The organism is Pseudomaricurvus albidus (assembly GCF_018863235.1).
GTDB lineage: Bacteria > Pseudomonadota > Gammaproteobacteria > Pseudomonadales > Cellvibrionaceae > Pseudomaricurvus > Pseudomaricurvus albidus.
This window is the reverse complement of the sequence record NZ_JAHKRS010000005.1, coordinates 173,015-337,275: the sequence shown is the minus strand read 5'-3', so window position 1 is coordinate 337,275 and position 164,261 is coordinate 173,015. Positions and strand designations below refer to the sequence as shown.

General features: G+C 50.2%; 120 protein-coding genes. 44 read left to right on the top strand and 76 right to left on the bottom strand.

What is annotated here, in order from left to right:
- The 3 genes from KOI40_RS10990 to KOI40_RS10980 form a co-directional block, all read right to left on the bottom strand.
- Positions 1–3,260: two-partner secretion domain-containing protein (locus KOI40_RS10990; protein WP_216097555.1), on the bottom strand; the 3,260-nt coding region annotated here is incomplete at its 3' end.
- Between the two features lie 128 nt (positions 3,261–3,388).
- Positions 3,389–5,380, bottom strand: a complete 1,992-nt coding sequence (locus KOI40_RS10985; protein WP_216097554.1) for a ShlB/FhaC/HecB family hemolysin secretion/activation protein — start codon at positions 5,378–5,380, stop codon at positions 3,389–3,391.
- Positions 5,381–5,431: 51 nt separating this feature from the next.
- Positions 5,432–8,119 carry a protein kinase domain-containing protein gene (locus tag KOI40_RS10980; protein ID WP_216097553.1) on the bottom strand — a complete coding sequence of 896 codons (2,688 nt, stop codon included), beginning with the start codon at positions 8,117–8,119 and terminating at the stop codon, positions 5,432–5,434.
- Positions 8,120–8,515: 396 nt separating this feature from the next.
- On the opposite strand from KOI40_RS10980, the gene tagH reads away from it, so the two are divergent.
- The 15 genes from tagH (at position 8,516) to KOI40_RS10905 (ending at position 31,190) form a co-directional block, all read left to right on the top strand.
- Positions 8,516–10,378: a type VI secretion system-associated FHA domain protein TagH gene (gene tagH, locus KOI40_RS10975; RefSeq protein WP_216097552.1), complete on the top strand. Its 1,863-nt coding sequence runs from the start codon at positions 8,516–8,518 to the stop codon at positions 10,376–10,378.
- 89 nt (positions 10,379–10,467) lie between these two features.
- A complete protein-coding gene (tssJ, locus tag KOI40_RS10970; RefSeq protein ID WP_216097551.1) occupies positions 10,468–11,106 on the top strand; it encodes a type VI secretion system lipoprotein TssJ in 639 nt (212 codons plus the stop codon).
- A 186-nt stretch (positions 11,107–11,292) separates the two neighbouring features.
- Entirely contained in the window at positions 11,293–12,627 is a 1,335-nt protein-coding gene (tssK, locus tag KOI40_RS10965) for a type VI secretion system baseplate subunit TssK (protein WP_216097550.1), read from the top strand.
- A 4-nt stretch (positions 12,628–12,631) separates the two neighbouring features.
- Positions 12,632–13,540 carry a type IVB secretion system protein IcmH/DotU gene (gene icmH / locus KOI40_RS10960; RefSeq protein ID WP_216097549.1) on the top strand — a complete coding sequence of 303 codons (909 nt, stop codon included), beginning with the start codon at positions 12,632–12,634 and terminating at the stop codon, positions 13,538–13,540.
- 67 nt (positions 13,541–13,607) lie between these two features.
- Positions 13,608–17,141 carry a type VI secretion system membrane subunit TssM gene (gene tssM / locus KOI40_RS10955; protein ID WP_216097548.1) on the top strand — a complete coding sequence of 1,178 codons (3,534 nt, stop codon included), beginning with the start codon at positions 13,608–13,610 and terminating at the stop codon, positions 17,139–17,141.
- A 25-nt stretch (positions 17,142–17,166) separates the two neighbouring features.
- Positions 17,167–17,874 (top strand): type VI secretion system-associated protein TagF, encoded by a 708-nt coding sequence (gene tagF, locus KOI40_RS10950; protein ID WP_216097547.1) that lies wholly within the window; start codon positions 17,167–17,169, stop codon positions 17,872–17,874.
- A gap of 343 nt (positions 17,875–18,217) precedes the next feature.
- Positions 18,218–19,465, top strand: a complete 1,248-nt coding sequence (tssA, locus tag KOI40_RS10945) for a type VI secretion system protein TssA (RefSeq protein ID WP_216097546.1) — start codon at positions 18,218–18,220, stop codon at positions 19,463–19,465.
- 143 nt (positions 19,466–19,608) lie between these two features.
- On the top strand, positions 19,609–20,127 hold the full coding sequence (gene tssB, locus KOI40_RS10940; RefSeq protein ID WP_216097545.1) for a type VI secretion system contractile sheath small subunit: 519 nt from the start codon (positions 19,609–19,611) through the stop codon (positions 20,125–20,127).
- The gene (tssC, locus tag KOI40_RS10935; RefSeq protein ID WP_216097544.1) at positions 20,124–21,614 is read left to right on the top strand and encodes a type VI secretion system contractile sheath large subunit; all 1,491 of its coding nucleotides are present in this window, start codon (positions 20,124–20,126) and stop codon (positions 21,612–21,614) included. Before tssB ends, tssC (KOI40_RS10935) begins: the two co-directional genes overlap by 4 nt.
- Positions 21,615–21,773: 159 nt before the next feature.
- A complete protein-coding gene (gene tssC / locus KOI40_RS10930) occupies positions 21,774–23,330 on the top strand; it encodes a type VI secretion system contractile sheath large subunit (protein WP_216097543.1) in 1,557 nt (518 codons plus the stop codon).
- 2 nt (positions 23,331–23,332) lie between these two features.
- Entirely contained in the window at positions 23,333–23,809 is a 477-nt protein-coding gene (tssE, locus tag KOI40_RS10925) for a type VI secretion system baseplate subunit TssE (protein ID WP_216097542.1), read from the top strand.
- A gap of 13 nt (positions 23,810–23,822) precedes the next feature.
- Entirely contained in the window at positions 23,823–25,655 is a 1,833-nt protein-coding gene (gene tssF / locus KOI40_RS10920; RefSeq protein ID WP_216097541.1) for a type VI secretion system baseplate subunit TssF, read from the top strand.
- Complete coding sequence (tssG, locus tag KOI40_RS10915; RefSeq protein WP_216097540.1) at positions 25,619–26,758, top strand: type VI secretion system baseplate subunit TssG; 1,140 nt, start codon at positions 25,619–25,621, stop codon at positions 26,756–26,758. Before tssF ends, tssG begins: the two co-directional genes overlap by 37 nt.
- 114 nt (positions 26,759–26,872) lie before the next feature.
- Complete coding sequence (gene tssH / locus KOI40_RS10910) at positions 26,873–29,596, top strand: type VI secretion system ATPase TssH (protein ID WP_216097539.1); 2,724 nt, start codon at positions 26,873–26,875, stop codon at positions 29,594–29,596.
- Positions 29,597–29,678: 82 nt separating this feature from the next.
- Positions 29,679–31,190, top strand: coding sequence for a type VI secretion system contractile sheath domain-containing protein (locus tag KOI40_RS10905; protein WP_216097538.1), 1,512 nt, complete (start codon positions 29,679–29,681; stop codon positions 31,188–31,190).
- A 52-nt stretch (positions 31,191–31,242) separates the two neighbouring features.
- Here KOI40_RS10905 and KOI40_RS10900 read toward each other — a convergent pair whose 3' ends face one another.
- The 16 genes from KOI40_RS10900 to leuC form a co-directional block, all read right to left on the bottom strand.
- On the bottom strand, positions 31,243–32,163 hold the full coding sequence (locus KOI40_RS10900; RefSeq protein WP_216097537.1) for an AAA family ATPase: 921 nt from the start codon (positions 32,161–32,163) through the stop codon (positions 31,243–31,245).
- A gap of 62 nt (positions 32,164–32,225) precedes the next feature.
- Positions 32,226–33,419 carry an O-succinylhomoserine sulfhydrylase gene (locus tag KOI40_RS10895; protein ID WP_216097536.1) on the bottom strand — a complete coding sequence of 398 codons (1,194 nt, stop codon included), beginning with the start codon at positions 33,417–33,419 and terminating at the stop codon, positions 32,226–32,228.
- Between the two features lie 162 nt (positions 33,420–33,581).
- The gene (gene purF, locus KOI40_RS10890) at positions 33,582–35,114 is read right to left on the bottom strand and encodes an amidophosphoribosyltransferase (RefSeq protein WP_216097535.1); all 1,533 of its coding nucleotides are present in this window, start codon (positions 35,112–35,114) and stop codon (positions 33,582–33,584) included.
- A gap of 36 nt (positions 35,115–35,150) precedes the next feature.
- Entirely contained in the window at positions 35,151–35,651 is a 501-nt protein-coding gene (locus KOI40_RS10885; RefSeq protein WP_216097534.1) for a CvpA family protein, read from the bottom strand.
- Positions 35,652–35,744: 93 nt separating this feature from the next.
- Positions 35,745–36,356, bottom strand: a complete 612-nt coding sequence (locus tag KOI40_RS10880; RefSeq protein ID WP_216097533.1) for an SPOR domain-containing protein — start codon at positions 36,354–36,356, stop codon at positions 35,745–35,747.
- A 103-nt stretch (positions 36,357–36,459) separates the two neighbouring features.
- Positions 36,460–37,731 (bottom strand): bifunctional tetrahydrofolate synthase/dihydrofolate synthase, encoded by a 1,272-nt coding sequence (folC, locus tag KOI40_RS10875; RefSeq protein WP_216097532.1) that lies wholly within the window; start codon positions 37,729–37,731, stop codon positions 36,460–36,462.
- Between the two features lie 159 nt (positions 37,732–37,890).
- Complete coding sequence (gene accD / locus KOI40_RS10870; protein WP_216097531.1) at positions 37,891–38,754, bottom strand: acetyl-CoA carboxylase, carboxyltransferase subunit beta; 864 nt, start codon at positions 38,752–38,754, stop codon at positions 37,891–37,893.
- A gap of 87 nt (positions 38,755–38,841) precedes the next feature.
- Positions 38,842–39,654 (bottom strand): tryptophan synthase subunit alpha, encoded by an 813-nt coding sequence (gene trpA, locus KOI40_RS10865; RefSeq protein WP_216097530.1) that lies wholly within the window; start codon positions 39,652–39,654, stop codon positions 38,842–38,844.
- A gap of 6 nt (positions 39,655–39,660) precedes the next feature.
- On the bottom strand, positions 39,661–40,887 hold the full coding sequence (gene trpB, locus KOI40_RS10860) for a tryptophan synthase subunit beta (protein WP_216097529.1): 1,227 nt from the start codon (positions 40,885–40,887) through the stop codon (positions 39,661–39,663).
- Positions 40,888–40,890: 3 nt separating this feature from the next.
- Complete coding sequence (locus KOI40_RS10855; RefSeq protein ID WP_216097528.1) at positions 40,891–41,514, bottom strand: phosphoribosylanthranilate isomerase; 624 nt, start codon at positions 41,512–41,514, stop codon at positions 40,891–40,893.
- A 134-nt stretch (positions 41,515–41,648) separates the two neighbouring features.
- Entirely contained in the window at positions 41,649–42,551 is a 903-nt protein-coding gene (truA, locus tag KOI40_RS10850; protein WP_304504204.1) for a tRNA pseudouridine(38-40) synthase TruA, read from the bottom strand.
- Positions 42,552–42,712: 161 nt separating this feature from the next.
- Positions 42,713–45,856: a FimV/HubP family polar landmark protein gene (locus KOI40_RS10845; RefSeq protein WP_216097527.1), complete on the bottom strand. Its 3,144-nt coding sequence runs from the start codon at positions 45,854–45,856 to the stop codon at positions 42,713–42,715.
- Positions 45,857–46,378: 522 nt separating this feature from the next.
- The gene (gene asd, locus KOI40_RS10840; RefSeq protein ID WP_216097526.1) at positions 46,379–47,488 is read right to left on the bottom strand and encodes an aspartate-semialdehyde dehydrogenase; all 1,110 of its coding nucleotides are present in this window, start codon (positions 47,486–47,488) and stop codon (positions 46,379–46,381) included.
- Between the two features lie 179 nt (positions 47,489–47,667).
- Positions 47,668–48,756: a 3-isopropylmalate dehydrogenase gene (leuB, locus tag KOI40_RS10835; RefSeq protein WP_216097525.1), complete on the bottom strand. Its 1,089-nt coding sequence runs from the start codon at positions 48,754–48,756 to the stop codon at positions 47,668–47,670.
- 14 nt (positions 48,757–48,770) lie between these two features.
- The gene (gene leuD, locus KOI40_RS10830) at positions 48,771–49,424 is read right to left on the bottom strand and encodes a 3-isopropylmalate dehydratase small subunit (protein WP_216097524.1); all 654 of its coding nucleotides are present in this window, start codon (positions 49,422–49,424) and stop codon (positions 48,771–48,773) included.
- Positions 49,425–49,435: 11 nt separating this feature from the next.
- Complete coding sequence (gene leuC, locus KOI40_RS10825) at positions 49,436–50,866, bottom strand: 3-isopropylmalate dehydratase large subunit (protein WP_216097523.1); 1,431 nt, start codon at positions 50,864–50,866, stop codon at positions 49,436–49,438.
- Positions 50,867–51,062: 196 nt separating this feature from the next.
- On the opposite strand from leuC, the gene KOI40_RS10820 reads away from it, so the two are divergent.
- On the top strand, positions 51,063–51,923 hold the full coding sequence (locus KOI40_RS10820; RefSeq protein WP_216097522.1) for a LysR family transcriptional regulator: 861 nt from the start codon (positions 51,063–51,065) through the stop codon (positions 51,921–51,923).
- A gap of 81 nt (positions 51,924–52,004) precedes the next feature.
- Here the strand turns inward: KOI40_RS10820 and KOI40_RS10815 are convergent, their stop codons facing one another.
- The 4 genes from KOI40_RS10815 to KOI40_RS10800 all read right to left on the bottom strand — a co-directional run bounded on the left by KOI40_RS10815 (position 52,005) and on the right by KOI40_RS10800 (position 56,163).
- A complete protein-coding gene (locus KOI40_RS10815) occupies positions 52,005–53,180 on the bottom strand; it encodes an MFS transporter (protein WP_216097521.1) in 1,176 nt (391 codons plus the stop codon).
- A 19-nt stretch (positions 53,181–53,199) separates the two neighbouring features.
- Positions 53,200–54,315: a chorismate synthase gene (aroC, locus tag KOI40_RS10810; protein WP_216097520.1), complete on the bottom strand. Its 1,116-nt coding sequence runs from the start codon at positions 54,313–54,315 to the stop codon at positions 53,200–53,202.
- A gap of 111 nt (positions 54,316–54,426) precedes the next feature.
- Positions 54,427–55,344: a 50S ribosomal protein L3 N(5)-glutamine methyltransferase gene (prmB, locus tag KOI40_RS10805; RefSeq protein WP_233710187.1), complete on the bottom strand. Its 918-nt coding sequence runs from the start codon at positions 55,342–55,344 to the stop codon at positions 54,427–54,429.
- Positions 55,345–55,401: 57 nt separating this feature from the next.
- On the bottom strand, positions 55,402–56,163 hold the full coding sequence (locus KOI40_RS10800; protein ID WP_216097519.1) for a sulfite exporter TauE/SafE family protein: 762 nt from the start codon (positions 56,161–56,163) through the stop codon (positions 55,402–55,404).
- Positions 56,164–56,454: 291 nt separating this feature from the next.
- Here KOI40_RS10800 and folE point away from each other — a divergent pair, with 291 nt between their 5' ends.
- The gene (gene folE, locus KOI40_RS10795; RefSeq protein WP_304504211.1) at positions 56,455–56,994 is read left to right on the top strand and encodes a GTP cyclohydrolase I FolE; all 540 of its coding nucleotides are present in this window, start codon (positions 56,455–56,457) and stop codon (positions 56,992–56,994) included.
- A gap of 58 nt (positions 56,995–57,052) precedes the next feature.
- Here folE and KOI40_RS10790 read toward each other — a convergent pair whose 3' ends face one another.
- The 8 genes from KOI40_RS10790 to KOI40_RS10755 form a co-directional block, all read right to left on the bottom strand.
- Positions 57,053–57,937 carry a DUF4892 domain-containing protein gene (locus KOI40_RS10790; protein ID WP_216097517.1) on the bottom strand — a complete coding sequence of 295 codons (885 nt, stop codon included), beginning with the start codon at positions 57,935–57,937 and terminating at the stop codon, positions 57,053–57,055.
- A gap of 107 nt (positions 57,938–58,044) precedes the next feature.
- The gene (locus KOI40_RS10785; RefSeq protein WP_216097516.1) at positions 58,045–58,920 is read right to left on the bottom strand and encodes an alpha/beta hydrolase; all 876 of its coding nucleotides are present in this window, start codon (positions 58,918–58,920) and stop codon (positions 58,045–58,047) included.
- Positions 58,921–58,954: 34 nt separating this feature from the next.
- On the bottom strand, positions 58,955–59,419 hold the full coding sequence (sixA, locus tag KOI40_RS10780; protein ID WP_216097515.1) for a phosphohistidine phosphatase SixA: 465 nt from the start codon (positions 59,417–59,419) through the stop codon (positions 58,955–58,957).
- A 111-nt stretch (positions 59,420–59,530) separates the two neighbouring features.
- Positions 59,531–59,797 (bottom strand): DUF4389 domain-containing protein, encoded by a 267-nt coding sequence (locus tag KOI40_RS10775; protein ID WP_216097514.1) that lies wholly within the window; start codon positions 59,795–59,797, stop codon positions 59,531–59,533.
- A gap of 48 nt (positions 59,798–59,845) precedes the next feature.
- Positions 59,846–60,865, bottom strand: coding sequence for an NAD(P)H-dependent glycerol-3-phosphate dehydrogenase (locus KOI40_RS10770; protein ID WP_216097513.1), 1,020 nt, complete (start codon positions 60,863–60,865; stop codon positions 59,846–59,848).
- A 284-nt stretch (positions 60,866–61,149) separates the two neighbouring features.
- Positions 61,150–63,051, bottom strand: coding sequence for a molecular chaperone HtpG (gene htpG / locus KOI40_RS10765; protein WP_216097512.1), 1,902 nt, complete (start codon positions 63,049–63,051; stop codon positions 61,150–61,152).
- A 150-nt stretch (positions 63,052–63,201) separates the two neighbouring features.
- Positions 63,202–63,630 (bottom strand): PaaI family thioesterase, encoded by a 429-nt coding sequence (locus KOI40_RS10760; protein WP_216097511.1) that lies wholly within the window; start codon positions 63,628–63,630, stop codon positions 63,202–63,204.
- Positions 63,627–64,130, bottom strand: a complete 504-nt coding sequence (locus KOI40_RS10755; RefSeq protein ID WP_216097510.1) for a PaaI family thioesterase — start codon at positions 64,128–64,130, stop codon at positions 63,627–63,629. The genes KOI40_RS10760 and KOI40_RS10755 overlap by 4 nt, the downstream gene beginning before the upstream one ends.
- 286 nt (positions 64,131–64,416) lie before the next feature.
- Between KOI40_RS10755 and KOI40_RS10750 the strand changes: the two genes are divergently transcribed.
- A complete protein-coding gene (locus KOI40_RS10750) occupies positions 64,417–64,878 on the top strand; it encodes a hypothetical protein (RefSeq protein WP_216097509.1) in 462 nt (153 codons plus the stop codon).
- Positions 64,879–65,053: 175 nt separating this feature from the next.
- Here KOI40_RS10750 and sucD read toward each other — a convergent pair whose 3' ends face one another.
- The 10 genes from sucD to KOI40_RS10700 form a co-directional block, all read right to left on the bottom strand.
- Complete coding sequence (sucD, locus tag KOI40_RS10745) at positions 65,054–65,926, bottom strand: succinate--CoA ligase subunit alpha (RefSeq protein ID WP_216097508.1); 873 nt, start codon at positions 65,924–65,926, stop codon at positions 65,054–65,056.
- Positions 65,927–65,940: 14 nt separating this feature from the next.
- Entirely contained in the window at positions 65,941–67,104 is a 1,164-nt protein-coding gene (gene sucC, locus KOI40_RS10740) for an ADP-forming succinate--CoA ligase subunit beta (RefSeq protein WP_216097507.1), read from the bottom strand.
- Between the two features lie 173 nt (positions 67,105–67,277).
- Positions 67,278–68,720: a dihydrolipoyl dehydrogenase gene (gene lpdA, locus KOI40_RS10735; RefSeq protein ID WP_216097506.1), complete on the bottom strand. Its 1,443-nt coding sequence runs from the start codon at positions 68,718–68,720 to the stop codon at positions 67,278–67,280.
- A gap of 143 nt (positions 68,721–68,863) precedes the next feature.
- Entirely contained in the window at positions 68,864–70,102 is a 1,239-nt protein-coding gene (gene odhB, locus KOI40_RS10730) for a 2-oxoglutarate dehydrogenase complex dihydrolipoyllysine-residue succinyltransferase (RefSeq protein ID WP_216097505.1), read from the bottom strand.
- Positions 70,103–70,265: 163 nt separating this feature from the next.
- Positions 70,266–73,100 carry a 2-oxoglutarate dehydrogenase E1 component gene (locus tag KOI40_RS10725; RefSeq protein ID WP_216097504.1) on the bottom strand — a complete coding sequence of 945 codons (2,835 nt, stop codon included), beginning with the start codon at positions 73,098–73,100 and terminating at the stop codon, positions 70,266–70,268.
- A gap of 489 nt (positions 73,101–73,589) precedes the next feature.
- Positions 73,590–74,294, bottom strand: coding sequence for a succinate dehydrogenase iron-sulfur subunit (locus tag KOI40_RS10720; protein ID WP_233710186.1), 705 nt, complete (start codon positions 74,292–74,294; stop codon positions 73,590–73,592).
- Between the two features lie 17 nt (positions 74,295–74,311).
- The gene (gene sdhA, locus KOI40_RS10715) at positions 74,312–76,084 is read right to left on the bottom strand and encodes a succinate dehydrogenase flavoprotein subunit (protein WP_216097503.1); all 1,773 of its coding nucleotides are present in this window, start codon (positions 76,082–76,084) and stop codon (positions 74,312–74,314) included.
- A 3-nt stretch (positions 76,085–76,087) separates the two neighbouring features.
- Positions 76,088–76,456 carry a succinate dehydrogenase, hydrophobic membrane anchor protein gene (gene sdhD / locus KOI40_RS10710; RefSeq protein WP_216097502.1) on the bottom strand — a complete coding sequence of 123 codons (369 nt, stop codon included), beginning with the start codon at positions 76,454–76,456 and terminating at the stop codon, positions 76,088–76,090.
- The gene (gene sdhC, locus KOI40_RS10705) at positions 76,450–76,824 is read right to left on the bottom strand and encodes a succinate dehydrogenase, cytochrome b556 subunit (protein ID WP_216097501.1); all 375 of its coding nucleotides are present in this window, start codon (positions 76,822–76,824) and stop codon (positions 76,450–76,452) included. Before sdhC ends, sdhD begins: the two co-directional genes overlap by 7 nt.
- Before the next feature lie 84 nt (positions 76,825–76,908).
- Positions 76,909–77,115, bottom strand: a complete 207-nt coding sequence (locus KOI40_RS10700; RefSeq protein ID WP_216097500.1) for a hypothetical protein — start codon at positions 77,113–77,115, stop codon at positions 76,909–76,911.
- A gap of 216 nt (positions 77,116–77,331) precedes the next feature.
- Here KOI40_RS10700 and gltA point away from each other — a divergent pair, with 216 nt between their 5' ends.
- Positions 77,332–78,621, top strand: coding sequence for a citrate synthase (gene gltA, locus KOI40_RS10695; RefSeq protein ID WP_216097499.1), 1,290 nt, complete (start codon positions 77,332–77,334; stop codon positions 78,619–78,621).
- 106 nt (positions 78,622–78,727) lie between these two features.
- Here gltA and KOI40_RS10690 read toward each other — a convergent pair whose 3' ends face one another.
- Entirely contained in the window at positions 78,728–79,393 is a 666-nt protein-coding gene (locus KOI40_RS10690; protein WP_233710185.1) for a transglutaminase-like cysteine peptidase, read from the bottom strand.
- 241 nt (positions 79,394–79,634) lie between these two features.
- Between KOI40_RS10690 and KOI40_RS10685 the strand changes: the two genes are divergently transcribed.
- The 5 genes from KOI40_RS10685 to KOI40_RS10665 all read left to right on the top strand — a co-directional run bounded on the left by KOI40_RS10685 (position 79,635) and on the right by KOI40_RS10665 (position 84,105).
- Positions 79,635–80,528 carry a DMT family transporter gene (locus KOI40_RS10685; RefSeq protein WP_216097498.1) on the top strand — a complete coding sequence of 298 codons (894 nt, stop codon included), beginning with the start codon at positions 79,635–79,637 and terminating at the stop codon, positions 80,526–80,528.
- A 15-nt stretch (positions 80,529–80,543) separates the two neighbouring features.
- The gene (locus tag KOI40_RS10680; RefSeq protein ID WP_216097497.1) at positions 80,544–80,996 is read left to right on the top strand and encodes a PaaI family thioesterase; all 453 of its coding nucleotides are present in this window, start codon (positions 80,544–80,546) and stop codon (positions 80,994–80,996) included.
- 30 nt (positions 80,997–81,026) lie between these two features.
- Positions 81,027–81,827, top strand: coding sequence for an IclR family transcriptional regulator (locus KOI40_RS10675; protein WP_216097496.1), 801 nt, complete (start codon positions 81,027–81,029; stop codon positions 81,825–81,827).
- 6 nt (positions 81,828–81,833) lie between these two features.
- Positions 81,834–82,580, top strand: a complete 747-nt coding sequence (locus tag KOI40_RS10670; RefSeq protein WP_216097495.1) for a helix-turn-helix domain-containing protein — start codon at positions 81,834–81,836, stop codon at positions 82,578–82,580.
- Positions 82,581–82,665: 85 nt separating this feature from the next.
- A complete protein-coding gene (locus tag KOI40_RS10665) occupies positions 82,666–84,105 on the top strand; it encodes an NAD(P)/FAD-dependent oxidoreductase (RefSeq protein WP_233710184.1) in 1,440 nt (479 codons plus the stop codon).
- A gap of 68 nt (positions 84,106–84,173) precedes the next feature.
- Here the strand turns inward: KOI40_RS10665 and KOI40_RS10660 are convergent, their stop codons facing one another.
- Together KOI40_RS10660 and KOI40_RS10655 are read right to left on the bottom strand one after the other, a co-directional pair.
- Positions 84,174–85,538, bottom strand: coding sequence for a class II 3-deoxy-7-phosphoheptulonate synthase (locus KOI40_RS10660; protein ID WP_216097494.1), 1,365 nt, complete (start codon positions 85,536–85,538; stop codon positions 84,174–84,176).
- Positions 85,539–85,676: 138 nt separating this feature from the next.
- Positions 85,677–87,065 carry a serine hydrolase domain-containing protein gene (locus KOI40_RS10655; RefSeq protein WP_216097493.1) on the bottom strand — a complete coding sequence of 463 codons (1,389 nt, stop codon included), beginning with the start codon at positions 87,063–87,065 and terminating at the stop codon, positions 85,677–85,679.
- Between the two features lie 497 nt (positions 87,066–87,562).
- Here KOI40_RS10655 and KOI40_RS10650 point away from each other — a divergent pair, with 497 nt between their 5' ends.
- The 5 genes from KOI40_RS10650 (at position 87,563) to KOI40_RS10630 (ending at position 93,319) form a co-directional block, all read left to right on the top strand.
- Positions 87,563–88,789: a DUF819 family protein gene (locus KOI40_RS10650; protein ID WP_216097492.1), complete on the top strand. Its 1,227-nt coding sequence runs from the start codon at positions 87,563–87,565 to the stop codon at positions 88,787–88,789.
- 92 nt (positions 88,790–88,881) lie between these two features.
- A complete protein-coding gene (locus tag KOI40_RS10645) occupies positions 88,882–90,321 on the top strand; it encodes a pyridoxal phosphate-dependent decarboxylase family protein (protein ID WP_216097491.1) in 1,440 nt (479 codons plus the stop codon).
- Between the two features lie 140 nt (positions 90,322–90,461).
- Positions 90,462–91,097 (top strand): histidine phosphatase family protein, encoded by a 636-nt coding sequence (locus KOI40_RS10640; protein WP_216097490.1) that lies wholly within the window; start codon positions 90,462–90,464, stop codon positions 91,095–91,097.
- A 39-nt stretch (positions 91,098–91,136) separates the two neighbouring features.
- Positions 91,137–92,921: a DUF1631 family protein gene (locus tag KOI40_RS10635; protein WP_216097489.1), complete on the top strand. Its 1,785-nt coding sequence runs from the start codon at positions 91,137–91,139 to the stop codon at positions 92,919–92,921.
- A 2-nt stretch (positions 92,922–92,923) separates the two neighbouring features.
- Positions 92,924–93,319 (top strand): PilZ domain-containing protein, encoded by a 396-nt coding sequence (locus tag KOI40_RS10630; RefSeq protein ID WP_216097488.1) that lies wholly within the window; start codon positions 92,924–92,926, stop codon positions 93,317–93,319.
- 172 nt (positions 93,320–93,491) lie between these two features.
- Here KOI40_RS10630 and KOI40_RS18890 read toward each other — a convergent pair whose 3' ends face one another.
- The 16 genes from KOI40_RS18890 to KOI40_RS10555 all read right to left on the bottom strand — a co-directional run bounded on the left by KOI40_RS18890 (position 93,492) and on the right by KOI40_RS10555 (position 121,258).
- Positions 93,492–93,764, bottom strand: a complete 273-nt coding sequence (locus KOI40_RS18890; RefSeq protein WP_233710183.1) for a YkgJ family cysteine cluster protein — start codon at positions 93,762–93,764, stop codon at positions 93,492–93,494.
- Positions 93,765–93,819: 55 nt separating this feature from the next.
- Positions 93,820–94,299 carry a regulatory protein RecX gene (locus tag KOI40_RS10625; RefSeq protein WP_216097487.1) on the bottom strand — a complete coding sequence of 160 codons (480 nt, stop codon included), beginning with the start codon at positions 94,297–94,299 and terminating at the stop codon, positions 93,820–93,822.
- Between the two features lie 160 nt (positions 94,300–94,459).
- Entirely contained in the window at positions 94,460–95,494 is a 1,035-nt protein-coding gene (gene recA, locus KOI40_RS10620; RefSeq protein ID WP_216097486.1) for a recombinase RecA, read from the bottom strand.
- Positions 95,495–95,735: 241 nt separating this feature from the next.
- Positions 95,736–96,230 (bottom strand): CinA family protein, encoded by a 495-nt coding sequence (locus KOI40_RS10615; RefSeq protein ID WP_216097485.1) that lies wholly within the window; start codon positions 96,228–96,230, stop codon positions 95,736–95,738.
- Positions 96,231–96,354: 124 nt separating this feature from the next.
- Positions 96,355–101,562, bottom strand: a complete 5,208-nt coding sequence (locus KOI40_RS18755; protein ID WP_216097484.1) for an OmpA family protein — start codon at positions 101,560–101,562, stop codon at positions 96,355–96,357.
- Complete coding sequence (locus KOI40_RS10605) at positions 101,559–110,024, bottom strand: isopeptide-forming domain-containing fimbrial protein (RefSeq protein WP_216097483.1); 8,466 nt, start codon at positions 110,022–110,024, stop codon at positions 101,559–101,561. The genes KOI40_RS18755 and KOI40_RS10605 overlap by 4 nt, the downstream gene beginning before the upstream one ends.
- A gap of 437 nt (positions 110,025–110,461) precedes the next feature.
- Complete coding sequence (locus tag KOI40_RS18885; protein WP_216097482.1) at positions 110,462–111,781, bottom strand: AgmX/PglI C-terminal domain-containing protein; 1,320 nt, start codon at positions 111,779–111,781, stop codon at positions 110,462–110,464.
- A gap of 60 nt (positions 111,782–111,841) precedes the next feature.
- On the bottom strand, positions 111,842–112,339 hold the full coding sequence (locus KOI40_RS10595) for an ExbD/TolR family protein (RefSeq protein ID WP_216097481.1): 498 nt from the start codon (positions 112,337–112,339) through the stop codon (positions 111,842–111,844).
- A complete protein-coding gene (locus tag KOI40_RS10590) occupies positions 112,336–112,830 on the bottom strand; it encodes an ExbD/TolR family protein (RefSeq protein ID WP_216097480.1) in 495 nt (164 codons plus the stop codon). Before KOI40_RS10590 ends, KOI40_RS10595 begins: the two co-directional genes overlap by 4 nt.
- Before the next feature lie 15 nt (positions 112,831–112,845).
- On the bottom strand, positions 112,846–113,505 hold the full coding sequence (locus KOI40_RS10585; RefSeq protein WP_216097479.1) for a MotA/TolQ/ExbB proton channel family protein: 660 nt from the start codon (positions 113,503–113,505) through the stop codon (positions 112,846–112,848).
- Positions 113,506–113,618: 113 nt separating this feature from the next.
- Complete coding sequence (locus KOI40_RS10580) at positions 113,619–113,933, bottom strand: hypothetical protein (RefSeq protein WP_216097478.1); 315 nt, start codon at positions 113,931–113,933, stop codon at positions 113,619–113,621.
- Positions 113,897–114,496, bottom strand: coding sequence for a tetratricopeptide repeat protein (locus KOI40_RS10575; protein ID WP_216097477.1), 600 nt, complete (start codon positions 114,494–114,496; stop codon positions 113,897–113,899). Before KOI40_RS10575 ends, KOI40_RS10580 begins: the two co-directional genes overlap by 37 nt.
- A gap of 181 nt (positions 114,497–114,677) precedes the next feature.
- Entirely contained in the window at positions 114,678–117,830 is a 3,153-nt protein-coding gene (locus KOI40_RS10570; protein ID WP_216097476.1) for a tetratricopeptide repeat protein, read from the bottom strand.
- Positions 117,827–119,788 (bottom strand): tetratricopeptide repeat protein, encoded by a 1,962-nt coding sequence (locus KOI40_RS10565; protein ID WP_216097475.1) that lies wholly within the window; start codon positions 119,786–119,788, stop codon positions 117,827–117,829. Before KOI40_RS10565 ends, KOI40_RS10570 begins: the two co-directional genes overlap by 4 nt.
- 3 nt (positions 119,789–119,791) lie before the next feature.
- Positions 119,792–120,262, bottom strand: coding sequence for a hypothetical protein (locus KOI40_RS10560; RefSeq protein ID WP_216097474.1), 471 nt, complete (start codon positions 120,260–120,262; stop codon positions 119,792–119,794).
- A 528-nt stretch (positions 120,263–120,790) separates the two neighbouring features.
- A complete protein-coding gene (locus KOI40_RS10555; protein WP_216097473.1) occupies positions 120,791–121,258 on the bottom strand; it encodes a hypothetical protein in 468 nt (155 codons plus the stop codon).
- Between the two features lie 406 nt (positions 121,259–121,664).
- Between KOI40_RS10555 and mutS the strand changes: the two genes are divergently transcribed.
- Together mutS and fdxA are read left to right on the top strand one after the other, a co-directional pair.
- Positions 121,665–124,331, top strand: a complete 2,667-nt coding sequence (gene mutS, locus KOI40_RS10550) for a DNA mismatch repair protein MutS (RefSeq protein ID WP_216097472.1) — start codon at positions 121,665–121,667, stop codon at positions 124,329–124,331.
- A gap of 257 nt (positions 124,332–124,588) precedes the next feature.
- Positions 124,589–124,912, top strand: a complete 324-nt coding sequence (gene fdxA, locus KOI40_RS10545; protein WP_216097471.1) for a ferredoxin FdxA — start codon at positions 124,589–124,591, stop codon at positions 124,910–124,912.
- Between the two features lie 115 nt (positions 124,913–125,027).
- Here fdxA and rpoS read toward each other — a convergent pair whose 3' ends face one another.
- The 6 genes from rpoS to KOI40_RS10515 form a co-directional block, all read right to left on the bottom strand.
- On the bottom strand, positions 125,028–126,056 hold the full coding sequence (gene rpoS, locus KOI40_RS10540; protein ID WP_233710182.1) for an RNA polymerase sigma factor RpoS: 1,029 nt from the start codon (positions 126,054–126,056) through the stop codon (positions 125,028–125,030).
- 148 nt (positions 126,057–126,204) lie between these two features.
- Positions 126,205–126,981 (bottom strand): peptidoglycan DD-metalloendopeptidase family protein, encoded by a 777-nt coding sequence (locus tag KOI40_RS10535; protein ID WP_216097470.1) that lies wholly within the window; start codon positions 126,979–126,981, stop codon positions 126,205–126,207.
- Positions 126,982–127,282: 301 nt separating this feature from the next.
- Positions 127,283–128,236 carry a DUF368 domain-containing protein gene (locus KOI40_RS10530; protein WP_233710181.1) on the bottom strand — a complete coding sequence of 318 codons (954 nt, stop codon included), beginning with the start codon at positions 128,234–128,236 and terminating at the stop codon, positions 127,283–127,285.
- Positions 128,237–128,331: 95 nt separating this feature from the next.
- Positions 128,332–128,973 (bottom strand): protein-L-isoaspartate(D-aspartate) O-methyltransferase, encoded by a 642-nt coding sequence (locus KOI40_RS10525; protein ID WP_216097469.1) that lies wholly within the window; start codon positions 128,971–128,973, stop codon positions 128,332–128,334.
- Positions 128,974–129,109: 136 nt separating this feature from the next.
- The gene (gene truD, locus KOI40_RS10520) at positions 129,110–130,129 is read right to left on the bottom strand and encodes a tRNA pseudouridine(13) synthase TruD (RefSeq protein WP_216097468.1); all 1,020 of its coding nucleotides are present in this window, start codon (positions 130,127–130,129) and stop codon (positions 129,110–129,112) included.
- A 61-nt stretch (positions 130,130–130,190) separates the two neighbouring features.
- Positions 130,191–132,458 carry a YgiQ family radical SAM protein gene (locus tag KOI40_RS10515; protein ID WP_216097467.1) on the bottom strand — a complete coding sequence of 756 codons (2,268 nt, stop codon included), beginning with the start codon at positions 132,456–132,458 and terminating at the stop codon, positions 130,191–130,193.
- A 462-nt stretch (positions 132,459–132,920) separates the two neighbouring features.
- Between KOI40_RS10515 and KOI40_RS10510 the strand changes: the two genes are divergently transcribed.
- The 9 genes from KOI40_RS10510 to KOI40_RS10470 all read left to right on the top strand — a co-directional run bounded on the left by KOI40_RS10510 (position 132,921) and on the right by KOI40_RS10470 (position 145,535).
- The gene (locus tag KOI40_RS10510) at positions 132,921–134,375 is read left to right on the top strand and encodes an efflux transporter outer membrane subunit (RefSeq protein WP_216097466.1); all 1,455 of its coding nucleotides are present in this window, start codon (positions 132,921–132,923) and stop codon (positions 134,373–134,375) included.
- Between the two features lie 96 nt (positions 134,376–134,471).
- On the top strand, positions 134,472–135,728 hold the full coding sequence (locus KOI40_RS10505) for an efflux RND transporter periplasmic adaptor subunit (RefSeq protein ID WP_216097465.1): 1,257 nt from the start codon (positions 134,472–134,474) through the stop codon (positions 135,726–135,728).
- A complete protein-coding gene (locus tag KOI40_RS10500; RefSeq protein ID WP_216097464.1) occupies positions 135,725–138,850 on the top strand; it encodes an efflux RND transporter permease subunit in 3,126 nt (1,041 codons plus the stop codon). The genes KOI40_RS10505 and KOI40_RS10500 overlap by 4 nt, the downstream gene beginning before the upstream one ends.
- Positions 138,851–139,273: 423 nt before the next feature.
- Positions 139,274–140,242, top strand: coding sequence for an AAA family ATPase (locus tag KOI40_RS10495; RefSeq protein ID WP_216097463.1), 969 nt, complete (start codon positions 139,274–139,276; stop codon positions 140,240–140,242).
- Complete coding sequence (locus KOI40_RS10490) at positions 140,239–141,177, top strand: DUF58 domain-containing protein (RefSeq protein ID WP_216097462.1); 939 nt, start codon at positions 140,239–140,241, stop codon at positions 141,175–141,177. Before KOI40_RS10495 ends, KOI40_RS10490 begins: the two co-directional genes overlap by 4 nt.
- Positions 141,174–141,752, top strand: a complete 579-nt coding sequence (locus KOI40_RS10485; protein WP_216097461.1) for a DUF4381 domain-containing protein — start codon at positions 141,174–141,176, stop codon at positions 141,750–141,752. Before KOI40_RS10490 ends, KOI40_RS10485 begins: the two co-directional genes overlap by 4 nt.
- The gene (locus KOI40_RS10480; protein WP_216097460.1) at positions 141,749–143,743 is read left to right on the top strand and encodes a VWA domain-containing protein; all 1,995 of its coding nucleotides are present in this window, start codon (positions 141,749–141,751) and stop codon (positions 143,741–143,743) included. Before KOI40_RS10485 ends, KOI40_RS10480 begins: the two co-directional genes overlap by 4 nt.
- Entirely contained in the window at positions 143,740–144,438 is a 699-nt protein-coding gene (locus KOI40_RS10475; RefSeq protein WP_216097459.1) for a tetratricopeptide repeat protein, read from the top strand. The genes KOI40_RS10480 and KOI40_RS10475 overlap by 4 nt, the downstream gene beginning before the upstream one ends.
- On the top strand, positions 144,435–145,535 hold the full coding sequence (locus tag KOI40_RS10470) for a BatD family protein (protein ID WP_216097458.1): 1,101 nt from the start codon (positions 144,435–144,437) through the stop codon (positions 145,533–145,535). Before KOI40_RS10475 ends, KOI40_RS10470 begins: the two co-directional genes overlap by 4 nt.
- 63 nt (positions 145,536–145,598) lie before the next feature.
- Here KOI40_RS10470 and KOI40_RS10465 read toward each other — a convergent pair whose 3' ends face one another.
- From KOI40_RS10465 to KOI40_RS10435, 7 genes are all read right to left on the bottom strand, one after another.
- On the bottom strand, positions 145,599–146,372 hold the full coding sequence (locus KOI40_RS10465; RefSeq protein WP_216097457.1) for an alpha/beta fold hydrolase: 774 nt from the start codon (positions 146,370–146,372) through the stop codon (positions 145,599–145,601).
- Positions 146,373–146,439: 67 nt separating this feature from the next.
- Positions 146,440–147,456 carry an ABC transporter ATP-binding protein gene (locus KOI40_RS10460; protein ID WP_216097456.1) on the bottom strand — a complete coding sequence of 339 codons (1,017 nt, stop codon included), beginning with the start codon at positions 147,454–147,456 and terminating at the stop codon, positions 146,440–146,442.
- Entirely contained in the window at positions 147,456–148,976 is a 1,521-nt protein-coding gene (locus KOI40_RS10455) for an ABC transporter permease (RefSeq protein ID WP_216097455.1), read from the bottom strand. Before KOI40_RS10455 ends, KOI40_RS10460 begins: the two co-directional genes overlap by 1 nt.
- On the bottom strand, positions 148,973–150,022 hold the full coding sequence (locus tag KOI40_RS10450) for an extracellular solute-binding protein (RefSeq protein ID WP_216097454.1): 1,050 nt from the start codon (positions 150,020–150,022) through the stop codon (positions 148,973–148,975). Before KOI40_RS10450 ends, KOI40_RS10455 begins: the two co-directional genes overlap by 4 nt.
- A gap of 40 nt (positions 150,023–150,062) precedes the next feature.
- Positions 150,063–150,890 carry a hypothetical protein gene (locus KOI40_RS10445; protein ID WP_216097453.1) on the bottom strand — a complete coding sequence of 276 codons (828 nt, stop codon included), beginning with the start codon at positions 150,888–150,890 and terminating at the stop codon, positions 150,063–150,065.
- A 101-nt stretch (positions 150,891–150,991) separates the two neighbouring features.
- A complete protein-coding gene (locus KOI40_RS10440; protein ID WP_216097452.1) occupies positions 150,992–151,798 on the bottom strand; it encodes a mechanosensitive ion channel family protein in 807 nt (268 codons plus the stop codon).
- Positions 151,791–154,577, bottom strand: coding sequence for an AAA family ATPase (locus KOI40_RS10435; RefSeq protein WP_216097451.1), 2,787 nt, complete (start codon positions 154,575–154,577; stop codon positions 151,791–151,793). Before KOI40_RS10435 ends, KOI40_RS10440 begins: the two co-directional genes overlap by 8 nt.
- Positions 154,578–155,164: 587 nt before the next feature.
- Between KOI40_RS10435 and dacB the strand changes: the two genes are divergently transcribed.
- Positions 155,165–156,625 (top strand): D-alanyl-D-alanine carboxypeptidase/D-alanyl-D-alanine endopeptidase, encoded by a 1,461-nt coding sequence (dacB, locus tag KOI40_RS10430; RefSeq protein ID WP_216097450.1) that lies wholly within the window; start codon positions 155,165–155,167, stop codon positions 156,623–156,625.
- A 79-nt stretch (positions 156,626–156,704) separates the two neighbouring features.
- Here the strand turns inward: dacB and KOI40_RS10425 are convergent, their stop codons facing one another.
- Positions 156,705–156,947, bottom strand: a complete 243-nt coding sequence (locus tag KOI40_RS10425; RefSeq protein WP_500797032.1) for a DUF2860 family protein — start codon at positions 156,945–156,947, stop codon at positions 156,705–156,707.
- Between the two features lie 841 nt (positions 156,948–157,788).
- On the opposite strand from KOI40_RS10425, the gene KOI40_RS10420 reads away from it, so the two are divergent.
- The 3 genes from KOI40_RS10420 (at position 157,789) to cynS (ending at position 160,916) form a co-directional block, all read left to right on the top strand.
- Positions 157,789–158,625 carry a formate/nitrite transporter family protein gene (locus tag KOI40_RS10420; RefSeq protein ID WP_216097448.1) on the top strand — a complete coding sequence of 279 codons (837 nt, stop codon included), beginning with the start codon at positions 157,789–157,791 and terminating at the stop codon, positions 158,623–158,625.
- Positions 158,626–158,707: 82 nt separating this feature from the next.
- A complete protein-coding gene (locus KOI40_RS10415) occupies positions 158,708–160,450 on the top strand; it encodes a bifunctional protein-serine/threonine kinase/phosphatase (RefSeq protein WP_369413179.1) in 1,743 nt (580 codons plus the stop codon).
- Positions 160,451–160,475: 25 nt separating this feature from the next.
- Entirely contained in the window at positions 160,476–160,916 is a 441-nt protein-coding gene (gene cynS, locus KOI40_RS10410; protein ID WP_216097447.1) for a cyanase, read from the top strand.
- Between the two features lie 100 nt (positions 160,917–161,016).
- Here the strand turns inward: cynS and guaA are convergent, their stop codons facing one another.
- Positions 161,017–162,594 (bottom strand): glutamine-hydrolyzing GMP synthase, encoded by a 1,578-nt coding sequence (gene guaA, locus KOI40_RS10405; protein WP_216097446.1) that lies wholly within the window; start codon positions 162,592–162,594, stop codon positions 161,017–161,019.
- A gap of 134 nt (positions 162,595–162,728) precedes the next feature.
- A complete protein-coding gene (guaB, locus tag KOI40_RS10400; protein WP_216097445.1) occupies positions 162,729–164,204 on the bottom strand; it encodes an IMP dehydrogenase in 1,476 nt (491 codons plus the stop codon).
- Between the last annotated feature and the right edge of the window lie 57 nt (positions 164,205–164,261).

Sequence of the window (164,261 nt, the reverse complement as noted above, 5' to 3'; positions counted from 1 at the left end):
CCGGAACCGGTGACCGTACTGCTACCGGATACCGTGCCCTCATGCTGAGCCACTTCCACATCACTGAAGTTAATACTGGCAGCAATCAGTTCTTGATTATTGCCCGTCAATTCCCAAGAACGTGTGGCGGTAGATTCCACGACGTCACCGGCCCCTGACCCGCCATCCACGTTGAGCACGGATGTAAACGTAAAGCCACCCGCTTCAACCGTGTTGGAGGCAGCGCCAATAGTGAACGTTTCTGCTACTCCATCAGCACCTTGCACCGTCGCATTATTGGCATCGGCCACCTCCATATTGGAGTAAGTAATACCGTCTTCACTCAGTTGATTGTCGACGCCGGTTAACGTCCAGGTATGACCATCACTGGCCGTCAAGGTGTCTATTCCGGTACCCGCGTCCACCAAAGTGATGTTGCTATACGTCAAACCTTTCTGGCTGACCTTTCCAGCTTCGCCACTGGCGACAAAGATATCATCACCAGATGTACCCAGTACGCTGCTGCCGGTGGCAGCGTTCGCTTCTTCCAAGCCACTGAAGTTAATGCCGAAGTGAACCACTTGTACATCTGCATCCGTGCTCAGCTGCCAGGCTTCTGCACTGCTGCTGGTCAAGACATCGTTGCCACCACTGTTATTGCCGCCGTCGACGGTATCAATACTGCTGATCAACACCCCATTGGCCGTAATGGTATTAACGCCCTCAATTTCAAAGGTATCAGCATTGCCGGAACCGGTGACCGTACTGCTACCGGATACCGTGCCCTCATGCTGAGCCACTTCCACATTACTAAAGGTAATACTGACAGCAATCAATTCATTGTCATTGCCTGTCAATTCCCATGCGCGGGGCGTGGTGGATTCCACCACATCGTTAATCGCCGGATCGGAAGAGCTGCCACCATCCACATTAGCGATATCGTTAAAGGTAATCCCCGCTACATCCACAGCATTGGCACTGGCACCAACTGAGAAAGTTTCAGCGACATCATCCCGACCAACTATTTGGCCATTACTACCCGCATCGACTGTATCAGCTCCAGAAATATTGATCTCATTAGTGATTCCGTTAGTGGTCAACGCATTAGCACCCGTGAGAGTAAAAGTATTCCCAGAGCTAAAAACAAACTGGTCGTTGTCGTTTTCCCCACCACGTGCATTTACAACAATCGCGTTGCCTGAACTAAGGTTACCCAAGGTATTGTTACTATCCTGACCATCTCGGCCAACAGCGATACTCATATTGCCGGAACCATTGCTTATAGTTCCTTCATTCGTCAATGCCATGGTGTCTATTTCAACATTTCCACCAGAAGTCGAGATATCGGAACCACTTGCAATGTTTATAGAGCCAACGCCATCAGAAGTGTAACTGTCACCTCCATCTCCAAATCCTAAAGCACCAGCATCAAAATCAGCATCGGTTTTAAAACTTATTAATCCGCCATTCGTAGCGATATTATTGTTTACTGCTATATTTTCTCCCGCAGTAAAATTCACATATCCACCGGCTGTTTCAATCGCGGAGTTAATCGTAATATCTTTACCAGCTTTCAATTCCAGATTGATTGAGTCATTATTACCAGTGGCTTTAACACCTGCATTCAGTGTTATATTCTTTTCAGCATCCAATATTAAAGTGGCATTGTTATTTCCGCCTTTATCAAAATTGATGAGGCTATCGACCACAATGCTACCGCTGGCACCATTAGTCTCATCAGCCGCATCTTGGACACTGGCATATGCAGATCCGGAGAGATCAACATTAGTGCCTGAAGGTTGTTGATGATAACGTGCGGTAATAATTACGCTAGTTCCGTCAGTTAAAACATTTCCAAGATCGGATGCGCTAATTTGGTTGGTACCATTAGTTGTCCCAATTGTGAAGTCCGACGGATCCAACAACCACATCCCCGCCTTGCCGTGAGCGTGTGACTTGGCGACAACAGTTCCATCAACCGTCAAGGTCTTTTTACCAGAGGTTTCGACAAAACCACCATCACCACCCAGCAAGCCAGAACTTGCATCAATATAACCGTAGAAATAAGTATCTTCGTTGGCCCAGACGATAACCTTGCCGCCGTCGCCTTCATCAATACCGCTGGCATCAATAACCGTATTTTCTGCTACCGTGGTGGTTGTGGCATTACGGACGTTTTCATTCTTGCCAAGATAGTCGCCGCCTATCAGGATTTCACCACCCGCCTGGGTACCTCTTGCAGAAATTAAAGACCCTTCGCCGACTTCGACTTCGTCACCGAGAACTTTGACGGCACCTCCTGTACCGTTTGTTCCGTCGGCGACCAGTTCACCGCTGTTAACAACCTTATTGCCCTCAAGCTTGATAGTGCCTCCAGACTCACCAGAAGCATTAAGGCTGCCTGAATTCGCGACTTGACCACCATCACCAAACAGACGAATAGTGCCACCCGAGACATCAATGCCTTTAGCGGTAATTACGCCTTCGTTATTCACGGCACTGGAAAACAGATCTTTGGAGACTGCGGCTTCGAGAAGTACCTTTTTACCGTCAATGCTGCCCTGATTGACAACTGCAGAATCCAGACCGAGATCGTTCTCAAGCACCTCTTTAGTCACTTTGACGCCCATCAGGCCATCTGTATCAAAGGTCAATAACGCTTCGTCACCCGCTGACAGGGAAACGACATCGGCACTGATCATGGCACTGGAAGTGTTCGCTGCGCTTTTACCTACCAAAGCCGCCGAGGATGCGTTAATTACACCGCTGTTAATGACGGCGCCGCCCTCTCCTTCAACACCTTTGAGGAGAATATCTCCATTCATAAAGTCAGAAATGGACACATCCAGACCAGAAGCCACAAGACCGCCCACATTAACTGTGGCCGATTCTGTAAACATGATGCCACGGGGATTGACCAGCAGTACGTTACCGTTTGCATCAATGGACCCGTGAATCATACTGGGGTTTTGATCCAGAATTCTGTTTAAAACGATAGACGATGAACTGGGCTGAATAAACTGGACCTTTTCATTCTTGCCGACATTGAAAGTATCCCAATTGATTGCCAGATGCTTACTGGACTGATTGATTTTTGTCGTCAAATCAGATCTTGAAACCGAACCAGTGCCACCGACAATAACTTCGCCAGCTGGAGCAGCACTTACACCAGCAGAGAACAACAGTTGAGATGCCAGCACCCCTCCAAGAGCCAGTGTTTCCAAGGTAATGCTTTTCGCTAGTGGATTCCGCTCAAAGGTGGTGGTTGAATTGGATTTCACAGTATTAATTCCTTTTAAATTTCCCATGCCAACATCTCACTGGCTCATGTGTTAACAAACGTTTTTTTGGCTTCGCCGCTACGTAAGCGTTAGACCAAAATCTATGCCCTTATCGACAGCTACAGCTCTTAAAAGTAGAAGGTGAAGTCGGCGTAAACCTGCAAAGAATCTGCACCATCACCGATACCTTCAACCGAAGATTTTGAGCTGGACGGACGTGAGAAGGTAAATTGAGAGGCAAAAGCCTCACCCCAATTGACTTTGAAGATCATCCCGAAACTGGACAGATAAGCCCAACTATCGTTATAGCCCTCTTCATAATTGACTAGAGACCCATATCCTGAGTCTGCTATCAAACCAAACTGAAGCAGGTCATTAAAATAGTGTCCGTCATACACCTCAAAATTCATAAAGTGTGGCAAATCGAAGTACCACTCAGCGGACAGTAAGCCGACCTGATCAGCGGAGAAGTCACGTACGGTGAAACCTCTGACAGAGTTCGCACCACCCAATGATATCTGCTCAAAGGAAGGTAGAGACTGCTCGGAATACTGCCAGCGAGACTTAACAATCAAACGACTCTCTGCATCTGTGAAAGGCAATGGCACAAAGAACAATGAGCTGGTATCCATTGAGAATTTCTCAAAATCATCTCCACGTTCTTCCGGGACATCCAACTGGTGTTTACCGTAACCCAAACGAATGTTGGCCACGTTAAACATGCGAATGGATTCAGCAAGATCATCCACATAGAAGCTGACTTCTCCACCTTTAACGTGCTCCGCCTGGTCATAAATGGAATCAACAGAAGTAATTTCTGTACGCTTATCGGTGTAATCAATACCTGCACTGAAGTTAAAATCGCGCGAGCGATAGAACTTTTGTTCCAAGCCAACGGCGTAGGATTCGTTGACCCCCTCCATTTGCAATTGATTTATTACAGAGTTGCTATCACCATCGACATCCGTCAACTCAAACTCATTCCGTTCTGCCGAGAGAGTTAGGCGGGTGCGGGCACTCCAAAGTGGAATACTGTAACTGGCCTGATACAAATCCGTGTTGCCCGGATCTGCAGATTTTAAATAACCCAATGTCAGACGATCACCACGGCCCAGAGGGTTCAGCAGTTCTCCGACAACATACCCCCGTTTATCGCCAGTAAACCGCGAACCATGGTTATCAGCACGAACAGCCATATTCCAGGACTTTTCATTACGTACCCGAAGATTCAGGGCTGTTTCACCCGGTGCGTCTCCTGCCGTAAAATACCCGGTAACGTCCAGTCCCGGCATATCATTTAGCAGGTATAACCCTTCTTCCATATCTTCATGGCTCACCAAGCTGCCGACATCATTGCTAAAAGGCTGGCTCAGCACTTTGTTGCCGTATTTCTTGTTATCCTCTACGACAACTTTACCCAAAACCCCTTCCTGAATGGTCAGGGTAATTTCTCCATTTTTAACTTCTTGCTGAGGGATTTTGACCTGAGCCAAAAAGAGGCCATGCTGTCGATAATAACGCGTCAGCTCGTTAGTAATCTCTTCGAGATCAGCGTAGCTGATACCACGCTCTTCGTTTTGCTGCTTAATAATTTCAATCAGCTGCTGAAGATTTTCTGCATTTAGATTAGCGACACTCTGTCTGGCCCCTACTTTATCCAGATAGGCCGCCAGCTCTTCGAGGTTTTCACGAGTGTAACCACTGGCAAATATCTGATCCTCCTTCATATATTTAATACGAAGATTCTCTGCGTATGTTTCAACATCTTCTTTGGTGATACCGTAATCAGGAAAATCCTGAAGCCTGTGAAAATTAAACTTCTTAACGGTAATTCTTGGACCATCAATGCGACTGTTTTTCTCTGGAATATCAGTATCCAGAACCGGGGCATTATCCTCCACGGTACGATACAGATACTCTCTGGTCACATCGGATTGAGAAAATGGTGTTTGAGCGTGTATCGAATCACTCTGTAACGAGCGCTGAAAATTGGAAACCGGAAAGTTACCCGCTTCTGCCAAAACCTGCATGCTGCATAGTGATACGAAAGGCAGAGTGACAGCCATAGGCAAAGTGACAGCTGATGGCCACTGAGCTTTCTTAAATGACATCCGTTTCATAACAGGAAAACCCCTAACATGTTTCTCTCCAAACCACTTTTATATTGACAATTAAAGTTCTCTGGCGACACGAAATCCTGTTGTGTCGCCAGCCATTCCGTTATGGTCTCTGCGAGTGGTTATCAAACAGCGACTCATTGAATCCTCTCGACTTCCACCAAGCGCAACCAGACTGCCATCACCAGCCACTGCCCATTCCTGGACATTACCAACCTGATTGAATAATCCGTTACGATTAGGCTTACCCACTGAAACGGAGACAAGCTCGTCCCCTTTTTGGATCGCACCAAAACGTAGATGGCAGTTCCGGTCCGGATCCTCTTTTTGCCCGCCTGCCTGGGCCGCAGAAAGCCATTCCTGCTCAGTAGGCAAACGATAGCGATGTCCTGACTCAGCAGACAACCAATCCAGATAGCGCTTTGCCAGGTCCACTGAAATACTGTTGGCAGGGAGACTTTTCGACAGACTGCCAAGGTTTCCACAGTTACCCTTGGCCATACAGAAAGATTTCATATCCGCTGCACTGACTTCATATTTGCCCAGCGCAAGCTTTCCACCAGACGGAGACTTAACAACTACCAGACTTGGACCTACACCTCCGGAAGCAAGACGATCCTGACAACTGAAGCGGGCACCACGGGAGCCACTGCCGGCCTTCAGGTGCGCACAGAAATCAATTTTGATCGACTCCAGTGCTGACTGCCCAGGGAACAAAGCTTTGGCATCAACCAATAGGTCCTCGGTCTTTTGTGGATTTGTTGCCTGAAGCTTGAGGAAGCAGCTGCGGAGATCCCGGGCAATATCGGGAACCACCCTCCGCCCCAAAGCACTATCCAGCTGATTCAGCTGGGCCATATGTTGAGATAAGTCACCGGCAATATCCATCGACGTTGAACATCTCAAATCATTCTCAATACGAGCAATCGCTTCAGCGAGAACTTTCTTGCGATTCGCTTCAGCCTGACGCTGTCGCTCCCGATTTCGATTTTCTTCAGCCGCATTGAGACGGCGTTGTTCCTCCGCCTTACGACGCTGCTCCTCCGCCCTCTGCTCTGCCAACTTCTGTTCTTCTGCTTTAATTTTTTGCTGTAACTGCCCTTCTACCCTGTCTAGACTGGCCTGATCTGCACCCCAGGCTTCGGCCCTTTTTACCAGAGCCAACACACCATCAAAATCATTGCTATTTAGTAACTTACCGCTGGAGGCTAGTAATTTCTCCACTGCCTGGCGATGAACTACAGCGGGAGTTTCCAGGTCGTCCGGTGCCAGATCCTGATAATCAGAAAGCTCTTGTCTGAGATCCGTCTCCCAGCGCTCAGAGACCTCTTCTGCAGCCAGCATGCGCTCTAGTGATGCCCTTTTATCTGCCGCTCGGGTTTTTATCAGTGTTTGCTGCAGTTCTTCCTGCAACTCTTCTTTGATAGAATTTTCATCAACTACTTTTTCCGAATACTTAATGCCGTAAAAACCACCAGCGACTGACAAGCTCACGACAGAAAAGATAATCACCCATATTGGCAGCCGTACCTTGCCATAGAACTGCGCAACAAATTCATCAACTGTAGCCGTGCGTTTCTCACGAGGAAAAGCCAAAGCTGCTTCCAGCGCATTCCATTGACGGCGACTAAGTTGTTTGAGCCGTTTGGGAGCCAGTTTTTGTTGTTGGGCTTTATCAGCAGGTACTTTATTAAAGGGGTGTTTACCGCAAAACAACTCGTAAGCAACACAAGCGAGAGCATAGACATCATCACTGGGGGCAGGATCTTTACCCTGTAGCATTTCAAGACTGGCATAAGCAGGTGTTAAAGCCCCCAAAGAACCTGCATCGAAAACGGTATTATTCTCCCCACTGGAAATAAAATTTCCCACCGGGTTCACCGCTCGAGAAATTCCAAAGTCAAAAACCTTGGCGCCTTTACTGCTGGTGACAAAAATATTACCCGGCTTAAAGTCTGAATGGACAATATGATGCGAGTGAGCATAGATCAGTGCATTGGAAATATCCTTGAGAACTTCCATTGCCTGCCCCATTGGAAGCCCGATACCCGCCTTTTCCCTTAACAAAACATCGAGAGGGGCACCCTCCAGATACTCCATGGTCATAAAGACCATTTCACCATCACGATCAAAGTCGTGAACATTTACAATATTTGGGTGCGCCAGAGTTTGTGATTTTCGGGCTTCACGTTGCAGAGAAACAAAGGCATCAGGATGATTGCGGAAATCATCATTCAAAACCTTAATAGCAACATAGGGGTCGCTGTCACTTGCTTCAAGTTTGCGACGGTCTGTTGCTTTATACACTGCCCCCATACCACCGACCCCGAGCAGATCCATAAGCTCGAAGCGACTCTTGATAACAACCTGTTCAGACCTGGGCGCAGGCTGATTAACATTCAACGGACTTTCTGAAGAAATGGACGAAGGATTGATAGAGTGAGCAAAAACCGTTGCATCTTGTGGTAAGGAGCTCTCCCCACTCACTTCATAGGTCGCAGATGAGGCCGTTACACCATGATGAAAAGCGGTGACATCATCGGCAGAAAAACCAGCCGAATCACCTAATTTCGAACCACCACTACTAATACTAAAGTCTGAGCTTTTATGATCTTTCGATAAAGATGAACCGACAAAAACCGTCTGATCCTGTTCACATTTACTATTAGCAGATGCATCAGAAGATGTTTCATTATTTTTGTGGTCAGGAAAAACGAACCGCGTTTTATCTTCAACATCCATATTGCTGACAACTTCCGCTGTAATTTAGGACACAATCCTTATGAGAGGTTACTTTCCGGCAGGCTTGATGATGGAGTTCACAGAAAAAATAGCCAACAAGAACGCAAGTGCGGCGAATATTAAAGAACAAATAAAAAAAAGCAACGCCAAAATCGTAAAAATGTAATTAGTATCACGGGCTAGAGAATTACCACTTTTTTACGAAATTGCAGTAGAAACCGATGAAACAATCTCTTAAACTCTGGCGCATCTTGTTATCGAGAAATCACCTCTTCGCAAGATCAAGAGACTAGGTTAGAATCACCAACCTCAACTGAAACGACTAACCTCTCGTTGCAGATAACATTTCAGTAAAAATTTTCTAAGAGCACAAAAGGATATGTGGCCGGAGCAAAAATGGATTTAACGCTTACAATCATCGAAGCCCCCGAAAACGTCAACATGCTCAACCACACCAAAGCTTTTCGTGCTGAAGGTGGTTCGTTTGGTCGTTCTGACAAAAATAACTGGGTTCTTCCTGATAATGACAGGGTCGTATCGTCGAAGCACGCTGAGATTTCTTTCAAAGACGGAAACTACTTCCTGACTGACCGCAGCACTAACGGGACTTTCCACAATGAAAACCCCAGCGCAATAGGTCCGGATCAGGCAGTGATCCTTAACAATGGAGATACACTCTCTGTTGGAGACTATAAATTAAAAGTAAGCGTCAAAACACAACCTAAATCTCCAGAGCTCCCCAAAGGTCTTCAAACTGCGGACTTTCTTGATTCGGAAGATAAAACCACATTTACCGCTGCCACCCAAAGCCATCAGGAAAAGTTGTCACAAGCCAAAGAGCTTGATGACTGGCTTGATCTTGAAGCTCCCGTGGCGTCTGACAACCAATCACCCAACTGGGGCAGCGTCAGCAGTCCGTCTCACTCGACCACCCCTTTATCTGGTGTAGATACTTTTTCAACCTCGGCAATACAGCCACTGACAAACGATCCACTTTCTGCTCTTGGGGGTTCTTCTGACACTGCCACTGCACAGTCTTCGATTGACCCTCTGGCAGCTCTCGACCAGGCTTCAAATATTGCCCCGACTGCACCACCGGCGTGGGAAGATGAGGATGAATGGTGGAAAGACGGCAGTGATAGCGATCATGCCCCCGCTCTGTCACACGCAGTCAATACGCCACGGCCGCCGGCTTCTCAGCCTTCGGTATTTGAGACACCTGCAGCCCAGACAGCTCCCATTCAGTCTCAGTCTGAATGGGACAAACAGCCGCATCTTCAGAATATTCCCGTAGCGGATGTCAATCAGGCCCTGGGAATGGAGCCTGTACTCTCCAATACCCAACCTGTTGTCCCCCAACAACCCGCCACCTCAACTCACGTATTGGAACCACAACAGTCCTCACCCCTCTCTGGTGAACCGGCAACCTTTCAGTCAACACCACCTACAAACGGGCTTAATCCCACAAGTGTGGAATCATTGCATCAGCCTGTTGCTGCACCAAATAGCGTAGCGCCACAGCACTACGCACCTGCGCATACAGCTGCACATCACCATTCGAGCACCCATTCGCAAACATTACCTTACGGTGAGCAAACGCCTGCAGCTCAAACTGATCAGTTGCAAGCGACCGCGCCGCAAGCAGCCGTTAATCCTGGAGCAACAGACTCTAACCCTGCTGAACTCGCAGCCGCCCTGGGTCTGACCGGCCTTCAGGCACAACACCTGGCTCAATTGGTCCCTGAGGCGTCAGCCATTATCAATGAGACGGTTAATCGTTTGATTGACCTCTTGCGCGCCCGTTCGAGCATAAAGAATGAGCTGCGGGTTCAGCGCACCATGATTCAAACAACTGATAACAACCCACTTAAGTTTTCAGCCTCGGCCGCCGATGCGATCAAAGCGATGTTTAGTGCTGAAAATCAGGCATTTATGCGCCCTCAAGACGCCATCAAGGACAGCTTTGATGATCTGTCAGATCATCAAGTGGCCGTGTTGGCTGGCATGAGAGCAGCGTACGATGCCATGTTCAAACATTTTAACCCCAGTACATTAGACAAGCGCTTTAACAACAACAGTAGTTTGTTAAGCAATAAAAAAGCAAAGAACTGGGAAGCATTCGAAGAGCATTACGCAATGCTGCAACGAGATGGCGAGGCCAGCTATGACCTGCTGTTTGGCGAAACATTTGCCACACAATACGAAAAGCAGTTGTCGGAATTAAAAACAGCCAGAAGCCTCACACGTTCTCGTAACTGAGGTTTAACTACCTTTTATAAAAACTCAATTTCACAACAACAAAATTTCAAATACTGACTAAAGACCAACAGACCCAAGGACCCGTCGACATGAGCAGCAAAGGATTTACCAAGCTCTTCATAATAGGCTTTATCATTATCGCCCTCGCAGGCTGTCAAGCGACCCGTCGAGGTCTGAATTTTGATACTACCGCGTCTATCAATATCACTGTGGATGATAATGTTAATCCAGACATGGATGATCGATCCTCCCCTATCGTTATTCGCGTTTTCAAACTGGCGGATGCCCGTCAGTTTCAAAGAGAAGACTTTCTGAATCTCTATGAAAATGCTTCTGTCAGATTGGGTAATGACCTGCTGGACACTGTCGTTCTCAAAGAACTGGTTCCCGGTGAAGAGCGCATTGAAAGCATCCCTTTGACGCCTGAGATCCGCTATCTGGGGTTCCTGGCCGAGTACATGCAGTATGACAAAGCCAACTCTATTCTGGTGGTTCCCATTAAAGATCATCAGAAAAACACCATTAATATCAATGCCCGCTACCTGAGCCTGATCGATCTGGACAACCCCGAAAGCGTTCGTAACAACCGGCTTTCTCAGCGGGATCAATACAACAGCCGCTCACGATCAAGCCAGAAAGGAGACTACCCCTCCTATCGTGAGGCGCAAAAAATGATAGAAGACGCACAAAATGAAAAGGACTTTTGGGAACGGGCTGCCGGCAACTAGTACCTATCTTTCACGCTGAACATTCCAGGCTTGATCCGGAATCCCATAAAGAGCTGTCAGCCTTTTGATGAGATTCAGCGATGATTACCCAATTTCAGTTTTATCGATACCTGATTGACCGCGTCGATCAGGAATACATCGTTGCGTATCAACGCATCGCTGCTTGATTAAGGATATTCAAAGCACATGTCTGCAAACAATAAAGTGATCTGGTCTGAGGGTATGTTTCTACGCCCTCAGCATTTTCAACAACAAGACCGTTATATTGAGCGATATATTGAAGGCCGCACTCAATCATTAGGATCCTTTCTCTGGGGCTTTTCGGAAATAGCCATTGATAATGAACCCCTGTCACTGGGAAAACTGTCTGTTGCTCACATTAAAGGGGTTTTCCCGGATGGCACCCCCTTTATAGCTCCGGAATCAGAAGAACTACCCGAAGTTCTGGATGTTCCCGACAACACGCAAAATGAACTGGTCTATCTGTGTATACCCCTGCGCCGCCCCGGTGCTCAGGAGTCCGTTCGAGATCAGGAAGATTATCCTCAGGCTCGCTACAAGACCTATAACTTTGATGCTCGTAACAGCACATCGCAATCCGGAGAGCCTGCCCGTATTCAGATTGGCAAGCTGCGCATATGCTTGAAACTTGGCTCTGAAGACCTTAGTGGCTATGCAGCCATTCCTCTCACCCGCATTGAAGAACGACAAGCAGATAAGCCCGTCAAACTGGATCGTCACTTCATTCCTCCGATCATGAGCTGTCAGGTATCACCTGAAATCAAGGCGTATTTTGAAGAAATCAAAGGTTTACTCAAACAACGGGGAGAAGCCCTCAGCCACCGCCTGACAGATAGCGGCAGATCCGGTTCAGCTGAAATTGCAGATTACATGTTATTGCAAGTCGTTAACCGCGCAGAGCCATTACTGAAATACCTTTCGCAATCACCCTGCCTGCACCCTGCCAATCTGTACGTCGAGTTATTACAATTGGCCGGCGAACTGTCGACGTTTACAACGAAAGACAAACGTCCAACCGACATTCCCCCGTACCAACACGACAACCTGCAACATACTTTTGCCGGACTTTTCGTTTCGTTGCGTCAGTCTCTCAGTATGGTTCTGGAACAATCTGCCATTTCGCTGCCATTGGTCGAGCGCAAATACGGCATTCATGTAGCACCTATCTCGGATCACTCCCTGGTAGGAACCTCTACATTTGTTATTGCCGCCAAAGCCAGCCTGCAAACCGAGCTGCTGCGCAGCCGATTCCCGACCCAAGCCAAAATCGCGCCTGTAGAAGCTATCCGCGAACTCATATCCACACAAATGCCAGGCCTGAAGCTGCGCCCTCTTCCTGTCGCACCGAGACAGATACCCTACCACGCCGGTTTCACCTACTTCGAGCTTGATCAAACCGGTGATCTCTGGAATGCACTGAAACAATCCGGGGGCTTTGCAGTACACCTCGGCGGTGATTTCCCAGGATTATCTATGGAACTTTGGGCCATAAGGAATTGATACCATGAACAACGGAAACAACTCCGGCGGCTTTACACCGCCCCCTGCACCCAATGCCGGCGACCGCACGGTTATGATTCCGACCCCGGGAGCAATGAACACCCCTCAACAGCCAGTTGCACCCACCCCGGCTATGCAGGCGCACTTTGCGGCTCCGGAACCCATTCAACTACGACGAGGTTTAAACCCACTGGTGAATGCCGCGGCCACGCTACTGACGGTTGCCATCAAGCTGCGTACGACCATGAGTCACAGCAATATAGTCGAACTTCACAAACGCTTGACCGAAGAAATCAAATCCTTTGATTTAAAGGCACAAAATGCCGGCGCATCACCTGAAACCGTTATCAGTGCTCGTTATCTGCTGTGCACAGTCGTCGATGAAATCGTTCTTAACACACCGTGGGGAGCCAGTGGTGGCTGGAGCCAGCATTCCCTGCTGAGCCTTTTCCATCAGGAAACCTTCGGCGGTGAAAAGTGTTTCATCATTTTACAACGCATCCAGGAAAACCCGGGTAAACATCTGGACATTCTGGAGCTTTACTATCTCTGTCTAAGCCTGGGATTTGAAGGTAAATACAGACTGGCGCAACGCGGTCACGAACAGCTCGAACAAATTCGGGATGGCCTCTATCAGACCATTGAGAACCACCGAGGCCACATGGAAAGAGACCTTGCCCCCCACTGGGAAGGTTGCGGAAAACCCAAAGCCAGCATGATGGATTACATCCCAATGTGGGTAATAGCCAGCTGCATGCTGGCCGTTCTGGTACTCAGCTATTCCGGTTATCGCTACTGGTTGTACGACGCGACTCTGCCAACGGCAGAAAACCTGCGCAATCAACTGACTGTGAACGAACAGGGTACAGATTCGATTCACCATCAGAGAACAACCATATTGCCAGGGCGTTGATCATCGCCTATCACGCACAGCTCAACAGGATTTTCGCCTCGCCGGGTCGGGGCAAACGGAGTTATACATGAACCGAGTCGTCGCTTTCTTTTGCAACAAATGGGTCATAGGTATTATCGGCCTGACCGCCCTTTCACTGCTCATCTGGTTTGGTGCCGGTTACATCAAGTTTGGTGAAAACAACAGCACGCTTTCACCCGGTGTTCGCATAGGCATTATCCTGACCATTGTCAGCATATGGTTTACCTGGAATATCTGTTTGCTTCTGGTAGAGCGCCGTAATAACCGGCAACTTCTGGATAACATTCAATCCGAAGAAGATACTGGCACCCCTGATGACCAGCGCTCCAAAGAAGAACAGGAAGCGATTCAGGAACGCTTCAAAGAAGCACTTTCAGTATTAAAAAAATCCCGTTTCAAGTCCCGTAATGGCAGCAAGTCGCTTTATCAACTGCCCTGGTACATCATCATCGGGCCTCCTGGCGCGGGTAAAACCACAGCACTGGTGAACTCCGGCCTCGAGTTTCCGTTGGCACAATCTCACGGCAAGGAAGCCCTCAGCGGCATCGGTGGCACTCGAAACTGTGACTGGTGGTTTACCAATGATGCCGTCATGATTGATACCGCCGGACGCTACACCACCCAGGATAGCCACAGAGTCATCGACAACACCGCCTGGAACAAGTTTGTCGAGATGCTGAAAAAGTACCGTACCAGACGTCCCATCAACGGCGCTATTTTGGCCATCAGCTTACAGGATCTGATGGTCCAAACCGCCGAGCAGCGGGTTCACCTGGCCAAAACCCTGCGTCAGCGCATTAATGAGCTGCAACAACAACTCGGGATTCGATTCCCAATCTATGTCACTTTCACCAAGTGCGATCTGGTTGCCGGTTTTAGCGAATACTTCGCCAATCTTTCACAAGCCGAGCGCGAACAGGTTTGGGGGGTAACCTTCAACACTGATCCAACAGCACCCCAGGGTGCCCCTCTGGATACGTTGTCGGCCGAGCTTGACGCTCTCACTGAACGACTCAACGAGCGCCTGTTGTGGCGTATCAATCAGGAAAGAAACCTGGAAAAACGTTCTGCACTGCAAGGCTTCCCTGCCCGCTTTGAAGGCCTCAACGATATTATTGAAGACTTTATCAAGCAGACTTTCTCCGCCAACCGTTACGATACTGTACCCATGCTCCGTGGCCTGTACTTTACCAGCGCGACTCAGGAAGGCTGTCCAATTGACCGCATGATGGCTTCTGTCAGTGCCAATTTTGGTCTTGAACGAGATATGGGACGTCAGCAGGCCAACTCAGGGAAAAGCTTCTTCCTGAGCCGTCTGTTGAAAGATGTCATTTTTCCAGAATCCGAACTGGTCGGTGTGAACCGTAAAATTGAAAACGGCATGATCTGGCTGAGACGTGGCTGTATTGCCGCCCTCTCCCTGATATTCATTGGCTGCCTGGTTGTCTGGACTGGCAGCGTCACCCGAAACAAGCTCTTTATGGGCGAAGTCAACGATAACCTCGCCAACTACATCGAAGCTGAAAAAGGGTTAAGCCAACAAAATAATGACATCAGAAAGACACTCTCTGTCATGAACCCCCTGCGCGAAAGCAGCCTGGTTTATGATCAGGAAGATCATCCCTGGTTATCAGGAATGGGGCTTTACGACAGCAGCGTCGATACCGCCGCGAAAGAGCTCTATAACGACAAGCTGATTCATGTGTTTTTACCCAACTTTGCCCGCAGCCTGGAGGCACAACTCAATCGCATGAGCGTGCAGGATGAAGGACTGCTTGAAACCCTTAAAATCTATCTGATGCTGTTCACTCCGGAAAAACGCGATAACGAAGAGATTGAAGCCTTTGCCCAACACATGTGGGCACAGCAGCTCCCAGGTCAGGCTTCCCAACAGCAAGAGCTCAGCAATCACTTGCACGCACTCCTGCAACAGGATTTACCCGACAACATTACCGCAAATCAACGGGTAGTAGACCGAGCTCGCCAACAGCTTCGACGCATTCCGGTGCAACAACGTCTGTACGCCCAGTTTAAAAACCAGTCTAAACAGCAGGTAGACCTTTACGGTCAAATTGGTGGCGATACACAAGCCACCTTTGGTGTTGCTGACAATGATCCTCGCTTTGTTATGCCTGCCCTCTATACAAAAGCCGGTTATCGCCAGGCACAATTCGGTGGCAACTCTCCGCTGCTGACCGACTTCTCGGAAAATCAGTGGATTTATGGTCAAATCAACGAAGGTGAAGACTTTAGCGAAGCTGATCGGGAAAAAATTGGTCGTGAAGTGGAAAAGCTTTACCTGTCTGATTACGCCAACCGCTGGAAGAGTTTTATCAACGGTTTGAGGGTCAACAAATTCAACAGTACACCAGAGGCTCTGGAAACCCTGAGCACGCTGTCTGATCCTATCTATTCACCGCTTTTGGCCGTAGTAGAAATCACCGCCGAAAATACCGAACTTACACCACGCATTGATTACAACGTTGATACCAGTGGAGTACGCGTTCCGGTCAGCAGCACAACCCGACGTCTTGGTTCTGCGCTGGGCGATGCTGCCGCAGATGGCCTGGCCAACAGCTATAAACCAACACTGGTTGATGTTCGTTTCGAAGAGTTGCAGCGCCTTGTTCGCAGTGAGAATAATCGTCCCGCAAAAATGCAGGAATACCTGGCTTCCATACAGGAAATCCATGAGTATCTGGCAGAGATTGACAGCGCTCCAGATGCCAATGAGGCAGCCTTTAAAGCAGCCAAAGGACGCTTTCAGGGAGCCGGTAACGATGCTATCAAAAAGCTTCGCACCAAAGCCAACAGCGCTCCTGAACCCATTAAAGAATGGCTGAATGACATTGCTGACAGCAGTTGGGGGCTGGTCCTGGCGAAAGCCAGGCTGCATCTGAATGCGGTATGGCGCGAGCAAGTCTATGGCGCATATCAAAACAGCCTTCTTAACCGCTACCCAATGACGGCCAACGGTCGGGATGAGACTCCAATTCTGGAATTCAATAACTACTTCCAGCCGGACGGGATTGAACAGCGCTTTGTGAGTAACTATATTCGTCCGTTTGTGGACACCCGACGCTGGAAGATACGTCAAATCGATGGCCAGGGGCTGGCCTTGAACTCTTCCACACTGACCCAGTTGAGACGTGCTGAGAATATTCGCAAAGCCTTTTTCAGCAATGGAGAGAGAGCTGCCATCAAGTTCCGCATTGAGCCCACTAAACTCGATTCCGGAGTACGCCTGTTTGCTTTGGAATTGGGTGAAAGCCGTGTTCCCTACTCCCACGGTCCACGTACAGTCAGCCACCTGGGGTGGACCGGCGGCGAAGATATACGCGCACGGGTTATTTTTGAAGACCTTAATGAAACCATTCACCGGAAACACTTTGAAGGTGACTGGGCCTGGTTTCGGTTACTTGATGAATCGGATGTAAAAAGAACTGGAAGAGACAACATTTACCAGGTGACATTCAGGGAAGAAGGACGAGAAGCTCAATTCAAGCTCATCGCCAACAGCACCATCAATCCGTTTGATCATGGCCTGCTGCGTAATTACCGTTGTCCGCAGACGCTTTAAAAAGTCTGTTTAGAATGAGAAAGATGTGAGCATTATCATGGAACAAAACCAGACAGGACTTTTCGGGAAAATCCCCGCTCACGGGGATTTTATCGAGCGAAATTTACAGCGCAGCTTTACTCTCCAATGGGATGACTGGCTTCAGCGTTGCATCGCATCCAGCCGGGAACAACTTGGTGAAAACTGGCTGGACATTTACCTGACAAGTCCTATTTGGAGATTCTCTCTTTCTACAGGCTCCGTTGACAGCCTTGCGTGGTCAGGAATCCTGATGCCCAGTGTAGACAGTGTGGGGCGATACTTTCCTCTGACCATTGCCCAGCCGGTCTCTGGCAATACCAACCCATTTGATTTTCTCACTGAAAATAACAAATGGTACGAATCCGTTGAGCAAGTCGCCTTATCTGCCCTGCAAAGCAACCTCACCGCTGATGATCTGATTCAGGCATTACATCAGATAGAGTCAGCTCACGATTGCTCCCCAAAAGCCTCCTCTCAGGTAACAATTTTGAACAACGGCGCTGCGATCAGTACGGAAAAAGGCAATGTAGAAGCAACCTACGCAAAACTTCTTCACTACACCCTTTCGCCTCAAAGCGAAAGTCAATCACTGTGGTGGAGTCGGGGATCACAAATCATGTCCCCCACCATGCTGAACACAAAAGGCTTACCGGGTTCAGAACAGTTTTCCGCTTTTCTGGATGGCAACTGGGAAAGACATAAAAATTTATAAATGCTTAAGTGGCAATCACCAACTTGAGGATACAAAGCAAATTAATGCAAAAGCATTAGATATTTAAGACCTAATAATGAATGTAAAAACTAATACAAATTTACTACTATTTTATGTGAGAAATCACAAAATAATGAATGCCTAAATATTTTTTTATAGATAGAATACTGCATCAAATAATTTTATCAGAACATTTCGAACACCGTAATTTTCGAAAATACTGACCCCTAAGTCAGACTGTGATTAATTTCATTTGACTACTTAACTCTTTAATCACCTTCCTTATTGGGCATGGAAAAGCTGACTACATAATTTTAGGATTTTTGGCAAAGGATTCTGCAAAATGTCATTTGACAACATCATCGATATTGAGAGCCTTCTACAACCGATTTCAGAAGACGCTCCTACAGGGGAAGACATCCGCGCTGACCGTTCCCCGTCTTCTGATTACTACACCATCAAAGACGCCCGAAACAATGCCCGAGCCGCTGAACGCTCGTCCATGTTTGATGAAGATGTAGATCTTTTAAAACCCTGGCGTACCGTTGCAGAAGTTGCCCCTAAAATCCTGTCATCCAAAAGTAAAGATCTTGAAGTTGCCTGCTGGTACACAGAGGGACTGATTCGACTTCATGGCGTATCCGGTCTTAGAGACGGCATCAAGCTCATTCACGGACTTGTTCTCGATCACTGGGAAGGTTTGTATCCAGAACCCGATGAAGACGGTATCGAAACCAAGGTTGCGCCATTAACCGGTCTCAATGGTGATGGTGGTGATGGCACACTCATGGCCCCTATCCGTAACATGAGTATTACTAATGAAGGCGATTACGGTAGCTTCAATCTCTGGCAATACCAAAAAGCCCGGGACAACTCAAAACTGACAGATGACGATGAGAGAGCAGCCAGAAATGAAGCACTCGGATTCAGTTTTCAGGACGTTGAAGCAACCATTCAGGAGGCGTCGCCCCAGTTTTACGTCGACATGGTCGAAACCCTGGAAGAAACCCAGCAAGACTACAAAGCGCTGAACGAATTGTTACGCAGCTCATGTGGCTCGGATACTCCACCGAGCAGCAACATCACCAATTTGCTGGACGAAGTACTCCGCAGTGTACGCTTTCTGAGTAAAGACAAGCTTGATCAAGTAAAAGCAGCCACAGAAGCTCAACAAGCTGTCGACGAACCAACTGCTGATGACGACACGCCATCAGTATCCGCTGCTGCACAAGCAGTTGTGGTCAATCAGGTCGCTGGCCCCATTGGCAACAGAGAGGACGCCCTTAAGCGTCTGGAAGAAGTTGCTGATTACTTCCGTAAAAATGAACCTCACACACCTCTCGCCCCCGGGATAGAACGCCTGATCAGCTGGGGACGTATGACCGTCGCCGAGTTGATGATGGAGCTGCTACCTGAAGATAGCAGCCGTGGTTTTTTCAGCCAATTAACCGGTGTCAAACTGGATGGCAGTGACGACAAGAAGTACGTCCCCCCTGCTCCAACACCATCAGCATCTTCTCCATCACCACAGGCCTCATCCCCAGCAGAAGAGCCTGTCACTGAAGAGCCAGCTCCATCGGTCGGCTGGTAATGCAATTTATCAACCTTCGCTCACACCATTAGATGGACATTGTTTTATTAGATGTGTAAGCCTGCGAACAGGCTCATCATTTTAAAGAGAAAGACCTAACCACAACTGCAGCACGTTGTATTTTTTCAGGAAAGGAGACCATCATGTCTGAAAGTATCCACAACAAGTTAAAACGCGTACGTAAGCCACGCGTCCACATTACTTATGATGTTGAAACAAACGGCGCACAAGTTAAGAAGGAACTGCCCTTTGTCGTCGGTGTTATGGGTGACTACTCCGGTGATAACGCCGAAAACCGCAAAGCTCTGAAAGAGCGCAAGTTTGTTCAAATCGACCGGGACAACTTCAATGAGGCCATGAGCAAGGTTAACCCAAAACTGAACCTGCAAGTTGAGAACACTCTGGCTGGCGATGGCAGCAGAATGGCTGTGGATCTGGACTTTCACAACATGGACGACTTCTCTCCAGAAGCCATTGTTGATCAGGTTCCGGCTCTGAAAAAATTGCTGGAAGCGCGCAGTAAACTGCGTGACCTGCTGAGTAAGGCAGACCGCTCTGAAGAGCTGGAAAATGTTCTGGAAGATATCCTGAAAAATACCGACAACATTGCTGCACTGTCCAAAGAGTTGGGTGTAGGAGAGAAAGAGGAGAAAGGCAAGTGACCGAAGCCGTAGATAATGCCGTAGCAGAAGCAGGTACAGAAGAACAATCTGTCAGTCTTCTGGAGCAGGCAATAAGCTATACCAAGCAAACTGACCGTACCGAGACTGAAGATCTGCTGGGCAACCTGACTGAGCAGGTATTACAAGGTACAGTAACCTGGGACCGCAACCTGACACAAACCATCAACAGTGCTGTAAGAGCAATTGATGAAGCGATGTCCAAGCAATTGTCAGCGATCATGCATGATGAAAAGGTACAGAAGCTTGAAGGCTCCTGGCGCGGCCTGCATCACCTGGTAATGAACAGTGAGACCAGTCAAACACTGAAAATTCGCATGCTGAACCTCAGCAAACGTGAGCTCTTCCGTGATCTGGATAAAGCTGTCGAATTTGATCAAAGCCAAACCTTCAAGAAAATCTATGAAGAAGAATTTGGTATTGCCGGTGGTGAACCATATGGCTGCATGATCGGTGACTTCGAGTTCACAAGTCATCCTGAAGACATCGAACTGCTGAGTAAAATGTCCAATGTGGCAGCTGCTGGCTTCTGCCCGTTCATTTCTGCCGCTGGCGCAGGCATGTTTGGCTTCGAAGACTTTACAGAAATGTCCAAACCTCGCGATCTGGCCGGTATTTTTGAGTCTGGTGAATACATTAAGTGGCGCAGTTTCCGTGAAAGCGATGACTCCCGTTTCGTCACTCTGGCCATGCCTCGTGTACTGTCTCGCCTGCCTTATGGTGAAAGCACCAAGCCGGTTGAGTCCTTCAACTTCGAAGAGTTCGAGCTGGATGCCTCCGGTATGTCAAAGCCCGCCGAACACGACGAATACTGCTGGATGAATGCGGCTTATGTGATGGGCACAACCCTGACCAAAGCTTTTGCTGAGAATTCCTGGTGTACCGCCATTCGCGGTGCAGAAGGTGGCGGTAAAGTAGAAGGTCTGCCAAGCCATCTGTTCAAGAGTGATGATGGTGACACTGATCAGAAGTGTCCAACCGAAATCGGCATTACCGACCGTCGTGAAGCTGAACTCAGTAACCTTGGCTTCCTGCCGCTGTGTCACTACAAAAATACGGATTACTCTGTATTTTTTGGTGCTCAAACTGCCCAGAAACCCAGCATCTACGATGATCCGGATGCGACAGCCAACGCTTCTATTTCAGCGCGCTTGCCTTATCTGATGGCCACGTCCCGCATCGCTCATTACCTCAAAGTAATGGCCCGTGACAAAGTGGGTTCATTCATGGAAGCCAATGACTGCGAACGCTGGTTGAACCAGTGGATCAAGCAGTACACCAACTCCAACCCGGAAGCCAGTGCCGAAATGAAAGCCAAGTATCCCCTGGCAGAAGCACGGGTTGAGGTTAAAGAGATCCCGGGTCAGCCAGGTTCTTACAGCGCTGTAGCCTATCTGAAACCGTGGCTGCAAATGGAAGAATTGACGACCTCTTTACGCATGGTTGCCAACATTCCAAGTGCTGGATAATCAGCCGCACTGATAAGCCTTTGCATTCGTTTTTTACAACGAATGCTGTTCGCAGGCCTGCCTTGGCATCATTCGATGTTACTGGTAAGGCCTGCGTCACCTCTGGCCATTCAAACAAACCACTCAATTATAGTCTTGGGTAGATCAAAGGGATTTAGCGTGTCAGATCAAACATCAACACTGGATCAGATACTGGATACAACTCAGGAATCACTTACTCAAGATCGCTCCATCACTCATGATTCAGCGGTGGTCTCTCCTCAATCCTCACACACTATGGCGCTGGATGCCTTTTTGTTTGAAGATGATGACATTACTGCTTTTGAAATCTGGCTTGCACATCTGTCAGACAGCAACAGTCAGCATTACAGTCTGAACAGCTGGCTGAATGTACAAGTTGCACTGTTGGATGAAATATTAAACGAACAACTCAACCAAATACTGCATCATAATAAGTTGCAACAACTTGAAAGCAGCTGGCGCGGCCTGTGGTATCTGATTGAATCGGCAACCACTGATGCCAACATCAAGATAAAATTTCTGGATGCCAGCTGGAAAGACGTATCCAGGGATTTTGAACGAGCAGCCGATTTCGATCAAAGTGGCCTGTTCCATCTTATCTATAATCAGGAATTTGGGGTGCCCGGCGGCCAGCCTTACAGCGTATTACTTGGTAATTATGAAGTGTCCCACCGTCCGTTCGAGGGACACCCCTATGACGATATCAATACACTCAAAGGTATCTGCCAGGTTGCAGCAGCGTCTTTTTCGCCGTTCATCTGTGGTGCTGCACCGCAATTATTCGGCATCGATGATTTTGACCCTCTGGGTTTACCCATCGATCTGGACAATGTTTTCAGCCAGAAAGAGTACAGTCGCTGGCGCTCACTGCGGGATATGGAAGACAGCCGCTTTGTCTCAATCACCCTGCCCCGAATCCTGTTCAGAGAACCCTATAATTTATCGTTTTCGGCCTACCGGGGGCTGCGTTTTAAAGAAGAAGTAGAAGCCCGGGACAGTCATAAATACCTTTGGGGTAACGCCTGTTTTGCCATGGGTGCCGTGCTGATCCGGGAATTCTCGGAAGTTGGCTGGTTTTCCCACATACGCGGCGCACCTCGCGACTTTAACGGTGGGGGACTGGTTACTCAGTTCCCAGCCATGAAATACAAGACTGACACCACGATCAGTTCGCAAAAGATGTTTACCTCTGTACTGATAACGGACCATCTGGAGCGGGATTTGTCGGAGCATGGTTTTATTCCGTTGAGTCACTGTTACGACACACCTTATGCCGCCTTTAACAGCTGCCGCTCTCTGCAAAATCCCAGAAATTATCAAAGCGAATCGGCCAACGCCAACTCGCGCATCAGCGCCATGCTGCAACACATCCTGTGTGCATCTCGCATCGCTCAATACATCAAGGTCATGGCACGTGACAAAGTAGGCTCTTATGCCAGCGCCAAAGACTGTGAACGCTTATTACAACACTGGCTTGATCAGTACACCACTGGCCGGGAAGACCTGTCATGGGAAATGATGGCCCGCTACCCTTTGCGACAAGCCAGAGTCATCGTTACAGAAGACCCGGAAAAACCTGGCAGTTATCACAGTGTCATACACCTCAAGTGTCACTACACGGTAGATCACCTGGTTTCGGAACTTAAACTTACTACAGCACTGAATGCCACTGCCGGCTCTGGAGCAAGTAACTGATTATGTCTTCCAACAACAGTCAAAAACGCCTTTTGGCTCCCGTTCTTGACCGGCTGCTGGATACCAGTGGCAACTTAAACCAGCCCCATCAGGTTTTGCGGCAACTGCGGGAAAGTGTTCGACGGGATCTTGAGCACTTGTTCAACTCCCGTTATCGCTGTGTCTCTCCGCCAGATGACAGTGATTATATGAAGGGCTCGATTCTGAATTTTGGCATTCCGGATCTATCCACCATCAACATGAATTCCAGTAGCAGCCGCAACGAATTCTGTCGTCTGATCGAAAAAACCATCATGGCACACGACCCCCGTATTAAATCCGTAAAAGTGAAGAGCGAACAACAAATTAACAATCAGGACCCCAGTGTACATTTTCGGGTTGAAGCTGTTTTACACACCAACCCAGCCCCTGAACTGATCGTTTTTGACTCAACACTGAATCCCGTCAGTCAATCTGTCGATGTCTCAGAAATATTGTAAATGAGTGTTATTGATGAGTGACAAACTACTAGCGCATTACGAAAAAGAACTCGCATTTATACATCAATCTGCCAGTGAGTTCGCCAAGCAACATCCGTCTGCTGCAGCAAACCTGCAGCTCAGTGACAATACCGTTGACGACCCTCTGGTCGCCCGTTTGTTGTCTGGTGTGGCTTATCTGAATGCCCGAACACAACAAAAACTGACGGATGATTTCCCGGAGATGACTGATGCTCTCCTTGAAACCATATACCCTCACTATCTGAGACCCATACCGTCAATGAATATCGTGCAGTTTTCACCGGATGAAGATCTGGACGGAATTGTGCGTATCGAACGCAATACATCCCTTGAAACTGAGGCATTTCAGGGGCAGAGCTGTCGCTTTCAAACCAGCTATCCTGTCGATATAGCACCCGTAGTCGTTGATTCTGCCTCCTTGTTGCCCCGTCCATTTATTGCTCCTGGCTCTAATGACATTGCTGGAGCCGGCGCAGTCTTGAAGCTGTCTCTCAAGACATTAAATCCGGAGATAAGCTTTGCCGATCTCGACCTGAAGCAACTCAGATTCTTTCTGTCGGGTCAGCCTCAACATATCCATCCGCTTTATGACCTTCTGCTTACCAAGACTCTGCGAGTTGTTGTGGCCAACAGCGAATCGGATCCTCACCCTGTTTTTCTTGAAAGCGATATTATCCAGCAAGTCGGTTTTGAAGAAGAGGACGGCCTTTTACCGTATCCGAATCACTCATTTACAGGCTATCGCTTATTAACCGAATACTTTGCCTTCCCTGAAAAATTCCAGTTTCTGGACATCACCCAGCTTGATTCTGCGATTACCGCTGAGTACACAGACAAACTGAACCTGTACTTTTACTTACAGGACAGTAACTCTGAACTGGAACATCAAATCTCTGCAAAAATCTTCACACTGGGCTGTACTCCATGCATCAACCTGTTTTCACAAAGTGCAGATCCGATTCCTCTGACACAAACTCAGTACGAGTACACTGTCATTCCGGATGCCAGACGCTCTGACTCGACAGAGATATACAGTATTGATTCTGTCGGGGCCACTGATCAGGAAGGAAGTTATACAGCTTACCGTCCCTTTTACGGTATTCAGCACGCTCAAAACGCTGACGACCAAAGCGCCTTTTGGTTCAGTCGACGAAAAACTGTTATCGAAGGTGAGCATCGTAATGAGCACGCTTCCGAAATTGAGCTTTCACTGGTCGATCTAAATTTCAATCCTCACAAGGTGAGTAACAAAACGCTTGATCTGAAATTGACCTGTACCAACCGCAACCTGCCTAAGAAATTACCGACTAATGGCGGTCAACCCCTGTTCCACCTTGTTGATGGCGATGCACCAACCGAGAGAATCTCTTCGATTGTCTCTCCGACGGCGACCCTACGACCACCACAACGTGAGCGGGGTTATTGGCGACTGATTTCCCATCTGAATCTGAATCACTTGTCACTCAGTAATGGGGCAAGCTCCTGTGACGCCCTCAAGGAAATCCTCCGCCTGTACGACTTTAAAGACTCTTCCGCTACGCGGAACATGATTGAGTCAATCCAGAAACTGCAAACCAAATCCATTACTGCGCCCATTCAGATTGAAGACACTGTCGCCATGTGTCGGGGCACCGAGGTACAGCTGGAACTGGACTCCATGATGCTGGCTGGCACCAGTCCTCTGTTGTTTGCCAGTGTTCTGGAGCGTTTCCTGGGTCTGTACTGCTCAATCAATTCATTCACCCGCCTGGTAGCAACACTATCCGGTAAAGATGGAGAGCTCAAGCGATGGCCACCACGCGCCGGCGAAAAAGCCTTGCTGTAGTCGATCAACTGGCGACTGAACCCTATCGCTTCGACTTTTTTCAGGCTGTGCGTCTGCTGGAACGTATTTCCGCGCTCGATCCTCGGGAATACCACTATGCCACCGAGCCGGTTGCACAGGATGTATTACCCAGCCGTGAAGTCGTACGCTTTAAAAACCGTCCACAGCTGTCTTTTCAGGCTGCCGATATCGAAAAGATCAGCGAGAAATTAATCGATGATGAAAGCGATAGTCATCGAGCGGAAAAACAGTGGGAAATGCTGGTTAATTTCATGGGGCTGACGGGCAGTCAGGGTGTGATGCCCTATTATCTGTCAGAAATTGTTCTGCAGGAACTGCGCAAGAAGAACTCCGCGCTCAAAGATTATCTGGACTTGTTTAATCACCGTGCCATTTCTATGTATTACCAGGCATGGCACAAGTATCAGTTACCTGCCAACTTCGAGCGCTCACAGCAACAGGGGCAACAGCGAAATGACCTGTTCACCGATGCTTTACTCTCTCTGGCAGGTTTGGGAACCAAAGAACTGTCTTATCGCCTGCCTGTACCCGATGAAGCACTGGCCGGTTTTTGTGGCCATCTGTCACGCCCGGTCTGCACAGCCGTAGGTTTGAAGGGAATGATCAAACAGTACTTTGGTATCGATGTGACGATCAAACAGTTTCAGGGCCAATGGCAGGATTTAACTGAAGACGTTCAAACGAGACTTCCCGGACCTGAAGCGCCCAGAGGACTCAACAATGTACTGGGAACCAATGCTGTTTTGGGTTCCAGCTGTTATCAAATTCAAAACAAATTCACTGTCGAAATTGACCCTCTGCCCTATCAGGAATTTATGAATATTGCTCCTGGCTCCAGGAAGCTCGAAGCGCTTAAGTCTTTCATACATTTCAGTGTCGGCAGTGAACTGGACTTTGACATAGAGGTGACCCTGAGCGACCGTGAAGTACCTCCGGTGCAATTGTCGAATGATCCTGACTACCAGCCTTTGCTGGGGTGGAACAGTCATATGTCCCATCAAACTGACGATGAGCAGATGACATTAATTCGCCTGTCACAGGATATTGATCCACCCGAAGACAGTTTGCCACTCACCGGCTAACGACAATAGAACTCAATGAGCATTGACCGTTAATGCATGACGGTTTCTTAACTGTTCGACACTTAACTTTCTTTTTAACTACAAGCAATAACAAAGACATCAAAGGAACTGACTATGATCCATGTAAACCTCAAGTCACTGGTCGATAAAATGACCCCGGTGATGCGCGATAGCCTTGAAGGGGCAGCGGGTATCTGTCTGGCCCATACCCACTACAATGTTGAGTTGGAACACTGGTTATTGAAAATCCTGGATTCCGGTAACACAGATTTCCTGACTCTGCTGGATAAGCACGAAGTCAACGCGGCTGAGCTGGCCAAGCAGTTGGCTCACGCGATTGCAAAATTCAAAAGTGGCAGCAGCCGTCCCGCTGCCCTGTCACCCACTATTGTGGATGCCGCAAAAAATGCCTGGCTGATTGCTTCGGTCGATTACGGTCATCAGGTTATATCTTCAGGCCACCTTCTGGCAGCCCTGCTCCTTAATGAACAATCACGTCATGCGCTCGTGAGTTCCTGTAAAGTTTTAGGTGATATCGCCCCTGAATCATTGCGTGAGACTGCCCGCTCTATCGTAGGCAGCACACAGGAAAGCGCAGAAGCCCAGTCTGCTGCGGTCGATGGAGCTTCTGCAACACCGGTAAAAGCCTCCAAGTCACCTGCTCTGGACAAGTACACCATCAACCTGACTGATCGTGCTCAGAAGGGTGAAATCGATCCCGTATTGGGACGTGATGAAGAAATCCGTCAGTGTATCGACATCCTAACCCGTCGCCGTCAGAACAACCCCATTCTTACCGGTGAAGCTGGCGTCGGTAAGACAGCTGTTGTTGAAGGTTTTGCTCTCCGAATCGCACAGGGCGACGTGCCGGATCCCTTAAAGGGAGTTGCAGTTCGCACTCTGGATCTGGGATTGTTGCAGGCTGGTGCCAGCGTCAAAGGTGAATTCGAAAACCGCCTCAAGTCGGTGATTGAAGAAGTTCGCGCATCCATTACCCCCATCATTCTGTTTATTGATGAAGCACACACCATGATCGGTGCCGGAGGTAAAGAGGGACAAGGTGATGCCGCCAACCTGTTGAAACCCGCCCTTGCCCGTGGTGAGTTACGCACCATCGCCGCCACCACCTGGGCCGAATACAAAAAGTATTTCGAACGGGATCCCGCCCTTACCCGCCGCTTCCAGGTGGTTAAGGTTGAAGAGCCCGATGAAGAAAAAGCCATTGATATGATGCGCGGAATCTCTGTTTCCCTGCAGGAACACCACAAGGTTCGTATTCTCGACGAAGCCATCATTGCGTCTGTGTGTCTGTCACATCGCTATATTCCTGGCCGCCAGCTGCCCGACAAATCGGTCAGCTTGCTGGATACCGCCTGTGCCAGAGTGTCTCTGAGCCAGTCTTCCACGCCCGGCGCCATTGAAGACTGCCAACGTCGCATTCAGCGGGCTGAAGCCACCAAGAGCTCTCTCCAGCGGGAACACGCAGCCACTGACGGCCACAAGGAACGTCTTGAGGCGCTGGAGCAGGAACTCAGCAATGCCCAGGATACCCTTGCGGTTCTGCAAGAGCAGTTCCAACAAGAGAGGGATCTCATCAGCCAGATCCGTGAGATACGGGAGAAAATTGACCAGCAGTTTATGCAGACCGCCGACACTGCCGAGTCTGATGCAGAACCAGAAGATCCTGAAACCCTGAAGCAAGCCCTCAAGGACCTCACCGGGAAACTGCACCTGATTCAGGGCGAAAACCCGCTGATGCAACCTTACGTCGACGAACAGGCCATCGCAGAAGTCATCGCCAACTGGACGGGTATCCCTGTCGGCAAAATGGTCAGCAATGAAATTACTGCGGTGCAAAACATCGCCTCGAACCTGGGCAGGCGTGTTATTGGTCAACCCCATGCTCTAGAAGCTGTCGCCCAGGCCATTCGCACCTCTCGCGCAGGACTGACCGACCCTCGCAAACCCGTGGGTGTCTTCCTGTTCTGCGGCACCAGTGGTGTTGGTAAAACCGAAACAGCGCTGGCACTGGCCGATCAATTGTTCGGTGGCGAGCAGAACATCACCACCATCAACATGTCTGAATTTAAAGAAGAACACAAGGTATCCATGCTGCTGGGCTCTCCTCCGGGTTACGTGGGCTACGGTGAAGGCGGAGTTCTAACCGAGGCAGCTCGCCGCAAGCCTTACTCAGTGATTCTTCTGGATGAGATGGAGAAAGCCCACCCGGGTGTTCAGGACATTTTCTACAACCTGTTTGACAAGGGCACCATCAAGGATGGCGAAGGTCGCGATATCGATTTCAAAAATACCGTTATCATCATGACCTCCAATGCCGGTGAAGAGGCCATTCGAGCCATCATGGAACAGGTAGAAGAAAAACCGGAACCCGATGTACTGCTCGACAATATCCGTCCTTACCTGTTGCAGCACTTTAAACCTGCGTTTCTTGGTCGAACCAACGTCATTTCCTATTACCCGCTGGATGACGAGGATCTGATGAAGATTGCCGCAATCAATATGAGCAAAATTGGAAATCGCGTACACAGTCACTACGCCGCGGATTTCTCCTACGATGAAGATGTTCTGCTTCATATTGTCGCTCGCTGTCAGGAATCCGATACCGGTGCCCGAAATATCGAAACCATTTTGAACCGCACACTTCTCCCTTCTCTTGCGGGTGAATGTCTGGAGAAACTGGCAAATGACGAAGTGATTACCCGCATCCATGTGGGTGTCGATGACGAGGGTGAATTCACTTACCAGCTGGACACCACTCACAATGTGAACGGTTCCGGAGCTGCCGAGCCAGAGACAGCCGAAGAAGCCGACGCCTGATACCGGGCGTCATTATCACCCAAACACTCTTATAGCTGGCTCCTGCCTCGCAGGTGCCGGCAACACAAACTGAGGCCGAATCATGTCCCGAGCCAGTATTAATACCGGCAGCACCGTTTTTCACGCATTGTCTGACGACACACCGCAGCAACCCGTCTTCACAGACTCTCAAACACGTCTTAAAGTTGCCATTCTGGGTGACTTTAGCGGTCGTAAAAGCCGTAACGAATTCTCACCTGACCAGATCCACACCCGCCCGGGTTATGTGGTAAACAAAGACAATTTCGAGTTGATTTTTTCCCGCTTGAACATACGCCTGCAGCTGCCCATTTGCGACAAGCCTATTTCTTTTATGGAGTTTGATGACCTGCACCCGGACTATTTGTACAGTCGTGTACCGATGTTCAAAGAGTTTATCGAACTCAACAAAAAGCTGCTTGATCCCGAACAGTTTGAGCAAGCCGCCAGTGAGATTCAGAGTTGGCTGCCTCAAACTCAGGCAACCAGCACCCAGTATTCTACTTCAGTGGCAGCTCAATCCAGCGAGTCCATTCTGGAATCCATCCTCAGCAACATTTCAGAACCGCCCTCTGCCGACACTGAAGTGAATCGTCTGATTAACAGCATTGTGGCGCCTTACCTGCAAGAGCCAGAAGATCCGCGCCAGGCAGACCTGCTGGATGCCGTGACTCAGGCCACCAACCAGACCATGCGCAGTATTATGCATCACAGCGCTTATCAGGAACTGGAAGCCACCTGGCGCAGCGTGCAGACACTGATCAAGCGCCTTGATCTTGGCAGCAGCATTGAAATCCACCTGATTGACATCACCAAAGACGAACTGCTGGCTGACCTCCATCAGGCCAATGACGATCTGGAGCAGGCGCAGATATTCCACCGTTTGGTGTCTTCCCAAACCAGCGAGGGTGACTCACCCTACAATATTGTACTGGGCGATTTTTATTTGACCGAAAACCAGGATGACCTGGGTCTGGTCGTAGACATGGGCACAATTGCCGAGTCTACCGGCAGTTGCTTTATCTGTGGCGCCAGCAGTGCTCTGGCAGGCTTCCCCAGCCTGGCCGGCCCCGTTGATCCGCACGAATGGCAATACTCCCTGGACAAGGATTTTATCAGCGGCTGGGAAGCCGTGCGCGACTACTCCGGCAGCCAACACGTTATCGCTGCAAGCCCACGCTTTATGCTGCGCCTGCCCTACGGCAAAGACACTTCAACAACCGATTGTTTTGACTTTGAGGAATTGGGACACGATAACAGCCATCGCTACTATCTGTGGGGTAATAGTGGTTATCTGGTGACACTGCTGCTTTGCCAGCATTATTTGCAGGGCGGCTCGGAGATAGAACCCCTGCAAAGCAGGCAAATTGAGGATCTGGCGTTGCATCATTATCGTGACGCCAGTGAAACCTATATCAAACCGTGTGCCGAAACCCTGTTAACGGACTCCGCTGCACAGGAATTCAGTAAACAGGGACTGTGCACGGTGAGATCGGTTCACCAACAGGATAAAGTCGTCATTCCGCAGCTCAAGTCACTGCATTTTAGCGGTGCCCTGAGCACGCCCTGGAATTAAGATGTAGACCGTGCCGGGCATTTTAGCCCAGCACGTCTTAGCCCAGTACAGGTTAGCCCAGTACATCCACACTGCTGAGCACCTTGTCGACCAGGGCATAACCGCTTTGGTCGCCATAGTCCGCAGCATCTCGCAATCGATGAGCCGCGACCGCCGGCATCACCTGTTGAATATCTTCCGGTAACACATGCCCACGGCCATGAATCATCGCCCAGGTTTTGGCGCATCGAAGCAACGCCAACGCCCCACGTGTTGATAGTCCGTAAGCAAAATCGGCCGAGGAGCGGGTAAAATTTACCAGTCGCTGGAGATAAGCCAGTAGTGCGTCACTGGCCTGCACGTCATCGACCTTCGCCTGTATGGCTTTTAGCTGAGCCAGACTGAGACGAGGTTTGAGACTTGCCATACGTCTGGCAGGATCAATTCCCTTGAAAATTGCCATCTCCGCTTCCGGATTCGGATAACCCAGTTCAATACGCATCAGAAAACGGTCCAACTGGGACTCAGGTAACGGAAAGGTACCTGACTGGCTGGAAGGGTTCTGAGTGGCAATAACAAAGAAAGGTTCGGGCAATTCCCGGGTTTCACCTTCTACCGTCACCTGATACTCAGCCATGGCTTCCAGTAAGGCACTCTGGGTTTTCGGGGTCGTACGATTGATTTCATCGGCCAGTAGAATCTGTGTAAAAACCGGCCCCGGATGAAAGGTAAAACTGTTGGCGCCGCGATCAAATACAGAAACCCCCAGAATATCCGATGGCAACAAGTCACTGGTAAACTGAACCCGGTTGTATTCCAACCCCAGCACATTGGCCAGAGCATGGGCTAACGTGGTTTTCCCCATACCCGGCAAGTCTTCCAGTAACAGATGTCCACGGGCAAAGAGACAGGTTAAAGCCATCTTGACCTGCTCTTCTTTCCCCAATAAAACCTCGCCAATGTCTGCGATCAGGGCTTTTATCAATTTATCCATAAATAGTGACTGCTCTATCTCCTGAGTGATTGAGTACAGATCAAGTGCTCAATATGACACACTCACAAAGCATTAATGCCCCGCTGCAAATCAGCTTTCAGATCTTTGACATCTTCCAGACCTACAGACACTCGTATCAGATTCTGGGTGATACCTGCCTGCGCTTTTTCTTCGTCCGACAAACGCCCATGGGTCGTTGTATCCGGGTGTACGATGGTTGTTTTGGCATCGCCCAGATTTGCCGTAACCGACATAATCCTGGTCGCGTCGATAAAACGCCAGGCAGCGGCTTTATCGCCTTTCACCTTAAAGGACAGTACTCCGCCGAAACCTCGTTGCTGTTGTGCTGCCAACTCGTGCCCTGGATGATCTTTCAACCCCGCATAATAGACCTGCTCAATTTGTGGCTGTGCATCCAGCCACTCGGCCAGTTCAAGAGCGTTAGCGGAATGGGCATCCATACGCAGGCGAAGGGTTTCGAGCCCCTTGAGAAAAACCCACGCATTAAACGGGCTCATGCTCGGACCACAAGTACGCAAGAAAACGACCAGTTCATCCATGTATTCTTTAGGCCCAACAACAACACCACCGACACAGCGTCCCTGACCGTCCAAATACTTGGTCGCCGAGTGCACGACGATGTCCGCACCCAGCTCGAGAGGCTTTTGCAACGCCGGGGTACAGAAACAGTTGTCCACGACCAACAGGCTGTCATGACGTCTGGCGATTGCGGACAGGGCCTTGATATCCACCACATCACAAAGAGGGTTGGATGGAGTTTCGAGGAACAACAAACGGGTTTTGTTGGTAATCGATGCTTCCCACTCAGCCAAATCGGTTGCAGTAACAAAGGTTACGTCCACACCGAACTTTTTGAAGTAACGATTGAACATGGCCGTAGTGGTGCCAAACACACTGCGCGAGCAAACCACATGATCACCGGCTTTTAACAGCGACATGCATGTGCTGAGAATCGCAGCCATGCCCGAAGCTGTAGCCACCGCGGCCTCCCCGCCTTCCAGTGCAGCAATCCGGTCCTGAAACATACGCACGGTCGGGTTGGTATAGCGAGAGTAGACATTTCCGGGGTCTTCACCACTGAAACGCGCAGCCGCTGCGGCTGCAGAATCAAACACATAACTGGATGTCGTAAAGATAGGTTCGCTGTGCTCGCCTTCGGGCGTGCGGGTTTGGCCATAGCGTACCGCCAGCGTATCTATACCTGCATCGAGATAAGGGTCATCAAAATCTGTCATTACCAAACTCTCTTTTTTACTCAATCGTCTGAGCTGTCAATGCCAATCGGTCATCATCAGACTGTATAGTATGTCGTCATCAAACTTCATCGCATGCAGCAAACAAAAACGGCAGCCCATAGGCTGCCGCAATCATAAATCTTCAACACACACGACAGACCACTAACTGGCCTCGGCTTCATCGTTGTGTATACCTATAACACCATTTTCTTCACTGGAGCCCTTATTGCTTTTTGACTTTGACTTGTCATTGCGCGCGGCGTCCAAACGATCAAGATAGTCCTGATCCACGTCACCAGTGACGTATTTACCCGTAAATACGGAGCAATCAAATTCACTGATGTTTTCATTACCCTCTTGGGAAGCTGCAATCAAATCATCCAGATTTTGATAAATCAACCAGTCAGCTCCAATTTCCTGACAAACTTCTTCGTCAGTCCGGCCATGGGCGATCAGTTCTTTCGCGCTGGGCATGTCAATACCATAGACATTCGGGTATTTCACTGCAGGTGCGGCAGAGGCAAAGTACACCTTGGCGGCACCGGCTTCACGAGCCATCTGAATAATCTGCTGACAAGTGGTGCCCCGCACAATGGAGTCGTCTACCAGCATGACGTTTTTGCCTTCAAATTCCAAACGGATCGGATTGAGCTTTTGACGTACTGACTTACGACGCTCTTTTTGGCCCGGCATAATAAAGGTACGGCCAATGTAGCGGTTTTTAACCAGACCCTCGCGGAATTTAACACCCAGCACATGAGCCAATGCCTGCCCTGCCACACGGCTGCTGTCAGGAATTGGAATAACCACATCAATATCGTGATCCGGACGCTCTTTGAGGATTTTCTCGGCCAGTCGCTCACCCTGACGCAGACGGGATTTATAAACCGAAACACCGTCCATAATGGAATCCGGACGGGCAAAGTAAACGTGTTCAAAGATACAGGGGGCCAGAGAGACCTCGTCGCTGCACTGTTTGGTATGAACTTCACCTTCGCCGGTAATAAATACCGCTTCACCAGGCGCAACATCGCGAATCAGCGTGTAACCCAGCACGTCCAGTGCCACACTCTCAGAAGCCACCATGTACTCGGTACCATGTTTGGTTTCACGCTTACCAAATACCAGAGGACGAATACCGTGTGGATCGCGGAAAGCGACCAGACCGTAGTTGGCGATCAGAGCAACACAGGCGTACCCACCGCGGATGCGCTTCTGCATACCTTCAATGGCAGCAAAGATATCCTCTGCGACCGGCTGTAGCTTATTGCGCTTCAGCAGCTCCTGGGCAAACACATTCAGAAGAACTTCAGAGTCAGAATCGGTATTTACATGGCGCAGGTCGGTACGGTAGAGGTCATCACTCACTTCAGCGGCGTTGGTGAGGTTGCCATTGTGGGCCAGGGCAATACCGTAAGGAGAGTTCACATAGAATGGCTGAGCCAGCGCGGGGCCGGAGCTGCCAGCGGTTGGATAACGCACATGACCAATACCTGAGTTACCGACCAGTCGTTGCATATGACGCGTTCGGAAAACATCCCGTACCAGTCCATTGGCTTTCTGCTGGGTAAATCTGCCTTGATGGCATGTCAGGATCCCAGCTGCATCCTGCCCGCGATGCTGAAGCATCGTCAGAGCATCGTACAACTGAACATTGACATCACTTTTACCAACAACACCGACAATGCCGCACATACTTGAGTTTCCTCACCTTACCAACAGGTTTACCGATTAAGATTGAAATAGAGAGAGTAATTTGGTCGAAATCAAGCTTCCTGCCTGCCGGGCCCAATCTTCCATCGTCATAAAATGTGGGATAACCACCGATTGTTGCCACCAGATATCCTGTTTTACAGGAATAATAGACGGCAAAAATATCAACACGACCATAATAACCACCGCACCTCGAGCTAGGCCAAAAACCATACCCAACAGCCGATCTGTGCCTGACAACCCGGTCATTCTGACCAGTTCACCGATCAGATAATTGACCATAGCACCAACAATCAGTGTCACCACAAACAGAGCGGCAAAGGCAATGATTTGACGGAGAGACGGCGTAGAGACGGAATCCACCAGCAATGTCGCGAGGGACTTATGAAAGGTCATGGCTACAATAAAGGCCGCAGCCCAGCAAACCAGCGACAGGGCTTCTTTTACCAATCCCCGTTTCAGACCAATCAGGCTGGAAATAACGAGTATCGCAATGATTGTCCAATCGGCCCAATTCATAGGTAACTGCCGGGGTTGTGCATTTGATGGACGGCATTCTAACAAAGGCAGGGGCTTATCACCTAGACCTATTACGGATTAATTTTAGCGCCGTCAGGGGGAAAAACTCACTATCAGGGAGTTGATTTTAAGAGATTTATCCAGTGTTTGCTTCAAAACGGAGGCTTTATCCCGGCTGATTTTGGGGCCTACGTAAACTCGCGTCACCTTGCCCTTGCTGGTTTCAAAGCTGCGAGTGAAGGCCGGGAAGTCGTCTTTAAGCAGTTTGTCCCGCAAAGCCTCTGCCCTGGCATCGCTGCTGAAACTGGCCACTTGCACCAGCCAGGCCTTTGGTACGCCGTTTTTATCCAAAATCTGACGTTCAGGCTCTGCAGGTCTGGAAACCAAAGCTTTTGTAGGAGCTGGCTCAGGCTTAGGTGCCTCAGCGGTTTCTACCTCAGCGGCGACTTCAGGGGGAGCTTGTTCTGCTGGCTCCTGCTCCGGCAGCAAATGATACTGCTGATCCGCAGGTTTAATCGGTTCTATATCAGGGTTACGGGTTGGCTCATCCACCTGCATGGGCTGAATCTCGGGCGCAGCAGGAATCTGGGTTACACGGTCGACCGTCCGGCGATCTTCCGGTTCAAACAGGATGGGCACAAACAGAACCCCTAGAGCCAAAAGCACCAAGGCACCCACTAACCGTTGTTTTAATCCATTTTCCACAGATCAACCTTTCCTTTTAAAACCTGAGTCATGAATGACTCTGACCATCTTAATTCAATATGAATCCATCACAGATGGGCTAACCATACCTGAAAATACAACTTTATGCGCCAACAGCCAGGACAGATAACGCCTCGGCAACCGTAAAGAACGATCCCATCACCACCACCCGGTCGCTCTCACTCACCTGAGACGCCAAGTGATTCAACGCCTGGGTGACGCTGTCGTAAGATTCTGCGCTGCATCCGAGCTGCTGTAAATCATCCAACAGCAAAGCCCCGCTCGCGGCTCTCGCATTGCCTTCCAGCTCGGCCACATGCCACTGATCAACGACATCGAGCAAGGCTGAGAACACACCTGCGCGGTCCTTGTCTTTCATCATCGCGACCACCACATGGGTGGCTCCCTGACAGACCTCCCCTGCCAGGCGTCGGGCGAGCAGCTCAGCCGCTGCCGGATTATGGGCCACATCCAGCAAATAGTGGACGCCGTTCGAGACGATCTTTTGTGCACGCCCGGATAATTGCAGATTCTTAAGCAGTTCATGCAAGTCCCCTGGAAGGGAGTGCCCCAACAGAACAAACCCCTGCAACGCGGCCGCGACACTGGGTAAAGGCAGCTGAGGCACAGGTAAATCCGAGTAATCGATAAAATCACCCTCTTCTGTCACGCCCTGCCAATCCCAGTGTTTGCCATCATCCGACACCGATACATTCAGTGACATACCCATCGAGACCCAGTATGAACCGATATCATGGGCATAATCCGCCACTGTTGCAGGTGCAGCTTCATCGGCACAGATCGCCCAACGGTGAGGCCGGTAGATGCCGGCTTTTTCATGGCCGATCAGGTTGATGTCGGACCCCAGCCAGTCCTGATGATCAAGAGCAATAGAGGTCACGATGGCGACGTCAGCATCCATAATATTGACAGCGTCAAGGCGTCCGCCGAGACCAACTTCCAGTACCATAATATCCACTCCCCGCTGTTGGAAAATGTCTATGGCAGCCAGGGTGCCGAACTCAAAGTAAGTCAGTGAAATATCGCCTCTCGCCTGATCAATCCGCTCAAAGGACTCACAAATCTCCTGATCATCGACCTCTAAGCTGTTTATGCGGATTCTTTCGTTGTACCGTAACAGATGTGGGGAGGTGAAAGCACCGACACGCAGCCCCTGAGACAAACACAGGGCCTCGAATGTCGCAACGCAGGAACCTTTGCCATTGGTGCCGGCAATAGACACGACCTTGGCCTCAGGCGTCAACAGCCCCATCTTTTCAGCGACAGCGCGAACCCGCTCAAGCCCCATATCAATCTCGGAACTGTGCAGACTCTCCTGCCAACGAAGCCAGTCACTTAATTCTGTATATCTCATTCAGTCATCCGCATCGGGTACATCAAAGGCTAATTAAGCCGGATGCCAGGTCAATTGCCACTAAATCGGGCCAATAAAAAAAGCCCCTGAAAAGGGGCTATATATTAATACTATTCGCTTTATTTCTCTCGACAAATCCGGGATTGTCGCGAGTGGCGATCAGGCTGCCGGACGCTCGGTAAACTTGGCCAGCAAACCTCCAACCTTCTCACGCATATCGTGGCGAGAGATGATCATATCAATCGCACCGTGCTCCAGCAGGAATTCACTGCGCTGGAAGCCTTTTGGCAGTTTCTGGCGAATGGTCTGTTCAATAATATTGGGACCTGCAAAGCCTGCACGCGCACCTGGCTCTGCAGCATTGATATCACCCAATAGTGCCAAACTGGCCGAAACGCCACCGTAGACCGGATCGGTCATGATGGAGATATAAGGCGTGCCCTGTTGTTTGAGTCGCTCAATCACGGCACTGGTTTTTGCCATCTGCATCAAGGAAATCAAGGCTTCCTGCATACGGGCACCGCCGGTAGCAGAGAAACACACCAGAGGAATATCTTCAGACAAGGCCAGCTGAGCCGCACGGGTGAATTTTTCACCCACTGCATAGCCCATAGAGCCACCATGGAAAGCAAACTCAAACGCCACAGCCACAACAGGCTGACCATTTAACTCGCCACGCATAGCCACCAAAGCATCTTTTTCGCCAGTGGACTTTTGGGCAGAGGTCAAACGATCCTTATACTTTTTGACATCTTTGAACTTAAGACGATCAATAGGCTCAACGTCTGTGGCCAGCTCTTCACGATTGTCTTCATCCAGGAAGATATCCAGGCGCTTGCGCGCTCCAATACGCATGTGATGATCACACTTCGGACACACATCCAGGTTGCGCTCAAGTTCCGGGCGATACAGTACTGCACTGCACTTAACGCACTTTTTCCACAACCCCTCTGGCACTTTACTTTGGCCACGTGACCGCGATGAGCGCACTACATTAGGAACAATTTTATCTAGCCAACTCATAATGTCGGGTCTCTTAATCTTATTCAGTGGGTGATTTTAATTGTTTAATTCAGTACTCAGGCCGCTCCAGAAACGGCACTCATACCATTAAGCCAACTCATCCAGTCCGGCACGAATTGGCGCAATCAACTCAACTACCGCAGCAGCGATATTTTCTGGAGACTGATCTGCCATAGAGCCCATGCGCTCTACCAGCAGACTGCCCACCACGACGCCATCTGCGTACTGACCAATAGCTTTCGCCGTGGCTGCATCTTTAATCCCAAACCCTACACAAATAGGCAGTTCGGTTAATTGTCGCAGCTCGGTCAGTTTTTCTTCGACTGAAGCGAGATCCAGGTGTCCGGCACCCGTCACCCCTTTCAATGACACGTAGTACAAAAAGCCGCTGGCCAAATCCACAATGCTCTGGGCTCTCTCACGGTTGGTCGTCGGTGCCAGCAAAAAGATATTTTCAATATTGACCTTTTTCAGTTCAGTATTGAGATCCGCAGCCTCTTCCGGCGGCAAATCCACCGTCAGCAAACCATCGACACCGGCTTCGCTGGCCTGCACTGCAAAGGATTCATATCCCATACGTTCTACAGGGTTCGCGTAACCCATGAGTACTACTGGCGTCTCATTATTCGTTTCACGAAACGCCTTGACCACGGCCATTGTAGACTTCAATGAGGTCTTATTGGCCAGTGCACGCTCATGTCCCAGTGCAATGACCGGTCCTTCAGCCATGGGATCCGAAAAAGGGACGCCCAACTCAATAATATCAACACCTGCATCAACCATTGCGTGCATAGTCGTCAGTGTAGCATCCGGAAACGGATCACCATTGACAATGTAAGTTACGAGCGCCTTGCGCCCTTGTTGTTTGGCGTCTGCCAGACGGGCCGTTATACGATTCATCAATATTTACACCTTAATGCCGTCGATCGCGGCAACCGTCAGGATATCTTTATCGCCTCGTCCTGACAGATTCACTACGATCACCTGATCTTTATCCATGGTGGGGGCCAATTTCGCCGCGTATGCCAGTGCGTGACTGGATTCCAACGCAGGCATAATGCCTTCCACACGGGTTAACTCGCGAAATGCAGCCATAGCCTCATCATCATTGATGGCCACATACTCTGCCCGGCCGATATCCTTCAACCATGAATGTTCAGGGCCAACACCCGGATAATCCAGGCCGGCAGACACCGAATGGGTCTCAATAATCTGGCCATTCTCATCTTCCATCAGGTAAGTGCGGTTGCCATGCAGGACTCCCGGAATACCATCATTCAAGGGCGCGGCATGCTGACCCGTTTCCACACCATGGCCTCCGGCCTCAACGCCATAGATTTTGACGCCCTCATCTTCCAGGAACGGGTGAAACAAACCAATTGCGTTGGAACCACCACCGACACAGGCCACCAGTGCATCAGGCAATTTACCAGCCTGAGTCAAACACTGCTCGCGAGCCTCACGTCCAATTACGCACTGAAAATCGCGCACCAATTGCGGATATGGGTGCGGGCCAGCAACGGTGCCAATAATGTAAAAAGTATCATCGACATTGGTCACCCAGTCACGCATAGCCTCATTCATGGCATCTTTGAGGGTGCGAGAACCTGACTCAACCGGGTGAACAGTGGCGCCAAGCAGTTTCATGCGATAAACATTCAGGGATTGACGCTGAACGTCTTCCGCCCCCATATACACTTCACACTTCAACCCCAGTCGAGCGGCAACAGTCGCAGAAGCAACACCGTGTTGCCCCGCTCCGGTTTCGGCAATGATGCGGCTTTTGCCACTGTATTTGGCCAGTAAAGCCTGACCAATGGTGTTGTTCACCTTGTGGGCACCGGTGTGATTGAGATCTTCACGCTTCAGATAAATCTGAGCGCCACCCAATTTGTTACTCCAGCGCTCGGCATGGTACAAAGGCGATGGTCGCCCAACGTAGTGAGCCAGATCTTTATCAAATTCCGCCTGAAAATCAGGATCATCTTTCAGACGAGTGTACATTTGCTCCAGTTCATCCAGAGCAGGCATCAGAGTTTCTGACACAAAGCGTCCACCATAGGGACCAAAGTGCCCTTTGGAATCTGGAAACTGGGAATAGTCTACAGCCGATTTTTTCTCTACATCACTCACTGCTTATCTCCGCTTTGCATGGCGTACAAACGCCATCATTTTTTCGGTGTCTTTTTTGCCGGGAGACGCTTCTACGCCACCACTGACATCAACACCATAGACCTGTGTGGACTCAACAGCTGTTGCAACATTTTCGGGGTTGAGCCCTCCTGCGAGCACTACCGGTACAGAACTTTGAGCAGGAACTCGCTGCCAATCAAAGGTTTCACCGGTTCCACCGGGAACACCGGGTCGGTAAGCATCCAGTAAAATACCTACCGCAGAAGAGAACTTCGCCATCGCTGTTGATACATCAAGATCATCCTTCATTCGTAACGCTTTTAAATACGGTCGCTGAAACTGCTGGCAGTAACTTTCGCTTTCATCACCGTGGAATTGCAACACGTGAAGTGGCACGTGATTAAGCACATTGGTGACAAACTCGGAATCAGCATCCACAAACAGCCCCACAACCGTAACAAAGGGCCCTACCTTGCGGGCAATTGCAGCGGCCTGCTCTACCGTTACGGCTCGCGGACTTTTGGCAAAGAAGACCAGACCAATAGCATCTGCACCTGCCGCGACAGCTGCCTCAGCATCAGCTGTCGAGGTAATACCACAAATCTTTACGCGAACCTGAGAGAGCATATGGAGCCTTACTTTCGATGATCACCAATATTATTGAACACCGGATAAACAAGCTTGCCTGCGACGGTTTTCGCTCGCGACAATTCCTAAATAAAGAGGTGGATATTACCAGATTAGGCCTGAAAATACTGTATTCAACCCTCGCCAGCACGAAATTCACCGAGTTTTTCCGCAAAGAAAGCAGGCCCCGGCAAAGTTACCGGTAACTTGAAGTGTTCCGGGTAATCAATCGCCACCAGATGCAAACCATTAGGCTTCGCTGTCACGCCGGCCTTGCGACGGTCCCGCGCCTTTAACACATCTGCCGCCCACTCCTCAGGCTGCTCTCCAACCCCAATCGCCAATAGCACTCCCATGATGTTACGCACCATATGATGCAGAAAGGCATTAGCCTGGATCTCCACCACAATCAGGTCACCTCGGCGGGCAATATCCAGATAATGAATACATCGCACCGGGCTGTGCGCCTGACACTGAGACGCCCGGTAAGAGGTAAAATCATGCTCACCTACCAGCGCTTGCGCCGCGCGCCACATGGCAGCCTCATCAACTGATTCCCGCACCCATGTCATTTGTTCAAACCCCAATGCCGGGCGGGACGAGGTATTGGCAATAACATATCGATAAGTACGAAACCTGGCACTAAAGCGGGCGTGAAAATAAGGCGTCACCTGTTTAGCCCACTTGATACTGACACTGTTTGGCAGAAGCGCATTCACACCTCGGATCCAGGCCTTTAAAGGTCTTACGGAGAGCGTATCAAAATGGACCACTTGATTTGTGCCGTGCACACCCGTGTCGGTTCTGCCTGCGCACACCAACGTTATTGATTCGTCAGCAACCCGGGATAAGGCAGACTCAAGCCTGGCCTGGACCGTATCGACTCCGGAAGGCTGCTTTTGAAAACCATGAAACTGGGCCCCATTGTATTCAATACACAGAGCCACCCGTTGCATTCCCTCGGGAAAAACGCCCTCCTCCAGAATTTCCACATTACGGGAGTAAGGCTTTTGCCGAGGCGGATATAGTTCAGACATGATCGGAATCAAATACTCAGTTAATCGAAAACAATAACAGTCAGAAAGCCCGTCCGGAGAAGAGTCGGTCAGGGCCCTTTTTATTTGAAGAAATTAATGAAAAAGGCCTTGTGTACAATGTACACAAGGCCTGTCGTCACCCATGAGGATTACAGATGCAGTTAGCCGATGCGAGTCAGGAGCTCTTCAGCTTCTTTTTTCTGCGTATCATTACCCTCGACAACCACCTCACCCAAAATATCTTTGGCACCATCCTGATCACCCATATCAATATAGGCACGAGCCAAATCCAACTTGGTGGCAGCTTCATCGGTATCCGCCAGGAAATCGAGCTCTGCGTCGAAATCCTCATCACTCATGTCGCCATCCATTACATCTTCCGGAGTAGGCAGTTCAGAAACTGCCTCGGAAAACATATCATCCTCACTGGCTTCTGAATTGAACTCTTCTGAATCAAGTCCCAGGTCTGCTGCCAGATCAAACTCCTCAACAGGAGCTTCAGCCTCTGTGGTTTCCTCCAGAGTTGGAACATCATCCATCGACAAATCGAGATTATCCTCTGAAGCATCAGATTCAAAATCAGCCAGGTCCAGATCAAAATCGACATCCGACTCAAATTCCAGCTCAGAATCCAAATCAGACTCTGACGTGGTTTCTTTATCCGCTTGTTCATTCAGCGAATCCAGAGCCACATCATCAAGATCCAGGGAAAGCTCTTCGCTGTCAGAGCTATCAAACTCCAGACTGCCAGCATCAAACTCATTACTCTCAACATCGTCCAACTCCAACTCAGAGGTCAGCTCGAGCGAGTCATCAGATGCAAATTCTTCACCGGCGAAATCCATATTCTCCGACAGTGCATCCACTTCTTCGTCCAGAGCAGCAAGATCCATGTCTTCCATTTCCAGATCGAATGTATCGTCCTCCTTGTCTGAGGAATCCAGCTCCAGGTCCAGCGGCTCTTCGTCCAGGTCACTATCGGACAGATCCAGACCCAAAGAATCCTCAGAGTCACTGAGATCGAAAGTCAGATCTTCAGCCTCACCGGCAGGCTTCTCATCTGCTGGCTCATCAGCCAATACGTCAGACAAGTCCAACTCCAAAGAGTCATCCGTTGCCGCATCGTCCAACTCCAACTCAAAGGAATCGGCGTCCAGATCGTCAGCGTCTCCCAGCTCAAACGACAACTCTTCCTCGGGCTCTTCTGCTTTAGCTGTTTGCTCTCCGGAAGTCAGCTCGGACTCAAAGCTCAGACTGAAATCCTCACCGATCGCAAAATCTGAATCACTGCCAGCTTCAGCTCCGTCATCCAGGCTGAGATACTCATCCGAATCGACTTCGGAGTCATTCTGATCTGAATCCCCCAAATCAAACTCGAGCTCTTCATCAGCCAGAGAGAACTCATTCTCATCCTCTGCTTCAGTGTATGCTGGAGCATCGGCAAATTGTTGTCTCAGGTCATCAGCACGGGCAACCGCCGCCGCATCGCCCTGCGTAGCAACCTCACCATATTGCTGATCGAACTTATCCAGATCTTGAGTTTCGAGGTAAACCTCCATCAACTTCAAACGAGCAGCAGTGTTAGTGGAGTCCAGCTCCAAAGCGCCCTGAAGCATTTCTTCGGCTTGATCGAACTTGCCATAGGCAATGTAAATATCGGCTTCACCAACCGCATCACCGGTTTGGGATTCGGTCGGCGCCTCGGAAACCAGCTCATCTTCGTCTGACAGATCAAAATCGTCGTCAGCCATATCAAAGTCGTCAGCAACGCCAGATTCGATCGCAGCATCAATATCCGCTTCGGGTTCTTCTGGCTCAACCGCTGAGGCTGCCGGGGCATAACCCTCGTCCAGATCCTCTTCCTCATCTTTACGGCGACGCAACAGCAGAAATACGCCCGCCAGGATGGCCGCTGCACCTGCGCCGATATAGAGAATATTGTCCATGATCATATCCATGAACGACGGCTCTTTCGACTTGGCAGAACGAACGACTTTAGATGAATCGGCTTTAGTCGCATCTTTAGCCTTTGGCTGTTCAGCAGGCTTAGCCGCATCAGGTTGGGCAGCTACAGGAGCTTCACCCTGTTCTGCAAATTGCGGATCTGCGGACGACTGAGCAACCTCCTGTGATTCAGAAGAATTACTGGCTGCTGCTTGCTGTAAGGCCTGAAGCTCTTTGTTGGACACCTCCAACAGACGCTCCATGGTTTCAATTTGCTCTTCCATTTCTGCAACGCGGTCTTTCAATTCCGCGTTTTCGCGACGAGAGCTGTCCAGCTCTTCCAAGGAAATGGCCAATTCATTTTGCAGCGCAGCTGTATCGCCACCCACTTCACCAGCGGCACGCCCGGATTGCACGGAATCAGAGGTATCTGCACCAGCAACGGTTAAGCGACCAGACACCCCATCACTGGAACTACCAGCAGATGCTCGCTGACGCTTACTGCCTTCCAATTGGGGAGCGCCGGTATAATCGGACCACTCAGAGTTTTGCTGAGCGACTTCACTGACTGCTTGCTGTGCACCGACATTCTCGATATCCGAGCCCGTTGGCACTCGCAACACCTGCCCTTTACGCAACAGGTTGATGTTGCCATTAATAAAGGCCTCAGGATTTAAACGCTGGACCGCCAACATCGTCTGCTGAACTGAATATTGACGACTTGGACGAATCTTTAAGGCAATCTCCCACAGAGTATCGTTTGAACCAACAGGCCCATAGACATCCCCCTGATAGGCAGGCGTGCTACGAGACTGACTGGTCCGGGAAGCAGACGATTGAGAGGAGTCACTGGTCGCACCCGACTGGGAAGTCGTAGAGCTGGAGTTTTGAGCAGAGCTGCGAGTTGTTGTACGAGGAGTCGACGTGCTGGCGCTCTGGACGGGTGCCGCCTTCTGGTCAGAGAAGGTGGGCAAATCCATTAGCAGAGTGTATTCGCGAAGAATCCGCCCATTGGGCCACTGGCTTTCCAGCAGGAAGTTAAGGTATGGCTCCCTCACAGGCTTTTTACTGGTGACCCGAATCACGGGACCAGAAGGAGCGTCCATATCCACTTCAAAACGCAAATCGGTGAGGAAAAAGACCCGATCAATGCCAGCACGCTGGAAATCATCATTAGACGCCAGATCCACCAGGATCTCGCTCTTGGTCAGATCCCGGACCTGAAGAAGCTTGATCTCCGCTTCCAGGGGCTCATTCAGTCTTGACTCTAACTTAATCTCACCCAAACCAAGTGCGCTGGCCAACTGGGCACCTAGAGTACCTGCTAGACCTACTGCTAACGCCAGCTTACGTAGACGCATAGAACGTTCCTTTTATTATCTCCCTGGCCCCCAAGTGCCACCCCATAATTTGTTCCGATATCCATATCGGCATGGCTCAGGTGAACCCGACTACGACTCTGTTGATGACAATTAAGGTTCAGGCGTTGCCCAAACCTCGAACAGATCTTCACTAATGGCCGTAAGTATTCATTATAAATAGCTTTTTATCAACAACACGGCTGGCCCACCGCCATTGATGGCGAGCGCTTTGCACTCATAACTTGACGTGCGCCTCATTTTTCCAAGTGAGACTCTTGACAGGCAACAGGGTATATTGATCACAGAAAGCACTTTGAGCGTCAGGATAAAACAAAAGAGCAGTCGGGCAAAGGGGTTTTACTGCCACATCAGAGACGTCCGGACCAGAATCCGGATCAGAAATTCAAAATAGAGAAAAACAGAGCGAAAAGCAGGATTAAAGACGAATCAGAGAGGACAAATGAGCAGTATCGATGAAACACCCTGCCGGGGCCGAGCCCCGAACAGAGTATTCAGAAACAATTAAGCTTCAATCAGGATGCGCAACATACGGCGCAGAGGCTCCGCAGCCCCCCAAAGCAACTGATCACCTACGGTAAAGGCATTCAGATACTCAGGCCCCATATTCATCTTACGCAGACGCCCTACGGGAACGGACAAAGTTCCGGTTACTTTGGTAGGCGTCAGCTCTCGCAGAGTTGCATCGCGGTCATTCGGTACAAATTTGGCCCACTCATTGGCTTCAGACAGAATTGACTCTACCTCGATCAGAGGCACATCCTGCTTCAACTTGATGGTCAGTGCCTGACTGTGACAGCGCATGGCGCCGATGCGCACACAGGTACCATCGATAGCAATCGGCGAATCACTGCGGCCAAGAATCTTGTTAGTTTCTGCCTGCCCTTTCCATTCTTCGCGACTTTGGCCATTATCCAGCTGTGTGTCGATGAAAGGCAGCAGACTGCCGGCCAGAGGATGCCCAAATTGATCCGTTGGGAAACTTTCACTGCGCATGGTATCTGCAATTTTTCGGTCGATATCCAGAATTGCGCTGGCTGGATCAGCCAGCTCAGGGGCCACCGCATCACGCAATGATCCCATTTGCGAAATCAGCTCACGCATATTCTGAGCACCGGCACCACTGGCAGCCTGATAAGTCATCGCGGAAACCCACTCGATCAAATCAGCCTTGAACAATCCACCCAGCCCCATCAGCATCAGACTGACAGTACAGTTACCACCAATGAAATTCTTAACCCCATTGGTCAAACCGTCTTTAATTACATTCTGGTTTACAGGATCCAGAACAATAATGGCGTCGTTCGCCATCCGCAGACTCGAGGCTGCATCGATCCAGTAACCTTTCCAGCCACTGGCACGCAGATCAGCAAAAACAGACTTGGTGTAATCGCCACCCTGACAGGACACAATCGCGTCCATAGCTGCCAATTCTTTAATATCACGCGCGTCTTTCAGGGCAGGAATATCCTTGCCAATCGCTGGGCCTTGCCCACCCACATTGGAAGTCGTAAAAAATATTGGCTCAATATCGGCAAAATCATTCTCTGCCAACATTCGTTCCATCAACACGGAACCAACCATGCCACGCCAACCTACAAAACCTACACGCATCGTACCCTCTCAATTACGTTTGAAAGTGGAAAAATTAAGAAGTGGGATAATAACACATCTAACAAAAGAATGCCGGAGTAGCCAGGAAGTCTACCACGGCAAAGTGGTCAAAATTCCCGACACTCCGGCATGGAGAGTGCTTTCTATGGGGCTGACGACAGCAAGTCGCCCCCCAAAGATCAACCAGCTGCCAGCAAAGCTTCTACCACAGCGTCACCCATTTCGGTGGTTGATACGCGGGTCATACCCTCAGACATGATATCTCCGGTTCGCAACCCCTGATCCAAAACACTGGATACCGCTGCTTCAACACGGTCTGCAGATTCACCGGCGCCCAACGAATAACGCAACAGCATGGCTGCAGACATAATAGTCGCCAACGGGTTGGCAACACCCTGCCCGGCAATATCCGGGGCGGAACCGTGGGAGGGTTCGTAAAACCCCTGACTGCCCTCATTCAGTGACGCCGAAGGCAGCATGCCTATTGAGCCTGTGAGCATGGAAGCTTCATCCGACAGGATGTCGCCAAACAAGTTGCCAGTTACAATGACATCAAATTGCTTTGGATTCACAACCAGCTGCATAGCCGCGTTGTCCACATACATGTGGCTCAACTCGACATCCGGATAATCTTTGGCAACTTCTTCCATGATTTCACGCCACAACACCGACACTTCCATCACATTGGCCTTGTCGACAGAGCAGACCTTCTTGCCACGCTTTTGAGCCGCGTCGAAAGCGACCTTACCAATCCGACGAATTTCAGACTCACTGTAAACATCGGTATTGAATCCCTGACGCTCGCCATTTTCAAGGGTGCGAATACCCCGCGGACCACCAAAATAGATACCGCCGGTCAGCTCACGCACTATCAGAATATCCAAACCGGCTACCAGCTCGGGCTTGAGTGGCGAAGCATCCGCCAATTGCTTGAAGGTAATCGCAGGGCGCAGGTTGGCAAATAAATCCAGATCAGAACGAATGTCCAGCAGCCCCGCCTCGGGACGCAGGTGACGCTCAGTCTTTCCATCCCACTGCGGACCACCTACGGCGCCAAACAAAATAGCGTCTGCTGCACGCGCCTTTTCACGGGTCTCTTCAGGATAAGGGTGGCCATATTTGTCGTAAGCACGACCACCCAGCATACCCTCTACAAAGTTCAGGCCCAGGCCGTCTTTTTCATTCACCGCTTCGAGCACTTTACGTGCTTCGGCGATGATCTCGGGACCAATACCGTCCCCTTCCATGATCAGTACATTCTTGCTCATGTTATTAACTCCTCTTATGCGGGCTTGATGGCCCCAAACAGCCAGGGTGTTTGCTGCTTGCGTTTCTCTTCGTAAGCACGGATTGCATCCGCATCCTGCAAGGTCAAACCGATGTCATCCAGACCATTCAACAGGCAATGCTTACGGAACTCATCGATTTCAAAACTGAACGATTCGCCTGATGGCGTCTTCACTACTTGCTCGGCAAGGTCGATGGACAATTCATAACCTTCTGTGGCGTACATTTCCTGAAACAACTGCTCAACCACTTCTGCTGGCAAAATAATCGGCAGCAATCCGTTTTTGAACGAGTTGTTAAAGAAAATATCCGCAAAGCTCGGTGCGATAATCGCGCGGAAACCGTAATCATCCAACGCCCACGGGGCGTGTTCGCGACTTGAACCACAACCAAAGTTTTCACGAGCCAACAGGACTTTTGCGCCCTGATAGCGAGGAAAGTTCAGCGGAAACTCTTCATTTAACGGACGCCCAGTACAGTCCTGATCCGGCAAACCTTCATCCAGATAGCGCAGTTCGTCAAACAGATTCTTGCCGAAACCGGTGCGCTTGATGGATTTCAAAAAGTTTTTCGGAATGATCATGTCCGTATCAACATTGGCGCGATCCATAGGAGCGGCAATGCCAGTAACCTGAGTAAAGCTTTTCATCAGTTTGCTCCTTATGCCTGAGCCGTGAGATCACGGACATCGATAAAGTGACCGGCTACAGCTGCTGCAGCGGCCATTGCAGGGCTCACCAAGTGCGTACGACCACCGTACCCCTGACGACCTTCAAAGTTACGGTTTGAGGTAGACGCGCAGTGCTCGCCATTGCCCAGCTTGTCAGCATTCATGGCCAGACACATGGAACAGCCCGGCTCACGCCATTCAAAACCCGCCTCCACCAGAATTTTATCCAGACCTTCGGCTTCGGCCTGAGCCTTCACCTGACCAGAACCGGGAACCACCATCGCCTGAATAACGGAACTGGCCACCTGGCGACCTTTGGCAACTTCCGCTGCGGCGCGAATGTCCTCGATACGGGAGTTAGTGCACGAGCCGATAAATACACGATCCACAGAGATATCAGTAATCTTCTGACCCGCTGTTAATCCCATGTACTGAAGTGCGCGCTCGATACCTGACTTCTTCACAGGGTCTGCTTCCTGGGCCGGATCTGGCACACTGGCATCCACTGGCAGCACCATCTCTGGAGAGGTACCCCAGCTCACCTGCGGCATGATGCTCGCACCATCGATTTCAACAACCTTATCGAACTCTGCGTCGGCATCACTGACCAGCTCTTTCCAGTTGGCCACGGCCTCTTCCCACTGAGCTTCGTTCGGTGCGTAAGTACGGCCTTTGACATAATCGATGGTCGTATCATCAACAGCCACCATGCCCGCACGGGCACCCGCTTCAATAGCCATGTTACAGACCGTCATGCGACCCTCCATGGACATGTCACGGAACACCTGACCGCCAAATTCCATGGCATAGCCAGTTCCGCCGGCTGTACCAATTTTTGCGATGATAGCCAACACCACATCTTTGGGCGTAACACCGGGAGCCAATTCACCATCAACCTTGATCAACAGGTTCTTCATTTTCTTGGCGACCAGACACTGGGTCGCCATAACGTGTTCAACCTCTGAGGTTCCGATACCGTGAGCCAATGCACCCAAGGCCCCGTTGGTAGCAGTGTGCGAATCACCACAGACAATGGTCATACCCGGCAGGCAGGCACCGCTTTCAGGTCCGATTACGTGTACGATCCCCTGGCGGTCGTCGTTGATTTTAAACTCAACAATGCCAAACTCATCGCAGTTGTCGTCCAGAGTCTGCACCTGAATACGGGAGACTGGATCCTCAATTCCCTCAACACCAGAAGCACGCTCAACAGCGGTAGTCGGAACATTGTGATCCGGCGTTGCCAGAATGCTGTCTACACGCCAGGGCTTACGACCGGCCAGACGTAACCCCTCAAACGCCTGAGGCGTGGTCACTTCGTGAATAATGTGACGATCGATATAAATCAACGCCGAGCCGTCATCTCGCTCTTTTACGAGATGGGCATCCCAAAGCTTGTCGTAGAGGGTTTTACCCGCCATTGGAAACCTCACTTGTACTTATCAACGGTTGTTTTGGAACAATTGTATTGGACCTGCTTCAGGGCGCAGCCCAGCGCCGCACGTCAGGTCTCGAATTCATTTTTTACGAAAGCCAGTTTACTGACCCGCCTCAAATAAGACAAATTCATCTTTTTTATAAATTGCATTCCTTTTAGGAATGCAATTTAATGGAGCCATGGACACTCAACACCTGAAAGCCTTTATTACCGTTGCCAATCTGGAATCCTTCACCGATGCCGCTGAACGCCTGCATTTAACCCAACCAGCGATCAGCAAGCGCATTTCGGCGCTGGAACAACAATTGAATTGCCGGCTGTTTGACCGTATCGGCAGAAAAATCGCCCTGACCGAAGCCGGACGCGCCCTTTACCCCAAGGCTGAAAAAATATTACAGGATGTCAGCGATACCGAACTGGCCCTATCCAACCTGTCTGGAAGCATAAGCGGCACCCTTAAACTGGCAACCAGTCACCACATTGGCCTGCATTACCTGCCACAATTTCTTAAGTCCTATACCCAACGCTACCCGCAGGTGTCGCTGGAACTGGACTTTATGGATTCTGAAAAGGCCTACGCAGCGGTAAGCCGGGGGGATATTGAACTGGCCATCATTACCCTCTCTTCAGAGCAACCACCAAATATAGAGGCCGTGCCACTTTGGGAGGACCCTTTGTCATTCGTCGTGGCTCCGGATCACCCGCTGGCATCCACAACTGCACCAGATTTGACTCAGCTGAGCCAATACCCGGCCATCCTGCCCGACCCGACAACCCAAACCACCCAGCTTGTAAAACAAATTTTCGAACGCAACCATTGCGAACTCAGAATCAGCATGCCGACCAACTATCTGGAAACTATCAAAATGATGGTGTCGATTGGACTGGGCTGGAGCGCACTGCCGAACACCATGATAGATGATCAGCTACATCCGGTAGTCGTGGAACAAATGTCTTTGACTCGCCAACTGGGCTGCATTCACCACAAAAACAGAACGTTAAGCAACGCCGCCAGTGCATTTCTGAAAGCCTTACAGTGAAGAGAGATGAACAGAAGAAAACCTGGCACGACACACCACGCCATGCCATGCCACAAACAGTAAAAGCGGTCTTTACATTCACTACTTTAGCTTATCAACCAGCTCCCCTCTCACCCCCCAAAACACCAGAGCAAAAGCCAATGCTGCAAACAATGTACTAAGCGCAAATGATGCAACCGGACTTACGGTCCAAATCCATCCACTGAGTAAAGCCCCCGCTGCACCACCAGCCCCAAAACTGACTGAGCTGTAAAGCGCTTGCCCCTGCCCCTGGTTTCCACCTTGAAAAAAACGTCGTATTAATTCAATGGAAACCGCGTGAGCTGTACCGAAAGCAAAGGCATGGAGCAACTGGGCAAAAATCAAGGCACCTAAATAAGGGTAACATCCTATAATCCACCAGCGTATCACCGTCGCAAAGAGGGTCAACAACATGATCTGTCGCAGGCTAAAATGATTCATAATGTGGTGCATATACCAGAACACGACCACCTCAGCGACTACCCCCAGGCCCCACAGTAAACCAATCGAGGTGCGGCTGTACGCCAGGCTTTCAAGGTACACACTGTAAAATGTGTAATAACTTCCAAAACTGACCTGCAACAAAAAAGAAGCCAGCAGAAAAGACAAAACCGGCTTTGAGAAACAAACCTGCCAGAAGCCCTCTTCAAGGTGATGCTCGGTGTGTGTTGTTATCTGCTCTTTAATACTTAACGAGCTGACCCACATGAAAAACAACATGGCCAAGGCGGCAATGGGCATATACAACACCGACAATTTGTCGAACACATATCCCAACACCACCACGGCGACAATAAAACCGACCGACCCCCACAACCTGATACGCCCGTAATAATGCGTCATCCCGTCGAGGAAGTTGAGTGTCACCACTTCAAACTGGGCAAGCACGGCATTCCAGAAAAAGCTGTAGGCCGCAATGATGAGCACAACCCACCAAAAGCCGTTCATCCACAACAAGAAAGAAAAACTGATGCAAGCGAGCAGTGAACCCAAACGAATAATGAAGAGTCTGCGCCCGCTACGATCGGCCAGCCACCCCCAAATGTTGGGCGCAACAATTCGGGTGGCCATCATAACGGCAAAAACCTGGCCTATCTCAGCCGGAGAATATTCAAGGGACTGAAGATACAGCCCCAAGAAAGGCACCATGGTGCCCAGGAGAGCAAAATAGAAAAAGTAAAAGCCGGAGAGACGCCAATAGGGAATCTTCCGGCCTGATATCCCTTTCAGAGACACGTATAAGAGACAAGTAGGTTTACTGGGAATCGCTTCCTGGAGCGGCGGAAGGTATCACCGGGATATTGTGTTCAACACCACCGTTCTGCCCTCGATGACGGAGCAAGTGATCCATAATAACCAATGCCATCATGGCTTCGGCAATTGGAGTAGCACGAATACCAACACAGGGATCGTGACGGCCTTTAGTAACCACTTCAACGGGCTCACCGTGTACATTCACACTACGGCCAGGCAGATGCAGACTTGAGGTTGGTTTCAGAGCCAGACTGGCGACCAAGTCCTGGCCTGTGGAAATACCCCCCAACACACCGCCAGCCTGATTCGACAGGAAGCCTTCCGGAGTGATTTCATCACGATGCTCGGTTCCCTTCTGCTCGACACAATCAAAACCCGCACCGATCTCAACACCCTTGACAGCATTGATGCTCATCAGAGCGTGAGCGAGATCCGCATCCAGACGATCAAAGATGGGCTCACCCAGACCAGGAGGCATGCCAGTAGCAGTGACTGAAATCTTGGCACCAATGGAGTTGCCTTCTTTATTCAGAGCCTGCATGTATTCTTCCATTTCAGCCACTTTGCTGGCATCCGGACAGAAGAACGGATTGTTATGGACCTCGTTCCAATCGACCGTTTCGATTTTAATCGGGCCCAGCTGCGACAGGTAACCCTGAACTTCGATCCCGTGGAATTCTTTCAGGTACTTTTTCGCAATCGCACCAGCGGCCACTCGCATGGCGGTCTCACGAGCGGATGAACGGCCACCACCGCGATAGTCGCGTACGCCGTATTTCTGCATGTAAGGATAATCTGCGTGAGCCGGACGGTACTGATCTTTGATATTGGAATAATCCTTGGATCGCTGATCGGTATTTTCGATCAACAGACCAATCGGTGTGCCAGTGGTTTTGCCCTCAAACACGCCGGACAGAATTTTCACCTGATCCGCTTCACGTCGCTGGGTGGTATAGCGGGACTGGCCCGGCTTGCGGCGGTCCAGATCATGCTGCAAGTCTTCTTCTGTCAGTGACAGGCCCGGAGGGCAACCATCAACAATGCAGCCCAAAGCCAGGCCGTGGCTCTCGCCAAAGGTGGTCACTGTGAATAGCTTGCCAAAGGTATTACCGGACATATCAAACTCGTTAATTGCTGATTACATTATATGGGCTGCTTGTGGAGCAGAAGACGGATTATACGCACTTTCTCTAAAGCCTGCTCACTCTGGACAAGCAGGCATCCAGAATCACTGGAAATCGGCCTGATGCTGATCCAGCTGGGCCGCGGTCAGGACAAAAATACCGTGTCCACCCTGCTCAAAATCCAACCAGGTGAAAGGCACTGAGGGAAATTCAGCCTCCAGGGTGGGCCAGCTATTGCCCACCTCTACCACCAGCACCCCCTCATCCGACAGATGACTGCGCGCCTCCTTCAACAATCGACGGGTAAAGTCCAGGCCGTCATCACCGCTACCAAGGGCAATTTCGGGCTCTGCCTGAAATTCGGCAGGCATTGCCGCCAGATCTTCCGCATTGACATAAGGCGGATTGGTGACGATCAGATCAAACACTTGTCCCTGCAAATTCTCAAACAGATCGGACTCTACTGCCGCCACCTGATCTTCCAGGCGATGCAACTGAATATTGGAGCGAGCCACTTCAATCGCATCAGTAGAAATATCACTCAACACGACTTCCGCGTCCGTGAAGGTATCCGCACAGGCAATACCAATACAGCCACTGCCAGTACACAAATCGAGAATACGCGTTGGGTAGGTGGCCAACCAGGGTTCAAACCCCTGAGCGATGGTTTCCGCCAAGGGAGAACGGGGCACCAACACACGCTCGTCGACATTAAATTCCAACCCTGCAAACCAGGCTTTGCCCGTTAAATAGGCTGCCGGCACCCGCTCCTCTATGCGTCGTTCAATCAGATCAATCAAATGACGTCGCTCCGCCAGCGTCAAACGGGCATGCAACAGATGAGGAGGACTGTCCCACGGCAGGTGCAGGCTGGGCATAATCAGCTGCACAGCTTCGTCCCAGGCGTTGTCGGTCCCGTGGCCGAAAAACAGACCGGCGGCATTAAAACGACTGGTCGCCCAGCGCAGATAATCGCGAATTGACAGTAATTCCTGAATAGGTGATTCACGTTTTTCAATCAAGGGGACAACCTCAGAAAAATTTCAATTAAAGTCTGAGAGCTTGCGCTCAGCCAACGTTTAAAAATACAGCGCAGCCGCACTGGCACACAGCGTCATCACAAACAAAAACCACTTCAGCGTCTTCTGACTCACGTTCAGGGCCATCCCGACCCCCAGTTTGGCCCCCGTCATGGTGCCAACCGCCAGAATCAAACCGGGAATCCACGCAACCTGCCCCTGCCAGATAAACACGGCCAGAGCCACGGCAGTAAAAGCCGCAGAACACAGGAGCTTTAACGCATTGGCTCGAACCAGATCATAGCGCAGAACACCAGCCAGCGCGGCGATCAGGACAAAACCCACACCGGCTTGAACAAAGCCTCCGTAAAAGCCAGCCAGCAACAGTGCAATCCAGGCCTTGGGATTCCCTTTTACCTGTCCAGCAAGCTCGTCGGGACCCGGCATCACCGTAGACGGTTTCAACAGAATCAATAACGCCATGATCACCATAGTCCCTAAAAGAACCGGTTTCAGCAGGGATACAGGCAAAAACGACGCTGACAGGCCGCCCAGCAAGCCGCCAAGCAGTGTGGGAATCAAAATTCCCTTAAGATCGGTCCTCTCAAGCTTGCCATGCTTGTCAAAGCCCTTGAGTCCCACCACGCACTGACAAAAAACTCCCACGCGATTGGTCGCATTGGCGACATCAGCAGGCAACCCCATCATCATTAAGGCTGGCAATGTCAGATTGGAGCCTCCACCAGCCAGAGTATTGATCACTCCGGCGATCAGGCCCGTTCCCAGCAACAACGCAATAAAGCCCGGTGTCAATTCAAACATAACCTGCTCCACACCACACGATCCACCGCAAAATGCGGCACAGTCTACCCTTTTTTCCTAAAATCACCAGTAAACACCCAATGGACAGGAAAGATGGCCAATAAGAGACAAATATGGCGCGCCAATCAAAATGAAAAAAAACTTTACCGCCGCATAGGCTTCACGTAGGGTACAGCCCCCACAAGGCTCGCCAGAGCGATCACACCCCTTACCCGCCTGCCGGCAACAGCTAACGGAAATAAATGGCGATAAAGGGTATTTATGAACAAAAGATCCCTTGAGGAATCCCTGATGAAAGAGCAATACGCCAACATCATCCGTGCCATAGGCGAAGACCTCAATCGCCCCGGTTTACAGGACACCCCAAAACGCGCAGCCAAGGCCATGAAGTTTCTGACCCAGGGCTATCAGCAGTCTATTGATGAAGTGGTCAATGGAGCTCTGTTCCCGTCAGACTCCAGCGAGATGATCATTGTGAAAGACATCGAGCTGTATTCCATGTGTGAACACCACATGCTGCCGTTTATTGGCAAGGCGCACGTCGGCTACATTCCCACAGGTAAAGTGGTAGGACTTTCTAAAATTGCCCGTATCGTGGACATGTTTGCCCGCCGCCTGCAGATTCAGGAACAATTGACGGTTCAAATTGCAGAAACCATTCAGGACGTGACTGAAGCCGCTGGTGTCGGCGTCATTATTGAAGCGAAGCATATGTGCATGATGATGCGCGGGGTCGAAAAACAGAACTCATCGATGAAGACTTCGTCAATGCTGGGATGCTTCCGGGAAGATGCAGCCACCCGCACCGAATTCCTCTCCTTAATCCGCTGATTCACAACTGCAGCGAACTGACAAGGCTCCAACCATCTGCGAGCCTTGTTCTCCCCGTTCACTTCACTATCTTGACCAAATTGACGCCCGTCTCGCGACCATCGGGAATGGAATTGGGAACCAGACTCCCCAGACCATAGGCCTGCAAACTGTCTTCTGAGACCCCGGCATCCACCAATTGCTGAAGAATGCTCTGAGCAGCCGCCAGAGAGCGCTCACGCTGTTGCTCTAGGGTGCCAGCGGAAGCGTCCAATCCCACGATAGCAATGTGCCAGCTGCGTTGACTCCGCAGCGCTTTAACCACCGCGTCCAGCTGTTCTGGCTCCAGCTTGCCATCGGTCAATTCAGGCAACCTGAATTCATGTCCGCCCCGCAAACGCTCAGTCACCACTTCTGAACTGCTGAACAGATTGATACGGTTTGAGGTTGTTAATATATCGACCTGCACATAGCTGCGGCCAGTACCGCGCCTAACCGCGTAGAGCGCAATATAAGCCTGCTTGCCATCTTTGAGATTAAGGGCCATTGCTGAATAGTGCTGGTACTGATCCAGACCATACAGCTGCTTGATACCAAAGCGCTGATTAGCCCAGGTACCACTACTGCCACAGCGACGGGATTCGCAGAGAAACAGCTCCTGCGCGCCCATTTTTAACGCCTGATCCCGATAGAATTCGAACGCATCCTTCTCGGACTGGCTTTCGTCCAACTCCTGCGTCAGCCGGCTCAACTTGCCGCTCAGGCGCTGCTCTCGCTCGGCACGCCAACGGCCATCCACTTTTTTCAAAGTCCCCAGAGTCAGGATGTAATCGTTAACCTCAGCCTGACTCTCAAACATGACGGAAGCGGGTTCAAACCGAGCCAGAGAAAATGCAGAAACACTCGCCCCCCAAAAAATGCATAAAAGCGTAATACTGAGCAAAGGCAGAAATTTCATAGGCATTCGTAATCTTCTGTATTTCTTGTTGTTGTGTGCATTCAATACCGATCGTCGTTGATTGCGGATAACTGTTAACTGATAGCTGTTGACAGATAGTTGTTAACTACAGTCTAGCAACCCAGGAATCGGTTGAGTATCCCTGATATGTCCTCGACCTGCTCCTCCATGTGAAAGTGATGATTTCCGGGCAACCTTTCTATGGACCAGCTCTCAGGCACAGCCAGAGCATCCTCGAAACGACTCAACAATCCCTCTTCGGCCAATAACAGCTTGGCCGGTGCCTGTACTCGATTCACGAACGCAGCCACCTGCTCTGGAGACAATTTCAGTGCGGATGCGGTAGTCAGACGGGGATCGCTTCGCCAGCAGTAGCCCCCCTCAACCGCTTTGGAACCTCGCTCAACCAGAGCCCCTGCGGCTTCCGACGATAGCGCCCAAAGACCAACCATTCTGGCACGCACCATCAACTGGCGATCCTTGTAGACGCTGTGGGTCTTGACCTGGCGATTCTCAATGATGGATTTCGCCAGCTGCTCTGGTGCTTTCTCCGGAGGAACAGGCTGTGGCATAAAGCCATCCAGCAGCCCCAGATGGGTTATGCGCTCGGGAAAGGTACCCGCACACAAGGTACTTATGATGGCTCCCCGGGAATGCCCCAGCAGGGCAAACTGCTCCCACCCCAATTCATCGGCAATGGCAAACACCTCACCCACATCCTGCCAGATGTTATACGGCTCCTGATGGCGACGGTGATCACTGAGACCATGTCCCGCAGTATCCAGGGCAACCACATAGTGATTGCTCAACAGCGGCGACAAACGATAGAAGCTCGCACTGTTATCGAGCCAGCCATGCAAGGCCAGAACCGGCGGACAGGCCGGGTCACCCCAGGCCTGAGCGGCAAAGGTCATACCCTGTGCATGAATGTTGAGCTGAGACGGCTGTAATGGTTGATTGGAAGCGGAATCCAGTGAGTTAGAGGTCATGAAATAAGCAAACCATTGATTTCGGAAAGGCCCGTCACTGAGACATGCCGGGCTGTCTAAGCCAGCAAAGAGTACCACAAGCTCCGGCAACAACTTCAGATTCCACGTAGGCCAGTGCGCTGGTGCCCATGACATGCCGCCCGGGAGACAAACCGCACAACCAGTTAACCAGATCACCGACCAACGGCTGATGGCTAACAAGCAGAGGAACTTCCTGACTCATGGAGTCCAGCATTTGGGAAATTTCCGAGGGACGCCCTTCAGGAACCAGCAGATCTGAAGTTTCAACCGGCAAAGACAACAACTTTGAAGCCAAAGAAGCCGTCTGCTGCGCACGCACATAGGGGCTGGCGACAATTCGGGTAACGGAAGCCAGGTCCGCTTGAGATTCGGACAGGATGTCCAGTGTTTGCTGATAGCCCACGGAGGTCAGGGCTCTCTCCGGGTCACTGTCGGCAAACAGCTGCGCTTCGCCGTGCCGCAGAATAAAAGCTTGCATGCCCAACTCCAGCTTTCTTTGTGGTGTTCAATGTAATTGTTGATTTGGCTTGTTCGACGAAAGAAGCCAAATCAAAACGACTGACAAGGTGTAATCCCGGAACCGTGTCCGTTATTTTGAGTCTGGCCAATCCTGAAACGGGTAAGGTTTTTCTTCGCTGTTGTAACTCAGGAACTGCCAGGTCTGATAAATAAACACCGACAACGAATGGCCAAACTCTCTGAGGTTGTCGTTATTCTGTCCGGTAAACAGGGAAAACAGAAATTGCAGAATCACCACAACCCACATAACAGCAGCTGCCACCTGTAAAATCACAGCAAACAACACCATAAAGACCAGACGTAGCCAGTGTGTACTGGACAACAGATTTGACTTCATTTTTTCGTCCATATAACTACCCTTCCCAAAAGAGTTTTGTGAACAGATTCAGCTTTTGCCGGAGTACTCCACATCGCTGTTCTGTTCGCCCATCATCAGACCTTTAGCCACTTCGGCCAGCGGGCGCTGTTCAAATAAAATATCATACATACCACTCACCAGCGGCATATAGACACCCAACTCGTCCGCTTTGTGCTTAACGATCCGCACGGTGTTGACACCCTCGGCCACCTGACCAATCTCTTTGACAGCCTGTTCGAGAGTTTTGCCCTGCCCCAGAGCCTCACCAATGCGGTAGTTGCGACTCAAATCCGAAGTACAGGTCAGAATCAGATCACCCACACCGGCCAATCCCAGGAAAGTCATGGGGTCTGCGCCCAATTCGTGAGCAAAACGTCCCATCTCTGCCAGACTGCGTGTCAGCAACATCGCCTGGGTATTTTTTCCGGAACCCACAGCCACCGCCAGACCGGAAACAATTGCGTAGATATTTTTCAACGCCCCGCCCAGCTCGACGCCGTAGCGATCCTTATTGGCATACACCCTGAATGACGGTGAGCAAAGAATGTCCTGAATACACTTGATGACCGAGTCATCATCACTGGCGATCACAGATCCTGTTTGCTGTTGCTGGACGATTTCTTTGGCGAAGTTGGGACCACTCAGCACTCCAATACGCACCTGACTCAGTTCCTGCTCCAGAATCTGACTCATTAAAGTGAAGTTTTCCGATTCAATCCCCTTGGTCGTACTGATGACAATAGCATCAGGTTTGAGAAAGGGAGCCACCTGACGGGTGACATCTCGAAACGAGGAGCTGGGTACAGAAATAAAAACCACATCACTTTTGGAAACCGCCAGCTCCAGATCGGCGGTCATGGTGATGTTGTCATCCAGCACATAACCCGGCAAATACTCGGGGTTTTCGCGGGAGGCCTGACTCCGTGCTGCACGCTCAGCATCACGCATCCAAAGATAAGTGTGGTGGCCATTGACCGCAATAATGTTTGCGATCGCCGTGCCAAAGCTGCCACCGCCCAACACCGCAATGGTTAATTCGTTCGACATTAATGATTCTGCCCGATTGTGTGACGCACGTTTTACCTGCAACGAATGAGCTTAAAAATCGTCAATCGTTAAAAATGTGCAATGAAAAGAATAAATGGTGGAGAAGCCTCCATCCCGGATGCTGCCGCCCATAGCGTTATTATAGGGAAGCAAGTATGTATTACACAAAGATTAAGCGCAGGCGCCAAATCCCAAAGTGTCAAACTAAAGAAAATACGGCGCCAGTATGGCGCCGTATTGACCTGAGCGAGCTTACCGGAAGGCAGCACCTCAGGGGTATTGGATCAATTGCTCAATTCCAGCAGCAACTTGTTCAGTTTAGCCACGTAAGCAGCGGGGTCTTCCAAAGTCCCACCCTCTGCCAGAGAGGCCTGATCAAACAGGATATTCGCCAGATCAGCAAAACGATCTTCATCGGACTCATGATCCAGCTTATCCACCAGCGGATGCTCAGGATTGATTTCAAAGATTGGCTTGGAATCGGGTACTGCCTGACCAGCCTGCTCCAGCAGGCGACGCATTTGGGCGCCCATATCATGCTCACCAACCACCAGACAGGCAGGTGATCCGGTCAGACGATTGGTCACACGCACGTCTTCAACACGGCTTTCCAGCACATCCTTGACGCGTTTAACCAGATCTTCGTGCTGTTTGGCACTCTCTTCCTGTGCCTTTTTATCCTCTTCGGTATCCAGCTCACCGAGATCCAGCTGACCTTTACCCACATCCTGGAAATGCTTCTCTTTGTACTCCATCAAGTGGCCCATGAGCCACTCATCAACGCGGTCGGACAGCAACAGGACTTCGATATTCTTTTTACGCAGAGCTTCCAGGTGCGGACTGTTCTTGGCGGTGTTGAAGTTTTCAGCAGCCACGTAGTAGATTTTGTCCTGTCCCTCTTTCATGCGTTCGATGTACTGATCCAGAGACTGATCCTGCTCGGCTTTATCGGTATGCGTGGTAGAGAAACGCAACAGGGAAGCAATCTTCTCCCGGTTTGTGAAGTCTTCTGCAGGACCTTCTTTCAGAACATCACCAAACGCGCTCCAGAAAGTAGCGTAGTCTTCTGGCTTGTTTTTCGCCATTTTTGACAACATGTCCAGCACACGCTTGGTCAGTGCACTGCGCATGGCATCAATGTTGGGATCCTTCTGCAGGATCTCACGAGACACGTTCAAAGACAGATCATTGGAATCCACAACCCCTTTAATGAATCGCAGATACATCGGCAGAAACTGCTCGGCGTCATCCATGATAAAGGTACGCTGAACATAGAGTTTCAAACCGCGCGACGCTTCACGATTGTAGAGATCATAAGGTGCTTTTGCCGGAATATACAACAGGCTGGTGTAATCGAGTTTGCCCTCAACCCGGTTATGACTCCAGTTCAACGGATCCTGGAAGTCATGAGAAACATGCTTGTAAAACTCTTTGTACTCGTCATCGCTGATGTCGGAACGGGAACGTGTCCAGAGAGCAGTGGCACTGTTGATGGTTTCTTCTTCAGGCTCTTTCTTTTCTTCTTCCTCTCCCACGGCGTCTTTTTTCATGATGACAGGCAGGGAAATATGATCAGAGTATTTTTTGATGATGGAACGCAAACGCCAACCGTCAGCGAACTCTTCAGCATCTTTCTTCAGGTGCAAGACAATGGTCGTACCACGGGATGCTTTTTCAATAGTTTCAACGGTAAATTCAGCTTCACCGGTACACTCCCAGTGCACCCCTTCAGCAGCCGGAGTACCGGCACGACGGGTAAAGACTTCCACTCGATCGGCAACGATGAATGCAGAGTAGAAACCTACACCAAACTGACCAATCAACTGAGAGTCTTTCTTCTCATCGCCAGACAGGTTTTCCAGAAACTGTGCGGTACCGGACTTGGCAATGGTCCCCAAATGCTCAATCACGTCATCGCGGGTCATCCCGATGCCGTTATCGCTGATGGTGAGGGTTTTCGCGTCTTTGTCGAAGTCGATGCGAATGGCCAGCTCTGAATCATCTTCATACAGGCTGTCATCGGTGAGTGCTTTAAAACGCAGTTTATCCGCAGCGTCCGAAGCATTGGACACCAGTTCCCGCAGGAAAATCTCTTTATTGGAATAAAGAGAATGAATCATCAAGTGCAGTAATTGCTTCGCTTCGGTCTGAAAACCGCGAGTTTCTTTTTGCGCTTCCACAGTCATTTTTCAAAGGCTCCTGAACGTCTGTGTTTGGGAATTGATTGATATGACAGCAGAGATGGGGGTCGGTTAGAGAATTTCAAGGGGGATGAGAACAATACACACAGATAAGCCAACAGGCTGAGAATCAGCCCATTGGCTCGTTAACGCGGCTTATTCGATCAAAAATTGTGCTCTGGCTCGGGCCACCAGGTTTTCGGCATCGTCTTGCCAGCAATCTATGCCCACATTGACCAGCTTTCGCCCAAAACGAACAATTTCGCATCGGGCGTAAGTGTCCTTGTAGTGGCCGGGTCTCAGATAATCAATGCTGAAATCCACGACTTTCGGGACTTTCAAAACCTCCATCGACATCATCAAATGCAATATCGCCGACATCTCCATAAAACCGCCCAAAGCCCCGCCGTGAAGTGCGGGCAAGGTGGGGTTTCCAATATTACTGGCTTTGGGAGGCAGGCAGAATTCACCGGCTTCCGACCCCAATTTGATACCAATTAATCTGGCGTACGGGATGGCCTCAATGCACTCGGACCAGTCGCCACTCTCCTGGGCGCGGTGGACCAGCTCGGCAATACGGCTCATGATTTACCTCCTATCAACTTGTCATACGCGGCCAACATTGCGTCTCTGAACTCGCTGAAAGTCCCCTTCTCCATTCGCGAAAAATTACCCACTGCCTGAGCCACGGGCCGGTTCTTATCGCCCTGATGAGCAACCGCACGGGTAAAAATGACATAGCGTGACAACCGGTAAACTTCACCCACGGCATATATGGGCTTGTGTGGCTCTGCCGGCCCCAAGTGATCTATCCTCAAATCAATGGTTGGCGTCAACGCCAACTCTTCCAGAACCGTACTGGCAGAAAATCCACAACAACTGTCCAGCAAGGCAGTAATCACACCACCATGGATGACACCGGTCTCCGGGTTACCAACAATATCGTCAGAGTATCCGAGTTCCATAGTGACACTCCCCCTCTGGATATCAGTTACCTTGATACCCAAGGCATGGAAATGGTCCCCCTGATTGGCGACCATCAGCAATTCGCACATCTTGCGAACTTCATCCAAATCTACAGCCATCGCTTAATCCAACTTGTTATACTCATTACCTTCTGGCAAGACCGGCTATTATAGACCAAATGACTTGGTCAACAGTGGCCAAATATGCCTTGCCTTGTAACGGTTTCGCCCTGCTGTTCAGAATTCAACCTTCCGAGCCAGAAGTCGAAGCTTAAAAATGCCCGAACCAGTTCGGCCTGTGCTAATCTACTTTTTATGACGTTTTAATCTATAGACAAGGACGCTTACTATGCGAAAGCCCTATCTCCTTTTTCCTCTTACGGCAGCTATTCTCACAGGGTGTGGTATGCAGAGCGCAGAAGATGCTACTGTTGCCAATATGTCGACATGTGAAAAAGTCATGGCGCTGGTGGACGCTCATCCCAACAAATTTGAAAAGATCCGCCAGAACCTCCAGTCGACTCGTAAGATCACCGTCTGGGATGCTCGCTATAACCTGGTTGGCAAAAACTGCCAGATATGGGGCTGGGGTAGCGGAAAGACAGACTACATGTGCAGCCTGACCTCTCCCAATCAGGAGACCGCGAAAGAAAACTTTACCAAAGCCAAAGAGCTGACCCAGGCATGTCTAGGCAGCAGCTGGCAACTGACCGAAACCCCACGCAAGGTTGGCAATGGTATCAAGGCAGCTTTTTCACGTCCCAACAGTGATACAGTGGTTGCCCTGCACGCAGTGGAAACCCGTGGTGTCATAAAAGAAGAGTGGACCACCTACTTGTTTGTTGGCGACGCCAACAGTGATCTTTGAGTATCTGCCTTCCGCTCCAGGTTGCGTCAAAGCGCCCGCCCCTGTTTTAACAGGGGTTCGATGACACTGCATTGAGCACAGAGGCGATGAAGGCAAATTATTCAAGCATAAAAAAAGGCTGCATAAATGCAGCCTTTTTTCGAACTCATACCCGATAAGGGGTATCAACCAGCTCTTACCAGCCAGTCAGTTCTTTCAGTGCATCACCGATACCCGCCAGGGAGCGTACGGTTTTAACACCAGCGTCTTCCAGCGCAGCAAACTTCTCGTCAGCAGTACCTTTACCACCAGAGATGATTGCGCCAGCGTGACCCATGCGCTTACCAGCAGGTGCAGTAACACCAGCAATGTAAGAAACAACAGGCTTAGTGACGTTTGCCTTGATGTAGGCAGCGGCTTCTTCTTCAGCGGAACCGCCGATCTCACCGATCATAACAATCGCTTCGGTCTTTGGATCGTTCTCGAACATTTCCAGAACGTCGATGAAGTTGGTGCCTGGGATTGGGTCACCACCAATACCAACACAGGTAGACTGACCGAAACCGGCGTCAGTGGTTTGCTTAACCGCTTCATAGGTCAGAGTACCTGAACGGGAAACAATACCCACTTTACCTGGCAGGTGGATGTGACCTGGCATGATACCGATCTTACACTCGCCCGGAGTGATAACACCTGGGCAGTTAGGACCGATCAGACGTACACCCAGCTCGTCACACTTCACTTTACATTCCAGCATGTCCATCACAGGGATGTGCTCAGTGATACAAACAACCAGTTTGATACCAGCGTTAGCCGCTTCGAGGATAGAATCCTTACAGAATGGTGCAGGTACGTAGATGACAGATGCGTCTGCACCAGTAGCCTCAACCGCTTCAGCAACAGTGTTAAACACTGGCAGGCCCAGATGGGTAGTACCACCTTTACCTGGAGTTACACCGCCAACCATTTTGGTGCCGTAGGCGATAGCTTGCTCAGAGTGCATGGTACCCTGGGAACCAGTGAAACCCTGACAGATTACTTTTGTATCTTTGTTAATTAATACGCTCATTTGCTCGCCCCTTATTAACCTTTAGCCGCTTTAACAACTTGCTCTGCAGCATCGGTCAAGCTGGTTGCAGCAATAATGTTCAGACCGCTGTCAGCCAGTACTTTGGCACCTACGTCAGCGTTGTTACCTTCCAGGCGAACAACGACAGGTACTTTAACACCAACCTCTTCAACAGCGCCGATAACGCCTTCAGCGATCAGGTCACAGCGAACGATACCACCGAAAATGTTGATCAGTACGGCTTCAACATTGGTATCAGACAGAATGATTTTGAATGCTTCGATAACGCGCTCTTTGGTTGCACCGCCACCAACGTCCAGGAAGTTAGCAGGGTTGCCGCCGTGCAGCTTAACAATGTCCATGGTACCCATGGCCAGACCGGCACCGTTTACCATGCAACCGATGTTACCGTCGAGAGCTACGTAGTTCAGATCCCATTTGGCCGCATTGGCTTCACGCTCGTCTTCCTGAGTCGGATCGTTCATCGCGCTCAGCTCAGGGTGACGGTACAGGGCATTACCATCCAGTACGACTTTCGCATCCAGACAGTGCAGATCGTCTTCTGGAGTAATAACCAGAGGGTTGATTTCCAGCAGAGCCAGATCTTTCTCTTCGAACATCTTGGCCAGACCCAGGAAAATTTGGGTGAACTGCTTGATTTGCTTGCCTTCCAGACCCAGCTTAAACGCCAGCTCACGAGCCTGATATGGCTGAGCGCCAGTCAGTGGATCGATGGTCGCTTTCAGGATTTTCTCTGGAGTTTCTTCAGCAACTTTCTCGATTTCAACACCACCTTCAGTGGAGGCCATGAAAACGATACGACGGCTGGAGCGGTCAACAACAGCACCCAGGTACAATTCCTGAGCAATGTCAGTGCATGGCTCAACCAGGATACGACTTACAGGCTGACCGTTCTCGTCTGTCTGATAAGTCACCAGACGATTACCCAACCACTTTTTGGAAAACTCTTCGATTTCAGCTTTGCTGCTCACCAGTTTCACACCGCCCGCTTTACCGCGGCCACCAGCGTGTACTTGAGCTTTTACAACAAATTTATCACCACCGATGATATCGGCAGCGGCGACGGCTTCTGCTGATGTCGCTGCTGCGACACCTTTGGAAACAGGCAGGCCGTATTCGGCGAACAGCTGCTTACCTTGATACTCGTGCAAGTTCATGTCTACTTTCCATCCACTCGCGCCATTGGCGCTCGATTATTTCTATTATGACCAGAGCAATACTGGCCGTCAGGACTGAAGCTCTCAGCGGTAAATTCGCGGAAATACTCATTAAGAGATTCCCGCAAAACATCAACCGGCAGTGAAACTTCCCCTAGTGCGCATTAGTGTTTTTATTTACGCTTTTTACGGTTCGGCATGTGAATAGCGTGGCCATTCACTGCCAAGGCAGCTTCCTTAACAGCTTCTGAGAAAGTTGGGTGACCATGAACAGTCATACCAATATCCTCAGCAGTGGAGCCAAATTCCATGGCAATAGCTACCTGCTGCACTAAATCTGACGCGCTTGGGCCAACAATATGGCAACCCAATACACGATCTGTTTTCGCATCGGCGATGATTTTGACGAGACCCTCGGCCTCATCCGCCGCTACGGCACGACCAACAGCTACAAACGGGAAGGTTCCCACATTGTAGTCTTCGCCGTCTGCTTTCACCTGCTCCTCGGTGCGGCCGACTGAGGCCACTTCGGGGTGGGTGTAAATAACGTTGGGGATAATATCATAGTTCATCAGCGGCTTCTGGCCTGCGATGCGTTCAGCGACCATTACCCCTTCTTCTGAGCCTTTATGCGCCAACATAGGACCGCGAACTACATCACCAACGGCCCAAACGCCAGGAGCATTAGTGGAACACAGATCGTTGACATAAATAAAGCCGCGCTCATCCAGATTAACACCGCTGTCACCAGACAAAAGCCCTTCGGTATAAGGACGACGTCCGACACAGACGATTAACTTGTCGAAGGTTTCTTTTTGCTCGTTACCGTCTTTGTCGGTGTAAGTCACTTCGACTTCTTTACCTTTGACCTCAGTTCCGGTCACACGGCAGCTCAGACGAATATCCAGACCTTGTTTGGTCAGGATTTTCTTGGTTTCTTTCGCGATTTGCTGGTCCATCATGGCCAGAAAATCATCCATGGCTTCCAGACAAACGACTTCAGAGCCCAGACGACTCCATACACTGCCCAATTCCAGACCAATAACACCGGCACCAATTACACCCAAACGCTTTGGAACTTCCTGGAATTCCAGAGCGCCGGTAGAGTCAACAATGACATCGTTATCTACTGGGGCAACAGGGATATTTACCGGTACAGAACCTGAAGCCAGAATCACGTTTTCTGCTTCCAGAGTCTCGACTTTGCCTTCGTGATCGGTGAATTCAACTTTACGGCCGGCCAGCAATTTGCCTGTACCGTACAGCGAGGTCACTTTGTTGGCCTGAAACAACCCGGTAATACCACCGGACATTTGCTTAACAACCTTCGCCTTACGCTGAATCATGGTCGGCACGTCGATAGTGACGTCACCAGTGCCAATACCGTGAGCTTCGTATGACGCTTTTGCATCATGGTATTTGTGGGAGCTATCCAGCAGAGCCTTTGACGGGATACAGCCAACGTTCAGGCAAGTACCACCATTGATTCCTTTACCCTTGTCGTCTTTCCACTTTTCGATACAGGCTGTTTTCAGTCCCAATTGAGCGGCGCGAATGGCAGCCACATAGCCCGCAGGGCCAGAGCCAATGACAATTACATCGTATTTATCCGACATAGAAGTGTCCTAATGTAGAAATGTGCATAAATTCATAGCGGTTTCCGATGACAGTTCAATGAAACTGCTGTCTCGCATGGCGTGTAAAACCATCATCCGTCACCGCTAAAGCGATTGTTTCTGTGCTGATGAAGACTTCCGGCTTACAGCTCCAGCAGAATACGTGCAGGGTCTTCAATCATATCTTTGATGGCGACCAGGAACTGAACCGCATCCTTGCCATCAATCAAACGGTGATCGTAAGACAGAGCCAGATACATCATTGGCAAAATCTTCACTTCACCATCAACCGCCATTGGGCGCTCTTTGATCGAGTGCATACCCAGAATAGCTGCCTGAGGCTGATTCAGGATCGGAGTCGACATCAGGGAACCGAACACACCACCATTGGTGATTGAGAAGGTACCGCCGGTCATCTCTTCCATGGTCAGCTTGCCAGCCTGAGCGCGCATACCGAAATCACGAATGGTGTTTTCTACGGTCGCCAGACTCATGTTTTCAGCATTGCGCAATACAGGAACTACCAGACCTTTGTCAGTAGATACCGCAACGCTGACGTCTTGATAGCCGTGATAAACAATATCGTCGCCATCAATTGAGGCATTCACTGCAGGGAAACGACGCAGAGCTTCTACAGCTGCCTTAACGAAAAAGCCCATAAAGCCCAGACGGGTACCGTCGTGTGACTTTTCAAACTGCGCTTTGTACTTGTTGCGCAATTCCATAATCGGCGCCATGTTCACTTCGTTGAACGTGGTCAGCATCGCCGTGCCCTGACAAGTTTCCATCAGGCGCTCAGCAATACGCTTGCGCATACGAGTCATCGGCACACGCTTTTCGATGCGCTCGCCAGTCAGGGGAACACCGGCTGCTGCCGCAGCGGCAGTAATCGATTGAGCCTGAGATGCAGCAGCAGGAGCAGCCTGAGTCGTCGCAGGAGACGAAGAGCTGGAAGGCGCATTGACAACGTCCTCTTTGGTGATACGTCCGTCTTTGCCAGAACCTTTGACGGTGGACAGGTCTACGCCTTTCTCTTCAGCCAGTTTACGAGCTGAAGGACTGGCAATAGCCGCACCTGAGGCAGCTGTTTCAACAGCCTGGTCTTCTTCGGCCGCAGTGTGAGCTTCAGTGGAGGCAGCAACCTCTCCAGCAACGAACTTGGCAATCACTTCGTTGCTTAAAATGGTCTCGCCTTCGCCTTTGATGATCTCGGACAAGGAGCCATCGGCTGGAGCAACCACTTCCAGAACCACTTTATCGGTTTCAATATCAACAATCAGCTCATCACGGGAAACCGCTTCACCGGGTTGCTTATGCCAGGTAGCAATGGTGCCATCCTGTACAGATTCTGGAAAAGTTGGCGCTTTGATTTCAATAGTCATTCTTTGATCCTTTAGCGTTTCGCTAACAATATGCCTAGCTGAGCCCGACGCGGGCCTCTGTGTCAAAGTTCACCTGTTTAACACGCGTCTTCTTAAAGCCAGTACGTCAGCCAGTGCGTTGTTTGCAGGTATTCGTATAACCTTTTTTGTTTATTCAGCCGAATTATCCGACCGTCAGAGCCTCACTGATGAAGCGGTTTTGTTCTTCCATGTGGATGGACATATAACCGGCTGCAGGCGCCGCAGATGCGCTACGTCCTACATAGCTCAGATAAAGATCCGGATTCAGATCAAACAAAACACGACGCATGTGATGCTGGCTGCTGTACCAGGCACCCTGATTCATCGGCTCTTCCTGACACCAAACCACCTCTTTCAGGTTGGTAAACGGCGTCAATGCAGCCATCAGCTCTTCTTCAGGGAAAGGATACAACTGCTCGAGACGCACCAGAGCGACATCATCCTGCCCCCCTTCCATGCGCGCTTCGAGAAGGTGGTAATAAACTTTACCGCTACACAAGACAACACGCTTGACCTTCTCAGGCTCGAGTTCATGCTCACCAATGACATTCTGGAAAGCCCCGGTAGACAGCTCTTCCAGAGACGATGTGGCCAACTTGTGACGCAGAATCCATTTCGGACTCATAACCACCAGCGGACGACGCATCGGACGAACAGCCTGACGACGCAGCATGTGGAATACCTGAGCAGGAGTGGTCGGTATACACACCTGAATATTGTGTTCTGCACACAATTGCATGAAGCGCTCAAGACGTGCCGATGAGTGTTCAGGCCCCTGACCTTCATAACCGTGAGGCAACAGCATGGTCAGACCACACAGGCGCCCCCACTTATGCTCGCCACTGGTAATAAACTGATCGATAACCACCTGCGCACCGTTGGCAAAATCACCGAACTGAGCTTCCCAGATAACCAGAGCGTTGGGCGTGGTTGTGGCATAACCATATTCGAAAGCCAGCACCGCCTCTTCCGACAACAGGGAATCGTAGATATCGAATGCCGGCTGATCGTCTTTCAGCTGGCTTAACGGACGATAAGCTGTTCCGTCTTTTTGGTTGTGAACAACCGCATGACGGTGGGAGAAAGTACCACGGCCTACGTCCTGACCAGTAAGACGCACACGCATGCCCTGATCCAGAATCGTGGCATAAGCCAAAGTCTCAGCCATACCCCAGTTAATGGGCATGGCTCCACTGGCCATTTTGCGACGGTCATCGTAAATTTTCTGAACCTGACGCTGCACCTGAATACCGTCTGGGATTTCACACATTTTATGAGCGAGATCCTGCAGAGCTTTCAGGTCATAGCCTGTATCGGCAGGTGTTTGCCAATGGTGGCCAATATAAGGCGCCCAGTCCACAAACAGAGATTTATCAGGTTCACTGACAAGTCCCTTGGCAACATGCTCACCACGATCCAGAGCCGCACGATAATCGTTGGCCATTTCATCCGCTTCGGCTTGAGTAACCACGCCTTCCGAGACCATTTTTTCAGCCATCAGCGTACGCGTGGTTTTATGCTTACGGATATTCTGGTACATCAACGGCTGAGTTGAAGAAGGCTCATCCGTCTCGTTATGACCGCGACGACGGTAGCAAACCAGATCAATAACCACGTCTTTCTTGAACTCGTAACGGTAATCCATCGCCAGCAAAGTGACGAACATAACCGCTTCCGGATCATCCGCATTGACGTGGAAAATCGGAGCTTCGATCACTTTAGCAACGTCTGTACAGTACTCTGTAGAACGCGCATCTTCGCGACGACTGGTCGTGAAACCGACCTGGTTATTGATAACGATGTGCAGGGTTCCACCGGTATGGTAGGCACGAGTCTGCGACATCTGGAAGGTTTCCATCACCACACCCTGACCAGCAAAAGCCGCATCACCGTGAACGGAGATAGGAACAACCTTATTACCCTCTGAGTCGTCTCGGCGATCCTGGCGGGCACGCACGGAGCCCTCAACTACCGGAGATACAATTTCCAGGTGGGATGGGTTGAAAGACATCGCCAGATGCACTTCACCACCCGGGGTCATGACGTTGGAGGAGAAACCCTGGTGGTATTTCACATCACCGGAACTGTCGATCAGGCGCTTGCCTTCAAATTCATCGAACAGATCAGAAGGGTTTTTACCTAAGGTGTTAACAAGGGTATTCAGACGACCACGGTGAGCCATACCCAGAACAATTTCCTTGGCACCGTGTTCACCGGCGCGACGAATCAAGCCATCCAGCAGTGGAATGAAGCTCTCGCCACCTTCCAGACCAAAACGCTTGGTACCAGGATACTTACTGTCGAGGTGACGTTCGAGTCCCTCAGCGGCAGTCAGACGCTCCAGGATATGCTTGCGAAAATCGCTTTCAAAAGCGGGCTTGGAACGCACACTTTCCAGGCGCTGCTGCAGCCACTGCTTCTCGGCGAAATTGGTGATGTGCATGATCTCTGGACCCACAGAGCCACAATAGGTCTGCTCCAGAGCATCAATAATTTCACGCAGAGGGGCTTCCGTCTTGCCGAAGAATGTATTAGCCGTCTGGAAGACAGTGTCCAGATCCGCATCGGTCAGACCGTGGAATCTCAAATCCAGATCAGGGACGGTTTCACGCACCATCAATCCCAAAGGATCGAGCTTGGCTTTTTGATGCCCGCGGAAACGGTAGGAGCTGATCAGCTGAACTACTTTGACCTGCTTGAGTTCGTGTTCGATATTGGAACTGCCTGAACCCGGTGCTGCCAGTGGACGCGCACGATTCTTGCCCAACAGTTCGAAATATTCACGAATGACGGAGTGAGGAGTATCCTGAGAAACGACCCCTTCGACGCGTGGTAACTGGTCGAAGTAATTACGCCACTCTTCAGGAACAGCGTTTGGATCATGTAAATAGGTATCGTAGAGATCTTCAACATAGGAGGCATTCCCACCGGATAAATAGGAAGTGCTCCACTGCTTCTCCATGATGCTTTCTTGCATTTGTGCCCACCTTTACACAGGGCAGTGCTTACCGCGCAAGCAAATACAATGTGACAACCTATCTGACACGGCTCCACCATCCATAATCCTGCCGATGAGACCACCTTCCGGCACACAGATTATGTCAGATACTTTTGACTCTCTGGCATTACACCAAAATCAAAAGGTGCGTGAACCCCGTGAGAAACAAGCAGACATTGCTTATCTACCTCACACAGTTAGCTCGGGAACCCAATGTTTTCAGGCCGCCCGATTACCCCTGCTATTACTAGCGATTAGCTAACAGTTAAAACCCTATCTTGTGGATAGTGTTCCGCTCTTTATGGATAAGCCAGCTCAATAATGAGCTGGCTCCCAACTTTTTTACTTTTATTAAGCCTCGCCACTGAAACCTGTCTTTTAAACACGTGACTCAATGGGTGACTTGGGTCTCTGCACTAAATTTGGATCAAGCTATTGAGATGCCGCCTCTGCGGGCGGCTATCATCATTAAGTTGCGCTTTGCAGCAACATATTCCGAATGTGGCCAATGGCCCGGGTCGGATTCAGACCTTTCGGACAAACAGATACGCAGTTCTGAATACCATGACAACGGAATACACTGAATGGATCATCCAGGCTGGCCAGACGGCTCTCAGTGGCAGTATCACGACTATCGGCCAGGAAGCGGTAAGCTTGAAGCAAACCAGCAGGGCCGATGAATTTATCGGGATTCCACCAGAAAGAAGGACAACTGGTAGAACAACATGCACACAAAATACACTCGTACAGACCATCCAGCTTGGCACGATCTTCAGGAGACTGAAGACGCTCAATAGCAGGAGCTGGAGTATCGTTCTGCAAGTAAGGCTCGATCTTCTTGTACTGTGCGTAGAACTGGCTCATATCAATAACCAGATCACGAATCACCGGCAGACCTGGCAAAGGACGCAGAATCAGGGTGTTGTTTTTAACACTCTCTGACAGCGGTTTGATACAAGCCAGACCGTTCTTGCCATTGATGTTCATGCCGTCGGAACCACACACACCTTCACGGCATGAGCGACGGAAAGCCAGGCTTGGATCCTGGGCTTTCAGCATTTCCAGTACATCCAGAACCATCAGGTCTTTACCCTGAGTATCGATTTCATACTTCTGCATGTATGGAGCCGAGTCGGTCTCAGGGTTATAACGATAAACTTCTACTTTCAACATTATCCTGCTCTCCCCAATTAGTAGGTACGAATCTTCGGCTCGAAAGCTTCCATCGTCTTAGGTGCGAAGTTAACCGCACGCTTGCCGACACGCTTCTCGCCTGGGAAGTACATTGAGTGACACAACCAGTTCTCGTCATCACGGTCCTGGAAATCTTCACGGGCGTGAGCACCGCGAGATTCTTTACGCTCTTCAGCGGCAATAGCAGTTGCTTCAGCCACTTCCAGCAGGTTTTGCAATTCCAGAGCCTCGACACGAGCGGTGTTGAAAGCATTGGACTTGTCATCCAGCTTAACATTTTCAATACGTTCACGCAGATCGGCCAGCTTCTTGATGCCTTCCTGCATAAACTCACCCTTACGGAACACACCAAAGTGGTTCTGCATGGTGTTTTGCAACTCTTTACGCAGAACAGAAGCGTTTTCACCGTTGTTGGTGTTGTTCACTTTGTTCAGGCGGGACATGGCAGCTTCCAGATCGGAATCAGTTGCTTCGCGGTGATCAATGCCTTCGCGCAGGGCTTTCTCAATGAACAGACCGGATGCACGACCAAAGACCACCAGATCCAGCAGCGAGTTACCACCCAGACGGTTGGCGCCGTGAACAGATACACAGGCAACCTCACCACAAGCGTAGAACCCTTCTACAATCTTGTCGTTACCATCGGCGTCCTGAGTCAGAGCCTGACCGTCAACGTTCGTTGGGATACCGCCCATCATGTAGTGACAGGTTGGAACAACAGGGATTGGCTCTTTAACAGGATCAGCGTGTGCGAAGGTACGGGACAATTCCAGAATACCGGGCAGCTTGGCGTTCAGGGTTTCTTCACCCAGGTGATCAAGCTTCAGGAATACATGGTCGCCTTCCGGACCACAACCGCGGCCGTCCAGGATCTCCAGAACCATGGAGCGCGCAACAACGTCACGACCCGCCAGATCTTTCGCGTTAGGAGCATAACGCTCCATGAAACGCTCGCCATCCTTGTTTACCAGATAGCCACCTTCACCACGACAACCTTCAGTAACCAGTACACCAGCACCGGCAATACCGGTTGGGTGGAACTGCCACATCTCGATGTCCTGTACCGGGAAGCCGGCACGCAGCGCCATACCGATACCGTCGCCAGTATTGATGTGGGCATTGGTAGTGGAAGCATAGATACGGCCGGCACCACCGGTCGCAAATACAGTCGCTTTGGACTTAACGTAAACCACTTCGCCATCTTCGATGTTCATGGCGATAACACCAGTCACAACACCGTCCTGGTTTTTCACCAGATCGATTGCGAACCACTCATTCAGGAAAACGGTATCGTTCTTGACGTTACCTTGATACAGGGTGTGCAGCAGGGCGTGACCGGTACGGTCAGCAGCGGCACAGGTACGGGCAGCCTGACCGCCACGACCAAAGTCTTTAGACTGACCGCCGAAAGGACGCTGGTAAATACGACCATTCTCTTTACGGGAGAAAGGCAGACCCATGTGGTCCAGCTCAAATACCGCCTCTGGGCCTACAGAACACATGTACTCGATAGCGTCCTGGTCACCGATGTAGTCGGAACCTTTAACGGTATCGTACATGTGCCAACGCCAATCATCATTTGGATCTTCAGAAGCGATCGCACAGGTAATACCACCCTGGGCAGATACCGTGTGAGAACGAGTTGGAAATACTTTAGTAATTACTGCGGTCTTGTAGCCGGACTGAGCCAGCTGAAGTGCGGCACGCATACCAGCGCCACCGCCACCAATAACAATACCGTCGAAAGAAATCGTACGCATGTTAGACATTGCTTAAAACCCCCACAAAATTTCGATACCCCAAACGGTGTAGGTCACAGTGACCACACCCAGCACAACTTGCGCCAGTACACGCAGCACGGTCGCCTTGGCGCCCATCATGCGATTTGTCAGGTAATCGGTTAACACAGCCCACAAACCAATCCAGGCGTGTGCTGCCAGGGAGAGCAAAGTGATCAAACTGAAGATACGCATCCAAAGCTGGCTATACAGTTCTTTCCACTGCTCATAGCCCAAGTCAGGAGTACACAAAATGAAGCCAACCAGAAAAACAGTATAAGCAGCCATAGCAATGGCGCTGACACGTTGAATCATCCAGTCGTACAGGCCGCTACGGCCAAAACTTGTTACTGCGGTTACCATACCCAAACTCCCGCCAAAATAATCAGTACAACAGCAACAACCAGAGCGATTTTCGCCCCCAGCTGCCCACCTTCGAGGCTTTCACCAATTCCACAATCCATGATCAGGTGACGAACACCCGCAATCATGTGGTAAGCCAGCGCAGCCAGAGTACCCCAGATAAGGAATTGATAGATTGGATTCTGCAACCCTTCTTTTAATGCAGCAAAGCTCTCTTCAGACTCGAGGCTCGCATCCAGCATGCACAGCAGGATGGCAACACCGGCAAACAGGATAACTCCTGATACACGATGCAGAATGGAAACATAGGCGGTTATAGGAAGTTTTATTGTGGCAAGGTCAAGATTGACAGGTCTGTTCTTGTTCACGGTTAAGTCACACCTTTTTTCGCCTGTAAACAGGCATTATGTTGTCTACAGCTTTGGCTGCACATATCTCCCAAGCATAGGCATTCAACACGATTGTGCCAACTCGCCTCCTGCAAGACGCGCAAAATTATAGAGATCCCCTTGTAAAAAAACAACAAAATAAAGCTTTTTCAGAGACTTACCCCCAGCACAAACAGACAAAACACACACCCCGGAGACGTTTATTTCATCAAATTGAGCAAGCATCAAACACCGCACCAGCGTGATACCTGCCGCACCAGAAAAGGACATACATACAATTTCACACATAAACTGGCTATTATTGGGCTATGTTTATGTATGTCTCGCATTTTGTAGGCTTTTTTCAATTGACAATCATTTCCGGCGGCTTATAGTGTGCCCCGCCTCACATTCCGTTTTCGGCGTCTTCCAGCGGCAGATCATCACCCCCTGGCGGCATCAGATGCGGAGCTGTATACCAATATTATTTACTACAGGAGTCCGTACATGACTGATAAGAAAGCGCACCTTTCGGTCGACGGTTTGGATGAACCAATCGAATTACCGATCTACTCTGGTAGCACAGGCCCCGACGTTATTGACGTTACCGGCCTGACCAGCAAAGGTTACTTCACTTATGATCCGGGCTTTATGTCTACCGCAGCCTGCGAGTCTTCTCTGACCTACATCGATGGCGGAAAAGGCGTATTGCTGCACGGTGGCTACCCTATCGAGCAACTGGCCAAGCACTCGGACTACCTGGAAACCTGCTACTTGCTGCTTAACGGCGAACTGCCAAACAAAGAGCAAAAAGCAGAATTTGTCGACATCATCACTAACCACACCATGGTTCACGAGAACATCGCCCGCTTTTTCCGCGGCTTCCGTAGCGATGCTCACCCAATGGCCATAATGTGTGGCGTTGTAGGGGCTCTGTCCTCTTTCTACCACGACTCCCTGGACATCACCAACGAACAGCACCGCCAGATCTCTGCGCACCGCCTGATCGCCAAGATGCCTACCCTTGCAGCGATGTGCTACAAACATCATGTAGGTCAGCCGTTCATGTATCCAAACAACAAGCTCTCTTATTCAGAGAACTTCTTGCACATGATGTTCGGTACTCCCTGCGACGATCCTGAAGTAAACCCTGTTCTGGCCCGCGCCATGGACAAGATCTTCCTGCTGCACGCTGATCACGAGCAAAACGCTTCTACCTCTACTGTACGTCTGGCTGGCTCTTCCGGCGCCAACCCGTTTGCCTGTATTGCTGCTGGTATTGCCACTCTGTGGGGACCTGCCCACGGCGGAGCAAACGAAGCCGTTCTGACCATGCTGCAAGAAATTGGCTCAGTCGACAATATCGACAAGTTTGTAGCCAAGGCAAAAGACAAAAACGATCCTTTCCGCCTGATGGGCTTCGGTCACCGTGTTTACAAAAACTTCGACCCTCGCGCCAAGGTCATGAAAGAGACCTGCGACGAAGTACTGAAAGAGCTGGGCCTGGAAAACGATCCTCTGCTGGCTATCGCCAAGCGTCTGGAGCAGATTGCGCTGGAAGACGAGTACTTTATCGAGAAGAAACTCTATCCAAACGTAGACTTCTACTCCGGCATCATCATGAAAGCTATCGGCATTCCTACCGACATGTTCACCGTGATCTTTGCGACCGGTCGCACTGTTGGCTGGATCGCTCACTGGCACGAAATGATTTCCAACCCGTACAAGATTGGCCGTCCACGCCAGCTGTACACCGGCTACACGCCACGGGACTTCGTTCCTCTGGACGAGCGTTAATCGCTCCGACAGACGTAAAAAAGGCCGCATAGCGGCCTTTTTTTGTTTAAAAAATAACAATCAGACTCAACACAGCCCTCTCTCCCAGGCAGAGTAAGCCGCAAGCCTAAGGCATCAACTCAGCCAGCATCCTCTCATTCAAGCGCTTCCACTGAGGCAGGCTCTGCTCATTATTTGAAAGCTTGCGCCCCCTGAACTTTGCCAACCACAAACCTTCGGCATTGAAACTGTATATCGGGATCAAATCCGTGCGTTCGGAAGCCGGCAGGATGGTCTTATTGATGTTATCGAGAATCAGGGGCTCAGACTCCGGAGTCTCATAGTAGGCGAGTACCATGTGAGCCTGATTATAATCCAGCGCCTTAACGTAGGTGACCCGAAGCTTTTCGCTATCCACTCCGGACTCATTGAGCGTGAAATACTTACCGACTGAAAAGTCTTCGCAATCTCCCCCATTGGTGGCCAACATCTCTAAAGGAGTCGCCCAATAATCTTCCTTGCCCCAATGCTCCAGATCACTGACCCAGTCAAGCCGATTAAAAAAATCGTTGGCGACAACCGCCTTATCCAGATCAGATTGTTCACTATTGGCGCTGGCCTCCACCATGAGCTCATGCCAGGCCTCAACACGCATTCGGGCAGCGGCATCATACTTTTGCTCCACCATCACGAACACCCTCTCACTCATATCGAGAAAGTTGGCGGACGCGTAGGCAGTACAACCTCCGATCACCATACCTGCAAGAACTGCCCACAAGGGAGAAGTCTTCATCTTGGTTACATCCCGCAGAGGTTCATTCAATAAACCTTGAGTATAGATACAGACTGGACACCAAACCCCTCAACAACACTCGGCTTTCTTAAAATGTGAGACAAAGCACTCACCAATGGAAGCTATCGGCACATGATTCATAAAGTTGAGTCTTTTTCCTACGGGTGAAGCGAGTTTTACGTCCTCGCCTCGATTGCGCTTTCAGTATACAATTCCGCCTGTCAGAACATAGGGCGCTTTAATGAACACCACAACCGACAACACCCACAAAGGTGTCGCATTTGCTCTGGCTACCGCCGTAGTAGGCAGCTCCGCCGGAGCCGCAGGAAAGCTGATCGCCGAAGATCTGGCCGCCCCCATGATTGTGTTCGTTCAATTCTCCATCTGCCTGGCAATCATGATCCCCAGCATGCTTAAGCTGGGCATCCGCTCTATACCCAGCCCCCACTGGAAAAAACATCTTGTTCGCGGCCTGGGTGGATGGATCAGCTTTTTCGCTTTTTATCAGGCGCTTGGGTCAATTCCACTGGTTGATGCTACCCTGCTGCGAAATACCGCGCCATTATTTGTTCCGTTAATCATCTGGCTCTGGGCAGGGGTATTTGTCCCCTCAAACCGCTGGCCATCCCTGATTGTTGGCTTTATCGGTATCGCAATCATTTTACGACCACAGGGTAGCAGTAACGGCTTCCAACCGGCTTACCTTATTGGTCTGGCCTCTGGACTATTGCTGGCAGTCTCCATGGTAGGCACCCGCCTGTTGTCGCAACACGAGACCAGCGGAAAAATCATGTTCTACTACTTTGCCCTGTCTTTTGTTCTCAGCCTGCCTCTGGCCATACTGAACTGGCAACCGATTCCCGCCAAATGCTGGCCTTATCTGCTGTATATTGGCTTATCGATTTTTATCGCCATGTGGCTCTACACCAAAGCCTACAGCTGTGCAAAACCCAGTATTGTCTCGCCCATCAGTTATTTTTCAGTGGTCTTTGCCGGCCTGCTGGGCTGGGCCATCTGGGGGCACCTGCCCGACACTCAATCGCTTGTTGGCATCGCACTGGTCGTCACCGCCGGTATCTATACCGTGTATCTCGGCAGCATCAGCCAAAAGCAAACCACCGTACCACAAGCATGAAGCAAAGAGGTCCCCATGAGTATTTACCAGCCACATGCCCCAGCCTTTAACAAACTGCTGGGTATAGAAGTTGATGAATGGCAAGCTGGCCATGTGCGTCTGAGCGTTGAGGTCAAACCTGAACACAGTAACTCTCATGGCATTCCTCACGGTGGATTCATCTGCAGTTTGCTGGATGTCGCATGCTCCCTGCCCGGAATCTACTGTGCTTCTCCAGACCGCATTCGCAGAGCTTTAACCCTGTCGCTCAACACCAGTTTCGTGGGGCAGGCCCAGACAAATCAGCTGTACACTGTTGGAAAAATCACCAGTGCCGGCTACAAGATCTTTCATTCATCAGCGGAAGTCTACGATTCCAACAACACCCTGCTGGCCACTGGACAGGCCGTTATGAAATATCGCAAGGGCTGTGAAGACCCCCACGGCATGCACATCGATGAATGGCGACAACTGGTCGGTGAACACTAAAATCAATTTCACTCGATAAAGGAACAGACTGTGCACGACATACCGGGGCTGCCCCGAGCAAAAGGCGATGAACCAGACCGCAAATTTATCGAGGCACTGGCGCGAGGGCTGGATGTACTGCGAGCCTTTTTGCCAGGGGATGGTTTTTTGGGCAATCAGGAAATCGCTCAACGTACAGGCCTGCCCAAATCCAGCGTCTCCAGACTAACCTACACACTGACACAACTGGGCTATCTGACCTATTCCGAACGCATGGAAAAGTATCAGTTGGGTAGTGGCGTTCTGGCGCTCGGTTACGCATTTGTATCGAACCTAGCCATCCGACAAATTGCCAAACCCATGATGCAGGAATTGGCCAATAACACCGGCACCTCTGTGGGACTGGCAGACCGGGATCGTTTCAAGATGATTTATGTGGAGTATTCTTCACCCACTAACGTGATGGCTTTTCGCCATGAAGTGGGCGATCGTGTGCCCCTGTCCACCAGCGCCATAGGACGAGCTTACCTTACAGCGCTGCCCGACGAAGAGCGGCAATTCTTTTTCACCCATATCGAGAAAGACAACCCTGATCAGTGGCCCGCCATCAAAGAAGGCATATTGGAAAGCCTTACCAGCTATCGCGAGAAGGGGTTTTGTCATTCCTATGGCGAATGGGACCCTGATGTAAATGGTATCTCTGTTCCCCTGACATTGGGTAAAAATACCATTTACTGTTTCAATGCAGGCGGCCCAGCCTATCGATTATCCCGGGACTTTTTGGAAACCGAAGTAGCACCGCAATTGAAAAATATGGTTCGCAACATTGAAGCCACACTGATTCGATACTGATGATTTATGGTTTCTGACACCACTTCAACCCGACGGATTATCGAGCAATACCATAATTGCTGGAAGGCAAAAGACCTGGAAGGGATTCTCGCCCTCTACGCCGATGACATTGAATACTTCGATTACTTTGCTAACGAGAAAATTTCCGTTGACGAACTTAGGGATTACGTAGAGAACGCCCTACCCAACAACAAGGGCAATGCCATTCGTCACAATGACCGTATCCGTGTCGATGGCGATACCGGCTTCATTCAATACACGTTTATAAGCCGACAGAGTAACGGGCGTCTGCTCACCTATCAAAATGCTGAAGCTATCACTGTTCATGATGGCAAAATTGTCCGCATCAACGAATACTCCTCCTTGATCAAGGAGGAGACAGAACACAGGGAGTCTGACCAGCAACGACTGGGACTCACTCATAACAGCAGTCAGCAGCTCGCCAACCAGCTGCAGCAACTGTTTGATGAGCATCGCCCTTTTTTACGGACGAACCTGACTCTGGCTGATGTCGCCGAATCTCTGGGTTACACGCGTAATCAGATTTCATATGTACTGAACCAACACATTGGGAAAAGCTTTTACGATTATCTCAACCAAGCCCGCATCCTCTACTTTCTGGAAAATACACCCAGCGAGCAAAATCTGACCGAAGCCGCTCATGCTTGCGGCTTCAGCTCCATGTCGACCTTCTACAAATTTTTTAAACGCCACACCGGGCAAACACCGGGAAAATACTTCTCCTGCCGCTAGCATTTCGTCCGGTCCCGCGGGCATAGCCATTCTATGATTCTGACGCTACTCTGAAGCTATTGCCTCTTAGCGCCGGAATCTCGTTATGCCTCAGTACCCAGATATCAGTTTCTGGATGTCCTCCATTCAGACCAATGCTTCGGACTCACAGCCTCAATTAACTTCACGGCCTCAGTTAACACAAAGCCAGGATGTCGATGTCGCAATTATTGGTGCTGGATACAGTGGCCTTTGGATAGCGTATTACCTGAAGCAGCAGGCTCCGAACCTGAACATCGCCATCCTGGAAGCCAATACCGTCGGTTTTGGGGCCTCAGGTCGCAATGGTGGCTGGCTAATGGGATCCGTGGAAGGCGAAGACAGGCTTTTGTCCGGCCTGGAGACAAGCCAGAAACAACAAGCACATCACCACATTTATGGCATCGTTAATGAAGCGAAAGGCGTTTTTGATCGGGAAGGAATTGACTGTGACTTCTCCCACGGTGGGTGGCTAAGCGCCGCAGCCCGCTATCCAGAGCAATTGACCATGGCCAGGAAAACCATGGCAAACCTACAAGCCGAGGGTCACTCAGCTGAGGCATTCCAGTGGCTGGAAGGGGATGAACTGAAAGCAAGGCTCAATATTCATAACCCCTACGGTGGAATTTTCAGCCCACATGCAGCGCGGATACACCCTGCAAAACTGGTCACAGGTTTAGCCCGGGCAGTCGAACGGCTGGGTGTAAATATTTATGAGAACACACCCGTCACCAATCTCTCTGTGTCCGAACAAAACTCCAACACCCTCACCACCGACTTCGGGACCGTAAAAGCGGACATTGTTCTTCCCTGCGTAGAAGGTTTCAGCTACAAGCTGGAAGCGCACCGCCGCTACATCCTGCCGATTCAAAGCCTGATCGTTGCCACTGAGCCATTGAGCGATACTCAATGGCAGGACATCGGTCTGCAAAACAATGAAGTGTTCAGTGATACCTGTCGCCTGATTACCTACGGTCAGCGATCGGCCGACAACCGATTGATCTTCGGCTCACGAGGCACTTATCAGTTTGGCGGCAAACCGAAAAGCTCGTTTTCTGACAGCGTGACGGTTTTCTCAGACATCGGCAAATTGATGCGGGAGTTTTTCCCTGCTCTGGCAGACACCCCCATTACCCATTGCTGGGGAGGCACGCTGGGCATGCCCAGAAGCAAGAGCCCTCACGCCCTGTTTGATCCGCACTCAGGTGTGGGAAGCATTGGTGGCTACGCCGGTGAAGGTGTAGGCGCATCAAACCTGATGGCTCGCACTCTGGTCGATCTGATTCTGAACCGGGAAAGCGAATTGACGGCCATGCCCTGGGCCTATCACACCACCATGAAGAAGGCACTGCGACGCTGGGAACCAGAACCTTTTCGCTGGCTGGCCTATAAAAGTATCCTGGCAACTCTGATCAGGGAAGAGGCCATCCTCAGTAATCCGACAAGCCCCTCCTGGAAACGCAAGTTCATTCATGGCGCTGCGGGTGCTGCCAACTCAATTCTGTAAACAGCATTTCAAAAGAGTCGTTGCTGGAAGGTATCCACACAGACCCATTCCAGCAACGATGACAGCAACTATCGCAGCAACTCGGAAACGTTGAACGCCATTTCCAGAACCTGATCAGCATTCAGGCGAGGATCACACTGGGTCTCATAGCGTTTGGCCAAATCGTTTTCTGACACCCTGTAGGAACCGCCCACACACTCGGTAACATGCTGCCCTGTCATTTCCAGATGTATACCACCGGGATGGGCACCTTCTGCACGTAACACACCGAAGAATTGCTGGATCTCAGAGAGGATACGATCAAATGAACGGGTCTTGAAACCGTTGTTGGCTTTCACCGTGTTGCCGTGCATGGGATCACTGGACCAGACGACTTTTCGCCCTTCTGCGGTCACCGCACGTGCCAGAGCTGGCAGCTTGTCTGCCAGAGTGTCCGCTCCCATACGGGTAATAAGCGTCAGGCGCCCCGCTTCGTTATTCGGATTTAAGGCATCAATCAACTTAAGCAGCTCATCCACGCTTATGCCCGGCCCCACTTTGACACCAATCGGATTGTGAATACCCCGCATGTATTCCACATGCGCCGCATCCAGCTGACGAGTCCTTTCACCAATCCACAACATGTGAGCGGCACAGTTGTACCAGTGACCTGAAAGACTGTCGCGACGTGTGAGCGCCTCTTCATAGTTGAGTAACAAGGCCTCATGGGATGTGTATAAATCCGTTTCCCGCAGTACTGGCGTGTTGTCACTGTTGATACCCAGCACCTCCATAAACGACAGCGCATCTCGAATTTCATGCGCCAGCTGCTGGTATTGCTCGCAGGATTCATTGCCGGAGACAAACCCAAGATTCCAGCCATTCACCTGATGCAAGTCCGCCAAACCGCCGTGGGCAAAAGCACGCAACAGATTGAGAGTCGCAGTGGACTGATGATAGGCACGCAACATTCTCTGTGGGTCTACTTCACGGTCTTCCGGGCTGAAGTCGGCGCCGTTGATAATGTCGCCACGAAAACTGGGCAACTCAATGCCATCGCGCACTTCCACATCAGACGAACGCGGTTTGGCAAACTGACCGGCAATGCGACCTACCTTAACCACAGGTTTACGCCCCGCATACGTCAGGACAATGGCCATCTGCAGAATAACCTTGAAGGTATCGCGAATGTTATTGGCCGAGAAATCAACAAATGTCTCTGCACAATCGCCTCCCTGCAACAGGAAGGCATTGCCATCGGCAACCTGTGACAACTGACGACGCAACTGTCGTGTTTCCTCTGCGAAAACCAGAGGTGGAAAGGTGGACAGCTGCGCTTCCACATCTGCCAGCGCCATAGGATCTTCATAACACGGCTGCTGATGAGCCGTTCTTGATCTCCAGCTGGAGGGTGCCCACTCATTGCTTGCAGGTATATTCTTTACATCAGGCATAATTTCACTTCTCGGATCATGGGCTGGCAGCATGTTAAAACACCGATTGTTACCAGCATAGCATCGCTGAATTATAACTCAGCCAGGCGTGTCACCCCAGCCTCCTCTCAGAAACCGGACTAAAGTGTTGAATCGGGTTTATGGTGCTGCTGACAACTGCTGCTGGTCCAGCCACGACAATATAGCAGCTACATTTTTGTTACTGGGGTAGCTCCCGTGTGTCCAACCAAGTCGAACAATCACGGTATCTTTCGAAGGTACCACCATAACCATTTGCTTGCGATTGCCAAGAGCGGCAAAACTGTCTTCAGGCAAATCTTCCCAGCGCGGTTCTGCATCGCCCCGATTGAGCCAGAATTGATAACCATAACTTTTCTTGTTCTCTGACCGGTTCGGCTGCAATGCTCGCGCTACCCAGTCTTTGGTGACCAGTCGATAACCATTCAGTTCTCCACGATTCAGCATCAGTTGTCCAATACGCGCCCAATCTCTGGCACTGGCATACAGATAGGAACTGCCCACAAATGTGCCACTGGGATCAGGCTCGAAGATGAAATCCTGCAGGTATAGTGGCGTTATAAGGTGCTTCTGCAGGTAGGCAACATTTGCCTCTGGCGTACCGCCCGCCGCTTCATACAATTTACGCGACAGTAAGTTGGTTGTACCCGATGAATACTCAAACACCGTCCCCGGAGGATGAACCAGCTCGGCGGCCAAAGGCAGATCCGAACCCCTACGCACCGTAAACAGCATTTCCGTTGCCCCGGCCCCCGGTTCATAGACTTCCGGAAAATCCAGCCCGCTGCTCATATGCATCAGATCTCGCCAGTGTATCTCCCGCCGATCATCATTGGCCCAATCTTCAAACACCGGCTGCTGATCGAAATCCAGTTTACCCACCATTTCCAGATGACCCATCATCAAGGAGGTGACACTTTTAGCCATAGACCACCCCAGTAATTTAGAGTGTTCATCGAAGCCTTCTGCGTAGCTCTCGGCCACGACCTGTCCATTATTCACCACCAATAACGCACGCGTTTGCAAGCCTTGCTGATTGTCAGATGCCAGCATAGCATCCAGGCGACGCTGAATATCCGGATGGATACTGTCCACACCACTGCCTTTGGGCCATGGCTCCTTACTGGCTGGATCATCGCCTGGCAAGGACAGGCTGACAGCCAGTTGATCCAGAGGTTCTGTGGAACCAATAGACACAGTACATCCCAGACCAGGGCGGTATTTGGCAGAGGCCGTCTCCAGCCCTAAAAATTCTGCATTCACGCTTTTGGAGCTTTCATCAAAGTTCAAGTCTACCAGCTTCAGAACCGGCGAATAGGTCAGTAAATCCTTATAGGACTGCTCTGCAGACAAACCCGTAACGTAATACCCGGAACAGCCCAACTTGGCGCCCATCCCGGTTAGCATGGCCGGCGCACTGCTCAAATAGCGCGGCGTGATGCCCGCCAACGAAGCCATCACCACCAAGACTAAAAACAGACCACCCAAGGTCAGAATGACTTTTTTCACAGGATTTCCTTTTGAAAAGCAGGCCCGTATCGGACCGTTTTGGTATCGCAGATCGATTGCGTTTCACTCAGGCTTCTGCCGCCCAAAAGCTGCACTTTAGCATTGTGAGAGAAAAATTTTTATCGTCTCTACTTGGCACTACTGAAAAACGTATCATGTCTTATCAATGCCAAGACTTCAGCTTTACAGGCTGTCGTTTACTGAGGCGCTCAGACCCGGTTTGCGGGTTTATCTTGGCGACGTCATTCATCAAAAACTTCCCCCTTAAGCTAGTGATTTTAAGAACTCCAGTCGGCCTGATCACCATACCCGCAAGCAGGCTAACCCCAGACGAAAACCTTTAGCTGACCCAGTACTATGGCCATATTTTACCTTTTCAAGCCAGAACAAAGTGGTACCATTGTACCACTTAAAAAACAATAAGCCTTATCGACACCCAGTAATAGACAGCGCACTATTCAAGACACCAATAATAATTTTCAAGGCATTGCCATTACATGAACATTGCAGCTGCTGCATTTTTTCTTCTGACTCCGGCGCTCTTGCTCTGGACATGCTCACACTATCAGTGGGCTCAAAAAGTGGGGGCAGTGGCGTTATGCTATGGCGCTGGCTTGATCGTAGGAAACAGCGGACTCCTGCCGGATGTGGCTTTACCCCTGCAAAAACAGGTCAGCGAAGGCTCTATTGCCATAGCCCTGCCACTATTAATGATGACTCTGAATGTCACTGCTTGGCTTAGAAGTGCCGGGAAAGCCATCCTTTCCATGTTGCTGGCAACCGTTTCAGTCATGACTCTGGCCACATCCCTGTTCTATGCAAGCAGTTCAGCCAACAGCGTTCATACACAGGAATACTCTCAAATGGCTGCCATGTCGGTAGGTGTCTATACTGGTGGCACTCCGAATCTGGCAGCAATCAAAGCCGGTCTTGATATTCCCCACGAAAGCTATCTGGTATTCCATAGTCTTGACACCGTATTAGGAGCAGGATACCTGATTCTGATGCTGACCATTGCCATACCGTTTTTCCGCAAACGACTCCAGCCCCCACAATCGAATGCAACACCCAATCACACTGAAAAAAATCTCGATAACCACAAAGAAGATCTGAGTAACAACAAAGATACCCCCACAAGCTGCGATCTAACCACCTACGATGACAACTACCAGCCATTACTGCGTTTCAAAAACTTGCCAGAACTGTTAAAAGCATTTGTCATCTGCGCTCTGATTCTGGGCTCTGCATTGCTGATAACCCAGTTTGTGCAACACAGCCTGGGAGTTAATACATCGGGAGCACTGGTTATTGTACTGCTCACCACTTTCGGCATTGCTGCTTCACTGATACCTGCTGTGCGCCGTTTAAGGCTCTCTTACAAACTGGGAATGTACTGGGTCTATGTTTTTTGCTTTACCGTTGCGTCTATGGCCGACATCAACAACCTTGTGGCAGTTGATCCCATCGTATTGGTTTTCATCACCATGACGATTTTAGGCAGTATTACGTTACACGCCTTGCTGTGCCGTTTATTCAAAGTGGATAGCGATACCTTCATGGTAACTTCAGTCGCGGCCATTTGCAGTCCGCCATTCGTACCCCTGATGGCTAAAGCTCTAAACAATTCTTCGCTGATTTTGTCGGGAATGACCACCGGCATTATTGGATATGCACTGGGAAATTATTTAGGGATCGGGTTGGCATTGTTTTTACAGTCACAGTAAAAACAGGCACTTACCCCACAGATGTAATTTCCACGAAAGAGCACCACCACCGTCACATCCAGTGATGTGTACAAATGTTACAGAGAGGACACATGCACAAGCCCATTCCAACACAAGGTCGCCCTGCCGAAGATATCCTTGAGCAACTGGATACATTTAAAGCAGAAGACCCGAATTACAAAGACGGTAAAGTATGGAGTCTTGTCTATTATCTGAACGAAGAACACTCTGATTTTTTGAAACATTCGTATCATAAATTTTCCAGTGAAAACGGTCTCAATCCAACCGCGTTCAAAAGTCTGAAACAGTTTGAAACAGACATCATCAGCGCTACTGCAGATCTGTTGAATGGTACGGATGAGGTTTGCGGCGTTGTCACATCCGGTGGAACTGAGAGTTGCCTGATGGCGGTTAAAACCTACCGGGATATGGCCAGGGCAAACCGGGGAGTAAAAAAACCGGAAATGGTCATTCCCGAAACGGCCCATGTTGCCTGGTTTAAAGCTTCCGAATACTTTGGCGTCAAAATTCGGCTGGTTCCATTACTGGATGATTTGACACCCGATCTCAAAAAGATGGAAAAACTCATCAACCGCAACACCGTTATGTTACTCGGCAGTGCGCCCGAATACCCTCACGGAACCATAGACCCTATTGAGTCTATGGGTGCCATAGCCGAAAAACACAAAATACCGCTGCATGTCGACGCTTGCGTCGGTGGTTTTATTCTGCCGTTTTTCGAGATGAATGGTGTCGATCTCCCGCTGTGGGACTATCGGGTTGCCGGTGTTACTTCCATTTCGGCTGACATTCACAAATACGGGTATGCCGCAAAAGGGGCATCAACCATAACCTATCGCAATCTTGATTACCTGAAGCATCAGATGTTTGTTCATCAGGATTGGCCAGGAGGTGTTTTTGCATCGTCGGCCCTGCTGGGCACTCGTCCCGGTGGGGCCTATTCCGCGGCCTGGGCCACCCTGCAATACTTCGGTCAGGATGGTTATCAAAAATTGGCATACGAAACACACCAGGCCGTAGAGCAACTCAAGCAGGGCGTTAAACAAATTCCGGAACTGGCTGTTATGGGACACCCACAGGGGCCGCTCTTCGCCTACCAATCCATTGACCCTGAAGTCAATATCTACGCGGTGGGTGATCAGATGGACAAAAAAGGCTGGCAGGTCAATCGAAACCAGCATCCCGCAGGCCTGCACGCCATGGTGACAGCCCAGCACCTTAAAGTCGTCGATCAGTATCTGGCGGACCTAAAAGACTGTGTCGCCATAGTGAAAGCCAATCCCGCCCTGGCTGAACAGGGCGGCGCGGCCACCTATGGCATGATGGCCCACATCCCCCTTCGCGGACTTGTGAAAAAGAAGATTCTGGATATCTATGCCAGTATGTATCAGGCCGGAGGTGGTCAGGTGGACCTGTCGCAACAAGCTGACATCGAAGGACAGTCAGCCTCACCCACTCTGCTTGAGAAACTGTTGAACTGGTACGTTAAGCGGAAATCTCGCAAGAATTGAGATCATAGAGGTTTTCGGCCTCTTAAATCTCCGAACCACAGGCATTGCTGAATTCACGCTCCCGTGTAAAATCAATCGACAGGCTCCCCCGTGTGGGCTGGAGCATCTGTTGATCACCATTTACTCAGAGAATGAAGGCAATGCCCTACTCCCCGGAAAACCTGCCCTCCCGACTGGTATTCGTTCGCCACGCTCAAACACACGCCAATGTACAGCGTGTGTGGCATGGGCAGACAGACACCGAGCTGACTGAGACGGGGCATCTGCAAGCTGCCAGATTGGGGCAACATTTTCATCAGATTATGCAGCCTGACGTCATTATCGCCAGCCCTCTGTTGCGGACACGTCTCACAGCACAGGCCATTGCAGATGCCCACAATTTGCCCGTAGCACTGGATCCACGCTTGATGGAGTTTCATCTCGGCGACTGGGAAAATACCTCCTTTGATGACTTGCAGGGGAAAATGGCTGTTGCCGCCCGTCTCCGCGATGAACCTGACTTTACTCCTCCAAATGGAGAGTCCCAGAATATGGTCCGACAACGCATGGTAGAGGCCTTAGAAGACATTATTCAGGAGCACGCTGGCGCACAGGTTGCCATTGTTTCGCATGGGGTAGCCATTGCGGTTACCCTGGCACATTACCTGGTTGACGACACAACAAAATGGCTTCAATACAACATGAATAACACCGGCATTACTGAACTGTGTCTGGCTACTCGCAGCCTGCCATCATTTAATCTCACGCCCCATTTACAGGAAGTAGAGGCCGAGTAACTCGTCTGAACCACTACGCCTCAACCACCTCGGATTTTCATGACCACAACTGCTCTACCTATCGCACAAATTCTTAAAGGTCACGGCCAGAGCCTTCATCAGGCTCTGCGTATGCTCTCAGAACATCAGCCTCCCACCACGTCGGACACGACTATATCCCCCGCTGCATTGATGGCCGATATTGAAACCCTGGCAGACAAACCGGAGGCAGACTCTAACGACTCACCAGACGGTCAGGTGAATAAAAAACTCATCCTCCGCACACATATTCAACGGCTAAATCCGTCCGCACAACTGACCCGGGATGTGCAGCCGGCTTTGATTTTTGTCGATCTGTTCATCTCAGAATTGACTGCCCAGACAAAACCCCACAGCAGCATTACGCACCTGTGCCGAAAAACCAGCCTGATGATCGGCTGTCTGCTACTAACCAGACCAGACATCGCAATTACTGCCGATCACCCATTTTGCCGTCTGATTCAGAAGCTCTATCAGCAATTAACCCTCTGGGAACCCGCTGCTGGCAGACAGGGAAAAGCTTTCTCTGAATGGTTACACAAACTGTGTCAGGAGCTGCCTGTACTGGATATTAATTCCAGCCAGGAGATGGATGGCTATAGCAAACAGCTACAAGCCATTATTGAAAGCGATCTTGAACGCAGCCAAAAAGTCGAGCAGCGCTTACTCGAAGCAGCATCCGGTAGCAATGCACTGGAAACGGCCCGAAAAACCGTCATTGAATTCATAGGACGACGTCTTTCACAACGGGAACTACCAGAAGATGTTGCCCTGTTTATCCAAAACACGCTGATCAGTGATTTACAATATCTTCTGATTCATGAAGGCATTGAGTGTGAACTCTGGAAAAAGTGGAAACGCCTGCTGCAGATATTTTCCTGGGCGTTCCTTTCCGATAGCAGTGAAAGTCATCGCACTAAAGTAGCCACCCTACTCCCTCCTATGATAGAAAAACTGGATGAGAGTTATTGGCAAGGCTTGCCCAAGGCGGAGCAATATCCTGACTTTATTTCTGCTATCCAGCATTATTTTCTTCAGGCAATGACTGGCACACCCATTGTCACAAAGCCGTTCCCTGACCTGCTGCCCACTTCTGCAGAAGCACCTCAAAAGGCCATGCTGAGCCAGAACATAGAGCATGATCTCTCTCACATTAAAGAAGGTGATTGGTTTCTGTTCCGACAGGACAGCAAGGAATACCTGAAAGGCAAATTGCTGTACAAGAGCCCTAAGCTGAACACATTGCTGATGACAAAATACAGTGGTCAAAAGCTGGCTGACTACAGTTTTGATGACTTTTCAGTCGGCCTCGCCGCTAAAAACATACTGCCACTGAAGACCCATCAGCTTTATGCTCTCGCGCTGAATAGCACACTTCAGCGACTGGATAATCACTACCAAAAAAACCTGCAGGCAGAGAAGCATCGCGAAATATTGATGGCCCGACAACAGGCCGCCCTGAAAGCCGAAAAAGAGGCTCAAGTCCTTCATCAACAGGCCGAAAACCTTCCTGAGATCAGTGACAATCTGCGATCCTCTCTACAACAGCAGATTGCTCAACTGAATGTCGGTGCCTGGTTAAAATGGCAACGCACAGAGACTCAAACTGTAGAAATAAAGTTGTCTGTAAAATTGCAAAACAGCGACAAGTACATCTTTACTGATCGTCTGGGACAACGTATTGCCGATTACTCATTAACTCAACTGGTTGAGTTAATGGCTCAAAAACAAATAACAATACTAAGCCAGGGCGAGAATTTTGAAAGCAGTCTGGAAAAAGTGGTGCGAGGATTAAGGAAGCCATAGCAATGAAGCAAGCCGATAAGCGTCAGGAGTACCGCCTGCATCGTCAGGAAACTGTTTTTATTGAAATTGACGGTGGCAGTTATGATGGGCGGCAACCCGCCGAGATACTCATCAGTCAAAGCCTGGATCTCTCCGCCAACGGTCTGCAACTGGTTGTTAACGAACCACTGACGCCAGGCAGAATCCATCAAATTGCCATTCAGCTGGACGATGAACCTGAAGCCTTTAATCTGGTGGCGGAGGTTAAGTGGTGCAGCGAGAACCTGGATTACCAGCAGGATCCAGACATCCCTCTGTGGACAGTCGGGCTGGCGATTCTGGAATCAGACGACACCCTGCTTCCGGCCTGGAAAACGTTTATGGCAAGGCGACTGTCTTCTACCGAGCTTGACGACTGATTAAAACTCTCAAATCAGCTAAGGGCTCTCAAATCAGCTAAGGACTTTCAATAGACTGAAGACATCAGCAGGTTGAAAGCTCTTCATTCGTGAAGACTCTTAATTAGTTGAAGACACTCAATGGGTTGAAGACTCTCAAATAAGTTGAGGACTCTGGATGGGTTGAAGACTCTCAATAAGTTGAGGACTCTGGATGGGTTGAGGACTCTAAAAAGGTCAATATTTCCTCTGCCTCAGCCCGATTGTGACCACAAAAAGCCTCTTCCGGCTGGAATCCTGCACAAAAGTCCGGATACTGCTCCGTACCCCATATACGACATGCCAGAGTATCAGGGTCAAGGTTTACACACATTTCACCGGCCTTCTTACCTTCCGGCATCCCGGGAATTGCCTGACTGATTGAGGGCGCGATACAGCACATCCCGCAGGCTTTTCGGCATTCCATAGGTGTCACCTGAACTCAGATCAATGGTAAGGAAGATGCACTATAACACTGCATTCTAAATACTGGTTTCAAATTTCATTGCTTCCTGAATCTGATCATGGGCAAAGCCACGATACTGCAAAAAGCGGATTTGTTTGGCTCGCTCTTTCATATCCCTGGCAGGTTCTTTAAACTTTTTCCGCAAGACGTCTTTTGCCTGTTCAAACCAGTCATGTTCGGGCTTACACAGCTCATCCAGCACCAGACTCTGTTCTACACCTTTTTCTTTCAGTTCCTGCTGTAAGCGTTGTGGACCGTAGCCTTTACGCTTGCGCATTACCACATAGGCTTCGGTATATCGCTCATCAGACTGCAATAACTCATGCTTCAGGTCTTCAATGACCTGCTCAATTAGAGTTGTTGAGTCCGGGTAGCGAAGTGTCAGTTTTTGCTGAAGTTCCCGGCGGGAATGCTCTCGACGAGCCAGTATGTCCATACCGGTCCAGCGAATTTGACGATAGGAGGCGACCTGCTCCGGCACCTGAGATTCATTCATCAGATATCACCGATTGGGTTGCAATGTGACTTTAAAACAGACGAGAGCCAGAGGCTTTATGAATGATGCCAACTTCAGATAAGGCTGACATCAGGTAAACAGAAATGGCCTGGCAGTGAAAAGGCGCCTGCTTTTTCACTGCCCAATCTGTCAAAGAGAATTAAGCTTCTGCTTTTTCGGCTTCCGCTACTTCTTCTACAGGACCATCCTGAGGTAACAGCTGCCTGCGGATTTCAGCTTCAATGGTGGAAGCGATTTCAGGATTTTCCAGCAGGTATTTACCGACATTGCTCTTACCTTGTCCGATCTTGTCGCCCTGATAGCTGTACCAGGCGCCGGCCTTGTCGATCAGCCCCAGTTTCACACCGTAATCAATGATTTCTCCCATACGGTTGATCCCTTTGCCGTACATAATCTGGAATTCAGTCTGGGTAAACGGAGGCGCAACCTTGTTCTTGACCACTTTGACACGGGTTTCAGATCCGACAACCTCATCACCCTCTTTAACCGCACCGATACGACGGATATCCAGACGTACAGAGGAATAGAATTTCAGGGCATTACCACCGGTGGTGGTTTCGGGGTTGCCGAACATCACACCGATCTTCATACGAATCTGGTTAATAAAGATACAGAGACAGTTGGCATTCTTAATGTTGCCGGTGATTTTACGCAGCGCCTGAGACATCAAACGAGCCTGCAACCCCACGTGGTGATCACCCATCTCACCTTCAATCTCAGCCTTCGGTGTCAGAGCGGCAACAGAATCCACCACGATCACATCAATGGCTCCTGAACGCACCAGCATGTCGGCCACTTCCAGAGCCTGCTCGCCGGTATCCGGCTGGGAGACAATCAGGTCATCGACGTTGACACCCAGCTTTTCAGCATAGATCGGGTCCAGAGCGTGTTCAGCATCAATAAATGCGCAGGTGCCGCCTGCTTTTTGCGCCTCGGCAATGGCCTGCAGAGTCAGGGTCGTTTTACCAGAAGACTCAGGACCGTAGATCTCAACAATACGGCCTTTTGGCAAACCACCAATACCCAGAGCAATATCCAAACCTAAAGAACCGGTGGAAATGGACGGAATACGAACGCGCTCCTTATCCCCCATCCGCATCACAGTGCCTTTACCAAATTGACGTTCGATTTGGCTCAAAGCAGCCTGCAATGCTTTTTCTTTGTTCTGATCCATGAGTCACCCCTTCTTATTGGATGGATTTGATGCTGTAACGAGGAGCGGCTTGCGTTTTTTCCAATACTGATCACCCAACACTGATCATCCAATACTTACCCTGTGTCTGATCTGAATTGGTGTCTTGCAGCCGTCTCTACTCTGACGTGTTGAATGCATTGAAGCACAATTATTTTTACTGTACAAGAAGACAGTACTATTTTTTTGTACAGTACTATTGGTTTGCTGCCAAAACACCCACTTAAGTGGGTGAATCGGCCTCCAGAAGCTGCAGCAGCTGACTCAGCGCAAACTCTGTAGCCTGGGCCCTGACAGCTACCCGATCACCGGAAAAAACCTTTCTCTCGCTGAAGACTCTACCCGCTAATGCCCAGGCAAACCAGACGGTACCCACGGGTTTTTCATCACTGCCGCCATCCGGCCCGGCGATACCACTGGTTGCCACGGCAACATCCGCTCCTCTGGCCAGCACACCCTTAACCATGGCTTCAACAACCGGTTGGCTAACGGCACCCTGGGAGTCTAAAACATCGGCAGGAACGGCCAGCAGCCGCTGTTTGCTGGCATTGGCATAGGTTACCAGCCCTTCATCAAACCAGCCGGAGCTGCCCGCCACATCGGTAATGGCGGCGGCCAGTAAACCACCGGTACAGGATTCTGCAGTGCCTATGCGCCAGCCGCGAGCCAGCAATGCCTGACCAACCTCCCGGGCCAGGGGTAATGTCTGTGAACTCATGATATCTCCGGATCAGCCCACGGGAAAAGAAAGGGCCATGATGCGGCATGGTGACGGTCGGTACAAGCCCAACCCGATGGGCGCCGGAGCGATTTACGCTGCCGGCGTGAGAAGGGTTTGGCAATCAGAACTTGCCAATGGCGTTCACAAAGAATCCCTGGCTGTTGTAGTCCAGGTCCGTAAGATCATCAGTGAAATCAGTGGCATTGTAGCCAACGCCCAGCTTGAAGTTGTCGCCCAGCTGACGATAGAGCGCCAGCAACAGACCACTGCGCTGATCCTCAGCGTCCGGCAAGGCCAGCATCCGCCCTTCCAGCATCAGATCCCAGCGACGTGTCAGGTGCCAGTCGGCCCGCAGGATATACAGATAGGCGTCACTGCTGAAGAATTCGGGATCCTCCCGATCGAGACTCAATTCCCCGCGACGGAAAGCGTACTTACCGCCCAGACTCCAGCGTTCGGTCAGGGCATAGGTCATATCCGCCGAGATCACGTGGCTCTTTTGCAGGTATTCGGCGGCGGTATTGGCCACCGTGACCTGGTCTGTTGTGGGCATGTTGTAAAAATAGGTGTACTTGAGCAAGGCGTTCAGTCGCCCGCTGTCTGTGGGGCGGAAAGCGTAACCCAGTACCGCCTCGGTGAAGCTGCCATCGTAGAACTCACCCAGTGAACTCTGGCTCTCCGACATATTCAGTTTGCCGACAAGACGCCAGTTCTCGCTAAGCTGAACTTTAAGGCTGTTCTTGGTCAGCCAGGTCTTGCGCTCACTCATCAAACCGGTAGTGGCATTCTCGGAGTCATCCGTGCGGTATTCCAGAGCACTGGCAATGGTCGTATCCGCAAAACGATAGCCGACATTGAAACCGAAAGCCGTGCGCTCGGTGAGTGCTGCGGTCTGCATGTCTTCCAGAGAAGAGATGTCGAGACTGAGTCCGAAATTCCAATGATCATTCGGTGCCAGATCAACCCCGGTCGAGTGTGTCAGCCCGGTTGGCACATCGCCGTGAGAATAGCGCTCCTCCAGATAGATACTGGTGGTATCGGAATAACGCGTGCGGAAACCCGAGACCAGATTGCCCTTTCTGGCACGCAGGCCATTGTCGCTGCGCTCATTTTCAACCACGTAACTGGTGTACAAACTGCTGCGGTCTGATACCAGGTACTCGACACCGACACTACCCAGTGTCCCCATATCGCCGGTGGACACTTCGTTGGTCAGCGTCAGGGCTTCACTCATCCGGTAGTGGCTGCCGACCCCCACACGATTATTGTCCTGCCGGGTTTCCGAGGCTGTCAGGGTATTTTGTATATACCCATAAGCACTCCAGTCAGACAGCGAGTTATAGTCGGCCTGCAGGCGTGAATCTACGCGTTCGCCCTGCTCTTGTGTGACAGCGACAGCCGGGGAATCATCGGTCCGCTCGCTGTAACGCAAACCACCACTGAATCGCCAGTGATCATTGATGCCATAGTCGGCATTCACTTCCGCAGCGCTGTTGGCCAGGCCCTGATCCTGCTCTTTGACGTCGAGCTTGCCCCGCAGATTCAGTTGCGTGGTCACCGGAACAATCAGGGTCCCGCCAAACTGGTCGGTATCGCGATTGGTCTGCTGTCCAGGCGAAGAGAAGCCGGCCTCTACAGATTGCATGTAAGCGGTTAACTGTCCATTGAGAGAGGAGTGAACGTCTTCCAAGGCCAATCGGCTATCAATACGGAAGCCTCCGGCACTGGCATCAGGGTTGTCCACCGATGCATTGTTGAACGTGTACCCCCCGTCGTTTGATCCCAGAGTAGCAACACCTTCGCCCTTGGTCTGCGAGACTTCCAGTTTGACCCAGGTCGCCGGGCTTTTGCGCAACGTCAGATCGACACCATTGACACTGCTGTCAACGCCATCCTCCTGATTGTTATAAGCGGTCATGCCAACACGGACATTATCCCCCATCCAGTAATGAGCCTGCCCACCGGCAGCCAGAGTATCCAGCTCATTCAAACCCGGGGTGTACTCATAGCGACTGACCAGATAGGCCCGGTTGCCCGCGCCGTCGTCACTGCCCAACAACATTTCATCGGCGTAGGTAGAAGATAGAGGCTCTGACAACAGAACACGCCCCTGGATGTAATCGATGTCGTAATCGAGACCGGCCACCAGTCGCTTCGCTGCCAGCACCATGCCGGAATCGCTGTCTCTGACCTCAACCCAGATTTGCTCGGAGCCTTGCAGGATATCCTGATGACGGAGGAAATAGAGTGAGCCATCGGTTCCCATCAGTTCGTCGCGGCTGGCGACCGTTCCCGGATCGGCCACAAACCCGTCAACCATATAGCGCTGATCACCATAGCTTGTCAGGTCATCCGACTGTACATGGCCGTTCACACCGTACAGTGTGCGATCGATACGCGCCAGACTGCTGTCGGAGTAGTCCACATTGAAATTACCCCACAAGCCATAGTCGTCGCGATTCTGTAATTTCACATAGAACTTGCCAAGGGTCGGCGCCGCTTCTTCGACGGTACTGTCATCGCCGAAGGTAGGATAGTAATAATCCGGATCTATTCGGCGGAACAGCGCTTCTGACGTTTTATCCAGGAAGTTGCTGAACAACTCATCCACAGGACCTTCACGAGTGTCCGCACTGGCCGACAATTCCCAGTCATTGCCGAACTTGCCGTTGGTGTAAAACGCCAAACGCCCATCAACACTCAATCCATTGTCATAGTGGTCGTCGTCCTGCGTCACAATGGCAGCCGGACCATCGGTTTTGTCCATCGCCAGAGTGAAATCAGCGATACCCACATAGAACCAGTCATTTTCCTTGAACTGCAAGTCACGCTGAAAGAGTTCACCATTGCCCTGCTCATCCAGAACCGCCACCTCAACCGTGTGCAATCCAGCAGGTAACAACTCTTCTGCGACAAACGCGTTTCCCGTCCCCAGAGGTACCGGACGCCCAGCCACCCAGACTGAGTGCCCGTCTGGAATACTGTCGCCATACACCTTGATCGAGCCACCGCTCAGGGGAATGTGCTGTTCAGCCAGACGGCTTTCACCGTAACCGGTTCGTAATTCCCGCTCCTTGTCTGCAGTCAAAAGCTGATCGGTATCTACCTTGTCAACAACCCACAGGGATTGCGGTTGTGTCTGATCGTAGCGCCCCTGTTCATCATACACACGAACCAGATAGTTAAGGTGGCGACGCGGAGCCTGGAAATTTTCGAACTCGGCGAGCCATTCACCACGACCGTCGTCATTCAGAGGAACAATCTCCAGCGGCTCGGTACGTGTCGACTGCCCTGCTTCGAATACACGGACCTCAGCGCGGTCAATACGGCTGGGGTAGTTGCTGTAGAGTTGAAAATACACCCGATTGTCGATCGCCCGCGTGTTGTAATCGTCCTGATAACGCACACTGCGAGGCCAGGCCGTGACATTCAGACGCGGTTTGAAATCCATATTGTCATGCTTGAAACGAATATCGGCCTGATCAAGTGCCACATCCGTACAACGCTGCACATCTGCCACACTGGTGCCTGGGTCGTTCAGGGTTTTGCCGTCGACCGTAATACGCATCAGATTGAGTGCATAAGGGTTTTCGGTCTCAACTTCGCGATTGATGCGCGTAATATCCATATCGTCCAGATCGTCGAGTACGGCAAGCTCGTCATAAATGACTTCAACCTTGACACGGGATTGTTCAGACTCCACAAACCCGGCATTCACGACATCGTCAACCTGCACATAGCCACGGCCTTCAAACTCCGCCTGCTCCTCCAACAGACCGATTTGCTGACTGACCATTTCCATAACACGCCGTGCACGAGCGGTAGATAGGCCAATGTCATCCCCATAGATCGCTGCGGTTCGTCGATCCAGACGTTTATTGGCGATGTAACCGGTAAAACGGAGACGCACATTGGTCTTATCACTGATCTGTGCCATCAGCTGCTGCAAACGCGGTCCCAGCCCCTGTGGCAGTTGTGGCTGGCCACCGCTGAACAATACCGGGGCGATGTCGCCTGAAGGCGGATGGTAAACCTTGACCACAGTTTCGGCCCCCGACAACTCCGGGCAAATTTGCGGCTCATCCGGCAAGGCCTGCAGAGGATCGTCATACCAGAATTCCACTTCAATACGGCGGTTTAGCATGCGGCCTTTTTCGGTATCGTTAGACGCAACGGGTTTACCCACACCCTGGCCGTCACTGTCGATGGTCACACCGGACAAGTTAAGGGTATCCTGCACCGCCAGCGCGACACGTCGCGCGCGAGCATGAGACAGGCTCAGATGGTTGCCATAGATACTGGCATCACGCCCAGCCAGAGGACGATTGTCAGTGTGGCCAACGAAACGCACCATGACATTCTGCTTGGTTTTGAGGTTGTTAAGCGCTTCGTGTATCTGCTTCAGAAACTGTACTGGTACCTCAGTGGTGTTGGCATCGTAACGCAGAGGCGCTACCAGGTTTTTCACTTTGGCCCGTCTGTCGTGACCTTCCTTATAACGAAGTTTACAGACCGTTTCGACCCGACAGACTTTAATCCGGTTCATATGCTCGGACACCAGCACTTCACGCTCTACCTGGGTTTCGCTGATCTCGTCATACCATACTTCCACATTCACACGGCGGTTTTTTGCCCGACCGGCGGCCGTACTATTACTGGCCACAGGGTCTGACTCCCCAAGGCCTTCATAGGAAACGGATTCCGAAGGCAATGACAGCGCTTTGAGAAAATATTCAGCAACGGTTCCTGCCCGCTCGCGAGACAATTCAATATTGTCACGATAGAGCTTCTGCAACTCAGGACTCAACTGAGCGTTGTCGGTATGTCCCACAAAGTGCAGGCGCACATTGGATCGCCCTTCCACTTTTTTCAGGGTTTCTCTGATCAGACCAACATAATGATCGGGGATATTGGCATCTCCGGAAGCAAAATGAATCGCAGGAACGACATCTTTCAACTTCACCGTCTTGGCAATTTCTGCTTCGACCTGCTGGGTTTCAAGATAATCACCGGTCTTGCCATCATCTTCCAACTGCCAGGCGCTAGCACCATTCATATTCGTCTGTTGATGCTCAGCGTTATCACCATAGACATTCGCTCGGGTCGCCGGTGGTGTTGTCAGTGATTGGTAGGCATCCTGGCTCCAGCTCAAAGGCTTCATCATCCACTGGTTGAAGCCGCCTGGTGCAGATTTTTCCGTTATTTCGTCCTGAGCCATCAATTGAGCCGCGGGACACAACAACACCAAAGTCATCAGCCACTTGTTAAGGGCTGCACATCCACCTGATCGCAACGCTGTAACATCCTTAATTTTGTTTGTCTGAATCATTTCAATACTCCCGACCGATCAGGCGGGGATCCGCGGCGCCAATAGATTTCAGTTTCAACATTCAACACGTAGCAACACGCCAGCCCATCCCACTTTTCTGCAATGGATTCCTTAATAGCTGCAACCCGGGCTTCCACCAGATCTTCACTTTCGACATCTGCCAAATAAGAAACTCGCAAAATAGAAGGTGCTTTTTCCAGCTCTTCAATCAACAGGGGTAAGCGCGGCTTCCACTGCGGGCGCATTTCTGTTGAGCCAGGTTCGAAGACCGCATCAGCTACATCCAGACGCACTACACGATGCAGCGCTGAACCGAAATTGAACTGGGCAGCCTTACCCCGCGTGAGTCGAACAACACGAGGGTTTTCAGTCGTGATGCGATAACCACTGGGCAAGCTGCGCTCGTCGAGCTTTAACACAAAATTCGAACCGCGCAGCTCATTGGGAACGGCCGAACAGGTCAGGTGGAAACGACCATGCTGATCCGAGGTAATCAACAGACCACGGGCGGTAACGACCCGGGCTCCGGCAATGCCCTTCTCGCCTTTATCGGGATATCCATTCAGGTTTTTATCCTCGTATACCCGTCCATAAATATCGGAACAGTCCAGCGTCGGATCGGGAACCAGACGAACCGTGGCACTGGCCGTATTGGAAACAGGATTATTCGTCAGCGAATTCATCACGTGCGCCCGGTTGATGTATTCACCTTCGGCAACACCGGCACCGGGAATAAACAACATTTCCAGCTTGCTTTCTTCATTGAGACTCAGGTCGAGATCCTTCCACTGCAACTGACCTCCGATCAGGTCTGGCTCCAATGAATTACCATTAAAGCGGGCAGAACCCTCGACGTATTTGAATCCCGGTGGGAATGTATCCACCAGCGTGAGGTCCTGAAGCTGGGTAATGTATTCATTTTTGATGGTGATGGTATAGGGCACCAGGTCACCGCGACTGACATTCACCTTTCCGGCAATTTTGCGAATTGCCACTGCCGAATCCAGTACAGGATCCAGAGGGATGTGATTGTTGAACAACTGGCTCTCACCAGGCATCAAAACATTACTGAAAGCCAGATGCAGGTAGTAATTGGTACCGGCACTGCGCGCTGCGACAGATTGTGACGGTGCATCGTATCCATCAACCGCTTCGCAGATATCAGCCGTGGCTGGCACTGCATCATCGGCGTTGTTCAAACAATTCGGAACATCAAAGGCCGCTGTCGTTTCATCGCTCAGGGGAGGAATCAGCTTTGATACACCCGCTTCATACCCAGACGAAGGTGACACTATCTGGATCAAATAACTTCCAGCGGTTGTGCAGGACGGGCTACTGAAATTAATGTCGAAACGATAATAACCACCCGACGAAACAACCTGGCCCTGCTGGTTGGGATCATCAAAACAGCTGTCTGGCAAAGCCTGCAAGGTATCAGCACTGACCATGGTCAACGAAGCGCCGGAAACCGGCTCCCGGGACACCGAATCGTACACCACACCATTAGGCAAAATGGGCAAATTGAGACTGTCCAGAAAACTATTTTCACTGACGAGAATGCCGGAAATATAATGCAGCCCATTGGTAAATGGCGAGTGAGCCAAGCCCAACGCAGCGCTGTTTAACGTTGCTCCCTGAGCCATAAACCGGACGCTGTAATCTGCACCAGACACATCGTTAGGCTGTAACCCTACAAACCGGTAAACACCATTGGCATCTGTTTGTGTAGAAGCCAGTGCAATGGAGTTCCGATACAAAACTACATCCCAGTTGCCCAGTAGCGTTTCAGCACCATCAACCGCCTTATTGTGGTTAACATCGTGCCAAACACTGCCCCCGATAGTGGCTGTACCACCGGGTGTCGCCCCGACAACCACCGAGACAGAGGCTGTTTCGGATTGACTTCCCGCGTTCCATTGAACCCGAGCATCCTGGGTAATGGTGGTGCCCGTTGTCTGATTGCTGTCAATCAGCGTGCGATAGCGCAAAATAACCGAATCACCTGCGGCTAAATCACCAAAGTCGGTACCGTAGTCGCCACTGATCACCGGATCGACAAAGATGACATTGGAACTTCCGCCATTGAGACGTGCAGATCCTGCGATGTAGTCGAGCTGTCCTGCGACGGGCATATCCAGATTACTGTCAATGACCACATCCCGCCCGGGTAGCTGACCAATGTTGGTGACGGTAACCACATATTCGAGTTCATCACCCGGGAGAATTACACCGCCATTGAGGTCAAAAACCTCTTCAGTGATGGTGATCAGCTGGCTATTACCTACCACACTGATGGTTGGCTGATCTCCATTACTGTCAATGCCGTCCGCATCAGTGGGCTCATCTTCCTGAGCATCGCTACTGACGATTCCCTGGTTACTGATTACGGTTCCGACCGCGGCGGTGGAGTCGACCAGCACATCAAATACCACTGTTGCAGAACTGCCGGAAGAGATAACGCCATCGGATACACCATCACTGGATTGAATGGTAATCCCATTCACCAAAGGCGAAACACCACCGTCAGGTTGACCAACAGCCTGACCATTCAGATAAACACTGTTCGCAACATAGGAGGTATTCGCCGGGACAGCATCGACCAAACGGGTACCACTTGCATCTACTGTCCCCAGATTGCTGACAACAATGGTGTAGCGCAAGGTATCACCAGGATCGACGATACCAATACTGCCATTATCCTGCTGCAAACTGACGGTCTTGTGAGCATCCAGCAGAGCAACATCTCCCACGATATCCACGGTGGGATCATTAACCGTCGCCGTGGTAGGATCATCGGAAGGTGTCTCGGCAAAATCACCGCTCGTGCCCGCGCCTTTGCCGCTGACAAAACCCTGGTTAGAAATGGCGGTTCCACCGACGACCCCGGTATTCACAGTGACATCGAAACCGATCGTGGCGACGTGTCCCACCCCGGCTTGCAATACCCCTGCGGTAGCATCCTGCGGAGCATGCACCAGCAGACCATCCTGCAAGCGAGAGACACCAGCCGCCACATCGGATACCTGAGCACCGTTCAAAGTCGTGCTGCCAGGGACATAACGGGTAAAGGTAGGAATCAGGTCTTTCAGAATGACGTCTTTGGCGTTTTCATTACCCTCATTCGTCACGGTAATGGTATAGCGAAGGGTGTCGCCGGGTTGCAAACTGGCTGCATCACCCGTCACATCGTCAGAAACCTTTTCGACACGCATCAGTGGCGCAGAAGAAATGACTGTCGATGTGGTATTACTCGGGGTTGACGGCAGGTTATCACCACTGATTTCGGCAGTGTTCAGCACACGGGTGCCACTGTCCAATACCGGTGCCAACTGAGCGGTAAACTCTACAATGAATGTGTCATCACCGGATGGATCGCCTGCCGCCGCCAAAGTAAAACCCGAGACATGCAACTGACCAGTATTGTTCGCCCCACCATTACCATCGGTTGCACTGACATCCGCCGTACTGGGGTAATTGATCAGATTCAGGCTACCGGCAGCAAACTCAGCGGCAAGAGTATCGATCAGTTCCGCGTTGGTCACAGCAACCAGACTGTTATTGCTGATCTCCAGCGTGTAACGCAGTACGTCTCCGGGTTCTGCGTCTGTGGCAGGGTCCTGGCCGCTGTTAACATTCATCACAGACTTTACGACCGAGACATCGAGGCGACTGAACACACTGGAAATGGCGGGTCCGGCAACATAATCGTTAACAGCCGGAGAGTTGCTGCCAGTCCGTTCCAAACTGCTGGCGCCATCCAGTCCCGTCCAGCGCACTACCGCACTGTTGCTCAGGGTCTGTCCCGGCTGAACATCATTCAACACAACGACATCGTAACTCACAGTGACAGTCGATCCTTCGCCAACATCAATATCTGCTGTAGAACTGGCCAGATCCCATGTCAGAGTTTGTGGACTGTTTGAACCGTCGCCACCGTTATCAACCGGATCAGCAATCGTATTACCAGTGCCATCCACCACAGCGGTGCCTGCCTGATAAAGCAGGCCTAGACTGAGGCTATCCTCAATGGATAAGTCAAAAGCATCACTGAATTCATCATCAGCAACACCACCAGCTGCGGTAAATTCCAGCGTGTAACGCAGTACGTCTCCGGGAGCTGGCAAGGCACCGGGAGTTGTCACATTGACAAAACTTTTATCAATCGCAATAGACGGCTCAATCACAGCCAAAGGTTCACTGCTGCCACGGGTATCTGCAGCGGGATCCAGACCGGTATAAGAATAGGATGCGGTATTGGTAATTGCATCACCCGCATTGGCGTCAGCGGTGTTCAGTAGCCGCACATTCAGAGTAATCGTGACCTGCTCACCGGCGGCGATGGTACCGATAGCCAAACTAACCTGATTGGGAGCTACGCTGTTATCCGCAATGGAAACTGAACCATTGTTGCTGTCGACTGCAGTAGCATCCAGATATTCGAACGCATCTGCCAGAGTATCGGTGACTACGACATTATCGAGTGCCGCATTGACTGGCACCGCCGGCACAACAAGCTCGAAACTGACCTCTTCACCTATAGTGGCTTCAGAACCCGAGATCAGACGCTTGGAAAGACGCGCGATACCAATCTGGTTGGTCATATAAACCTGAGCCACATCAGCAGGGTTATAAATACGACCATCAACAGATGCGGGGCGAGAGCGATATTCCGTCAGCGAAGCGCTGTTTGTCCAGGTTGAAAACGGCGCTGTATCACTATGAAAACCAATGCCATAAGTCACATTGACACACTCGCCGGGATCAACCGCAACAGAGTCTTGTAAAGTCATCTGCATACTGCCACCGCGTGCGGGCAGCGACAGGGAGTAATCCACTCCGGACGATAAAACACTTCCACCAACAGATACGATGGGAGCATTGACCTGCAAGTCTGTCTCATCCAGTTCAGCAGCCAACTGATCCTGAATGATCACACCATAGGCAGGTGCCAGACCGTTATTACACGATGAAATTTCAAAATTCATCCTGTCATTAACAATATCGACCTGATAGGGATCAATGGATGTACCGCTACCGACCCTGCCACCGGCCATATCCTGCTTGGTGATCTGACTCATCAATGGCTGAAGAACTGCAACGGTATCGGTGGCCGTCAAACGTCCAGGATAAACTGACGGATCTCCACCGGTATAGGACAAAGAAGCCGTATTGGTCAGGCTGTTGGTGGTTGCTGTATTAATACCCGCAGGCGCATTATCGGTAACAACAACCGCCTGGTATTCAATCACCAGAGTATCAATGTCGGTGCCATCGCCACTGGGAGTGTTGACAATATCACCAAGATCCCAGGTTAACGTGCCACTGTCTCCGCTGGCAGGCTGAGCATTGACCGTATAAGTAAAATTGTCACTGCCCGACGCTGGCGTGATCGCCACCAACGATTGGTACTCCATACCATCAGGTAACTGATCCAGAACCACAACATTTGACGTTGTGTATTCCTGAAGATTGAGGCTCAGCTGGTAATTAACCGTATCGCCAACACGTACAACCGGATCTCCACTACTGGCCGGAGTTTCGTTATAGCTGTCACTGACCACCAGCTTGGTGATGGACGTATTATCATTACTCGACACCGTAACGCTGGCAGGTCCTGCGCAGTAATCATTGGGCTCACTGATAGCAGGACATCCCCGGCCATCACGCTCAAGTGCACTGGCTCCATTCAAAGAGGACCACTCAGCCACCACTGAGTTGGCAATACCGGATGGCGAAGGGGCATCAACATTAACCTGATAGGTCAAAACCAAAGTTTGATTAACCGGAATATCCAGACTGTCATCTTCGTTCAGATGACCCCAGATTAATTCACCGGAAGTTGAAGTATCAGGGGTGTTGATAAATCCTGCGACGCCGGTGCCGTTAATTTCTACGCTAGCACTTGAAGCAACCAGAGAAACCGTAGACGGCAGTGTATCTGTGATACTGACATCGTAGGCGGGTGAATTACCGGTATTGGTGAGTGTCACCTGATATTCCAGAACATCACCAACGGCAGCATTGTCCGTAGAAGCTTTGCCCGCAGGTGAAACAAAACTGACTGACTTCCCGATCTGTAAATCAGGTTCTATAACCGTCATGACACCACTGCTGGAACCACCACCATTAAGTTGCGTGGCTGCCAGGTTATTGGTGCGGTTGTAGGTATACTGTGCGCTGTTGGTGAATGTCACCCCGGACTGGTTGGCGGTGGAATTTTCCAGCGCAACCGAGATGGCAATAACAGCTTGGGCCCCTGCTGCAATATCAATACCCGTAGAAGTATCCTCAATCACAACATTGGTCGCGGTGCCGGTATTACTCAGTGCCCAACTGCCGCCCGACTGTACACTTGCCTGAACAAAGCGCAAATCAGCAGAAATTGAAGATAAATCATCCAGAATACGAACATCGTACAGTGGGGTATTAATGGGTGAGGCTGGTACAGTCACCAGATAGGTGAACGTTTCACCAATGGTGGTGTTGGACTGGGTGGTGGCCTTGGCGAGAGGTCCCGGAGTTTGGATGGTAACGGGAGTCGGATCTTCATCACCGTCAACATCAGGATCGGATACGCCATTGATGTACGGATCGTCACTCAGAGCACTGAAATCATCGCTAGTATCAGCGGTATTTTGATCGGCTGCCAAACTGGCCTGAATCTCAATCACATCACCATTGGTCAATGCCGTACTAAGATTGACTTCAAATACAATGTTTAAATCATTGCCCTGGGCAACGTTGAGAGAACCCGAGCCGCCATTGATAATCAGTTGCCCGGAAACAGAATCAAACGAGTAACTGGCTCCGGCATCATCAACCATCGAAAAACTGGACAAGTCAAATTCGGCAGGATTGAGTGTCTGATTGATCTCGATATTGTTGATGGTTTGATCAACATTGAACAGTCGCAGCCTATAGCGAATTCTATCACCCGCGTTTGCCGTTTGGGCCGGCAATGCACCCGTTACGGTATTGGTAGCGGTTTGTTCAAAGTAATACCCGGACAATGCCGTCGTAATTGTATAGTTATCCTGGAAATCCACGATTCCCGGGGTTCCATCAGTCACAGTCCGGGTAAACTCCCGACGTGTAGTCACACTGTTGGGGCCGCTATACCAGAGTTCGGCGCCCGCAATATTGGTTAAGGGCTGAGTATCCGCTGTAGTATCTGCATCCAGCCCACTCACAAAAGAAATCATCAACCTCTCGTTTGGTCCGATCACAGACTGAGCGGATAAGGTAGAGATACTGAATTCACATGTTGGGGAGGCGGAGTAATTTACTGAGAAATCTGTATTCAGTGTCAGTGGTCCTGAAACACTGGTCACGCCATCCGCTTCAAAAACCTCAGCGGTTACAGTGGCAGACGGATCAATATCACACATACCCGCCGGTGCAGCAGGAAGATCCGGCAGGAAATCGGTAACCGTGACATTCCAGGCGTCCGCGCCGCCAACGTTTTGTACATCAATGGTATAAGTCACTGGAACGCCCAGATTTACAGCTGTCTGATCAGACGTTTTGCTGACAACCAGAGAAGGCTCTGAAATCGTAATAGGATCAGCAACACCGGACTCACCCGGCAGAGGATTAAAGAACTCGTCTTCAATAATTCCGTCACCATCCAGATCGACTGTGCCGTCTTCGATGATTCCGTTTTCATCCAGATCAATGGATCGGGAAAACTCCCACTCCGCAATATTGAGTATCTGAGTACCCGCCGTATTGATCGAGCTGTCATCGTCAACTTCGACCGTAATATCAACATTGATCTGCTGACCGGCAAGGATGGTGTTGTCGAATGCAAAGGTCAGTAAACCACCATCAGGGGTAGACTGGGAAAATGTGTGTGGCACCGGCAACCCGCTATCCGCAAAGGTAACCGTTGGAGTGCCTATGAGGGTCAGAGATGCGCCCGTTGCATCCAGATCATCGGTCATAACCACATCACCGATATTATTAGGCGATGGAACCCCCTCAGGAAACAACATTGAAGGCAAGACCAGACGGTATGTAAACTGCTCTCCAATACCAATAGACGAAACTGGAGACTGCTTATCAATAGATTCAGGCGGAACAATAATATCCTGACACTTCACAGAGAAAGCGTCTTCCCGTGAATTTACCACCCACAGCTTATGCGGAATATTCGCACAGGCCATATTACCGGTATAATACACATTATCGAAAATGATCAGATAAATTGAGGGATCGTTGGTCTGGAAATTGATATTTGTACTGAGAGGCCTGGAAATTGGCCAGTTTTTGAACGTACAGGTGTCATCGATGGTGATTTGAGTCGGCGCATTAGCAATAACATTACCGTCAATTACGCCGAAATATGGTGCATCAGTACAAAACTTCTCTGCAGCCTGAACCGTACTTACGCCACCCAGAAGAAAAGAACATAGAACGAACGCAGCAACTATCCATGAACTCAGTCCTTGACACTGACGCATAGAATCCCCAAGAAAATCAAGTGATTTTTAACCCAAAACACGACCGGGAAATAACATTAGCTTCACATCTAAAGAGAAGTTTAATTACCAGGATCATTCAAAGCTTTCCCCAATCAAAAGCTTATTTAAAGAGTGACCTAGCATCCCTTATAAGAAATCAGGAAACTGAATCTTGTTATTTCGGTGTTTTAATTAATTAACTTTTTATAAACGAAAAAGCGGGAAACATAATGAAAAGATCCCAACTTCTAAAATCAATATAAGCTGTGATCTTATTATATTTTTTGGCGCTGTAATCCTGCCCAAAGAGAAATGTTTTAAATTTGTTAATTCGTTACAGAGAGATTGTGACACAGCGCCGATAAACACATTGAACACACTCTGTAACAAATAAACCTGTCGGAAATTAAAGCAAAACAAAGGTTCTTCCGAACGGCTTAGGCCGCCGGAAGAAAATCGATAGGATAGAGAATAGTAATCACTGGGACGCCATCTTTTGGACCAAAATTGAAACGTCCAACTCGTGCCAACACCCCCTTCTCCAAAGTTTGCGAAGCCATATTGGTGGATTCAACACTGGCCACAGAAACACTTCCATCAGGTTCAATTGTTATACGCAGAACCATCTTGCCTTTAAGGGTTGGGTCTTTGCGCAGCTCCCGATTATAAATTCTGTACAAAGCGGCTTTATAACGGTCAAAGACAATTTGAATTTCTTCATCCGTACGTGTTGGACCTACGCCATCACTGAGCGGTCGATCATCTGCAATCATATCGGTACCAATGGCACTGTCCACACGGGCAAAGGAAAGTCCCTGCCCCATCTGACCTGCAGCACTGCCACCAATATTCCGACTGACTTCAGCCGACCTGATACCACCACTGGTAGCTTTGGCCTGAGACATCACCAGACTACGACTTGAACTTCCTTTCGCAGAGGACGCTGTATTTCTCAAGTTTGCAGAGGCACCCAGCTTCTGATCGACATCATCGGCCAACAAGTCGTTAAAGCTGTCCTTAAAGGCTAAAACACCCGCTGTTTCGGCTTTATTACGCGCAGCTTTCTTTTCTTTAGTAGTATCTTTAGGTGTATCTTTTTGCTGAACGACTTTCTGCTCAGTCTTTTCGGGCTGTTTTTTCTTGGGCTTGGGTTTTACAACCGGCTTGGGTTTTGGCTTATCCTTTTTGACAATCTGGACAAGGTACTCAGGCACTTCAACTTCTTCTGGAGTGATTTCAGGCAACTCCCAGAAAGCGACCAGAACATTTACCATCAGTAATACAGCGCAAACACAGGCGAGAACCTTCCTGTATCGCTGCTGATCTTCCTTCTGTTTAACCCATGGCATAAGCATGGGACGGAAAGGTAAATCCTGTTCCTGACGCTCAACTACATACTCCAGTTTCTGAAGCTCTTCTTCCTCTTCGATATCATCGAGCTGATAAAACAAGTCATTGACAGCATCTTCTTGCTTCAAAAAAAGCTGATGCAGCTTTTCCCGACTGCCTTTGATCGCATCAACCTTTGTTCGAAATCCGGAAATATGCCCCATAACATGAGACATGTGCTGGTCCTGATCTTCAGCGCTGGTTTCACCCCAAAACAAATGTGCTGCTTTTAACTTGTCCAACTCCGTAAGAGAAGAACAAATATCATCCAACAACTTAAACTGTTGACTGGTTTCAAGAAGCTCTTCGAGCTCTTCATCCTTGCCAACAATTTCCAGATGGATACGTTTAAGGCGCTCCTGCTGCACAGCCAGCTGGGCCTCAACGTTTTGTTTTTGTTGTTCCAATATAGTCGTCACAAAATCACACTAACTTTGAGAGGCTTTTTGGTTAACCGCGAGGGCAATTTTGGTATACCCCACACCGGTACATAAGGACATCAGGTTTTTCAACACATCGAAAGGCACTTGACGATGCGCCATAATCGTCACTTCACGATTTTTGACTTCAGATTCTTCATTGATACCAATTGCACTTCCCTGAATTGCAGTCAGCTTCTCCGTCAAGGCAAAGGTATAATCAGCATCTTTTCTAAGCACATCCTCGGTTTTAAGCAAGACCTCGCCATCAATAGTCACCAGTTCAGGACTGACCATCACAACAACTGTCTGCCTTGGCTTCGACTCCGCCACAGAATCTGGCAAAATCACATCCTTTGGAGGCTCTACAACCTGCACAGAAGACTGATTCACCAAAAGGTACAAAACAAGTATCGTGAACACATCCATCAAGGATGTTAGATTTAAACCACTGGTTTTGTTTTTATGGGCCCGAGCCATTCGCTTAATACGACGAGAATTCTTCATGGCGCATCACCCAGAGAAATCTTGGGAAAGAGAGGCACCCTCTCCACTTCAACCATTCCTGGCAATGTCACTTCTGCAACTTTGACCGCATCCATAATCCGAATAACATCGTCATACTCAATCTTGGGTTCAATCAATATCACAGCATCCTCTTTTTCTTCATGCTGCTGCTTCAAAGCCAGAAGTTTTTCAGATAGAGACTTTACATCGTGTTCACCTTCAATTTTTTCGAAGGTATCAGTAATCCTGTCACCATCAGTAATCTGCAGTTTCTCTTCTCGCAGGATGACCTCAATGGTAACCAGAGGCTTATCAGGACTCTCACCACCCGATGCCTGCTGTGGAAGATTAAGTTCCTGAATAGTGATTCTCGAGAACACGGCAGTTATCAACAGAAACGGAATCAGAACCACCATCAAATTCAAAAAAGTGGTTACATCGATATCTGCCTGTTCTTTTTGGCGACGGTAATGATGTCTTCGAAATCTCATAAGATGTCAAACCTCTTACGCAGCTGCGCTCAGCTCGACTCTTTTAGTCTTACGGGAAATCACATTCAACGTTTTAACCGAGACCATTTCCAGGCTATCAACAATCGATCCGGACTTGGAATTCAGAAACGAATGCAGCAGTAACAATGGAATCGCAGTAATCAAACCAAATGCGGTCGTGTTCATGGCAATAGAAATACTTGCTGACAGCAAATCGGCTTTTTCGGCGGGATTTGCATTGGCCACAGCATTAAATGCCGCGATCAAGCCCAGAATAGTCCCCAAAAGACCCAATAGGGTTGAGATGTTGGCATAAAGAGAAATTGATGAAATACGCTTCTCAAGCATTGGGATGATCCCCATCAGCTCCTCCTCCATCGCGATTTCAATATCTTCACGACGACGTACAGCTCCCTGCAAGGAAAGACCGGATTCCAACAACTTACTGACCGTAGACTTGTCATCCGCAGTCATTTTACGAGCCTTATCAAACTCACCTTTCACTAAAACAGGTTCAACACGTGACCACATGGCCTTGTTGGCGCGTTCAATCCTGTTAAGTTTGATAAAACGCTCAATAGCCGTCGCCAGGCCAACAGCCCCGACGGTCATAATTGGATACATCCAAAACCCACCTTCCAAAAAGAAAGCTACAACCTTATCGATAATACCCATCAAACCTACCCTCTAACATTTCAAAAGATGTGGACAAACAAACACCATCCAAAAGCCAACTTAACCCGTACAAAATGTACCGACAGAAAAGAACCTACTATTCAAAAAATTATTTATTGACTACTTCTGATATCAAAGTAATCCAACTCCCGATTAAGCACTTCTTTATCAAGAGGCTTCAATGATCCATCAAGCAAGCTGTTTTTCAGATCAGACTCAAAACCTATTTCTGATGTTTTCCAGGGCAAAATAAACAAAGACTTTGGAGCTTCGTCATTACCCATGATAGACATGCCTGATATTTCTTTAACCTGAGGTTTTGAACTGCTTTTCTCTGCTACTGCCCAGGAGGAAAAAACCATCAGAAACATAAGAATGATGACAGACGATATTAACTGTCCATTTTTTTCTCTAGCGATGTAATCCATATCTTCACTTCTTCGTCGCTGGGGTTTGCCTTGTGATAGATGCGATAATGATCCAGAGCACAAGAGGCATCATTAAGATATAAGTCACAAAGAATCCCGAGATTCTTCCGAGCCGGCAAATACTCAGGATAGCTCTCAACAGCCCTCTCAAATAAAGCCCGCGCTTCCTGAAACTGCCCTCTTTTACGGTTAAAAAGTGCAAATTCGTTATTTGCCACAGGGTGATCAGGATTAATACTCAACGCTTTTAAAAAGTTATTTTCAGCCTGGGTTGGCTTATCCAGGCGTGAATATGCAATACCTAAATTTATAAAAGGCGCAGAATTACCTTCGGTTTGGGAGGCAACCTCATTGAGAAGAGTGACAGCTTCTTCGTAACGACCAGCATTCAACAGCTCTAGAGACTCTTTAAAGTCTCGTCTGACAGATGCATCGACACTCCGGTTTTCAACCACATGGATCACTGCCTCAGAATCCTTGGCAAGATTCTTCTTGACGGGAGTGGTGCATGAGCTCAACAAGAAAACACAGAGAATCCAAAAGCAATGACGATAGATAGCCATAATCCCCAATTTCAAAAAAGACCAATCAGTCAAACACCTGATTAGTCGACCCAATAATTTGTATCAATCTATTAATATTTTTTTAATTCTTCATCATAGAGTGGCATAACAAAACTCACCAATCTATCGATTAAAGTTATATTGGCAGTGTATTTTTGATATTCGAGAAGTGCCTCTCACCTCACGCGGAACTTTCTTCAGATTCATTCTCACCTCTATCAGCATCTACTTGAGGCTCAGGTTTTTCATCTGAATTTTCAGAGGATAATACTGCTTTTTCAGGGCTTTTTATGACGTACCGAAATTGATCAATATCTTCAACAAATCCTGAGTGCATTTCCTCTCGCGCATATAAAGCCGGGAATATCAACGATAGCTTTTTAATGCTTTTATCAATCCATGAGCTATATACACCCACATAAAGAAGCTCTACATTTTTTCGGTGCACTGCTATGGATTTTTCTTCAAAGGGATAGATCTGATCTTCAAGAGCCAGCTCGTATTGCTCCAGTTCCAGGTCACTTAAGTTATCAGGTCTTTCTGATTTCATAAGAGCCTGACTGAAGTTGTAATAGATTTCAGCAATATAATAGGTAGAAGCTGCAGTCACATCTGCCACCTCATAATCAAGCAGTGCGGTATAAGCTGAAACGGCTTTTTTCATCATTTTCTTTTTAGCATCCAGAGATCTCTTGATCGGCTGAACAAGCTCAATCTCTTTAAATGCCTCGAAGAGTGGTTCAGCCAGTGTCAAAGAAGCTTCCGCAGCCAAATATCGAGTTCTGTCTGTTCGTTCTGCACCCGCCTTCCTGTCAATGGCTACAATCCTTCTCATGGTGGCGACATGGTTATTACTGTCCCCCAGAGCAAGGTATACCTCCCCCATTTGACGATAGACTTCCAGCGCCTCTTCAACCGGTGACGGAAAAGATTTAACAAAACGCTTATAAACTTCCAGCTGTTTGGCTCTTGCGCCAGCCTCACCATAAAGTTCAGCAGCAAGTGTCAAAGCGCCACGACGGACTTCTTCGTCCTCCGATTCTTTTTCTATACGCTCATATTCTGAGGCCGCCAGCTCTGCTTTACCGTCAGACTTGTAAACAAAAGCCAGTTTTTTGGTAATTTCGGGCTGAAACTCACTCTCAGGAAAACTTCTTCTGAAAGCCTGCAACACGTCAGTTGCCTGCGACCAACTCTCAAGTTGAATAAGTGCAGTTGCGGCATCGAATTCGGCCTTGGGGCGAAACGATGAAGTCGGAGCTCTCTCTCTTATTCTCAAATAGTGATTGGCTGCGGTCTGATATTCACCTTTAAGACCAGCCTCTTCACCCTGCTTATAAATCGATGCCGCCAGATTATCGATCAGCTCTCTACGCTCGTCTTCCTTCGCCGGAAACTTCAGAACATGTAGATAGGCAGATTCTGCCTTGGCATATTCAAACAGACCAAAGGATCCGTGCGCGATAACCAGCCATGCAGATCTTTTCAGGTCTTCTTTAGCCGACGGATAGTTGTCAACCAATCGTTCTGCGGTACTAACAGCCAGTTGATAGTTTTGCATCTGATACAAGTCATCAGCAGCCGCCCCCAGGACCAGGGTAACTTTTTCATGGCGGGGAAAGACATCTGCAAAGCGAAGCGAGGTTTCTATAATTTTGTTATTGATCTCATCGGCTTTAGCCGGATCTGTCGACTTCTCACCAAATTGGCGATAAGCAAAAATAGCCGCGTAGCCGGCTTCAGACGCCTGCTCATGCGCCGCATAATGGTAAGCAATGTATTCATAGGCCGAAGCTGCACTGGCAAAATCCGTATTTTCCATCATCAAGTCGGCCATTTGGTAATGGATTGCCGGAGTTTCAGCTTCTTCCGGGAAAGACTGCAAATAGCGCTTATACCAAACAAGCGCCGACTGGTAACTTGCAGGCTTTTCTTTTTCAAAGCGCTTATCCTGGTACAGCGCATGATAATGATTGGCCAGGTCCTTCAGATTACTCTTCAGATAACCAATGACTTCGGGCCTGTCTGTCACTGAGTAATGCTGCCAATAAGAGGCGTCAAGAGCATAGGTGTCAGCAAACTCTTTCTTGGCATCAACCACCAGCTGCCCGAAACGACCAGCCTTATAGATCTCAATTACTCTCATCCCAAACTCGGGAGCAATATGATCAAACGGATGGCCTTCGATAAATGTTTTATAAGAGCCCGCAGCATCTGCGTAACGCCGCTTTTCAAGATAAAACTCACCTAAACGGCTGTATACCTTATCTTCATACTCACGGGGTCCATTGGCCTGAAAAAATTCAGCCACAATGTCGGGGCCACCCAGATTGGAAAAGCTAAGACTGATAACCCGGAAAGTATCATCTACCAACTTACTTTCAACTGGGTCATGGCTTCCATCAAAGTCATATCCGTTAGATACTTTATGGTCTAACAGGGCAATGTAACGAGCCAAGGCTTCGTCATAAAACTGCTGCTTGTATAAACTCCAGCCTAACTTATACAAAGCCAGCTCATAATAATAAGCATCTGACCCCATTTTGACGATTGACTGGTAGGCCTCCTCAGCTTCCAAATATTTCTTCCGGGTGAAAAAGTATTCTGCCCGTCGAAACTGAACTTCCGCCATATAACGGGAATCCGGATATTCCCGTATAAAATCATTCATGACCGACATGGCCTCTTCAACCTGCCCTAGCTCTTCATAGGCTCTGGACATCTGATAAAGCACTTGATCATTTCTGTCATAAAGAGGGTATTCACGCAGGAGCTTTTGATAGAGGACTATCGCTTTACGGGCATTTTCATTCTCAAGATCTGACACAACACCCGGATGCCCTGACAAACTATCTCTGGATACAGAAGCTTCAGATGCGATCTCTGTAGTTCGCGCTTCAAAGTCTTTCTCGGACTCAATATTAGTCGATGCATCCGCGCGACTTTCATCCAATAAATTCACATTGCCAAGTTTTTTAAGAGCAGGCTTAGCCAGTTGATTGACGTTATTGTCTTCCACATCGGCCCGAGCAACGTCATTTGAATAGCCATCATTCTGGCTGACATAACCATATTCTTTTTCGATAGACAAATCAGCGATACGGCGTATCGCCTCTGGTGTCATTTCTGATTCAGGCGTATGTTTCAAAAACTCACGATAACTGTCCATAGCCTTATCAAGACCGTTATTTACCGTCCTGTCTTCAAGCTGCATCTCAACATGACGCAGCTCTGCAAGAGTCCCTCTTTCAGAGACAGTCGTACCACAGGCACTCAGTAATACTGCGACTGATACGCACCCTGCCAGTAGCTTAACGCTTTCGGGACGACTCATAGAATGTCACTCTTACGGTCTTTCAACGGATCAACTTTGCTTAAAGACGGATCTTTTTCAGCAGACGTCTCACTTGATGTGGACTTTTGATTTTCAGGCACGGACTCTGATGACTCCATAGTTGCACGGTCATAGCTTTCTGCCAGCGCGAAACGAGCTTTAACCTGAGCGACTTCCAGCTTCTGAGTGCGCTCCTGCAACTCATTGACAGCCATGGCTTCAAGCATATGCCCTTGTCTCAACATAAGCTTCTCGACGGTATCCAGACTGCGTTGATTCTTTGTGCGTAATGCGGCTATTTGCTCGTCATAGCCCTGATAACTCTGGGTAGCAGCCTGTCGGGTTCTGACAAAAGAATTGTAAATTTCGTTCAGTTTCTCAATATCCTTATCAAGGGCTGCAAGGTTTTTATAGGTGACTGTCAGGCGCTCGTCATATTCAACAGCCAACTTCCATTGCAATATACCTCTGAGTCGATCAATGCGACGCTGCGTATCTGAATCACTGTTCCTGGAAGATTTTTCAATTGCTTCAAGGCTGCGTAACGCCAGTTGTTCTTCTGAACGAGCCAAGAATTCAGGCCTTGGGACGACCAACATAGCCTGTAATCGCTGGTATATTTTATCTCTCTGCTCCATTCTCAAACGGATCAGGGAATCGAGTTTACGAAAGCGCTCATCAAGGTCCGGAAGCAGCGGCTCGTAATAGGCTTTCCGTATATCAATGAGATCTTCATAGGCATCATAAAATGCCAACCATTGCTCCAGCTTTACCCGCAGTTGTTCAAGATCAAAGTAGTTTTGAAGAGACGATTGAAAGTCGTGAGATGCCATCAAGTCCATCAAGTAATAAGTTTCGGGGGTTTCTGGCAGTTCCCGAAGTTTTATCACCCAATCCGGATCTTGTTTGATTTCCTCTCTGACCAAAACCTTCAGAAAATTACCGCTTTTTATACTTGCGATGGAAGCATCCAGTCGATCCAGCTCAGCATTAGTGGCCTCCAGAGCACGTCCATAACCGAGGGCTGCCTGACCATATAGGCCTAATTTTCCATAAGCGTAGGGCACCCCCAGCAAAGCATCCTGGACCGCCGGATCAGTCACATGTCGATCACGCAACAAAGACCATGGCACCAAAGCCTGCTTGTAATCATCGGAAGTTACGCTGGCCCACCCAAGGCCCAACAAAGCGTTATTGGAATAAGGACCATCAAGCCTGACTCGCTCGAGAAAGACTTTAGCGGCTTGATACTCCCCTGCCTCCATCAGACGGCTGCCCAATGTGAGATTAGCCTTGTCTTTAATGGCCAAAACCGCACGATCATCTGAGGACAGCTTCCCGAGCCGGGTCATGGTCTGGATAGCTTCTGCGTTTTCGTTCTGAGCAAACTGCGACATAGCCAAATTGTACTCGGCATAAGCCTCTTGACCGTCTTCTCCAATTAGTGCCTGAAACACACCTTCAGCATCGACGAACTTGCCATTGACCATGTAGATCTGGCCTTTCAGAAACTCGATTTCGCTTTCAAGCCTCTCGGGGATTTCTCCATCAATCCGCTCAATTGCATGTAATGCGTTCAGTTTTTGCTCTTTTTGAAAGTGGATTTTAGCCAAACGGTAAATGGCCTCATTACGCACTTGCGGATCCACATCACCTTCAATAACTGCCTTGATCGCCCGACCGGCTTTTTGATGCATCCGATACGAAAGCTCAAAGTCGCCAACTGAAAACTCAGCATCATTTACGTGGTAATAGAGTGTATCGCGAACAGGCTCATCAACTCTGTGGTGCTGGGCCAGTTCTGTATCGAGTCGGGATATTGCCTCAAAAAACTCGCCCTGATTGGCATAGAACAGTGCCTCGCCATAAAACATATCACGCAATGCACCATCATCCTGCTGATCACCAGCAAAACATTGAGCGCAAAGAAGCAGCGTAGAGACAACCAGAGTCCGCATAATTTATCGTTCTATAAATTCAACATCGCCCGAACCAATCGAGCTCGAAACCAGACGAATTTCAATAAAATCCGGCCCAACGCTTTTGCTCAAAGTGTAATCTGCAACTTTATTGAACTCCGAACCGAGCTCAGTTTTACCTCTGAAACCGACCTTGATCTGGTGGTCCCCGGTTCGGGCATTACCGGTATAAACTCGCTGAACACCTCCGTTAATGAGGGCATTCTGCTCTTTGAATGAATAAATATGGTGGGCCACCGGCTTGCCATTGAGCTCAATTTCAACTGCATCCAGCTGAAAATCTTCATCCGCTACCAGTGATATAAAAAAAGCCACCTGGGTACCTGACGGATACAGCAGCTTTTCTTCCAATTGATTAAGATCCGTTGAGATTTCCAGAACATCGGATTTGATATCCTGAACCTGTTCATCCAAACCTCGGATTTGCTCTTTGGATATTTGACTGGATTCCACGGAAACCGCTAGAAAAGTCCCTGCAAATACCACCGCAAGACTTTTAATAACTTTGCAAAAAACAGAGTTTTGCTGAATTAAATTGGCCACCCTACCCCCCAACAGCAGCACACCACTGACACAACGCCATCATCTCTAGCCGGCACCCTGTCAAAATAGTCATGATTTTTATTGCTTATAGCGAAAGAAGCTAAACACCCAAAGATTATTGTTGCCTGAGTGTTTCAGACTTTATAAACCCCAAGAAATGTCTCGAGGTTACTATACGCCTTTGTTTTTATTCCATAATCTTTCACAAAGAATCGTATCCATGGTTTGTTAATTTCTATATTTACCAACTTGCTCACAAGAAATTAAAAAATTCGTCTCATTAAAAACACAAACTTTTCCACACTTTTATTTCTGCCTTTTCGATAGTTCACAAATTCCAAGACACACACGCCCGCACAAACGACTCTATATTTGGACAAACCAAACTGCCGTTTATGGAAACACGTTAAAATGGAATACGGTTTTCTGCTGTGCGATTTATGCGTAAAACTGATGCTTGGCAATTTTAAGTTCGATCAAACCGAGCTTACCCTGCTCGTAGGACTTCATTAGGATTTTTAAGCCCTTGTGATCAATCAGCCAGCTCTCTCTTTCATTTACAGTAAATTGTTTTCCGCTTTCGAATTGACTCTGTGCCGCTTTAGACATTTTCTTCCAGTCTTTTTTGTGCTGTGAGAACCATCTCTTTTTCGGATAACTCAGATGCAATACTATTTGAACAACATCGTCTTCGCTTTTGAGGATATCTACCCAACCTGAGTGTTTTTTACTCCAGGAGAAACCATGCGCTTCCTGAGAAGGCTCCCAGGGCAACTGGCTATAGCGTATTTTATAGGCATCCAGTGGAATTGCCTTCACACCTTCAAGCCAATTGGATAGAGCATGACGCTGGTTGCGGCCAAGCATTTCCGCAGCCATCGCCAGCAGTGAAACGGCTTCTGACATCTATTGTCCCCCCAAGACAGAATATTCATCCTACAGGAGGGCAGGACTTTGACATGTGATTCCTCTCACAGCTTCTTCCGTCCAAAACACTACACAGATCACAGCTGTCACCTTAACGACGCTCAAATATACGGAGAGATTGTTTATTGATCGACACCTACAAAACCAGAGTGAGAGTTTTATGTCTGCCAACTCTGGCCTGAAAGGCTGCATCAAAGTATCCTAGGCACCTGTAAAATGGGTTGCTTATCGAGTGAGCACACGAGCTTTTCAGGAGCTCAACCGGGATCTTAACCACACCCCAACAGCAGCTTCCTGACCAGTCCGTCGACTCCTTGAGCCAAGACCAGCCCAACCTTTCCGGTGACCACTGGCAACGAAATTCAAACAGATATCCGTATACATTATGAGCAGCACGAAAGAATCCCAGCACACCCCCATGATGCAACAGTACTTGAAAATTAAGGCTGAGCATCCCCACGAACTGGTGTTTTACCGCATGGGAGACTTCTATGAGCTGTTTTTTGACGATGCCAAGCGTGCTTCTGAACTGCTGGATGTCACTCTGACCGCACGCGGTAAATCCGGTGGGGAGCCGATTCCCATGGCCGGGATTCCATTCCATGCTGCCGATGGCTATTTGGCCAAACTGGTTCGCAAGGGGGTTTCGGTCGCCATCTGTGAACAAATCGGTGACCCCGCCACCAGTAAAGGCCCTGTAGAGCGCAAGGTAGTTCGTATTGTGACTCCTGGTACCGTCAGTGATGAATCCCTGCTGGATGAGAGTCGTGACAACCTGCTGGTTGCCTTGCACGTGGTTGATGACACGTTTGGCTTTGCCACCATGGATATTGGCTCGGGCCGCTTTCAGGTTTTGGAGGTGCAGGGCCTGGATGCTGCCCTGGGCGAATTACAACGCCTCAGCCCCGCAGAACTGCTCGTTTCCGAAGACCTGATGTGCACTGAAATTCTCGAAAAACGTCGCGGTCTGCGACGTCGTGCCCCGTGGGAATTTGAACTGGAAACCGCCCAGCGCCTGCTGACCCAGCAGTTTGGCACTCAGGATCTGGCCGGCTTCGGCTGTGATCACATGACCACCGCTCTCGCCGCAGCAGGCTGCCTGCTCTCCTACGCACAGGAAACCCAGCGCACCGCCCTGCCTCACATTAACGCCATCAGCGGTGAAAATCGTGACGAAGCCGTTGCCATGGATGCCGCTACCCGCCGCAATCTTGAGCTGGATATCAACTTGAATGGCGGTGATGAAAACACCCTCTTCGATGTTTTGAATACATCCTCTACAGCCATGGGCGGGCGACTGCTACGGCGCTGGCTGAATCGCCCCTTGAGAGAGCTGAGCACGCTTAAAGCTCGTCAGAGTGCGATCACCAATTTGCTGGAAAACTATCAGTTCGAACCGGTCCGCCAAAGCCTCAAGCGGATTGGTGACCTCGAGAGAATACTTGGCCGTCTGGCCCTGAGATCGGCACGCCCACGGGATCTGTCCCGCCTTTATACATCGCTGAGCACCTACCCGGAGCTGCAAGGACAACTGAAGGAACTGTCAGCGCCTCATCTGGCGGAACTGGCCAGTAACATTGGCACCTTCCCGGATCTTGAAGACCTGCTGGGGCGTGCCATCATAGAGAATCCACCGGTGGTTATCCGTGAAGGTGGCGTAATCGCCGAAGGTTACGACGAAGAGCTGGACGAGCTGCGCAATATCAGCAGCAACGCCGGACAATTTCTGATCGATTTGGAAAATCAGGAAAAAGAACGAACGGGCATCAGCACCCTCAAGGTGGGCTATAACCGTGTGCACGGCTATTACATTGAAATCAGCCGCGCCATGTCCGACAAGGCACCCACGGAATACATCCGTCGGCAAACCCTGAAAAACGCCGAGCGCTTTATCACACCGGAACTCAAGGTGTTTGAAGACAAGGCCCTGTCAGCCAAAAGCCGCGCCCTCAGCCGGGAAAAAGCCCTCTACGACGAGATCATCGAGCGCCTGAATGAACAGCTGCAACCCTTGCAGCAGGCCGCGGCGGCCGTTTCCGAGCTGGACGTTCTGACGACACTGGCCGAGCGCGCCGACGCACTGAACTTCACCTGCCCAACACTGACTCAGGAAACGGGCATCGCCTACCAGGCCGGTCGCCACCCGGTGGTCGAAAAAGTTTCCGATCACCCATTTGTACCAAACGATCTTGCCTTCAATGATGAGCGCAAGATGCTGATCGTGACCGGTCCGAACATGGGCGGTAAATCGACCTACATGCGACAGACCGCGCTGATAACCCTGCTGGCACATATCGGCAGCTATATTCCCGCCGAATCGGCCACCATCGGTATGGTTGACCGTATCTTTACCCGCATTGGCTCATCCGATGACCTAGCAGGAGGACGCTCGACATTCATGGTGGAAATGACCGAAACCGCCAACATCCTCAATAACGCCACGGAACGCAGTCTGGTGTTGATGGATGAAATTGGTCGCGGGACCAGTACCTTCGATGGCTTGTCGCTCGCCTGGGCCTGCGCCACCAAACTGGCGGATCAGGTCAAGCCATTCACCCTTTTTGCCACCCACTATTTTGAGTTGACCGAGCTGCCCCAAACCCACAGCAATGTGGCCAACATTCATCTGGATGCCACCGAACACAATGACAATATTGTGTTTTTACACAACATCCAGGAAGGGCCAGCCAGCAAAAGTTACGGCTTGCAAGTTGCCAAGCTCGCGGGTATTCCCGCAGATGTGGTCAAACTCGCCAAACAACAACTGGACATGCTGGAAGGCACAAAAAGTGCCATTCAGGCAGTTCCTGAAAACCTCGCAACGAGCTCATCAACTGGTGAGAACCCTGCCGCGGAAAGCTCTGCTGCCAATCAAAGTACTGCCCCGAAAACATCAATTCCATCTTTGGACGATCCTTTTCAGGGGGATATGTTTGGTGCCAGTGCGCCACACCCCGCCGTTGAAGCTTTGGAAGACATTGACCCTGATAACCTGACACCACGACAAGCCTTGGAACAGCTGTATCAACTCAAAGAATTACTGTCCAGGTAACCCGCAAACCTCCCTCAAGGGAGAGCCAGGCTCGTCAAAAGCTGCTCTCCCTCACATTCGCAAGCCCACAAACAAGAATGAGTTTCATTTCTTGAGATTCTTAAAAGATTAAACAGTAAAACCAATTAATCTAACCTGATAAACTCTCCCTACCGGATAACCAAGCTGGTACAATCCCGGATTAGCCTGAGCGCACTGACCGTCTATCCAACACGCGGTGCGTATGACAATGTAAATTAGCAAGTGGAGTTTTCGCCATGACTTTTGTGGTTGGGGATAACTGTATTAAATGTAAGCACACCGACTGTGTCGAAGTGTGTCCAGTGGATTGCTTCTACGAAGGTCCCAACTTTTTGGTTATCCACCCTGATGAATGTATCGACTGCGCTCTGTGTGAGCCAGAATGTCCCGTTGATGCCATCTTCTCAGAAGATGAGCTGCCTGCCGGTCAGGAAGTCTATCTGGAACTGAACGCCGAGCTGGCAGAAGTCTGGCCAAACATTACCGAGAAGAAAGATCCTCCTGCCGACCACGAAGAGTGGGATGGTGTAGAGAACAAGCTGCAATACCTGGAACGTTAATCCCACGTCCAAACGCTCAGCTTCGATCACAAAAAAACCGCAGCAAGCTGCGGTTTTTTTGTTGCAGATGGTTTTGCTTCAAAGCCATCTGCACAAGCTTGAGAGTTGGTATGAACTACATAGCCCCAAACAACGCTTCACTGTTAAGACCCTGCTTTTCCAGAATATCCCTCAGCCGCTTTAACTCCTCAACTTGAATCTGACGCACTCGCTCGCGGGTCAATCCGATTTCACGCCCCACCTCTTCCAGAGTGCTCATTTCATAACCGCGCAAGCCAAATCGACGAGCAACAACTTCGCGCTGTTTTTCAGTCAACTCAGTCAGCCAGCCATCAATGCTTTCGCTGAGATCACTGTCTTGCAACAAAGATGCAGGATCAGACACCTGTTGGTCAGGAATGGTATCCACCAGTGATTTATCGGAGGACTGACCGATAGGAACATCCATTGAGGTGACACGTTCATTCAGGCCCAGCATACGCTGAACATCCTCAACCGGTTTATCCAACAGATCTGCGATCTCTTCTGGTGTTGGCTCGTGATCCAGTTTCTGGGCAAGCTCACGAGCTGCGCGCAAATAAACATTGAGTTCTTTTACCACATGAATCGGCAAACGGATGGTGCGCGTCTGATTCATAATGGCCCGTTCGATGGTCTGACGGATCCACCAGGTGGCGTAGGTTGAAAAGCGAAAACCACGCTCCGGATCAAACTTCTCCACTGCGCGAATCAAACCAAGGTTACCTTCTTCAATCAGATCCAGTAATGCCAGGCCACGGTTCACATAGCGTCGAGCAATTTTTACAACCAGGCGCAGGTTACTTTCAATCATGCGCTTGCGGGAGGCCTCACAGCCACGCAGGGATTTTCGAGAAAAATAGACTTCCTCTTCTGCGGTCAGTAACGGTGAGAAACCGATTTCATTGAGATACAGCTGGGTAGCATCCAGCGTCTTCTGGAATTTGTCCGGGTCAGAGATTCCTGCCGGTCGTTTAGAGCGAGATTTTGGAGAATTGGATTTGGAAGGAGACATGTCCGCAGCAACTTCAGCAGCGGCTTTCTTTGAATTCTTCCCACCCAATAAACCCTCAGCAACTGAGTGAATATCTTCGTTTTTTGACTGTATTGCTTCCTGTACTGCCATGTCGCTAGCCCCGTGAGTATTCAGTTTTCATTGGTAACAGACCATCCCAAGTCTTAGGACTGTCTAGCTCTTCTCACCCTCAGTGGACACATTTTTAATATTTTTACACAGCGTGTTTATAGTTATGGCAATCCTTGCATTAAAAATCTCAGCGTTTCGGTAAATACTGTAAAGGATCTACCGGCTTTCCTTCGCGTCTAATCTCAAAATGCAGTTTGCTGCGGTCTGTGCCACTATTCCCTATTTCGGCAATTTTCTGACCTGCTTTGACATTCTCCTTCTCTCGCACCAGCAATTTACTATTGTGTGCATAAGCACTTAAGTAATGTTCGTTGTGCTTAACGATCAGTAGCTTGCCATAGCCGCGGATACCACTTCCGGCGTAAACAACCACTCCTGATGCAGCCGCAAGTACAGACTCTCCCAAACGTCCATTAATATCAACTCCCTTGTTTAAGCTTTTTTGGGATGAAAAACCTGCCAACACTTCACCTTTGGCAGGCCATTGCCACTTCAACCTCTGATCAGTTATACGGGGCTTATTGGAAATTGGTTCAGGTTTCGTCGTGGTTTTTGAACGGGGTGGACTTGAACGAGCTGTAGAAGTTTTTACGACTTTAGTCGGGGATTTAATTTTAGGGGCTGTGCCACTCAGATAGATTTTTTGCCCTGGATAAATCGTGAACTGGCGATTCACACCATTGCGCCGGGCAAGGTCTTTGTAGTCCAAACCATAACGCCAGGCGATGGAATAGAGAGTCTCTCCCCGTGACACAGTATGGTGGGTCAATTTATTGCTGCCGGGTGCCATTCTGTCATGAACAGGCGCCCTGTTTGAAGAACAGGAAGATAAAAAGAAAGCAGTGCTCAAAATAATGAACACCTTGGTGAGAATATTTACCGTTTTTAGAGTTGCTGACGCCATTCGTATCGCTTCTCAGACCGGTTAAAAAACGACCTTATATATTTTTATAACCCTTAAGTAGAAAATTTTTATTCAAAAAATGTATAGAACTTTTCTCAAATCGGGGCTTATTTCATACCAATTTTTGGTTTTTTCCGAGGTTTTGAAAGAATCAGCCCTCATATGGGGCTTGCCCTGTCAGAAAACCTCGCTCATATCACAGCAATTTTTTGAAATAGATTTCACTAATCTTATAGTAATTCGGCACAAAGCATCTTAAAACGTCACAAATAAACGTTAGGAAACCCCTGTGATCAAAGGATCAGGAATACCGCTTTTTTTTCCCGGCAACGTAATCCATGCCAATAACCAACAACAGTCCAGTGAGGGTCATGAAAATAGCCGGTAACAGCTCTGCAGACTGGCCGGTCAAGATGGCGTAATGCCCCGGCAGTATGTTTTCCTGCACCACGGGTACTAACTCTCCATGCCGATCAACGACCGTTTCCAGTGTTTGCTTCCAGGGCCAGATGATATTGAGGGAGCCAATCAAAAAGCCCGTCAACAAAGCCATGGTGCCCGCCTCATAGTGATGCAGTAACCAGCTGAGAATATGGGAGAAAAGCAACAAGCCGATAGCGCAACCCACGGCAAAAGGAATCAGCAAACCAAAATTCAACTGTGAAATAGCCCCGATCACCGTTGAATAAAGCCCCATCATCAATAGCAGGAAGCCGCCGGAGATACCCGGGAGTATCATGGCACATATAGCCACCATGCCAGCCAGCAAGATAACCCACCACACCTCAGGCAAATGAGTCGGTTTCAACCAGGTCACTGCCAGCGCCAGAACAATCCCCAAAAGCACCAGGCTCACTCGGGCGGGATTCCAGCCTGTGACCTGACGCAGCAATAAGACCGAAGACGCAAGAATCAGCCCAAAAAAGAGCGACCACACTAGAATTGGCTGGGATTCCAGCCAATAACTCATCAATTTGGCCAGCGAGAAAATACTGAAGAGGATGCCACCAAAGACCGCAACCAGGAAGGTGCCATTGATATGCCGCCACATGGCAGGGAATCCCTGCTGAAAAAGGCACTTAACTGCCTGGTGATCACAGCGTCGAAGAGAATCGATCAGTTCGGTGTAGATACCGGTAATAAATGCAATCGTGCCGCCGGAAACCCCAGGAATGACATCGGCAGCTCCCATCGCCATCCCCCGTAAAAACAGAGAGCCGTAGTGCTTCCAGCCCTTCTTTTCTGAATCCTTCAAAATACCACCCTTCTGGTTTTACCGGTGCATTCATCCAATACGTTTGAGCCGGCTATCGCCAAGGAGTTCATCAGCTGATGCTGTAAACGTTGACTCTAGCGGGTTACACCCGATAACAAGGGCACAAATTTTACAGGTTCGAGAACCTGAGTAACGAAGTTGTCGCTATCGCCGTCACGAATAATCAGGCGAAGCTCCTGTGTCACGCCGCCAACAGGAATCACCAGAACACCATCAGGTGCGAGCTGCTGCAACAGTTCTGGCGGAACCTCTCGGGGAGCGGCCGTACTCAAAATGCCATCAAAAGGCCCTCGCTCAGGCCAGCCAAAGCCGCCATCTGCGTGTTTCAGCTCTACATTACGCAGACCGATCTTGCGAAGTCTCTCTCGGGCTTTATCCTGTAATGGTTTGATACGCTCAACACTGTAGACCTGAGGCACCAATTGCGCGAGAACACTGGTCTGGTAACCCGAACCGGTTCCCACTTCGAGTACACGCTCAAGCTTTCCTGCCGCGCCAATAAGTACTTCTGTCATCCGCGCAACAATATAGGGCTGTGACAAGGTCTGCCCATAGCCGATGGGGAGTGATGTATCTTCATAAGCCCTGTGGGACAGAGCTTCATCCAAAAAGATGTGGCGTGGAGTATCCCCCATAACATCCAGCACCTGATGATTGGTGACTCCCTGATCCATCAGGCGTTCAACCAACCGTTGCCTCGTCCGTTGCGAGGTCATGCCAATACCTTGTAATTGCAGGCTGCTCACCCTTTTCCCCCAGTAATAACAGTATCGGAGCCCTTCGTAACCTTATTGACCCCATAAACCGCAATGGAGTGGACACAAAAAACCCCAAATCCACCCAAGCCCAGAACTATACCATATCCTCCTGCGCTGACATCTCTTTCAACATATTTGACTCTTTCAGCAGGGCAATTTCCCGCAGGACCGCTGTAGCATAGGTACCGGGCGGCAATGAAAAACTGACCTCAAGGGTTGAGCCGTTGATACTGAACTCAAAACCTTCCGGTTTCAGCAACAAAGAGCGCCGCTCCTGAGACAGGCCTACATGCTCCAAAGCATCACACCAGCCCTCCGGCTGGCTCAAAACTCCTTCTTCCAGGGCCAGACACTCATCGGATACCAGAGGCCTGCCGCGCCCCCATAGGGGCCCGGTAGCGGGAGTTTCAGCGTCAGTTGCCACGTCACCAGCCAGAGAGGTATTCCAGTTTCCTGCATGAATGCGAGCACTGAGCACCTGATTAAACAAATAAGAACGGGCGGCCGAGAGCATCATACCGCGCTTCTGTCGATTACCTATACGGCCGCCTTCCACCAGAATCCGGTTGGCTTCCTTTAAATTATTGCCGTCATGGCCAAAACGCTGCAGACCAAAGTAATTGGGAACACCATCGGCGATCACGGTCTGCAAGCGCTCTGACAACCGGGAGACATCCCCTTCCAGCTCATGCAAACGAATAACAAAGTGATTGCTCTTATGGGCTCCACGGCGAAGTTTTTGGCTGTGACGGGTTACGTTCAATAATTGAATGGTATCGGTTTCCAGCTCGGACCAGTCCGGCTCGGTACCTTTCGGGAAGTAAACACTGAACCACTGACGAGTCACCGCATGACGATCTTTTAGCCCTGCATAACCCACATCATTATTCTGCACCCCTGCCAGACGTGCGATCTGACGAGCAAGCCAGGGCGTGTTCTCACCCTGTTTTTCAATGTGCAGGTAGACATGTTCGCCCTGCCCGGTGAGATCGAACCCCAGATTTTCGACGACCTGAAAATCTTCATGAGATCGCCGAAATAATCCGGCGACCGCTGGCTCACCATAGGCATACGCCCAATCCAGAGAATAAGCGGAAGTAACGCTATGAGACATGAATGAGCCTGTTGGTTAATTGGTCAGTAATCATATTGTGTGTAAGAAGCCCAAAGTCTGCCTAGCGACGACGTGCCTTGGGGCCACGCCCGCCGTGACCTTTCGGTTTTTTACCGGTGGTCGGGCGTCTGCTGTCTGTGGACTTGCGGGCTTTCGGGCGCCCCTCGCCATCACCGGCACTGCGCCCCTGAGCCCCGATGGCCTTGTTGTAGCCTTTATACTGTTTGCCCTGACGACCGGGAACCTTGTCTTCCCAGGGCACCAATTGATTAGCGCCATCGCCAATCAAGTCCTTGCGATTCATATCCAGCAGGGCCTTGCGCAAAAAAGCCCAGTTTTTCGGATCGTGGTAACGCAAAAACGCTTTTTGCAGGCGACGCTGTTCCAGCTTGCGTGGAATGTAAATCTTTTTGCTCTTGTAACTCAGCTTATGCAGCGGATCACGCTCGGAGTGATACATGGCTGTCGCCAGCGACATGGGCGAAGGATAAAACGTCTGCACCTGATCAACACGGAATTTGTTTTTCTTTAACCAGAGAGACAAATTCAACATGTCTGTATCTTCACAGCCCGGGTGTGCGGCAATGAAGTAAGGAATCAGATACTGCTCTTTGCCTGCCTCTTTCGAATATTTGTCGAACATGCGCTTGAAGTCATAATAGGTGTCCATTCCCGGCTTCATCATTTTATTCAGCGTGTCCATCTCGCTGTGCTCCGGAGCAATTTTCAGGTAACCGCCTACATGATGGGTCACCAGCTCTTTCACATACTCGGGATCGCGCACCGCCAGGTCATAGCGCAGGCCGGAAGCGATGGCTACCCGCTTCACCCCTTTGATTTGTCGAGCTTTACGGTACAACTGAGTGGTCTGGCTGTGGTCGGTCACCAGATTTTTGCAAATGGTTGGGAACACGCAGGACAGACGACGGCAATTGGCGTGGATCATCGGGTCCTTGCAGTTCAGGTGGTACATATTGGCTGTAGGCCCACCCAAATCCGAAATTGTGCCGGTAAATCCCGGAACCGTTTCGGTAATGGCTTCAATTTCCTTGAGAACGGATTCCTGAGAGCGACTCTGAATGACTCGACCTTCGTGTTCGGTAATTGAACAGAACGTACACCCGCCAAAGCAACCACGCATGATATTCACCGAAGTTTTGATCATGTCGTAGGCAGGTATCTTGGCATCACCGTAGCTGGGATGCGGGCGACGCTGGTATGGCAACGCAAACACGCCGTCCATCTCTTCGGTTTCCAGAGGAATCGGTGGCGGATTCACCCACAACTCGCGATTGCCATGCTTTTGCACCAACACACGGGCATTGTGCGGATTGGACTCCTGATGCAGAACCCGGGATGCATGGGAATACAACACTGCATCCTTGCTGACTTTCTCGAAGGACGGCAGTCGAATGTAGGTATTTTCCATCTCCCAGACGCTTTTGCCTTGCAACGGCATGGGGATAATACGGACTGGCTGCTCTTCTCCGTCGGCAAGATCGTCTTTCTTGGCACAGGAGCCATCTTCCTTGGAATCGAACTCGTAGGGGTTGGAGATTTCATCCACATGTTGTGGCCAGTCAATACGGGTGGAATCAATTTCAGTCCAACCGGCAGGTACGGAACTGCGCATCACCGCGGTTCCGCGAATATCTTTCAAATCCTCAATGGATTTGCCCAGTGCCAGCTCATGGGCCACTTCGGCGATGGCCCGCTCTGCATTGCCATAGAGCAAAATGTCCGCCGTCGAATCCAACAAGACAGAACGTCTGACTTCATCGCTCCAGTAATCGTACTGGGCGATACGACGCAGGCTGGCTTCAATCCCGCCAAGCACAATGGGTACGTCTTTGTAGGCTTCCTTACAACGCTGACTGTAAACGGTTACGGCCCGATCGGGACGTTTGCCCGGTGCACCATCCGGTGTATAGGCATCGTCATTACGGACTTTCAGATCGGCCGTATAGCGGTTGATCATGGAATCCATATTGCCCGCTGAAACCCCAAAAAACAGGTTCGGCTTGCCCAGCGCCTTAAACGCCTCCGCACTGCGCCAGTCCGGTTGAGCAATAATGCCAACCCGAAATCCCTGGGACTCAAGAAAACGCCCCATCACAGCCATACCAAAGCTGGGGTGATCCACATAGGCGTCACCGCACACAATGATGATATCGCAGCTGTCCCAACCCAAATCATCCATCTCCTGACGACTCATGGGCAGGTATGGCGCCGTGCCATAGCATTCGGCCCAGTATTTGGGGTATCCGAACAGGGGCGTAGCCTCTATGGGCTTGGCAAGCGGGCGTGACCGGTTAGCAGGAGTGGACATAGGATAGGTACAACCTTTTTTGAGCTTAAATTGCTGAATTTCACGCCATTTCCAGACGAGATTCTCAGCGAGGCTAAATCAGACTAAAATAGTCGGCCATTTTCCCAAAAAATCGCTTCCGGTGACAGTAAAATCGAGGCTTTCCGAAAAACAGCGCCAGATACAGAGTCAGGATGAAGCTACCGGTTAGGCTGTACGCCACCCCAAAGTGACATACCCGCCGGGACGAACAGCCCCAAAGCAACTTTGTCCTACCGCTGATACAATTTGCAACAAAGTTGTTACAAAGGTTAACCAGTGTAAAACCCCCGCCTCCCGCAAGACTTATCTGTCAAATAACAGTAACCTTTGTAGCGTCCAATGCATCTTTTTGATCTGACATCCGCTTTCATAACAATGAGTTACAACCGTTAGTGGACATGTCTTATACACTGATATTAATAACGCGATGATGCTTACTCTGTGAATACTGTTTCTGTCTCACTTTTGTCCTTGTCTGACGGTTTGCGATCTGGCTCTCTACTGAAAGCCACCGCCCTCGCTGGCGCCTTGATACTGTCCGGCTGTCAGTCGTCTGCCATTACCCAGAGCACACATCAGCAAGCTCCCTTTGGATTGACAGATGACCTTCCCGCGGCTCACAAAGATGGCACACCGCTGTCTCCGGCAGAGCTCGCACCACCCACAGACTGGCTGGACAGCTTTCAGGACCCGTTACTCATGCAATGGGTAGATACGGCTGCCTATCAAAACTTCGACCTGCTGGAAGCCAAGGCTAGAGTTGAGGCAGCGCAACAGCAGCGCAGGATTGCCGGCTCAAGCCTGTGGCCCAGCATGAATCTTGGGATTGATGGCCAGCGTCAGAAAAACCTCAGCAATGGCTCGACGACATACAACAACCAGTTTCAAGCCGGTCTCGATATCGCCTGGGAAGTGGATTTGTGGGGCAAACTGGGCGATCAGCTCGAATCAGCCGACTATCTCTGGCAATCCGAACAGGCTTTGTACACCAGCTCTCGCCTTTCAATTGCCGGTCAGGTAGCAAAAGCCTGGTACAACGTCACCGCACAACACCTCTATACCCAATTGCTGAATGAGCGCGAGACCAACCTCACCACCAATCTGGACATTATTGAAAACGGCTATCGCCAGGGCATTAACAGTGCTCTGGATGTGTATCTGGCCCGCACGGATTTGGCCAGCGTACGCAATGACAGAGAACAGCAGCAAGCCACCGAACAGGAAGCCATCCGCTCGCTGCAATTGTTGCTGGGCCAATACCCATCCGGGCAGTTAACCCTGGAACAAGAACGTCTTTCGCTGCCCTCACTGCCGAACCTCAATCTTGAAACCCTGAATGCCCAGACGGTTCGCCACCGTTACGATCTTCAAGCCAGCTTTCTGGAACTGCTGGCCAGCGACCGGGATCTGGCTGCGGCTCATAAAGCCCGTTTTCCCTCTTTCCGTTTAACCGGAAGTACCGGCGACAGCAGTGACGAGCTGAATAACCTGTTTGATGCCAGCTCACTGGCCTGGAACCTTCTCGGCAACCTGACACAACCGGTGTTTGCTGGCGGCCGGTTAAAAGCTGAAGAACAACGTCAACGGGCTGTGGTCCAACAAAAAGAACAGCAATATCTGCGCACGCTATATACCGCCTTCAGTGAAGTAGAACAAACCATCACCAATGAGTCGGCACTGAAAAAGCGGTTACTTCAGGTTCGCGAAGCCAAAGAACTGGCCGAAGCGGCAGAAGATCTGGCGTTTGAGGAATACCGTCAGGGGCTTGAAGACTACAGTTCAGTGCTTGAGGCCCAACGACGAGCGTTTAACGCTCAGGACACACTTATCAGTATTCGTTATCAACTGCTGGAAAATCGCATCAATCTGTTTTTGGCTCTCGGCGGCGACTACTAACCAACGGTTCAACGGCCGACAGATCGGCTACGACGAATAGTGTAATGACGAATCATTACTGACCGGCAAACTAACATTTATTGAGATACACGCGACATGCATGTCAAACCAAAACAACTGATCCTCTCAGCAGCCATTCTCGGCGGTTTTGCCCTGCTGGCTTTTATTATTTCCAACAACGGTCCCAGTTCGTCGCGCCCCGCCCCAATGGGCAAGCCTGTCCTGAAAGTCAGCAGTCAGGTAATCGAGCCCACCCGATATCAATACCAGCTTTCCAGCTTTGGTACCGTACAACCCCGAACCCAAAGCCTGTTGGTGGCTCAGGTCAGTGGAGTCATTACCGAGGTCAACCCTATTTTTCGCGATGGCGGCTTCTTCAATGAGGGAGACATTTTAATCCGTATCGACGACCGTGATTATCAGACCGCAGTAAAAGTGGCGCAGGCTGAAATGCTGCAGGCCAAACTCTCCCTCGAAGAAGAGAAAGCCCGAGCCCGACAGGCACTGAAAGACTGGCAACGACTGGGCGACGGTGAAAAAGCCACGGATCTGGTGTTGCGTAAACCGCAACTTGCTGCAGCCGAAGCGAAGCTGTTTTCTGCCCAGGCCAACTACGAAAAAGCACAGCTCGATCTGGAGCGCACTCGCATTCGTGCCCCCTTTAATGGCCGGGTTAAATCCACCATGGTAGATCTTGGCCAGTATGTGAATGGCAGTACCGAACTGGCGGAGATATTTGCCACAGATGTTGTAGAGATCCGTCTCCCGCTGAAAAACAGCGAACTGGCACTGATCGACCTGCCGGAAAACTATCGCGGCCAGCCCGTTGATCCTGAAGCATACCCCAATGTCACAATCCTCAGCGATCTCGGCGTACATGAGAAATGGCAAGGGAAGATTGTCCGCACCGAAGCGGCGATCGATGAAAACAGTTACCAACTCTATGTCATTGCCCAAATTCAGGATCCGTTTGCCGTGACGCAAAAAGATAAGGCCCCTCTCAAGATTGGCCAGTACGTCACAGCACAGATCCAGGGGAAAACCATTGAAGACGCCCTGGTCGTACCCGCCAACAGCATCTATCAGGGCAGTTACCTGTTTGTCATTGAAGATGGCGCCCTGCAACGCAGAAACATCAGCCTCAGTTTTCAAACACCACAGGAGGCGGTGATCCTTGAAGGCCTGAATCCTGGCAGCGAACTGATTGTCTCGCCATTGGGGCAAGTTACCAGCGGAACACAGGTAAGCGTCATTAAGGACAAAGACAACACACAAACCGCCGAGCATGATACCGATGGTTTGCCTCAGACTTCCGCTACCGACGCTGCCAACTTAACGAGACAAAACCCATGATTGCCTGGTTTACCCGCAACCACGTCGCCGCAAATTTATTGATGGTGACACTGCTGTTTCTGGGCATCATGTCCCTGCAGACACGTATCCCTCTGGAAATTTTCCCCACCATGGGTTCTGATCGTATTGCCGTCGACGTCTCACTGCGCGGTTCTACTCCGGAAGAAGCCGAACAGTCGGTAGCCATTCGCGTAGAAGAAGCGATTCAGGATCTCGAAGGCATTAAAAAGATCAGTAGTCGCTCCAGTGAGGGCAGTGCTTCCGTCGACATCGAAGTGGAGAGTGGTTACGACCCTCGGGAGCTGCTTAATGATGTCAAAACCCGCGTGGATGCGATCAATACGTTTCCCTCTGAAGCGGAAAAGCCCGTTATCAGCCTCGACATTTGGACACGCGATGTCATCAGTGTCGCCGTAGCCGGCAATCTGAGCGAAAAAGAAATTCGCCAGCAGGCCGAACGTGTACGCGACGACCTGCTGAGCATACCGGGCATTACCCAGGTAGAACTGGACGATGTACGGGATTATGAAATCTCTATTGAAGTGCCTCAGGATCGGCTGCGACAGTACAATCTGCAATTGTCCGACGTAGCCAATGCGATCAACAACAGCTCTCTGGATTTGTCCGCTGGCAATGTAAAAACCTCGGGTGGCGAAGTTCTGATTCGCCTCAAAGGACAGGCTTACAATCGTCCTGAATTTGAAAATATTGTCGTAGCCACGCGCGCCGACGGCAGCATTGTACGAGTTGGCGACCTGGCAACAGTCAAAGACGCCTTTACTGAAGATCCCATGCTCAGCCGATTCAATGGCCGCCCTGCTGCAATGATCGAAGTGTTTCGCGTCGGCAACCAAAGCGCCATTGATGTAGCCACCAAAGTTAAGGATTATGTTGCTGAGCAACAGGACAGACTGCCTCTGGGACTGGAACTATCCACCTGGAGAGACAAATCCAAAATGGTAAAGGGGCGTTTAAAAACCCTCACCACCAGCGCCATACAAGGGGGTATTCTGGTACTGGCGTTACTGACGTTGTTTCTCAGGCCTTCTGTTGCTTTGTGGGTCTTTATTGGCATCCCGGTGAGTTTTATGGGTGCCTTTATCGCCATGCCCTTTTTCGGCATCACCCTCAATCAGATGAGCCTGTTCGGCTTTATCCTCGTACTCGGTATTGTCGTGGATGACGCCATTGTCACCGGTGAAAATGTCTATCGACATCTGCAGAATGCAGAAGACGGTGAATACGCTGCAATTGAGGGTACCAAAGAAGTCGCCGCCCCCGTGACATTTGGTGTACTGACCACCGTGGCTGCGTTTATCCCGATGACCATGATCGAAGGCCCTCGCGGGGTGATGTTTCAGAATATTGCCGTGGTGATTATTCCAATCCTGCTGTTTTCTCTGATCGAATCCAAGTTCGTCTTACCCGCCCACCTGAAATACCTGTCGGTGGGTAAGAAACGCTCTACCAATCGATTGAGCCAGTGGCAACAGAATGTCGCCAGCAGCTTTGAAGAATTTGTCCTGCGTTATTATCAGCCCCTGCTCGAACACTGTCTGAAAAATCGCTATGCCACAATTTCTGTCTTTGTGGGTGTGCTGTTAATTATTATCTCTCTGGTCAGCAGCGGCTGGACACGCTTTGTGTTTTTCCCGAGGCTGGAATCAGAGACCATCACCGTCTCTCTGGTGATGCCTACCGGCACGCCTTTTGAAGTCACCGATCGCTATATCGAGCGCATGACGGAAGCAGCCATCACGCTGAAAAATGAGTTTCGGGATCCGGAAACCGGCGATTCCATAATTATGAATATCCTTTCGTCAACCGGTAATGCCGGCCGTGGACAACGGGGCACAGGCAACGGTCGTGTGCGCATCGAAATTGTGCCGCCCGAAGAAAGGCACGTTCAGACGTCGAACCGGGAAATTGTCAGCAAATGGCGCAATCTGATCGGTGAAATCCCCGGCGCCGAAGAAATCGCCTTCCGCTCCGAGATTATGCACGTTGGTAATCCGATAGACATACAACTCAGCGGTAACAATATGGACGACCTGCAAAAAGTTGCTGAGCTGGTGAAAGTGCAGCTGGCCAAACACAAAGGCGTCTTCGACATCACCGACAGCCTTGCAGAGGGCAAACAGGAACTGCGCATCAAGCTCAAACCACAGGCTTACGCACTGGGCCTCAATGAATCCGACGTAATACGTCAGGTTCGGGAAGCCTTCTATGGTTATGAGGCACAGCGCATTCAGCGTGGTCGTGATGATGTTCGCGTTATGGTTCGCTTCCCGCTGCAGGAGCGAGAAGCCATTGCCAACCTGCAGGATTTCCGAATCCGTACCAACGATGGCCGCAGCATTCCGGTAGCACAAATCGTTGAACTGATCCCGGACACCAGCCCCACGACCATCTATCGCAATGACCTGAAACGCACACTGAGCGTTATCGGCGACATCGACAAGAGTGTCGCCAACATGACGGTTATCAATGCGGATATGCAAGAGTTTCTCGATCAGTCTTTGCTGCAGTACCCGGGTGTTTCCTATTCTCTGGAAGGTGAAGCCCGCGAACAGGCAGACTCCTTCAAGAGCCTGGCTTATGGCCTTGGTTTTGTGGTCTTTGCCATCTATACCCTGCTGGCAATTCCGTTTAAATCCTATGGTCAACCCTTGATCGTGATGTCCATCATTCCCTTTGGAACCATCGGTGCCTTTATCGGCCACTGGTTGATGGGCATCGATTTGACGATTTTCAGCATTCTCGGAATCCTGGCGCTGGTCGGGGTTTTGGTCAATGACAGCCTGGTACTGGTAGACTTTATTAACCAGCAGCGAAGGAAAGGTATTGAGCCTCTGGAAGCCATTCAAATGGCCGGTGCCGCCCGCTTTCGCCCGGTCATTCTCACCTCCATGACAACGTTCATGGGGTTGGTGCCGCTGCTATTTGAAAGCAGCACTCAGGCACAATTCCTGATACCCATGGCTGTCTCATTGGGTTTCGGTATTCTGTTTGCCACTTTTGTGACCTTGCTCTTGGTCCCCATCAATTACCTGATCGCCTGGGAACTGAAACAAAAGCTTTCCGGTAAACCTTCTGAAATACTGGTTACCAGCCCCAATTAGATCGACATATCATTGGGGTATTATCAGCCTCTGCGATTACTCTGGTTCAAATTTTATGCTTTAAAATTTGAACCAGAGTAATCAAGTAGAACCTGTCAGCGATTTCCCACCACGATGCCTTGGCTCTCAAGAGCAGTTTGGCCATCTCATCAATGTCACAAAAAACATCCAATTTTTGTCACACCATCTCAAAAAACTGATCTACAGTATTCAATTGAAACCCGGCCTGCCCCTGCTGGTGTAATTTAACAAGCAATAAAAATAGGCTTATTGGCTACATCCCTAGTACATCCGATTACACAAAGGTCTCTCACAAATCCAGAACTGTTAACAAGTCTTTAGACACGAAAGGTAGAGTCCTCGAGTATCCGTAGCTACAATTCCCTGCAGACAGTCTCAATTCATCATCGCCGGTTAATCAATATGAGTACACACGAACAGATTTTTGATCTTCGCCAACGTCTTGCCGCAACGGTTGTGGGCCAAGAGGGTGTCATCGAACAATTATTGATCGCCTTGCTGGCCAATGGCCACGTTCTGCTAGAAGGACTGCCAGGGTTGGCCAAAACCCGCACCATCAAAATGCTGGCAGCCAATCTGGAGAGCGAGTTCAGCCGAATTCAGTTCACCCCTGACTTGCTTCCCAGCGATATTACCGGCACCGAGATCTATATTGGCGATGCATCCACTGACAAATTTCAGTTTCAGCCAGGGCCAGTCTTTGGCAACCTGATTTTGGCGGATGAAATCAATCGTGCACCGGCCAAAGCCCAGTCGGCACTGCTTGAAGCCATGGAAGAGCGTCAGGTCACTGTCACCGGTAAAACCCATCCCCTACCTGAGCTGTTTCTGGTCCTTGCGACTCAGAATCCCATTGAGCAGGAAGGCACCTACCCTCTGCCCGAAGCACAAATGGACCGCTTTCTGCTTCATGTGTACGTCGACTACTCCAGCGACGAGGACGAGCGAAAAATCCTGCGTCTGGTGCGCGGTGAAGATTCCGGGGCCTCTACGGAACAACACGATGAAATCCCCGCTCAGGCGGTTCTGGATGCACGGAAGGAAGTGCTGGATGTTCAGGTTTCCGATGCTGTCGAACGCTATATTGTGGCGATCATTGCAGCCACCCGGCGTCCGGCTGAATATACAAACTCTCCCCTGTCCCAGTGGATTCACGTTGGTGCCAGCCCTCGCGGCACGCTGGCTCTGGACCGTGCTGCTCGTGCACACGCATGGTTGGATGGCCGTTCAGCAGCAACCCCTGACGACGTGAAAGCGGTCGCTCATGCCTGCCTGCGTCACCGGATTATTCTGAGCTACGAAGCAGAAGCAGAAGGCATCACACGGGACAAGGTACTTAACGAAGTCCTGGCCCAGGTTGCTATTGCATGACCGATTACGCTGCCGACCAACAAGGCGCTTACGTTCAGCTGGATGATCTGGTTGCCATGCGCCCTCGCGCCTCGGGCTTTAGCTTTTTGCCCAGACAACCGGTGCATTCTCAACTGGCCGGCCGCCACAGCTCACGACTGCGTGGCCGCGGATTAAATTTTGAAGAGATCCGGCAATATCAGGTCGGTGATGATATTCGTCAAATTGACTGGAAGGTGACAGCTCGCACCCGCAAAACCCACAGTCGGGTCTACACCGAAGAACGGGAGCGCACGACGCTTTTCGTGGTTGACCAGCGTATTACGATGTTTTTTGGCAGTGTTAAACAAATGAAGTCGGTCACTGCTGCCCAGGCTGCGGCTTTGGGAGCATGGCGTGTACTCGCTCAGCAAGACAGAGTTGGAGCACTGATCTTCAATGACAGCGATATCGTCGAGGTAAGACCACAACGCAGTCATTCTGCAGTGATGCGTATTCTCCACGCTATCGTCGAACAAAATCATTTACTCTCCGTAAAAAACGGTACCCGAAGCAATCCGCAGATGTTTAACGAAGCTCTGCGTCGATGTGACCGATTGGCAAAACACGACTGTCTCGTGTGTATCATCAGTGATGGTGTGGGGCAGAATGAGGAAACCCGACATCTGATCACCCGTATTGCCCGACACAATGATGTGCTGTTCGGCTTTGTACACGATCCGCTCGAGGGAGAGCTACCCAGCGCAGGGCCACTGGTGTTTGAAGACGGCCAGTACCAACTGGAAGTTGATACCGCCCAAACCAGTCTGCAAGATAGATTTCGCGAAGATTTTGCCAGTTCACGCAACCGTGGCCGTCAGTTTTTGCTGCAACGGGAAACACCGGTCATTCCATTAAGTACCGCCGAAGAAGTCACTGAGCAAATCCGTCGAGGATTGGGTGTACGTCCACGATGAAGAAAGATCCCACAAGCCTGGACCTGCTGCACGACATTATCACAGCTGCACCTGCGCCATTCTGGCCGCCGGCACCGGGCTGGATTGGGGTGCTGGCGGTCATATCGTTGCTGGTTCTTACGGGACTGGTCTGGATGATCATCCATCGGCAGCAAAACCGCTATCGTCACGAAGCGCTGTCAGAACTCGCGCGTCTGGAAACACTCGCAGCAGCGTCTGACAAGCAGTACGAAGCAATATGCAATATGTCCGTGCTACTGAAGAGAACGGCCCTGACGGCCTTCCCTCGTCCTGAAGTAGCCACGCTGTCAGGCTCTGCCTGGTTTACCTTTCTCGACAATACCGGTGGTACAGGTTTTACCAAAGGTCATGGCGAGGCTCTCGAGTCAGCCATTTATCAGACCACCGATCACCCGTTGAATCATGCACAATTCACTGAACTGGTATCTGAGATTCGCAGATGGATTCGCGAACACGACAGTACCGCTGAACTGAACTTGCCCGGTTCACCCAAAGCGGTATCCCCCTCCTCCTTGCCCCCAGGCAAATCACCTGCCAGTAAGGAGGTCGTGTGAACAACCTGACCCTAGTACACGCTTGGGTACTGCTGCTTTTACCCCTGCCTCTGCTCATCTGGTGGCTCGTTCCCCCATATCGAATGCCCCGCCGCGGCCTGGTGGTTCCCTTTCTGCCTCGTCTCGCGGCTTTAGTCGGCCACGAACCTGATCGTGGCGCTACTGTCACTCAGGGCAGTTTCCTGCGCTGGCTGACCATCAGCTTTTGCTGGTTTTGCGTGATCCTTGCCGCTGCCCGCCCCCAATTGATTGAACCTCCAATCAACAAAGAGATCCCCGTGCGCGATCTGCTGTTGGCGGTAGATCTTTCCGGTTCAATGGAGACACAGGACTTTAAAGACCCACAAGGCAAGGAGGTTGATCGTCTTTCAGCGGTAAAGACCGTGCTGGATGACTTTCTGGCAAAGCGCCAGGGCGATCGCGTGGGGCTGATCCTGTTTGGCAGTGCAGCCTTTGTTCAGGCGCCCTTTACTGAAGATCTGGAGGTTTGTCGCCAGCTGCTGGAAGAAGCACGAGTCCGAATGGCAGGTCCACAAACGGCTTTTGGCGACGCCCTGGGATTAGCCATCAATGTATTCGATCGCAGTACCGTCAGCGAACGTGTATTGATTGCCTTAACCGATGGGAATGACACCAACAGTCAGGTTCCGCCTGACAAAGCCGCCCGGATTGCCAAGGACAAAGGAATTGTCATCCACACCGTAGCCGTCGGTGACCCTCGGTCAGTTGGCGAAGATGCGCTGGACGAAACGACGCTAAAGCGCGTCGCTTCGAGTACCGGTGGAATCTATTCTCACGCGTCCGACGGTAAAGAACTGCAAGCCATTTACGATCAACTGGATAAAATCGAAACCCGAAAAGTTGAAACAGTCTCTCACCGTCCACGCCGTGATGTTTACTGGTGGCCCCTGGCTGCAGGTCTACTGGCCTCAATGCTGTATATGTCAACGGGACTGCTATTCACACGACGAACCCCTCAAGAGACATCTCATCCGAAAGCGCATCGCCCCTCATCTGCGACGCTAAATTCGGCAGCATCTGCGGGCCTGCTGCCGTTTGCCTTTCATTTTATTCGTCCGGAATGGCTGCTCGCTCTGATTCCGGCAGCCCTGTTATGGTGGCTGTTACACCGGCAGACTGAAACACAGCGGGCATGGCGAGGGATTATTGCCCCACAATTGCTGGACCATCTCTGGGGTGGAGAACAAAAAGCCTCACGCTTTGGTCCCCTTGAATGGGTAGGGCTCAGCTGGATGATTAGCATACTGGCTATCGCCGGCCCAACCTGGAAACACGTGCCCTCTCCTTTCGCCGATGATACTGCCGCGCTTGCTGTAGTTGTGAAGGTATCCCCGTCCATGGAAACTGAGGATATCCAACCCAGTCGTCAGGAAAGAGCCGCACAGAAAATTCATGACCTGCTGACAATCCGGGGCAACGCCAAAACGTCTCTCATCGCCTATTCCGGGACCGCTCATGTCGTCATGCCTGCCACAGGTGATGCAGGTATTATCGATTCATTCTCTCAGGCCCTCACTCCCAAAGTGATGCCACTGGATGGGGATGTCGCGGCACAAGCGTTGCGGCTGGCCGATGGCACTCTCGATAAAGCGGGTGGCGGCTCTATTTTATGGATTACCGACAGTATTGCCCCTGAACAAGCTCAGGCTTTGAGTCAGTGGCGAAATGCGTCCAATACCGATGTTCGCCTGTTGCCGCCATTATTGCCCGGCGAAGAGCTCGATACACTCAAAACCAGTGCCCGTGCCGCCGGCGCCAGGGTCGTCCCTTTGACCGCCGACGACTCGGACGTACAAACTCTGGCCAGTGCGGCAAAGTTTGCTGATGTCCGGGGGGGAGAAAACGAAACGCGCTGGGCCGAAAGTGGCTACTGGCTGACTCCGGTCCTGGCGTTGATGTTACTGGCGTTTTTCCGTCGTGGCTGGATGGTCTCTCTGGAAAGAGTCTCAAATGAGCAACGCAACTCATGAAAGCGACCGATAATATGACTTGGCATCCGCGCATTCGCTCTCGAAAAACTCTGACAATAGCAGGCGGTATTCTGGTCGCCGCAATATTCGTGTATGGCAGCTGGAGTAACCCTGACTTTTGGTTGACTGCCGATCAAAGGGGCGATCATCTCATGGCCAAACAACAATACCAGGCTGCGGCAAACGCTTACACAGATCCATGGCGCAAAGGCGTTGCCCAATATCGCAACGGCGACTTCGAAGATGCCGCGCGTACCTTTGCCAGGGTGCCCGGCGCCAAGGGGGCCTTCAATCAGGGAAACGCCTGGTTGATGCAAGGTAAATACGATAGCGCCATCAAAAGCTACGACCGCGCTCTTGGCTTTAAACCCCGCTGGCAAGAGGCGCAAGACAATAAAGCCCTGGCGCAAGCACGTCAGAAACGCATTGATGATGCAGGTAAAAATCGAGATCAGGAATCTGCCGACGCTCATGAGCCGGATGACATCGTGTATGACCAAAAAGGAGATAACAAAGACAGTAAACCGAGAGAATTGAGCGCTCAGGACTTTTCGGATTCTGAGTTGCGAGCCAGCTGGCTCCGTCGGGTACAAACAACGCCCAGCGACTTCCTCCGGGCCAAATTCGCCTGGCAGGCCGCGCACGCAGATCAAGAAAGTCCAGACACTCAGAATGGGAATGCGTCCACACCATGATGCGAGCGAAGCGATTATCCCATTTGCTATTAACCATGGCGTTACTCATCACCACCCTGATGCTATGGCCCGCACAACACACCCTTGCTCAGGATGGCCATGTGCCTTCACCCAAAGTTTCTGCGGCATTAAGCGAAACTGATGATATCTGGGTTGGACAAGCCATGGTTGTGCAAGTCCGTATATCCACCCCCGGCTATTTCAGCAGTGCCGTCAGCTTTGATATACCAGACCCGGAAGGTGTTTTGCTAATGCCTCCGGCTGACCATCCGGTTATGAGCACAGACACCATTGATGGGACACACTACACAATACAGCAATACGAACTGCGAACCTGGCCTATGCGAGCGGGACCACAAGCCATTCCGCCAGTGAGTGCGCGCTTTACCTATAAACGCAATCCTCTCGACACAGAGAGCATAACCGCCGAAGTCAGCACAACGGCCTTACCCTTTTCCGTGAAACGACCTCCGGGTTCAGAACAACTGGGTACTGTCATCAGCGCCCGTAACCTCGTGTTTGAGGAAAGCTGGTCTCCGGTACCCGGCGATGAAGAAGTCAAAGCCGGCACAACCTTTACCCGAACCATTACCTTTAAAGCTCCCGATATGCCCGGAATGATCTTTCCGCCCTTCCCGGCAGATGATATCGATGGTCTGGGTGTTTATGAGAAACGACAGTTACAGGACAGTGACCATCGTGGCACGTTGGTCGGAGTGCGGCAGGACGAAATCACTTACCTCTGTCAGCGCCCCGGTCAATTCACCATACCGGAAACCCGCTTCACCTGGTTTGATCTCGACAGCCAGGAACTTCGCACAGAGATACTTCCAGAGCGCACAATACATGTGGTGGCCAACCCCGCCATGGCCTCTCTGGACGTGACCGATCCGGCAGGCTTTACGCAAGCCCGGACTCGAAACAAGTGGATTGGTGGAGCAATAGCCCTGCTGATCATCACAGGGCTGGCTTATCTGGCGAGCAGAAATCAACGGATACGGAATAAGGTTCGCAGGGCTGCGCAACCTTTTAAGCCGGTGCATTTACAGCCATTGAATCCAACGGAACGTAAATCGGGTAGCCGGTCTGGCAGCTGACAGATTAACTGGATTATCCGCAGCTAAATTCAGTCACTGAAAATTGCAGCTCCTATTGGAACTTCAGCCTAAAAAGTCTTTAGCCAACCGGTTAAAGTCCACCGGTTTCTCAGCGTGCAGCCAGTGCCCACATCCTTCAATGGTCTGGATTATGGCTTCAGGAGTAAAACGATCAATTTCGGCCTGGTAGGCATCCAACACATAGTCGGAATTCCCGCCCCGAATGTAGAGTGATGGCCCTTTAAAGGCCTGCTTAAATTCCGGAGCGCAGCGAATCGACTCATAATTGGCTCTCAGTCCTTCAAGGTTGCAACGCCATTGAAAGCCGCCTTCCTGTGAACGCACCAGATTCATCAGCAGAAAACTGCGAATGCCCGCCTCTTCGACATACTCACTCATCACCTTATCTGCCTCGCTGCGGCTTTTGATAACAGAAGTATCTACAGCGTCGAGAGCCTCCAGTATCAATTGATGATGAGGTTTGTAATCGACTGGTGCAATGTCGGCCACCACAAGCCGATTGATACGTTCCGGAGCCAGTTGAGACAACTGCAGCGCGACCTTGCCACCCAGAGAATGTCCAAGAACATCCACATTCTCCCAGCCTTTGGCGTCCAGCAGTCGCAAAATGTCCTCTGCCATTTCCATTTGGGTCATCGAGTCGGCGTGAAAAGAGCGTCCGTGATTGCGCAGATCCACCAGACTCACAGGTCTGTCTTCAAACGCACGGGCAATCCCCATCAGGTTTTCAGCAGCGCCAAAAAGCCCGTGAATCAACAGCAGCGGCTTCCCTGGGGCATCGGTGAATTCATCACGGCAATAGAGTAATTCCGGCATAAGGGTTTTCTTTATTTTTAGATTGTCATTTCACTTAAAGCCATAAAAAGCGCCAAGGCCGATATGGTCAATGTTCGCGCTGAAATACCGCCAGTGGATGCGTGGTGGTAATTCCCATGCGGACACGATCCCCAATGGCCACATGATTTTCATGACTGACCCGTACTTTCAATTCTGTGCCGTCATCGAGATTGACGGCATACAGGCGCGAACCACCTTCATAGCGTACCCATTGAACCACACCATTACCATCCGGAGCCAAAATAAGGGACAGATCATCCGGACGCAATAACAGATCCACATCGCCACTGGCGCCATTTACCGCAACCGCGGGTGCTGGGCCAAGCACAGTGGAGACCTGATTCACCTGCTCCATATGCGCCGGAAGGAAACTCGCCTCTCCCAGAAAGCGTGCAACAAAACGGTTGGCAGGCTCACTGAAACAAGTCTCTGGGGTATCCAGCTGTTCCAATACACCACCCTTGAGAATACCCACCCGATCACCCACCGACAGGGCTTCTTCCTGATCGTGGGTAACCCAGATCGCCGGAACACCGGCGGCTTTCAGGGCATTACGAATTTCCCAGCGCAGGCTGTCTTTAAGAGCCGCATCCAGATTCGACAAGGGCTCATCCAGCAGCACAAACGACGGTTCATGAGCGAGGGTACGAGCCAAGGCCACACGCTGTTTTTGTCCGCCTGACAGCCGGCCCGGCTTTGCATGGCGGAACGCTTCCAGCCCCAGCAACTTGATCCAGTGATCTGCCAGGCTGTTGTCCGTCAACCGAAAGCAGATATTCTGCTCCACCGTCAAATGGGGAAACAGGGCAAAATCCTGAAACACCATACCGACGTTTCGCTTTTCCGGCGGGACGATTTTCGAGGGAGAGGATTGCCATGAACCCAGCTGAATCTCCCCTTCAGAGATTGGCACCAAACCTGCCAGAGCCTGGAGAATGGTGGTTTTGCCACAACCCGTTGGCCCTACCAGCATCAGAACCTCATCGTCTGCTAACGCCAGATTCAGGTTCTTCACCACTCGGGTAGAACCGTAGCTCACGGACAGATTATTAACCTTCAACATTAACGATGCCGATCCTCTGTAACATCAAATTCCGCCCGGCGCTCACCGGACAACATCAACGCCAATCCCAATGCAGACATGAGAACCAGCAACAGACCAGGAATTGCCGCCCGACCAAAATAACCCGCTTCGTACACCCGCCACAAATACGTGGCCAGGGTTTCAAATCCAGTCGGACCCAGCATTAACGTCGCCGGCAGTTCACGCATGGCCTCCAGAAAAACCAGTGCCGCCCCTGCCACCATTCCCCGCAGGGATAATGGCAAGGTAATGCGCTGGAAAGCTTCACGAGGGCTGGCACCCAGCAGTCGCGCAGCTTTCACCAGACTGGGATCCAGACCTTCGGCCGTCGAGCGCACAGACCCCACAGCCAAAGGCAGAAAGCGCAAAATGTATGCGATCACCAATAGAGCCAGTGTCTGGTAAAGGAAAGGCAACTGCAAGCCGATATAGACCAGTGCTGTACCCATAACAATACCGGGCACGCCAAATCCCAGATAAGTTACCCGCTCCATCCAGCGTCCCGCTCGTCCGGCAATGGCTGCATGGGCAACCGGGACTGCCAGAATCACCGCAAACAGGGCTGCCAACATAGAGGCATAGGTGGAATTCCACGCATAGCTGAACTCAAAGCCGCCAGTGCCCTCACGCAGTAACCAAACTCCAAACACCAACAGCGGCAACACTATGGCCAGCAGAGTGATGGGCATAACGACGAGCAACATAGACAGTTTTTGCCAAAAGCCCGGCCAGAGCGAGAGATGCCGGCCCGGCTTTTCGTGATTACTCTTCACGCGGGATTCCAGAAACAACACCAGCCCGACAATGACCAGCAACTGCAAAGACAACATCGCCGCCTGGCTCAAGCCAAATGCGTTGTACTCCACAAAGATCACACGGGTAAAGGTATCGAGCCGCATAATGGCCGGCGTACCGAAGTCGGACAGGGTGTACAACGCCACCAGTGACGATCCCGCAGCAATACCCGTGACCGCACGTGGCAAAACTACCCGCCAGAGACAGGCGCTCATCGACATACCCAGAGTACGTGCGGCATTAACCAAACTGGTATCGAGACTGAGTAGCGAGGCCCGTGTCGTCAACATCACAAAGGGATAGGAATAGAGAGTCATGACCAGAGTGGCGCCGGCCAGACCATTCACTGACGGCGTTGGCACCCCCATCAGATTGGCAATTTCACCTCCGGGGCCAAAGGCTGCGTACAGCGTGAATGCACCAATATAACTGGGCATGGCCAAAGGTGCAGCCAAAATCACCAGCCACAACTTGCGCCAGGGCATTTGCACATAAGCGGTAATTAAAGCCAGGGGAACGCCGATTAACACAGATCCGAAGACCGTGAACACCATCAGCAACAAAGTATTGGTAAGAACCTTTAGATTATGTGCGTCAAAGAGTTCTGCGGTATCCGAGGCCAGCCCGATGAGCACACCCACCGGGACCAGCGCCAGCAGTGCGATCAGCAGTGCCAGCGGATAGGATTTGGGCCATCGGGTCATAAAACGCCAACACTTCGCATCAATTTGAGTGTCGGACGCAGATCCGCCAATTGAGTGAGATCCACTTTAGGAGGTGATACGGTCTCCAGAGCGGGCAAGCCCTCAGGTAATGTCACACCGTCCACCAGTGGGATTTCATAGGCTTCAGTCGCCAGGTAGGACTGTACTTCCCGGGTCATCAGGTAGCGGATGAAGTTAACGGGGAGATCCCCTTCGCTCAAAGCCAGAATACCCGAAGCATTCACCAGACAACCCGCGTCGTTTTTGGTGAACGCGAGATCCACTTTGGCATCCGGTTTTCCGGATTTTAAACGCAAGGTGTAGTAATGATTGGCAAAGCCCAAATCCACTTCACCACGCTCCACTGCCATAACCACACCCAGCTCACCGGCGTATTGGGTGGCGTTTTTGCTGATACCACGCAACCAGTCAGCAGTGGCTTTCTCCCCTTCAAGCAACCGCATGGCGGTGACAAAAGACTGGAAAGAGGCATAGGCCGGAGCCCAACCGATGGACAGATCACTGTCCGCCAACGCCATCACGCTGTCGGGAATCTGAGCTTCCGTCAAGCGATCTGTATTGTAGGGCAGCGTACGGATGCGCCCTGTCACCGGCGCCCACTCCGGGTATTGAAATCCGGTTTTCAACTGAGAAGTCAAATCCTTGGGCAAGGGCTGTGCCAGACCGGAATCACTCACCAGTCCAATCGCACCGGAATCTACCGCCCAAAACACATCCGCCCGACGTACACCGGCTTTGGCTTCGGCCACAATGGAATTCGCCAAAGCCGCCGTTGAGCCACGACGGATTTGCAAATTCAGTTTGGGATTGCGTTTACGAATGGCTTCGAGGACATTTTCATAAAGACCGCCCTCGCCCCGTCCCAGATAGAGCGTAAGATCTCCCTCCAAAGGAGGCAGTTGGTCTACAGACAGGGGGAAACTGGAGTTAGTACTACTGTCGGCCAAACTGCGACTGGCGGCCAACGGCAAACTACCGAGAGTGCCAGCCGCAGCCAGAGCCTGTATAAAGGTTCTGCGCTGCAACTTGATATCCTTACGGTCCAAGGCCCGAAAGCCAAACCGTTTAAAAAACGTCTTTGCGGTCTTTTTCCGCTTCAATCAGCAAAGCTTTCGCTTTATCCAGCTTGGCTTGCATGGCGACAACCACCTGACGTACATCATCAACACTGGCGTTACTGCTCAAAGCCTTTGGCAAGGTCACGTTGAAGTCTTTTTCAAGGTCTTCGACCAGGTTCGCATCCTGTTCAATCAATGCCCCTTCTACACCTTCAAAACGCTGTAAATAGGTATCGTGAACAATAGTCGTAGCCGCATCAGGCAGTTTTTCTGCGTACTTGGCAACAACACGATCCAAACGGTGCTTGATGTCTTCCAGAGTTTCAGGCGCTGTGGTTGGCTCTGCTTCGGTTGTCTGAATTTTGGCCAACAAGCCTTTTTGCTGATATTGAGCGGCGAGTTTAACCGCACCCAGCGCTTGCCACAATGCCTGGTCCAACTTGGCCTGCTCGGCACGCACTGTTTCAACTGGCGCACCTGCATCAATGGCTTGCTTAACGCCATAGATGCCCTGCCAGATCATTGCGTAAACCGGAACATAATTGGTTTCAATGGCAGAGTGAAAGTCCACTTCTTCCCAAAATTCGATCATGGAGTCGGAATGAGTCGCCTTCTGCCCTTTCTCTTCATAGGTATCGACAACACCATCGAACTTGCCGACCAGCCAGTTCACTTCTTCAGTGTATTGCCCCAAGTGATCTTGCAGATGGTTCACATGATCGCCGACAGCACCATTGGCAGCCGCCTGTCCTGTCGCCAACAAGGTACACAACCCCGCAATCAGGCCTGCATTGCGATACTTACGAACGATGAGTTTCTTAACCACAGATTGCATAACGATTCCCACTTTGAGATTTGATGCGAAATGATACTTATTATCAGCAAAGCGGTAAAGCAGATAGTGGGAAATCTGCTTTATGTTTACATAATTAAACGTTATCGCATGGGTCTGGGGATGCCCCGCTCCCTAAACAAGGTTGTAGAACGTACAGTGATGTCGCTCTGGAAGGCTTTTTCATAATTTACATCCAGCACGTAGGCCTTGGCCCTGAGACGAATTGACAAGCGTTCAGCGACTTGCACCTCCTCTACGGCAAAAGTGACTGGTTTTTTCAAATACGCATATCGACTGGTGACAATCACCTGCCGGACAATATCCTGAGCCTCCTGTATATCCGCCTCGAGAGCCAGATGAAAATCCGTCACGACCATCATGTCCATCTCACCCAGATTTCCCGAAGCAACAACATCGGTAATAAAGCGTGAATTGGGGATTGTGACCACATTGTCATCCAGTGTTTTCAAGCGAACGGTGCGCAGGGTAATTGCCACAATCTCGCCATATACATCGTCGAAGGTCACCCTGTCTCCCACCTGAAACGGCCGATCAAACAGCAATATAAGCCCGGATACCAGCGAAGCTGCCACATCCTTTAACGCAAAACCAAAGGCCACCGCTGCGGAGCCACCGATCGCCAGTAAAAACTCGTGAGGTGGCCGCAACACCCCCACCACCAGTACAATGCCACCGACGATATACAACAGAAAGCTCATCAGTGTTGAAAGCTGCATGATGGCAAAACGACGGGTCGGGAAACGCTGCATGAGCCTGGACATAAAATAGCGCAGACACCAGTTGATCAGCCAGAGTACAAAAATACTGGTAATCAACAGGAACACCGTCCCCATGTTGAAAATGTCGACAAATGCCGCCAGCTCACTGGCTAAATTATCATCACTCATGCAGCAGGTTTTTCCTGGTCAAAAGCTTCATCATGGCGGAGTACCACAGTGGAACGATTCGATAACGCCGCTCTTGCGATCGTTGAATGATCCCCGCATCGTAGGCCGTCTTTAATGCCGTACGCACCACCCTTTCAGGCAGAGCGGTGGTTTCAACCAGCTCATCGCTGGTCATATTTTCGTGAATCATGATGGCCGCATAGACAAAGTGCAGATCATTACTCAGCTGCTCCAGCCAGCTGCTGGAAACCTCATCGGGCAAGCCCACCACCACGGTATTACCTTTCAGATGAACAGAGGATAGCCACAGCCGCAGAGCCAACATGGGGTTGCCCAGGCAGGCATCCCAAAGCAGGCTGAAGTACAACTGCTCGGCATTGCGGATATTGCCGGCCTCGGGACCACGGGTAGACAGCAGGATGTCGTCGTAACGGATTTTATAGCCGCTGAGATGATTGCGAGACAGGATCAATGATCGAATATCATTCTGACTCCAGGGTCTGGCCGTTTTGATATGACGGAACTGGTACTCCTTGCCATAGATATTACTCAGGTAAGCCCAACTTTGGTTGTTGACCACAATCAACCAGAAGATATTTTCAACCCGGGCATTGGTTAAACTCAGCAGGGTTTCCCACCCCACGAGTCCGCCTACCCGACGCAGGAAAAGATTCTGAGCATTATCCAAAACCACTAACGTGGGCGGCCGTTCGGCATCTGTACGGACCAACGCTGAAGGCCCCGTGGTTAAATCTATACCCAGTATGCCGGCTACCAGGTCAAGCACCGCCTCTTCTGTCGTTGTTTTGGCAGGCACCTCCACTACTTCCACACGAACCTCTGGGTGCTCTTCAAGCACCGAACTGCGTAATCTGTTCAGCACACTGGTTTTCCCCGAGCCTCGCGCTCCGGTCAACATCAATGAGTTTTCGCACGACTTGTCCTCAAGCCATTGATCCAGACTTTTACGCACACTGGCGTACAAACCGGAATCAATAAAAGGAGAAGCGTCTTTCTCATCCAGAAACCAGCGCTGATAATCCTCTACAGCGGCACTGTCGGAAACCACCCCGGGTTGAGACGCTTCCACCGTCGCAGCCCGTAACTTGAAACTGCGAGCAAATACTTTGCGATACCAATCGTAATCAAACAGCGCCTTGTGCATAAAACTGCCGAGGAGCGCCAATAGTAAAGGTGGAGCTGCGATGGGTGCCACAAACAGAAAATAGCGCTCACTCAGTAGCGTCTCAATAGCCTTGTCACACTGGGAAGGCAACACCGACTTCAGGGCATCAATAAAATCCTGACGCCGACTGCGTAACAGCAATCCGATGGCCAACAGAAATCCCGCTATCGTGAACCAGTGACAGATATCGAGTAACACTGAAGAGCCGATACCAATCTTGACAAAATCCTGTAGCAGCAACGGTAATACGGCCACAGCTGCCGCAGCTCTGGCGCGCCGCTGCACCAACTGAAGCTGCTCTTGATTCAGGAAGCTTCCCGCTTGCAAGGCGATTCTCTGTAATAACCACTCCCCCGCCAGATACACCAGACCGTAGAGAATGAACAGACGCGCCAGAGGCACCAGAGAATTCAGCAAAGGCAGATGATAATAGGTGAAAATCAGGTGCAGCAGATGCAGTCCGAACAACCCCAGCAGCCACGGCAACAGCAGAGGCAATCCGGCGGTCACCCGACTGATCTGTGATGCCAATCGCTGTTTACGACTCCAGCGTGCAAACATCCCCTGCAGACGCGCAGACAGAGCCCCCAGCTTGCGGGCCACTACTACCAAAAGCGGAAAAGCCAGAAAACCCAATAAATATTCAAGCCCTTTTACCCAGCCAGACAAACGGGCACGTTCTGTTTCCGGAGGCGCATAACTTAATTGGGTATCGAGAACCAGCCACTCCAGACGGTTGCGCAGTGCCCGGTCTTCATCAGCCATCAGGCCCCGCGTCACCCTCTCATCCACCTGTGAGAATTCTTCTTTGTGGTTTTTCCATAACCAGGCGCGCAGATCATTGAGTGCATTTCTCTGCACCATCAGATCGAGTTTCGCTAACTGAAAGTACTTCTGACTGATGTGACCCACATCATCAGGCAAAGAAGCCAGTGCAGTTTGCGGAGGTGCGGTCAGCTCGGTGCGATGGGAGCGCCGCCACAAAGCCAGTAAATCGGTAATTTTCGCAGGTGAGACCCGCCGGTTAAGAGAAGGAAGTAATGCAAACAGATCGCGACGCAACTCACTCAGCTGTTGTTGATCACCCTCAACCGCCATACGAGTCGTCAAAACAGTTTCACTGTCAGGCATGTTGGCAAGGCGCTTGCTGAGCAATTCACCTTGCTCAAGCAGCCTTTGCCGAGATTCCCAAAGTTTATCTACAATTTCTCTCAGAGCTGGAGGCTGATCAATCCAGCCCCGTTCGTGCCTGACCAGACTTTCGCGAATGGACAAAAGCTGCTGGCGCTTGCTCTGATAATCTTCCTGCAACGAAGGACAATTTATATCTTGTGGCCACTGCTCTGCATGCTGATCGATAACGGCCCCAGGGATGGCTTCATCCCGGGAGATATCTACAGAAAATTGATCATTGGCAATGGCCTCAAACGATTCCTGCCTGCCCCTGGAAAGGGCCAGCTCCTGCTCCAGAGCCTCCAGTATTTCTGTGCCTTTGCCACAGTCAACCAGATCTGTCTCTTGCGCCTGAACGGCAGAAAACCATCCTGTCAGGCAGAAAATGACTGCAGCACAAGAATGCCTTGAAAGAACCATACGCTTCCTGAATATGTGGAATACTCCACTCCATTAACCGGCGTCAAAAACCAGACAAATACACAAAGTCACTGCAGCTGATTCGCCTTGAGTAACCCCATCACCCCCAAAGCCAGTATAGACGCTGCAAAGGATAATATGGTTCAGCCTAAGAACAGGAGGCGTGCCATCGCATCTGTGCACTCTGGGCAACGGGAATCAAGACATCCCCACCCGCACCTACAAAAAAAAGATTTGAGTGCCACATTGAGATACCTGGCGAACAATACCCTGGCTAAATACCGGCCACATCAAGTACCGTTCTTGGGTTTGTCAAAAAGATCGATTCCTCTCTGACAAGCCATTAACAATGCCATCATTGATCACCGTGCAAGTGATTAAACATAGATCGCTACGTGATCCTTTCACGATTATCATAGCGAGCACTTTGAAGATCCAGGTAGGTGGTCTATTCTGATAGTTTAATATAAGTGTTATTCACGTCCTCTTCAGTGGCATCATCAGAAAGACTTGAACTCACTGCGCCACTCTGCATTATTGACAAGGGAATCCAGCAATTCATGTACGTAACCGCTTACAGATTCACGATGGTATGGTTACTGTCACTGCTCTTCCTCTCCCCCTTCACAGTATCTGCTTCCGACACATCGGATCCACTGACCACAAGGCTCACCGCCTTGCAAAAGCTGGCAGACACAGGCGCGAATGTCAGCGGCTTGGTGATAGACCTTACCGAAGAGAAAGTCCTGGCAGAGTTGAATCCTGATCGCCGTTTGGGCTCTGCCTCTCTGACCAAAATACTGACATCAGCGGCCACTCTGAAAGCCTGGGGACCCAATCGAACGTTTGTGACTCGTGTACTCGGCCCTACCCCGAAGAAGGGCGTCGTTCACGGTGATCTGGTACTGCTGGGCGGAGGCGACCCCACACTGAATACCAGCGGGATCTGGCAGTTAGCCGTTCAACTCTCTGAACGGGGTATCCACCACATCAAGGGCAATCTGGTTATCGATGAATCCTTGTTTGGCAATGTGGCATGCGCTTCTGATGATCGCTGTAACGCCTTGAAAGCTAGCGGATACTCCTACGACGCCCCCTTGTCCTCTGCAGGGATAAATTTTGCCACCTGGTGTGTCGCTATCTCACCCTCCAGTCGCACAGGCTCGCCCGCCCGTACCCGAATGTGCCAGCTTGCACTTCCCGATATCGATATCGTTGGAAAAGTGGACACAATTACCCAAGGGTCAAGTCACGTCAATGTCTCCAGAGTCACTAAAACCGGTAAGGATCGACTGCATATCTCAGGCCGTGTTAGCAAGGGTTTTCACGGTTTACAGGTGTATCGGTCCGTCTCCAATGCCCCGCTGCAAACAGGACAGGTTTTTCGTGAAGTCCTAAAACGTCTTGGCATCAAAATATCCGGAGACATTACAATCAAGTCCCATGAAGGCTCTCATCGTCTAAGAACACTGGCGTTGCTTGAGAGTATCCCCCTCAGCGAACAGCTGATCAAAATGATGACCTACAGCAATAACTATATGGCTGATGTTCTTGCCCTGAACCTTTTAACCGACCATCAGGACTCACCTCACCCTTTCACTCTTCAAGCGGCAGGTCAGCAACTGGTCTCTATCAATGGGCTTGTGAGCGACGACAAAAATAACCCTATCGTCGTCAACAGTGGCAGCGGACTGACACCGGAAAATGCGTTATCGACACGGGATGTGGTTTCAGTATTACAATCCATGTATTTAAGAACTGACTTATTTCCAGCCTTTCTCGGATCATTTACAGTACCCGAATTTTCACCTTCCAACTTTTATAAAAGCAAAGATGCCAATTGGCGAACTCGTATTGCGACCAAAACAGGTTCGTTGAGTGAACCCGTGACTGTTTTAGGTTTAGCGGGTTATTTCCGCAAACAGGATGGTAACTGGGGGGCTTTTGCCGTCATTATCAATGGGACAGAAAAGCAGCCTCATGTTTCATACGCCAATCGAACACAGGCGGTCAAAGATACAGTGAGTCAGATACTCAACCAGTATTGAATCTGGATTGCTACCATGAAAAGGCGTTCTCCTTCACTGTTGAGGCAGTTTTATACCGGCGAGCAACACTCTTTTCAGTTTAAAACCTATACAGAACGCCCAGGTTAAACATCGCAGCCTTTGTGTCATAAAAATCAAGGTCATGAGACTCGTCAAAATAAGCAAGGCCTGCATTGCCAACCCAACCTTTAAAACCAAAAACGTCTTGTAGGTAAATATTGAATGTTAACCCCAGTCGAGTGGCATTATCTTCTTCATGATATACAGGATTAGCATCTTCATAATCAAACTGCCCTACCATCGCATTGGCCAAATACGTGATTCTACCCTTGACCTTTCTCCAGGATTAGAACCACTCACTGGATGAGACTTCCATAAAATTGAGGGGCTCCCAATTTTAGAGCCACCTGCTAGGTGATTTCAGCAGGTTATGTAGCCAGTCGGGCCACGTAATCATTGGGGGTCAGATTATTGATGGAGGGGTTATCCGGGTACCTTAAGATCTTTAATAGCACTGATACAAGTGCAGATATTCGCAACAGTTCATCAAGACACCTGACCGCTAACAGCTAACAGTCACCATTCTGGTCCTGATAGAACCGGATGGATCATGATTGTAGGGACGGGGTAACCGGTGGCCGTTTTATTACTTTTCTTGGCTTCAGTCATTACAACACTCAAACCGGGATTCTGCCACAGCAAGCCACTTAGCTTAAAAACCCAACACACCAGTCCTTACAGGTCTCGACTTAGCCCGGGTAGATTTCTGCAACCAGAACCGGGATGAACAGGAAGGTTTAAAGAGACTCGCGAAGTATATTTGAGCTGAATCCATACAAAGCGCCCTCATTTGCACACCTCAAAGCACCAAAGTTTCAAACTGGTGCAAAATTTAAGTATGCCCGTGACATCAAATCACAGCCCCCAACGATATTGCACCTCAATATTGTGCAACAAAACCCCTCAGTCACCCGCAATGGTGCACAAAAAATCAGGCGCCCGGACAAACCGCCAAATACCATGCCATTTTTTAGGGCTTTTGCTTCTGGCACTGTAATTGCTAAGCCCTAAATACAGAAAATGAAATCCGTTATCTGTCTATCCCGTGTATCTGGTGCGACCAAACCGTCCTGATACCTTGTTAAAAAAACCAGGAGTGTCTCATGTCTTATTTAGAACCCAGTGAGTTCGCAAAAAAAATGGTCGATGCCGGCGAACAAAAAATATTTATGTCGACCAAGGACACCTTTATACGTGCCATGATGGCCGGTGCAATTTTGGCCCTGGCTGCATTTTTTGCGATTACAGTGTTAACACAAACCGGTAACGCTGTTCTTGCCGCGTGCTTGTTCCCGGTTGGTTTTATCATGTTGTATCTGATGAAATTCGATTTATTGACAGGTGTCTTCACGCTGGTTCCGCTCGCGCTCATCGATAAACGGCCAGGCTGTGACATGAACGGACTGCTAAGAAATTGGGGGCTGGTATTTCTAGGTAACTTCGCTGGCGCACTGATGGTTGCCTTTTTTGCCTCGTTTATCCTCACTTATGGATATCAGGCAGACGGTGGCGCCGTTGCAAGCAAGGTAGCAAGTATCGGTGAAGCACGAACACTCGGCTATAAATCCCACGGCATTCTGGGTTGGTTTACCATCTTTATCCGCGGTATGTTGTGCAACTGGATGGTTTCTATGGGCGTAGTCCTTGCAATGATCTCAACCTCCGCCATCAGTAAGATTTTTGCGATGTGGATGCCAATCATGCTCTTCTTCTATATGGTTTTTGAGCATTCGATTGTAAACATGTTCCTGTTTCCATTCTCAATGATCATGGGCGGTGACTTTGAAATTCTTGATTACTTCCTGTGGAACGAAATCCCAACGGCTCTGGGCAACCTGGCTGGCGGATTCTTGCTTGTCGGTCTGCCACTTTATTTGACCCATGTTAGAGAAAGTAAATCCAGAACTCCAAAAACTATCGGCGGTGAAGTGGAAGCTTAATAATACTTATCTCTTTGCACACAACTACATGCCAACCCCAAAGGTCCTCGTGACCTTTGGGGCTATTCTCAGGACGGAGTAGATTGACATTCAACCTAACAATTCCTTAGAAATTCGCTCGGGCCAATACAGTGACAAGGGGCGAAAACCGAGCAATCAGGATTTTCAAGGCATTCGGGTCCCCTCCTCTTCACTGCTACACAGTAAAGGTGTCGCTACAGCCCTGGCTGACGGTATAAGCAGCAGTGACGTAAGTCACGAAGCAAGCCAAACCGCCGTCACCAGTTTCTTTGAAGACTACTACAGCACGTCTGAATCCTGGAGTGTAAAACACTCCGGCATGTGTGTGCTTAAAGCAATAAACTCCTGGCTGTATTCTCAAACCCGGCGCAGTGCGTTTCGCTACAATCTGGACAAGGGCTATGTCTGCACCTTCAGCAGCATCATTTTCAAGTCAAAGACCGCGCACATTTTTCATCTTGGTGATTCCAGAGTGTACGAACTTCACGGCTCCAGACTGGAAACACTCACTAAAGAACATCGAGTCTATATAGACAACGACAAGCATTATCTTCAACGCGCGTTAGGGATGGATGAGCTTGTAGAACTCGATTATCTGACAGTACCTATCAATGCGGGCAGTACCTTCTTGCTCGCGACTGACGGAGTTTACGAATTTCTGTCCGAAGAAGAAATCATTACGCTCTGTACTAAACATACTGACGACCTGAATCTGGCTGCTCAAAAAGTGGTTGAACTCGCTTATCAAAATGGCAGCGACGACAATCTGAGCGTTCAAATCATTCGCGTAGAAAGCACACCTAATCCGGAAGTCAGCGAACTTTATCAATCATTGGGAAAACTGCCATTCCCGCCTATTTTAGAGGCAAGAGACGAGTTTGAAGGCTTCACCATTGTGCGGCCACTCTATCGTAGCCCTCGTAGCCATGTCTACCTAGCGACAGACAAGGCATCGAAACAACATGTCGTTATAAAAGTCCCTTCGACAGAACAGCAAAGCAATACTGAATACCTGGAGAGATTTTTACTTGAAGAATGGATAGCACGAAGGATCAACAGCGCTAACGTGCTCAAACCTTGCGGTATAGAAAGACAGAAAAAGCACCTCTATATCGCGACAGAATATATTGAAGGGCAAACCCTGACCCAATGGATGATCGATAATCCCAAACCGAGCCTCGAGAAAGTACGGGAAATTGTGGAGCAAATTGCCAAGGGCCTTCTCGCATTTCATCGACTGGAAATGCTGCATCAGGATTTACGCCCTGAAAACATCATGATCGAAACGACAGGCACCGTAAAAATTATCGATTTCGGCTCAACATGGGTTGCAGGGCTGGAAGATATTTCACTGTCAGTGACACGTAACGAAATTTTAGGAACTGCCCAGTACACGGCACCAGAATATTTTATTGGTGAATACGGCACACCTCTCTCCGACCAGTTCTCTCTCGCAGTAATCGCCTATCAGATGCTATCCGGCCGCCTGCCCTACGGGGCGGATGTCGCAAAATCTCGTACACGTTCAGCCCAGCGACGTCTGAAATATCGCAGTGTCCTGGACGACGAGCGGGAAACACCCGCCTGGGTTGATTTCACACTGCGCAAAGCACTGAATCCTGACCCCTATAAACGATATGAGGTCATCAGTGAGTTTCTCCATGATTTACGACACCCCAACAAAGGCTTCCTAAATCAAAATCGCGCACCGTTAATGGTAAGAAACCCAATTGCATTCTGGCAAAGTATTTGCTGTTTACTTGTGCTGATCATCATTTATTTGCTCTATCAACAAGCTTCTTAATCCGAAAGAAATCAGGAGTATCACAATGAAGAAAATCGATGTTACCGAAAGCATTATCTTGGAAAAGAAATCCCGAGATCTCACCTGGGAAGCCATCGCTGAAGAAATTGGCATGGGTACCGTTTGGGTTACCTCAGCCTGCCTGGGGATGAACTCCATGCCAGAAGAAGCAGCAGAAAAGCTCTGTGCGTTCCTGAATCTTCCTGAAGGATCAAAAGCTGCACTCATGGAGTACCCGACCAAAGCATGGGACAAAGAAGTTCCCCAAGACCCTTTGATCTATCGACTCTATGAAGTCGTTGGTGTCTACGGAGACACCCTGAAAGAAGTCATTCAAGAAAAGTTTGGTGACGGAATTATGAGCGCCATCGATTTCACGATGGATGTGGACAAGAAGGAAGATCCCAAAGGTGACCGAGTTATTCTGACGTTGAATGGTAAGTTTCTTCCCTACAAAGCCTGGTAAAAACAGCTCAATACCGAGAGGGAAAAAGCCCTCTCGGCTGGGATGAATCTTAAATATCAGCCAAGATGTCTGTCAGCGACAGACATCTTGTCAATGCCAATTACTCCCACTCAATGGTCGCAGGCGGCTTGCTCGATACATCATAACTGACACGGGAAACGCCAGAGATCTCATTGATGATGCGATTGGAAACGGTTTCCAGCAGCTCATAAGGCAAGTGAGCCCAACGAGCAGTCATGAAGTCGATGGTTTCTACTGCACGCAGTGCAATCACCCACTCGTAACGACGTTGATCGCCCACAACACCCACAGATTTGACTGGCAGGAACACGGCAAAGGCCTGACTGGTTTTGTGGTACCAATCTGCTTTGTGCAACTCATCCAGGAAGATTGCATCGGCCTCACGCAGGATGTCGGCGTATTCTTTCTTCACTTCTCCCAGAATACGAACACCCAGGCCAGGCCCCGGGAACGGATGGCGGTAAACCATGTCGTACGGCAGACCCAGCTCCAGGCCAATTTTGCGCACCTCATCTTTGAACAGCTCGCGCAGTGGCTCAACCAGTTCGAAGGCCATATCTTCTGGCAAACCACCCACATTGTGGTGCGATTTTATCACATGGGCCTTGCCGGTCTTGGCAGCAGCGGACTCAATTACGTCGGGATAAATTGTGCCTTGGGCCAGCCACTTAACATCTTGCAGTTTGGCAGCTTCGTCATCGAAGACTTCGATAAAGGTATTACCGATAATCTTGCGCTTGGCTTCAGGGTCCGCCTCACCCTTCAATTTACCCAGGAACAGGTCTTCGGCGTCAGCGCGAATGACTTTCACGCCCATATTCTTGGCGAACATGTCCATAACCTGATCGCCTTCGTCTTTACGCAGCAGGCCGTTATCAACGAAGACACAGGTCAATTGTGAACCAATGGCTTTGTGCAACAAGGCCGCAACTACTGAAGAGTCGACGCCACCGGACAAGCCGAGCAGAACCTTATCTTCGCCAACCTGTTCGCGAACTTTGTTAATAGCATCTTCAACAATATTGGCTGGCGTCCATAAAGCTTTACAGCCGCAGGTTTCCAGTACGAAATGTTCAAAAATACGCTTGCCCTGCAGAGTGTGAGTCACCTCCGGGTGAAACTGCACACCGTAGAAATCTTTTTCTTCGTGATACATACCGGCAATCGCACAGGAATCTGTCGAAGCCATCAACTCAAAGCCTTCAGGCATCTGAGAGACTTTATCGCCATGACTCATCCACACATCCAATAGAGAGGTGCCATCGTGATCCACATGGTCGCGGATATCATGCAGCAAGGCGCTCTTGTTATGAACTTTAACCTGAGCATAGCCAAACTCGCGGATATTAGACCCCTGAACACTGCCTCCCAGCTGCTCAGCCATGGTCTGCATGCCGTAGCAAATACCCAACACGGGAACACCCAACGAAAACACCAACTCGGGTGCTCGTGGTGACTCTCCTGCTGTAACAGATTCAGGGCCACCAGCCAGAATGATACCGCGTGGATCGAAATCGCGAATTTCTTCGTCCGTCATGTCAAACGCACGAATTTCCGAATAAACGCCAATCTCCCGAACACGGCGGGCGATTAATTGAGTGTATTGTGATCCGAAATCGAGAATCAATATACGTTGAGCGTGAATATCCTGGGTCATTGCCTGTCTCGGTTGTGAAAAAAAATCTGCTGTGTGCAATAAACAGTTTTGTTTAATGCAAAAGAGCCAACTCCAAATGACTGGAGCTGACTCATCTATTATTTACGACAGCACCTGAGTGCGTCTTTGCCTGATTAACGACCACCTACTGGGTAGTTAGGCGCCTCTTTTGTGATCTGCACATCGTGCACATGGGACTCACCCATGCCCGCCGAAGTGACACGAACAAACTCGGGCTTGGTGCGCATGGTGTCGATATCAATACTGCCGGTGTAGCCCATGGCGGAACGCACGCCGCCCATCATCTGATGGACAATTGCTGCCAGAGGCCCTTTGTAAGGCACGCGGCCTTCAATACCTTCCGGTACCAGCTTTTCAGTCCCCTGACTGGCATCCTGGAAGTAGCGGTCAGAAGATCCCTGGGTTTTGGACATGGCCCCCAAAGATCCCATACCACGGTATGCTTTGTAGGTACGGCCCTGATACAACTCAACCTCTCCAGGCGCCTCTTCGGTACCTGCCAGCATAGAGCCCATCATCACAGCATGTGCACCTGCAACGAGAGCCTTGGCAATATCCCCTGAGAAGCGAATACCGCCATCTGCAATAACAGGAATGCCGGTGCCTTCAAGAGCACTGACCACATTCGCGATTGCCGAGATTTGCGGGACACCTACACCACTCACAATACGGGTCGTACAGATGGAACCCGGGCCAATACCGACCTTAACACCATCTGCACCGGCTTCAGCCAGAGCCTTGGCGGCTTCACCGGTAGCAATGTTGCCGCCGATGACCTGCACTTCCGGATAATCCTGTTTGATTTTACGCACACGATCCAATACGTTTTTGGAATGTCCGTGGGCAGTATCCACAACCAGAACATCGACACCGGCAGCCACCAGAGCGGCAACACGGTCATCGGTATCAGGACTGGTCCCTACAGAAGCGCCAACACGCAAACGGCCTTCCGGGTCTTTACAGGCGTTGGGGTATTTTTCAGCTTTATTGATGTCTTTAACGGTGATCAGGCCACGAAGTTCAAAACTGTCGTTAACCACCAGTACCTTTTCAATACGGTGCTTGTGCAACAACTCGCGAACCACATCGGCTTCGGCACCTTCTTTTGCGGTCACCAGCTTTTCTTTAGATGTCATGATGCTGGAAACCGGGGCTTCCAGATTGGTCTCAAAGCGCACATCACGGCCGGTAACAATCCCCACCAGATTGCCATTTTCAAGAACAGGCACACCAGAGATATTGTTTTGCTGGGTCAGGGCCACCAAATCACGGATACTGGCGTTCGAGTCAATGGTGATCGGATCTTTAACCACTCCAGCTTCAAATTTCTTTACGGCCCGAACTTCCATGGCCTGCTGCTCGATGGACATGCTTTTATGGATAATACCGATGCCGCCTTCCTGAGCGATCGAGATAGCCAGGCGAGCCTCGGTTACGGTATCCATTGCAGCCGACACCAGGGGGATATTCAAACGAATATCACGAGTCAATTGAGTTTTCAGGGATACATCCTTGGCAGTCACATCCGAATAACCAGGAACTAACAAGACATCGTCGAAAGTCAATGCTTCTTGGGCGATACGTAACATAGGGATCCAACCTCAATCACAGAATTTGCGAACCGCAGATACGACAAAACCGAGGCT

Bases quoted from the DNA above. Each gene is read 5' to 3' on its own strand.
- sucC (WP_216097507.1), bottom strand. From the start codon at position 67,104: ATGAACTTGCACGAGTATCAAGGTAAGCAGCTGTTCGCCGAATACGGC.
- KOI40_RS10420 (WP_216097448.1), top strand. From the start codon at position 157,789: ATGTCTTATTTAGAACCCAGTGAGTTCGCAAAAAAAATGGTCGATGCC.
- tssE (WP_216097542.1), top strand. From the start codon at position 23,333: ATGTCTTCCAACAACAGTCAAAAACGCCTTTTGGCTCCCGTTCTTGAC.
- KOI40_RS10630 (WP_216097488.1), top strand. From the start codon at position 92,924: ATGAAGCAAGCCGATAAGCGTCAGGAGTACCGCCTGCATCGTCAGGAA.
- KOI40_RS10490 (WP_216097462.1), top strand. From the start codon at position 140,239: ATGACCGATTACGCTGCCGACCAACAAGGCGCTTACGTTCAGCTGGAT.
- KOI40_RS10460 (WP_216097456.1), bottom strand. From the start codon at position 147,456: ATGTTGAAGGTTAATAATCTGTCCGTGAGCTACGGTTCTACCCGAGTG.
- KOI40_RS10885 (WP_216097534.1), bottom strand. From the start codon at position 35,651: ATGAATTGGGCCGATTGGACAATCATTGCGATACTCGTTATTTCCAGC.
- KOI40_RS10445 (WP_216097453.1), bottom strand. From the start codon at position 150,890: ATGCAATCTGTGGTTAAGAAACTCATCGTTCGTAAGTATCGCAATGCA.
- dacB (WP_216097450.1), top strand. From the start codon at position 155,165: ATGGTATGGTTACTGTCACTGCTCTTCCTCTCCCCCTTCACAGTATCT.
- aroC (WP_216097520.1), bottom strand. From the start codon at position 54,315: ATGTCCGGTAATACCTTTGGCAAGCTATTCACAGTGACCACCTTTGGC.
- KOI40_RS10565 (WP_216097475.1), bottom strand. From the start codon at position 119,788: ATGCGGACTCTGGTTGTCTCTACGCTGCTTCTTTGCGCTCAATGTTTT.
- tssA (WP_216097546.1), top strand. From the start codon at position 18,218: ATGTCATTTGACAACATCATCGATATTGAGAGCCTTCTACAACCGATT.
- KOI40_RS10670 (WP_216097495.1), top strand. From the start codon at position 81,834: ATGGTTTCTGACACCACTTCAACCCGACGGATTATCGAGCAATACCAT.
- tssB (WP_216097545.1), top strand. From the start codon at position 19,609: ATGTCTGAAAGTATCCACAACAAGTTAAAACGCGTACGTAAGCCACGC.
- leuC (WP_216097523.1), bottom strand. From the start codon at position 50,866: ATGGCGGGTAAAACCCTCTACGACAAGCTTTGGGATGCCCATCTCGTA.
- sucD (WP_216097508.1), bottom strand. From the start codon at position 65,926: ATGAGCGTATTAATTAACAAAGATACAAAAGTAATCTGTCAGGGTTTC.
- KOI40_RS10755 (WP_216097510.1), bottom strand. From the start codon at position 64,130: ATGGCTGTAGATTTGGATGAAGTTCGCAAGATGTGCGAATTGCTGATG.
- KOI40_RS10615 (WP_216097485.1), bottom strand. From the start codon at position 96,230: ATGAGTTCACAGACATTACCCCTGGCCCGGGAGGTTGGTCAGGCATTG.
- KOI40_RS10700 (WP_216097500.1), bottom strand. From the start codon at position 77,115: ATGTCCTTTTCTGGTGCGGCAGGTATCACGCTGGTGCGGTGTTTGATG.
- KOI40_RS10665 (WP_233710184.1), top strand. From the start codon at position 82,666: ATGCCTCAGTACCCAGATATCAGTTTCTGGATGTCCTCCATTCAGACC.
- tssJ (WP_216097551.1), top strand. From the start codon at position 10,468: ATGAGCAGCAAAGGATTTACCAAGCTCTTCATAATAGGCTTTATCATT.
- KOI40_RS10905 (WP_216097538.1), top strand. From the start codon at position 29,679: ATGTCCCGAGCCAGTATTAATACCGGCAGCACCGTTTTTCACGCATTG.
- KOI40_RS10585 (WP_216097479.1), bottom strand. From the start codon at position 113,505: ATGGGTATTATCGATAAGGTTGTAGCTTTCTTTTTGGAAGGTGGGTTT.
- purF (WP_216097535.1), bottom strand. From the start codon at position 35,114: ATGTGCGGCATTGTCGGTGTTGTTGGTAAAAGTGATGTCAATGTTCAG.
- KOI40_RS10645 (WP_216097491.1), top strand. From the start codon at position 88,882: ATGCACAAGCCCATTCCAACACAAGGTCGCCCTGCCGAAGATATCCTT.
- KOI40_RS10785 (WP_216097516.1), bottom strand. From the start codon at position 58,920: ATGACCTCTAACTCACTGGATTCCGCTTCCAATCAACCATTACAGCCG.
- KOI40_RS10590 (WP_216097480.1), bottom strand. From the start codon at position 112,830: ATGAGATTTCGAAGACATCATTACCGTCGCCAAAAAGAACAGGCAGAT.
- folE (WP_304504211.1), top strand. From the start codon at position 56,455: ATGAAAGAGCAATACGCCAACATCATCCGTGCCATAGGCGAAGACCTC.
- tssH (WP_216097539.1), top strand. From the start codon at position 26,873: ATGATCCATGTAAACCTCAAGTCACTGGTCGATAAAATGACCCCGGTG.
- fdxA (WP_216097471.1), top strand. From the start codon at position 124,589: ATGACTTTTGTGGTTGGGGATAACTGTATTAAATGTAAGCACACCGAC.
- KOI40_RS10485 (WP_216097461.1), top strand. From the start codon at position 141,174: ATGAAGAAAGATCCCACAAGCCTGGACCTGCTGCACGACATTATCACA.
- KOI40_RS10580 (WP_216097478.1), bottom strand. From the start codon at position 113,933: ATGGATTACATCGCTAGAGAAAAAAATGGACAGTTAATATCGTCTGTC.
- tssM (WP_216097548.1), top strand. From the start codon at position 13,608: ATGAACCGAGTCGTCGCTTTCTTTTGCAACAAATGGGTCATAGGTATT.
- htpG (WP_216097512.1), bottom strand. From the start codon at position 63,051: ATGACTGTGGAAGCGCAAAAAGAAACTCGCGGTTTTCAGACCGAAGCG.
- KOI40_RS10900 (WP_216097537.1), bottom strand. From the start codon at position 32,163: ATGGATAAATTGATAAAAGCCCTGATCGCAGACATTGGCGAGGTTTTA.
- KOI40_RS10855 (WP_216097528.1), bottom strand. From the start codon at position 41,514: ATGCTCTCTCAGGTTCGCGTAAAGATTTGTGGTATTACCTCGACAGCT.
- KOI40_RS10465 (WP_216097457.1), bottom strand. From the start codon at position 146,372: ATGCCGGAATTACTCTATTGCCGTGATGAATTCACCGATGCCCCAGGG.
- KOI40_RS10660 (WP_216097494.1), bottom strand. From the start codon at position 85,538: ATGCCTGATGTAAAGAATATACCTGCAAGCAATGAGTGGGCACCCTCC.
- KOI40_RS10680 (WP_216097497.1), top strand. From the start codon at position 80,544: ATGAGTATTTACCAGCCACATGCCCCAGCCTTTAACAAACTGCTGGGT.
- KOI40_RS10895 (WP_216097536.1), bottom strand. From the start codon at position 33,419: ATGACAGATTTTGATGACCCTTATCTCGATGCAGGTATAGATACGCTG.
- trpA (WP_216097530.1), bottom strand. From the start codon at position 39,654: ATGAATCGTATAACGGCCCGTCTGGCAGACGCCAAACAACAAGGGCGC.
- KOI40_RS10605 (WP_216097483.1), bottom strand. From the start codon at position 110,024: ATGCGTCAGTGTCAAGGACTGAGTTCATGGATAGTTGCTGCGTTCGTT.
- sixA (WP_216097515.1), bottom strand. From the start codon at position 59,419: ATGCAAGCTTTTATTCTGCGGCACGGCGAAGCGCAGCTGTTTGCCGAC.
- KOI40_RS10800 (WP_216097519.1), bottom strand. From the start codon at position 56,163: ATGTTTGAATTGACACCGGGCTTTATTGCGTTGTTGCTGGGAACGGGC.
- guaB (WP_216097445.1), bottom strand. From the start codon at position 164,204: ATGTTACGTATCGCCCAAGAAGCATTGACTTTCGACGATGTCTTGTTA.
- truA (WP_304504204.1), bottom strand. From the start codon at position 42,551: ATGTCTGAACTATATCCGCCTCGGCAAAAGCCTTACTCCCGTAATGTG.
- KOI40_RS10555 (WP_216097473.1), bottom strand. From the start codon at position 121,258: ATGTCAGAAGCCGTTTCACTGCTGGCGATGGCTGCGGAAATGCTTGGC.
- leuB (WP_216097525.1), bottom strand. From the start codon at position 48,756: ATGAGCAAGAATGTACTGATCATGGAAGGGGACGGTATTGGTCCCGAG.
- KOI40_RS10575 (WP_216097477.1), bottom strand. From the start codon at position 114,496: ATGGCTATCTATCGTCATTGCTTTTGGATTCTCTGTGTTTTCTTGTTG.
- KOI40_RS10720 (WP_233710186.1), bottom strand. From the start codon at position 74,294: ATGTTGAAAGTAGAAGTTTATCGTTATAACCCTGAGACCGACTCGGCT.
- KOI40_RS10760 (WP_216097511.1), bottom strand. From the start codon at position 63,630: ATGAGCCGTATTGCCGAGCTGGTCCACCGCGCCCAGGAGAGTGGCGAC.
- KOI40_RS10820 (WP_216097522.1), top strand. From the start codon at position 51,063: ATGGACACTCAACACCTGAAAGCCTTTATTACCGTTGCCAATCTGGAA.
- KOI40_RS10435 (WP_216097451.1), bottom strand. From the start codon at position 154,577: ATGGTTCTTTCAAGGCATTCTTGTGCTGCAGTCATTTTCTGCCTGACA.
- KOI40_RS10455 (WP_216097455.1), bottom strand. From the start codon at position 148,976: ATGACCCGATGGCCCAAATCCTATCCGCTGGCACTGCTGATCGCACTG.
- KOI40_RS10635 (WP_216097489.1), top strand. From the start codon at position 91,137: ATGACCACAACTGCTCTACCTATCGCACAAATTCTTAAAGGTCACGGC.
- accD (WP_216097531.1), bottom strand. From the start codon at position 38,754: ATGAGTTGGCTAGATAAAATTGTTCCTAATGTAGTGCGCTCATCGCGG.
- rpoS (WP_233710182.1), bottom strand. From the start codon at position 126,056: ATGGCAGTACAGGAAGCAATACAGTCAAAAAACGAAGATATTCACTCA.
- KOI40_RS10770 (WP_216097513.1), bottom strand. From the start codon at position 60,865: ATGTCGAACGAATTAACCATTGCGGTGTTGGGCGGTGGCAGCTTTGGC.
- KOI40_RS10790 (WP_216097517.1), bottom strand. From the start codon at position 57,937: ATGCCTATGAAATTTCTGCCTTTGCTCAGTATTACGCTTTTATGCATT.
- lpdA (WP_216097506.1), bottom strand. From the start codon at position 68,720: ATGTCGGATAAATACGATGTAATTGTCATTGGCTCTGGCCCTGCGGGC.
- KOI40_RS18890 (WP_233710183.1), bottom strand. From the start codon at position 93,764: ATGGAATGCCGAAAAGCCTGCGGGATGTGCTGTATCGCGCCCTCAATC.
- recA (WP_216097486.1), bottom strand. From the start codon at position 95,494: ATGGATCAGAACAAAGAAAAAGCATTGCAGGCTGCTTTGAGCCAAATC.
- KOI40_RS10685 (WP_216097498.1), top strand. From the start codon at position 79,635: ATGAACACCACAACCGACAACACCCACAAAGGTGTCGCATTTGCTCTG.
- KOI40_RS10470 (WP_216097458.1), top strand. From the start codon at position 144,435: ATGATGCGAGCGAAGCGATTATCCCATTTGCTATTAACCATGGCGTTA.
- KOI40_RS10625 (WP_216097487.1), bottom strand. From the start codon at position 94,299: ATGAATGAATCTCAGGTGCCGGAGCAGGTCGCCTCCTATCGTCAAATT.
- KOI40_RS10500 (WP_216097464.1), top strand. From the start codon at position 135,725: ATGATTGCCTGGTTTACCCGCAACCACGTCGCCGCAAATTTATTGATG.
- KOI40_RS10845 (WP_216097527.1), bottom strand. From the start codon at position 45,856: ATGCGTCTACGTAAGCTGGCGTTAGCAGTAGGTCTAGCAGGTACTCTA.
- tssF (WP_216097541.1), top strand. From the start codon at position 23,823: ATGAGTGACAAACTACTAGCGCATTACGAAAAAGAACTCGCATTTATA.
- asd (WP_216097526.1), bottom strand. From the start codon at position 47,488: ATGCGTGTAGGTTTTGTAGGTTGGCGTGGCATGGTTGGTTCCGTGTTG.
- odhB (WP_216097505.1), bottom strand. From the start codon at position 70,102: ATGACTATTGAAATCAAAGCGCCAACTTTTCCAGAATCTGTACAGGAT.
- guaA (WP_216097446.1), bottom strand. From the start codon at position 162,594: ATGACCCAGGATATTCACGCTCAACGTATATTGATTCTCGATTTCGGA.
- KOI40_RS18755 (WP_216097484.1), bottom strand. From the start codon at position 101,562: ATGATTCAGACAAACAAAATTAAGGATGTTACAGCGTTGCGATCAGGT.
- KOI40_RS10775 (WP_216097514.1), bottom strand. From the start codon at position 59,797: ATGAAGTCAAATCTGTTGTCCAGTACACACTGGCTACGTCTGGTCTTT.
- KOI40_RS10750 (WP_216097509.1), top strand. From the start codon at position 64,417: ATGCAGAGCGCAGAAGATGCTACTGTTGCCAATATGTCGACATGTGAA.
- KOI40_RS10985 (WP_216097554.1), bottom strand. From the start codon at position 5,380: ATGAAACGGATGTCATTTAAGAAAGCTCAGTGGCCATCAGCTGTCACT.
- KOI40_RS10525 (WP_216097469.1), bottom strand. From the start codon at position 128,973: ATGACCTCGCAACGGACGAGGCAACGGTTGGTTGAACGCCTGATGGAT.
- KOI40_RS10515 (WP_216097467.1), bottom strand. From the start codon at position 132,458: ATGTCCACTCCTGCTAACCGGTCACGCCCGCTTGCCAAGCCCATAGAG.
- leuD (WP_216097524.1), bottom strand. From the start codon at position 49,424: ATGAAAAGCTTTACTCAGGTTACTGGCATTGCCGCTCCTATGGATCGC.
- KOI40_RS10505 (WP_216097465.1), top strand. From the start codon at position 134,472: ATGCATGTCAAACCAAAACAACTGATCCTCTCAGCAGCCATTCTCGGC.
- KOI40_RS10440 (WP_216097452.1), bottom strand. From the start codon at position 151,798: ATGAGTGATGATAATTTAGCCAGTGAGCTGGCGGCATTTGTCGACATT.
- KOI40_RS10980 (WP_216097553.1), bottom strand. From the start codon at position 8,119: ATGGATGTTGAAGATAAAACGCGGTTCGTTTTTCCTGACCACAAAAAT.
- cynS (WP_216097447.1), top strand. From the start codon at position 160,476: ATGAAGAAAATCGATGTTACCGAAAGCATTATCTTGGAAAAGAAATCC.
- KOI40_RS10535 (WP_216097470.1), bottom strand. From the start codon at position 126,981: ATGGCGTCAGCAACTCTAAAAACGGTAAATATTCTCACCAAGGTGTTC.
- KOI40_RS10690 (WP_233710185.1), bottom strand. From the start codon at position 79,393: ATGAAGACTTCTCCCTTGTGGGCAGTTCTTGCAGGTATGGTGATCGGA.
- tagH (WP_216097552.1), top strand. From the start codon at position 8,516: ATGGATTTAACGCTTACAATCATCGAAGCCCCCGAAAACGTCAACATG.
- tssG (WP_216097540.1), top strand. From the start codon at position 25,619: ATGGCCACCACGCGCCGGCGAAAAAGCCTTGCTGTAGTCGATCAACTG.
- KOI40_RS10475 (WP_216097459.1), top strand. From the start codon at position 143,740: ATGAAAGCGACCGATAATATGACTTGGCATCCGCGCATTCGCTCTCGA.
- gltA (WP_216097499.1), top strand. From the start codon at position 77,332: ATGACTGATAAGAAAGCGCACCTTTCGGTCGACGGTTTGGATGAACCA.
- KOI40_RS10640 (WP_216097490.1), top strand. From the start codon at position 90,462: ATGCCCTACTCCCCGGAAAACCTGCCCTCCCGACTGGTATTCGTTCGC.
- folC (WP_216097532.1), bottom strand. From the start codon at position 37,731: ATGAGATATACAGAATTAAGTGACTGGCTTCGTTGGCAGGAGAGTCTG.
- KOI40_RS10495 (WP_216097463.1), top strand. From the start codon at position 139,274: ATGAGTACACACGAACAGATTTTTGATCTTCGCCAACGTCTTGCCGCA.
- sdhA (WP_216097503.1), bottom strand. From the start codon at position 76,084: ATGTCTAACATGCGTACGATTTCTTTCGACGGTATTGTTATTGGTGGC.
- mutS (WP_216097472.1), top strand. From the start codon at position 121,665: ATGAGCAGCACGAAAGAATCCCAGCACACCCCCATGATGCAACAGTAC.
- KOI40_RS10650 (WP_216097492.1), top strand. From the start codon at position 87,563: ATGAACATTGCAGCTGCTGCATTTTTTCTTCTGACTCCGGCGCTCTTG.
- truD (WP_216097468.1), bottom strand. From the start codon at position 130,129: ATGTCTCATAGCGTTACTTCCGCTTATTCTCTGGATTGGGCGTATGCC.
- KOI40_RS10570 (WP_216097476.1), bottom strand. From the start codon at position 117,830: ATGAGTCGTCCCGAAAGCGTTAAGCTACTGGCAGGGTGCGTATCAGTC.
- sdhD (WP_216097502.1), bottom strand. From the start codon at position 76,456: ATGGTAACCGCAGTAACAAGTTTTGGCCGTAGCGGCCTGTACGACTGG.
- KOI40_RS10725 (WP_216097504.1), bottom strand. From the start codon at position 73,100: ATGCAAGAAAGCATCATGGAGAAGCAGTGGAGCACTTCCTATTTATCC.
- tssK (WP_216097550.1), top strand. From the start codon at position 11,293: ATGTCTGCAAACAATAAAGTGATCTGGTCTGAGGGTATGTTTCTACGC.
- icmH (WP_216097549.1), top strand. From the start codon at position 12,632: ATGAACAACGGAAACAACTCCGGCGGCTTTACACCGCCCCCTGCACCC.
- KOI40_RS10595 (WP_216097481.1), bottom strand. From the start codon at position 112,339: ATGAAGAATTCTCGTCGTATTAAGCGAATGGCTCGGGCCCATAAAAAC.